This is a genomic window from Sinorhizobium fredii USDA 205 (genome assembly GCF_001461695.1).
Taxonomy (GTDB): Bacteria; Pseudomonadota; Alphaproteobacteria; order Rhizobiales; family Rhizobiaceae; genus Sinorhizobium; species Sinorhizobium fredii.
In genome coordinates, this window is the sequence record NZ_AUTC01000001.1 from 1 (window position 1) to 230,686 (window position 230,686).

The window sequence follows — 230,686 nt, forward strand, 5'->3', positions numbered from 1 at the left end:
GGGCGCACTCCACAGAATGCTTCAATTTAACCAGCAAAGGCTCTAGGGGCAGGCGAGATCGGCGACCACGGCGTCGAGGATCAGCATACCGGCCGGCGTACAGCGCAGCCGCGAGTTGCCGAGCCGTTCGATGAAGCCGTGCTCGATCAGGAACTGCTCGCGATCGGGATCGGGATCGCGGCCCGAGAGGCTCTGCCAGCGGGCGAGATCGACGCCTTCCCGGAGCCGCAAGCCCATCAGCAGCAATTCGTCGGCCTGGGCTTCGAGATCGAGCGGCTCCTGTTCGGTCATGCCGTCACCCCGCTCCTCGACGAGCCGTAGCCACGCTTCCGGGTTCCGCTCCGTTGCGGTCGCGATCTTGCCGGAACCGACCGTAAGCCGCCCGTGGGCGCCTGGGCCGATCCCCGCATAGTCGCCATAGCGCCAGTAGGTGAGGTTGTGCCGGCTTTCCGCCCCCGGCCGGGCGTGGTTGGAGACCTCGTAGGCCGGCATGCCGATCGCCGCGGTGATCTCCTGCGTCGCCTCGTAGAGCACGGCCGACTGCTCGCCATCCGGCACGACGAGCTTGCCCGCCTTGTGCAGCCCGAAGAAGGGGGTGCCTTCCTCGATCGTGAGCTGGTAGAGCGACAGATGGTCGACGGCATAGGAAACCGCTTCCTTCAACTCGCGCTCCCATTCCTCGACGGTCTGGTTCGGCCGCGCATAGATCAGGTCGAAGGACATGCGCGGAAAGATCTCGCGCGCCAGCCGCACCGCCTTCAAGGCATCCTCGACATTGTGCAGCCGGCCGAGGAATTTGAGGTCGCGGTCGTTGAGTGCCTGGACGCCGAGCGAGACGCGGTTGACGCCGGCCGACCGGTAGCCATGGAAGCGCGTCGCCTCGACGCTCGAAGGATTGGCCTCCATGGTGATCTCGATGCCATCAGGCACGTGCCAGTGCTTGGCGATGCCGTCGAGGATCGCCTCGACCGTCGCCGGCTCCATCAGCGATGGCGTGCCGCCGCCCATGAAGATGCTGGTCACGGTTCTCGGCCCTGAAAGCGCCTGCACGGACGCCATTTCCTCAAGGAAGGCGGCGACGAAGCGCGGCTGGTCCACCGGCTGGTGGCGGACATGGCTGTTGAAATCGCAATAGGGGCATTTGGCCGCGCAGAACGGCCAGTGCACATAGACCCCGAAGCCGGGGTCCATGTCGTCACCGATTGCCGATAGCGAGGCCGTCTGCATCATGTTTATTCTCAGGCGCCGAGGCAGGTCTCGGCAAACAGCTTGAAGGCACGGGCGCGATGCGAAAGCGCCTTAGCATCGCCCGGCTTCCAGCCGTGCTTCTCTTCCGCGCTCATCTCGCCGAATGTGGTGTCGTAGCCTCTGGGTTGGAAGACCGGATCGTAGCCGAAGCCGCTCGTTCCGCGCGGCGGCCAGACGACGTGGCCTTCGACCTCGCCGCGAAACAGCTCGACATGTCCGTCCGGCCAGGCAAGGCAGAGCACCGAGACGAAGCGCGCCGTCCGCTCTTCCGGCTTCGCTGCGCCTTTCTCGCTGAGCTCTTTTTCGACCTTTTCCATCGCCATGGAGAAGTCGCGGCTGCCATCGTCGCGCTCCGCCCAATTGGCCGTGTAGACGCCGGGGGCGCCGCCGAGCGCATCGATGGCAAGGCCGGAATCGTCCGAAAGCGCCGGCAGCCCGGAGGCCTTGGCCGAGGCCAGCGCCTTGATCGTCGCGTTTTCCTCGAAGGTCGTGCCGGTCTCCTCCGGCTCGACGAAATTGAGATCGGCCGCCGATTTTGCCTCGAAGCCGAGCGGTCCGATCAAATCGCGGATTTCGCGGATCTTGCCGGCATTGTGGCTCGCGACCACGAGCGTCTTGTCAACGAGTTTGCGCATCTGGTTCCGTTCCGTCCAAACTTTTAAAGCCGCATCAATCGATGGCCCAGAGGCCGGGTTCCGCGCATTCGAGACTATTCCCGGCCGGGTCGCGGAAGTAGAAGGAGCAGGCGCCGTTCGGCCAGCGGATATCCGCCTCGATCGCCACGCCAGCCGCTTCCAGCTTCGCCTTCCAGGCATCGAGCGCTTGTGCTGCGACACGGAAGCACATGTGTCCCTTGCCCGTCGTGCCATGCGGTGGCACCGGAAGAGCACCGGCCGGCGGCGGCTTTACCGTCTCCGCTGCGTTGAAGATCAGAAGCACGCCGTCGCCGCAGCGGAAGAACACATGTCGGTTGCCGGCCCGCGTGATCCGCTGCAGGCCGAGGACGCCCCCATAGAAAGCCTCGGCCCGATCAAGATCATCCGCGTAGAGCGCCGTCTCGAGAATGCCGTCGAGCGGCAAGTCCATCCGTTCCTCCCCGTCTACCGGTCGGCGCGGAATGCGGGCGAGAGCCGCCCCGCACGCGCTGTTAGCCGGCGATCGCCTGCTTCTGCAACCCGACGAGTTCGGCAATGCCGTCCTTGGCAAGTTGCATCAGGCTTGCGAACTCTTCTTCGCTGAAGGGCTTTCCTTCTGCCGTTCCCTGGATCTCGACCAGGCCGCCGCTGCCGGTCATGACGAAATTGGCATCGGTTTCGGCGGCCGAATCTTCGAGATAATCGAGGTCCACGACCGCCTGGTTGGCGAAGATGCCACAGGAAATGGCCGCGACGTGGTCCTTGAGCACCCTCTCGACCTTCACCATATTGCGCGCTTCCATCCATTTCAGACAGTCGTGCAGCGCGATCCAGGCGCCGGTGATCGAGGCGGTGCGGGTGCCGCCATCCGCCTGGATCACGTCGCAGTCGATCGAAATCTGACGTTCTCCCAGCGCCGGCAGGTCGACCACGGCTCGAAGCGAACGGCCGATCAGCCGCTGGATTTCCTGCGTGCGGCCGCTCTGCTTGCCGGCTGACGCCTCGCGCCTCATCCGCTCGCCGGTCGCCCGCGGCAGCATGCCGTATTCCGCCGTGATCCAGCCCTTGCCGCCGTTGCGCAGCCAGGCGGGAACCTTCTCCTCGAGGCTCGCCGTGCAGAGCACATGCGTATCGCCGAAGCGCACGAGGCAGGACCCCTCTGCATGCTTGGAGAAATTGCGCTCGAAGGAAACCTTGCGCATTTGGTCGATTTTTCTGCCGGATGGCCGCATAGTCAACTCCTGTCGTCTCTGCTGAGCCTTCTAGATCATGGCGCGGGTAAAGGGAACCAGTTGATATCGGGGGAGGGGAGTGATTTTTCCCTTTTGCCATTGCCCCGCCCGACCACTATATTCTGCAAGACACGAACGGTTGTTTGCATGGAGTGACATGGTACTGCGCAACCCTGAAAAGAAGGGGATCGCATCGGCGCTGGATGAGCGCTCCGGCGAGATCTTCCGCCGCATCGTGGAAACCTACCTGGAAAGCGGCGAGCCGCTCGGATCCCGCAATCTGTCGCGCCTCCTGCCAATGTCGCTGTCGCCCGCGTCGGTGCGAAACGTGATGAGCGACCTCGAGGATCTGGGGTTGATTTATTCGCCCCATGTCAGCGCAGGACGGTTGCCGACCCAGACGGGGCTGCGCTTTTTCGTCGATGCCTTCATGCAGGTCGGCAACCTTTCCGCCGAGGAACGCGCCTCGATCGAGCGTCAGGTGCGCCCGGGCAATCGCGATCAGTCGGTTGAGTCCCTGCTTACCGAAGCGAGCCAGATGCTATCCGGCATGTCCCGCGGCGCCGGGCTGGTCATCACGACGAAGAGCGATCCGGTGCTGAAGCATGTCGAATTCATCCGCCTGGCTCCGACCAAGGCGCTCGCCGTCCTCGTCGGCGACCACGATCAGGTGGAGAACCGTATCATCGAGCTGCCGGCGGGCGTCACCGGCGCGCAGCTCACCGAGGCGGCAAACTTTGTCAATGCTCATCTCGCGGGACAGACGATCGCCGAAACGCGTGGCCAATTGGAGAAGGTCAAGCAGACCGTGCGCGGCGAACTCGATGCCTTGTCGCAGGACCTGGTCGAGCGTGGCCTGGCGGTCTGGTCGGGCAGCGAGGGCGACGAAAAGCCGGCGCGCCTCATCGTGCGCGGCCGTGCCAACCTGCTCGAAGGCCTTGAAGGATCCGAAGACATCGATCGGCTGCGCATGCTGTTCGACGATCTCGAAAAGAAGGACAGCCTGATCGAGCTCCTCGATCTTGCCGAAAGCGGTCCGGGCGTACGTATCTTCATCGGCTCGGAAAACAAGCTGTTTTCGCTCTCCGGATCGTCGCTGATCGTCGCTCCCTATCGCGACAGCGACGACCGGATCGTCGGCGCCGTCGGGGTCATCGGCCCGACGCGGCTCAATTATTCGCGGATCGTTCCGATGGTGGACTACACCGCTCAACTGATGTCGCGACTGTCGCGCTAATGCATGTCGCCCAAAAGTGCGCAGCGGTTTTGGGCTGACGACATGCATACACTTTAATGCATGTCGCCCAAAAGTGCGCAGCGGTTTTGGGATGACGACATGCATTCGCCTTGAAGCATGTCACCCAAGAGTGCGCAGGCCTTGTGGGATGCGTTGCGACGCGCTTTGGCCAATCCTTTCGAACGAAGAACCGATTGGACCCTTGATTTTTCGGGCTCAAACCTCGATATCGGCTTCAAATCCAGGCAACAGTACGTTCAAGCAAAGCGACTTCCGCTGGTTTGATGATGCCGAACACGCCAAAGACAAGACATTCGGAGAACGTCATGACCGACGAAACGAACAAGAACGGACCTGAGGCCGCAGCGCCGGAAGAAACTGTAAAGGCGGCGGCGCCGGAAGCGGCGGAAAAACCGGAAGCGGATGCTTCCGCCGCTGCGCCGGATCCGCTGGAGCTCATCAAGGCGGAAAATCTGGAGCTGCGCGACAGATACCTTCGCCTCGCCGCCGAAATGGACAATCTGCGCCGCCGCACCGAGCGCGACGTGAAGGATGCCAAGTCCTATTCCGTCGCCGGTTTCGCGCGCGACATGCTGGCCGTTTCCGACAATCTGCGCCGCGCCCTGGAAGCCATTCCGGCCGAGGCTAGGGAATCCGGCGATGCCGGCCTCACCGCGCTGATCGAAGGCGTCGAAATGACCGAGCGCTCCATGCTGGCGGCGCTCGAGCGCCACGGCGTGAAGCAGCTGGACCCGACCGGCCAGAAGTTCGATCCGAACTTCCACCAGGCGATGTTCGAGGTTCCGAACCCCGAAGTTCCGAACAACACCGTCGTCCAGGTCGTCCAGGCTGGCTACACGATTGGCGAGCGCGTCCTGCGCCCGGCCATGGTCGGCGTCGCCAAGGGCGGCCCGAAGGTCGCCGCTGCCGAGAACGAGTCGCCGGCCGCCTGACGCGGACCCGTCAGCGTACTGGAAGTGTCGTGTATTCTCTGAAGTGCACGGCGTTTGCCTGTTTGGAGCTAAGGCGGAATCCGATCCGATGCTGCCGCTGAAAGTCGGAAAAGGGGTCAATACCCCCTCTGCCCTGCCGGGCATCTCCCCCACAAGGAGGGAGATTGGCCAGAAGCAAAGACCCGCCCGACAGGGAGTTTGCACCCGCCGAAACCGCTGAATTCAACGGCATGCTCGCAGCGAAATTGGTTGAGTGGGACATGGCCGCTATCGATCTCTCTCCTTGTGGGGGAGATGCCCGGCAGGGCAGAGGGGGGTGCCACCTGTGACAGCTGGGAGATGCACCTCCGGGCGCGACACGCGGTGGCCGCCGCATCGATCCAGGCAGATTGGGTATTCCCTAAGCGAAAAGCTGCCGGAGATGGTCGTTGAGGAAGCGGCCCTCCGGATCGACCTTTGCCCTCAGCGCCCGGAAGTCGCCGGAGCGCGGATAGAGCGCCGTCACATCCTCGGCCCCGAGGAAGTGCAGCTTGCCCCAGTGCGGCCGGGAGCCGTATTGGCGGAGAATCATGTCGACGTCCTTCAGGTATTCCCAGTAGTCGGTGCCGGGCTCGCCGGAAACGGAGAGGGTGATCGAGTCCTGTTCATAGAACGGGCTGATCCAGCCGGAATCGCCGGCGGTGAAGCGGTATTCGATCGGATAGATGCAGGTCGGGTGCTTTTCGAGCATCAGCTTGCGCACCGCGTTGACCGCCTCCTTGCCGTTGGCGACCGGCACGGCATATTCGAGTTCGTGGAAGTTGGGGACATATTCGATCGGGTAGATTTCCGAGGAATAGGCGATCCGTTCAAAGGCAGCCTTCATCGGCGGCCGGTCGGTGATGTCGATCACCTTCATTTCGCAGACGTCAGCCGTCTTCTCCGTCGTCGAGACGGAAGACGTATCCGGCAGGCAGTAGCAATGGCGGCTTTCCGGAACCGGGCACCAGAAGAAGCCGAAATGCCGGTGCTTGGCGGCGAGCTCGTCATGCTGCTCCATGCATTCGTCGAAGTCGCAGCGCCAGAGCTTTTCGTGAAGGTTGTAGCTGTCCATCACCTGCAGGGTGATTTCCGAGATGACGCCGAGCATTCCGACGGAGACGCGGGCCGCCTCCAGGAGATCCGGGGTCGTCTCGTCGACGACAAGGATCGAGCCGTCAGGCTGGACGAGGCGCATGCCGACGATCTGCGACGCCATGTTGCCGAGCGCCGCGCCGGTGCCATGCGTGCCGGTGGTCAGTGCGCCTGCCAGCGCCTGGCTGTCGATATCGCCCTGGTTGATCAGCGACAGGCCGTTCGATTTCAACGCCTTGCCGAGCTGATTGATGGTCGTTCCGGCGCTCACCGACACGCGTTTGCGCGCCTGATCGATATTGGCGACGCCCTGCATGCCGGAAAGCGTCAAATGCAGGCCGCTCGTCAGGGCGACCGGCGTGAAGGAATGGCCGGAGCCGGCGCAGCGCACATTGAGGCCGGCCGACGTCGCCTCGCGCACCATCTCGGCCAGGGCTGCTTCGCTCTCCGGCGCGCCCCGGTGACGGACGATGCAGGACTGGTTTCCGACCCAGTTGCGCCAATGACCACCCGCTTGCAGCATTCTCGCGTCTCCTCAGACAGCCGTGAAGCAGTTGTCGACGAACAGGTGCGTGCCGTTGACGAAGCTCGCCTCGTCGCTTGCCAGGAACAGGGCGGCGTTGGCGACCTCCATAGGATCGCACATCCGTCCCTGCTGGGCGGCGATCGCCGCTTCCGACGCGTCCACCCCGTATTTGGTCAGGCCGACAAGCTCGCGCTTGCCGTGATCGGTGGCGATGAAGCCCGGGCAGACGGCGTTGCAGCGAATGCCCCGGTCGCGAAACTCGACGGCGATCGCCCGGGCGAACATGTGGCAGGCGCCCTTGGTCGTATCGTAAAGCACTTCCATCGGCGTCGCCGCGACCGCCGAAATCGACGAGGTGCAGACGATGCTGCCGCCGCCTGCCTTGAGCATGCCGGGGAGAACCGCCTTGGTCACGAGGAACATGCTCTTCACGTTCACCGCCATCAGCCGGTCCCACTCGGCCTCCTCCGTTTCCAGGAAGGGGCCGACAGCGAGAATCCCCGCATGGTTGAAGAGGACGGTTATCGGACCGAAGGCATTCTCGACGGTACGGACGGCGGCGCTCACCTCGGCCGAGACAGAGACATCGGCGGCCGCAAATACGGCTTGCCCGCCCGCGGCGCGAACAGCAGCCGCAACCTCCTCGCCCTTGCTTTTCGGCAGGTCGACGATGCCGACCTTGGCGCCCTCGCGCGCGAAAAGCTCAGATGCCGCGAGCCCGCAGCCGCCGGCGCCGCCGCTGATCAGTGCGACCTTCCCCGAGAGCCTGCCCGTCATGATGTCCTCCTCCCCTGTCGCCGAACGAACGCTGTGGTGGATTATTGTTGAGGACGGGGAAGCTGTCGATAGCCCCTCGGGATAAGCGTCAGCAACCTTTCGGAGCTATGTCAGATGCAGCGTAACGTTTGAATTATTTGAATATTTCGGCTCGCGCAAAGCCCAACCCGGCCTGCCGTCGCTTTTCACGCGGCGTGCGAGGTCGTGTCCTCGTTGAGGAGCATATAGATAGCGCTGGCCGACTCGGTCGCCCGGATTCGCGTCACCATGTCGTGGTCGCGCAGCACCCGCGCAATGCGCGACAGCGCCTTCAGATGATCGGCTCCGGCGCCCTCCGGGGCGAGCAGAAGGAAAACGAGGTCCACCGGTTGGTCGTCGAGCGCCTCGAAGTCGACCGGCGTATCGAGCCGCGCGAAGATGCCGACAAGCGAAGTAAGATTGCCGAGCTTTCCGTGCGGGATGGCGATGCCATTGCCGACGCCGGTCGAACCGAGCCGTTCGCGCTGCAGGATGACGTCGAAAATCTCCCGTTCCGGCAGACCGGTGAGTTTTGCTGCTCTTGCCGCCAATTCCAGAAGGAGTTGTTTTTTCGAGTTGGCCCTCATGGCCGGGATGATCGCATTTTGATGCAGCAAGCCTGCCAATGCCATTCTTTTATCCTCGTTCGCCGGTTAGGGCCCGACAACTTGATCACAAATATGCCGCAATGGCTCTAACCATCTCTAGCCTGGCGGGTCCCATGCACAGGAAAATCGAGCTTTCCTGGCGGCCCACTGATCGGAGCGGCGGGGAAGGCCGACCGCGCCGGCATTCCCCAGTCCCACTCATCCTTTGATATTGGCGGCGTCGATCCAGCCAATATTTCCATCGTTGCGCCGATAGACGATGTTCAGATCGTCCTTGCCGGGGCTGCGGAACATCAGCACCGGTTCGTCGGTCATGTCGAGCGCCATCACGGCGTTGGCGACGGACATCGTCCTCAATTGTTTCGTGGTTTCGGCAACGATGGTCGGTGCATAATCATCGGGAACTTCCTCATCCTCGAAAGGCACCGAGTCCATTACCATGTAGGCCACCTCGGCGGCATTCTGACCGTTGCCGTTGTGATGGTCCTTGAGCTTGCGCTTGTAGCGCCGGAGCCGCTTCTCGATGCGGTCCGAGGCCGCGTCAAAGGCCGCCTGTGGCTCGTTCGCCTGACCATTCGCCTGCAAGACCACGCCCGTATCGAGATGAAGCTTGCAGTCGGCGCTGAAGCGCGAGCCGGACTTTTCCACAGTGACCTGGCTTGAATATCCTCCGTCGAAATATTTGGCTACGGCCTCACGGATCTGCTCGCCGATGCGCGAGCGAAACGATTCACCGATTTCCATATGTTTACCGGATACACGCACACTCATGGAGTTTCCTCTCTCGTTCGTGACTTGCGTATCCAGTCTATTCCAAGCGCTTCCGTCATCCAAGCGTTTCAGCAAGGGTTCGATCGGGTCGCTCGGAGCCGCCGAAGTGACGTGACGGCCTCGGCAATTCGCGGCGGCCTCATATCGCTTACGTCGCGGGGAGTCAATTGCGGCCGCGAAAAAACCGCAATCAGAAGCCGGCTGCCTTGGCAAGGGCGCGCTTCTCGCGACGCCGCTGGACCGAGGAGGGGATGTTCATCGCCTCGCGATACTTGGCGACGGTGCGCCGTGCGATGTCGACGCCGGCTTGCTTGAGGACATCGACGATATCGTCGTCGGATAGCACGGCATCGGCGCGTTCCTGGCTGATCATCGTGCGGATGCGGTGGCGAACGGATTCGGCCGAATGGGCATCTCCGTTCTCCGCCGAGCCGATCGAGACGGTGAAGAAATACTTCAGCTCGAAAAGGCCGCGCGGCGTCAGCATGTATTTGTTCGAGGTGACGCGGCTCACCGTCGATTCATGCATCTTGATGGCGTCGGCGACGATCCTGAGGTTCAGCGGGCGCAGGTGGGCGACGCCGTGCACCAGGAAGGCGTCCTGCTGCCGGACGATCTCGCTTGCGACCTTCAGGATCGTCCTGGCGCGCTGGTCGAGACTGCGCGTCAGCCAATTGGCGTTCTGCATGCATTCGCTGAGGAAGGCTTGCTCGGCGCTGTTCTTCTGGCTGTGGCGCGAAATCTCGGCAAAGTAGTCGTGATTGACGAGAACCCGTGGCAGTGCGTCGGGGTTGAGCTCGACCAGCCAGCCGCCATCCGGCGCCGAACGGACGACGACATCGGGAATGATCGCCTCGGTAACGCTGGTCTCGAAGCTTGTCCCCGGCTTCGGATCGAGCTTGCGGATTTCGGCGAGCATGTCGACGAGATCCTCCTCGTCGACCCCGCAGATCTTCTTGAGGCTCGCGAAGTCGCGGCGCGCCAGAAGTTCGAGATTGGCGACAAGTGCCTCCATGGCGGGATCGAGGCGATTGCGCAAGCGCAGCTGAATGGCGAGGCATTCGCTGAGCGTGCGGGCGAAGACGCCGGGCGGATCGAACTGCTGCAGCACGAGAAGGACGCGCGTCACATCTGCCGCGCTCGTTCCAAGCCTTGCCGCCGTTTCAGTGACCTCCGCATGCAGATAGCCCGCTTCGTCGAGCTGGTCGATGAGATGCTGGGCAATCAGCCGGTCGGCGGGGGCGGAAAACGCAAATGCGACCTGCTCGAGCAGCGTCTCGCGCAGGGTCTTCCGGCCGGCGACGAAATCGTCGAGATCATATCCCTCGCCGTCGTCGCTGCCGCCGGCGCCCGGCATCGATTTCCATTGGCCGAGCAGTTCCGGTGCATCGGCGCGCTGCGGAGCCGTGTCGTCCTGGAAGACGTTGGCGAAGTCGGCATCGAGTTCGGCACTGAGCCGTTCGCCGGGACTTGTTGTGGTGCTGTCGTAGAGATCGCCTTGGTCGGCCGGCTCTTCCCCGCCGCCCAGTTCGGCGGCCAGGCCCGTCTCCTCGCGCTCGGGCCGATCCGAACCGAAACCCGCCTCATCGGCAGATTGAAATTCAAGCAGCGGATTTTTCTCGACTTCCTGGGCAATGAACTGGCCGAGTTCGAGATGCGTCATCTGAAGCAGCTGGATCGACTGCATCAGTTGCGGCGTCATGACCAGCGACTGTGACTGTCGCAAATGAAGGCTGGCGGACAAAGCCATGCTGACGCGAAACTCCCGTCATATCTCCGGGCCTGTCTTGCGTGGACGGGACCAATTCTTAATTGGCCCAAAAATTGCTTATTACTGGGATTTGGTCAAGCGCCCGGACGTTGCGAGCCCGCCAATTCGCCTGCACGCATCGTTACAGGCTGAAATTGTCTCCCAGATAGAGCCGGCGCACATCCGGATTGGTGACGATGTCGTTGGCACGGCCATGGGTCAGCACTTCGCCGGCATGGATGATGTAGGCGCGGTCGATCAGCCCGAGCGTCTCGCGGACGTTGTGATCGGTGATCAGGACGCCGATGCCGCGCGAGGTCAGATGCCGCACCAGCGCCTGGATATCGGCGACCGAGATCGGATCGACGCCCGCAAAGGGTTCGTCGAGCAGCATGAAGGTCGGGTCGGTCGCCAGTGCACGGGCGATTTCAAGGCGACGGCGTTCGCCGCCGGACAGCGCGATGGCCGGCGATTTGCGCAGATGCGTGATCGAGAATTCGCCCAGCAGGTCGTTCAGCTTGCTCTCGCGCCGATCGACGTTCTTGTCGTGGATCTCGAGCACAGCGCGGATGTTTTCTTCGACGGTCAGCCCACGGAAGATCGAGGCTTCCTGCGGCAGGTACCCGACGCCGAGGCGCGCCCGGCGGTACATGGGCATGGAAGTCACGTCGTTGCCGTTGATCTCGATCGATCCCTCGTCGACCGGGACCAGCCCGGTGATCATGTAGAAGCAGGTCGTCTTGCCGGCGCCGTTCGGGCCGAGCAGGCCGACCGCCTCGCCGCGCCGCACGACCAGCGAGACGCCGTTGACGACGCGCCGCGAACGGTAGGATTTCGTAAGCCCCCGGGCGATCAGCGTGCCGTCATAGCGCGCCTTGTCGACCGTCCGCGCAGCAACTGCCGCCGACGGCTTCTTGACCCGTTTGCGTTTGGGAAGAAAGGGAATCTGCACGTCCGAATCTTGCATCAATTCTGCTTGCGGGACTGCGGATCGAGCTGAATCTGCACGCGACCTCCGCAGGCCTCGAGCTGGGCTTCGCCCGTATCCATTTGCACATTCAACTGGCAGCCGACGAAGACGTTCTTGCCCTCGGACAGAACGACCTTGTCGCCCTTGAGCACCAGGGTCTGGCGCGTCAGGTCGAAAGAGCCGGTGTCGGCGGTGGCCTGCTGCACGCCGGAATTCAGGAAGACCTGATTGCTGACCTCGATCCGGTCGATATCGGCATTGCCGCTGGTGACCGACGCGCCCTCGGTCGTCGCCTTGTAGAAGACGGTCATGCTGCCGGCCTGCAGCGTCGTCGTGCCCTGAACGACCTTCACATTGCCGGTGAAGATCGCTTTGCTTTCGGGGTCCTTGATCTCGAGCTTGTCGCTCTCGATCTGGATCGGCTTGTCATTGGAAAGCTGCAAGCCCTTCATGCGGCTGGATGTGGCCTGCGCGAAGGCGCCGGATGCAATCATCAAAGCGCCGATCCCGGCGGCAGCCAGGGTGGCGGATACCTTAAAAGAAACGGTAGAAGTGACCGACATGGGTGCACCAGGTCCTATTTGGCGTTCTTGCGGATGGCGCTGGGTTCGACATTGACCCGGACCATGCCTTCGAATGTTACAATACGTCCCTTATCTGTCATTCGCAGCGACTGCGCAATGATCGATCCGCCGTTCATGCTGATGGCAATCGGACGTTTCGTTTCCATCTCGCCGGCGTCGATATCCAGATAAGCCGACTGGAAATCGGCATTGACGCCATTATTCATCGAAATAGTGAACGGGGCGTTCATGTCGAGAGTATTTGCGCCGCGATCGTAAATGCCGCTTGTCGCGTCCACCGTAGCGATCAGCGTGTCGTTGACCGGCATCTCGGCATGGATCTTCTCCAGCGTGATGATGTCGGGATTGGCGATGTCCTGCAGTGCGCGCTGGGCCTTCATGGAATAGCTGATGTCCTGCCGGTTGCGGCCGGAAATCGCCGGGTTCTGCATGACGATCTTGCCGTTTTCGATCGTTGCGGTTTCGAGCTGCAGGTCCTCCGGCAGAAAGGCGCGGACGAAGGAAATTGCCGCGAAGACGAGGGCGATCACGCCGGCCGCGAACGGCAAGACGATCTTCAGGCGCTTCACCCGCGCGGAATGGCGCGCCGCCGATGCATAGGCATCCGCAGAGGTCGTGCCCGAATCGGCAAAGACTTCAGGAAAGCGCGCTTGGTTCAGCATCAAGGGCCCGTCGGTTTCGTTGGGTTCCTGCTATATATCCGCGGGATCCGCATTTACATACGATCGCGTAAGTCACGGCGAATATGGTTATTTTCTTGTCGTCCGGCAATGGAGCGGCAAAAACTTTGAAGGGACTGCGAAAAACGCGAGTTTTAGCTTTCCCCAGCCGCCAGCCGCGCCTATCTAGCCTGCCACCGCGGGCGCAGATAGCATGTTCCTGAGGAAACTGACAGGACCCGCGCCAAAATTTGGGAGATGCCCCATGGACGAACTCGCCATTGCCGATCGCCGCAGCCTGCGCAGGAAGCTGAGCTTCTGGCGCTGGACGGCCGCTGCCATTCTCGTCCTTGGCGGTTTCGCACTCATTGCCTTTTCCGGCTGGACCGAGGTCAGCGAACGGGCCCGCGAGCACGTTGCGCGCGTCACGGTGTCCGGCGTCATCCAGGACAATCGGGAACTGGTCGAGAGGCTGGAGAGGATTGCCGAGAGTAAGTCCGCCAAGGCGCTGATCGTGACGATATCGTCGCCGGGCGGCACCACCTATGGCGGCGAGGTGCTCTACAAGGCGATCCGCAAGGTCGCAGCCAAGAAGCCGGTCGTCGCCGATGTCCGGACGCTCGCGGCCTCGGCCGGCTACATGATCGCGCTCGCCGGCGATCGCATCGTCGCCGGCGAAACCTCCATCACCGGCTCGATCGGCGTCATCTTCCAGTATCCGCAGGTCAAGCAACTGATGGACAAGGTCGGCGTGTCGCTGGAGTCGATAAAGTCGCGGCCGCTGAAGGCCGAGCCCTCGCCGTTCCACCCGCCAAGCCCGGAGGCGAGGGCGATGATCCAGACGATGATCGACGACAGTTACAACTGGTTCGTCGATCTGGTGGCCGAGCGGCGCAAGCTGCCGCGGCCGGAGGCGCTGGCGCTGGCGGATGGCCGCATCTTCACCGGCCGCCAGGCCCTCCAGGGCAAACTCGTCGACACGATCGGCGGAGACGACGAGATCCGGGCTTTCCTCGCCGAGCGCAAGGTGTCGAAGGACCTGCCGGTGGTGGATTGGGAAGCGCCGGGCGGTTCCTTCCCCTTCGGGCTTTCGACGGTCGTCTCCAATTGGCTCAAGCTGTTGGGATATGATGCTTTTCCGGCCATGAACGGACTTGAAAAGGTCGGCGGCGACAAGTTGTTTCTTGACGGTCTTGTTTCGGTTTGGCAGGTTGATGCTCAATAATGAAGGCCGGATAAGTTGCCCTGAGGCGCGATGAGGCCCTCACCGTGTTCGGGACGTCCGGTGCGACCTTCCAAGCGTCACAAAGCAGACAGAAAAAGCAAAAAACCAAGGGGGCGAAAGTGATCAAGTCAGAACTGGTGCAGATTGTGGCCGCGCGCAATCCGCACCTCTATCACCGCGACGTCGAAAACATCGTCAATGCGGTCCTCGATGAGATCACTGATGCACTCGCAGCCGGGAACCGGGTCGAATTGCGCGGCTTCGGCGCCTTCTCGGTGAAGAACCGGCCGTCGCGCTCGGGCCGCAACCCGCGCACCGGCGATTCCGTCTTCGTCGAGGAGAAATGGGTGCCGTTCTTCAAGACCGGCAAGGAGCTGCGCGAGCGGCTCAATCCCGGCATGAACGACAAGGATGATGACTGAGCGAGAGGCGCATCGGCCAGGGCGGCCCGTTTCTCGCTAAGCGGCGAACGCCCCTCTCATTCCAATCTGCGCGCCGAGCCTGCCGAAGTGCAATCCGAGCCGGTGCCATAGCCGGAGCGGTGCATGTTCAAGAAAATCGTCAACATCGTCGTGCTCGTACCGCTGGGGGTGGTTCTCATCGCCTTGAGCGTCGCCAACCGCCAGACCGTGACGCTGGCGCTCAATCCCTTCGATACGGCCGACAGCGTGCTTTCGGTATCCGCGCCCTTTTTCCTCTTCCTGTTTCTCGCACTCGTTGTCGGCCTGGTCCTCGGAGCGGCCGTGGTCTGGCTCAGCCAGGGAAAACACCGTCGCCGCGCGCGCAGCGAGGCTCATGAGGCGCTGAAGTGGCATCGCGAGGCGGAAAAGCACCGCAGCGAGGCCGAAAGGCTGGCACAGACGAACCTGCCGGCGCCGCAGAACTGACGGACGCCGGCGCGCGGTGTTTCAGCTTGCCGCTTCGGCGGCGCCGCTGACTGCGAGGTTTAGATTGGCGAAGAACTGCTGCGCGAGCTTCTTGGCGGTCGAATCGATCAGCCGAGATCCAAGCTGAGCAAGCTTGCCGCCGACTTCGGCCTTGACATCGTAGCTGAGCAGCGTTTCGTCGCTATCTTCGGCAAGCGTGACATCCGCACCACCCTTGGCGAAGCCGGCGATGCCGCCCTTTCCCTCACCCGATATCGTATAGCTTTCGGGCGGGTTCAGGTTGGAGAGCGTGACCTTGCCGTTGAACGTCGCCGAAACCGGGCCGATCTTGACCTTGACGACGGCAGCGAGTTCCGTCGGCGAGACCGATTCGATCGCCTGGCAGCCGGGAATGCAGCGCTTCAGGATGTCGGGGTCGTTCAGGCATTGCCAAACCGCTTCGCGGCGTGCCGCGATCCGCTCTTCTCCGGTGATGTCCATAGAGCTTCCTCCCGTCTACTGCATGTCTCCTTAAATCCATCTCGATTTAAGGACAAAGACATGCGGCAATTTAAAAGTGCTACAGCGACCTTTGCGCGCCTGATAAGGCGCGCGGGCGTTGTGGTGACGCCGCCGATCTTCGCAGACCGGAAACGGCTTTGCCAAGAGCATCCACGGTGCTATTGCACGCACTGAGCATGTCGCGCGTCCATCCGGGGCGCGGGCAAGGCGCATTCCGTCTGATTGCCGGGCGAGGGCGGGAAGTGCCGGGGGTCGAGCGAAATCCAAGGATCAGCGTGTGAAGGAAAAAGATCGTCGATCGAAGAACGCCTCGGTCACGGCGGCGAAGGGACGGGGCGCGGAGGCGCGTGGCGGTCGTCACGAGCTAAGGCATCTATCGGCAAAGAGCGGCGCTCCCAAGGACAAGGCCGGCGGACTGGCGCCGCCCAAGACAGCGCCGCAGAAATCGGCGCGGCCCGCTGCACAGGAAAACACTCCGGTACGACCCGTTGAGCCGCGGAGCGGCGAGAAGCCGGCCGAGACGGTGCCGCTCATCCTCGAGACGATGCCGACCGCCGGCTACCACCTGATCGACAGCGGCGACGGCGAGAAGCTGGAACAGTACGGGCCCTATCGCATTGTCCGGCCCGAGGCTCAGGCGTTGTGGCCGAAAGCCTTGCCCGCTGCCGTCTGGGAAAAGGCCGATGCGATCTTCACCGGCGACACCGACGAGGACGGCATGGGGCGCTGGCGCTTCCCGCGCGAGGCGCTGGGAGAGACCTGGCCGATGCAGCTTCTCGATACGGATTTCCTTGGCCGCTTCACGTCCTTCCGCCATGTCGGCGTGTTCCCCGAACAGCTTGCCCACTGGTCCTGGATGAAGGATCAGGTAGGGTCGGCCGGCCGGCCGCTGAAGGTGCTCAACCTTTTCGGCTACACCGGCGTCGCCTCGCTGGTCGCCGCAAAGGCGGGCGCCGAGGTGACCCATGTCGATGCCTCGAAGAAGGCGATCGGCTGGGCACGCGAGAACCAGGCCATGGCGCGGGCCGAAAAACTGCCGATCCGCTGGATCTGCGACGACGCCATGAAGTTCATCCAGCGCGAGGAACGTCGCGGCAGCCGCTACGACATTATCCTGACCGACCCGCCCAAGTTCGGCCGGGGACCGAACGGCGAGGTCTGGCAGCTTTTCGATCATCTGGCGGCGATGCTCGACATTTGCCGCGAAATCCTGTCGCCAGAGGCCCGCGGCCTAGTGCTCACCGCCTATTCCATCCGCGCCAGCTTCTATTCGATCCACGAGCTCATGCGCGAGACGATGCGCGGGCGCGGCGGCCGGGTGGAATCGGGCGAACTCATCATCCGCGAGGGCGGTCTCGACGGCAAAACGCCGGGCCGGGCGCTGTCCACCTCCCTCTTCAGCCGCTGGGTACCCAAATGATTTCTGACAGAAGCGATCACGGCACGCCGCGCGTCGGCCAGGTGAAGGAGGTCACCAGCCTCACCAATCCGATCATCAAGGACATCCGCGCGCTCGCCCAGAAGAAGCATCGCGACGAGACGCGTTCCTTCATGGCCGAAGGGCTGAAGCTGGTGATCGACGCACTCGATCTCGGCTGGAAGATCAAGACGCTCGTCTATGCCAAGGCGGCCAAGGGCAAGCCGCAGGTCGAGCAGGTGGCGGCGAGGGCGGTCGCAAAGGGCGGGCTCGTCCTCGAAGTCAGCGAGAAGGTGATCTCGACGATCACCCGCCGCGACAACCCGCAGATGGTGGTCGGCATCTTTGAGCAGCGCTACCAGCCGCTGAAGGACATCCGCCCCAAGGACGGCGAGACCTATGTGGCGCTCGACCGGGTGCGCGACCCGGGCAATCTCGGCACGATCATCCGCACGGCCGACGCGGCCGGAGCCTCCGGCGTCATCCTGATCGGCGAGACCACCGATCCGTTCTCGCTCGAGACGGTGCGGGCGACGATGGGCTCCGTCTTCGCCATGCCGGTCGCGCGCGCCAGCGTCGAGGAGTTCATCCGCTGGCAGAAGTCGGTGGACGTGCAGGTCGTGGCGACGCACCTTTCGGGCTCCGTCGACTACCGCACCATCGACTACCGATCGAAGCCGGTCGTCCTGCTGATGGGCAACGAGCAGGCGGGCCTGCCGGTCGAACTAGCCCGCGAAGCGGGCGCGCTGGCGCGCATCCCCCAGTCGGGCCGCGCCGACTCGCTCAATTTGGCGATGGCGACCGGCATCATGCTGTTCGAAGCGCGCCGCCACCTTCTGTCGCTGGATGCCCGCTGATGAGCGAACGCAACACCCTGTTTTCCCGGCCGCTGCCGATCGCACTCTTCATTCTGGTCGCGCTCGTTGCCGACCAGGCCATCAAATATCTGGTGGAGGCTTTCCTGCCCTTCCAGGAGGCGGTGCCGGTCGTTCCGATGCTCGCCCTCTACCGCACCTATAACTACGGCGTCGCCTTCTCGATGCTGTCAGGCATGGAAGGCTGGTTCATCGTCGGCATGCGTCTGGCCGTCGTCGCCTTCGTTCTCTGGCTGTGGCGCCGCACCCCGAAGGATCGCTTCTTCGCCCATCTCGGCTATGCGATGATCATCGCCGGTGCGCTTGGCAATCTCGTCGACCGGCTGCTTTTCGGCTACGTCATCGACTACATCCTGTTCCACACCACGACCTGGTCCTTTGCCGTCTTCAACCTCGCCGACAGTTTCATCACCATTGGCGCCGGGGCGATCATTCTGGACGAGCTGCTGCAGACGAAAAGGACGCGGTCGCTAAAACTTTAAAGGTCCGTTGAAGCCATTCGGAAGGCTTGCCATGCCAGCTTGATGGCATGAGCGAGCCTTCATCAGCCAAGCAGCGCAAGCAAGCCGGCCCGGGCGCAATGCCCGCAGCCGTCGACGTCGTCCGATCGGCGGTGGTCGCGGCGACGACAGGTCGTCCTCTTCCGGCGGCGCCCCGGTCGGTGATCGACCGCGAAACGTCCGTTGGCCACATTCTCCTGGCTCTCGCCGGCCTGGCTGCCGCGATTCTTCTCCTCGTCGTTGGGGCGCGCGCCGGCCTTCATCTGCTGCCGGCCGTTGCTGCGGTCGGTGCCCTCGCCGGCGCTTTCCTGCTGCTCTCCCGCGAAGGCGCCATGTACCGGCAGGCATCGGAGCCGGGCGACGCAGCAGATCGAGCCGAGCGGCAATGTTCCGAGACGGCGAAGCTGCTTTCGACGATCCATGACGCGCTGGGCGACATCGCCCTCGTCCGCGGCATGGACGGCAGGATCGTCCAGGCGAATGCCGTGTTCAGCCGAGTTTGCGGCCGAGCCGAGGTGCGGGGGCTGACCTGCGCTTCGCTGGGCCTGAGCTTCGAACCGCGGCCGGATCCGGACCGTTTCATCGTCCGTTTCGCGACGCCGGCCGGCCTGCGCCTCTACGATTGGCACGATGTCGTCATCCGCGAGCCGGCAAGCGGCCGGCTGATGCGCCACAGCATCGCGCGAGACGTAACGGAAGAGGCGCAGGCGGCGCGCCGCGGGGAGGAGGCGCGATTGCGCGCCGAAGAGGCGAGCCAGGCGAAGTCGCGGCTGCTGGCGACCGTCACGCACGAAGTTCGCACGCCGCTTTCCGGCATTCTCGGGATGAGCCATCTGCTGGCCCAGACGCAATTGTCGGCCGAGCAGCGGAACTATCTTGCCGACATGCAGCAGTCCGGTCACGCCTTGGTTCAACTCGTCGAGGACCTGATCGATTTCTCCTCGCTCTCGGCCGGGCGGTTCCAGTTGCATCCGTCCGAGCAGGAACTGCGCCTCGTCATCGAGAATGTCGTGGAGATGCTTTCGCATCGCGCCCACGAGAAAGGCATCGAAATCGGCGCCGCGATCGATGTGAGCGTGCCGTCTCGCGTCGTGTTCGATGCGGCGCGTCTCAGGCAGGTGCTGTTCAACGTCATCGGCAATGCCGTGAAGTTCACCGAAGCCGGCGGCGTGCTCGTCACGGCCGATTGCGACGAAGGACATGTCCGTATCCGTGTTGAAGACAGCGGCCCTGGCATGTCCGCCGACGAACTGGCGCGCGTCTTCGAGGAGTTCGAGCAGGCTGGCGACGACGCCCAGCGCTCCAAGGGAACAGGCCTCGGGCTGGCGATTTCTCGCCGCATCATGGAGGCCTTCGGCGGCAGCCTGACCGCGTCGAGCGTCACGGGAGAGGGGAGCCGCTTCGAGATTCGCTTTCCGGTCGACGGGGTCGATTCAACCGCTCAGCCCCGCCGCGGCGTCCTCGCCGACACGCATGTCCTTCTGCTCGCCCCCGATGGCCCCGCTTCGACGGCGCTTGCTGCGACCATAAGGACGCTTGGTGGCCAATGCCATCGCGCACCAACCCTGTCGGCCGCGCGCGAGGTCATGGCCAAGCCGTTCGCCGGCGCCTTGCCGCTGACGGATATCATCGTCGATCACCGCCATGCCGCGCAGTTGCGCCAACTCCTGTTGCTGGAGCCGGGACTCGAACGTCAGCGATTGCGCAAGACCTGCTTGATCAGCCCCGAAGAGCGCAGCAGCCACCCGGTGAACCGGATGGGCGGCTACGAGGCCTGGCTGATCCGCCCCTTGCGGGAGAAATCCCTGGTGGAGGTGCTGCTCGGCCGCATGACCGGCATCGAAAAACGCGATGGGATCAACGACAACAGGCCTATCCTCAGGGCGGAGCCGCCGAAGGCCGCCGCGATCTCGCAGGACCGCCGCCGGGTGCTGCTCGCCGAGGACGATCCGGTGAATGCCTTGGTCCTGCGGAAGATGCTGGAGAGGGCCGGACATAGCGTCGACCATGTCGGCGACTTCGCGGCGCTCGAAGCCGTCTTGTGCGAGAAGGCTGCGCCGCGGCTCATCGTAACGGACTTCAATATGCCGGGCGGTGACGGGCTTGCCCTGCTTCGGCGCCTTCGCGGAGGCGAAGCGCCGGGAGCGGGGCGTCGCGTACCGGTCGTCGTTCTGACATCGGACACGCGAAGCGATCTGCATCGGCTGCTGCTTGCGGCCGGTGCGGACGCCGTCCTCACAAAGCCGGCCGAACCGGAGCAATTCCTCGGCGAAATCGCTCGGCTGCTCGAGGCCGGGCAAGCTTAATCTGTCCCCGGTCGGGGTTGCCTCGCGCCCTCGTGTCACTATGTTGTTGCAGAAACGTGGTTTAAGCCCGACGGACAATGACGATTCGGGATGACACGGCATGACGATCGACCTTCTGGATTCGACAAGCGTGGTTGACACTTCACAGGCTTGCGTCCGCAGGACGACTGCGGCACCGGCAACCGATGTTCTCGGCCGCATCGCCAATCTTGAAACGCGGCTTGCCCGTACTGCCGCGGAGATCGACGCGGCGCAGGCGGTGCGTTACCGGGTCTTCGTCGAGGAGATGAAGGCGCAGGTGACCCCCGAAGCCGAACGCCGCAAGCGCGATGTCGACGGCTGGGACGCGATTTGCGACCATCTGCTCGTCCTCGACACCTCCATCGAAGGCGATGCGGAGGAGCAGATCGTCGGCACCTATCGTCTGCTGCGCCAGGAGGTTGCCGCGCGAGCGGGCGGCTTCTATTCGGCTTCCGAGTTTGCCATTGACGATCTTCTCGCCCGTCATCCGGGCAAGCGCTTCATGGAACTCGGCCGCTCCTGCGTGCTGCCGGAATATAGAACCAAGCGCACGGTGGAACTGCTCTGGCAGGGCAATTGGGCCTATGCGCTGAAGCATGGCATCGATGCCATGTTCGGCTGCGGGTCCTTTTCCGGGGTTGTTCCCGAGGAGCACGCGCTGGCGCTTTCCTTCCTGCACCACAATATCCTCGCCCGCGACGAATGGGCGGTCGCCGCCCGGCCGGAACTCTACCGCACGATGGATCTGATGCCATCCGAAGCGATCAATCCGAAGAAGGCGCTCGCGGCGCTGCCTCCCCTCATCAAGGGCTATATGCGGCTCGGCGCCATGGTCGGAGAAGGTGCCGTGGTCGATCACGCTTTCCGGACCACTGACGTGCTGATCGTTCTTCCCATCAGCAATATATCCGGCCGTTATCTCAACTACTACGGCGCCGACGCGGGTCGTTTTTCTTCGTCTGTCTCCTGATCTCTCCACCAGTCGATCGTCGGAGCGGATCCGGCTCGGCAAAGCCATGCCATTTTTCAGCCGTGTAAGTATTAACCAATTATTAAGTATATGTTTGACTTCTAATTTGAAAAGGTGGAAGTCTATCCTCGTGGTTGGATCTGAATTTCATCACGAAGCAGTGTAGAAAACAAAAAGGATGGTCGTCGATGCGACTGGAGGGAGTCGCGGTCGCGGTAAATTCCTGATTTTTTTATGACGTAAGAAGTAGGTCGGCCGCATCGTATTGAGCCCACTTCCTTTCCCAAGAAGTGGGCTCTCGTTTTATTTGGAGACTTTGTATCGTTACCGTACAGATTCGCAAATGCGTTCTGTCGCGTCGGGGCGAGCTGTGCCGAAACGGCACGTCAGACGCTTCACGCCCCGGCGTTGTAGGCGGCGATTGCCGCCAGGTTGACGATGTCGGAGTCCTTGGCCGACATCGAGGCGATCTGCACCGACTTGTCGAAGCCGACGAGCAGCGGGCCGATGACCGTCGAGCCGCCCAGTTCCTGCAGCATCTTGGTGGAGATCGAGGCCGAGTGGAAGGCAGGCATCACCAGCACATTGGCGGTGCCGGAAAGCCGGCAGAACGGATATTGCTCGAGCACCCGATGATTGAGCGCGACGTCGGCGGCCATTTCGCCGTCATATTCGAAATCGACACGGCGGCGGTCGAGGATCTTCACCGCCTCGCGCACCCGCTCGGAGCGCTCGCCGGACGGATGGCCGAAGGTCGAGTAGGCAAGCATGGCGACGCGCGGCACGTAGCCGAGCCGCTTGGCGAGCCCGGCGGCTTCCTCGGCGATATCGGCCAGTTCCTCGGCCGACGGCATGTCGTGCACCGCGGTGTCGGCGACGAGCACGGTGCGGCCGCGGCAGAGCGCGATAGACACGCCGATCACCCGGTGGCCGGGCTTTGCGTCGATGCAACGGCGGACATCCTCGAGCGCCGTCGAATAATTGCGCGTCAGACCGGTGACCATGCCGTCGGCATCGCCGAGCGCGACCATTGAGGCGGCGAAGTGGTTGCGGTCGTTGTTGATCAGCCGCTGCACGTCGCGGAAGAGATAGCCCTTGCGCTGCAGCCGGGCATAGAGGAAGTCGGTATAGGCACTGACGCGTTTCGACAGACGCGCATTGACGATCTGGATGCCGGGCCGGTCGAGGTCGATGCCCTCCCGCTCGGCGGTTTCGCGCATCTGTTCCTCGCGCCCGAGCAGGATCGCCGTGCCGAGCTGCTGGTTCGCATAGGCAATCGCCGAGCGCATCATCTGCACTTCCTCGCCCTCGGCGAAGACGATGCGCTTCGGCTGGCGGCGGACGCGCTCGAAGATGCGCTGCAGCGTCGAGGCGATCGGATCGCGCCGCGCCGAAAGCTGCTGCCCATAGGCATTGAGATTGGCGATCGGCTTGCGCGCCACGCCGGTCTCCATAGCAGCTTTGGCGACGGCCATCGGGATCGCCGAGATCAGCCGCGGATCGAACGGCACCGGAATGATGTATTGCGGCCCGAAGCGCGGCCGGTTGCCCTGGTAGGCGGCGGCGACGTCATCCGGCACGTCTTCCTTGGCGAGGCTGGCCAGCGCTTCCGCCGCGGCGATCTTCATCGCGTCGTTGATCGTCGAGGCGCGCACGTCGAGCGCGCCGCGGAAGATGTAGGGGAAGCCGAGGACATTGTTGACCTGGTTCGGATAGTCGGAGCGGCCGGTCGCGACGATCGCATCGTCACGGATCTGGGCGACCTCTTCGGGGGTGATTTCCGGATCCGGGTTGGCCATGGCGAAGATGACCGGCCTTGCCGCCATCGAGCGCACCATTTCGGGCGAGAGCGCGCCCTTTGCCGAAAGGCCAAAGAACACGTCGGAACCTTCGACCGCCTCGGCCAGCGTCCGGCGGTCGGTCTTGACGGCATGCGCCGACTTCCACTGGTTCATGCCCTCGGTGCGGCCCTGGTAGATCACCCCCTTGGTGTCGCAGAGGATGATGTTCTCCGGGTTGAAACCCATCGCCTTGATGAGCTCGATGCAGGCGATGGCGGCAGCACCCGCGCCGTTGCACACGAGCTTCGTCGTCTTGAAGTCGCGGCCGGTCAGCGCCAGCGCATTGACGAGGCCAGCGGCGGCGATGATCGCGGTGCCGTGTTGGTCGTCATGGAACACCGGAATGTCCATGACCTCGCGCAGCCGCTGCTCGATGATGAAGCAGTCCGGGGCCTTGATGTCCTCGAGATTGATGCCGCCGAAGGAGGGGCCGAGGAAGCGCACACAGTTGATGAATTCGTCGACATTCTCGGTGTCGACTTCGAGATCGATCGAATCGACGTCGGCAAAGCGCTTGAAAAGCACGGCCTTGCCCTCCATCACCGGTTTCGAGGCAAGCGCCCCGAGATTGCCGAGGCCGAGGATCGCCGTTCCGTTCGAAATCACCGCCACCATGTTGCCGCGCGCCGTGTAGTCGTAGGCCGTCGCCGGATCCTCGGCGATCGCCTTGACCGGCACGGCGACGCCCGGCGAATAGGCGAGCGACAGGTCGCGCTGCGTCGCCATCGGCTTGGTCGGCGAGATCTCCAGCTTTCCGGGACGACCCTGGGAATGGAAGTCGAGTGCTTCCTGTTCAGTGACGCTCGTCCTTGTGCGGTCGGACTTGTCGGTAGCCGGCATGTTTCCTCAACCTCCTGTGGGCGACCCTTTCGATCAGCCTCTTTGTTGTTGTCGTCTATAAATGCTTGCGGATAGTGTGACATCTCTTTTTTTGGAACAATCATGAATTTCGTGTCTGACGCATCGAGCCGCACGGGCGATGTTCTTTCCGTGTCCGATCTGGCCAGCGAGGAGAGCCGCTCCACCGCCACGCCGATGATGGAGCAGTTCATCGAGATCAAGGCGAACAATCCGGATTCGCTCCTGTTCTACCGCATGGGCGATTTCTACGAGCTGTTCTTCCAGGATGCGGTGGAGGCCTCCCGCGCGCTCGGCATTACACTCACGAAACGCGGCCAGCATCTCGGCCAGGATATCCCGATGTGCGGGGTGCCGGTGCATGCCGCCGACGACTATCTGCAGAAGCTGATCGCGCTCGGCTTCCGGGTCGCGGTCTGCGAGCAGGTGGAGGATCCGGCCGAGGCCAGGAAGCGCGGCAGCAAATCCGTCGTGCGCCGCGACGTCGTGCGTCTGGTGACGCCGGGCACGATCACCGAGGACAAGCTGCTCTCACCCTCGGAAACCAACTATCTGATGGCGCTCGCCCGCATCCGGAGCGGCTCGGAGCCCGCCTATGCGCTCGCCTGGATCGATATTTCGACCGGCATCTTCCGCCTCGCAGAGACGGCCGAGAGCCGCCTGCTCGCCGACATCCTGCGCGTCGAGCCGCGCGAGCTGATCCTGCCGGACACCGTCTTTCACGATCCGGAGTTGCGCCCGGTCTTCGACGTGCTCGGCCGGGTGGCGGTGCCGCAGCCCGCGGTCCTGTTCGACAGCGCGACGGCCGAGGGGCGGATTGCCCGCTACTACGACGTCAAGACCCTCGACGGTTTCGGCACCTTCTCGCGCGCCGAGCTTGCCGCCGCTTCCGCGGCGATCTCCTATGTCGAGAAGACCCAGATCCAGGAGCGTCCGGCACTCGGTATCCCCGAGAGGGAGAGCGCCGCCTCGACCCTCTTCATCGACCCGGCAACCCGCGCCAATCTCGAACTCGTCAAGACGCTCTCCGGCGCCCGTGAAGGAACTCTGCTGAGGGCCCTCGACCGGACCGTCACCAGCGGCGGCGCGCGTCTGCTCGCCGAACGGCTGATGTCGCCGCTGACCGACCCGGATCGGATCAATCAACGGCTCGATTCGATCGAGGTGCTGCTCGACCAGCCAAGTTTCGCCATGGATGTCCGTGACACCTTGCGGCGCGCGCCGGACATGCCACGGGCGCTGTCCAGGCTCGCGCTCGGCCGCGGCGGGCCGCGCGACCTCGGCGCCATTCAGGCGGGGCTTCGGGCTGCGACCGTGACCGCGACGCTGCTTTCCGGTGCCCGGCTTTCGGAGGAGCTGACCGAGGCGCATGCCGCGATCGTCGCCCTGCCGGCATCCTTGCTGGCGCGTCTCGATTCGATGCTTGCCGAGGACCTGCCGCTTCTGAAGCGCGACGGCGGCTTCCTGCGCGAAGGGGCAAGCGGCGAGCTCGACGAGATGCGGGCGCTGCGCGACCAGTCGCGTCGCGTCATCGCCGGCTTGCAGCTCCAATATTGCGAAGAGACGGGCATCAAGTCGCTGAAGATCAAGCACAACAATGTGCTCGGCTACTTCATCGAGGTCACCGCCGGCAATGCCGGGGCGATGACCGACACGGACGCCGGGCGCGCCCGTTTCATCCATCGCCAGACCATGGCGAGCGCCATGCGCTTCACCACGACGGAACTTGCCGAGCTCGAAACGAAGATCGCCAATGCCGCCGACCGGGCGCTGGCGATCGAGCTCGAGGCCTTCGAGGCGATGGCGCGCGAGGTGGTCGCTGATGCCGAGGCGATCAAGGCGGCGGCGCTGGCGCTCGCAGCGCTCGACGTCTCGGCGGCGCTTGCCGTCCTCGCCGAGGAGCAGAACCATGCGCGGCCCGTCGTCGATCACTCGCGGATGTTCTTGATCGACGGTGGACGTCACCCGGTCGTCGAGCAGGCGTTGAGGCGCCAGGCGGCCAATCCATTCGTCGCCAATGGCTGCGACCTGTCCCCTTCCGACGGGCCGGAGGCCGGTGCCATCTGGCTGCTCACCGGTCCCAATATGGGCGGCAAGTCGACCTTCCTGCGCCAGAATGCGCTGATCGCCATCATGGCGCAGATGGGCTCCTTCGTGCCCGCCAATGCCGCCCATGTCGGCATCGTCGACCGGCTCTTCTCGCGTGTCGGCGCCTCGGACGATCTCGCCCGCGGCCGCTCGACCTTTATGGTCGAGATGGTCGAGACGGCGGCGATCCTCAATCAGGCGACCGACCGATCGCTCGTCATCCTCGACGAGATCGGCCGCGGCACGGCGACCTTCGACGGCCTGTCGATCGCTTGGGCGGCGGTCGAGCACCTGCACGAGGTCAATCGCTGCCGCGGTCTCTTCGCCACCCATTTCCACGAATTGACGGTGCTCTCCGAAAAGCTCGGGCGCCTGTCGAACGCCACCATGCGGGTCAAGGAGTGGGACGGCGACGTGATCTTCCTGCACGAGGTCGGCCCGGGTGCGGCCGACCGTTCCTATGGCATCCAGGTCGCCCGACTTGCGGGTCTCCCCGCCTCGGTCGTCGCCCGGGCGAGGGACGTCCTTGCCAAGCTCGAAGATGCCGACCGCAAGAACCCGGCAAGCCAGTTGATCGACGACCTGCCGCTTTTCCAGGTGGCCGTCCGGCGGGAGGAAGTGGCAAGGGCTTCCGGCCCCTCCAAGGTCGAAGAGGCGCTGAGGGCGATCAATCCTGACGACATGACGCCGCGCGAGGCGCTGGATGCGCTCTACACCTTGAAAAAGGACCTCGCCGGCCGCTGACTTCGGCGGCGCGCCGTCGTTTTGCAGCGCACCGATTTTTCCTGTCAATCGACCGGCAAAACGGCTATACAGCGCCGCGTGCCTTTTCATCAGGGCATGCGGTAGTGCTTGAAATGCTGCATGAATCCGGCCCTACAGCGCCGCCCGTCTACCAGACGCGCAACGGTCGCTGTAGCACATTGAATGCTGCATGTTTCATCCTTAAATCGGCTAGGATTTAAGGAAGCATGCAGTAGACAGAAGCCGATCCGAGTGACATGCAGGATCGCTTGCACTGGCAGCGAACCATACGATCAGTCGGACAGGACGCCTCCCGGCACTATATGGCCAGACACAAAACTTCCTTTCCCGAAATCCTCGACGTCGCCGCGCTTCGGGCGAAGTGCGGCTTCATCGCCTCGGCCCATGCCGAGCAGCGCGAACCGATGCGCCGCGCGCTTCTCGCCGGCTTCAAGGAGGCGAACAATGCCGGGCGCGCCAAGGCGCGCGAACTGCTTGCCGCCGACGGTGCCGGCATCAAATGTGCCGAGCGCATCTCCTGGCTGCAGGATCAACTCATCACGGTGCTGCATGATTTCGTGCTGAACGAGGTGTTCGACGCGGCCCATGCGCCGCCGGCAGCCCGGCTCGCCGTGACCGCAGTCGGCGGCTACGGCCGCGGCACGCTGGCGCCGGGCTCGGACATCGATCTGCTGTTCCTGCTGCCGCCCAAGAAGGCGGTCTGGTCGGAACCTGCCATCGAATTCATGCTCTATGTCCTGTGGGACCTCGGCTTCAAGGTCGGCCATGCGACCAGGACCATCGACGAGTGCATCCGGCTGTCGCGTGCCGACATGACGATCCGCACGGCTATCCTCGAATGCCGCTACATTTGCGGCTCCGAGGCGCTGGCCGGCGAACTGGAACAGCGTTTCGATCACGAGATCGTCCGCAACACCGGCCCCGAGTTCATCGCTGCGAAGCTTGCCGAACGCGACGGCCGCCACCGCAAGGCGGGCGACACCCGCTACCTCGTCGAGCCGAACGTCAAGGAAGGCAAGGGCGGCCTGCGCGATCTGCACACGCTGTTCTGGATCGCCAAGTATTTCTACCGGGTCAAGGATCCGGCCGACCTCGTCAAGCTCGCCGTGCTGTCGCGGCAGGAATACAAGCTGTTCGAGAAATCGGACGATTTCCTCTGGGCGGTGCGCTGCCACATGCATTTCCTGACCGGAAAGGCGGAGGAGCGGCTGTCCTTCGACATCCAGCGCGAGATTGCCGAAGCGCTCGGCTACCACGACCATCCGGGCCTCTCGGCGGTCGAACGCTTTATGAAGCATTACTTTCTCGTCGCGAAGGACGTCGGCGATCTCACCCGCATCTTCTGTGCGGCGCTCGAAGACCAGCAGGCGAAGGACACGCCGGGGATTTCGGGCGTCTTCAGCCGCTTCAGGCACCGCACGCGCAAGATCGCCGGCACTCTCGACTTCGTCGACGACGGCGGCCGCATCGCGCTCGCAAGCCCGGACGTCTTCAAGCGTGATCCGATCAACCTGCTGCGGCTGTTCCACATCGCCGATATCCACGGGCTGGAGTTTCATCCGAACGCGCTGAAGCAGGTGACGCGTTCGCTCGGCCTGATCACGCCGCATTTGCGTGAAAACGACGAGGCCAACCGGCTTTTCCTGTCGATCCTGACTTCGCGGCGCAATCCGGAACTGATCCTGAGACGGATGAACGAGTCGGGCGTGCTTGGCCGCTTCATTCCGGATTTCGGCAAGATCGTCTCGATGATGCAGTTCAACATGTATCACCACTACACCGTGGACGAGCATCTTCTGCGTACGGTCGACGTTCTGTCGCGGATTGATCGCGGCCTCGAGGAGGAGGCCCACCCGCTGACGGCGATGCTGATGCCCGGCATCGAGGACCGCTCGGCGCTCTATGTCGCGGTGCTGCTGCACGACATCGCCAAGGGTCGCCCCGAGGATCATTCGGTTGCCGGCGCCAAGGTGGCCCGCAAGCTCTGCCCGCGTCTCGGCCTGTCGCCCAAGCAGACGGAAACGGTGGTCTGGCTGGTCGAGGAGCATCTGACCATGTCGATGGTCGCGCAGACCCGCGACCTCAACGATCGCAAGACCATCCTCGATTTTGCCGAACGGGTGCAATCGCTCGATCGCCTGAAGATGCTGCTCATCCTGACCGTCTGCGACATCCGGGCCGTCGGGCCTGGCGTCTGGAACGGCTGGAAAGGCCAGTTGCTGCGCACGCTTTATTACGAGACGGAACTGCTTCTCTCCGGCGGCTTCTCGGAACTGTCGCGCAAGGAGCGGGCGAAGCACGCCGCCCTTATGCTGAGCGACGCGCTCAAGGACTGGCCGAAGAAGGAGCGGGACGCCTATGTCCGGCTGCACTACCAGCCCTATCTCCTCACCGTGGCGCTTGAGGACCAGGTGCGGCACGCCGAATTCATCCGCGACGCCGACCGCGCCGGCAAGACCCTGGCGACGATGGTGCGCACTCATCATTTCCACGCGATCACCGAAATCACCGTGCTTTCGCCGGACCATCCGCGCCTGCTGACGGTCATTGCCGGCGCCTGCGCAGCGGCGGGCGCCAACATCGTCGATGCGCAGATTCATACGACCTCGGACGGACGGGCGCTGGATACGATCCTCGTCAACCGCGAGTTCTCGGTCGACGAGGACGAGATGCGGCGGGCGGCGAGCATCGGCAAGCTGATCGAGGACGTGCTTTCCGGCCGCAAGCGCTTGCCGGAGGTGATCGCCAGCCGCACCCGGGCGAAGAAGCGCAGCAAGGCCTTCACCGTGACGCCGGAGGTGACGCTCAGCAACACGCTGTCGAACAAGTTCACGGTCATCGAGGTCGAAGGCCTCGACCGGACGGGCCTGCTTTCGGAGGTGACGGCCGTGCTTTCCGACCTGTCGCTCGACATCGCCTCGGCCCATATCACCACCTTCGGCGAGAAAGTGATCGACACCTTCTATGTCACCGATCTCGTCGGTGCGAAGATCACCAACGAAAACCGGCAGATCAACATTGCGGCGCGCCTGAAAGCGGTGTTGGCGGGCGAGGTCGATGAAGCGCGCGAGCGCATGCCCTCCGGCATCATCGCGCCGGCCCATCCGCCGCGGTCGTCACAATCATCCAAAACGACAAAAGTCGAAACATGAGCCTGGTCAAGAAATTTGCGACGGTCGGGGGCGCGACGCTCGGAAGCCGCGTCTTCGGCTTTGTGCGCGAGACCTTCATGGCGGCCGCACTCGGCACCGGACCCGTCGCCGACGCCTTCAACACGGCCTTTCGGCTGCCCAATACCTTCCGCCGGCTTTTCGCCGAGGGAGCGTTCAACGCCGCTTTCGTGCCGCTCTTTGCCAAGGAGATCGAGGCGCGTGGCATGGAGGGTGCCCGCCGCTTTTCCGAAGAAGTCTTCGGGGTGCTGTTCACCGTCCTTCTGTTCCTGACGATCGCCATGGAACTGGCGATGCCGTTCATCGTGCGCGAACTGATCGCCCCCGGTTTCGCCGACGATCCGGCGAAATTCGCCAGCACCGTCACCTTCGCAACGATCATGTTCCCCTATCTCGCCTGCATGTCGCTGGCGGCGATGATGGCGGGCATGCTCAATTCGCTGCATCGCTATTTCGCCGCGGCCATCGCGCCGGTGTTCCTGAACGTCATCCTGATCGGCGTGCTTGCCTATGCCTGGTATGACGGCCAGGACGCGGTAGCGGTCGGCTATGGTCTCTCCTGGGGCGTCATGGCGGCCGGCCTCGTGCAACTCGCCATCGTCTGGCTCGCCGTCCGCAACGCCGGGATCAAGATCGGTGTCCGCCGTCCGCGGTTGACTGCCAATGTCCGGCGCCTGCTCGTCCTGGCGCTGCCGGCGGCGATCACCGGCGGCATCACGCAGATCAACCTGTTGATCAACACCAACATCGCCTCGGCGCAGGAAGGGGCGGTCTCCTCGCTCGTCTATGCGGACCGCATCTACCAGCTTCCCCTCGGCGTCGTCGGCATCGCGGTTGCGACGGTGCTCTTGCCGGAACTGTCGCGCGCGCTTCGGGGAGGCAATCTCAACGAAGCCGCAAACCTGCAGAACCGTTCCGTCGAATTCACCCTGTTCCTGACCCTGCCGGCGGCGGCCGCGCTGCTCGTCATGTCGGAGCCGATCGTCCGGTTGCTCTTCGAGCGCGGCAAGTTCTCGCCCGAAGCGACCGTCGTCGTCGGGCATATCCTGGCGATCTACGGACTGGGCCTGCCGGCCTTCGTGCTGATCAAGGCCTTCATTCCGGGCTTCTTCGCGCGCGAGGATACCCGCACGCCGATGATCTTTGCCGCGATCTCCGTCGTGGTGAACGTGTCGCTGGCGTTGACGCTGTTTCCGTCGCTCGGGGCAAGCGGCATCGCCACCGCCGAGATCGTTGCGGGCTGGGTCAACACGCTGCTCCTTTTCGCGACCCTCCTCTGGCGCGGACATTGGGGCCGCGACATTCCGCTGCTGACCCGCATTCCCCGTCTCGTTATCGCCGCTGCGATCATGGCGGGTGCGCTCCATTACGCCATTCAGTGGCTGGCTTTCCCGCTTTCCTCGGCGGCGCCGCTCGCGCTCCGCGCCGCAACGGTCTGCGGCCTCGTGGCGGCCGCCATGGCGATCTATTTTGCCTTGGCATTCAGCCTCGGCGGCGCCAGCCTGGGGATGATCCGGCGCAGTTTGAAGCGCAAGTCCGCGCCGGCGACCGATCCGGCAGCGGGCGAGGGGCCGGATTTGCCGTGAAGCAGACGATCGCCCGGGTCGCCATTCTTGTGCCGGACTATGATGAGGGTCTTGCCTTCTATTGCGGCCGGTTGGGCTTCGAGCTGATCGAGAACACCGATCTCGGTGGTGGCAAGCGCTGGGTGCTGGTGCGGCCGAAGGGCGCGACCGAAACGGCGCTTCTGCTCGCCAAGGCTGAGGGCGAACGGCAGAACACGGCGATCGGCAACCAGGCCGGCGGACGCGTCGGCTTCTTTCTCTTCACGGACGATTTCGCGCGCGACCATGCGGCGATGCTTGCCACTGGCGTCGAATTTCTAGAGACGCCGCGCCATGAAGCCTATGGAACTGTAGCGGTCTTCACCGATCCGTTCGGCAATCGCTGGGACCTCCTGCAACCCGCCTACCGCTACTGCATGATTCCTTAAATCGGAATCGATTTAAGAAAGAGATCATGCAGCACTTCAAAATGCTACAGCGCCGCGCGTCTGATTAGACGCGCGGCGCTGTATGTGCCTCTTGATTGCATTTGGCCTGCCGTGCATAAGCGCGGCGGATAACAATTGGTGGGCCCTCCACAAGCCCGATGAGGACGACATGAACGAATTCAAGCCGCTCGTATTTTCCGGCGTTCAACCGACCGGCAATCTGCATCTCGGCAACTATCTCGGCGCGATCCGCAAGTTCGTGCCCTGCAGGAAAACAACGACTGCATCTACTGCGTCGTCGACCTCCACTCGATCACCGCGCAGCTCGTGCATGAGGACCTGCCCGGCCAGATCCGTTCGATCGCCGCGGCCTTCGTCGCCTCCGGCATCGACCCGGAGAAGCATATCGTCTTCAACCAGTCGGCGGTGCCGCAGCATGCGGAGCTGGCCTGGATCTTCAATTGCGTCGCCCGCATCGGCTGGATGAACCGGATGACGCAGTTCAAGGACAAGGCGGGCAAGGACCGCGAGAACGCCTCGCTCGGCCTGCTCGCCTATCCGAGCCTGATGGCAGCCGACATCCTCGTCTACCGCGCCACCCATGTTCCGGTCGGCGACGACCAGAAACAGCACCTCGAGCTCACCCGCGACATCGCCCAGAAGTTCAACATCGACTTCATGGAGCACATCCGGGCGCGCGGCTGTGGCGTCGACATCGTCGTCGGCGAAGAGCCGATCCATGCCTATTTTCCGCCGGTCGAACCGTTGATCGGCGGGCCGGCGCCGCGCGTCATGTCGCTGCGCGACGGCACCAAGAAGATGTCGAAATCCGATCCGTCCGACCTGTCGCGCATCAATCTGATGGACGACGCGGAGACGATCGCGAAGAAGATCCGCAAGGCGAAGACCGATCCCGATGCGCTGCCGAGCGAAGTCGAGGGGCTGAAGAGCCGTCCGGAGGCGGAAAATCTCGTCGGCATCTATGCCGCCCTTTCCGACCGGACCAAGGAAGAGGTGCTTGCCGAATTCGGCGGCCAGCAATTTTCGGTCTTCAAGCCCGCCCTCATCGATCTCGCCGTCGAGGTGCTGTCGCCGATCACCGGTGAAATGCGCCGCCTGATGGACGACACGGCGCATATCGACGCGATCCTCAGGAGCGGCGGAGAGCGGGCGCGGGCGCGGGCGGAAAGGACCATGCGCGAGGTTCGGGAGATCATCGGCTTTTTGCAGTAGTCCGCCGAAATGACATCTTGCGAGACGCGTGCGGCGATGTAATGTTCGCCGCATGGTTTCCACCCGACTCTCACGAATGGAAGGTCATCGCCGCAAGTTCATGGCGGTGATCGACGACACGCCCGAATGCGGCCGGGCCGTGCATTATGCAGGCATGCGCGCGAAGAACTCCAATGGCGGCCTCGTGCTTCTCTACGTGATCGCCGACGGCGACTTCCAGCAATGGCTGGGGGTGGAGGAGATCATGCGGGCGGAGGCGCGCGAAGAGGCCGAGGCGACGCTCGCCAAGGTCGCCCAGACGGTGCGCGAGCAGATCGGCATCGAACCTGAGATCGTCATTCGCGAAGGCATCGCCACGGATCAGATTTACGCACTGATCGAGGAGGACCGGGATATCGCCATCCTCGTGCTTGCCGCCGGATCGGCGAAAGAAGGCCCCGGCCCGCTGGTGTCTTCGATCGCGGGGAAGGCGGCGGCTTTTCCCATTCCCGTAACCGTCATTCCCGATCTTCTCACTGACGAGGAGATCGACGCGCTGAGCTGACGGTGCGGCAGAAAGCGCCCTTGCGGCGTCGAAGCGACGCCCTTATATATTTTTGAATTATTCTAAAGAGCCGGTTGAGAGGCGCTCCCGGCGCAACGGAGAGAATCATGTTCATCCAGACCGAAGCCACGCCGAATCCGGCCACTTTGAAGTTTCTGCCGGGCAAGGTGGTCATGGAGAACGGTACCGCCGAATTCCGAAGCGAAGAAGAGGCGCGCGCCGGTTCGCCGCTCGCGGCACGGCTCTTTTCGATTCCCGGCGTCACCGGCGTCTATTTCGGCTACGACTTCATCACGGTCAGCAAGGAAGGGCAGGAATGGCCGCACCTGAAGCCCGCCGTCCTTGGCTCGATCATGGAACATTTCATGTCCGGCCAGCCGATCATGTCGGGCGCTGGCCGAGCCGAAGAAACGGATCTGGAAGGCGAATTCTACGACGAGGGCGACGAGGCGATCGTCGCCACGATCAAGGAACTGCTCGAAACGCGGGTACGGCCGGCCGTCGCCCAGGATGGAGGTGACATCACCTTCCGGGGTTTCAAGGACGGCACCGTGTTCCTGAACATGAAGGGGGCTTGCGCCGGCTGCCCGTCGTCGACCGCGACGCTTCGGCACGGCGTGCAGAATCTGCTGCGCCATTTCGTGCCCGAGGTCGAGTCGGTCGAATCGGTCTGATTCGAGACGGCCGAGTAGGCATTGTGTGGAGCGGTCCCGCTTGCGGGCCGCTCTTCCTGCCTCGACAGGGATTACAGCGATTTCAGGCTGATCGCAGCCCCGCACGATTTCGGATGCCGATCGCAGGCGAAGCTGCCGGATTCCGAAAGTCGCGCCCGGCAGTGAGGAAGAAGCGTCTTCGCGGCGTGCCGCCGGCGAGGCAGCGCAGGGAGGTCATGGCGTCTCACAATGTTGGTTCTTGCCATCGATACATCGGGCAGCGGCTGTGCGGCCGCGGTCTATGACAGTGCGGCGGGCGAGGTGCTGGCGCACGCCGGCGCCGATATAGGTCGCGGTCATGCGGAGCGTCTGATGGATTTCGTCGATGAGGCGTTGCTCGCCTCCGACAGGCAGCTTGCGGACATCGACCGGATCGCCGTGACCATAGGGCCGGGGTCCTTCACCGGCATTCGTGTCGGCGTCGCGGCGGCGCGCGGCTTGGCGCTTGCCCTTGGCAAGCCGGCCCTCGGTATCACCACCCTTCAGGTCGTTGCCGAGAGCGCCAGGCAGAAGCAGCCGGGGCGGCCGGTGCTTGCGGCCATCGACGCGAAACGCGACGAGATCTATGTCCAGTCCTTTACCGCGCGCGGCGAGGCGGAAGGCGAACCCGAAATTCTGCCGGTTGCCGAGGCTCGCGACCGGTTTTCCGGCTTCGACGGCATCATCTGCGGCTCCGGCGCCCCTCTTGTCGCCGCGGCCGAGCCGGCCGGCAAGCCGGACGAGATCGACATCGCCGTCGTCGCTCGGCTGGGTGCTGCAGCCGATCCAGCCTCGGCCAAGCCGAAACCGCTTTATCTGCGAGGCCCCGACGCGAAGCCTCAATCCGGCTTTGCGGTGACGAGGGCAACAGCAGGATAGACCCGTGCAGTCAATCGAAACAGCGGGCCGGCACCCTGGAGAGGAGCGCGGCACTCGTCGAGCCGGATGCGTAGGACCGAAATGAGCTTCACCGACTATTTCACACGCCGCACTGAATTCGACATCTTCCCGCTGGAGGAGATTGACCTCCTCGCAGCGGCTGCTCTGCACAGCCAGCGTTTCGCGACGCCGTGGAGCGACGGCGAAATTCACGCGCTCCTGCTGCAGGAGGCGGTATTCGGCTTCGCCGCCCGCCAGACGAACGGCACGTTTCGCCCGGCATTCGGAGGCTTCGTGCTGTCGCGCGCCGCCGCGGGCGAGGCCGAGATCCTGACGATCGGCGTCGAATCGCGCTTTGCCCGCTCCGGGCTTGGCTGGCGGCTGATGCAGGCCGTGATGCGCGAGGCAATCGTCAAGGGCGCCGAGACGCTGTTCCTCGAAGTCGACGAGACGAACCTGGCGGCGATCGGTCTCTACGGCAAGCTTGGCTTCGCAAAGGTCGGCGAACGCAAGGCCTACTATCAGGGAACGACCGGCGCGCGCACCGCTGCGCTTGTCATGCGGCTCGATCTTCGCTAGTCCGATCCTACAGCGCCGCGCGCCTTATCAGGCGCGCAAAGGTCGCTGTAGCATTTTGAATTGCTGCATGTCTTTGTCGTTAAATCGAGGTCGATTTAACGACAAAGACATGCAGTAGTGGTCGGATCAGAAAGTCTTTCCGGATGATCAACTGGATACGGGTCGCGCTCTACGTCATCTTGCTCGCGATCGTCTCTCTGCTGTTGATGCCGGTCCAACTTGTTTGCCTGTGGCTGGATCTGAAGCCACGACGCCTGCTGCCGCGATTCTGGCATCGCATCGCCTGTCGCCTGCTCGGCCTTCGGGTGCGGGTCCATGGGCAATTGGATCGGCGGCGGCCGCTGCTCATCAGCGCCAATCACGTCTCCTGGAAGGACATTCTGGTCCTGTCGTCGGTTGCCGATGTCGTGTTCGTCGCCAAGTCGGAGGTCAAGGATTGGCCCGTCTTCGGTCTCCTTGCCCGGCTGCAGGCTTCCGTCTTCATCGAGCGCCAGGAGAAGCGCAAGACCGGAGACCAGGTGAGCGAGATCGGCCGGCGGCTCGCCGATAGCGAGGTCGTCGTCCTCTTTCCGGAGGGCACGACCTCGGATGGCAACCGCCTGCTCGAGGTCAAGACGTCGCTGTTCGGCGCAGCCGCCTCGGCGGTGCCGCAGTCGCCGACCGGCGTCGTGCATGTCCAGCCGGTGGCGATTTCCTATACGCGCATCCACGGCATGCCGATGGGCCGCTACTACCGGCCGATCGCTGCCTGGCCGGGCGACATTGGGCTGCTGCCGCATCTGGTGGGGGTTCTTCGCGAGGGCGCGCTCGATGTGGAGGTCGATTTCGGCGAGGCGGTGGATTACCACCACCGCTCCAACCGCAAGGAAGTCAGCCGCCTTGTCGAGCAGCGGATTCGCAGCATGTTGTCGGACCGGCTGAGAGGACGGGCTCCGATGCGTCAGAAGACCGCTGCCTGACCGTCGCAAGCCGGCCGCCGCCTTCGGTGCCGCCCGAAAATACTTCAACTTTGGGCCGCTTTGCACTAAAGAACCCGCATGACCCAGGAAACCGCTCTTCTGCCGAAATCGCCCGTGGCGGGCGACGAACACGTTCCGGCGCGCAAGGTCTTCGTCAAGACCTATGGCTGCCAGATGAATGTCTACGATTCCGATCGCATGTCCGACGCTCTGTCGCGGGACGGCTACGTTGCGACGGACGTGCTGGAAGATGCCGACTTCGTCCTGCTCAACACCTGTCATATCCGCGAGAAGGCCGCCGAAAAGGTCTATTCCGAACTCGGCCGCCTGCGTGAGCTGAAGAAGGCGAAGGCGAGCGAGGGTCGCGAAATGGTGATCGGCGTCGCCGGCTGCGTCGCCCAGGCCGAAGGCAACGAAATCCTCCGCCGCGCTCCGGCCGTTGATCTCGTCATCGGCCCGCAAACCTACCATCGGCTGCCCGAGGCGTTGAAGCGTGCAAGGAGCGGCGAACGCGTCGTCGAGACGGACTACGCCATCGAGGACAAGTTCGAGCATCTGCCGGCACCGGACAAGGCGAAGACCCGTTCGCGCGGGGTGACCGCCTTCCTCACCGTGCAGGAGGGATGCGATAAGTTCTGCACCTTCTGCGTGGTGCCCTACACCCGCGGCGCCGAGGTCTCGCGGCCAGTGGCGCAGATCGTCACCGAGGCGGAAAAGCTGGTCGAGGGCGGCGTGCGCGAAATCACGCTGCTCGGCCAGAACGTCAATGCCTGGCACGGAACGGGCCCGGACGGCCGCGACTGGGGCCTTGGAGATTTGTTGCGGCGTCTCGGCGAGATCGCTGGCCTGGCGCGCCTGCGCTACACCACCAGCCATCCGCGCGACATGGACGACAGCCTGATCGAGGCGCACCGATCGATGGCCAAGCTGATGCCCTATCTGCATCTGCCGGTCCAGTCCGGGTCCGATCGCATCCTGAAGGCGATGAACCGGCGCCATACGGCGGCCGAATATCTCGCCCTTGTCGCAAGGATCCGTGCCGTCCAACCCGATCTGGCGCTTTCCGGCGATTTCATCGTCGGCTTCCCCGGCGAGACGGAGAAGGATTTCGAGGAGACTATGCGTCTCGTCGAGGCGGTGGGTTATGCACAGGCATTCTCCTTCAAATATTCGACCCGTCCCGGCACGCCGGGCGCCGATCTAAAAGATCAGGTTCCCGAAGACGTGAAGGCCAAGCGACTGGAAAGATTGCAGAGTTTGCTCGTCAACCAGCAGCGTGACTTTGCCGCCGCCTGCGTCGGGCGGGAAATCGATCTGCTTCTGGAGAAGCCCGGCCGCATGCCCGGCCAGCTGGTCGGCCGCTCGCCCTGGCTGCAGCCCGTGAATGTTGATGCAAAACGATCGCAAATCGGTGACATTATCAAGGTACGAATCACCAAGGCCGGCTCGAACAGCCTGTTTGCCGAGATGATCGAATAAGGCGAAGGCACGAGACGCGTTCTCGGGAGCTTTTGCGCAGTTAAGATGTTAGAACGTTCCCTGCGCGTCATTTTACGCGCTGCGTTGTAGATCGAGAGCGAGGAGCCTGAACCGCTTGAACGGACACGAAATGATTTCATCCTCATCGCGCCATTCGAAGACGACCGCGACAGACGCCAATCACTTCGTGCTCACATTCGAGAACAACCGGTTCGCCAGCGAACTCTTCGGCCAGTTCGACCAGAATTTGAAATTGCTCGAGGAGCGGCTGCGCGTCGACGCCAGGCCGCGCGGCAATTCCGTGGCGATTTCCGGCGATGTCGTGGCGACCAACCAGGCACGGCGTGCGCTCGACTATCTCTATGGAAGGCTGCAAAGTGGGGCCTCGATCGATACCTCCGACGTCGAAGGGGCGATCCGCATGGCGGTCGCCGCCGACGACCAGCTGCAGTTGCCGACCATGGAGCGCAAAGCCAAGTTGACGATGGCGCAGATTTCGACGCGCAAGAAGACAATCGCTGCGCGCACGCCGATGCAGGATGCCTATATCCGTGCCATGGAGCGGGCCGAGCTGGTCTTCGGCGTCGGGCCGGCCGGCACCGGCAAGACCTACCTCGCCGTCGCCCACGCCGCTCAGCTTCTGGAACGCGGCGCGGTCGACCGGATCATCCTGTCGCGGCCGGCGGTCGAGGCAGGCGAGCGGCTCGGCTTCCTGCCCGGCGACATGAAGGAAAAGGTCGATCCCTATCTCAGGCCTCTCTACGATGCGCTCTACGACATGATGCCGGGCGACAAGGTGGAGCGGGCGATTTCGGCCGGTGTCATCGAGATCGCGCCGCTGGCCTTCATGCGCGGTCGCACCCTCGCCAATGCCGCCGTCATTCTCGACGAGGCGCAGAACACCACATCGATGCAGATGAAGATGTTCCTGACCCGCCTCGGCGAAAACGGCCGGATGATCGTCACCGGCGACCCGAGCCAGGTCGACCTGCCGCGCGGCGTGAAATCCGGCCTCGTCGAAGCGCTGCAAATCCTGAAGGGCGTGGAGGGCGTGTCGGTCATCCGCTTCAAGGATGTCGATGTGGTACGCCATCCCATGGTAGCGCGGATCGTCAGGGCCTATGAAAGCCATACGGCCGTCCACGATGAAAGCGAACAGAGCGATCGCTGAGGCGATCGCCAGCGGTCATGACGGCTTTGGACATTCAGATCAGCGTCGAGGAGGGGGACTGGCCGTCGGAGGACGAGCTGCGGGCCCTTTCCGCGCGTATTCTCGGCGCGGCTGCGGATTTTCTCGCCGCGGAGGAGAAGCAGCCGTTTCCGGATGAGCCGCCGGAACTGTCTCTGGTCTTTACCGACGATCAGTCGATGCGAGAGATCAATGCCGAATGGCGCAATCAGGACAAGCCGACCAATGTGCTGTCCTTTCCCGCCTTTCCGGTAACGCCCGGCAGGATGCCGGGGCCGATGCTCGGCGACATCATCGTCGCCTATGAGACGCTTAAGCGCGAAGCGGCTGAAATGGAGAAGCCTTTCGAGGAGCATCTGACGCATCTTCTCGTCCATGGATTCCTCCATCTTTTCGGCTATGATCATATCGAAGACGACGAAGCGGAAAGAATGGAGGGGTTGGAGACTCGCATTTTGGCGCGTCTTGGCCTATCTGATCCCTACGGGGACCAGCCCCGGATTGACAGTTTGGAACAATGAGCGACTTCAAGACACAGCCGGCAACGGTTGCCAGCGAGGAGGCCGATGCCTCCGGCGACGCCGACGCGGGCAGTAGTAGTACCGCCGCCCGACCTGAGGGCAACAAACCCATCTCATCCTTCTGGAGCCGTGCGGCCCGCCTGTGGCGCGGTGCGGGTGCGTCGAGCCTGCGCGAGGATCTCGCCGACGCGCTGATGACGGATGCCGACAGCAACACCGCCTTTTCGCCCGAGGAGCGGGCGATGCTCAACAACATCCTCCGCTTCCGAGAAATCCGCGTCGAGGATGTGATGGTGCCGCGTGCCGACATCGAGGCGGTGGATCAAAGCATCACGCTCGGAGAGCTCATGGTTCTCTTCGAGGAATCCGGACGCTCCCGCATGCCGGTCTACAATGAGGGCCTCGACGACCCGCGCGGCATGGTCCATATCCGCGACCTGCTTGCCTATGTGACCCGGCAGGCCCGCAACCGCCGCCGCAACGGCAAGGCGCCGCACGCCGTCGGCGCCGACAAGGCGGAGAGGTCACCGCGCCAGCCGAAGCCGGTCTTCGATCTGTCGCGCGTCGATTTGAACAAGACGGTCGAGGAGGCGGGTATCATTCGCCAGGTCCTCTTCGTTCCCCCTTCGATGCTGGCCTCCGATCTCATGCAGCGGATGCAGGCCGCCCGCATCCAGATGGCGCTGGTCATCGACGAGTATGGCGGCACGGACGGCCTTGTCTCGCTCGAGGACATTGTCGAGATGGTTGTCGGCGACATCGAGGACGAGCATGACGACGACGAGGTGATGTTCGCCCGCACGTCGGACGACGTATTCGTGGCGGACGCGCGCGTCGAGCTCGAGGAGATCGCCGAGGCGATCGGTCCGGATTTCGATGTGCGTGAACAGCTCGAGGATGTCGACACGCTCGGCGGCCTGGTCTTCGCGTCGCTCGGCCGCATTCCGGTTCGCGGCGAGGTGGTGCAGGCCATTCCCGGTTTCGAGTTCCAGATCCTCGACGCCGATCCGCGTCGCGTGAAGCGCGTCCGCATCATGCGCAAGCGGCCGCCGGCGCGCCGGCGGGTGGTCAAGCCCGAAAAGGAGACCTTGCCCGATGCGCTGCCGGCGAATGGTGGCGCTCAGGCGAACGTCCCGCCTCCGACCTCGGCAGAGTGATCGCGGCTTCGCCGCGCACATCCGCTCAGGGATTGACGCTTTCGTTGGTCGGCTTGACCGTCTGCGGCGCTCCCTGTGGATGACGGTCGATCTCGCTGCGCAGCGAGATGAGGTCGATGAAGTGGTCTGCCTGGCGGCGCAGCTCGTCGGCGATCATCGGTGGCTGGGTCGAAAGCGTCGACACGACGGTGACCTTCCGGCCGTTGCGCTGCAGCGCTGCCACGAGGGTGGTGAAATTGCCGTCGCCGGAGAAGAGGACGTAGTGGTCGACGACCTGGCGCTGCTCCAGCGCATCGATCGCCAATTCGACATCCATGCTGCCCTTGATCTTGCGCCGGCCCAAGGCGTCCGTGAACTCCTTGGCAGGTTTGGTCACCACCGTGTAGCCATTGTAGTCGAGCCAGTCGATCAGCGGCCGGATCGAGGAAAATTCCAGGTCTTCGATAAGCGCAGTGTAATAATAGGCTCGCACCAGATAGGCGCGTTTCTGGAATGCGTTCAACAGCTTCCGGTAATCGATGTCGAAGCCCAGGCTCTTCGATGTCGCGTAGAGATTGGCGCCGTCGATGAAAAGCGCGATCTTTTCGCGAGAATCGAACATGGTGACCCCTTTTTTTCCGAGATTCTGTTTTGGATCGCCTGCACTGAACGCGTCGCTTGGGTGTAGTGCCGCGTCCAAATTAGCGGCATCCTACCGGCAATGGAACAACCTGCAGTGGCCAATGCTGAGAATACGGCAACTGTGGTTAATCCACCTCGATCATATCTCAACCGCTCGGAGAGGTCATCCTGATCATTGCGCTCCCTTCATGTTGCCACGATCGAAGGGCAATCGATCCTGATATCGCGACAGGGCAAGCGACTGATTGCAGCTTGCCTCTTTTGAAAGAAGGGAGCAGCTGCGGCCAGGGGACAAGCAGGCGGTTTTTTGGAAAACTGCCGGCAATGATTCGATAAATCTTACGTGCCGGGCCACTATCCGGCCGGCGCGACTTGGAGGCTGCATGGAAAGACTGGCAGGCAAGATCATTTTGCTCTCTGGAGCGTCTCGCGCATTCGTCGGCTTCCTCGCCGGTCTTTTGGCGATGTTCGCCCAGCCGCCTTTCGGCATCTTCGCCGCGGCCTTCATCTCCTTCCCGATGCTCGTCTGGCTGATCGACGGGGTCGCGACCCATCCGGACGAGGGTGTCGCTCGGCGGCTCCTGCCGGCTGCCTCGATCGGCTGGAGTTTCGGCTTCGGTTATTTCCTCGGCGGCCTCTGGTGGCTCGGCAACGCCTTCCTGGTCGAAGCGGATCTCTTCGCCTGGGCCCTGCCGCTGGCCGTCGTTGGCCTTCCCGCCGTCCTCGCCTTGTTCTATGCCCTGGCAGTGCTCATTGCCCGCTGCCTCTGGTCCGACGGCGTCGGTCGCATCGCTGCTCTCGCCGTCGGCTTCGGTGTCGCCGAATGGCTGCGCAGCTTTCTCTTCACCGGCTTTCCCTGGAACGCGATCGGCTATGCGGCCATGCCGATGCCGCTGATGATGCAGTCGGCGAGCGTCTTGAATGTGGCGACGATCAACATGCTGGCGGTCTTCGTGTTCGCCGCTCCGGCCCTGATCGGCACGGGCAAGGGCGCCCGGGTCGGCCTTGCCGTCGCCGCCGCGCTCTTCGCCGCGCATATCGGCTACGGCTATTACCGCCTGTCCCTGCCGGCGCCGCAACCGTCGACGCCGGAGCGCACCGTTCGCCTCGTCCAGCCAGTGATCGACCAGGCGAAGAAGATGGATGATCGTGAGCGCGCCGTTATCTTCGAAGAGCATCTGGCCCTCACGGCCGCACCGCCGCCGGTGGGCGGCAAGCGACCGGACATCGTCGTCTGGCCGGAAACCTCGATCCCATTCATCCTGACGGACAATCCCGATGCTTTGACCCGGATCGCCGCCGTTCTGCAGCAAGGGCAGATCCTCGTTGCCGGCGCCGTGCGCGCCGAGGATGCGGGGGCGGGCCTGCCGCCGCGCTACTACAATTCGATTTACGTCATCGACGATCGCGGCCAGATCGTCGGCGCGGCGGACAAGGTCCATCTCGTTCCGTTCGGCGAGTATCTGCCCTTCGAGGACGTACTCAACTCGTGGGGGTTGGATTCGCTCGTCGTCGCGATGCCCGGCGGCTTTTCGGCGGCGTCGAACCGTTCGGTCCTGACCCTGCCCGGCGGCAGGACATTCTATCCGCTGATCTGTTACGAAGCGATTTTCGCCGACGAGATCGACGGCAATGCGCGCCTGTCCGACGCGCTTTTGAACGTCACCAATGACGCCTGGTTCGGCGACACGCCAGGGCCGCGCCAGCATTTTCATCAGGCACAACTGCGCACCATCGAAACCGGCATGCCGATGATTCGAGCCGCCAATACCGGTATATCAGCAATTGTTGATGCACGTGGCGTTTTAGTGGTAGGATTGGGATACAATTACAAGGGAGTGACGGACGCAATTCTGCCGGGCAAAATGCCCACCATGACCGACAGTATGCTGCGTGGCAGAATCTTCTGGTTCACGGCGGTTTTTCTATTGTTGGTTGCGGGAATCTCGCGCAAGGGTTTAAATTTTCGAACGAATTGACCTAAAACCCCTAAAATTGCATAGTGGTTCTTGTCATCAACCCATGCCTGCCACTGGAGCCCTGTTTTCGCTGGCAGGCTGTGCATCATTTGCCATGGCAATGACTGGTTGTGACTTGTCGAAACAGCGTGTTCAGGAACGCGACTATGGTTGAAAACAAGAAGAAGCCGAACCCGATCGACATTCATGTCGGTAGCAGGATTCGCCTTCGCCGGACGATGCTTGGCATGAGCCAGGAGAAGCTCGGCGAGAGTCTGGGGATCACATTCCAGCAGATCCAGAAATACGAAAAGGGGACGAACAGGGTTGGCGCGAGCCGGCTGCAGAACATTTCCTCCATCCTCAACGTCCCGGTCTCGTTCTTTTTCGAGGATGCTCCGGGCGACGGCGGCTCAGGCATGGCGGAATCACCGAGTTCCAACTATGTGGTGGACTTCCTGTCCTCTTCCGAAGGCCTGCAGCTCAATCGGGCATTCGTGAAGATTTCCGACCCGAAGGTCCGGCGCAAGCTGGTGGATCTTGTGAAGGCGCTGGCGGCGGAGGCCGAGAGCGAATAGCGGAAGTTTCCGACCCTTCGAAAAAGCGGCCCAGGGCCGCTTTTTTCGTTTGCAGCGGCCGCTCCCGAAACAGTTTTCGTTCGTTGGCGCGGGTTCGCGCAATGCCGTTCCATCGATCGCAGCGATACTGATATAAAGATATATTTATGTCCTTGTGCGCTTGTTTTTCGGTGGCAAAACCACTAACAGTGAACCCGCTTGTTTCATTGAGGGGACTTCCCGTATGCGCGCAAATTACCTGTTCACCAGCGAATCCGTTGCCGAAGGTCATCCGGACAAAGTGTGTGACCGCATTTCCGATGAGATCGTCGATCTGGTCTACCGCGAAGCGGCGAAATCCGGTGTCGACCCGTGGACCGTGCGCATTGCCTGTGAAACGCTGGCGACGACCAACCGCGTCGTCATCGCCGGTGAAGTCCGCCTGCCGCCGAGCCTCCTGAAGAAGGACAAGAACGGCAACGACGTCATCAACCCGGCTAAGTTCAAGGCCGCCGCCCGCAAGGCGATCCGCGACATCGGCTATGAGCAGGACGGCTTCCACTGGAAGACGGCGAAGATCGACGTGCTCCTGCACTTCCAGTCCGCGCATATCGCGCAGGGCGTCGACAATGCCGCCGACAAGCAGGGCGAGGAAGGGGCCGGCGACCAGGGCATCATGTTCGGCTATGCCTGCCGCGAGACCGCCGAACTCATGCCGGCGCCGATCTACTACTCGCACCGCATTCTCAATCTGCTCGCCGCGGCCCGTAAGAAGGGCGAGGGCGACGTCGCCAGGCTCGGCCCGGATGCCAAGAGCCAGGTGACCGTGCGCTATGTCGATGGCAAGCCGACCGAGGTCGTTTCCATCGTCCTTTCGACCCAGCACCTTGACGACAGCTGGGATTCCGCCAAGGTCCGCAAGGTCGTGGAGCCCTATATCCGCGAGGCATTGGATGACCTGAAGATCGCCGACGACTGCACCTGGTATATCAACCCGACCGGCAAGTTCGTCATCGGCGGACCGGACGGCGACGCCGGCCTCACCGGCCGCAAGATCATCGTCGACACTTATGGCGGTGCTGCACCGCATGGTGGCGGTGCCTTCTCCGGCAAGGACACGACCAAGGTCGATCGCTCGGCCGCCTATGCCGCCCGCTATCTCGCCAAGAACGTCGTTGCCGCCAACCTCGCCGAGCGCTGCACGATCCAGCTCTCCTACGCGATCGGCGTCGCCCAGCCGCTGTCGATCTATGTCGATCTGCACGGCACCGGCAAGGTTTCGGAAGACCAGGTCGAGAGGGCCATCCGCAAGACGATGGACCTTTCGCCGACTGGGATCCGCCGCCATCTCGACCTCAACCGGCCGATCTACGCGAAGACCTCCGCCTACGGCCACTTCGGCCGCAAGGCCGGCCGCGATGGTTCCTTCTCCTGGGAGAAGCTCGACCTCGTCAAGCCGCTGAAGGAAGCGATCTCGCTCGACGCCACGGCGATCAACAGCCGCGCCGCTTAAATCACTGACACGGGCGGCTGATAGCCTCCCGCGTCAAGGAACGCACGCCAATCAGATCGGGGGCGGATGCTCGGAAGGAGCCTCCGCCCCTCTGTTCGTGCGGGAATGTATGAAGGTTCCGGAGCCTGCGTCTGGACATGCTGAAGCCGATCGTGCTTGTGGTCTTCGATCGAATGTGACCGGAACCGCCCTGATCCGAGGAAGAACGATATGACCGAACCGCGCCGCGCCAGAGCAACGGAGGCTTTCTTCGGCCGCCGCAAGGGCAAGCCGTTGCGGGAACGCCAGGCCGCGCAACTCGAGAATTTGCTGCCAGTCCTGAGGCTCGATCTCAAGGAGCCGGCGCCGGCTGACCTGTCGGCGCTCTTTCCGACTGCGGTAAAACGGGTTCGCCTGGAAATCGGCTTCGGCGGCGGTGAGCATCTCATTCATCGGGCGGCGGAGGATCCATCGACCGGCTTCATCGGCGTGGAGCCCTTCGTCAATTCCATGGCCAAGCTGCTTGGGCAGATCGAAGCGAGAGAGATCGACAATGTCCGGCTCTACGATGACGATGCGACGCAGGTATTGGACTGGCTGCCGCCGGCCTCCGTCGACCAGGTCGATCTGCTCTATCCCGATCCCTGGCCGAAGCGGAAGCATTGGAAGCGGCGCTTCGTCTCGAAGGTCAATCTCGACCGGTTCGCGCGCGTCCTGAAGTCGGGCGGCGTCTTCTGCTTCGCCTCGGATATCGACAGCTATGTCAATTGGACGCTCATCCATTGCCGCGATCACGCGGCCTTCGAATGGACGGCGGAAAGCTCGGCCGATTGGCTGACCCCCTTCGCCGGCTGGCCAAGCACGCGCTACGAAGCCAAGGCGCGTCGGGAAGGGCGCAGTTCCGCCTATCTGACGTTCCGCCGCGCTTAAGGGTAAACTTTTGCCGCGAGTTCTCCCTCGCCCCGCTTGTGGGGAGAAGGAGGCCGGCAGGCGGATAAGGGGGAGACGCGGGTCTCTCCGCTTTCCGTTCAGGCGGCGAATTGAGGTGCGCTGTCAGTCGATCAGTGCAGGCTGACGGTGCGAAGGTCGTCCTCGGCGGCCTTGAAGAAGGTGCTCGAGCGGTTGTCGGTCAAAAGGATCGGCGTGCCATCCGCCGCAAACAACGCCCAGAGATCGATGCCCGGCCCCATCTCGGGCGCTTCCGGAAAGCAGCGGGAGACCTCCTCCGATCGCATCTTGCGGATATAGCCGACTTCGCCCGCGCCGAGATGCGCAAGGTCGTTCTTCGACAGCGATGAGGTGATGGTTTTCAGTCCCATGGTGATGCTCCGTGGTCGCCGGCGCGACAGGAAAATCCCGCCGGTTATCCTATTCTGGGACCGAAATGTTAATTTTCTTTACCATACGGACCGGCTCGGGGCGCACCAGATCGACCGAAAGCAGGCCGTTTCGAAGCTCGGCGCCGAGCACCCGCATGCCGTCGGCGAGCACGAAGGTCCGTTGGAATTGCCGGGCGGCGATGCCGCGATGCAGATAGTCCCTTTCGCCGGTCTCGACCTGACGGCCACGAATGACGAGCTGGTTCTCCTCCGTCGTCACCTCCAGATCCTCATCGGAAAACCCGGCGACGGCGAGCGTGATCCGCAACCGTTCCGGCGTGCCGGCGGCACTATCGCCGCGAATGCGCTCGATATTGTAGGGTGGGTATCCGTCGTTCGCCTTGGCGATCCGCTCGAGGGTCTTTTCCATGCTGTCGAAACCCACCAGGAGCGGGCTCGTAAAAGGCGTAATCCTGCTCATTCCCCAAGTCCTTGTCAGCTCAAGCGACCATCTTCTCGGACCTGCCAAGCAGCATCCTGGGACGCAATATGGTAGCTGTGCGCAACGAGTGCAAGCGGCTTGCCTCGGCTGCGCGCGCAAATCATAGTCCGGTGCAAAGGCTCGGAATCCCGGCGCGAATGAAGGCTGCTGCATGGTAGTCTCCCTTCGCCAGCTCGTCGGAACCCAGGTCATCGCCTGGCATCCGATACCATCCGGCTCGCAGGAGGAAGAAAGTGACAAACGCGAGAAAGATCATCATCGACACGGATCCTGGACAGGACGATGCCGCCGCGATCATGCTTGCCTTCGGCAGTCCGGAAGAGATCGACGTGCTCGGCATCACCGCGGTCGCCGGCAACGTGCCGCTCACGCTGACGACGCGCAATGCGCGGATCGTTTGCGAGCTCTGCAACAGAGCCGACATCAAGGTCTTCGCCGGCGCCGAACGTCCCGTCGCGCGCCCGCTGGTGACCGCCGAGCATGTGCACGGCAAGACCGGGCTCGACGGTCCTGAGCTCGGCGAACCGACGATGCAGCTTGAAGAGCAGCACGCCGTCGATTTCATTATCGAGACGCTGCTTGCCGAAGCGCCCGGTACCGTGACGCTCTGCACGCTGGGTCCGCTGACCAATATCGCCCTCGCGCTCACCAAGGCGCCGGAGATTGCGCCGCGGGTGCGGGAACTGGTGATGATGGGCGGCGGCTTCTTCGAAGGCGGCAACATCACGCCGGCCGCCGAATTCAACGTCTATGTCGATCCGGAAGCCGCCGAGATCGTCTTCCGCTCCGGCATCCCGATCGTCATGATGCCGCTCGACGTGACGCATCGCGTACTCACCCACAAGGTTCGCGTCCAGAAGATCCGCGCCATCGGCAGCCCGGCGGCGGTCGCACTCGCGGAAATGCTGGAATTCTTCGAACGCTTCGACATCGAGAAATACGGTACCGACGGCGGTCCACTGCACGACCCGACGGTGATCGCCTATCTGCTGCGACCGGAGCTTTTCACCGGCCGGGATTGCAATGTCGAGATCGAGACGACCTCGGCGCTGACGACCGGCATGACGGTGGTCGACTGGTGGCAGGTCACCGGCCGCGCGCACAATGCCAGGGTCATGCGCCACGTCGACGACGAGGGCTTCTTCGAGCTCCTCACCGACCGCCTGGCGCGTCTTTAGGTTCGCTTGTTGCAATACTCGAGAAGACCCCTCCCCAACCCCTCCCCACAAGGGGGAGGGACTTAACCCTGCCGCGCCCGCATTGCCTCTCCCTTGGCGTAGCGGTAGACCTCGAATCTGCAAAATGGCAGTTGGGCGCCGCGGGCGCCAAAGCCCCTCCCACCTGTGGGGAGGGGTTGGGGAGGGGTCCTTCTTCACCCCAGCGGGTGGCCTCAAAAGAAAACGGCGCCGCATGCGGAGCCGTTTTTTGTTCATATGGGAACGGATCAGAACTCTTCCCAGTTGCCCTGGGCGAGCGCGTTTGCGCCGGCCGTCTGGGAGAGGACGCGCTGCGTCGATGTCGAGTAGCCACGTGCCGCCGGCTGTTCCGCTGCCGGGAGGTGAGCATCCGCCGTTCGCATCTTCGAGGCGGCGCTGCGCAGCATGTCGGCAGAGGACTGCACCGGCTCCCGCTGGACGACGCGGAACCGCGCAACCAGCCCGCTCAGCGTGCGGGCCTCCTCGTTCAGCGTCATGCTGGCCGCCGTCGTCTCTTCGACCATCGCGGCATTCTGCTGCGTCACCTGATCCATCTGGTTGACGGCCGCGTTGATCTCCTTGAGGCCGACGGCCTGCTCCGAGGCGGAACTGGAGATCTGGCGGATGAGGCCGTTGATCTGCACCACCTGCTCGGCGATCTTCTTGAGCGCGCCGCCCGTCTTGCCGACGAGATCGACGCCCTCGCGCACCTGGCCTGCCGAGGTGTTGATCAAGGTCTTGATCTCCTTGGCGGCATTGGCCGAGCGTTGGGCAAGCTCGCGGACCTCCTGTGCGACGACCGCGAAGCCCTTGCCGGCCTCGCCGGCGCGGGCGGCTTCGACACCCGCATTGAGGGCGAGCAGATTGGTCTGGAAGGCGATCTCGTCGATGACCCCTATGATGCGGCTCACCTCGTTCGAGGACTGCTCGATGCCCTGCATCGCCGCAATCGCCTGCTGGACGACCTCACCGGACTGGGCGGCATCGCTGCTCGCCAGTTCAACCGACTTTGCCGCAACCTTGGCATTTTCGGCGCTGGCATCGACTTGCGACGTCAGCTCGTCAAGGGCGGCGGCGGTTTCCTCGAGGCTTGCGGCCTGCTGCTCGGTCCGGTGCGAGAGGTCGTTGGCGGCGCTTGAAATCTCGCCGGTGCCGCTGCCGATGTTGACGACCGAGTGGTTGACGGTGCGGATCGTCTCCTCGAGGCTCTCCATCGTCGCATTGAAGTCGCGCTTCAGCTGGGCGTATTCGCCCGGGAACTCGTCGGCGATCCGGTAGGCAAGATCGCCGGAAGCAAGATGCGAGAGACCCTTGCCGAGACGCGCGACGATGTCGCGCTGCAGCGCGCCGGTTTCAGCACGCTCGCTTTCCGAACGACTGCGTTCCAGTTCCGCCTGTTCACGTTCGTGACGGGCCTCGCCTTCGAGGCGCTTGGTGTCGGCGAGCTGGTGACGGAAGCCTTCGAGTGCCTTGGCGACCGAGCCGGTCTCGTCTGAGCGGTCCTGCCCGGAGATCGGCTTGGCATAGTCGCCATTGCTGAGCGTCTCGACGTCGTGGACGAGCCCGGCGAGCGGCTTCTGGACAAAGCGGCGGACGGCAAGATAGAGGCCGGCGAGCACGGCTGCGAGCACGACGATGCCGCCGATGATCATCATATAGGTCTGATCGTTGACCGGTGCATTGATGACGGTGCGCGGCACGTCGACGAGTATGACCCAGCTCGCGTTCACATTGGGCAATTTGAAGGGATAGACGACGCGGTCGAAGGGCGCGTTTCCGTCGTAGGTCAGGTTCTTGATCATGCCCGACGCATCGGATGACAGAGCCTTCTTGATGACGTCCGCACCCTCGCCTTCATAGTCCTTCATCAGCAGATCGGGGATCGGCGCGGCGAGCCACTTGCCACCCTGCGACAGAAGATAGACCCGACCCGAACCGAAGGGCTTCAGCGTCCCGAGCCGGTCGGCAAGCGAGGCGAGCGAGATGTCGACGCCCGAGACACCGACCATCCTGCCCTCGGACATCACCGGATAGGCGATCGACGTCATCGTCGTCGGAACGTCGGTGCCCTCGGCGAGATAAGGCTGGGTGAGGGCGCCCTTGCCGCTCTTGGCGGCAAGGCTGTACCACTCGGCCGCATAGTCCGCACGGAAGGTCGAGAGCTGCGCCTTGCCGTTGCGATCCTTCGACCAATAGGGCGTGAAGGCACCTTCGGCATTGCCGCCAAGGTCGGTGTTGTTGACGACGTCCTTACCGTCGAAGGCTTTCGGTTCTTCGGCGAACCAGCTGCCGAAGGCGAAGTCGTGCTGGTCGAGATTGGCCTTCAACAGGTTGATGGCGCCGGGACGGTCGGTCGACTTCCCGGCATGGCCGCGGCCGAGCACGCCCGACATGGTGCGGGCAGCGGCGGCCAGCTCTCCGACGCTGCCGGCGATATCGGCGGCAATTGCACGGGCCTCCGTCTTCGCGCCGTCGAAGACCAGCGTCTCGACACGGTCCTGGGTCTGCGAGATGAGAACGAAATTCGACGCGAGCAACACGAGAGCGATCGTGCCGCCCGTGACGGCGATCAGCTTGGTGGCCAGCGATTTGGCATGGAAGTTGAACATGAAATCCTCACGCACTGAGAGGTCCGCAGGTTTGTACCCGCGGCATGACATTCCAAAGTGGGGTGAATCTCCATCATGGAGCGCGTGATGCCGACCGGCATGCAGGAGCCGGCCCGATGCGACCGGGCTGCCTCGCAATCTGGATAGATCAACAAAGATTAAAATACGGCCAACAACCAAGCCAATTCCTGGCTGTCCAGAGTGGATTCGGCGCGGCAAGCATCGTTGCCGCGCCAAAACCTATCCGGATTGCGAAACCGGGCGAAATCGGTTGTCGCGGTCAGAGACGCGCGGCGACCTCGGAGGCGAGCGGAATGGACGGTTGCGCGCCCGGCTTCAGGCAGGCCAGCGACCCGGCGACCGCGGCGCGGCGCAGCGCATCGGGGAAGGCGAGGCCCGCGTCCAGGCTCGCAGCGAGATAACCACAAAAGGTGTCACCCGCCCCGACCGTATCGACCGGCTCGATGGTCAGCCCCCGGGCGCGATGGATTTCGCCCTGATGAGCGGCGGCGACCCCTTCGGCGCCGAGCGTGACGATCACCGTCTGCCCGGTTTCGTCGTGAAGGCTCTTCATCGCCGCCTCCCGTTCGGCGCCGGCGATGCCGCTCTTGCCGGCCAGGAGTTCGAATTCGGTCTCGTTGGCAATCACGATATCGGCCATGCGGCCGAGACGGGCAGCCTCGGGCGTCAGCGGTGCGATATTGATGACCGAGCGGATGCCGCGGCGCTTTGCCTCGACGAGTGCCTTTTCCACCGAGGCCGCAGGAATCTCGAGCTGCAGCATCAACGTGTCGCCGGCCGACATTTTCCCGACGGCAGTGCTGGCATCGCCCTCGCTCACCGTCGCATTGGCGCTCGCCACGACGACGATGACGTTCTCGCCATCGCCGCCGACGAGGATATGGGCGGTACCGGTCGGCTCGTTGACGGTCTTGGTGAGGCCGAGGTCGGTGCCGGCCTCCTTGAGCAAAGCGAGCGCACCTTCGGCGAAGCTGTCCGAGCCGACGGCGCCTGCCATCCGCACGGAAGCACCGGCGCGACGGGCCGCCAGGGCCTGGTTCGCGCCCTTGCCGCCGGCGGCGGTGGAAAAGCCGGTCCCGGCGACGGTCTCGCCGGGCTTCGGCAGGCGTGCGGTCGTGGCGATCAGGTCCATGTTGATGGACCCAAAAACAGTGATCATGTGGAGATGTCCCGTCGCGTTGCTGATTTCGCCGGAGAGTGCCCGAGGCGGTCAGTCCTCGTCAACCACCCTGAGCTTCAATTGCCCGACGCGGTTGTCGACCGTCCGGTCGCCCTTGTCGCCGATGGCCTTGTCCGCATGGCTGGCCGGCGCGATCGCTTGCAATTCGAGCGCCTCGATCTTGGCGCCGCGTCGCGTCAGCTTGTCCGAGGAGATCAAGATGTCCTCGACATCCTTCTGGGTCATCGCGAAGTGGCCCTGCAGCTTTCTGACGCGCTCGTCGAGGCGCGTCAGATCCTCCATCAGCCGCACCACCTCGCCCTGGATCAGATGCGCCTGCTCGCGCATCCGGGCGTCCTTCAGGATCGCCTGGATCACCTGGATGGAGAGGAGCAGCAGCGACGGCGAAACGATGACGACGCGTTGGCGGTGCGCCTTCTGCACGATCGCTTCGAAATGCTCGTGGATCTCGGCGAAGATCGATTCGGATGGAACGAAGAGGAAGGCCGTTTCCTGGGTCTCGCCGGCCAGCAGATATTTGCTAGCGATATCGCGGATATGCACTTCCATGTCGCGGCGGAAGGCCTGGGATGCCTGATGGCGCCGCTCGCCGCTCTCCGCATCGCGCATGGCGTTCCAGGCTTCAAGCGGGAACTTCGCGTCGATGACGAGCGGCGGCTGGCCGTTCGGCATGCGGATGATGCAGTCCGGCCGCGCGCCGTTCGAGAGCGTCGCCTGGAAGGTGAAGGCGCCGATCGGCAGGCCGTCGGCGACGATCGCCTCCATGCGCGACTGGCCGAAGGCGCCCCGCGTCTGCTTGTTTGAAAGAATGCTCTGCAGCCCGGCCATGTCCTTGGCGAGCGACTGGATGTTGTTCTGGGCGCTGTCGATCACCGCAAGCCGCTCCTGCAACCGCCTGAGGTTCTCATGCGTCGCCTTCGTCTGCTCGCTGATCGAGGCGCCGATCCGGTGCGTCATGCCGTCGATGCGCTGACTGAGCGACTGGTTGAGCTCCGCCTGCCGCGTGCCGAACACATCGGTCATCGCGGCGATGCGTCCCTGCATTTCGGTCTGCGCCGCCAAGAGCGCCGAGAGCTGCTGGTCCCGGTCGTCGGCACGAATCGAGCGGGCTCTGCGAGCCGCGGCAATCGCCAGCAGAACGGACAGGAAAGCGGCAACGGTGACCAGGTGGCCAGCGGTTACGGGGAAGGTGCCGATGAGGAACAGCGGCTGGTCGAAGGCAAAGGCATTGAGCTCCATGAGTGCAACCTAAACGGATTCGCGTCCGAAAACCAGATCAAAACAAGAACAAATACATCGGCGCCGGGAAGGCGACGAAGACGGGCGCTTTCGCCAGCATTTGCGGCGTGTCGCTTTTGCGGTTATGGCACCTTCGCCCGGACCAATTCCGGACCCTGGACAATGACTTCGTTCAAGGAGTTGCGCCGACCATGAAAGTCCTGGCTATATCCGGCAGCGCCCGAAGGAACTCCACCAACACGGCGATGCTTGAGGCGATCAGGCAGGTGGCAGCGCCGCGGTTTGACATACGCGTTTTCCACGGCATTGCTGAGCTGCCCGTGTTCTCCCCGGACCTCGAAGGGGAAGCCACCCCTCGCATCGTTCGCGATTTCATGGGGGCCATCGATGCGAGTGACGGGCTGATCGTCTCCAGCCCGGAGTATGTCAGGACAATTCCGGGCGGACTGAAGAATGCCATCGATTGGCTGGTATCCGCCGAGGTCATCGTCAACAAACCGGTCGTATTGGCACATGCATCACATCGAGGCGACGATATGCTCGCGACGCTTCGGATCGTCATGTCCACGGTCACGTCGAACTTCAACGGGGAGATTTTCCTGCGTTTTCCGCTGATGAAGGAAACACCGGAAGCCATCCGACAGATCGTCGGGAGGGCTGAGAATCGAAGCCGCGTCGACACCTTCCTCAAGGAATTTTCGGAGTTTTGCCAATCGGTTCGCGCTGACTCGCTGGGTCAAAGCTAGACGCGAAGGTTTTCGGTTGTCTCCGGTCGGCAAATTTGTTGCGCCCGGAGGAAAAGATCGGCTATGGGAGCAGCATGACGATCAAGCCGCTCATCATCCTTCCCGATCCCATCCTCCGCCAGGTTTCGACGCCCGTCGAGACCATCGACGCCGACATTCGTCGCCTTGCCGACGATATGCTCGAAACCATGTATGACGCCCCCGGCATCGGTCTGGCGGCAATCCAGATCGGCGTTTCGAAGCGCCTCCTCGTTCTCGACGTTTCGAAGGAGGGCGAAGAGAAGAAGCCGCTGGTCTTCATCAATCCGAAGATCGTCAAATCCACCGAGGAGCGCTCCGTTTACGAGGAAGGCTGCCTGTCGATCCCGGACTACTATGCCGAGGTCGAGCGGCCGGCGGGCATCACCGTCGAATATCGCGATCGCGACGGCAAGGAGCAATCGGTCGAGGCCGATGGCCTGCTCGCCACCTGCCTGCAACACGAGATCGATCATCTGAACGGCGTCCTGTTCATCGACTACATCTCCAAGCTCAAGCGCGACATGGTGATCCGCAAGTTCACTAAGGCAGCCAAGACGCGCGGTGCCAAGGCGATTTGATCGTCGCTACGCCTTGAGCGGCGCTTGAACCGGAGCCGCTGCCCTGTTTCGGGCAATTGAGAGAGACGGAGTTCACCGCCTTGCCGCTTCGCATCATCTTCATGGGCACACCGGAATTCTCCGTGCCGACGCTCTCCGCTCTCGTCGAGGCCGGCCATGAGATCGCTGCCGTCTACACGCAGCCGCCGCGCCCCGGCGGCAGGCGCGGCCTCGATCTCAAGAAGTCGCCGGTGCATCAGGCGGCTGAACTTCTCGGCGTTCCGGTGTTGACGCCCGTCAACTTCAAGAACGCCGTCGATCGGCAGGCCTTCCGCGATTTCGATGCCGATGTCGCGGTCGTCGTCGCCTATGGCCTGCTGTTGCCGGAGGAGATCCTCTCGGGCACCCGCTACGGCTGCTATAACGGCCATGCCTCGCTGCTGCCACGTTGGCGGGGTGCCGCGCCGATCCAGCGGGCGATCATGGCCGGCGATCGCGAGACCGGCATGATGGTGATGAAGATGGACAAGGGGCTCGACACCGGCCCCGTCGCCCTGACCAGGACCGTGCCGATCGGTGAGACGATGACGGCCGGCGAACTGCACGACAAGCTGATGCATGTCGGCGCGGCGCTGATGAGGGAAGCGATGGCGAAGCTCGAGGCGGACGACCTGACGCTGACGCCGCAGCCCGAAGACGGCGTCGTCTACGCCGCCAAGATCGCCAAGGACGAGACGCGCATCGATTTCGCGAAGCCGGCGGCCGAGGTGCATAACCATATCCGCGGTCTTTCGCCCTTTCCGGGTGCCTGGTTCGAACTCGAGATCGCCGGGCGGACGGAGCGGATCAAGGTGCTCGGCTCGGAGCCTGCCGCAGGGGCTGGTGCGCCCGGTAGGGTTCTGGATAATGGTTTGACGATCGCCTGTGGTGACGGCGCGGTTCGAGCGACGCGGTTGCAGCGGGCAGGCGGCAAGGCGCTCGCCAGGCTTGAGTTCCTGCGCGGCACACCGATTGCCGCGGGCACGAGGATTGCCTGATGCCGCGCTATCGCCTGACCGTCGAATATGACGGCTTCGACTATGTCGGCTGGCAGCGGCAGGAGAATGGCCCCTCCGTGCAGGGGGCGATCGAAAAAGCGGTCCTGTCCCTGACCGGCGAGACGGTGTCGATCCGCGGTGCGGGCCGTACCGATTCCGGCGTTCATGCGATGGGCCAGGTGGCGCATCTCGACCTGACGCGCCAATGGAAGACGCACACGCTGCGCAATGCGCTCAATGCCCACCTGGCCCTTGCCGCCGAGCGTGTGTCGATCCTCGATGCGGCGGAAGTGCCGCCGGAATTCGACGCGCGCTTCTCGGCCCTGCGCCGCCATTATCTCTACCGGATCATATGCCGCCGCTCGCCGCTGGCGCTCGAGGCCAGGCGTGCCTGGTGGGTGCCGAAGACGCTCGACCACGAGGCGATGCACGCCGCGGCGCAACATCTCGTCGGCCACCACGATTTCACGACGTTCCGCTCCGCCCATTGCCAGGCGAACAGCCCGCTGCGCACCATCGATCGGCTGGACGTGACCCGCAGCGGCGAACTCATCGAGATCCGGGCGACGGCGCAGAGCTTCCTGCACAACCAGATACGCTCCTTTGCCGGCTCCCTGAAGCTCGTTGGTGAGGGCAAGTGGAAACCCGACGACCTCAAGGCGGCGCTCGAGGCGCGCGACCGCAAGGCCTGCGGACCGGTCGCCCCGCCGGAAGGTCTCTACTTCATGCAGGTGGATTACTGACCGCTCGGCTGTCTCAGCCGGGGATCAAGCCGAAGAAGTACTGTAGATACTGTGCGAGCATCATCGACGGTAGCAGGTAAAGAGCCGTCAGCGCCGAGGCGAGCAGGTTCTGGTTGCCGGTTATCGTGCGCAGCAGCCGGAATAACAGGACGACGCCGGCAACAAGGACGATCAGCGACAAAAGAGCCGTAAGCTGATGGCCTCCACGGGCCAGCAGGAGGAGCGCGGCCGGAATTGCCATGGCATAGGAAAGAGGCACCGAGAGCCAGTTGGTGGTGACGATCACCGGCACGACCAGTGGGCCGAATCCGAGGGGGCGCGAAAGGGCGGCGACCAGCACGATCGGCAGCAGCCAGCTGACGAGGTCGACAATGAGCAGTTTGAGGAAAAAGCCGATGCCGACGGTCGTGCCACTCGGCATCGCCGAAAGATAATAGAGCCGCCAGGATGCCCAGGACACGGCCATGGCCGGCAGCGACCAGAGGATCGCCGTGAAGGAGCGCCACAGCCCGCCTTCGCTGATGTCCAGCCAGCTATAGCCTTCGCGGTTGCCCTGGATCAGCAGCCAGAGCCCCTTGATATAGGCGAGAACCTCGTCAAGCAGCGGCATGGCCGAACCAGCGGGCAACGAAGGTTTCGTAGATCTCGGTCAAGGTCTCGAGATCGGCGACGGCGACCCGTTCGTCGACCATGTGCATGGTCTGGCCGACAAGGCCGAACTCGACCACCGGGCAATAGTCCTTGATGAAGCGGGCGTCCGACGTGCCGCCCGTCGTCGAAAGCTTCGGCTGGCGCCCGGTCACCGCCTCGATCGCGCCGGAAAGCGAATCGATCAGCGCGTTGTTGCGCGTCAGGAAGACGTGGCTCGGCCTCTCGTTCCAGACGATATCGTATTTGACCGGCTGCCGGCCGGGCCGGAGCGTTTCGTCCTTCGCGGCGCGGTCGAGACGGGCGACGATCTCGGCCTTCAGGCTTTCGGCCGTCCAGCTATCGTTGAAGCGGATGTTGAAGGCGGCAGTCGCCTTCGCGGGAATGACGTTGACGGCGGGATTGCCGACGTCGATCGTCGTCACTTCCAGATTGGACGGCTGGAAATCCTCGGTGCCATTGTCGAAGGCTGGGTCCATCAGCGCTTGCGTGAGCTGCAGAATGCCGCGCACCGAATTGTCGGCAAGGTGCGGATAGGCGGCGTGGCCCTGGACGCCGTGCACGGTGATCCGGCCGGACAGTGAGCCGCGCCGGCCGATCTTGATCATGTCGCCGAGGCTCTCCGGATTGGTCGGCTCGCCGACGAGGCAGGCGTCCCAGCGTTCGCCTTTTTGGGCAGCCCATTCGAGAAGCTTCACCGTCCCGTTGATCGCCGGGCCTTCCTCGTCGCCGGTGATCAGGAAGGAGATCGAGCCTTTCGGGCGGCCATGCTTCTCGATGTGTCGGGCCACGGCTGCGACGAAGCAGGCAATGCCGCCCTTCATGTCGACGGCGCCACGCCCGTACATTTCGCCGCCGGCGATCGCGGCGGAGAACGGCGGATGGGACCAGGCGGTTTCGTCGCCGACCGGCACGACATCGGTGTGGCCGGCGAACATCAGATGCGGGCCTTCGGTGCCGAGCCGGGCATAGAGGTTCTCGATATCCGGCGTGCCTGCCTCCTTCGCCACGACCCGATCGACCGTGAAGCCGAGCGGCGCCAGCATCGTTTCCACAGCGGTGAGCGCCCCGCCTTCGGCCGGGGTGACCGATGGGCAACGGATGAGGGCGGCGAGATTGGAGATCGGATCGGTGGGGAACATCGAGCGGAATGCCTGCGGAGCCGGTGGGCCAAGGAACTGAGATTGCTGGTTTATCCGATCGGCCCCCGGCTGTCACGTCCGATGAGGAGTGACGTTGAAACGAGAGCGGGCTGGACGATGGTCCGGCCCGCTGGGATGTTGGCTTCGGCCAGCCCGCTATTCGCCGGGGGCGAGATGCGGTGCTTCGATCTGGCCGCCCGCGTGCTTCAGCGGCCGCTCGCCGGAGAGCTTGCGGATCAGCACGTAGAAGACCGGCGTCATGAAGATGCCGAAGGCGGTGACGCCGATCATCCCGGCAAACACCGCAATGCCCATGGCCGAGCGCATCTCCGCACCGGCGCCAGTGGAGGTGACGAGCGGCACGACGCCCATGATGAAGGCCATCGAGGTCATCAGGATCGGCCGGAGCCTGAGCCGGCTCGCCTCGATCGCGGCGCTGACGGCGCTCTTGCCGGAGAGTTCGAGCTCGCGGGCGAACTCGACGATCAGGATGGCGTTCTTCGCCGATAGCCCCACGAGCACGATCAGGCCGATCTGCGTGAAGACGTTGTTGTCACCGCCGGTCAGCCACACGCCGGTGAGCGCCGCCATGATGCCCATCGGCACGATCAGGATGATCGAGATCGGTAAGAGCAGGCTCTCATACTGGGCGGCAAGCACCAGATAGACGAGCAGCAGTGCCAGCGGGAAGATCAGGATGCCCGAATTGCCGGCAAGGATCTGCTGGTAGGTGAGGTCCGTCCATTCGTAGCTGATGCCGGGCGGCAGCGTCTCGGCGGCGATCCGCTCTATTGCCTCCTGCGCCTGGCCGGACGAGAAGCCCGGTGCCGGCCCACCATTGATGTCTGCGGCGAGGAAGCCGTTGTAGCGGATCGCCCGCTCGGCGCCGACCGTCTGCTCGACCTTCAAGAGCGCCGACAGCGGGATCATCTCGCCCGACTGCGAACGGACCTTCAGCTTGCCGATGTCGTCGGCATGGCTGCGATAGTTCGCGTCGGCCTGGATGCGCACGCTGTAGGTGCGGCCGAAGGCGTTGAAGTCGTTGACGTAGAGCGAGCCGAGATAGATCTGCAGCGTCTCGAACACGTCGGTGACGGCGACGCCGAGCTGACGCGCCTTGACGCGATCGAGATCCGCATAGAGCTGCGGCACGTTGATCTGGTAGCTCGAATAGAGCCCGGCCAGTTCCGGCGTCTGTGCAGCCTGCGCCAGGAAGGCCTTGGCCGCATCGTCGAGCGCCCGGTAGCCGAGGCCGTTCTTGTCTTCGATCTGCAGCTTGAAGCCGCCGGTCGTGCCGAGGCCCTGGACGGGCGGCGGCGGGAACATGGCGATGAACGCATCCTGGATGGCACCGAACTCCTGGTTCAGCTGCATGGCGATCGCGCCGCCGGAGAGTTCCGGCGTCGTGCGTTCCTCGAACGGCTTCAGCGACACGAAGACGATGCCCGAGTTCGAGGAGTTGGTGAAGCCGTTGATCGACAGGCCCGGGAAGGCGATGGCGTGCTCGACGCCCGGATGCTTCAGCGCGATGTCGCTCATCCGCCGGATGACGTCCTCCGAGCGGTCGAGCGTCGCCGCGTCCGGCAATTGCGCGAAACCGATCAGATACTGCTTGTCCTGGGCCGGCACGAAGCCGCCGGGAACAGCGCGGAACAGCGCGAAGGTGACGCCGAGGAGGATGACATAGAGGCCCATGATCAGCGACTTGCGCGTCAGGATGCCGCCGACGCCGCGGCCATAGGCTGCCGAACTTGCCCCGAAGAAGCGGTTGAAGCCGCGGAAGAACCAGCCGAACAGCGCGTCCATGATGCGCGTCAGACGATCCTTCGGCGCGTGGTGGTCCTTGAGGAGAAGGGCGGCCAGCGCCGGCGACAGCGTCAGCGAGTTGAGGGCGGAGATCACCGTGGAGATCGCGATGGTGAGCGCGAACTGGCGGTAGAACTGCCCGGTCAGCCCGGTGATGAAGGCAAGCGGCACGAAGACGGCGACCAGCACCAGCGCGATCGCGATGATCGGGCCGGAGACCTCCTGCATGGCGCGATAGGTCGCCTGTACCGGCGAGAGACCCTGCGCGATGTTGCGCTCGACGTTTTCCACGACGACGATCGCGTCGTCGACGACGATGCCGATCGCCAGCACCAGGCCGAAGAGGCTCAGCGCATTGATCGAGAAGCCGAAGACATACATCACCGCGAAGGTGCCGACGATCGAGACGGGAACCGCGACGAGCGGGATGATCGAGGCCCGCCAGGTCTGCAGGAAGACGATGACGACGAGGACGACCAGCGCGATCGCTTCGAGGAGCGTGTGAACCACCGACTCGATCGACGCCCTGACGAATTGCGTCGTGTCATAGACGATCTCGTAGTCGACTCCTTCCGGCATGGTCTGCTTCAGCTCGGCCATCGCCTTGTGGACGTTTTCGGAGATCTGGATGGCGTTTGAGCCGGGCGCCTGGAAGACGCCCATGCCGACGGCGGCCTTGTTGTCGAGCAGCGAGCGCAGCGAATAGTCCGCGGCGCCCATCTCGACACGCGCGACGTCGCCGAGGCGGGTGATCTCACCATTTTCGCCGGACTTGACGACGATCTCGGCAAAATCCTCCGGCGTCCTCAGCCGCCCTTGCGCATTGACGGAGAGCTGCAGGTCGAGGCCGGCCACGGAGGGCGACGCACCGATGACGCCGGCGGCGGCCTGGACGTTCTGTCCGCGGATCGCGTTGGCGATGTCGCTTGCGGCGAGACCCCGTTCGGCGGCCTTTTCCGGGTCGATCCAGACGCGCATCGAATAGTCGCCGCCGCCGAAGATCTGTACTTGGCCGACGCCCTCGACGCGGGCCAGCCGGTCCTTGACGTTCAAGACGCCGTAGTTGCGCAGATAGTTGATGTCATATTGGCCGTTCGGCGAGATCAGGTGCACGACGAGCGTCAGGTCCGGCGAACTCTTCACCGTGGTGACGCCGAGGCGGCGCACTTCTTCCGGCAGGCGCGGTTCTGCCTGTGCGACGCGGTTCTGCACCAGTTGCTGGGCCTGGTCCGGATCGGTGCCGAGCTCGAAGGTGACGGTCAGCGTCATCAAACCGTCGGCGGTCGCCTGGCTCTGCATGTAGAGCATGCCCTCGACGCCGTTGATCTGCTCCTCGAGCGGGGTGGCGACGGTTTCGGCGATGACGGACGGGTTGGCGCCCGGATATTGGGCGCGCACGACGATCTGCGGCGGCACGACCTCCGGGTACTCGGAGATCGGCAAGCCGGTCATGCCGATCAGGCCGGCGACGAAGATCAGCACGGAGAGAACGCCCGCGAAGACCGGGCGGTCGACGAAAAAGCGTGAGAAGTTCATAACGATCCCCCTTTGGGAACTTCGGGCAAACAAAGGGCGTCTGCGGCGGAAATGTCCGCCGCGAGCCGATTGATGCCGTTGGATGTCTTACCGCCGCTCCGCCTCTACGGGAGGCAGGGCGCGCCTTGTCTATGGTTTGGCGATCGAGGCAGTCGCCTGCTCGGCCGGCTGCGGAGCGACGACGACGCCGGGGCGCACCCGCTGCAATCCGTTCACGACGATGCTTTCGCCGGGCTTCAGGCCGCTTTCGACGATCCGCATCCCGTCTGACGTCGGCCCGAGCGTCACCTGCCGGTACTCGACCTTGTTGTCCGAACCGACGACCAGCACGAATTTTTTATCCTGATCGGAGCCGATGGCACGGTCGCTGATCACCAGCTTCTCTGCCGGCTCCGGATCGCCGATGCGGATCCGCACAAACTGGCCCGGGATTAGCCTGCCGTCGGGGTTTTCGAGCGCCGCCCGCAAACGAATGGTGCCGGTTGCCGCATCCACCTCGTTGTTGATCAGCTGGATATGGCCGCTGATCGGCGTGCCCTCGTCGGCGGCCGTGCCGATCTGCACGGGAATGCGCTCGATCGAATCGGTGCCGGCCGAAGCGGAGAGCTTGGCGAGCGCCGCTGCGACCACTTCCTCGTTGACGTTGAAGCTCGCATAGATCGGGTCGACCGAGACGAGCGTGGTCAGCACCGGCGAGGCCGTACCGGCGGAAACAAGGTTGCCGGCCGTCACCTCGAGCCTGCCGGCGCGTCCGGCGATCGGAGCGCGCACCTCGGTATATCCCAGGTCGAGGCGGGAGGAGCGCAGCGCCGCCTTGGCGGAACGGACATTCGCCTGCGCCTCGTCATAGGCGCTGAGCCGCTGGTCGACCCCGCTCTGCGGGATGGCGCTGGTACTGACCAGCTTGCGGGCGCGATCGAGCTCGGTCTTGGCGAGTGCCACCCGCGCCTCTGCCGCGGCGACCTCGGCTTCGGCCCGCTCGACTGCGGCCGCATAGGGCTCGGGGTCGATGGTCACCAGTAGGGCACCCTTCTCGACGAGGGAACCCTCGCGGAAATGGGCGCTGAGGATCGCGCCACCGACACGGGGGCGAACCTCGACCCGTTCGATCGCCTCCAGTCGGCCCGAGAAACTCTCCCAGGTGGTGATCCGGCGCGTCTCCGCCTTGGCGACGGAAACCGGAACGGCGGGCGGTGCGGCAGGTGACGCTTCGGTAGCCGCGTCCGCCTGCAGGTGAGCGGGGAGGCCGAGTAGGACGGCGCCTCCGCCGGCGACTGACAATAGAATGCTGAGGCCGGCGCCCCAAAGGGCGCGGCGAGTAACGCTCGACGTCATGGTCTCTCCTTGCCGGTCGGGAGCCGGCTCCTAATGTATGCTTACGTCTGTGTGGCCCTCGCTCCCGCCTTCTGGAAGAAGCGGGAGAAAATGCCGGATATGGTTTCTTCCGGCGCGTGCCAGCTTTCCTGAGCCGCGGCATTGGCCGGGATCCAGGCGGCGCGGCCGGGCAGGACGTGCATCTCCACCGGAACGCCGGCACCGCGCAGGCGCTCGGCATAGGCCTTGGCCTCGTCGCGCATCGGACATTCCTCGCTGGTGATCACCAGGGCCGGAACGAGGCCGCCGAGCCGGGTGCAATGGCCAGGCGCCGCGTAAGGGTGGGTCAGGCCGCGGCCTTCGCCGAGATATTGCTGCCAGCCGTCGGCGATCGACTGCACCGAGCCCTGCGGACAGAACTTGCGGAACGACGGCGTCGCCAGGCAGGGGTCGAGGAGCGGCGACAGCAGGATCTGGCCCTTGAGGTCGGTCAGAAACTGGTCCCGCGCCATCAGCGCCAGGCCGGCGGCGAGGTTGCCGCCCGCCTCTTCGCCGGCGACGAACAGCAGCGACTTCTTGTGCGCAAACTGCGGGCAGCGGCTGCGCATCGAAGCAAGCATTGCATAGGCGGCGTCGAGCGCCGCCGGAAACGGGTTCAGGCAGGCCGACGGATATTCCGGCGAGATGACGACCGCACCGGCAGCGGCAAGTGCATTGGCGACCTTCTCTCCGGCCGCAACCGAATCTCCCGTGAAGCTTCCACCGTGCAGATGCAAGACGACCGGCGGCGGTGCGAGCAGCGACGCACCCTTGTAGACGCGCGCGCGGCACGAGCCCTGGCCCGTCTGCATCGTCTCTTCGGTAAAATGCGTGCCCATCTCTTGCCTCGGCAATGGGTGAATCCCTAGATGAGGGACAACCCGCGATGTTCACAGCATATCATTGTCTTTCGTTTGGAATAGTCTGCCGGGTTTGATTACACTATTCGATATTTCGAACAATCGGCTATTGAAAATGGATCAGCTCACGGCCATGCGCGTGTTCCTCCGGGTGGTGGAAACCGGGAACTTCACCCGGGCCTCCGTCTCGCTCAACATGCCGAAGGCGACCGTCACCAATCTCATCCAGGGGCTGGAGGCGCATCTTCGCACCAAGCTGCTGAACCGCACGACGCGGCGGGTTCTGGTGACGCCGGACGGTGCGCTCTACTACGAACGCGCCGCGCGCCTGCTTTCCGATATCGACGAACTAGACGGCAGCCTCTCGAGCGCCCAGAGCCTGCCGAAGGGTCGGCTGCGCGTCGAGACGGCGAGCGCCTTCGCCAACCTGATCATCATTCCGGCATTGCCCGAATTTCAGGCGAAATACCCGGATATACAGATTGATCTCGGCGTATCGGATCGCACGATCGACTATCTTGCCGAGAACGTCGATTGCGCCATCCGTGGCGGTACCTTGACGGACCAGTCGCTGATTGCCCGGCGCATCACGGAGATGAAATTCATCACCTGTGCCTCGCGCGACTTCCTCGAGAGGCACCCTATCCGCAACATCCATCCGACCTTGAGAAGAATCGCCATGCCGTCGGCTACTTCCTGCCGAAGTCGGGTCAGCAGATGCGCTTCCAGTTCCGAAGGGGGAACGAGGAGATCGAGATCGATAGCCGCTATGCCGTGGCGGCAAACGAAGCGACGACCTATGTCGCGGCCGCGCGGGCGGGAATGGGCGTCATCCAGGCGCCGTTCTTCATGGTTCGCGACGACCTTCGCGCTGGCACCATGGTCCCAGTGCTGCCCGACTGGCAGGTCGATCCGATGCCGGTCTACCTGGTCTATCCGCCGAACCGGCATTTGAGCAGCCGGCTGCGCGTCTTTGCCGACTGGGTCGTGAAGGTGATCGCGCAGTCGCAGCTCGATGGCGCGTAGCTCGAGGGCTCACTCGCCTGGATGATGGGTTAAGCCTGCCGGTTCTTGGCGTTGTTGCGCTTGGCTTTCGGCTTGAAGTCGCCGTCTGTCTTCCGTGCGTCAGGCTTCCCCTTCTTCTGGCTCCAGGGCTTTTCCTCGCGCCTCTCCGGATGCGCGTCCTGGCTGACTGGAGGCTTCTTCTCGAACTTGCGTTTCGGCTGAAAATCTCTTTGGCCACGCTCCGGCGCAGTCTCTGCCGGCCGCGGCCGCTTTTTCGCGAATTCTTGCTTGTCGTCGCGCGGCTGCGAGCCGTCCGGGGTGCCTGGCAGCGTCTTGACGCGAATGCCCTTTTCCAGCGTCCGGTTCGGGCCGATCGCCGCGAGGAAGCGCTCGGCGCCGTCGGCCGTCAGTTCGACATAGGTTTCCTCCGGCTGCATGCGAATCGCGCCGATGTCGCGTTTGCTGAGCTTGCCATGGCGGCAGAGCATCGGGATCAGCCAGCGCGGCTCGGCATTCTGTTTGCGCCCGACGGAGAGCGAGAACCATTGGCCGTCGGTAAAGTCCGCGCGCGGCGCCGGGCCGCTGTCGCCGGTGAAAGCCGGGCCGTCGCGGCGGCCTTTCTTGCGGTCGTCGGAAAGGGGGACGTCGGAAAGCTCCTCGGGAGCGGAACGGCGCGACCGGAACTGCCGCACGAAGGCGGCGGCCAGTTTCTCGGCGCCATGGCGCTCGATCAGCGTCTGGACGATCGCCTGCTCGTCGTCGCGCAACGGCTCGTCGAAGGCCGCATCGGCGATGAGACGCTCGTCGTCGCGGCTTGTCACGTCCTCTGCCGACGGCGGCTTGGCCCAGGCAGCGGTGATGCGGGCGCCATCAAGCAGTCGCTCCGCTTTCCGCCGCTGATTGACCGGCACGATCAACGCGCTGACGCCCTTCTGGCCGGCGCGACCGGTGCGGCCGCTGCGATGCAGCAGCGTGTCCGGATTGGTCGGCGGGTCGGCATGGATGACGAGCTCGAGGCCCGGCAGGTCGATGCCGCGCGCCGCCACGTCGGTGGCAATGCAGACGCGAGCGCGGCCGTCGCGCATCGCCTGCAGCGCATGATTGCGTTCGTTCTGGCTGAGTTCGCCCGAGAGCGCTACGACCGAGAAGCCGCGGTTGTTGAAGCGGGCCGTCAGGTGGTTCACCGCGGCACGGGTCGAGCAGAAGACGATCGCATTGCGGGCGTCATAGTAGCGCAGCACGTTGATGATGGCGTTTTCCCGGTCGCTCGGCGCGACGAGAAGGGCCCGGTATTCGATGTCGCCGTGCTGCTTCTGTTCGGAGGCAAGCCCGATGCGGACGGCGTCGCGCTGGTAGTTCTTGGCGAGCGTCGCGATCGAGCGCGGCACGGTTGCCGAGAACATCAGCGTCCGGCGGTCGTCCGGCGACGCTTCGAGGATGAATTCCAGATCCTCGCGGAAGCCGAGATCGAGCATCTCGTCGGCCTCGTCGAGGACGATCGCGCGGAGCGCCGAGATGTCGAGCGAGTCGCGGCGGATATGGTCGCAGAGCCGGCCCGGCGTGCCGACGACGATATGGGCGCCGCGTTCCAGCGCGCGCCGCTCGCTGCGGATATCCATGCCGCCGACGCAGGACGCGATCGTTGCCCCGGTCATCTCGTAGAGCCATTCGAGCTCGCGCTTGACCTGCAGCGCCAGTTCGCGCGTCGGCGCGATGACGAGCGCCAGCGGCGCGCCCGGTGCATCGAATTGCCTTGCGGGGCCGAGCAATGTCGGCCCGAGCGCCAGGCCGAAGGCGACGGTCTTGCCGGAGCCGGTCTGCGCCGAAACCAGTGCGTCGGCGCCTTCAAGCGCCGGGTCGAGCATCGCCTGCTGAACCGGTGTCAGGGTGTTGTAACCGCGCTTCGCCAACGCCTCGGCGATCGAGGGCGCGATCCCTTCGAACTCTGTCATGTCCTGTCTTTCGGATTTCGGTCGTCGCACCGGCAGACGAGCGGATCATGGATCGGGTCGTCATCAGGCGTCGATAGCCGCGGCCAACGTCGCGGCCCTGTTCATTTTGGGCGCTACATACGCGCTAGCAGAGCGAATGTACAGGGGCGGGGCGGTCTCAGCGCCTGGGACCGTTGCGGCGCCCGCCGAACTCGTTGGCACCCGGCGCACCGGGCCACAGACAGAGCGCGATGAAGACGATGGGGCTCAGCACCGGGATGAAGAGGCAGAGCGCGAGAGGGCCGGGATAGCCGATATCATGCAGGCGCTTGATCGCCAGCATGGCGATGGAGACGGTCGAGGCGACGCCGGAGCCGATCATCGCCAGCGTCCAGAGCGCTAGCGCCGCGTCCTGATCCTCGTATTTCAGCATCTGCATCAGGATGATGCCGCCGAGGACAAGCCAGAGCAGCCAGGAGAGAAAGAAGGGCAGGCGACCGATCCGGCCGGAGGGGCTGAAGAACAGCCAGGTCATGCTCGGCTGCCGCCCCTCCTCGGCCATGATCAATCCCGGAGCAGTTCGTTGATGCCCGTCTTGGAACGCGTCTTCTCGTCGACCCGCTTGACGATGACGGCGCAATAGAGGTTCGGCGCCGGCTGGCCGTTGGCCATGGTTGAGCCGGACGGCATGGAGCCGGCGACGACGACGGAATAGGGCGGCACTTCGCCATAGGTCACTTCGCCGGTGGAGCGGTCGACGATCTTCGTCGACTTGCCGATGAAGACGCCCATGCCGAGGACCGAGCCCTCGCGGACGATGCAGCCCTCGACCACTTCGGAGCGGGCGCCGATGAAGCAATTGTCCTCGATGATGGTCGGGCCGGCCTGCATCGGCTCCAAGACGCCGCCGATGCCGACGCCGCCCGAAAGATGCACGTTCCTGCCGATCTGCGCGCAGGAACCGACGGTTGCCCAGGTGTCGACCATCGTTCCCTCGCCGACATAGGCGCCGAGATTGACGAAGGAAGGCATCAGGATGGCGTTGGGGGCGATATAGGCGGAACGGCGCACGACGCAGTTCGGCACGGCGCGGAAGCCGGCCTTCTCGAACTCGTTGACGCTCCAGCCGTCGAACTTGGAGGCGACCTTGTCCCACCAGACCGACTCGCCCGGACCGCCCTTGACGAGTTCCATCGGGTTCAGCCGGAAGGAGAGAAGCACGGCCTTCTTGAGCCACTGGTTGACGGTCCAGGTGCCGTCGGAACCGCGTTCGGCGACGCGCACCTTGCCGCTGTCGAGCAGGTTTAGCGCCGCCTCCACCGCATCGCGAATCGCGCCGCGTGTGCTGGTGCCGACGGCCTCGCGATCTTCGAAGGCGGTCTCGATCGTCTGCGACAGGGAGGCGAGGTCGTGGTTCGTCATCGGATTTCCTTAAGTTCGCGTTGTCCAGCAAGCTCTACTGCATAATTCCTCGAATCGGAACCGATTAAAGGACGGAATCGGCCGGCATTTCAGTGGGTCGCGGCGACCGCTTGCGACCGAAAGAGGCGTGTTGCCGCGGCGCCTGGCTCTGAAAGTTGAACGGCCTTTCGGCCCGCTCTCCAAACGGGGGACTTGGCAAGCCCTCCCGTTTCCGGCAGAGAGACGCACTTATGACTGACGAGCACAGGAATGGGCATGTCCGGACGAGATGCCGGCTGTCCGGAACGCGACGGGACGAAGGCATATGGGACGCATGAAGAAGCGCAGCTTGCGCGGCAAGGGCGGGGTCTGGGATCCGCTGGCAGACAGCGCGCAAAGCAGGCAGCGCGCCTCGACCGTTCCTGTGACGCCCCAATCGGCCTCTCCAACCTATCGGCTTGCCTATATCGACGACGATTTCCTCTGCCGCGAGGAACTGCGGCCGGTTCGCCTGCAGCTCGAACTCCTGAAGACGGAGATGATGCTCGAGGAGCGCGGCATCAACTCGACCGTCGTCATGTTCGGCGGCGCGCGCATTCCCGAACCGGGCGGCGACGCCTGGGCGGCGAAGAACGAGACGCAGCGCAAGAACCTGGAAGCCGCTTCGGTCTACTATGACGAAGCCCGCAAGTTCGCGCGGCTCTGTTCCGAGCAATCCGCCAAGCTCGGCCACAAGGAATATGTGATTGTCACCGGCGGCGGGCCGGGCGTCATGGAAGCGGGAAACCGCGGCGCCGCGGACGTCGGCGCGCCGTCGATCGGCCTCAACATCGTTCTGCCGCACGAGCAGGCGCCGAACAGCTACGTCACGCCCGAACTGTCGTTCAACTTCCACTATTTCGCGATCCGCAAGATGCATTTCCTGCTGCGCGCCAAGGCGGTGGCGGTCTTCCCGGGCGGCTTCGGGACGCTCGATGAGCTGTTCGAGACCATGACACTGATGCAGACCGGCCGCCTGGCGCTCGTGCCGCTGGTCCTCTTTGGCGAGAAGTTCTGGCGCTCGATCATCAATTTTGAGGCGCTGGCCGAATTCGGCACGATCGCGCCGAACGATATCGACCTCGTGCATTTCGTCGATACCGCCGAAGAGGCATGGGAGATCATCGCCCGCTTCTACGAAACGGTGGATCCGCGCGCCGTACCGATGGCCACGGGCAGGCGGTAGGCTTGTCGGGCGTGCCCGTTACACCCGGGCCACGACGCGGCGCAGGAAGCCGGCCAGATCCTCGGTGACGTAGTCGATCTGCTCATCCGCGTCGCTGGACGTCTCCCAGGCTTCCGCGAATTCATATTCGAGATTGCGCGGCACCAGGAGGATCGTCTTCATGCCGAGCGCCTTCGGCACCAGCAGGTTGCGCGGCAGGTCCTCGAACATCGCCGCATGCTGCGTGTCGACGCGGTGCAGGCTCATGAATTTGTCATAGGTGTCGCCGGCCGGCTTCGGCACATAGTCGGCCGCGACGATGTCGAAGATGTCGTCGAAATGGTCGAGAATGCCGAGCGCGCGCGCCGTCATCTCCGCATGGGCGACGCTGCCGTTGGTGAAAATGAACTTGCGGCCGGGCAGGGCCCTGATCGCATCGCCGAGATCGGGATTGGCCGGCACGACGCTGTAGTCGATCGCATGCGCCCTTTCGAGAAAATCGTTCGGGTCGATGCCGTGGTGGATCATCAGGCCCTGCAGGGTGGTACCGTGATCGCGGTAATATTCCTTCTGCAGCTTTTTCGCCTCCGCCGGCTCGAGCGACAGGAGTTCGGCCACATAGGCCGTCATGTTTTTGTCGATCTGCGCGAAGAGATTGACGTGATGCGGGTAAAGCGTGTTGTCGAGATCGAAGACCCAGTCGGTGACATGGGCAAATTCTTCGCGGGTCGGCAGGCGGTCGAGCTTTTTCATGGCCGCCTTATGACATGGCGCGCCGGCGAGGAAAACGGATTTATTTCACCGCTCATCCGCGTGCCGATGGATTGTCGCCCCGGCGCGTGCTAGCCGGCAAGGATGGAAACCTGGGTTCTCATCACCGTCGCGGCCGCCTTTCTGCAGAATATCCGCTCCTCCATGCAGAAGCACCTGAAGGGTGCCATGGGGACGACCGGCGCCACCTTCGTGCGCTTCGGCTTCGGACTGCCCTTCGCGCTCCTCTATCTCCTGCTGCTCTGGCGCGTGGCCGGTCATCCGCTGCCGGTGCCGAACGCGACCTTCTTCCTCTGGGCTGCCGTCGGCGGCATGGCGCAGATCGCCGCGACATTCCTGCTCGTGCACCTGTTCTCCTTCCGCAACTTCGCCGTCGGTACCGCCTATTCCCGCACCGAACCTGCCCAGGCGGCGCTCTTCGGGCTGATCTTCCTCGGTGAAAAAGCAAGCCAGGGGACGCTCGTGGCGATCGCCATCTCGGTCGTCGGGGTCATGCTGATTTCCGTTGCCCGCACGACGCTCAGCCCCCGCTCGCTGCTGACCTCGGTCTTCAGCCGGACGGCCGCGATCGGCCTGCTCTCCGGCACCTTCTTCGGGCTCTCCGCGGTTTCCTACCGTTCCGCCTCGCTGGCGCTGGCATCCAGCCTGCCGACGCCGGACTACATGATGCAGGCGAGCTTCACGCTCGGATTCGTCATCCTGCTCCAGACCGCAGTCATGCTCCTTTGGATCGTCGCACGCGAACCCGATGAGCTGAAGCGCATCGGTGCGGCCTGGAAGCCCGCTTTCATTGTCGGCTTCGTCGGTTCGTCCGCGTCCTTCGGCTGGTTCATGGCAATGACGCTGCAGCAGGCGGCGATCGTCAAGGTGGTGGCGCAGGTAGAGATGCTCTTCACCTTCGCCTCGTCCTTCTTCGTGTTCCGCGAATGGATCAATCGTCTGGAATTGTTCGGCTGCCTGCTGATCGTGCTCGGCGTCGTGATGCTGCTTGTCCTCTAGACGGCGGATTCCAAAAATAGGCGCCCGAATTTCGGCGGACGATTCAATCACCGGGTGCTACAAGTTGGCATGCTTTTCGATTTGCCGAACGACGAGATCCTTTACGATGCGCTTCTGGCCCGCAGTTCCGACTATGAGGGCCAGGCCTTCGTCTGCGTCAAGAGCACGGGCATCTTCTGCCGGCTCTCCTGTCCGGCGCGCAAGCCGAAACGGGAAAACACCCTGTTCTTCGACAGCATCGCAGCTTGCATCAATTCCGGCTTTAGGCCCTGCCAGCGATGCCGGCCGCTGGCCCAGGTTTCCGGCAAGGAGCCGCTTGTCGACCAACTGCTGAAGCTCCTCGATCGCGATCCGGATCGGCGCTGGACCGAAGACGACCTGGTGCGGCGCGGGCTCGATCCGTCGACCGTGCGCCGCGCCTTCAAGCGGAGCCTCGGCCTCACCTTTCTCGACCTGGCCCGGCAGCGGCGCATGGGAGAGGCGGCCCGGCAGCTTTCGGCCGGCGCGAGCGTCATCGCGGCGCAGGTCGACGCGGGCTACGAATCGCCAAGCGGCTTCCGCGCCGCTTTCGCGCGGCTGATCGGCGCGGCGCCGGTGAAGGCGCAAGGCCGAGAACTGCTCTTTGCCGACTGGATCGACACGCCGCTCGGGCCGATGGTCGCGGTTGCCGACCAGACGCATCTGCACTTGCTCGAGTTCCATGATCGCAAGGCGCTGCCGGCCGAATTGGAGAGGCTGAAACAAACGGCGCGATCGGCCGTCGTGCCGGGCAGGACCCCGCCGATCGAGCAGATCGACGCCGAACTCAAAGCCTATTTCGCCGGCCAGCCCGTTGAATTTCTGACGCCCCTTGCTCTCGATGGCAGCGCCTTCGAGCGGCAGGTATGGGCAAGGCTCATGCAAATACCGATCGGCGAGACGCGATCCTATAGCGACATCGCGCGAGAAGTCGCTACCATCGGCACGGTGCGTGCCGTTGCCAGGGCGAATGGCGCCAACCGCATTGCGATCGTCGTCCCGTGTCACCGCTGCATCGGGGCGGACGGATCGTTGACGGGGTATGGCGGCGGCCTGGAGCGAAAGCAATGGCTGCTTCGGCACGAGGGCAAGATGAGACCTGTCGGCCTGTTTACGGAGGAGATGCGATGAACCAGGAGGAAAGGGCGCGCGCCTTTGAGGCGCTGCACCGCAAGGGCGACCCGATCGTGCTTTACAATATCTGGGACGCCGGCAGCGCTCGCTGCGTGGCCGAGGCCGGCGCCAAGGCGCTCGCCACCGGAAGCTGGTCGGTGGCGGCCGCGCACGGCTTTGGCGATGGGCAGAAGATCCCGCTGCAAGTGCTGGTCGAGGTCGCCCGCGAGATCGCCGCGTCGACCGACCTGCCGCTATCGGTCGATTTCGAGGGCGCCTATTCGGAGGACCCGGCCCAGGGAGCGGCCAATGTGGCGCAGCTGATCGATGCCGGCGCGATCGGCATCAACTTCGAGGATCAGGTCGTCGGCAAGGGCGGCGTCCACCCGGTCGGCAAGCAGGCGGCCCGCATCCGGGCGATCCGCGAGATGGCGGAACGCCAGAACGTGCCGCTCTTCATCAATGCCCGTACCGACCTGTTCCTGCAGGAAAGCGACGCGGCACGCCATCAGGGTCTGCTGCACGATGCGCTCGCCCGCGCCAAGGCCTATGCGGGAGCCGGGGCAAGCGGTTTCTTCGCGCCGGGGCTCGCCGATGCCGAACTGATCGGCAAGCTCTGTGCCGCATCGCCTTTGCCGGTGAACGTGATGATGAAGCCGGGTGCGCCGGATCTGGCTACGCTTGCCGCCGCCGGCGTCGGCCGCGTCAGCTACGGCCCGTTCCCCTATCGGGCAATGACCGCGTGGCTCAAGGGCGAGGCGGAGAAGGTTTACGGGAAGTAACTGGCGGGAGAGTTTGCTCATCCCGCTGCCGCGACCTTCTCCCCGCAGGCGGGGAGAAGGCGTATGCCGCGCCGCCTCACCCTAACCCTCTCCCCGCGCGCGGGGAGAGGGTTAGGGTGAGGGGCAACTTGAGCAGGAGAGCGACGTGGGGCCGTTCCGTTAAGGCACGATCAGCGTACCGGCGCCGCGTTCGGTGAAGATCTCGAGCAGTACCGAATGGGCGGTCTTGCCGTTGAGGATGACCACGCCCTGCACGCCCGCCTTGATCGCCTCCATGCAGGTCTCGACCTTCGGGATCATGCCGCCGGAAATCGTGCCGTCGGCGATCAGCGCGCGTGCCTGCGCGACCGAAAGCTCCTTGATGAGATTGCCCTCTTTGTCGAGAACGCCCGGAACGTCGGTCAGGAACAGGAGGCGCGTCGCATTGAGCGCGCCGGCAATGGCGCCTGCGAAGGTATCGGCGTTGATGTTGTAGGTATGACCGTCGCGGCCGGGAGCGACAGGGGCGATCACCGGGATCATCTCCGAGCGCGCCAACAGGTCGAGAAGCGTACGGTCTACCTCGACCACCTCGCCGACGAAGCCGAGATCGAGGATGCGCTCGATATTGGAATCCGGGTCCTTGATGGTCTTGCGCGCCTTTTCCGCGAAGACCATGTTGCCATCCTTGCCGCAAAGGCCGATCGCCCATTCGCCGGTCTGGTTGATCAGAGCGACGATCTCCTTGTTGATCGAACCGGCAAGGACCATCTCGACGATCTCGACGGTCTTCTCGTCGGTGACGCGCAGCCCGCCTTCGAACTTTGATTCGATGCCCATCTTGTTGAGCATGGCGCCGATCTGCGGGCCTCCGCCATGCACGACGATCGGATTGACGCCGGACTGCTTCAGGAGCGCGATATCGCTGGCGAAGGCGCGCCCGAGTTCGGGATTGCCCATCGCGTGGCCGCCATATTTGACGACGATCGTCTTGTTCTCGTAGCGCTGCATGTAGGGTAGCGCCTGGGCGAGCAGGCGTGCCTGGATTTCACTCTCTGATGCGGACATAGCGGACCCTCGAAAAATACCGGCTGCTGTTTAGCGCATGTTTCCGCCGGATGGAATGATCCGAGCGCAACATTGCCCGCAATGACGGCGACAGCGACCTTTGCGCGTCTGGAGAGACGGGTGCTGCCGCAGGGTGGTTGCGCGGAGTTTTCTGGCCTAAGGTGTCCGGGATGAAGCCGAGGGGCATATGGCATGGCCGACAAGGAGATTTCCGCGCTGCTGGGGCGCGTGGCTCTGGCAGACCGCGACGCATTCGCCTCACTCTATCGCCAGACAAGCCCGAAACTCTTCGGCATCTGCGTGCGTATCCTCAAGGATCGCGGTGAAGCCGAAGAGGCGCTGCAGGAAGTCTACGTCAAGATCTGGTACCGCGCCGACCGCTTTCTGGCCGGCGAAGCTGCTCCGATGTCATGGCTCGCCGCAATAGCCCGCAATCAGGCGATCGATCGCCTACGGGCGCGCAAACCCGTCGCCAATGCGATTGACGAGGCCTATGATTTGGCTGATCCTGCACTGGATCCGGAGAGATCAGCGATGATCCGGTCGGAGGGGAGGCGCATCGAGGCCTGTCTCGAAGAGCTTGAGGCGGACCGTGCCGAGGCGGTTCGTCGGGCCTATGTCGAGGGATTGAGCTACCAGGAACTGGCCGAGATATTCGCGGTACCGCTCAACACGATGCGGACCTGGTTGAGGCGAAGCCTCCTGAAGTTGAGAGAGTGCATGGAACGATGACGACCCAGAAGCCCGAGAGCGGGGATTCTCGCAGCGACGAAGTGATCGCGGGGGAATACGTGCTGGGTGTTCTGTCTGCCGAGGACCGCCGCCAGGTCGAGGCGCGTATGGCAACCGATCGCAACTTCGCCGCCATGGTCGTTCGCTGGCAAAGCAACCTCGCCTCCATCGACCTGGCCTATGAACCGGTCGCGCCGCCGCCGCATGTCTTCGCTGCGATCGAGAGCAGAGTCTTCGAGAGCCCGGCAAGTACCGGCAGGTCCGCCAGCCTGTGGAACTCGCTGTCGTTCTGGCGCAGTCTGGCCTTTGCCTCGCTTGCCGCCGTCGCCGTCCTCGGGATCTCCATGCTGGAGCTCTTCAGCGCCGGCCAGGGCGGCAAGCCGCTTGTCGCAGAACTCCAGGGGCAAGGCAATGGCCTCGGCCTCGCCCTCGTTGCACAGTTCGACACCGGATCCGGGCGGCTGAGGGTGACGCCGGTCGCTGCCCGGCAGACGGAGGAGAAATCCCTGGAACTCTGGCTGATCAAGGGCAGCGACCCCGCCATCTCGCTCGGCGTGCTGCCGCAGTCCGGCGAGGGCGAGATCCTCGTTCGGCCTGCTGTCCGCTCGAAGATCACCGAAGGCTCGACGCTCGCCGTCAGCCTCGAACCGCTTGGCGGCTCGCCGACCGGCTCGGCCACCGGGCCTGTCATCGCACTCGGCACCACACGCCGGTGAAGCTCCACCGGCCTGAAATGGCGGGGCCAGTTCGTCTTGTTTGTCAACCGGATAGAGAGATCAGGCGCGTGGCTTGAAACTCTTTTTCCACGCCTTCCGTTGCTCGCCATGTTCCCAAAGAGGGAACGGACGACTTGGGCGGGGTGCCTCCGAAGCGCCCCGGTAACAAACGCAACAGGAAGGAAAGAGAAGATGTTCAGGTCCGTGCTCCATTCGACGGCTGTCGCCTCCATTCTCGCCGCCGGCGCAACCTTCGCTCATGCGGAAAACCCGATGGTCGGCGGCGCGCCGATGTATGCCGAGAAGAATATCGTCGAGAATGCCGTCAACTCGAAGGACCACACCACGTTGGTCGCGGCTGTGAAAGCGGCCGGCCTTGTCGAGACGTTGCAGGGCAAGGGGCCGTTCACCGTCTTCGCGCCCACCAACGATGCATTCGGTGCGTTGCCGACCGGGACGGTCGACATGCTCTTGAAGCCCGAGAACAAGGACAAACTCGCCAAGGTCCTGACCTGTCATGTCGTGGCGGCCGATGCGATGTCGTCGACGATCGCCAAGATGATCGCCGATGATGGCGGCGCACACGACGTCAAGACGGTCGGAGGGTGCATCCTGAAGGCCAGGGCCGACGGCGGCAAGATCGGCCTGACCGATGAGACCGGCAGCACCGCCTGGGTTACCATTGCCGACGTGAAGCAGTCGAACGGCGTGATCCACGTGATCAACAAGGTGCTGCTGCCGAAGGGTTGAGCGCCCCGTCACCGGTTCGTGCGGCCTTGCACGGGCCGGTGGCATTCCATCGGGCCAGCGGTTCACGGCGGTTTGATTCGCATTGCTTTGCCGCTTCGGGCGCGGGCCCTCTATACTTCAAGCGGATCGGCTGCGACGCCGCCGACGGGAGGTTCCGATGACGAGTCGACGCAATTTCCTCACATTGGGCGTGGCACTCGCCGCCTGGGTCGCCTCAGGCAAGTTCGCCCCGCCTGCGCAAGCTTCCGAGAGCGGCGAGACCTTCGAAATCACCAGAACGGATGAAGAGTGGCGAACGGCCCTCGGCGAGGCACAGTACCGCATCCTCAGGCAGGAGGACACCGAACGGCCCTTCAGCAGCGCGCTCAACGACGAGAAGCGCAAGGGCATCTTTCATTGCGCCGGATGCGACCTGCCGGTCTATTCCTCCGAGGCGAAATACGACAGCGGCACGGGTTGGCCGAGCTTCTGGCAGTCGCTCCCGGGCGCTATCGGCATGCGTGACGACAATTCGCTGTTCATGACCAGGACCGAATGCCATTGCCGGCGTTGCGGCGGCCATTTCGGCCATATCTTCGACGACGGACCGCCGCCGACCGGAAAGCGGCACTGCATCAACGGGCTCGCGCTGACCTTTGCGCCGGCGGACGTGTGAGGAAAAAGCCCTCAGCGTGACCCCCTCCCTGTTCTGACGGGGAGAGGGGGCAAATGCGGCGCGGGCGAATTCTCGGCCCGCCTGCGGGAAGAAGGTGGCCGGCAGGCCGCATGAGGGGCTATCGCTGAAACTCGGCGATCAGAACGTCCCGGCCTGCGGTGACGGCGTCTGCGCATCGGAGAGGGCGGCCTGCAGTTTCTGCTCCTGCTCCGGTGAGAGCGAGGTCTTGAGCACGCGGCCGCGAAGCCCCGAAAGTTCGGCCAGAACCTTTTCCGGCTGCACCTTGCGCACCAGGATGAAAAGGGCGGAGGAGTTGTTCGGGATCGTACTACCGAGCGACTTGATGAAATCGTCGTCGATACCGTAGTCGGCAAGCGAACCGGAAAGCGCCCCGGCACCTGCGCCGATCGCACCGCCGATCGCGAAGCCGGCGAGCGGGTTCAGGAAAAGCAAGCCGACCAGTCCGCCCCAGAGCGAGCCTGACAGCAGGCCCGAGGCTGCCCCGACCGTGGGGAGATTGATACTCTGTTTCAGATGCACCTTGCCTTCGGCGTCGCGCACCACGACGACCGCGTCTTCCAGATCGATCAGATATTCCTTCTTCAGGCTGTGGAGCTTCAGGAGGACCCGGTCGGCTTCCTCCGGCGCGTCGAAACCGATGACAATCAAGTCGGACATCTCTCTCTCCTCTGACCTTGAGGCGACGAAAACCTGTCGTCGCCAGCCAGGAGATAGTGCGGCGGGCGCGTCCGGGTAGTGACGGGTTCAAAGAGTTGCGACAGACTCTTTTCGAGGAGCCGCCGGGCTGCTCACGCCGCCTTCAGCGCACGACGGCGTGTTCGATCGCAGCGCGCAGGTCTTCGATCCCATCGCCCTTTTCCGATGACGTCGATAGGATCTCCGGATAGGCGGCCGGCCGCTTCTTGATCTTGTCGAGCGTTTCGGCGATCAGCCGCGGCACGCCGGCCGCCTTGATCTTGTCGGTCTTCGTCAGCACGATCTGATAGGAGACCGCCGCCTTGTCGAGGAGCGACAGCACCTCCTCGTCGTTCTTCTTGATGCCGTGGCGAGCGTCGATCAGCACATAGACGCGCTTCAGCGTCGAGCGGCCGCGCAGATAATCGAAGACGAGCTTCGTCCAGGCATCCACCTGTTCCTTCGGCGCCTGGGCATAGCCATAGCCGGGCATGTCGACGAGCGCCATCGGCGGCAGGTCATCGGCCTCGCCGGAATAACCGTCCGGCACGAAATAGTTGAGTTCCTGGGTGCGCCCGGGCGTGTTTGAGGTGCGGGCGAGGCCCTTGTGGCCGACGAGCGCATTGATCAGCGAGGACTTGCCGACATTGGAGCGTCCGGCAAAGGCGATCTCCGTCGGCCCCTCGGGCGGCAGGAACTTCATCGCCGGGACGCCGCGGATGAAGATCCACGGGCGACCGAAAACACTGGAGGCGTTCTGATTGTTCTGACCGGACATGTCCTGCGATCCTCTTAGCCGGGCCGGCATCAGGCTTTTGGCGTCGCTTGTCAAGCGCAGCTTTGGCTGCCCACAGGTGCCGATTCCCGCTGCATGAAAGAGAAAGCCCCGGATTACTCTTGATCCGGGGCCCAATGGCGCTGCAGGAGCGAAGGCGGTGCCGGCTATTCCGCCGGCTTCGGTCTCTTCGTGAACAGTCCCTTCAGATTGTCGAAGAGCTCGATCTTCACGCCCTGGCGCTTCATGATGATCGACTGCTGGGCGATCGACAGGGTGTTGTTCCAGGCCCAGTAGATCACCAGACCCGCCGGGAAGGACGCCAGCATGAAGGTGAAGACCAGCGGCATCCAGGTGAACAGCATAGCCTGGGTCGGATCCGGCGGCGTCGGGTTCATGCGCATCTGCAGGAACATGGTGACGCCCATGATGATCGGCCAGACACCGAGATGCAGGAAGGCCGGTCCGTCGAAGGGCAGCAGGCCGAAGAGGTTGACGATCGTCGTCGGATCGGGAGCGGAGAGATCCCTGATCCAGCCGAAGAACGGCGCGTGGCGCATCTCGATGGTGATGTAGATCACCTTGTAGAGCGCGAAGAACACCGGAATCTGGATGACAATCGGCCAGCAGCCTGCAAGCGGATTGATCTTCTCGTCCTTGTAGAGCTGCATCATTGCCTGCTGCAGCCCCATGCGGTCGTCGCCGAACTTCTTCTTCAGCTCCTCCATCTTCGGCTGGACCTTCTTCATGTTCGCCATCGAGGCATACTGCTTGTTGGCGAGCGGGAAGAAGATCAGCTTGACGACGATCGTGGTGATCAGGATCGCGATGCCGAAATTGCCGAACAGACGGAAGAAGAAATCCATCATTTTGAACATCGGCTTGGTGATGAAGTAGAACCAGCCCCAGTCGATCAGCTTGTCGAAGTTGGGGATCGAGTAGGCCACTTCATAATTGTCGACGACCGGGACTTCCTTGGCGCCCGCGAAGACGAGGTTCTTGACCTCGGCGGATTGGCCGGGAGCGACCGTGATCGCGTCACTCTTGTAGTCGCTCTGGTAACGCGGACGGCCGTCGGCGAAGTGGGAGAAGCGGATGTCGAAGGGCGTTTCCTGCGGCGGCACGATCGTCGCGGCCCAATATTTGTCGGTGATGCCCAGCCAGCCGCCCGTCGATTTGCCCGGTTCGACCGGCGGGCTGTCTTCGACCTTCGAATAGCCGACCTCCTGCAGGCCGTTGTCGCCGGCAACGCCGATGAAGCCCTCGTGCAGGACGTAGATGCTCGGCGTCGTCGGCTTGTTGAAGCGCGTGACGCGGCCATAGGAGGAAAGCGAGACCGGCGCGGCGCTGTCGTTCTTGATGCTGTCGACGACCTGGAACATGTAGTTCTCGTCGACCGAGATCGTCCGGGCGAAGGTGACGCCCTTGTCGTTCGTGTAGGTGAGGGTAACAGGCGTCGCCGGCGTCAGCTTGTCGCCGCCGGAAAGTGTCCAGACAGTCTGTGGACCAGGTACGGAGCCGGTCGCGTCGCTGCCGATATAGCCGATCTCGGTGAAATAGCCATCCGCGGTTTCTGCCGGGCTGAAGAGGGTGATGACCGGGCTCTTCGGGTCGACCGTCTCGTGGTAGCCCTTGAGCTTCAGGTCGTCGAAACGTGCGCCGGTCAGGTTGATGGAGCCGGACAGCGCCGGCGTGTCGATCGCGACGCGTGCAGACTTGGCGACGGCCTGGTCGCGGCTTTCGCCGGGAACGGCGCCACCGGGAAGTGCCTGGCCGGGTGCGGCCTGCTGGCCGCCCTGTTGCGGCTGCACCTGCTGTGTCTGCTGGGCCTTTTCCGCAGCGATCCGGTCCTTTTCCATCCTTGGATTGACATAGAAGTACTGCCAAGCGACGAGGATCAGCACCGAGAGCGCTATCGCCACGAAATAATTGCGATTGTTTTCCATCATGGTTTCCTGGAACCGGCCGGCGGCCGCTTCGGTTTCGGCTTGTTTTCGATGCGATCCTGCAGGCCCCGGGTCAATGCGTCAAAAGGCGCGTTCAGGAGATCGCGTCGGGCGACAATCACATAGTCGTGTCCGGGTTTCATTGCAAACCCGGCGGAAAGCCGCACGGCTTCTTTGAGGCGTCGGCGCATCCGGTTTCGCTCGACGGCATTGCCGTGTTTCTTGGTAACAGTGAAGCCGACGCGGGCTTCGCTTTCCGGATCGTTCCGGTCAAGCACTTCAAGGAGAAAGTGCGGCCCTTTTCGGGCTTCTCCCGCCCTGACCGCCAAAAACTGCGGACGGCTTTTCAGCCGTCCGACAGTGGTCTTGTCTTTTTCTGACGTCATGTGCCCAAACAATGCTTTCGGGCAGCTTCGGCTCAAGCCGAGAGACGCTTGCGGCCACGAGCCCGACGGGCTGCGAGGACCTTCTGGCCACCCTTGGTGGACATGCGTGCACGGAAGCCGTGACGGCGCTTGCGAACAAGCTTGGACGGTTGGTAGGTACGCTTCATTTTTTTAAATACCGCGGTGTGCGGCCCTTCTTGGGTTTGCAAATTGCAAGAGCGTTTACGTTACCGGGCACAGCTTCGCCTTCGGGCGACTTGACCGGACGTGCGCGGCTTATAAGGACAAATGCCCGAGAAAGTCAATTCCCGTCGAACGGCATCCCGCCTCTCCCCCCCGATCGGGTGCCCCACCTCCCGGACGTCTCTATCAAATCTGATGCGGCCCATGAGCGGTTTCTTAACCACATGTACTTTAGCATTTAATAATACGTGTAGGCCATGCGCTTCTGCCCGCTAAGGGCGAGTGGCCCAGGGGGGAGCAGGAAATGAGAATTCGCGGAAAGATCTACCTGATCGTTGGCATCATGAGCCTGCTGGCGGTCGCCATCACCGGCATGTCGCTGCTGATCGTATCCGAGTACAACGACGAGCTCGGCCAATTCCAGAACGCCTCCGAACGAAGCTTCAAGGGCGAGCGCCTCAATCGTCTGGTCACGGCCGTCGTGATGGAATCGCGCGGGGTCTACGCCGCGCCGACGATCGAAAAGGCGACCCCCTTCGCCGAGGGCATCATCAAGAACCTCGGCAAGATCGACGCGCTGTTGGAGGAGTGGCGTCCACTGGTACCGGCCGACAGGCTGCCGGCCTTCGACGCGGTGGCCGAACGCGCCGAGGAATTCAAGGCGTTCCGCACGGAAACCGCCCGGCTCGGCCGCGAGGTCTCGCCGCAGGCCGCCAACGAGCAGGGCAACAATGAGGCCAATCGCGCCAACCGAAAGGCCTTCCAGGCGGAGATCGACGTGGTCGTCGATGCCGACCGCGAGTCCCTCCAGGCCATCACGGATGGCATCGCCGCTTTCGAAGGCGCGGTCGTCCTCGTCGTCCTCGGCATTGCCGGCCTCGGCATGGCTGCCGGTATCGGCGCGGCCTTCTATATCGGCACCAACCATCTCAGCCGGCCGATCGTCGATCTGACTGGCAGGATGAAGCTGCTGGCCGGCGGCGAACTCTCCGTCGACGTGCCCTTTGCCGGACGCAAGGACGAGATCGGCGACATGGCGGCGGCGGTCGAAATCTTCAAGCAGAACGGGCTTGCGGTGCGCGAGCTCAATGCCCAGGAAGCGGCACTGCGCGAAAAGAGCGCCGACCTGCAGTCGAGCATCGGCATCGTCGTCGCGGCCGCCGCCGCCGGCGACTTCGCCCAACGTATCGGCAAGGACTACGACAACGACGATCTGAACCGCTTCGCGGCGAGCGTCAACGAGCTCGTCGGCAGCGTCGACAGCGGCATCGCCGAAACACGGCGGGTGATCGCGAGCCTGGCAGCAGGCGACCTGACGGAGAGCATGGAAGGCCGCTTCCAGGGCGCCTTCGCCGAACTGCAGAAGAATGTCAACGAGACGTTCTCGACCCTGCAGAAGACCATGCGCGAGGTGCGCTCGGCGACGGATTCGATCAACGGCAATGCATCGGAATTGCGTTCGGCCGCCGACGACCTGTCGAAGCGTACCGAGCAGCAGGCCGCCGCGCTCGAGGAAACCTCCGCCGCCCTCGACGAGATCACCGCGGCGGTGCGCAGCTCGACCGAGCGGGCCCACGAGGCGACTATCATGGTGACGGAAGCGAAGGAAAACGCCGCCGAATCCGCCTCCGTCGTCCGCAACGCGATCGACGCCATGGGGCGCATCGAGCAGGCCTCGAGCGAAATCGGCCAGATCACCAACGTCATCGACGAGATAGCCTTCCAGACCAACCTGCTGGCGCTGAACGCGGGCGTCGAGGCGGCACGGGCCGGCGACGCGGGCAAGGGTTTTGCGGTCGTCGCGCAGGAGGTCCGCGAACTCGCCCAACGCGCCGCCAGCGCCGCCAAGGACATCAAGGCGCTGATCTCGAAATCCGGCGGCGAGGTGGCGACCGGCGTCAAGCTGGTGCAGGCGACGGGCGCCGCGCTCGGCGAGATCGAGACGCGGGTGCTGAAGATCAACGACCACATCCATTCGATCGCCACCGCGGCGCGCGAGCAGTCGACGGGGCTCGGCGAGGTGAGCACCGCCATCAACCAGATGGATCAGGTGACGCAGCGCAACGCCGCCATGGTCGAGGAAGCGAATGCGGCTACGCACAAGCTCTCCGCCGAAGCCAATGGGCTCGCCACCCTCATCACCTATTTCAAGGTCGATCGCGAGCCGGCCCGGGCGATCACGCCCGCCAGGGAGACGAGCCGCCCGGTCACATCGCCCGCCCGCCGCATGATGGGAACGGTCGCCCGCGCCTTCGGGGGCGGTTCGGCAGCCACAGCCGCCGCCCGCAGCGAATGGGAAGAGTTCTGAGACGCCAGCTTGGCAAGAGCCAGGCGCCGTTAAGGAGCCCGCCGGCCGCCGCCGGCGGGCTTTCCTGTCTCACGGCAACGTGAGTTGCCATTGCCGTCCGTTCACGCTGTCGTTTAAGGGCGCGACCATTCTTTACTGGTCGGCGGTCAGGAGTCCTTCTAAATCAAGGAGTAAGTCACGCCGAAAGCAAAGTTCATGAGCCATGGTGCCAGCAACAGGGCGGAAGAAAAAACGGCCCTGCGCGCCCGCCTGGGCCGGGACGAGCGCGTATCCGGAGGTGGCCGGTCGCTCTGGCGGGCCGTGCCGCTTGCGCTGCTCATCGCAGGCGGAATAGCCTTCTACGCCCTCGGGCTGCAGGACCATGTTTCGCTGTCGGCGCTCGTCCGCCATCAGGAAGCGCTGAGCCTCCATGTCGATGCCCATCCCGTCCGCTCCGGCCTGGCTTTCTTCTTTTTCTATGTCGCGGCGGTGGTCTTTTCGATCCCCGCGGCATCGGTGCTGACGATTTCCGCCGGATTTCTATTCGGTCCTTTCCTCGGCGGCACGATCACGGTGCTTGCCGCTACCTTGGGGTCGAGCCTCCTGTTTCTCGCGGCACGCGGCGTGCTCGGCGATCTCCTGCGACGGCGTGCCGGACGCTTCGTGGAGCGTCTCGCGGAAGGGTTTCGGCGCAATGCGTTCCTTTATCTGCTGGTCCTACGATTGGCGCCGATCTTTCCGTTCTTCATCGTCAATATCGCGCCCGCTTTCTTCGACGTGAAGCTGCGCACCTTCGTCACTGCCACTCTTATCGGCATCGTTCCGGCAACCTTTGCCTATGCGTGGCTGGGCTGCGGCCTCGATGACGTGATCGCGCACGCAGGTCAGAGCGGCCACGCGCTGTCGCCTTCGGATTTTGCCACCAAGGAAATTTCGCTCGCCCTTCTCGCGCTGGCGCTGTTTGCGGCATTGCCTCTGGCCTACAGGCTAATAAAGTCACGTCGACAAGGCTGACGCGAAAGGGCGCGCCGCGTGGGGAAGATACTCAATCCGGATATTTGCGTGATCGGCGGCGGGGCGGCCGGCCTGTCGATCGCCGCCGGTGCGGCCGCCTTCGGTGTTCCCGTCGTCCTCGTCGAACAGGGCAGGATGGGCGGCGATTGCCTGAACTACGGCTGCGTGCCGTCGAAGGCGCTGATCGCGGCGGCAAGGCAGGCGCAGGCGATGCGCCAGGCCGGCGCGTTCGGCCTGGTGGCGGCGGAGCCGTTCATCGATGGCGAAAGGCTGCAGTCTCGCATCCGCTCGGTGATCGAGGGCATCGCGCCGCATGATTCCGTCGAGCGCTTCTCGAGCCTCGGCGTCGAGGTGATCCAGGAAACGGCCCGCTTCCTTGATGACCGGACGGTTGCCGCCGGCGATCATCTCATTCGCGCCCGGCGTTTCGTCATCGCCACGGGCTCCTCGCCGGCCATTCCGCCGATCGCGGGATTGGCGGAGGTGCCGTATCTGACCAACGAATCGCTGTTCGAGTTCACGCCCCTGCCGCGCCATCTCGTCGTCGTCGGCGCCGGGCCGTTCGGTCTCGAGATGGCGCAGGCCCATTGCCGGCTGGGAGCCCGGGTGACTGTCGTCGAAAGGGCCGATGCGCTTTCCAACGAGGACCGGGAACTGAAGGCGATCGTGCTCGATGCCGTCCGAACCGAAGGCACGGCTCTCCACGAACGGACCACCATTCGCTCGATCGAGCGCGATGGCGACGGGGTCCGTCTGCACTGCGAGGGTAAGAACGGAGGATTCGATATCGAAGGCAGCGACCTGTTGCTCGCCACGGGCCGTACCGCGAATCATGCAGCGCTGGACCTTGGCGCCGCGGGCATTCGTCACGACGCGGAGCGGATTCACGTCGGCGCCGACCTGCGTACGAGCAACCGCCGCGTCTATGCGATCGGCGACGCGGCGGGCGGTCTGCAGTTCACGCATGCGGCGAACTATCACGCGCGGCTCGTCCTGCAGCAGATTCTCTTCCGTCTGCCGGGCCACGAAACCCGGAGGATCGTCCCCCGCGTCATCTTTACGGACCCGGAGATTGCCCAGGTCGGGGCAACGGAGGAAGAAGCGCGCGCAAGCTTCGGCACGGTCGAAGTGGTTCGCTCGGATCTGTCGGGAAGCGATCGGGCTCGAACGGATGGGCTGGACCGGGGAATGGTCAAGATCGTGGTCGGCCGCGGTGGGCGCATTCTGGGCGCCGGTATCGCCGGTGCCGCGGCGGGCGAGATGATCAATCTCTGGGCCTTTGCCATTGCCAACCGGCTGACGCTCAAGAATTTTCGCGATTACGTCGCGCCCTATCCCACCCTTTCCGAGATTGGAAAACAGGCGGCGATCTCCTATTATTCACCAATGGCGCGAAATCGCTACGTTCGCGCTGCGATCCGCATCCTACGGCGTTTCGGCTGAGGGCAGGGAATATCACAGGTTATGGTAGAAGACGCACGTCCGGCCAATGAGAGTGCGCCGCCGCGAGCGGCCGTCGGATTTCTGCGCGGGCTCTCCGGCAAGCTCCTGGTGCTGACGATCGCCTTCGTCATGCTGGCGGAGGTGCTGATCTTCGTGCCCTCCGTCGCCAACATGCGGATCCGCTGGCTCGAGGACCGGCTGAACACCGTGGCCGCCGCCGCCGTCGTCGTCGACGGGCTGCAGAATATCGAGCTGCCGCGCGCCGTGCAGCGCGAGACGCTGATGGCGACCGGCACCAAGGCGATCGTCATCCGCCGCAAGGATGCGTCGCGGATGATCGCGACCGTCGACATGCCGCCGGCGATCGACGGCGAATACGACATCGCCAATTTCACCGCCCTCAGCGCGATCCGCGACGCCTTCGATACGCTGCTGTTCGGCGGCAACCGCGTCATGCGCGTCTATGGGCCGCTCGGCGAGAGCGAAGCGACGATCGAACTGGTGATGAAGGATGCCAGCCTGCGCAAGGCCATGCTCGTCTATTCGCGCAATGTCTTCCTGCTGTCGATCGTCATTTCGCTGATCACGGCGGCGCTGATCTTCCTCGCCATCAACCGCATGCTGATCGTGCCGATCAAGCGCCTGACGGCGAGCATGCAGGAATTTTCCGACGAGCCGTCCAGTCCGGAACGGGTCCTCGTGCCGCCAGATGGCGGGGACGAGCTGGCGGTCGCCGGCCAGCACCTCGCCAGCATGCAGCGCGAGTTGCAGAAGACCTTGAAGCAGCAGAAGAGCCTCGCCGAACTCGGCCTTGCCGTTTCGAAGATCAACCACGACATGCGCAACATCCTGTCCTCGGCGCAGCTTATCTCGGACCGGCTGGCCGATGTCGACGATCCGGTGGTCAAGCGCTTCGCGCCGACGCTGCTCAGGACCATCGACCGCGCCGTCGGCTATACGCAGGAGGTCCTCTCCTATGGGCGCACCGCCGAGGCCGAACCGCACCGCCGCTTCGTGGCGCTTCGCCCGCTTGTCCAGGACGTCGGCGAGCTCCTGGCGGTCGATCGCCAGAGCGGCATAGAATTCGACGTCCAGGTCCGCGACGACATCATGGTCGATGCGGACAGCGAGCAGCTTTTCCGCGTCGTGCACAATATCTGCCGCAATGCCGTCCAGGCACTGACGAACCACCAGCCCGACGACGGCCGCCCGGCGATGATTTCCGTAGCGGCCGTCCGGACGGGCAGCGTCGTGACGATTTCGATCGAGGATACCGGCCCGGGCATGCCGGCCAAGGCACGCGAAAACCTCTTCGCCGCTTTCCGCGGCTCGGCGCGCTCCGGCGGCACCGGGCTTGGCCTCGCGATCGCTCGCGAACTGGTGCTCGCCCATGGTGGCACGATCGCGCTCGTCGAAAAGCCGACGCCCGGCACGCTGTTTCGCATCGAGCTTCCTGACCGCCCGGTGCGGCTCGACGCCTTCCGCGCCAAGGGCCGCTCGTGAATCCTCGCTACAGCGCCGCGCGCCCTATCAGGCGCGCAAAGGTCGCTGTAGCACTTTGAATTGCTGCATGTCTTTGTCCTTAGATCGAGGTCGATGTAAAGAGACATGCAGTAGCAGCGGCGCCGTGCCGGGACGCGCGTTTCGGCTCGCCTCCGTCGTCGCAAAAATGAAGTTTTTTGCCGAAAGGCGCTTGCAATCGCCGAAAGGACCCTTTAGAGGATCGCCACGCAAGCGGTGGTCACCGCTTCAGGCACGCACCCGTAGCTCAGCTGGATAGAGCACCAGACTACGAATCTGGGGGTCAGGAGTTCGAATCTCTTCGGGTGCGCCACTTCTTTCCAATTAAAGCCGCGCACCTACAACACCGGCATGCCGGTCAAGCGCCCTGCGCGTCCTCAGCCGGGATGGCTGAAGCGGGCCACTTTCGCATCCCTCGTCAGGTTGCGGAAGCTGGTTCCGCTCATATGCACCAGCGTTCGGTGGTCGCCGCCCTCGAAGTAGACGTCGTTGGCCTTGTCGAGGCTCTCGTCGAGGATGACCGGCACACCATAGGCCGATCCGATAGGCGGCACCGCGCCGATCTCGCAATCGGAAAAGAGCGTGCTGACCTCTTCCTCGGAGGCAAGGCCCAGACGCCTGTTCATGACATCCTGCAGCGTCGAGAGCTCGACCCGGTGTGTGGCCGGCACGACGGCAAGCACGTAGCCCATCTCGTGGTGCACGACCACGGATTTGGCCAGCCTGTTGCCCGGAACGTGGGCGGCCTCTGCGGTCTGGCTGGTCGTTGCGGTACGGTGGTGAGGGACGGTATCGTAGTCGATCCCCTCGGTCTCGATATAGTGCTGGAGTTTCCTTGCGATCGTCATCGTAGGCGTCCCTTCTGTTAAGCGGTGACGCGGAAAAAGATCATTCTGCTCTGATCGTCTGCGGAGTCAACGATGAAGGCACGGCCTGCGGGAAGCCACTTGCCGGACGGAACGCGCCCAACTGCGATCACCACACGAACGGAACGAGCCGATAGGGCACCCGTTCCGCATAGGCGTCGTATCCGGCGAGGCCGGCGCGAAGAGCCTTTTCTTCAATGCCGATGCGGATGGCGAGCAGGGCTGCGAGCCCCAATGCGGCCAGCAGCCCCCACCAGGAGCCGAGCAGCAGCGAGGTGCCGGCGACGAAAAGCAGGCTGCCGCTGTAGAGCGGGTGGCGGACATAGCGATAGGGGCCTGTCGTGACCACCCTTTGTCCCCGCTCGCTCTGCACCTTCACGACGGGTGCGGCGAAGCTGTTTTCCCGCATCACACGGTAGCTGAAGACGATGGAGAGAACGAGCAGCAGCGCACCCGCCGCCTGTACCCATGGCGGCACTGTCGACCATCTGAAACGTGCGGCATCGAGCGCCATGAAGGCGAAGGCGCCGAACAGGAACGGGAGAAGCACGGAAAGGAGCACCTTGTCGGCCTTCGGCTGGTCTTTCTGGATGGGTGCGGCCAATCGCTCCCTGAGCAGCGCCGGATCGTGCCAGGCGAGCAGCAGGCCGGTGGTGAGCGAAAGCGCCAGCATAATGGCGAGGTAAATCCACGCGGCCAGCCAGGCGAAGGTTCCGGCTGAAGCGAAGAGAACAGCTCCCATGATGCCGAACCAGACGACGGTCTGGACGATCAGTCTGACGACCATCGGTGAGCTCCTTGCAGTAGTACTATGCTGCCCCGGCGCTCCCGAAGCTAGCGGCGCAGTGGGGCACGTTTGCGGCAGGTTGGCCTCCTTTTTTCGGCGCGTTCACGATGTTGTGCCTCGGCGCGCCTCAAAACCGCTGCGGCGGATTCCTACATGACTTCCGTTGGCATGCCATCCAGGACAAGGAGGGCGTTAATGTATCGTTACATGATGAAAGAGTTGATGCTGATCATTGCCGGCCTGATGATCTGCGCCCTTCTGATCCTGCTCGTCACCCAGATGCCAGTCGCATCGCTCTGAGGTTGGCCGCCATTCAGACCCTGCCCAGACTTTCCATCGTTCGGGGATCCCTGACGCCATTGTAGTAGTGGTCGAGCGCTTTTGCGAATGCGTCGACGGTCGGGTCGGCGGCCTCGAAGAGCGTCATCGACGAGCGGAACTTCAGATCGTCCGGCCGTCCGAAGATGGCCAGAGTGCTGCGTCCGGCTACCGCATTCACGGCTTCCGTACATTCGACAAGGCGCCGGCCGAGCAGCGGGTGTCCGAGATAGGCCCGCGCCTCGTCGAGATCCGCCAGCGCATAATATTGCGCCATCGAGGAGTGGCCGAGGCCCCGGATCTGCGGGAAGATGAACCACATCCAGTGGGTCCGCTTGGCGCCGGCGCGAAGCTCCGCCAATGCGGTTTCATAGACGCCTTGCTGGGCCTCGACGAAGCGCTCGAGACTGAAGGCTTCGCTCATCTTTGTTTGCCTTGGCTGAATACCGGGAGGAGGTCCGTGCCCGCCCTTACCATCGCTGATGAACATGAACCTTGATCAGCCGCTCGTAAAGTGCGGCGATCGCCTCCATCGTCGCTCCGTCGATCGAGGCAAGAGCGCTCGCCGCCGCGTTCGATTGCGCCTGTTCGGCATTTCGGGCGCCGGGAATGACGACGGAAACTGCCTCCTGCGCGAGGATCCAGCGGAGCGCGAATTGCGCCATCGGCACATTGGCCGGCACCAGCCTGCGCAACTCATCCACGGCTTCCAGCGCAACCTCGAACGGCACGCCGGCGAAGGTCTCGCCGACGTCGAAGGCTTCGCCGTGGCGGTTGAAGTTGCGGTGGTCATCGGCGGCGAAGACCGTGTCCCTGCCGATCTTGCCGGAAAGCAGGCCGGAGGCGAGCGGCACGCGCACGATGATGCCGACATTCTTTTTCCTTGCCTCGGCAAAGAAGAGGTCATGCGGCCGCTGGCGGAAGATATTGTAGATGATCTGCACCGTGGCGACGCCGGGATATTCGATCGCCTTCAGGGCCTCCTCGACCCTTTCGACCGAGACGCCGTAGTGGCGGATCTTGCCCTTGGTCACAAGCTGGTCGAGCGCGCCGAAGAGCTCCGGGTGGTAGTAGACGTCCGTCGGCGGGCAATGGAGCTGGACGAGATCGAGTGTCTCTACGCCGAGATTCTTAAGGCTCCGGTCGATGAAGGCTTCGATATTGGCGCCGGTATAGGCCTCGGCAACATGCGGATTGAGCCGTCGCCCGGCCTTGGTCGCGACAAAGGGCTTCTCACCTCCGCGCTCCTTCAGCACCGCTGCGATGATCTTTTCCGAGCGCCCGTCGCCATAGACGTCGGCGGTGTCGATGAAGGTGACGCCATTGTCGAGCGCGGCGTGAAGGGCGCGCTTGCCGTCTGCCTCGCTGACATCGCCCCAGGAGCCGCCGATCTGCCAGGCGCCGAAGCCGATCTCCGAAATCGTTGCGCTCGTCCGTCCCAAAGTCCTCGTCTTCATCTGAATGTCTCCTCGCTTTACCCATCTCGCAGCGGCGCCACGCATGTTTATCGGTCATTTGTATGATGATTGTGAGACCGAGGAAAAAGGGCGTCAATTCTCGAGCGATACGATCGCCTTGCCGCGGCTGAGGTCACTGACGAGGTCGCGTGTCGCTTCCGCCGTGTCCTTCCGCAGTTCAATCACCAACACTGCACCTGTGTCGGTGAAGCTTTCGCCGGCGATCGCAACGCCGCGGGCGGTGAGCCGCGCCTTGATCAGGGCGAGATCGACAAAGTCGCAGGCGACCGTGGCACGGAGCGTCTCGATCCGTTCGACCTTTTCCGCAGCCCTCAGGCAGAGTGCGGCGGTGCCGCCATAGGCGCGGATCAGCCCGCCGCTGCCGAGCAGGACACCGCCGAACCAGCGCGTCACGACGACCGCGACCCGGTCGAGCGACTGGCCGTCGATCGCCGACAGGATCGGCTTGCCCGCCGTGCCGCTCGGCTCGCCGTCATCGTTGAAGCGATAGGTCTGGCCGATCCGCCAGGCCCAGCAATTGTGGTTGGCGGCCGGCTCGGAATGGGCGGCGAGAAAGGCCTTGGCCGACGCCTCGTCGTCGATCGGGCCGGCGATCGCCAGAAAGCGGCTCTTCTTGATTTCCTGTGTCGAGGTCTCGATGCGCTGGAGCGTGAACATCCGCTGTTTCCGTTTGGGAGCGCTCATAGCGGAATGTTGGCGTTGCGTCATCCTCGATGGACTGCCTGCGCAGCATTACCCCTCCCCAACCCCTTCCCACAGGTGGGAGGGGCTCTGGCGCCCGCTGCGGCCGAGCGCCGTGCCTGAAGATTTCGGCCTCGTTGCAACGGTCAAAAAAGGCGTGGAAGTGTGCGGCATCTCAAGCCCCTCGCCCTTGTGGGGAGGGGTTGGGGAGGGGAAGTTTTGGTCGCTCAGCCGATCGCCATCAGGCTGGCATTGCCGCCGGCGGCAGCCGTGTTGATCGAGGCGGAAACCTCCTCGACCAGCCAGTTCAGGCAATAGGCATCCGGATTGCGGGCGATCTCCTCGCCCGAGGCGGCCTGGACCAGCACGAGCGGACCCGGCAGGCCGGCGATCACCTTGATGACCTGGCGGATACGTTCGGCGTCGCCTTCGACCAGCGCGCCGGCAAACGGACCGTCGGCGGACCAGTCCTTCGACCAGGAAACGCGCAGCGCGACGCTGTGCGGCAGGGACTTGAGCGAGGCCTGCAGGCCGGATGCGGCGTCGACGACGACGCTGTTTCCGGTCGCTAGCGCCGCGGCGAGCTGGTGGTAGAGCCCGCCCTCGGTGGCCGGCACAAGCAGAACGCGGCCGCGCGGATGCAGTGCATAGAGATTGCGTTCGCCGACCGGGCCGGGGAGTTCCAGATCCAGGCCGAGCGCCGAGGTGCTGCCGGCATTGCGGGCCGCCTCGGCCTCCGCCGTTGCACCCTTGCTGTCGAGCCACTTGGCGAAATCGAGCAGCGTCGGGTCAATATGCACGGAGCTGTGCTGCGGCGGCACCGGAGCCGGCGTCACCAGCCGGCCGAGATAGAGCGGCCCGCCGGCCTTCGGCCCGGTGCCGGAAAGGCCGCGACCGCCGAAGGGCTGCACGCCGACGACTGCGCCGATGATGTTGCGGTTGACATAGAGATTGCCGGCCTTGATGCGGCTCGTCACATGGGCGATCGTCTCGTCGAGGCGCGTGTGCAGGCCGAAGGTCAGCCCATAGCCGGTGGCGTTGATATCGTCGATCAGCCGGTCGAGATTGTCGCGGCGGTAGCGGATGACGTGCAGCACCGGCCCGAAGACCTCGCGCTTCAAATCGGAAAGCTTCTCCAGCTCGATGATCGTCGGCGGCACGAAGGTGCCCTTTTCCGTCGCGGCGGCCAGCCCGATCTGCTCCACCTTGCGGCCGAGCCCGCGCATCCGCTCGATGTGCGTCTCGATGATGTCCTTGGCCTCGGCGGAGATCACCGGGCCGACATCCACGGAAAGACGGTCGGTGCGGCCGATGTTCAATTCGTGAAGCGCGCCTTTCAGCATGGTCAGCGTGCGATCGGCGACGTCCTCCTGCAGGCAGAGCACGCGCAGCGCCGAGCAGCGCTGGCCGGCACTGTCGAAGGCCGAGGCGATGACATCGCCGACGACCTGTTCGGCAAGCGCCGAGGAATCGACGATCATCGCGTTCTGGCCGCCGGTTTCGGCAATGAGCGGGATCGGCCGGCCGGCCGCCGAGAGCCGATCGGCGAGCTGCGCCTGGATGAGCCGCGCCACCTCCGTCGAGCCGGTGAACATCACGCCGGCGGTCTCGGGTGCGGCAACCAGGGCGGCGCCGACGCGGCCGTCGCCCGGCAGGAGCTGCAGCGCGCTGGCCGGCACGCCGGCCTCATGCAGGATGCGCACCCCTTCGGCGGCGATCAGCGGCGTTTCTTCCGCCGGCTTGGCCAGCACCGGGTTGCCGGCGACGAGAGCGGCGGCGATCTGCCCGGTGAAGATTGCCAGCGGAAAGTTCCACGGGCTGATGCAGACGACCGCACCGAGCGGCCGGTGGGCCTGGCCAAGGGTCCGGCGCGTCTGTTCGGCGTAATAGCGCAGGAAATCGATCGCCTCGCGCACCTCGGCAATCGCATTCAGCAACGACTTGCCTGCCTCGCGCACGATCAGCCCGAGGAGCGTCGGCATGCGTGCCTGCATCAAATCGGCGGCGCGGTCGAGGCAGGCCGCCCGTTCGGCCGGGGAAACCGCAGCCCAACTCGGGGCCGCGTCGGCGGCAAGGCGCACGGCCCGCTTCGCGTCTTCCTCGGAAGTCTCCGTGACCGAGCCGACGCGGTCACGGTGGTCGCCGGGATTGACAACAGGGCGCGTCTCGCCCGAAGCCGCGCCGCTTGCAAGTTGCGGTGCCGCGGTCCAACCGATCGCGGCGCTTGCCTTGAGCGTCTCGGTCAAGGCGGCAAGGGTCGCTTCATTGGATATGTCGAGGCCGGCGGAATTCGGCCGCGTTGCAAACAGCTCGGCCGGCAGCGCTATCTTCTCGTGCTTCGCACCGACGAGCGGCATGGCGCGGACGATTTCTACCGGATCGGCGATCAACTCGTCGATCGAAACGCCCGGATCGGCGATGCGATGCACGAAGGAGGAGTTGGCGCCGTTCTCGAGCAGGCGGCGGACGAGATAGGCAAGCAGTGTTTCGTGCGTGCCGACCGGCGCATAGATGCGGCAGGGCCGGCCGAGATTCTCCCGTCCGACCACCTCTTCATAGAGCGGCTCGCCCATGCCGTGCAGGCACTGGAACTCGTACTTGCCGACGTGAAAGTCCTTGCCGGCCATGTGGTGGATGGTGGCGAGCGTCTGGGCGTTGTGCGTGGCGAATTGCGGGAAAACCGCATCCGTCGCCGAAAGCAGCTTGCGGGCGCAGGCGATGTAGGAAACGTCTGTATGGATCTTGCGGGTGAAGACCGGGAAATCCTCGAGCCCGTCGAGTTGCGCCCGCTTGATTTCGGCGTCCCAATAGGCGCCCTTGACGAGCCTGACCATGATGCGCCGGCCGGCGCGCCGGGCCAGATCGATGAGGAAATCGAGCACGAAGGGGCAGCGCTTGCCATAGGCCTGCACGACGAAGCCCATGCCGTTCCAGTCGGCAAGATCGGCATCGAGGCAAAGCTCTTCCAGAAGGTCGAGCGACAGTTCCAGCCGGTCGGCCTCTTCGGCGTCGATGTTGAAGCCGATATCGTATTTCTTGGCAAGGAGGGCGAGCGACTTCACCTTCGGCAGCAATTCGTCCATCACCCGCGAGGCCTGCGCCCGCGTATAGCGCGGATGCAGCGCGGAGAGCTTGATCGAGATGCCGGGGCCTTCGTAAATGCCGCGTCCGGCAGAGGCCTTGCCGATCGCGTGGATGGCCGCCTCATAGTCCTTGTAGTAGCGCTCCGCGTCGGCGGCGGTCGTCGCCGCTTCGCCGAGCATGTCGTAGGAATAGCGAAACCCCTTCTGCTCGAGCGCGCGGGAGCGGCGCAGCGCCTCGTCGATCGTCTCGCCGGTCACGAATTGCTCGCCCATCATCCGCATGGCCATGTCGACGCCGCGGCGGATCACCGGCTCGCCGCAGCGCGAGATCAGCCGCGTCAGCGCCGCGGCGAGGCTGCGGTCGTTGACCGTCGAGGTCAGCTTGCCCGTGACGACCAGACCCCAGGTGGCGGCGTTGACGAACAGCGACCGGCCGCCGCCGAGATGGGACTTCCAGTTGCCTTCGGAGATCTTGTCGCGGATCAGCGCGTCGCGGGTTGCCGTGTCGGGAATGCGCAGCAGCGCCTCCGCAAGGCACATGAGTGCCACGCCCTCCTGGCTCGAAAGCGAGTATTCCTGCACCAGCCCCTCGACGCCCGAACCCTTGTGCTTGGCGCGCAGCGCCGCGACCAGCTTGCGGGCGGTCCCGGCGGCGGCGTCCCGCGTTCCCCGCGGCAGTGTCGCGGCTTCGACGAGCGGCGGCAGGCATTCCGTCTCGGGCCGGCGATAGGCGGCGGTGATCGCCTGGCGCAGCGTGCTCTGCGTCCGGATCGGCGGCGCAAAGTCGGCAAAGGGCGCGGGTGCGGCGTCGGTGGTGATGGTTGGTTTTTGAAGCTGGGTCTGGCTCATCGAACGCGGTCCTCCACGCGGGGTAGCGGGGCGCCCTGGCGCCCTTCAATTCGGGGCCGAAAATACGCTTCTTGCCGCCGAACATCCATCCGGCAATTTTGCTCAGGCTCAGGATGTTTCTCTAAGCGGGTTGACTATTTTGGAGAAACATGCGGATCTGGCAGGACTGATCCGAATGTTTCCATGTTCAGGCGGCGGCGCCGAAAAGGCGTTGGCGGGCCATCAGGCATTCGTCGTCACCGGGCATGCACGTCCGGCAGACAATGGGTCTTACGGCGTAGACCTTGCAGGCGACAAACTTGCCGAGCGCGCCTTCGAGCGCCGTGCAGCGGTCGTTTTCGCAGCGCATGCCGCCAAGGTCGGCTGCGACATGGTCCGCCGGTATTTGTTCCAGCTCCTCTTCCGTCTCCAGCGAAAAGCGCGGCCATTCGGCCGAATAGGCGCAACAGGCGCCACAGCTCTGGCAATCGAAATCGTAATGGGGGGAAAGGGCAGAGGTCATGGCGCCAGCCTAGCACGAAGCCGGAAGTGTCGAAATGGCCTACAGCGTTGTGCGTCTTTGCAGACGCAGCACTTTGATTTGCCGCATGCTTCACGCCACTGCGGCATCGCGCTTGGCGATCTCGTAGTCTTCCGTGTGGACGAGCACCCCGTCGCGCGTGACGAGCGCAATACCGTAGGCCGCCGGCTCGTCCACCGACAGCGAGGCGTCCGGAATGTCGAAGGGCATAGGCTGCTGATGCACCGTACTCTTGAAGACGGAGAAGGGGATGCCGCGGCTGGAGCCGCTTATGGTGCGGTGCACATGGCCGGCGAAGATGTGGCGGACATTGCCGTGCCGCCGAACCAGTCCATAGAAATCCTCCTCGTTGATGAGGCGGAACATATCGATGCCGACAAAGCCGGTGACGTGCGGCGGGTGATGCATGAAGATCAGCACCGGCCGGTCGCCGGCGCTTGCGAGTTGCCGGTCGAGCCAGCCGAGGCGCCTGTCGCAAAGATAGCCGGCATGGCTGACTGGATAGTCGTAGGGCGGCGCAAACAGCGTGTCGAGGAGAATGGCGCGGCAGTCGGCAAAATCGATCACCTGCTGGACGAAGCCGTTGTCATCCGTTGGCGCCTCGTCGAAGACGTCCAGAAACGCCTCGCGGCGGTCGTGATTGCCTATCATGACCGCCGCCGGCGGATTGAGTTCGCCGAGAAGGGCTTTCAGCCGCTCGTAGGAGGCGCGGTCCGCTCCATGCGCCAGATCACCCGCGAAGATCACGCGATCCGCGTCGGCATGGTAGCGATTGACATGCGCGATGCCGGCGGCCAGCCGCCGATAGGGATCGATCCCTATGATCGACATGCCCTCGGGAACCATGTGCAAATCGGTGAAGATGATGAACTTCGTCATGGATCGGCCCGGCGCGATGCGTTTTCTTTTCACGCTCCCGCGCCTGTGTCTGGGCGTCAAGCGGCAACTTTGGGTGCGTGGGGGAGGCAACGCGCCTTGGCACGCGGCGCACTTGCGGCTGGACCATGAAAGCGGTATGCCTGATATATCAGATGACACTGACGCTGTTCCGGAGACACGGCCATGAGATGGAAACGCACGATTCAGTTGCTGGACGTTCATTGCGAGGGCGAGATCGGCAAGGTGGCGATCGGTGGCGTGCCGAAGATCCCGGGCAACTCGATCGCCGAGCAGCTGAACCACATCAACACGGTGGATGACGGCCTGCGCCGTTTCCTCTGCCTCGAGCCGCGCGCCGCCTCGATAGGCTCCGTCAACCTGCTGCTTCCCCCAAAGCGGCCGGAGGCGGACGCCGGCTTCATCATCCTGCAGGCCGACCAGGCCCATGCCATGTCCGGTTCCAATTCGATCTGCGTCACGACGGCGCTGCTCGAATCCGGCATGATCGAGATGAAGGAGCCGGAAACCGTGGTGATGCTCGACACGGCGGCGGGCCTGGTGAAGGCGAGGCCACCTGCCGGGACGGCCGCTGCGAGCGGGTGAAGCTCACCATGGTGCCGTCCTTCGTCCAGGAACTGGATGTCGAGGTGGATACGCCCGAATGGGGCCGCATCAAGCTCGATCTCTGCTTCGGCGGCGTCTTCTATGCGCTGGTCGACGTCAACCAGATCGGCACGACGATCGACAAGGCGAATGCGCGCCGGATCGTCGAGGCCGGCATGGCCCTGAAGGACCTCGTCAACCGCACGCTGCCGGTCGTGCATCCGGAAATCCCGGAAATCAAGGGCGTCGCCTATGTGATGTTCCGCGACACCGAGGCGGACGGAGCGGTCAGGACCTGCACCACCATGTGGCCGGGCCGCGTCGACCGCTCGCCCTGCGGCACGGGCAGCTCGGCCAATCTCGCCACGCTCCATGCGCGCGGCAAGGTCAAGCCGGGCGACGTCTTGAAATCCCGCTCGATCATCGGCTCGGAATTCGAAGTCGGCCTCGAAGCCGTGACGACGGTGGCCGGGCGAGAGGCGATCATTCCGACCATTTCAGGCCGGGGCTGGACCTTCGGTCTGCATCAGGTGGCGCTCGACCCGTTCGATCCGCTCGCCGATGGATTCGCGCTGACCGATACCTGGGGGCCGCAGGCGGGCGAGATCCGCTAGAGCCCGGGCTGCTCGGGCCTAAAGCGCGTTGCAACGTATTCACGCGGCCCGCTTTAGCTTCTTGTTTTTATGCATGTCGTTACCCCAAAACCGCTGCGCACTTTTGGGCGACATGCATTAGGTGCGTGACGCACAGACACAATCCTCACTGGAGCTTGCTCGTCTTCGCACGCTCGGACCATTGTGCCGCGAGGGCGCCATCTGCCCGAGTGCCGACGCCGTCCCGGTAGGCGACGGCGAGATTGCGGGCTGCGACGACATTGCCCGCGGCCGCAGCGCGTTGGTAGAGGTCGAAAGCCGCTTCGGCCTCACCACGTTCCACGAGCCGGGTGCCGTACATCGCCATCGCCAGAGCGTGGCCGTTTTGCGCCGCTTCGCCGAGGATCTGAAGCGATTTCAATTTCTCGCCGGCCCGGTCGAGGACGCGGGCAAGCTGGAACTGCGTCCGCGCATCGCCATTCTGGTTATAGGCCTCGCGGCAGGCCGATAGCGCGACGCCGATGCGGATATCCTCGGTGGCGACGGCCGGAAACGCCCTGTTGCGCTCGAGATCGAGTTCGCTGCCGGCTTCCCGGTCGCACTGTTCGGCGGCGGTGAGATCGCCGGCATGCGCCGAAGGCGCCGCAATCGCCGCGAATGACAGAAGCATCGCAGTTGCAAGCAGAACGGCATTTGCACTGCGGATGGTCGGGTTGATCCGGGTATCCATGACACTCTCCCTTGTCCGGCCGCTATCCTAGAACTGGCGTGAGGCGGCGCCTGTTCCGAGCGAAACAGCCAGGAGCCGGAGGGCCGTTGAACTGGGCAGGGCGCAAGCGGCGCCTTGCATCCTCGATGCGTCGGTCTATCCTCGAACCAGGGCTTGAACAGGGAGCGCTGCAATCGCAGCGGGGAGCGGCCGATGCCGCAGCTAAATATCAACAGAAGAATGCTGCTTGGCAGCCTGATCTTGGCGGCGGTCGGCTGCCGGGCGGCGACGGCCGCGACCGGAGCAGTCGTCGGCAAGGCGCAGACGATCCGCGGCAATGTCCGCCGCCGGCAGGGAGATGCGGAGGAGCGGCTTGCCGCTGGCGGCGCGGTACTCGACCGGGACTACGTCACGACGAGCACCAACAGCTTTGCCGATCTCGCCCTCAGCGAAACACGCATTCTTCTCGGACCCCAGACGGAGCTGTTGATCGACAGCTTCATCGCCGGCGAGGGGGGCACGCTCGAGCTCGGCGTCGGACGAATGGTTTTTGACCGGCCGCAGGGACTGCCGAAGGTGGACGTGGCGATCCGCACGGCCTTCGGAATGATCGGCGTTCGCGGCACGAAGTTTTTCTGCGGACCCAGCCGGGCGGCAGCCTTCGCCGTCTTCGTCGAGCACGGTGCCGTCAGCGTCGAAGGCGGCGGCATCGCGCGGAGGCTGACTGCCGGCGAGGGAGTGGACTTCGACCGGCCCGGCGCAGCTCCAGGTGAGGTGACGCGATGGGGGCAGGCGCGCATCCGCGAGGCCTATGCGAGCGTCGGTCTACGTTGAAGTCCGAAGTCCGCCAGCATTGGCGACGGTGAAGAGCTCCATCGATCCGAAGCTGCGGATGTCATGCTGGCCGAGCGCGCGAAGCCCGATCGTGCACTCAGCGGCGGCTGCCGGGCCGATGCAGATTGCCGTCCCGAGGAACTTGTTCGCCTCCTGGAGGCGCGCGGCGAGGCTCACCGCGTCGCCGTGGGCGGTGTAGTCGAGCTTGCCGCCGGCACCGACCTCCCCCAGGACCGCCGGTCCGGTCTCGATGCCGATCCGCGTCCTGCCGAAATCATGCTTGGCAAATTGCGGTCGCTGCCGCATTTCTTCGGTCAAGGCGTGGATCGACATGGCGCATTGGATGGCCTTGTCGACATGGTCGGCGAGATCCTCCGGCGCGTTGAAAAGCGAATGGACCGCATCGCCGACCACCTTATCGACCATGCCGCCATGGCGAGCGACGAGCGCGTTCACCTCCGCGAAATAAATGTCGAGCAGGGCCACGAGGTCGCGGGGTCCGAGTTGCTGGGAAAGCTTTGAGAAGCCTTCGATATCGGTGAACAGCGCGGTTACCGGCCGCTCTTCGCCCGTCGTATCGCCGCGGTCAGGATCGTCTATGTAGCGTGCCACTACCGACTGCGGCAGATATTGCGAGAATTTCTGCCGGGCGGTCGCTTCGGCGCGGCGCGCCCGGGCCAATTGCAGCGCGCTCGTCACGATGAGGATCGCCACCAGTGCGACCGAGATGCCAATGGCGTCGAAGAGCCAGCCGGTCGTGGCATAGATCGCGCCTGCGAAAGCACTGACGGCAAGCACCGCCGCCGCGCCGAGTGTCAGTGACATCATGGGCCGCAGTTTGGTCGCGCCATAGGCGGCGGCGACGCCCACGGCGAGACTGAATATTGCCTCGATCAGGGGCAGATCGCCGTCGCGATAGGGCACGAACCCGGTGACAACCGCATTGGCTATGTCGGCATGGATCTGCACCGAGGGCTCGAGCGGCATGGAGGCGGTCGGTCTCAGGCCGCCGAGGCTCGGCATGCTGCTGCCGAGGAAGACCAGCTTGCCGGCGATCCTGGCCCTGTCGATCCTGCCCGCCAGGACGTCGGCCGCCGAAACCGTCCGGGCGGCGAGCGCCGCTGGCGAACTCGCCACGAAACGAAGATTGCCATCCGCATCGAGCGGGATGATCGCATGGTCGAGTCTCAACCAGGCAGGCGCTCCGCCAAGCACCGGCGTGCTGCTTGCCGCGCCCAGCCGGCCCGCTTCGATGCCGAGCGCCGGAAAGGCGTCGTTACCGACGATGGCGAAAGCCTGCGCGCGCCGGACGCGTGCATCCTTGTCTCCGACAAGAATCGCCGCCGTCGCCGCCTTCGACCGGTCCATGAACATCGGGCAGGCGGTTTCCGCGCCTTGGATGAACCATTGTTCGGGGACGGCAAGCTGACGTCGCAACGCCAGTGGCGGAACGGGACGCGGACGTTCGGGGGAGCGCTCGGCAGCCAGAAATCCCAGGACAACCGGCGCTTCGCCGATCGCTGAAGCAAGCGCCGAATTTGCCGGCGAGGCCGGATCGCAGTCGGAACTGAAGACGAAGTCGACGGCGATCGCCTTCGGTCGGGCGGCTGCAAGCCGCGCGATCAGCTCAGCCGTCGCACCCCGATCCCAGTTTTCGGACCTTGCCTCGTAGGCCACCCGATCGATGTCGACCACGACGATATCCGCCGAGCGCGGGGAGGAGACCCATTGGGTAAGATTGTCGAAGAAGAGTTCGCGCGGCGTCCGGAAGACCGTCTCGGCATAAAGGTAGAGAACGAGCGCCGTGGCCAGGCTCGCGATGATCCCGCCGGCAAGCGGGCTGATGCGGCGATGCGGCCATGGCGTCAGGCTCAATCGGCCTAGTCCTCCGGTGGATCGGCTATCATCAACAGTCGTCCCACATTACACGAGACGATGCCGTCCGTCCGCTTGAGAGCGCCATGTTCCTCGAGCCAGAGTATGGCGCGGTTCACCTTCGGTCGGCTGGCACCGAGAATCGCGGCGATATCGGTCTGGCTCAGCGTCAGGCGAAGATTGGCGCTTGCCGGCAGCTCGTTGCCGTGGATCTGCCGGAGCGTCGCCAGGAAGAAGCGTGCGACGCGGGCGTTGAGGTCGTAGAGCGCGATCGTCTCCAGCCGGTCGGTCGTGTCGCGCAGCTGCGCGCAGAGGAAGCGGATGACCGCCTCGGCAATGCTCGGCTTCTGGGTGATGAGATCGAGAAAGGCCTTCTTGCCGATCACATAGCCCTCCGCGGCGGTGACCGCAGTCGCGTCGGCCGAGCGCGGCTGATCGTCGAGCAGCGCCATTTCGCCGAACAGCGCCCCGGCCTCGTGCTGACGCAGCATCAGCTCGCGGCCCTGCGGCGTGAACAGCGACAGCTTGATGCGCCCGGAAACCACGACAATCATGTAGTTGCCTTCGTCGCCGCGCTGGAAGATGACCGTGCCTGCCGGCCACCTGCGGTAGCTGGCGATGTCGGCGAGTTCGCAAAGCGTTTCCTTGTCGAACTCTTCGAAAATCGGAAAGGACCGCCAAAAGGCGGGACTCCGGTTGATGTCGGTCATAAGATTTCCCCGCGTGCCCTTGCGCGTGCGAATTCTTTACGCAGATGCGGCCTCTTGCAACAGAAAAGCGCTTGGCCGATCGGAGCTTTGCGGCGTCGTGGCCAATGCATTGACGATATCACGCAGTCGTCTCGAAATTGTGAACGATCCGTTTCCTTCAGGACGGCTAGTCGATCCAGAAAATGCTGATATTCCTGTTGGCAAATCAGTTTCCAACAGGAGCCTCGCGCATGCCTCAGAATGTCATCGTCCTCGTCGGGCGTGTTCTTCTCTCAATCATTTTCATCGTCTCCGGCTTCGGCAAGCTCAGCGATCCGGCGGGCACGGCCGGCATGATCACCAATGCCGGCTGGCCGGCGGCAACCGCGCTTGCTTATCTCGCCGGTCTTTTCGAACTCGTAGCGGGCCTCGCCGTCCTCGTCGGCTTCCAGACGCGCATTGCGTCGTACCTGCTGGCGGCCTTCTGCCTTGTCACCGCTTTCGTCTTCCATAGCGGCCCGATCAACATTCCCGACTTCCCGGAAGCGGCAAACGGTCTTCTGTCCGTGTTCAACCAGATCATGATGATGAAGAACATCACCATTGCCGGCGCCTTCCTGGTGCTTGGCTCCTTCGGCCCGGGTGCGCTCTCGCTTGACGCCCGCCTCGGCAGGCCCGTCGCCGCCTGAGGCGCAAGTCGTCATTTGGATGAAAGCAAGGACCCGCCGGCATGACCGGCGGGTCCTTTGCATCGTGGTGCAGTCTCAGGGGTAGATCACGCCCTTGCGCAGGATGACATTGCCGTAGAGGCGCGGCTCGCTGGTCTGAACGACCGTATGGGCGGCTTTGACGCGCGGATAGAACTCCGCGCCGAGAAGCGGAACGACCGGCTGCCCCGGCTCGCGCTTGCGGCAGCATTCGATGATCTCCCGGTGCACCGGATCCAGCGCGTCCTTGTCCTGTTTGACCGTGGCGCGGAAGATCGCCTCCGGTACGAAATCGTCGATCGGCAGCACGCTGAGGATAGCGTCGAGCACGGGGATCAAGTGGTGGCCGTCGAGGCGCACCAGCCGGCGCGCATGCTCCTGGCCCGGATAGTTCCCGTCGACGAGGGCGATCTCGTCGCCATGCCCCATCGCCCTGAGCGCGGCAAGCAATTCCGGGCTCAGGATGGGATCTATTCCTTTCAGCATTCTCAAAGCTCCTTGAAGAGGACATTGGTGTCCAGCAGATAGCGGGAAAAGAGCGGCAGGCTCGCACCGCCGATCGCCCGGGCGTGGCTGCCCACTGCGCCTTCGACGAGGTCCGGGAGCGTGACGCCCTGGAGGTCGAGTTCCTGAAGCGCCTTGCGGGTTGCGGCGAGGAGGCGGGCCCGTACCCAGGGCGGGAAGCCGCCGTCGATGACCGCGGCGGAAAAGTCGACGATGGAGACGGCCGAGACGATGGCCTGGGCGAGTGCTGCCGCCGAATCCTGGATCCAGACTTCGAGGGGTTCGCCGAAATCGATCCAGTCGTCGGCCGAATACCAGAGCGGCCTCGGATCCATGCCGCGTTCGCGCAGCAGCTTCTCGAGGACGAAGACCGAGGCGATCTTCAGCAACTGCGTCGTCTTGCCGTCCCTGCCCGACACCGGCAGCGGACCGACGGCGCCGGCAGTGCCGGTGCGGCCCGAGAACAGCGCGGAGTTGATGACGACGCCGCCGCCGATGAACGAGCCGATGTAGAAATAGACGAAATCAGGATAGTTGGCGCCGACGCCGAAGGCGAGCTCTGCCCCGCAGGCACTGGTGCCGTCGTTCTGCAGGAAAACGGGGTGCGGCGTCCGCGCCGCGACCGCCGCTTGCAGGTCGAAATTGCGCCATCTGTCCATTTCCTCGCGCGGCGCGCCGACTTCTTCGGCCCAGTTCCACAGTTCGAAAGGCGTCGCGATGCCCACGCCGGCGATGTGCTTGCGATCTTCGGGACTGAGCTGCCGCTCGAGCTTTTCGATGCCCTCGACGATGAAGGTGACGAGGTCGTCGGGCAGCGGGTAGGTATGGATCTGGTGGAGATGCAGGCGGATGTTGCCGAGGAAATCCATCAGCACCAGGTCGGCGCTGCGACGGCCGATCTTGACCCCGAAGGAATAGACCGCATCCGGGTTGAGCCGCATCGGGATCGAGGGTTGACCGACGCGGCCGCGCACCGGGTCACCGCGGACGAGCAGCCCGTCGGCCTCGAGCGCGCGCATGATGACCGAGACGGTCTGTGCGGAAAGTCCGGAGCGGCGGGCGATCTCCGCCTTGGACAGGCTGCCGTGGCGACGCACCAGAGACATGACCAGCCGCTCGTTATAGGCGCGCACGCGCGTCTGGTTCGCCCCACCGCTCGGGTCGATCACATCCGGTTGCGCCTCTCCCCGGTGGGGGTTCCCTATCAGTGACATGCCACCGTCTCCTCCCGTTGGCATCCCTTCATGCGAGATCTGCCGATTCCTTCTCGCCGCTTACGTCGATTCGGCAGCGGTGGCTCGCGCCGGACCTGCTGCACGCAGAATGCCATATCCAGATAATAATTCAATTTGATTTATTTATTGACACCTCGGAATTTTGGTGTTTGATTGACGCTCGGAAGCGCCGCCCGCAGGAGGAGAATGCTGCGGGGGTGAAGCCTGAAGGCCGGTTCCGGCACTGTTTAAACCTTGGGAGGGTTTGATGAAGAAAACTGTTCTTTCCACCGCATTCGGCGCGCTCGCTCTCGGCGTTGCCTTCGCGTCGCCGTCGCAGGCGGCCGATGTCTCTGCCTGCCTCATCACCAAGACCGACACCAACCCTTTCTTCGTGAAGATGAAGGAAGGCGCGAGCGCCAAGGCCCAGGAACTCGGCGTCACGCTGAAAGCCTATGCCGGCAAGGTCGACGGTGATCACGACAGCCAGGTTGCCGCCGTCGAGTCCTGCATTGCCGATGGGGCGAAGGGCATTCTCATCGCTGCGTCCGACACCAAGGCGATCGTCGATCAGGTCAAGAAGGCGCAGGCCGCGGGCATTCTCGTGATCGCCCTCGATACGCCTCTCGATCCGGCGACGGCTGCCGACGCGACATTCGCGACCGACAACCTGCTGGCAGGCAAGCTCATCGGCCAGTGGGCCGCCGCGACGATGGGCGAAAACGCCAAGACCGCAAAAATCGGCTTCCTCGACCTTATCCCGTCGCAGCCGACCGTCGACGTGCTGCGCGACCAGGGCTTCATGATCGGCTTCGGTATCGATCCCAAGGATCCGAACAAGATCGGCGACGAGGACGATCCGCGCATCGTCGGCCATGACGTGACGAACGGCAATGAGGAAGGTGGCCGCACGGCGATGGAAAACCTTCTGCAGAAGGATCCGGACATCAACGTCATTCATACGATCAACGAGCCGGCCGCGGTCGGCGCCTACCAGGCGCTGAAAGCCGTCGGCAAGGAGAACGACGTGCTGATCGTGTCGGTCGACGGTGGTTGCCCCGGCGTCAAGTCCGTTACCGAAGGCGTCATCGGGGCCACGTCGCAGCAATATCCGCTGATGATGGCCGCACTCGGCATCGAGGCGATCAAGAAATTCGCCGACACCGGCGAGAAGCCGAAGCCGACCGAAGGCAAGGACTTCTTCGATACAGGCGTTGCGCTCGTCACCGACAAGCCGGCCGCCGGCGTCGAGTCGATCGACACCAAGGTCGGCACGGAGAAGTGCTGGGGCTGATTGCCCGCCTGTCCGAATCGAACCGACAAGGCAAGGGCGGCCCCGGCCGCCCTTCGCGTAAGCGCGCCGGGGTCTTTGACAAGGCGCGAAACCTGCGCAACCTTTAGAGCGGGATAAACAAAAGTTGTGATGCGCTTCCGCGCGCGTCCCGCTCTGGCTTCTCGGAACCGATCACGGTTGCGATCTGGATAAGGATAGTCCGGACTTGCCGCGATCGAGAAAAGTTCCGGAACCCGCTCGACGATCGGCGGGCCGCGCATCTGGCAGCAATGCAATCCCTTGAGTGGGGTTTACGGGAGGAGTCTCCATGGGCGAGCCAAATACAGCCGCACAACCATCCCAGGAGTTCGAAAAGGTCCTGGTCAACAGTTCGACGGATGTGGCGTCCTTCGACACGCATGACAAGACGCCGCTTCAGAAAATCCAGCATTTCCTGCATTCGACGCCGGCCGCCGTGCCGTTCGTCGTGCTCATTGCGTCGATCCTTGTCTTCGGGCTGGCGATCGGCGGCAGGTTCTTCTCGTCCTACACGCTGACGCTGATCCTGCAGCAGATCGCGGTCGTCGGCATGCTCGGCGCGGCGCAGACGCTGGTGATCCTGACGGCCGGCATCGATCTCTCGATCGGCGTCATCATGGTCATCTCGGCGGTCGTCATGGGCAATTGCGCGGTGAGCTACGGCCTGCCGGCGCCGATTGCAGTGGCGGCCGGCTTCCTGGTCGGCGGCGCCTGCGGGCTTTTGAACGGTCTTTTGGTGTCGCGCCTCAAGTTGCCGCCCTTCATCGTCACGCTCGGCACCTGGTACGTGGTCATGTCGACGAACTTCATCTACTCGGAGAACGCGACCATCCGCGAGGCGGACGTGACCGCGGTGACCCAGTGGTTGCATGTCTTCGGCGTGACCTTCAAGGTCGGCACTGCGGTGTTGACTCTCGGCGTCGTCGCCATGGTCGCGCTGGTCTTCGGCCTCTGGTACGCGCTGAACCACACCGCCTGGGGGCGCCATCTCTATGCGGTCGGCGACGATCCGGAAGCCGCCAAGCTCTCCGGTATCCGCGTCGGCAAGGTGTTGTTGAGCGCCTACACACTCGCCGGCTTGATCGCCGCATTGGCCGCCTGGGTCTCGATCGGCCGAAACGGCTCGATCTCTCCGTCGGCGGCCGTCACAGACTACAACCTGCAGGCCATTACCGCGGCCGTGATCGGCGGCATCTCGCTCTTTGGCGGCCGTGGCTCGATCCTCGGGACGCTGATCGGCGCGATGATCGTCGGCGTGGTGTCTATGGGCCTCAACATGCTCGGCGCCGACCCGCAATGGAAGGTCTTCCTGACCGGCGTGCTCATCATTTCCGCCGTCGCAATCGACCAGTGGATCAGAAAGGTAGCAGCGTAATGGCACAGGAACCCATTCTCACCGCCCGCGGTCTCGTCAAGCGCTATGGCCGCGTCACTGCCCTCGATCATGCCGATTTCGACCTCTACCCGGGTGAAATCCTCGCGGTGATCGGCGACAACGGCGCCGGAAAGTCCTCGATGATCAAGGCGATCTCCGGTGCCGTCACCCCGGACGAAGGCGAGATCCGCCTCGAAGGCCAGCCGATACACTTCCGCTCGCCGATGGAGGCGCGCGCCGCCGGCATCGAGACCGTCTATCAGAACCTCGCTCTGTCGCCGGCCCTTTCGATCGCCGACAACATGTTCCTCGGCCGCGAAATCCGCAAGCCGGGCATCATGGGCAAGCTGTTCCGTACGCTCGATCGTTCCGCCATGGAAAAGAGGGCGCGGGAGAAGCTTTCCGAGCTCGGCCTGATGACGATCCAGAACATCAACCAGGCGGTGGAAACGCTCTCCGGCGGCCAGCGCCAGGGCGTGGCGGTTGCGCGTGCCGCCGCCTTCGGGTCCAAGGTCGTCATCATGGACGAGCCGACCGCAGCGCTCGGCGTCAAGGAAAGCCGGCGCGTCCTGGAACTGATCCTCGACGTGCGTCGTCGCGGCCTACCGATCGTGCTGATCTCGCACAACATGCCGCATGTCTTCGAGGTGGCCGACCGGATCCACATCCACCGCCTCGGCCGTCGGCTCTGCGTCATCAATCCGAAGGAATACACCATGTCGGACGCGGTCGCCTTCATGACCGGTGCCAAGGCGCCGCCCGGCGAGGCAATCGCCGCATGAATGTGCGGTCCTTGAGGGACGAAATCCTGAAACGGGCGGCGGGAGCCGGCCGTTTCATCGTCGCCATTGCCGGCCCGCCCGGCGCCGGTAAGTCGACGCTTTCCGAATCTCTTGCCGAGGCGATTGCCGAGGCGGGGGAAAACGTGGCGGTGCTGCCGATGGACGGCTTCCACATGGATAACGCCGTCCTCGTCGACAAGGGCCTGCTGCCGCGCAAGGGGGCGCCCGAGACTTTCGACGTGCGGGCCTTCCTGTCGACGCTCGACGCGGTGCGCGCCAATGACGGCGAAGTGCTCGTTCCGGTGTTCGACCGGACCCGCGAACTGGCGATCGCCTCGGCACGGGCCATCGCGCCGGTAACGCGCATCGTGTTGGTCGAGGGCAATTACCTGCTTCTCGACGAGCTGCCGTGGAGCAGGCTCGATGGGGCATTCGACTATTCGATCTTCATCGATCCGGGGATCGACGTGCTCGAACAGCGATTGCTGCAGCGCTGGCACGATCACGGCTATGATGGGGAGACCGCTCGGAAGAAGGCCTTCGACAACGACATCCCGAACGCCCGCCGCGTCGTCGGCAGCCGCCGCGCCAGCGATCTGGTGATCCGGGATTTCTGAGATTTGGCTGCGTGCGCCATTGTCTTCGGCGGCGCAATGATGGTATCGAGGCGCGGTTTCACCACATGAGTTACCGCCCTTTCAAGCGCTTCGGCCGGCTTCGACGCCGCCCGCGCGGATCGGGCGCGCGAGCATCGGGAGAAAGCTGACATGCAAGAGCTCGTTATCCGTCGCCCGGACGACTGGCATCTCCACCTACGCGACGGCGGCATGCTGCGCGGCGTCATCGGCGACACGAGTCGCCATTTCGCTCGCGCCATTATCATGCCCAATCTGGTCCCGCCGGTGGTAACCTCCGCGGATGCGGCCGCCTACCGCGAACGCATCCTCGCCGCCATTCCGGCCGGCGACCGGTTCGAACCGTTGATGACGCTCTACCTCACCGAAGGAACGGATCCGGACGATGTCGAGGCCGGTTACAGGAGCGGCCTCGTCAAGGCGGTGAAGCTCTATCCGGCCGGCGCGACCACCAATTCGCACAGCGGCGTGCGCGATATCGCCAAGGCGATGCCGGTTCTCGATCGCATGGCCGAGATCGGAATGCCGCTCTGCGTCCACGGCGAAGTGACGACGCCGGAGGTCGATATCTTCGACCGCGAGGCGGTGTTCATCGAAACGGTCCTCGATCCGCTGCGCCGGCGGTTGCCGGATCTCAGGATCACCATGGAACATGTGACGACGAAGGACGGCGTCGATTACATCAAGGAGCATGCGGCCAATCTGGCGGGCTCCATCACCACCCATCACCTGATCATCAATCGCAACGCCATCCTCGTCGGCGGCATCAAGCCGCATTACTACTGCCTGCCGGTCGCCAAGCGCGAGACGCACCGTCTGGCCTTGCGCGCTGCTGCGGTCTCAGGGGACGTGCGGTTCTTTCTCGGCACCGACTCCGCCCCGCATGTCGATCCGCTCAAGGAATGCGCCTGCGGCTGCGCCGGCATCTACACCTCCATCAACACGATGAGCTGCCTTGCCCATGTGTTCGAGGAGGAGGGCGCGCTCGACCGGCTCGAGGCCTTCACCTCGCTGAACGGCCCGGCCTGGTACGGCCTTCCGGCGAACGAGGAAACGATCACGCTGCGCAAGGCCAACGAGCCGGTCCGCCATCCCGCCAAGATCGAGACCGAAGCCGGTCTGATCACGGTTTTCGACCCGCTGTTCCCGCTCTACTGGGCCGTCGTCTAGTCGTTTGATTTTGAAGGAGAGGTCATGTTTTCGAATGCATTCACCGACAAGACGGTGATGGCCGAGCTGGTCGCGAAGATGCTCTGGGAGATCAAGGCGGTGCACTTTCGCGCCGACCAGCCCTACAAGCTCTCCTCCGGCATGGCGAGCCCGGTCTATATCGACTGCCGCAAGCTGATCTCCTATCCGCGCATCCGCTCGGCGGTGATGGACTTCGCCGCCGCGACCATCCTCAGCGACGCCGGCTTCGAGCAATTCGACGTTGTCGCCGGCGGCGAGACGGCCGGCATTCCCTTTGCGGCCATGCTTGCCGAACGGCTCGGCCTGCCGATGATCTATGTGCGCAAGGCGCCGAAGGGACATGGCCGCAATGCCCAGATCGAAGGACATATGCCGGAGGGCGCGCGTGTGCTGGTGATCGAGGACCTGACGACCGCCGGCGGCTCGATGTTCAAGTTCATCGATGCTATCCGCGCCGCCGGCGGTGTTGTCGAGCACGGCATAGCGCTCTTCTACTACGACATTTTCCCGGAAGCGCGGGGCAACATGAAATCCAAGGGCGTCGACCTGCATTACATCGCCACCTGGCGCAATGTACTGGCGGTGGCCCGCGAGCAGGCGCTGTTCGACGAAAAGACGCTGAACGAGGTGGAAGCCTTCCTCAATGCGCCGCTCGCCTGGTCGGCCCGCAACGGCGGCGTCGGCACGCTCGCCGCCCAGTGAGCCCGGCGACGCCGGGACGCTGATTTTCTGGTCGGTAGTTTCTATGGGAGAACATTCATGATCGTTTGCTGCGGAGAGGCCCTGATCGACATGCTGCCGCGCGAGACCGCGGCCGGGGAAAGCGCCTTTGCGCCCTATGCCGGGGGGGCCATCTTCAACACGGCGATCGCGCTTGGAAGGCTCGGCATTCCGACCGGCTTTTTCACCGGTCTGTCCGACGACATGTTCGGCGACATCCTGCGGGAGACGCTGAAGGCGGCGAATGTCGATTTCGGGCCTTGCGCCACGCTGCCGCTGCACACGACGCTGGCCTTCGTGAAACTCGTCAACGGACATGCGAGCTACGCCTTCTTCGACGAGAATACCGCCGGGCGGATGATCACCACGGACCATCTGCCGGCCTTCGGCGATTTCTGCGAGGCGCTGCATTTCGGTGCGATCAGCCTGATCCCCGAGCCCTGCGGCTCGACCTACGAAGCGCTGATGACGCGGGAGCATGAAAAGCGGGTGATCTCCTTCGACCCGAATATCCGGCCCGGTTTCATCAAGGACCGCGACGCCCATCTCGCCCGCATGAACCGCATGGCGGCGATGTCGGATATCATCAAGTTCTCCGACGAGGATCTCGCCTGGTTCGGCATGAAGGGGAGCCATGACACGCTCGCGGCCGAATGGCTGAAGCGTGGTCCCAAGCTGGTGGTGATCACCAGGGGCGCCGACGGCGCCGTCGGCTATACGAGGAACCACAAGGTCGAAGTCGCAAGCGAGCGGGTGACGGTCGTCGACACGGTCGGCGCCGGCGACACATTCGATGCCGGCGTGCTGGCCTCGCTGAAGCTCGACAATCTCCTGACCAAGGAACAGGTGGCCGACTTGAGCGACGAAGCGGTCCGCCAGGCGCTGGCGCTCGGTGCGAAGGCAGCGGCCGTCACCGTGTCGCGGGCGGGCGCCAATCCGCCGTGGAAATACGAGATCGGGCTCTGATTCCGGATGAACCCCTTTTTGCGAAGCGAAGGGTTCTCAACAAGAGCGGAGGAACGACGCGTGGTTTTCCGCGCGCTCGTTGGCAAGGGGTGAGATCCGATTGATTGGATCGCAACAGGTATCGCGGCGGGCGCTCTGCGAGCGGCAAGCCGATGCACCCCCCTCTGCCCTGCCGGTCATCTCCCCCACAAGGAGGGAGATTCGCGAGAGGCGCCGCCTTCTACCAAGGCCAGCTCCCTGGGTAGATTGGCATTGTTTCTCGAAGAGTGAACGAGGAGCCCACGTCTGGCCGATCTCCCCCCTTGTGGGGGAGATGCCCGGCAGGGCAGAGGGGGGTATCGACACTCGCTACCCCGCCCGCCCTGCCGCTGCAATCTGATCGCTTTCGGCTTTAACGTGCCGCCTTCAGAAGCGCGGCAACGAGGCCGGCGGTCGAGGAATCGTGACCCTCGGCGCTCTCCTTGCCTTCGACGACAGGCAGCAGACCGGTCGCCAGTTCCTTGCCGAGCTCGACGCCCCACTGGTCGAAGGAGTTGATGTTGAAGAGAGCGCCTTCGACGAAGACGCGGTGCTCGTAGAGCGCGATCAGGCGGCCGAGCGCGAAGGGGTCGAGCTGGTCGTAGACGAAGGTCAGCGACGGCCGGTTGCCGGTGAAGACGCGGTGCGGCGCTATTCTGTCCGCCTTCGCCTCGTCCATGCCCTTCGAGGTGAGCTGTGCCTTGGCTTCGGCCAGCGTGCGGCCCTTCGTCAGCGCTTCCGACTGCGCCAGGCAGTTGGCGATCAGCAGCTGGTGCTGGTGGCGCAAGTCCTTCTCGTGGCCGTTCGCGGCGATCATGAATTCGGCCGGAATGATGTCGGTGCCCTGGTGGATGAGCTGGTAGAAGGCGTGCTGGCCATTGGTGCCGGGCTCGCCCCAGACGACCGGACCCGTCGCGAATTCCACCGGCTTGCTGTCGAGCGTGACCGCCTTGCCATTCGATTCCATGTCGAGCTGCTGCAGATAGGCGGGGAAGCGCGACAGGCGCTGGTCGTAGGGCAGGATCGCCCGCGACGGATAGCCGAGCACGTTGCGATGGTAGAAGCCGATGAGCCCAAGCAGCATCGGAATGTTCTCGCGTATGGGAGCGGAGCGGAAATGTTCGTCGATCGCGTGTCCGCCGTCGAGGAAGCGACCGAAATTCTCCTTGCCGACGGCGATCATCAGCGGCAGGCCGATCGCCGACCAGATCGAATAGCGTCCGCCGACCCAGTCCCAGAAGCCGAAGACGCGGGCAGCGTCGATGCCGAAGGCGGCGACCTTGTCGAGGGCGGTGGAGACCGCCGCGAAGTGATTGCCGACCGCCGCCTCGCCAAGCTTGCCGGCGATGAAGGCACGCGCCGTCGCCGCGTTGGTCATCGTCTCGATCGTCGTGAAGGTTTTCGACGCGACGATGAACAGCGAGGTTTCCGGGTCGAGGAGCTTCAGCGTATCGGCGATATGGGCGCCGTCGACATTGGAAACGAAATGCAGCCGCGGACCGTCGTGGAAGGGGGCGAGGGCCAGCGTCGCCATCACCGGGCCAAGATCGGAGCCGCCGATGCCGATATTGACCACATCGGTGATCTTCTTGCCGGTGGCACCCCGCAAGGCGCCGGAACGGACGTCGTCGGCAAAGGCGCCCATCGCCGCCAAGACGGCGTTGACATCAGGCATGACGTCCTTGCCGCCGACGAGGATCGGCCGGTTCGACCGGTTCCGGAGCGCGGTATGCAGGACGGCGCGTCCCTCGGTGATGTTGATGATGTCGCCACGGAACATCGCGTCGCGCTTCTCCTCGACCTTGGCGGCTTTCGCCAGCGCCTCGAGGCCGTCGAGAATCTTGCCGTTCACGGCGCATTTCGAATAGTCGAGGAGGAGATCGCTGAGCCTCGTGCTGAAGCGCGAAAAGCGGTTCGGATCGGCCGCGAAGGCGGCACGGATATCGGTTGCATTGGTCTCGCGTGCAGTGGCTTTGAGGTTTTCGACAAGCGCTTTCATCGCAGGGCTCCTTGCATCGGAAATCGGCTGCGATAGCTAGTCGGTTTAGACGGGGCAAATCAAGGGCAGGTGTGCACTGCAGCGAAAAAAGGAGGCCGCTGCGCGCTGCCTTCGCATCTAATGTCGCCCAAATGTGAGGGGACCTGGGAGTGGTCTGCCCCTCACCCTAACCCTCTCCCCGCCTGCGGGGAGAGGGGACTTTGGAGTGAGGCGCTGCGACGAGTCCCCTTCGCCCCGCCTGCGGGAGAAGGTGGCGGCAGCCGGATGAGGGGCCTTCCCTTGGCTAACCTCGCAGGTCCTTGCGCAAGATCTTGCCGACATTCGACTTCGGCAGTTCGTCGCGGAACTCGACGTGTCTCGGCCGCTTGTAGTTCGTGAGGTTTTCGGCGCAGTGGCGCTTGACATCCTCTTCGGTCAGGTTCGGATCCTTGCGCACCACGAAGAGCTTCACCGCCTCGCCGGAATGCGGATCGGCAATGCCGATCGCCGCGCATTCGAGGATGCCGGGGTGGGTTGCGACAACCTCTTCGATTTCGTTCGGGAAGACGTTGAAGCCGGAAACGAGGATCATGTCCTTCTTGCGGTCGACGATCTTCGTCAGTCCGGCGGCGTTCATGAAGCCGATGTCGCCGGTGCGGAAGAAGCCGTCCGGCGAAATCGCCTTGGCCGTCTCGTCCGGGCGTTGCCAGTAGCCGGCCATGACCTGCGGGCCCCGGATGCAGATCTCGCCGATTTCGCCGGTCGGCAGCGCATTGCCGTTTTCGTCGCGGATTTCGACTTCGGTCGAGGGGAGCGGCATGCCGATCGTGCCGGTGAACTCGTCCGTGTCGAGCCGGTTGGCGGTGGCGACCGGAGAGGTTTCCGAGAGCCCGTAGCCCTCATGGATGGGGCAGTGCGTCATGGCGAGCCAGCGCTCCGCCACCGGTCGCTGCACCGCCATGCCGCCGCCGAATGTCAGGATCAGCGAGGAGAAGTCGAGCTTCTGAAACTCCGGGTTGTTCATCAGCGCGTTGAACAGCGTGTTGAGCCCGGGGAAGATGTTGGTCTTGTACTTGCCCAACTCCTGGACGAAGGCGGGAATATCGCGCGGATTGGGGATCAGGATGTTGTTGCCGCCGGTCGCGAGCCCCATCAGCGAGTTCACGGTCAGTGCGAAGATGTGGTAGAGCGGCAAGGCGCACATGAAAGTGAGGTTTTCCGGGCGCGGCTTGCGCAGGAAGGCTGTATTCAGCCAGATCTCCATCTGCGCCATGTTGGACAGCAGATTGGCATGGGTGAGGGTGGCGCCCTTGGAAACGCCGGTCGTGCCGCCGGTATATTGCAGGAAGGCGACGTCGCTAAGCCCGACATTCGGCTTCGCAAGCGCAAGCTTCTCGCCCTTGGAAAGAACCGTTCGGAAGGAGAGGTGGCCCGGCAGCGACCAGGCGGGGACGAGCTTCTTGACGCGGCGCACGACGAGATTGACGACGAGCCCTTTCACCCCGAGCATGTCGCCCATCGTCGCGACCACAACGTGCTTGACCTTGGTCCGGGCGACGACCTGCTCGACCGTATGGGCGAAATTTTCCAGGACGAAGATCGCCTTGGCGCCGGCATCGACCAGCTGGTGTTCGAGCTCGCGCGGCGTGTAGAGCGGATTGACGTTGACGACCGTGTAGCCGGCCCTGAGGATGCCGTAGACGATCACCGGGTTCTGCAGGATGTTCGGCATCATCACGGCGACGCGATCGCCCTTCGCCAGACCGAGCGACTGCAGCCAGGCGCCGATTCGGCCCGAATAGACGTTGAGATCGGCAAACGTCAGCGCCTTGCCCATGCAGGTGAAGGCGGGGCGCCAGGAATGCTGCGCGACCGCATGGTCGAAGAACTCGCCGAGCGATCGGTAGGGGAGCGGTCCGATTTCGGCGGGCACGCCCGGCGGATAGGACTTGACCCAGTTCTTCCCCGCGCCGGACCCCGCCTGCTGCATGCTTGCTTCCGCCATGATCTCTCTCCCTCTGGTGGCAACGAACGGCCTTGCTCACGGCGAAGAAAAATCCCTCCCGATCTTCCCTCGCGGTCTTCCCTCCTGCTCGAAGATGCTGCTTTTCCAGCGTCTCTTCAAGCACTAATCGGAATTATATAACTTTGACGTAAACGTCAATAACGCCGACGCAGATGCAGGGGCCGATTTTGCCGGGCAGGGAGGCACAAGCGCATCGAAATCTCCCTGTCATGTCGGTTCGCTAGACCCGTGGAAAACGATCACGGCAATTGTGAATTGATCCCGAACCAGCGCAATGATTTGGAGGCGCGGCCCTCTTTATGCCGAAAGCGCGCATCGAGGCGGGAGACGGGCTGGCAAGGCTGCGGGATTGTTGTAAGGTTCTTGAAAGACGGAGGACTACAGGTGCAATTGGGCAATCGTGAGCGAGAAAATCCCCCGGTGGAGCCGCGGCTCTTCGGGCAGCCTGCCCATTCGCGCTCGGCCCTCGTCCTGCCGATCTCGGCGGCCCGCTGGATGCTCGTCCTCATCCTGCTGGCTGGCGTCTATTTCTTCCATGGCTTCGTCGTGCCGGTGCTTGCCGCCGTCGTCATCGGCTTTGCGAGCTGGCCCATCTACCGTCGGCTGCTTCAGGCCCTGAACGGCAATCGCACCTTGGCGGCGACCATTGCCATCGTTTCCGTTATCGCCTTTATCGTCGTGCCCATCTCGATCGCCGCGGCCTATGCGGTGGACGAGGTGCGCGACTGGCTCGTCTGGGCGGTGGAAACCAACGTTAACGGGGCGCCGGTCCCGGCCTGGCTGACGACCATCCCGGTGGCGGGTGCCTGGCTTGGTCAGCAATGGGTGAAATATGTCGGGCATCCGGGCGCGCTTGGCGAACTGGTCCAGCTTGTCAGCGGCTCCAATATCGGCAACATCTACCGCGGTGTCCTGGTGATCGGCGCCTCTGCCTTCCAGTCCTTCCTGACACTGCTCTTCATGCTGATCACGCTGTTCTTCGTCTATCGTGACGGCCATTCCTTCTCGAAGCAGCTCGATCGGCTCGGCGAGCAGATTTTCCCGATGCGCTGGGAACGCCTGTCGCGTGTCGTGCCGCTCACCATCAGCTCGACCGTGACCGGCATGGGCATCATCGCGATCGGCGAAGGCATCGTTCTCGGCGTCGCCTACTGGCTGGCCGGCGTGCCTTCCCCCGTGACGCTCGGCATCATCACCGGCCTGATGGCGCTCATTCCGGGCGGCGCACCGCTCTGCTTCACTCTCGTGTCGATCTATCTGGTAGCAAGCGGCTCGCCCTTCCAAGGCGTGGCGCTCTTCATCTGGGGTACGACGGAGCTCTTCATCGTCGACAAGACGCTGCGTCCGAGGCTCGTCGGCGGCCCGATCAAGCTGCCCTTCCTGCCGACCTTTTTCGGCCTTGTCGGCGGCGTCAAGACGATGGGTTTTCTTGGTCTTTTCGTCGGTCCGGTGCTGATGGCGCTGCTCGTCGCGATCTGGCGGGAGTGGATGCACGAGGTAACGAACCAGCCGGAGCCGACGGCAAAGCCGATCTCCAGGGTCGACATCGCCGCAAAATAGGATCGCCAGCCTGCGGGCCGATCCTGCCTCTTCGGAGGCACCGTCGGGCCGCATGCCAGCGTCGTAGGAGTGAAACTTCTCTAAGGACCGAGTTCGAGAGATTGCATGCCCGAGATTGATCGTGACCCGGCAAGCCGCCCCGATCCCGATGCCCTGCTTGCGCTGGCCGAAAAGGGCGGGCGAGGGAAGCTGACGGTATTCCTCGGCGCCGCCCCCGGCGTCGGCAAGACTTACGCCATGCTGATGCGGGCGCAGCGTCTCAAGGCACAGGGCACCGACATCGTCATCGGACTTGTCGAGACCCACGGACGGAGCGAAACCGCGGTTCTGCTCGAAGGGCTCGAGGTCTTGCCGCGCCGCGAAGTCGCTCATGGCGGCCGTACCCTCCACGAATTCGATCTCGATGCCGCATTGGCGCGCCATCCGCGGATCATTGTCGTCGATGAACTCGCCCACACGAATTTCGGCGAGAGCCGTCATCCCAAGCGCTACCAGGATATCGAGGAACTGGTGGATGCCGGCATCGATGTCTGGACGGCGCTCAATATTCAGCACCTCGAAAGCCTGTCGGACATCGTCGTCCAGATTGCCGGCGTGCCCGTGCGCGAGCGCATACCGGACACGGTTCTGAACCGTGCCGACGAGGTGCTGCTGGTGGACCTGCCGCCGGCCGAACTGATCGACCGGCTGAAGGAAGGCAAGGTCTACCTGCCCGACAATGCCAAGCGGGCCGTGGACAATTTCTTCCGGCTCGGCAATCTGACGGCGCTGCGCGAGTTGGCGCTGAGGCGCACCGCCGACCGGGTCGACGACCAGATGGTCGACTACCTCAAGCAGAACGCCATAGAGGGTCCCTGGCCGGCCAGCGAAAGGCTCCTCGTTTGCATCGGCCCGGACCCGCTGTCGGAAAAGGTGGTGAGGACGGCAAGCCGGCTAGCCTCGGGCCTCAATGCCGATTGGATCGTCGTTTCCATCGAGCGTGCGGATCGCGAGGCGGCCGACGGCGAGGCGATGCGGCACCTCGACGAGACCTTCCGCCTTGCCGAGCAACTGGGGGCCGAAACGCGTCGGGTCGTCGGCAGCGATTTCGTCGAAGAAATCCTGAAGCTTGCACGGCGCGAGAATGCGACGCAAATCGTCATCGGCGCGCGGCGCCACCGGTTCCCGCTGAGCCTGTTCCGCGCTTCCTTGCCCGATGCGCTGGCCAAGCGCGTGGCGGGGATCGGTATTCATCTCGTTACCGGCAAGATCGAGCCGGCCGCCAAGCCAAGGTGGAGAGGCAAGCGGCGGCTGCCGGAACGGTTGGGTCGAGCGCTTGGCATAGCCGGCGGCACCGTCGGGCTGGCGACGGTGCTCGGCGTGCTGATCGAGCACTTCATCATCCTGCAGAATATCTCGCTTCTCTACCTTCTCGCAGTGCTCGCCTCGGCAGTCTATGCCGGTTACTTCGCGGCTCTGGCGGCCGCGCTGCTTTCCGTTGTCGCCTATAACTTCTTTTTCATCGAGCCGGTCGGCACATTCACGGTGGCCGAGCCGCACGAGGTCTTCGCGCTTCTTGTCTTCCTGGCTGCCGCGGCGCTCGCCGGCGGCCTTGCCTCGCGCATTCGCGAGCAGGCGAAAACTGCCAGAGGCCGGGCGACGGCAACCCAGGCACTCTACGACTTCTCCCGCAAGCTTTCCGGCACCGCCAACGCCGAAGACGTGCTGTGGGCGGCCGTCACCCACATGCAATCGACGCTGAGGCGCAACGCCGTCATGTTGCTGCCGGAGGACGGGGATCTCGTCTTGAGCGTGGCCTGGCCGCCGGACACCGAACTCAGCGTCAGCGACATGATGGCGGCGCGCTGGGCTTTCGAGAAGAAGGAGGCGGCCGGCAACGACACCGGCACGCTGCCGAACATCCCCTTTCAGTTCAGGCCGCTCACGAGCCCGCATGGCGTCGTTGGCGTTTGTGGCTTCCTGCAGGAGGACAGCCCCCTCGACATCAACGAGGAACGGGCCCTTGCGGCGATCCTCGACCAGACCGCCATCGCCGTCGATCGCGCGCGGCTGTCGCGTGAAAGCCTCGATCAGGCCGCCCAGCTCGAAGGCGAAAAGTTCCGTGCCGCCCTGCTTTCGTCGCTCTCCCACGACCTCACGACGCCCTTGGCGACGATCAGCGGCGCGGTGACGAACCTCCGCCAGCTTGGCGACGGTATGCCATGTGAAGACCGGGAGGACCTTCTGAACTCGATCGAGGAGGAAAGCGGCAGGCTGACGCACTTCGTCGCCAATCTGCTCGACATGACCCGGCTCGAGGCGGGGACGATCAATGCCAGGCGCGATTGGGTCGATGTGGCGGAAGTGGTGCATGACGCCGTGGAACGGGCGCGGAAATATTTTCCCGGCCGCGTTTTCGAGACCAGCATCGCCGCGGGCCTGCCATCGATGCGCGGTGACAGCGTCTTGCTCGGGCAGGTCCTCTTCAATCTGCTCGACAATGCCGACCGGTTCGGCGGCGACGAACCCGTCAGCATCTATGCCCGGCGGCAGGGCGACGAGGTCGTGCTGTCGGTGACCGATCTCGGCAAGGGCATCGCGCCCGCCGATCTCGAGCACGTCTTCGACAAGTTCTTCCGCAAGGGCAAGCCGGACAGCCGCTCGCTCGGCACGGGCCTCGGCCTTTCGATCAGCAAGGGCTTCGTCGAGGCGATGGGCGGGCACATCAAAGCGGAGAGCCCGGCGCTGCGCCGCCGCGGCACGCGGATTTCCATGCGCTTCCCGGCTGCCGAAGCGGAGCCCTCGAACTGAGGCGAGGCCGCCATATAGCCATTGCCGTGAAGTTGTTTTATGACGGACTGCAATCATAGATTTGTATGGGCCGGATTCAACGAACATGAGTGTCCCTTCGGACGGCGGAGAGGCTGACAGACCGGGCGCGGACCGGCGCCCCATTGCGGCGCGCGACAGCGGCTTCGCACGCCGCTTGACGGGGCTGCTCCTCAAGACGTCGATCACGCCGAACGAGATTTCGCTGCTGAGCATCGGCTTCGCCGCGATCGGCGCCGCTGCTCTCGTCTTCGCGACGCGATGGCCGCTCCTTTATCTTGTCGCCGTCGCCGGTATCCAGGTGCGGCTGCTCTGCAATCTCCTTGACGGCATGGTGGCGGTCGAGGGCGGCCGCGGCTCGCCGGTCGGCGCGCTCTACAACGAGTTTCCTGATCGCATTGCCGACACGCTGCTGATCGTCGCGCTCGGCTACGCCGCCGGCGTCGGCTGGCTCGGCTGGGCGGGTGCCCTTGCCGCGGCGCTGACGGCCTATGTGCGGGTCTTCGGCGGATCGCTCGGCCAGGCCCAAGACTTTCGCGGTCCCATGGCCAAGCAGCACCGCATGGCACTGATGAGCCTTGCCTGCGTTCTGGCGCTCGGTGAGGCACTGCTGACGACGGAGCGCTTCGTGCTTTATTCCACCGGGTGGATCATCCTGGCCGGGGCGCTCTTTACCTGCTGGACCCGCACCCGGGCGATCGTCTCGCGCATCCCGGGAGCCGCAAAACCGTGATCGATCTGGTGTTGATTGGCCTCACGCGGTTCATCGTCGGCGGGCAGGCGCAATGGATCGGTGCCTCGCCGGAGACGCGCCAGCGCATCTATTTCGCCAATCACGCCAGCCATCTCGACACGCTGCTGATCTGGTCGGCCCTGCCACGACCGTTGCGCGGCACAACCCATCCGATCGCCGCCGCGGATTATTGGGGCAGGGGCAAGGTCCGGCGCCACATTGCGCTCAAGGTGTTGAATGCCGTGCTTGTCGATCGTGCCACGCAGGGTCCGCCCGGCGCGGCGCTCGCCCCCTTGCGCGGCGTGCTCGCCGAGGGCGAGTCGCTCGTTCTCTTTCCCGAGGGCACGCGCGGCACCGAGCGTCTGCCGGGGCCGTTCAAGAGCGGTCTCTACTGGCTGTCGCAGGAATTCCCGGAGGTCGAACTGATCCCGACCTATCTGGACAATCCCTCGCGCGCCTTCCCCAAGGGAACCTTCCTGCCGGTTCCGATCAGTTGCACGGTTCGCTTCGGCGCACCGCTCCTCAGACGTCCCGGGGAAGAGAAGGAGGCGTTCCTCGAACGCGCCCGCGCCGCCGTCGGTGCGTTGGCTTCGGATCCGGTTCTATGAGGCTGCCATGTCGTTGACCGACAAGCTGTTCATTCTCTTCGGCGGAATTTGCGCGCTGCTCGGCATCGCCTCGGCGATCGGCTTCGCATTGTCACGCAAGGTGACCTCCGAGAACGGCCGGGCGACGGTCGACAATCTCAACGCCCGCATCAAGGCCTGGTGGGTGATGGTGGCGATCTTCGCGTTGAGCTTCGGCCTCGGCCGGGGCGTCACCGTGGTGCTTTTCGCGCTCACCTCCTTCTATACGCTGCGCGAATTCATTTCGCTGACGCCGACGCGCGGTGCGGATCACCTGCCGCTGGTCGCCGCCTTCTACGTGCTGCTACCGCTTCAGTACTGGCTGATCTGGACCGACTGGTACGCGCTCTTCACGATCCTGATACCCGTCTATGGTTTCCTTCTCCTTCCGAGCCTTGCGGCGCTGAAGGGCGACGCCGAGCAGTTCCTGCTCCGGGTGTCGCGCATCCAATGGGGCCTGATGCTGACGGTCTACTGCATCAGCCACGCGCCGGCCCTGTTGACGCTCGACATCCCCGGCCGTCCGCGCGAGGGTTTTCTGCTGCTGTTCTTCCTGATCACCGTCGCGCAGTTCAGCGACGTGATGCAATACGTCTTCGGCAAGCTGTTTGGCCGGACGAAGGTGGCGCCCGTCGTCAGCCCCTCGAAAACCGTCGAAGGCCTGGTCGGCGGCGGCCTCACCGCCGTCGCCGCCGGGGCCGGCCTCTGGTGGATAACACCGTTCACGCCGCTTGGGGCCGCGGCCATGGCGCTCGCCATCGTCGCCATGGGCTTTCTCGGCGGCCTGTCGCTGTCGGCCGTCAAGCGCTCGATGGGGGTCAAGGACTGGGGCACGACGATATCCGGCCATGGCGGCGTGCTCGATCGCATGGATTCGCTGAGCTTCGCGGCGCCGGTGTTCTTTCATCTGACGCGGTATTTTTATACGTGAAGCTCCTAGCAAGCTTGAGGCGCTTCAGAAGTTCCGCGAGTCACAAGCCCTTGCATCCCGTTTATGCGAGTTCGTCCACCGTGATACCGAGAGCGGCCGCTATCTTCTTCATCGTCTCAAAGGTGCCGTCGCGGCTGCCGCCCTCGATTTGAGAAAGGTACGCCGGGCTGATATCGACCTTGGCCGCGAGTTCTCGGAGGGTTAGTTTCCTGTACTCGCGCCAGACCTTCACCTTGCTTTCGCCATCAAGGATGCGGTTGACGATATCGGCGGGGATCAACTCTTCTTCGCCGCGAGCTAGGCGCTCATTGATCCGCTTTACGTCCGCGACGTCTTCGGCGTCCTCGGCAGCCTCTGCGGCATGCAAAAGCATCTTGTATTCGTCCTCGGCCATGACGACCATTCGGTCGCCGGCCGGGGTAGTGATGAACTGTAGTACCATGGGGTAGGCCCTCCTAGTCGTATGCGCCGCCGCGCGGGGCGATCTTCTTGATGGCGATGATTTCGCCGTCTTCCGTAAAGATAACGCGCCAGTCTCCGACCCGAAGCCGATGTGTACCTTGCAACCCTTTCAGTGCCTTGATGTTGTTAGCGAGACTTGCCGGGTCCGATGCATATTGCTCGATTTTCGAGCGGATCCGCTTGGCAACGTTCGCGGGAATTTGTGTCAAGGTTTTCAGCGCTTCACGGGTGTACCGGATCGTTTTCATGTTTACATGTTAGCTAAATGCAAACATTTGCGCAATCAAATGTTTGCATTTAGCTAACATGGGTCAGACGATTTCGCCGAGAACCACTGATTGCCTTGGCGTCATGACCCGGGATTGCGGCGCAAATGCCTTGGTGCTCCATTGGTTCCAATGTGGTTCCACGATGAGCGGTGGTCCGAAAGCCTCGACAGGCATTGCGCACAACGTCTTGAAATTAAATAGGAAAATGGTGCCGCTTACGTGACTCGAACACGTGACCCCATCATTACGAATGATGTGCTCTACCGACTGAGCTAAAGCGGCATAAAGACATTCCGCGGTGGCCGCGGAACGAATGTGAGGCGCTGATAAACGCAAAGCGCCGAGATTTCAAGCCATCAGTTTCGAGAACTTGAAAATTCCTTCGGCGCGTCGAGGGCGGGCGGGAAAGCGAGCCCGAGGCGGGCGCGGGCGGCGTCGTATTCGCGCTCCAGCCGGTCGACCAGTTGCGCGACCGTGCTGATCTCGCGGATGGCGCCGATACCCTGGCCGCAGCCCCAGATGTCCTTCCAGGCCTTGGCCCCGTCGACGGCGTTGCCGAAATCCATCTTTGACGGGTCGGCTTCCGGCAGGCCGTCCGGATCCATGCCGGCGGCGCGGATCGAGGCCTTCAGGTAGTTGCCGTGAATGCCGGTGAAATAGTTGGAATAGACGATGTCGGCGGCGTTGCTGTCGACGATCATCTGCTTGTAGGCATCGCTGGCGCGGGCCTCTTCGGTGGCGATGAAGGGGGAGCCGATATAGGCCATGTCGGCGCCCATCGCTTGCGCCCCGAGGATCGCGTCGCCGGTGGCGATCGCGCCGGAGAGCAGCAGCGGCCCATCGAACCAGGCGCGGATTTCCTGGATGAGCGCGAAGGGCGACAGCGTCCCGGCATGGCCGCCGGCACCCGCGGCAACCGCAATCAGCCCGTCGGCTCCCTTGCGGATCGCGGAGTTCGCATGGCGGTTGTTGATGACGTCATGCAGCACGATGCCGCCATAGGAGTGGATCGCGGCGTTGACCTCCGGGACGGCGCCAAGCGAGGAGATGACGATCGGCACCTTGTATTTGACGCAGAGCATCAGGTCCTGCTCGAGCCGGGTGTTCGACTTGTGGACGATCTGGTTGACGGCAAAGGGTGCCGCCGGCCGGTCGGGGTGCTTGATGGTGTGGTCGGCGAGCGTTTCGGTGATCTCGGCGAGCCATTCGTCGAGTTGCGCCTGCGGGCGGGCGTTCAAGGCCGGAAATGCGCCGATGATGCCTGCCTTGCATTGTGCAATCGTCAGCCGGGGATGCGAGACGATGAAAAGCGGTGCGCCGACGACCGGCAGTCTCGTCGTTCCGGACAGAATGGGCGGCAACGGCATCGGGTCTCTCTCCATCCCAGTTTTTTTGACGTTTGCGTAAACGTCAATGTAGATAGCAGCAATGGCCGCGCTTGCAAAGAGCGGTCTTTCGCCGCGGAATTTGACGGGTCGAGCGCCTTTTCCCCGGGGCAAGACCGGCCGGCAGCGCCGGCGGACTTGCAGATTCCGCAAGCAGCGGTTACCCAATCGTTAATAAAACCAATGGCGTGCCGCGGGAAGAGGCGTGGCCCGCCAAGCGTCTGCCCTTTGGCGGCGTAAGGCTTCGGTGTGCAGAAGGATTGGATGTGAGCGGACTCGAGACGGCGATCAGGAATGCACTGGAACGCTCGGAGCGGAGCAATGCGGAAGTCCGCGCGCGGATCTATCAGTCGGCCCGCCAGGCGTTGGAAAATGGCCTGAAGAAGCAGGAAATCGAGGACCCGGAAATCATCGCCAAGCAGCGCCACCGGTTGGAGGCGGTCATTCACGCGATCGAGACGGAGGAGCGTGCGGCCTTGAAGGCGCGGGTCGCCTCCCCGGTCGTCAGCCTCGCAGACGTGAAAGCCAAGGGCGATGTCGCGGGCTCGGCGCCTGCCGGCGCGGCCGCCGCGGCGCGGCAGGAGCCGGGCTTCCAGGCGGAGGCGCGGCCGGCGTCGACCGCGGACGGCGGTCTCGGCGCGCTTGGCGCCCTGCGCCCGGAGCGCGACGGCCCGACGCCTGCCGCACAGCCCGTGACCGATGGCGAAAAAACCGCCGACGTGGCAAGGTCCGGCTCGATCGCGCCGGATCTGGGTGTTGCCGACAAGCGTCCCCGCAAGCGCCGGCGCGGCCGGTTTCTCTCCTTCCTCATGGTCGTCGCCACGCTTGCCGCGGCGGTCGGGGCGGGTGTCTGGTGGGTAGAGACCAACGACCTCTTGAAATCGCCCGCCGAGCGCGACACCAACGTCGCCAATCCGCCGGCCGTCGTGGAGAGCGAGGACTTTCCCGGCGCGGCCGGGTTGCCGACCCTCGGCGCGCAAGAAGGTTTCTCAGGCGAGTGGATCGAGATCTTCGCGCCGACGGATGCGGCGGCTGTCACACCGGCCGCCCGCGCCAAGGCCGAGCCCTTCGACGACGACGGTGGCGAACGGATCCGGTTGACGTCGGCGGCTGCGTCGAAGGACGGCGAGGTGGCGATCGACATTCCCGCCGATGTGCTTGCCAAGCTCTCGGGCAAGTCGTCGACGCTGGCGCTGAGCGTCCAGGCGCTTCCGGGCAACACGACGGAGTTCTCCGTCGAGTGTGATTTCGCGGCGCTTGGCGCCTGCGGTCGTCATCGCTTCACCGCGCATGACGAGCGCGTCGACATGCTGTTCAAGATCGGCTTCGAGGATGGTCTTGCGCCGGGCAGTTCCGGGAAATTGCTGATCAACAGCGACGTCAGCGGCGCCGGCAACAGTCTGGACCTCTTCGCCATCCGCGTGCTGCCGGGACAATGAGCCGGCGTCGCGCGATCACCTGAGGAAGCCGGGTCCGGAGCCGATGATCTTGTCGTCCACCTTGCCGATCGCCGTCTTGTCCTTGCCGTCGTAATCGAGCTTTACGAGCATGTGACGGATCAGGTTGATCCGGGCGCGGCGCTTGTCGTTGCCGCGGATGACGGTCCAGGGTGCATGGTCCGTATGCGTTGCCTTCAGCATCCGGTCGCGCTTGTCGGTGTAGTCGTCCCATTTCGTCAGCGCCGCTATGTCCATCGGCGACAGTTTCCAGATCTTCAGCGGATCGTGCCGGCGGTCGTGAAACCGCTTCAATTGCATCTCCCGGCCGATATTGAGCCAGAACTTGAAGAGCTGGATGCCCTCGTTGACGACCATTTTCTCGAAACGCGGCGTCTCCTTCAGGAAATGTTCGTATTGATCCGGCGTGCAGAAGCCCATCACCGGCTCCACGCCGGCGCGGTTGTACCAGGAACGGTCGAAGAGAACGAATTCGCCGGCCGTAGGAAAGGTCGAGACATAGCGCTGGAAATACCATTGTCCACGTTCGGTCTCGGTGGGTTTGGTGAGTGCCACGACGCGCGCGGAACGGGGGTTCATATAGGCGGTCGTCGCATGGATCGCGCCGCCCTTGCCGGCTGCATCGCGCCCCTCGAAGACGGCCATGACGCGCTTGCCGGTTTCCTGCATCCAGAACTGGACCTTGACGAGCTCGATCTGCAGTTTCGTCAGCGTTTCCTCGTATTCCTCCTCGCTGAGCTTCTTGTCGTAAGGGTAGTCGTCGGAGGAAAAGGCATCGTCGTCGATCCATTTCGGCAGGTCCGGATTGTCGATGTCGAACTCCCGCGCCTTGCCGCCGATCGCAAGCTCGACCGCCCGGCTTCCCGGCGCGCCCGCAGCTGGTGCCTGTTCGAGGGCCATGTGCCTTCCTCCCGTTGACGTCGATTTCGCTACAGCGCCGTGCGGCGTTTCAGGGCCGCAAAGGTCGCTGGCATTTTGGATGCAGTGGAGGAGGCCATAATTACATTGCAGATTCAAGCATGTCGTGAAAATCATGTCATGAAGCGCCGCTATCTCTGCCCTCGTGGCCGGAGTGGTTGGCCGGAATGCTTGAGGCGATTTCCGGCCGGGACCTCTCCACCTTCGCGGGTACCGCCACGCTTGTATCAAGTGGCGCGACGTTCCCCATGGTTCAGGAGGCGGCAAATTGGAGAGCGAGGGTATCGTCTTGGATGGCGCGAAGGTGTTCTGGCAGGGCCTCAAGCCGAAACTGAAGGCAGAGCGCGGGATTCTCGGCCTCTCCATCGTGCTTGCCGTCCTCGCCGCCCTCGCCGGTATCCATATCCTGGCGGTGCTTCCCTTCTGGATCGTCCTCGTGGCAGCCCTTCTCAAACGAAGTATCCCATCGGCAGAGCCGATGCCGGAGGCGGCGCCGAGGGTAACGGAGACGCGAACCGACTCGTTGATCCCCGTGCTGAATGCGCTCGATATGCCGGTGCTCGTCATCGCCGCGGACGAGACCGTGCTTTTCCAGAACACCGCCGCTGAGAAGGTCTTCGGCACAATCCCCCCGGAAAGCTATCTTTCAGCGCGCGTCCGCTCTCCCGGAATACTCGACATGGTGCGTGAGACCATCGCGACGGGCAAGGTCAATCAGATCGAGCATTCTGAACGCCTGCCTTCGGATGCGGTCTATGTCGTGCGCGTCGCCCCGGCGGATATCGGCGGCGATGTTCAAAGCGGACGGGTCTTCCTGCTGACCTATCGCGACATCTCGCAGACCCGCCGCATCGACCGGATGCGATCTGACTTCGTCGCCAATGCCAGCCACGAGCTGCGCACCCCGCTCGCTTCGCTGCGCGGCTTCATCGAGACGCTGGAAGGGCCGGCGAAGAACGACACGAAGGCGCAGCAGAAATTCTTCGGCATCATGCACGAACAGGTCACCCGCATGAGCCGCCTCGTCGACGATCTCCTGTCTTTGTCGCGGCTGGAACTGAAGTCGCACATTGCCCCGGAAGACTCGGTCGACCTGGTGCCGCTGCTCGGGCACGTGCGCGACAGCCTTCAGCCGCTGGCCAGCGATCTCGACGTGACAATCTCCCTCGACGTGCCCGAGGAGCCGGTCTTCGTCCAGGGCGACCGCGACGAACTGATCGAGGTCTTCGAAAATCTCATCGAGAACGCCTGCAAATATGGCCAGGAAGGCAAGAAGGTCGACGTGCGGCTGACCGGCAAAGGCGGGCAAGCGGAGGCCACGGTCAGCGACTACGGTCCGGGCATCCCGGCCGAGCATGTGCCGCGAATTACCGAGCGTTTTTACCGGGTCAATGTGGAGGCGAGTCGCTCGAAAAAGGGGACCGGACTTGGGCTTGCCATCGTCAAGCACATCCTGACACGCCACCGCGCCCGCCTGCTCATTCATTCCGAGGTCGGCAAAGGCACGGTCTTTACGGTCCGCTTCTGACACAAAAGCGATCCGACGGCTGAGATTATCAGAAATATCACAATATATTCAACGGCATAGACTGTCATAAATGTTTCATCGAACTGACATAAAACCTGTAGCCATCGGCGGCTAACTAGGGCAGCCGATCAGACGGCGATGAGAGCGCTGGATCCTTAGCGCACCAACACGAGCCCACTCCGGGAGAACATCTATGAAAGTCCTTAAGCTTACTGTAGCGGCGCTGGTTGCATCCGCCGCTTTCGCCGGTGCCGCAGCGGCTCGCGACCAGATCCAGGTCGCTGGCTCCTCGACCGTTCTTCCCTATGCAAAGATCGTCGCCGAAACCTTTGGCGAGACGTTCCCGGACTTCAAGACCCCGGTCGTCGAGTCTGGCGGCTCTTCCGCCGGCCTAAAGGAATTCTGCAAGGGCGTCGGCGAAGACACCATCGACATCGCCAACTCCTCGCGCAAGATCAAGGACAGCGAAGTCGAAGCCTGCAAGGCCGCCGGCGTAACCGAAATCCAGGAAGTCAAGATCGGTTATGACGGCATCGTCTTCGCGACGGACGCCGGCAATGCCGACCTCGCCCTCAAGCCGGAACACCTCTACAAGGCGCTCGCCGCTGAAGTCGTCGTCGACGGCAAGCTCGCCGCCAACCCCTACAAGAAGTGGTCGGAAGTCGACGCTTCGCTGCCGGACGCCGAAATCGCCGCCTACATCCCGGGTCAAAAGCACGGCACGCGTGAAGTCTTCGAAGAGAAGATTCTCGCTGCAGGCTGCAAGGCCTCCGGCGCTCAGGACGTCATCAAGGCTGCCGTCAGCGATGAAAAGCAGCAGCACAGCAAGTGCGTTGCCGTGCGCAAGGACGGCCTCGCCGTCGACATCGATGGCGACTACACCGAAACGCTGGCCCGCATCGCCTCCAACAAGAGCGGCATCGGCGTCTTCGGTCTTTCGTTCTATGAAAACAACGCCGACAAGCTGAAGGTAGCGACCGTCAACGGCATCGTGCCCTCGACCGAGACGATCGCTTCCGGCGAATATCCGGTTTCCCGCCCGCTGTTCTTCTACGTCAAGAAGGCGCATATGGGCGTTGTTCCGGGCCTCAAGGAATATGTCGAATTCTTCATCGACGACCAGATGATCGGCCCTGACAGCCCGCTCGCCGAATACGGCCTAGTTGCTGCTCCGGACGCCGAGCGCGAAGAAATCCGCAAGGCTTTCGAAGCCGGCAACATGCTTTAATCAAAGACACGCCCCGGCGCGACCTTGCGTTGCGCCGGGGCCTGCATTCATCCGATTTGCCGGTGGCCATGGCGGTCTTTGCCGGGGAGACGTGCCGATGAGTACTTCGCTCCTTCTTTTGATCATAGCTTTGATTGGTTTCTTTGCTTATTTTGCCGGCCGTGCGCGCTCGCTCGCGCAGTCCGCCGGTAGATTCGCGGACCTGCACTCCTTGCCCGGCTACCATGGCAGCTATGTCGCCATATGGGCGATGTTGCCGGCGGCCCTTGTGCTTGGCGCATGGCTGGTCGCATCGCCGCTTTACATCGATTCCAGTGTCCGTTCGTCTCTTCCCGAGACGGTAAAGAGCCAGGGCGCGGCAACGGTTCAACTCGCGCTCGGTCAGGTGAAGTCAGTTGCCGGCGGTCTCCTTCGCCTGGACGCCTCCGAACTCGCTTCGCTTGAAAATGGTTCGGCCAACCTGCGCGAAACGCTTGCCGCCAAGGGTGTAGCGCTGGCAGGTGAAGGCGAACCGTACATGATCGCGGCTGCCCAGCAGTTCAACGCCATGCGGACCTATAGTCGCTGGCTGATGAGCGCCGCCGTGCTGCTCGTTGCCGTTGCTGGCGGCCTGTACGCCATCCGCAACATCACCACCCGGTTCCGCGCCCGCAATCAGGTGGAACGCGTGATGCTCGCTTCGCTGATTGTTCCTCGTCGATCGCCATTCTCACCACCATCGGTATCGTCGCTTCGATGTTGTCGGAGGCGGGCCGCTTCTTCAGCATGGTGTCGCCGGTCGAGTTCTTCTTCGGTACGGTATGGGACCCGCGTTTCGCGGCAGCCGGCAGCGGCGACGCTTCGGGCCAGTTCGGTCTCCTGCCGCTGCTCGGCGGTACACTTTACATCGCCTTCGTCGCCATGCTGTTTGCCGTGCCCATTGGTCTTTTCGCGGCGATCTACATGGCTGAATACGCAAGCCCGCGGCTGCGTTCGACGGCGAAGCCGCTCCTCGAGGTGCTCGCCGGCATCCCGACGATCGTCTATGGCTTCTTTGCGCTCGTCACGGTCGGACCGTTCCTGCGCGATATCTCGACGCAACTGAACGGCCTCCTCACCGGCAACTACCAGAACTTTATCCAGGCGCAGAGCGTCCTGACGGCTGGTATCGTCATGGGCATCATGCTGATCCCTTTCGTATCGTCGCTCTCGGATGATATCATCACGCAGGTCCCCCGCGCGTTGCGTGACGGCTCGCTCGGTCTCGGCGCGACGCGCTCGGAGACGGTGAAGAAGGTCATCCTGCCCGCAGCCCTGCCTGGCATTGTCGGTGCGCTGCTCCTGACGGCATCCCGCGCGGTTGGCGAGACGATGATCGTCGTGCTTGCAGCGGGCGTGGCGGCGCGCATGCAACTGACGCCTTTCGAGCCGATGACGACGGTAACGGTGAAGATCGTTCACCAACTGACGGGTGACCTGGAGTTCACCTCGCCCCAGACGTTGGTCGCCTTCGCGCTCGGCATCACGCTCTTCGTCATCACGCTCTGCCTCAACATCTACGCGCTCTATATCGTGCGCAAATATCGGGAACAGTACGAATGACCGACCTTGCTTCCCCGACGGTAAGGGTCTCCACCCGTCCTGCCGAAACCCGCCGCGACATCGGTATCAAGCGCCGCTATGCTGCGGAGCGCCGTTTCCGGGTCTATGGCATCAGCGCCATCACCCTCGGTCTGCTCTTCCTCGCGCTCCTGCTCTCGACGGTCGTCTCGAATGGCTACACGGCCTTCCTGCAGACGACGATCACACTGCCGATCGAGTTTTCCGAGAAGGTCATCGATCCTAAAAACGAGCGCTCGACCGACGCCAAGCAGCTGATGACCGCCAACTATCCGTTGCTCGTCCGCGATGCGCTCGTTAAGCAACTCGGGCTCGATGCGACGAAGCGGCCTCAGGTCAAGCAGGCGACCGACATGGTCTCCGCCAGCGCGCGCACCCAGCTGCGCGACATGGTCGTCGCCGATCCGTCGATCATCGGCAAGACGGTGCCGGTGACGCTGCTTGCCGAGGCGAACATCGATTCCGCCTTCAAGGGACAGATCGACCTGTCGGTCGCTGAGACCAACCGCAAGGTCAAGGACCAGCAGGTTGCCTGGATGAACCAGCTCGCTGATGCGGGCGTACTCAAGAAGAGCTTCAACACCGGCATCTTCAGCTTCGGCGCATCGAGTCGTCCGGAAGCTGCCGGCGTTGGCGTCGCCCTGATCGGCTCTCTCTACATGATGCTGATCGTTCTGGTTCTGTCGCTGCCGATCGGCGTGGCCGCCTCGATCTATCTCGAGGAGTTCGCACCGAAGAACCGGCTCACCGACCTGATCGAAGTCAACATCAACAATCTCGCCGCCGTGCCCTCGATCGTCTACGGCCTTCTCGGACTCGCCGTCTTTATAAACTTTGCCGGCATGCCGCGTTCGGCCGCGCTGGTCGGCGGTTTCGTGCTGACGCTGATGACGTTGCCGACGATCATCATCGCCACGCGGGCGGCACTGAAGGCCGTGCCGCCGTCAATCCGTTCCGCTGCGCTCGGTCTCGGCGCATCGAAGATGCAGACGATTTTCCACCACGTGCTGCCGCTTGCCATGCCCGGCATCCTGACCGGAACGATCATCGGCCTTGCGCACGCCCTCGGCGAAACCGCGCCCCTGCTCTTGATCGGCATGGTCGCCTTCGTCGTCGATTTTCCGGGATCGCCGCTGGAGCCGTCCACGGCGCTGCCGGTGCAAATCTACATGTGGGCGAACGAGGCGGAGCGCGCCTTTGTCGAGCGCACATCCGGGGCGATCATCATTCTCCTGATCTTCCTCGTCTTCATGAACCTGGGCGCAATTCTCTTGCGGCGCCGCTTTGAGCGTCGCTGGTAGTGGGGTAAGGACTATGAACATCATGTCGGAAGCTGCAGTCGAGAAAGCTCTGGATCAGAAAATGAACACAGTGCCCTTAAAGATGATCGGCAAGGATGTGTCGGTTTATTACGGCGAGAAGCGCGCGCTCTTCGACGTCAACCTGAATATCCGCGAGAATACCGTGACGGCGCTCATCGGTCCGTCGGGCTGCGGCAAGTCGACCTTCCTGCGCACGCTGAACCGCATGAACGACACGATCGAGAATTGCCGCGTCACCGGTCGGATCACCCTCGACGAGGACGACATCTACGATCCGTCTATCGACGTGGTGGAACTGCGCGCTCGCGTCGGCATGGTCTTTCAGAAGCCCAATCCGTTCCCGAAGTCGATCTATGAGAACGTTTCCTACGGCCCGCGCATCCACGGTCTCGCCCGCTCGAAGGCCGATTTCGACGAGGTCGTCGAAACCAGCCTGCAGAAGGCGGGTCTGTGGAACGAGGTGAAGGACCGCCTGCAGGAGCCGGGAACCGGTCTTTCCGGCGGCCAGCAGCAGCGCCTTTGCATCGCCCGTGCCGTCGCCGTCAGCCCGGAAGTGATCCTCATGGACGAGCCCTGTTCGGCGCTCGATCCGATCGCCACGGCCAAGGTCGAAGAGCTCATTCACGAGCTGCGCGCCAATTTCACCATCGTCATCGTGACCCATTCGATGCAGCAGGCGGCCCGCGTTTCCCAGCGCACCGCCATGTTCCACCTCGGCAATCTTGTCGAGGAGAACGATACCGACAAGATGTTCACCAATCCGGATGACCAGCGCACCCAGGACTACATCATGGGCCGCTTCGGCTGATGCCGGAAGCCGTGTCCCAACGCCAACCCTGAACGCGCCTGCAAGGATCGACGATCATGTCCACCCATATCACCTCCATCTATGATGAAGAGCTGAAATATCTCACCCGCCGGATTTCCGAGATGGGAGGGCTCGCCGAACAGATGGTGGCGGACTCCGTCCGGGCTCTCGTGAACTCCGACCTGGCGCTCGCCCAGAAGGTCATTTCGGATGACACGATCCTTGACGACGCCGAGCGCCAGATCGGCGAAAAGGCGATCGTCACCATCGCCAAGCGTCAGCCCATGGCCGCGGATCTCCGCGAGATCATGGGATCGATCCGGATCGCGGCCGATCTGGAGCGCGTCGGCGATCTGGGCAAGAACACCGCCAAACGCGTCATTGCGGTTGCCGGCTCCGGCATCCCACGCAAGCTGGCGCGCGGCCTCGAGCATCTTGCCGAACTCGCCCTGGTGCAGCTCAAGGAAGTCCTCGACGTCTACGCCTCGCGCTCGCCGGAAAAGGCCAACAGCATCCGCGAGCGCGACGAAGAGATCGATGCGATCTACACGTCGCTGTTCCGTGAACTCTTGACCTACATGATGGAAGATCCGCGCAACATCACGCCCTGCACGCATCTTCTCTTCTGCGCCAAGAACATCGAGCGGATCGGCGACCACGCGACCAACATCGCCGAGACGATCTACTACATGGCGACGGGCGCCCAGCCGCAGGGCGAACGGCCGAAAGACGACATGACGTCGACGCTGGGTTCCGTCACCGACTGAGGCTCGGGTGCCCTCCAATCCATGAATCTAGGCAAGGAGTCGTAACTGCATGTTGCCGAAGATAGCAGTTGTCGAGGACGAGGAGGCGCTCAGCGTATTGCTGCGCTACAATCTCGAGGCCGAGGGCTTCGAGGTCGATACGATCCTTCGCGGCGACGAGGCGGAGATCCGCCTGCAGGAACGCCTGCCCGACCTTCTGATCCTCGACTGGATGCTGCCCGGCGTCTCCGGCATCGAGCTTTGCCGCAGGCTGCGCCAGCGGCCGGAGACCGAGCGGCTGCCGATCATCATGCTGACGGCGCGCGGCGAGGAAAGCGAACGGGTGCGCGGGCTCGCGACCGGTGCCGACGACTATGTCGTCAAGCCGTTCTCGACGCCGGAACTGATGGCGCGGGTGAAGGCGATGCTCAGGCGCGCCAAGCCGGAGGTGCTGTCGACGGTGCTTCGCTGCGGCGACATCGAGCTCGACCGCGAGACGCATCGCGTGCATCGCCGCAGCCGCGAAGTGCGGCTCGGTCCGACGGAGTTCCGGCTCCTCGAGTTCCTGATGTCCTCGCCGGGCCGTGTGTTCTCGCGTTCGCAACTGCTCGACGGCGTCTGGGGACACGACATCTATGTCGATGAGCGTACGGTCGACGTCCATGTCGGCCGGCTGCGCAAGGCCCTGAACTTCTCCAATATGCCCGACGTGATCCGGACTGTGCGCGGCGCCGGCTATTCGCTGGAGAGCTGAGGCTTACGCTGTCGTCCGGCTGGCTACGGTCGGATGTCCAAAGAGAGAAGGGGCCTATTCGGCCCCTTCGTGGTTTCTTCAACTCTGATCCAGCCGTCAGCGCATCCGCCGCCGCTCGGCCGAGGGCTGGTAGGCGAGCCGCGCGTGGTAGCTGCAATAGGGCGAGGATTCCGGCGAGTCGTTGCCGCAGAAGTGGAATTCTTCCTTGAGCGGGTCGCCGATCGGCCATTTGCAGGTCCGCTCGGTGAGCTGGGTGAGCTCCAGCCGGCGCGACATCGGCACGATGATGTTCGTGTCGACGGAGAGCTCCCGCTCAGCCACCAGGTCGACGGCGACCTCTTCCTTGAGCACGGTCGCGCCGGCAGTGCGGGTGACGGTCCGGGTGACGGCGCGCGTAGCGTAATTCGGGGCACGCGGCGCCGAAGTCGCCCGCTTGGGACGAGCCGCTGCGGTCGTTCCGCCCGCCTTGGCGCGGCCGGGCAGGCTCAAGCGATGAACCTTGCCGATGACTGCGTTACGACTGACGCCTCCCAGCTGCGCCGCGATTTGACTCGCGCTCAGGCCTTCCGACCAAAGCTTCTTCAGCTTTTCAACCCGCTCGTCAGTCCAGTTCATCTCTGCACTCCCCGTTCTCGGCGTTGGGATGGCAGAATCCATCACCGTTCTCCGGAAAAGCCCCGGAGTTGCAACGCGATAACTATTTTGGTGACTAGGTCCGCCGCATGCGTCTAGTAATTGAATATTAACCTACCGGCAGGGTGACTCCGTGGCAAGAGTCGCCGGAATCGCGCCGAATCGATTTCGCAGTTTTCCCCAACTTGCTGTCGGATAGTTGCATTTTTGCAAGCCCCGCCGGGCGATTTTTTCGCATTGCGGAATCTGTCTCGCGGAACCCCTCGCAAGCCTTGGTTTTGTTGACATGGCGCCGCGAAATGGGAATAGTGCCTGCGCCGCCGAAAGGCGGCATTTTTGATTTTTATCGGGCTGATAGTCCGGTAGCGATGCCGACGACGAAGGAGACGCTGACCATGGCCGCGACAACGCCGCTCTACGACACCTATCTGCGTGCGCCGTTGCGTTTCGAGCGAGGCGAGGGCGTCTGGCTGATCGCCGAAGACGGCACGCGCTATCTCGATTTCGCAGCCGGCGTTGCAGTCAATTCGCTCGGCCATGCCCATCCCCATCTCGTCGAGGCTTTGAAGGGGCAGGCCGAGAAGCTCTGGCACGTCTCCAATCTCTACGACGTTCCCGGCCAGGAGAGCCTGGCGCGGCGGCTGACGGCCGTGACCTTCGCCGACCGGGTGTTCTTCACCAACTCCGGTGCCGAAGCGCTCGAATGCGCGATCAAGACGGCACGCCGCTATCATTTTGCCAAGGGGCACCCGGAGCGGTTCCACGTCATCACCTTCGAAGGTGCCTTCCACGGCCGTACTATCGCGACGATCGCCGCCGGTGGCCAGCAGAAGTATATCGAGGGATTCGGGCCGAAGGCTCCGGGCTTCTATCAGGTGCCGTTCGGCGACATCGCCGCCGTCAAGAACGCTATCAACGACGAGACCGCCGCGATCCTGATCGAGCCGATCCAGGGGGAAGGCGGCATTCGCCTGGCCACGAAAGAGTTCATGCAGGAACTGCGCTCGCTTTGCGACGAGTACGGCCTGCTGCTGATCCTCGACGAGGTCCAGTGCGGCGTCGGCCGCACGGGCAAGCTCTTCGCCCATGAATGGTCCGGCATCAGGCCGGATATCATGGCTGTTGCCAAGGGCATTGGCGGCGGCTTCCCGCTCGGCGCCTGCCTGGCGACGGAGGCGGCGGCCGCCGGGATGGTGGCCGGCACCCATGGCTCGACCTATGGCGGCAACCCGCTGGCGATGGCGGTCGGCAATGCCGTGCTCGACGTCGTCCTCGCGGAAGGCTTCTTGGAGAATGTCCGCGACGTGGCGCTCGTCTTCCGGCAGGGGCTCGCCTCGCTCAAGGACCGCTTCCCGGATGTGATCGAGGAGATCCGCGGCGACGGGCTGATGCTCGGTATCAAGGCCAAGGTGCCGTGCGCCGACGTGCTCAAGGCGATCCGGGCCGAGAAGCTGCTTGCCGTGCCGGCCGGCGAAAACGTGTTGCGGCTGTTGCCCCCGTTGATCACCACTGCCGGTGAGGCACGAGAGGGGCTGGCACGACTTGAGCGCGCCGCCGAAGCGGTCCGGGCCGCCAGCGGCACGGCCGCGGCTTGAGATCGCGACGGGTTGCACGCGGCCCGAAAGCATGGTCGATTACCGGTTTACGACAGGAAATACAGCACGATGACCGCCACCAGACATTTTCTCGATCTTTCGGCGATGACGGGCGCCGACCTGCGCACGATCATTGACGACGCGCGACTGCGCAAGACGGCGACCAAGGTCGGAACGGCAGAGAAGCCGCTTGCCGGCAAGATGCTGGCGATGATCTTCGAGAAGCCGTCCACCCGCACCCGTGTCTCCTTCGATGTCGGAATGCGGCAGCTTGGCGGCGAGACGCTGTTCCTGTCCGGGACCGAAATGCAGCTCGGCCGCGCCGAGACGATCGGCGACACGGCCAAGGTTCTCTCGCGCTACGTCGATGCGATCATGATCCGCACGACCGATCATCGCCGCCTGCTGGAATTGGCCGAGCGCGCCACCGTTCCGGTTATCAACGGCCTGACCGACGACACGCATCCCTGCCAGATCATGGCCGATATCATGACCTTCGAGGAGCATCGCGGGCCGGTCAAAGGCAAGACGATCGCCTGGACAGGCGACGGCAACAACGTGCTCCATTCCTTGATCGAAGGATCGGCGCGCTTCGGCTATCGGATGAACATGGCGGTGCCGCTCGGCTCCGAGCCGCAGGACAAGTTCCTGAACTGGGCGCGAAACAATGGCGGTGAAATCCTGCTGTGCCATGAGGCGGAGCAGGCGGTTGCCGGTGCTCACTGCGTCGTCACCGACACCTGGGTGTCGATGAACCAGGAGCATCGCGCTCGCGGACACAATGTCTTCCAGCCTTATCAGGTCAACGAGGCGCTGATGAAGCATGCGTCGCCGGAAGCCTTGTTCATGCATTGCCTGCCGGCGCATCGCGGCGAGGAAGTCACCGACGAGGTCATCGATGGGCCGCAGTCCGTCGTTTTCGACGCGGCCGAGAACCGGTTGCATGCGCAGAAATCGATCCTCGCCTGGTGCCTGGGCGTCGTCTGAGGTGCCGCTGAATTGGTCGGGGCGCCAGCCACCGCAGGAGCGAGACCATTGAAACCGGCGAGGTTCGACACAATCTAGGCTGCATACGGGGCGGCTCCGGTACGGTGTGCCGGCCATCGCCGCTCGTGGAGCCACCAGCCGAAGTACGCTGGAAAAGCGTGCCGGCAAAAGCACGTGACTTCTGGACAAATCCGTTCACGGCGGGATCAAGTAGGACAACGGGCAGGTTGCGCGGGGGTAGACAACGCCCTCACTGCGGCCATTGTTCGCGAGAAAGGAGCAAACGATGACAGAGACAGCACCGGGACTTGGCGAGTTCGATTTTGCCGGTGACGATCACGTCGTTCCCTTTCAGGTCGAAGGTCTCGACGTGCGCGGGCGAGCCGTGCAGCTCGGCCCGATGCTCGACGCGATCCTCGAGCGGCACAGTTATCCGCTGCCGGTGGCACGGCTCGTCGCCGAGACGGTCGTTCTCACCGTCCTGCTCGGAACCTCGCTCAAGTTCGAGGGCAAGCTGATCGTCCAGACCCAGGGCGATGGGCCGGTCGACCTCGTCGTTGCCGATTTCTCCACCCCGGACCGGGTTCGCGCCTATGCGCGCTACGACGAAGAGGCGCTTGCAGCCGCCGAGAAGGGCGGGCGCACGCAGCCGCACGAACTGCTCGGCAACGGCATCCTTGCCTTCACGATCGACCAGGGCGCCTACACGCAGCGCTACCAGGGCATCGTTGCACTCGACGGCGCGACGCTGGAGGAGATCGCAGCGGTCTATTTTCGCCAGTCGGAACAGATACCGACCAAGGTCCGTCTCGCCGTCGCCGAACTGCTCGACCGCGACGAAAACGGCAAGCCGCGGCATCGCTGGCGCGCCGGCGGCATGGTGGCGCAGTTCCTGCCCGAGGCTCCCGAGCGCATGCGCCAGCCGGATCTGCCGGGCGGCGATGGCGATGACGGCGACGCCGGCCTGCTCTTCGACGAGGACGATCTCTGGGCCGAAGCCAAGGTGATGGTCGAGACCATCGATATCGACGAGCTGACCGACCCGACGGTCGGCACGGAGCGGCTGCTGTATCGGCTGTTCCACGAACGGGGCGTGCGGGTCTACCAGCCCCAGGCGGTCTATGATCGCTGCAGCTGCTCGCGCGACAAGATACGCGAGGTTCTGGAGGGATTGAGCGACGAGGACATCGAGCACAGCATCGAGGACGGCCAGATCAAGGTGACTTGCGAGTTCTGCTCCACGAACTATCGCTTCGAGGCGAGCGAAGTGCGCTCGCAATAGGAGGCAGACGCGCTAGTTCAGCGTCCGCACCAATCCGGGAGAATCGAGCGAGAAGGCGGGGATGGCCACATTGAAGGTCTGCCCGTCTTCGGCCTCCATGCTGTAGTGGCCGAACATCACGCCGGATGGCGTGTCGAGCGGGCAGCCGGAGGAATATTCGTAGGTGTCGCCGGGGTTGAGCAGCGGCTGCTCGCCGATGACGCCTGGACCGCTCACCTCGTCCACCTGGCCGTTCTCGTCGGTGATGTGCCAATAGCGGGTCATCAGCCGAACCGCGATCTCGGAATGGTTCGATATGACGATGCGGTAGCCCCAGACATAGCGGCTATCGTCCGGATCCGACTGCTCTTCGAGAAAGTACGGCTCCACCGTGACTTCTATGTCGCGAGTCAGCGCACGGTACATGTTCGACATCCTGTTTCAAATTTGCTCGAGTATCATACAGCGATAAGGTTTCGTGAAGAATAACGGCAAGATTATACGAGTCGTTTCGAATTTCACGCAAGGCGGGTGAACATGCTCGACGGCGCGGTGCGCAGGCAGCTCGATCCTATCCTGAACCGGCTTGGCGTGGCGCTCGCCGAGCGGGGCTTGAGCGCCGATGCGATCACGGTCTGCGGCCTTTGTCTGGGGCTCGCCGCGGCCGTCCTCATCGCCCTGCACTCCTATCCCGCGGGTGCGGTTCTCATCCTGTTGAGCCGGCTCTGCGACGGCCTCGACGGGGCGGTGGCGCGCGCCAGCCGCAAGACCGATTTCGGCGGTTTTCTCGACATCGTCCTCGACTTCGCCTTCTATGGCGCGATCCCGCTCGCCTTCATCATCGCAGATCCGGCGATGAACGGCCTTGCCGGCGGGCTCTTGCTCTTTGCCTTCTATGTCAACGGCTCGAGCTTCCTCGCCTTCGCCGTGATCGCCGAGAAGCGGGCGCTGTCGACCGAAATCCGCGGTGCAAAGTCGATCTATTTCACGACCGGACTTGCAGAGGCGACCGAGACGATCGCCTTCTTTCTGGCCTGCTGCCTGTTTCCGGGCTGGTTCCCCGTGCTGGCGGTGATCTTCGCCGTCATCTGCCTCTACACCGCCCTGTCGCGGATCGTTCTGGCGCGCCTCACCTTTCGCGACGGGCAATGAAAAACCGCCCGTGGGACCCGGGCGGTTAGAAAATCACCGAAGCGGCGACGTGATCAGGCCCGGATCGACTTCAGCGCCTTCGCGAAATCCTCGACTAGGTCGTCGCTGTCCTCGATGCCGGCCGAGAAGCGCACCGTGCCGGCCGAGATACCGAGTTCGGTACGGGCCTCGTCGGAGAGGTTCTTGTGAGTCGTCGTCGCCGGATGCGTGATGAGGCTCTTGGAATCGCCGAGATTGTTGGAAATCCTGACGATGTCGAGCGCGTTCTGCAGCGCGAAGGCCGCTTCCTTGCCGCCCTTCAGTTCGAAGGCGACCAGCGTCGAGCCGCCGCTCATCTGCTTGGCGATGACGTCGGCCTGCGGATGGTCCTTGCGACCCGGATAAATCACGCGCGCCACCTGTGGCTGCTCGGCGAGGAAGTCGGCAATGCGGCGGGCATTTTCCGTCTGCTGCTTGACGCGCAGCGGCAGCGTTTCGATGCCCTTCAGCAGCGTCCAGGCGTTGAACGGCGACATGGCCGGGCCGGTGTGGCGGAAATAGTCGTGTAGGTTCTCGTCGATCCACGCCTTGTCGGCCAGCACGACGCCGCCAAGGCAGCGGCCCTGGCCGTCGATATGCTTGGTGGCGGAGTAGACGACGATATGGGCGCCGAGGTCCAGCGGCTTCTGGAAGAGCGGTGTCGCGAAGACATTGTCGACGACGACCTTGGCGCCGACCTGGTTGGCGAGCTTGGCGACGCCGGCGATGTCGATCACTTCGAGCGTAGGGTTGGTCGGGCTCTCGAGGAAGAAGACCTTGGTGTTCGGGCGCACCGCCTTTTCCCAGTTGGCAAGGTCGCGGCCGTCGACCAGCGTACATTCGACGCCGTATTTCGGCGCGAGCGTTTCCACGACCCAGCGGCAGGAGCCGAACAGGGCGCGTGCCGCGACAATGTGGTCGCCTGCCTTCACCTGGCAAAGGATCGCCGCCGAGACGGCTGCCATGCCCGACGCCGTGGCGCGCGCGTCTTCGGCGCCTTCGAGCATGCACATGCGCTTCTCGAACATGTCGTTGGTCGGGCTGCCGTAGCGGGCATAGATGAAGCCGTCGGTCTCGCCCTTGAAGCGGGCCTCCGCGGCTTCCGAGCTGTCATAGACGAAGCCCTGTGTCAGGAAGATCGCTTCGGAGGTCTCACCGTGCTGCGAGCGGGTGGTTCCGCCGTGGACGAGTTGGGTTGCCGGGCGCCAAGTCTTGCTCATGCGACGATCACCTTCAAAAACAAAAAAACCGGCCGCGAAACGACCGGTTTGACACCCGGCCTTTTTAGCTACTTGTTTAACGTGGCTGCAAGCCGACCGGCCAAATCACCACGGGATAAAGCTCCAATACTGCCTGGGCGCGCTTGCGTCAATTCCCGGAGTTTGGTTTTGTCTGGCAACTGAGAATGAGGATCGGAATGGGCCGCGAAACAGGGATTTTGGCCGACCGCGCGATTGCCGCGCTGTACGCCTCCGGACGTCTGAAGAGCGAGAAGGCGCTGGATGATGATCAGATTCAGCCGGCCAGCCTCGATCTTCGCCTCGGATCCAAGGCGTTTCGCGTCCGGGCGAGCTTCATGCCGGGACCGGCCCATCTCGTTGCCGACAAGCTCGACCGCCTGAAGCTGCATGTCATCGATCTCAGCGCAGGCGCGGTGCTGGAGACCGGCTGCGTCTACATCGTGCCGCTGATGGAGAGCCTTTCACTGCCGGAGGGCATGTCCGCCTCCGCCAATCCGAAGAGCTCGACCGGCCGCCTCGATATCTTCACGCGCGTCATCACCGATCGGGCACAGGAGTTCGACAAGATCCCGGCCGGCTATAGCGGGCCGCTTTACCTCGAGATCAGCCCGAGAACTTTCCCGATCGTCGTCCGCCGCGGCTCGCGGCTGTCGCAGATCCGTTTTCGCGTCGGGCACTCGGTTCTCTCCGAACAGGAACTGCTCGGCCTGCACGAAAGCGACGTGCTCGTCGCCAGCGAGCGGCCCAACATCAGCGGCGGCGGCATCGCACTGTCGATCGACCTCAAGGGCACCGGCCCAGACGGCCTGATCGGCTATCGCGGCAAGCACCACACCTCGGTGGTCGACGTCGACAAGAAGGCGGAGCACGCCGTCTTCGATTTCTGGGAGCCGCTCTATAGCCGCGGGCGCGACGACCTGATCCTCGATCCGGACGAGTTCTATATCCTCGTCTCGCGCGAAGCGGTGCATGTGCCGCCGCTCTACGCCGCCGAGATGACGCCCTTCGATCCGCTGGTCGGCGAGTTCCGCGTCCACTATGCCGGCTTCTTCGATCCCGGCTTCGGCCACGCCTCGGCCGGCGGCAGCGGCAGCCGCGCCGTCCTCGAAGTTCGCAGCCACGAGGTGCCCTTCATCCTGGAGCACGGGCAGATCGTCGGCCGGCTGATCTACGAGCACATGCTGGAGCGCCCGGAAGGGCTCTACGGCATCGATCTCGGCTCGAACTATCAGGCGCAGGGCCTCAAGCTCTCCAAGCATTTTCGCGCCGAGTGAGCATGAGCGCTTGACAGATCGCGGCGGTTGGGGAAATTTCCGCTTCTGACGCGGGTGTAGTTCAGTGGTAGAACGCCAGCTTCCCAAGCTTGATGTCGTCGGTTCGATCCCGATCACCCGCTCCATTTTTCCTCCCGTCCGCCAGCCGCTTGGGGGCCGCCGCTTCTACGCGGGTCCTGCCTATGGTCAGCCCTGCAACGCCCCGCTAAGGTCCGGTCACTGTTCGGGAATCGGATCACAATGACGCGCGCCTTCTTTCAGAAAACTATCGGACTGTTCGCCGTCGCGGCCCTGCTCGTCGCCTCCGGGGCGAGCGCTGCGCCGAACGACCTGCCGTTGCTGTTCGATGCACGCGAGCGCATCGCCAAGCCCGATCTGACCGCCCTGGCGCGGCTGCGTTTCCTCACCACGGTCGATTTTCCGCCCTACAATTTCATCGATCAGTCGGGCAAGCTTTCGGGCTTCCATGTCGACCTCGCCCGCGAAATCTGCCGCGAGCTGGAGATCGAGGCGAAATGCCAGATCCAGGCGGTGACCTATCCCGAACTGATGCCGGCCCTTGAACAGGGCCAGGGCGAAGCAATCGTCGCCGGCATCGCCGTGACGCCGGAACTGCGGCGACGTTTCGCCTTCTCCAGGGCCTTCATGCAAATGCCGGCACGCTTCGCCCTCAACAGGAAGGCGGCCGACGGCGTCAAGAGCCCCGCCGATCTCGTCGGCAAGCCCATCGGGGCCGTCGCCGGGACGACGCACGAGGCGATGCTGAAAGCCTTCTTTCCGAAGCTCGAAGCCAAGGCCTATCCCGACCGCGCTGCCTTGCTGAACGCCTTGCGGGAGGGCGCCGTGACGGCCGCCTTCTCCGATGCCATGCAGCTCTCCTTCTGGGTCTCCGGCAGCGTCGCCGCGGGATGCTGCACTTTGATGGACGGCGCCTATTTCTCTGAGCGCTTCCTGGGCGAGGGGCTGACGATCATGAACCGCACGACCGAACCGGCTTTGACCCAGGCGATCGACCATGCGCTGCTGGCGCTGTCGCGCAGCGGCAGGCTCGAGGAGATCTACCTGCGCTATTTTCCGAACGGCATTTATTGACCGGAGGGATGCCGTCGCCGCTACAGCGCCGTGCGTCTTTTTCAGACGCACAAAGGTCGCTGTAGCACTTTGAATTGCTGCATGTTTTTGTCCTTAAATCGAAAACGATTTAAGGAAACATGCAGTAGCGGCTACTTGCGAAAGCGGGCGAGGGCGCCCCGTTCGATCGCCGCGCAGGTGAGCTTGTCGAGGGCGAGGCGGTCGCGCAACAGCTGCAGCAGCCGGATTTCCTCGGTGCGGATGCGCTGGTCGGCGGCGGCGATCTCGACGGCAAGCGCATAGGCGGTTTCGTAGTGCCGCTGCGGCAGCGATTCGCGAACCATTTCGAGCGTGACGTCGAGCCCCTCGGGAGCGGCAAGCTGGGCCGCGCACTCGCGGCCGATATGGATCAGCCGATCCTCGTCGAAACCGTCGAAGGCCGGCAGGAAACGCACCAGCCCGCCGATCCGCGCGAATTCGTCATCGCTCATGCTCCTGTCCACGGCCGACATCATGACCATGACATAGACAAGGGCTTCGTGCTGGCTGAGGCTTGCGGACATCGGTTCTCCCGGGACTGGTGGCGCTGAGTTAGGGATTTGCGGCCGGGCTTACAAGTCCGGCGCGGGCTCGCCGAAGTCCATGCCGCCTGCGGGCTCCTCGATCACCGGAGGCCTGCGGCGCAAGTCACGCGGGTCATCGCCGTAGAAACCGCGCCTGGCGTTTCGTGCGTCTTCGGCTTTCGCTTCGAGCGGGGTGCCGGGCAGGGGCGTGGCCCAGCCGTTCGTGACCAACCATTCGGCCACATTCATGTTGCCGACCGTGCAGCTTGCGGCGGGCGAGCCTTCGGTCTTCTCGTCGATCTGATCGCAGACGAGAGCCCGCCCCCTCAGGAAATTGCGGAAGGCCGTGCGCGCGACCATGCCGCAGGGCCAGCTCTTGCCGGCCCCCTCGCAGACCCTATCCGCCTTCTCCGGCTTGATGTCCTTGATCTGCAGCGTCGTGTCGCCGTTCTGGACGACGCCGGCGGCAAGTGCGACGGCTCGGTTCAACACGAGGGGCGTCGCCTTCTTCTCGGACGGCGCGGAGAGAGGCGGCCGCGGCGCAATCCGTTCAAGCGGTTTGGCAACACCTTCTTCCGGGATAGCGAAAAGGTTGGGGTCGACCGGCCGCACCGGCGTCCTGGAGGTCTTGGCGGCAGCCTCCGCTTCGGCGGGCGGCGGCGCCGGCTCGGCTGGAGGCTCCTCCGCCGGAACGGGCTCCTCGGCCGGTTCTTCGATCGCGGCGGCGTCCGGCGTCTCGAGCACGAAATCGGGCGTGGCGGCGCTCTCGCGGCCGCGGATGGAAGCGGCCCCGCCGAGCAGGATGGCGGCGTAAAGGACGAGGGCGGCGAGCCCGCCAGCGATGGAGATGAACTGCGGCCGCATCTTGACGCTATCCTATTGGCTGGCCCAGACGATCCGGGCAATCCATTCGACGTCTTTCATCTCGAAACTGCGGTTCGGGTGGTCGGGATTGAGCGACAGAAGCTCGACGCCGCGCGACGTCTGCCGTGCCAGGATCTTCGCCATCACCTCGCCCTCGCGGCTCTTGAGCACAACGCGGTCGCCGCGGCGCACCTGCGCTCCCGGATCGACGATCAGCACGTCCCCGTCGCGGTAAAGCGGCAGCATGCTGTCGCCCTGGACCTCCAAGGCATAGACGCTGGACTTGCTCTGCGGCGCGACCGGAAATTCGACCTCGTCCCAACCCTGGCCGACGGGAAACCCGCCATCGTCGAAAAAGCCGCCCGCGCCGGCCTGCGCGAAGCCGATGAGCGGAATACCGGCAGCCGGCGGGCCGGCGCGCGACGATGTTCCGCCTCCGGATTGCAGGAGCGCCATGAACTGGTCGATCGTCGCGCCGGTCGCCTCGAGGATCTTCGAAATCGATTCCGTCGACGGCCAGCGGTCGCGACCGTCAGGCGACTGGCGCTTCGACTTGTTGAAGGAGGTCGGATCGAGGCCGGCGCGGCGTGCAAGGCCGGACGGCGAGAGCTGATGGCGCTCCGCCAGCGCGTCGATCGCCCGCCAGATGCTGTTATGTGAAAGCATGTCGTTCGACCCTGCCACAGTGCGGCGCCGCGGACCAACTGCAGGCGACGTCGCACCCGCTTCCGCCTCATCGTACCTTAACGAGGCGGGGAACCGCCGTAAAGAACAGGCAGGAAAATAGTCCTGTGTTTGCGATAAGTGACGCCCACGACGGGCTCATGAACCGGCGTTGGCGGGTTCCCGTTCCTTGGCCTTGCGGGTCATGACCTCTTCATAGGCCGCCTGCAGCGTCTGGCGCACGGATGGACCGTCCGATGCACGGGACACGCCGAGATGTTCGGCCCTGAGCTCGTCCATGAAGCGTTCCCAAAGAACCGGGCCGCCCTCCTCCATGAGCTGGGCGCGGATGCTCAATTCCTCGCTGACCGGCAGATAACGTCGGCCCCAGGCGCCAAGATGCGCCATGATCGGCACCAGCGCGATCGCCATCTCGGTCAGGCTGTAGATCGCCTTCTGCTTGTGGCTCGGATCGTCGCGCTTCGTCAGCATGCCGATTTCGAGGAGCGTCTTCAGACGGTCGGCGAGGATGTTGGAGGAAATGCCTTCCTGTGATCGCAAGAGCTCGCGGAAGTGGCGTTTGCCGCCGAAGATCATGTCGCGAATGATCAGGAGGCTCCATTTGTCGCCGAAGACTTCGAGCGAGAGATTGATGGGGCAGGCGGAGCGGTGATCGTCAATCATTCTGGTCTCTGTATCGGGAGCCGGATGCGGACAGGCAATTTCCTCATCCTTCAAAACTGCTTGCATTATTGCAGCAGTAACATTACAGTGCAACTGCTTTCAAAATGATATCAGTAATTGCGGCGCGGCGCAGTCATCGGCCGCCCATCAACGGGGAATGTCAAGGAGGACCACGCCATGACCACGACTTCCGTCGAGCATGCAAGTTTTACGATCGAGCGCCGCTTCAAGGCGTCCCCGGAACGGGTGTTCGGCGCCTTTGCCGACCCCGGCGCGCATGACCGCTGGTTCGTCAAGGCCGACAATTGGCCGGTGGCGGAATACAGCCACGACTTCCGCGTCGGCGGCCGGGAAGCCGGACGCTTCAGCCAAGACGGCAAGACCTTCTATTTCAACGAGACCGTCTATCTCGACATCGTCGAGAACCGCCGTGTCATCTCGGCCTATACGATGGCCAAGGATGACCGGCCGATTTCCGCTTCGATCGCCACCGTCGAGCTGGTGCCGGAAGGCAGCGGCACACGCGTCGTCTTTACGGAGCAGGCCGCCTTTCTCGATGGGCTCGACCAGGTCGAATATCGCCGCAGCGGCTGGGAGCAACTGATCGGGGCCCTCGCGGCCGAGCTTGGCGAGAAGGCCGACGCCGCCTGAGCGGGCAAAGGCCTCGCTTCAGATCATCGACGCAAGCGCGCTGCCGGCGATGCCGAAGGAGAAGGCGACAAGGCAGGCGGCGGCGATGCGCCGCGGCAGGCGTGGGCCGACCGGCCGCCTCGGCAGTAGCGCCAGAAGGGTGCCGGTGGCAATCCACAGCGAGCCGGCACCAAGCGTCAGCGCCGCAAAGCCGAGAAGCCAGGGCAGCATAGCTTGAAGCCCGACCTGGGGCATGATGACGAGCGCAATGATCAGCGCCTTCGGGTTGAGGAGAGTGGTGACGAAGATCTGGCCGGGGGCGATCGGCCGCTCGCTTGCGCCATGCGCCTTCATCGTCCAGAGCGCATGCGCCATGAAGAGGATCCAGCCGGCAGCGGCGAGCTTCAGCACGAGGCCAATCGAGGGATGCGCGGAAAGCAGCGGCGCCGCCAGAACTGCCACCGGAACGATCACCGTCAGATAGCCGGCGAGTTCGCCGAGAAGCAGAGGCAAGGAGCGGCGCATGCCGACCGCCGCGCCGGAAAGCCACAACAGCGTGTTGGTCGGGCCGGGGGTTGCGAGCAGAAGCAGGATGGCAAGGGCGAAGGTGAGCGGCTGCATGATTGGTGCTGTCGTTGCTGTCTCTTCTCATCCTCTTAGCTCACCGGTTAGCGCGCGGACTTGATCTTGGTCAACCACTCTCGCCCGGGAGGGACGAAAGGCGACGTCAGCCCCTGTGCAGCCGGATCGGCCGTGTCTTCTCCCGCACGATCTCTCCCTTTGCCTCGAGGTCGAGCTGCACGGTTTTCGACCACCAGGAGACGCCCTTGCCGCCCGGAAATCGCTGTTCCGGCAGATGAGCGAAGATCCGCTCGCGAATATCGGCCAGCGTCAGCCCGGGCGCTTGCGAGGGAATCACCGCGAGCAGGGCGATTTTCATCGCCGCATACATATCGGCGTCGACCGAAGTGGTCTTGCCGGGTCGGATGACGTTTTCGACAACAATCCTGTTGGGCTTCGACATGGTTGCTCCTCCAGTTCGCGTCCCAAGGACGATCGAGCGAGGCGGCTGCCGACGCGGGGCCATTTCCAATCGTACACCCCAACGAAAAAAGGCCGCACCCCTCGGTGCCAGCCCCTAACCGAAATGTGGAATCCAAGTAGATACTGGTGCCGAATCCCCTTGTGGCATGGGTGTTTGGGGCGGTTTATCTTGCTGGAAATATCTTCGTGAAGCATTCTGCGCACTCGCCTGTCGCAAAACCGTCGCTTTAATTGGGATTTTTTTGCGACAAGAAGGGAACCGCATATGGAATCGATTATTGAGATTGGGACTATAAAAGATGTTGAGTCATGGGCGCAGCTTCGCGTTGCGCTATGGCCGCATCACTCGCTTGAAGATCATCGAGCTGAGTTGGGCCGGGCGTTTCTTTCAGAAAGTGGAGAAGCCGTCGCGTTCATCGCTCGAAATGCTGCGAATGAAGCTGTCGGGTTTGCTGAGGCCACTTTGCGACATGATTATGTGAATGGATGCAGCAGCTCGCCCGTTCTATTCCTCGAAGGGATTTATGTCCGGCCCGTTGACAGGCGAAAGGGTATCGCACGATTGCTTTGCAATACCGTTGCCGATTGGGGGAAGTCGCTTGGGTGTGTTGAGTTTGGCTCTGACGCGCTGCTTGAGAATTCAGCCAGCCATGCGCTCCATACCGCTTTAGGATTTGAGGAGACACAGCGCGTCGTGTTCTTCCGAAAGCCACTGTAGGCCGGTGTTGCCTTCCACGAGGATGGTTTGCCGCGAAACTCACTCGCAAAAGTTGGAGTTTCGCGACAGATACTTGCTACAGAAAGTATTCCACATTTCAGTTAGGGGCTGGCCCCTCGGTGCGGCCCTCGCATATTTCGTCGGCTACTGCATGTCTCCTTAAATCGACCTCGACTTAAGGACAAAGACATGCAGCAAATCAAAGTGCTACAGCGACCTTTGCGCGTCTGATAAGACGCGCGGCGCTGTAGGGCAGGCGGCTAAGCCGCCTTCGGCGCCTCCCCGTAGGGGTCGAACCGACCGTAGAAGGTCTCGCCCTTCTCTGCCATCTCCTTCAGAAGCGGCGTCGGCTTGAAGTGGTCGCCATAAGCCTTGGCTAGCTTGTTGCACATCGCGACGAAAGCCTTGGTGCCCATGCCGTCGATATAGGAGAGCGTGCCGCCGGTGTAGGGAGCGAAGCCGAAGCCGAGGATCGAGCCGACATCCGCCTCGCGCGGGTCGGTGACGATGCCTTCCTCGATAGTGCGGGCCGCTTCGAGCGCGATCGTCGCGAGGAAGCGCTGCTTCACCACCTCGACGTCGATCTTGTCGGCCGCCTTCTGCGGATAGAGCGTCTTCAGCTCCGGCCACAGATACTTCTTCGCCGGTTTCGCCGGGTATTCGTAGAAGCCCTTGCCGTTCTTGCGGCCGCGCCGGTCGAGTTCGTCGACCATCTTGTTGACCAGTGCCATGTGGCGCGGATCGACGGCCTTTTCGCCGAGATCGGCTACCGTCGCCTTGAGGATCTTCTGGCTGAGGTCGATCGCCACCTCGTCGTTGAGCGACAACGGACCGACCGGCATGCCGGCCATCTTGGCGGCATTCTCGATCATCGCCGGCGGCACGCCCTCGATCAGCATGTCATAGGCTTCGTGGATATAGCGGAAGACACAGCGGTTGACGTAGAAGCCGCGGGTGTCGTTGACGACGATCGGCGTCTTCTTGATCGCCGCGACATAGTCGAGCGCCGTGGCGAGCGCCTTGTCGCCGGTCTCCTTGCCGACGATCACTTCCGTCAGCATCATCTTCTCGACCGGCGAGAAGAAATGGACGCCGATGAACTGCTCCGGCCGTTTCGAATTCTTGGCAAGGCCGGTGATCGGCAGCGTCGAGGTGTTGGAGGCGAAGATGGCGTCCGGGGCGATGACCGCCTCGACCTTCTCGATCACGTCCTTCTTGACCTGCCGGTCCTCGAACACCGCCTCGACGACGAGGCCGGCGTCCTTGAGATCGCCATAGTCGGCCGACGGCGTGATGCGGGAAAGCAGCGCCTCGCCCTCTTCCTTGGTCAGCCGTCCCTTGCCGACCGAATCCTTGACCAGCCCTTCCGAATGCGCCTTGCCCTTTTCGGCCGCTTCCATGTCGCGGTCGATGAGGGTGACCGGGATGCCGGCGGCGGCCGTCACATAGGCAATCGAGGCGCCCATGAAGCCGGCGCCGATGACGCCGACCGTCTTAAACTCCGTCTTCGGTACGCCGGCCGGACGGCGTGCGCCTTTGCCGAGCTCCTGCATCGAGACGAAGAGCGAGCGGATCATCGAGAAGGCTTCGGTGGTCTGCAGAATCTCGGTGAAATAGCGTTGCTCGATCTTCAAGCCGGTGTCGAACGGCACCTGCAGGCCCTCATAGACGCATTTCAGGATGGCGATGGCGCCCGGATAGTTGCCGTAGGTTTCGCGGCGCAGAATGCCGGACGCTGCCGGCCAGAGCTGCGCGGAGGCAGGCGTCCAGACGCCGCCGCCCGGAAGCTTGAAGCCCTTCTCGTCCCAGGGCTGCACGGGCTTCAGCCCGTTCTTGATCATCGCCTTGGCGGCTTCGACCAGCTTCTCCGGTTCGACCACCTCATGCACGAGGCCCATCGCCTTGGCTCGCGCCGCGGTCAGCGACGAGCCGGTGGTCATCATCTGCAGGGCGTCCTGCGTGTTGGTGAGCCGCGGCACGCGCTGCGTGCCGCCGGCGCCCGGGAAGATGCCGACCTTGACCTCGGGGAGGGCGATCTTCACCGCTTTCGAATTGGAAGCGACGCGGCCGTGGCAGGCGAGCGACAATTCGAAGGCGCCGCCCATGCAGGTGCCGTTGATTGCCGAGACCCAGGGCTTGCCGCAGGTTTCGAGCTTGCGGAACAGCCCGGTCATGCGACCGACGAGGTTGAAGAGCTTCTGCGCGGCGTTGGCCGGATCCTTCTTCCTCTCCTCGGCCTGCAGCGTGAACATCGACTTGATCATCGACAGGTCGGCGCCGCCGGAGAAGGACGACTTGCCGGAGGTGAAGACGACGCCCTTGACGTTGGCATCGGCGGTCGTCTGATCGACGATCGCATCGAGTTCGTCCATCACTTCCTGCGTGAAGACGTTCATCGACTTGTCGGGCATGTCCCAGGTGACGAGTGCGATGCCGTCGGCGTCGGTTTCGATCTTGAAGTTCGTGTAAGACATATTCTCTCTCCCGGGATCGGATCAGACGCGTTCGATGATCGTGGCGGTGCCCATGCCGGCGCCGATGCAAAGCGTCACCAGCGCCGTGTTGAGGTCGCGTCGTTCGAGCTCGTCGAGGACGGTTCCGAGGATCATCGCGCCGGTCGCACCGAGCGGATGGCCCATGGCGATCGCGCCGCCATTGACGTTGATCTGGTCGTGCGGAATGTCGAAGGCCTGCATGTAGCGCAGCACCACGGCGGCGAAGGCCTCGTTGAGCTCGAAGAGATCGATGTCCGAAAGCTTCATGTCGGCGCGCTTCAGCAGCTTCTCGGTGACGTCGACCGGGCCGGTCAGCATCAGCGCCGGATCGGAACCGATATTGGCGAAAGCCCGGATGCGGGCACGCGGCTTCAGCCCCATGGCTTCGCCGCCGGCCTTCGAGCCGAGCAGCACCGCCGCGGCGCCATCAACGATGCCGGACGAATTGCCGGCGTGGTGGACATAGTTGATCCGCTCGATTTCCGGATGCGCCTGGATGGCGACGGCCTCGAAGCCGCCCATCTCGCCCGGCATCTGGAAGGAGGGGTTGAGCGAGGCGAGCGCCTGCATGTCGGTGCCGGGGCGCATATGCTCGTCGCGGTCGAGGATCGTCAGGCCGTTCTGGTCCTTGACCGGCACGACCGAATTCGCGAAATAGCCCTTTTCCCAGGCATGGGCGGCGCGTTTCTGGCTCTCCACCGCATAGGCATCGACGTCGTCACGCGAGAAGCCGTATTTGGTGGCGATCAGATCGGCCGAGACGCCCTGCGGCATGAAATAGGCCGGGAGGCTGACGGAGGGATCCATGAACCAGGAGCCGCCCGACATGCCGAGGCCGACGCGCGACATCGACTCGACGCCGCCGGCAATGACGATGTCGTCCGCCCCTTGGGCGATCTTGGCAGCGCCGAAATTGACGGCGTCGAGGCCGGAGGCGCAGAAGCGGGAGATCTGCATGCCCGGCGCCCGTGTCGAGTAGCCCGCTTCGAAGGCCGCCGCCTTCGGGATCACCGAGCCGGCATCCATGACCGGATCGACGCAGCCCATGACGATGTCGTCGACGCTCGAGGTGTCGAGCCCATTGCGGTCGCGGACCGCCTCGAGCACCTTGGCGGCGAGCCGGACGGACGGCACTTCATGCAGCGAGCCGTCCTTCTTGCCACGGCCGCGCGGCGTGCGCACGTGGTCGTAAACGAAGACTTTCGTCATGTCTCATCTCCCTTTCGTCGGCACCTTGTCGGGCCGCGCATCATTGGTTAGATCGGCACGCGGGCGGAAAACCGCCTCGCGGACCGTTCCTCATCCAGTTCCACTCTGAAATCAGAACGCGGCGGCGTCCAGCGCCATCAGCGTGTCGGCGCCGGTTTCAATGCGTGCCTTGCGCAGCGCCGTCTCCGGCAGAATGCGCTCCATGAAGAACTTGGCGGTAACCAGCTTGTTCTTCAGATAGTCCGCCTGCGCGGTTTCCCCCGCGGCAAGCTTCTCCTGCGCCGTCTTGGCGATCCTCGCCCACATGTAGCCGAGTACGACGAGACCGAAGAGATGCATGTAGTCGGTCGAGCCTGCGCCGGCATTGTCGGGCTTGGCCATGGCGTTCTGCATGAACCACATGGTTGCCGCCTGCAGGTCGTTGAGGCCCTTCTTCAGCGCCTTGGTGTAGCCGGAAAGACTTTCGTCGCCGCGGTTCTCCTCGCAGAAATCGCCGATTTCCTTGAACAGCGCCATGACGGCGCGGCCGCCATTCATCGCCAGCTTGCGGCCGACGAGGTCGAGCGCCTGGATGCCGTTCGCGCCTTCGTAGATCATCGCAATGCGGGCGTCGCGCACATACTGGCTCATGCCGTGCTCTTCGATATAGCCATGGCCACCGAACAGTTGCTGCGCCACGACCGCATGATCGAAGCCCTTGTCGGTCAGCACGCCTTTCAGGATCGGCGTCATCAGGCCGAGGATGTCGTCAGCGGCCTGGCGCTCGGCTTCGTTGTCGGAACGGTGGGCGATGTCCGACTTCAGCGCCGTCCAGAGGGTGAAGGCGCGGCCGGCTTCGTTGAAGGCCTTGATCGTCATCAGCGAGCGGCGCACGTCCGGATGAACGATGATCGGGTCCGCCTTCTGGTCGGGCGCCTTGGTACCGGAAAGCGAGCGGCCCTGGAGGCGTTCGCGGGCGTAATTGGCGGCATTCTGATAGGCGATCTCGGCGATCGCCAGCCCCTGCATGCCGACGGCAAGGCGGGCCTCGTTCATCATCACGAACATGGCGTTGAGGCCCTTGTTCTCCGTGCCGATTAGATAACCGGTCGCCTCGTCATAGTTCATGACGCAGGTGGAGTTGCCGTGAATGCCCATCTTGTGTTCGATCGCGCCGCAGGAAACGCCGTTGCGCTCACCCGGTTGGCCATCGTCGTTCAGCTTGAACTTCGGCACGATGAAGAGCGAGATACCCTTGACGCCTTCCGGCGCGCCCTCGATACGGGCAAGCACCAGATGGATGATGTTCTCCGCCATGTCGTGCTCACCGGCGGAGATGAAGATCTTCTGGCCGGAGATCCTGTAAGATCCGTCCCCGTTCGGTACGGCCTTGGTGCGAAGCAGGCCGAGATCGGTACCGCAATGCGGTTCCGTCAGGTTCATCGTGCCGGTCCAGGTGCCGTCGACCATCTTCGGCAGGTAGGCGCGCTTCTGCTCCTCGGAGCCGTGCACGAGGATGGCGGCGATGGCGCCCTGCGTCAGGCCGGGATACATCATCAGCGACATGTTCGCGGCGGACAGGAATTCGCCGACAGCGGTATGAAGCGCGTAGGGCAGACCCTGCCCCCCGAACTCCTCCGGCGCGGCGAGGCCCAGCCAGCCACCCTCGCGATAGAGATCGAAGGCCTGCTTGAAGCCGGACGGCGTGGTGACCGAGCCGTCGTCGTGGCGCTCGCAGCCTTCCTGATCGCCGGAAAGATTGATCGGGAAGAGTTCTTCCTCCGCAAGTCTGGCAGCCTCGCCGAGGATCGCCGCCACCGTGTCCGGTGTCGCATCCGCAAAGCCCGGCAGGTTGTGGTAGCGCTCGAGGCCGAGCACGTCGTTGAGGATGAACAGGGTGTCGTCGACCGGAGCCTTGTAGATGGGCATTTCTTCCTCGCCTTGATGTCCCCTCGGGCCGCGCGACGGCTTACCCGACTTGATCTGTCTTGAGCGCGCGCCGATGTGGTCGGTGTCGCACCGTTGGCAGGATGCTACAAAACTTTGACGTTTGCGTAAACGTCAAAAAATGCCGCATTGCAAAAATTTGGCGGAAGGTTACTGCCGGACCCGCAAGGACCTTTGAATGAAGATTAGGACCTGCGCAGATGGATAAATCGTTAAAAAACCGCGCCGATTAACGGGTTGTTTACCACGTTTAATGAATTGTGGGCTGTGAGATGGGCAAAGCTGCAACCGGAAAGCTCGCGTTGTTGTGGCTTTGCCCGCATCGGCTGGGCTGCTGAAGAGGAACGGACCTTAACGCCCTTCCGCGGCTTCCACGATAGTCGACGACAGGGGCGAAGAGACAATGAACGGATCGCGATCCAATCCTCAGCGCACAGCCAACCCGTCCTATGGCGACAGGCCGTCGCTTGATGCCCTGAACCGGACAATCGAAGGCCTCGAGGCACGCATCGAGGGCCTGATGAGCAGCGTCGGCCGCGAGCAACGCCAACCGGACCGCCCGGCAGCACCGGCGAACCACGCCGTTTCCGAAATACTCGAACGCCAGCGCGCCCTGAGCGCGGCACGGGAACAACTGCCGTTGCGCGAGCGCATTGTGGCGCGTCAATCCGATCGCCCCGCTCCCGCTCCCGCGCGTCTTGCGGAAGCGCCGCGATACCAGCCCACCCAGCCGGTGCCGGCTCAGCCGCCGCGTCCCTCCGCGGCAGCCGATATCGCAGAGGCTCTCGTCGGCCTGAGACAGGATCTGAAGCGCGATATCAGCGACGGGTTTGCCCGCGAAATGCATGCCCTTCGTTCGGAAATCCGCGGCATCAAGGCCGAGGCTTCCGAAGACCGCGGCTACGCCGCCGATATCAGGGCCGACCTGCAGCGGCTCGCCGACAACATCAACCAGCTCGGCCGGCAGGCGCCGTCCGCGCAGGCCGACGCGCTTCGCGTCGAATTCGACGACCTCCGGACGATGATCGACGGCCTGGCGCGCGAAGACAGCATGCGCCGCATGGAAAGCCGCTGGAGCGGCGTCGAGGATCGGCTGAACGCCTTCGACCAGAACCGCGATGACGAGCTCGTGGCGCTTGCCTACCGTCTTGACGAAATCAAGTCGCAGATCGGCACGCTGAACCAGGCCTCGCCGGTCGACATGCTGGAGGACAAGCTCGTCGCCGTGGCGCGGGCGATCGAGACGCTCGGGCGCCAAATGGAGCCGGACGACAGGCGCCTCGTCTCGCAGTTCGCCGAACTCGATCAGCGGCTCGACGAAATCAGCCGGGCGGTCGCCGTCGGCCGCAATGCCGCCAGCCTCGACAGCGCCTTCGTCAACCGGCTGGAAAACCGCCTGGGCGATCTCTCGCACCAGATCGACAATCTTGCCCGCCCGGCGGACGCTGGCCTGGGCGCACGGATCGAGGCCCTGGCCGCGCGCGTCGAAGACCTTGCCGGCGAGAGGGCGGCGGCCCGCCTCGAGGAGCGGCTCGATCAGCTTTCCGCGCTGCTAGAGCGCAGCCAGCGCACTGTGGCGCCGGAACTGGCGGACTATCTCGCCGATATTTCGCGCAAGATCGAGGCACTCGACCAGGGCAGCGTCAACGATGCCCTGGCAGAACGGCTCGATTATCTCGCCCGCCGAATCGACGAACTGGACGGCCATGGCGAATCGCCGGCGCCGGACATGCGCTTCGATCGGCTCGAAGACCGGCTAGCCGATATCGCGCAGCGCCTGGAGGAAACACAAGCCGCGCCCTTCGACGATCGCGAGGCGCTGCGCAATCTCGAAGCGCAGATCGGCAATCTTTCGGCGCTGGTGAGCCAGTCGCATCAGCAGCCGCCCGGCAGCGCGCCGGTCGAGTTCGAAAGCCGCATGACAGCGCTCGAAGACTATCTGGCGACCAGCGACGAATACATCATCGAAGCCGCCCGACAGGCCGCTGAAGCGGTCATGGAATCCTATGCCCGGAACGGAATGCCGCAGACCGCGTCTGGTGCCGACATGGCGGCGATCTCGGCACTTGCCGACGACCTTAGGGCGCTCGAAGACCTTAGCCGTTCGAGCGAAGATCGCACGGCGCGCACCTTCGAGGCTCTGCACGACACGCTCGTCCACATCGCCGAGAAATTGGAACGGCTCGAAGAGCGGGAGCCGGGAGCCGGAGTCGCCTCGCGCAACGCGCCGGCAATGCCGAAAGCGGTAGAGCCTGAATTTGCAGGTGCTTTCAACGAAGCCTATCCCGAGCGGCAAGGAGAGATTCAGCGGATTGGATCGGCAGTCGATGCCGACGCCGAAGTCACGGTCGCGAGCCCGGTCGCCGCCGACCTGTCTCCCTCAGTCGCTGCTTCGACGGTCGAGCTGGAAGAACCGCAGGTCGAGGTCCCGTCAGCAAAAGCGGGCCTGCTTGCCGGCCTGACAAGGCGCTTCTCCGCCAAGCGCAACGAGATGGCGCCCGCGCAGGCGCGCCAGATGGTCGAGCCCACCCCCTCGATCGACCCGTCCGAAATGCTCGCCCCGGAGGACGCCAACCAGTTGCTCGAGCCGGGCTCCGGCGTACCGGACGTCAAGAAGATTCTCGAGCGTGTGCGGGCCGGGCAAATGGCCCGCGGCAGCCAGCCGGCGGACGGCGGCGAAAAGGCGGACTTCATCGCTGCGGCGCGCCGTGCGGCGCAAATGGCCGTAGAGGAAGCCGATTCGCTGAAGAGCGCCAAAGACAAGGGACCGTCCGTCGCAGGTGGTGCCTTCGCCCGCCATCGCCGCCCGATCCTGATGGCGGTCGGCGCCGTGCTGCTGGCGATCATGTCCTATCCGCTGGTCAGCACGATGCTGAAGGGCAGGGACGCAGAGAGCGTCCGGCCCGCCGCGGCGATCGAACGCAAGGCAGAAGCCGACATTGCACCGAAGGCCGTCGGCGAGGAAGCGGCGAAGCCGGCTTCCGCCGCGGTCGCGGCAAAGCCCGCCGAGCCGCCGAAGGCTGAGGCTCCGGTCGTGATGACCGGCACGCCACCCATCGCGACAAAGACAGCCGCGACGGGCGTCGACAAGCCTGCCGCAGTCGTTTCGGCCGCCGAGGCTGGCCAGGCGCCCCTGTTGCAGCCAGTGGCCGAGCCGGCAAAGTCGGGCCCAGTCTCGACATTCCAGCCGACGATCCCAGGCGTACCCACGGCCGCGAATTTTGCGCCGGTCAAGGCGAGCGAAATCGTCCTGCCCGAAGGCTTTGGTCCGCCGGCGCTGTTGACGGCGGCGAAGGGCGGCGATCCGCTCGCCTATTACGAGATCGGCACCCGCTTCACCGAGGGACGCGGCGTCAAGGAAGATCTTGTCGAAGCTGCAAAATGGTATCAACGCGCCGCCAATGCCGGCGTCGTGCCGGCCGCCTACCGGCTCGCCAATCTCTACGAGAAGGGGGCGGGTGTCACCCGGGACGCGGCCAAGGCCAAGGCTCTCTACCAGAAGGCCGCCGAGGCGGGTAACGCCAGTGCGGCCCACAATCTCGCCGTCATGCTTGCCAGCGGCCGCGACGGTGCGCCCGATCTGGCCGCAGCCGTGAAATGGTTCGAAAAGGCCGCCAATCTCGGCGTTCGCGACAGCCAGTTCAATCTTGCCGTGCTCTATGCCCGCGGCAACGGCGTCGCTCAGAGTCTCGAGGATTCCTACAAGTGGTTCGCCATCGCTGCGCGCGAAGGCGACAAGGACGCCGGCGAAAAGCGCGACGAGATCGCCAAGGCGCTGAAGCCCGAGGAATTTGCGAGCGCCAAGGCGAAAGTCGAGGCCTGGAAAGTCCAGCCGGTCGACGCCGGCGCAAATACGGTGGATGTCCCGGACGCCTGGGTCGGTCCCTCGACGAAGACGGCTTCGGTCGACATGACGAAGGCCGTGCGCAACATCCAGGCTATTCTCAACAACAATGGCTTCGATGCCGGTGCGCCCGACGGGCAGATGGGCAAGAAGACGATCGCCGCGATCAAGGCGTTCCAGAAGTCGATCGGCCACGAGCCGACCGGTGAAGTCACCGACGGATTGGTGAAGGAACTTTTGAAGCGCAATTCATGAGGGCGGGGCGACCGTTCCCTCAAACGCCTGTGGGTTCGTCACCGCGCTTCCGGCGCTCCCCCGGCGCGGCAGAAAGCCGCATACCGCGGATGACCGGGCGGCGGCGCCGAAACTGCGGCTCCATGTCCCTGAAAAGGTTGACAGCTCCCGCCTGAGGGCGCATGAGCGGAGGCGCCGTCGGGCGTCCGGTTGGACGCAGGCGGTCGGTCGAAATGCCCCTGCTCGTGGTGAATTTCCGCCACTTCGAAGCATCCCGCCACGCCTCGCCCCGAAGCGGGGTGCGAATAATTCAAAGCATTGCACGATTCCTAAATCGTTTCCGGTTAGGAGTTGTGCAGGTGCAATTTTCACCCGCATCGCGGGTTCGTTGTTACATCGAGGTTTGGCCGTGACGGTCTATCTGCCTATTGCAGAATTGTCGGTGAACATATTCATCATTCTCGGCATGGGCGCGGCCGTCGGTTTTCTGTCGGGCATGTTCGGCGTGGGCGGCGGCTTCCTGATCACGCCACTGCTGATCTTCTATAACATCCCGCCGGTGGTGGCGGTGGCGACCGGGGCGAACCAGGTGGTCGCCTCGTCGATCTCAGGCGCCATCACCCATTTCCGGCGCGGCACGATCGACATCAAGCTCGGAACGGTGTTGCTCTGCGGCGGCCTCGTCGGCGCGACCTTGGGCGTCTGGCTGTTTTCGCTGCTGCGCAGCATCGGCCAGCTCGACCTCGTCATTTCGCTGCTTTACGTCGTCTTGCTCGGTTCGGTCGGCGGCCTGATGCTCTGGGAGAGCATCGGCGCGATGCGCAAGGCGGCCAGGAACCAGCCGACGCAGTTGCGCCGGCCCGGCCAGCACAACTGGATCCACGGCCTGCCGCTGAAGATGCGCTTCAAGAAGTCGAAGATCTATCTGAGCGTCATCCCGGTCGCCACGCTCGGCTTCTCAATCGGCATCCTGACGTCGATCATGGGTGTCGGCGGCGGCTTCATCATGGTGCCGGCGATGATCTATCTCCTGCGCATCCCGACCAGCGTCGTCGTCGGAACCTCGCTGTTTCAGATCGTCTTCGTCTCGGCCTATACGGTGATCGTCCAGGCCTCGACCAACTATACGGTCGACATCGTGCTGGCCTTCGTCCTGATGATCGCCGGCGTCATCGGTGCGCAATATGGCGTGCGCGTCGGCCAGCGGCTGCGCGGCGAGCAGTTGCGGGCCCTTCTGGCGTTGCTCGTGCTTGCGGTCGGCATCCGGCTGTCGATCGAGCTCATCATTCCGCCGAAGGACATCTATTCGGTGGTTTCAGCGGGGTTCGGCTTCTGATGCGCGCGCTCGCCCGCCTCGTCCTGTTTGCTGTCGCCTTGACGGTCTGCGGGCCGGTGGCGGCGCAGTCGCTCGAGCGGGAAGTCGGCGACTTCACCGAAAAGCTCGAGATCGGCATCTCGACGGACGAGATTTCCATCACCTCCGACTTCCGCGGCGCCGACCTGACGATCTTCGGCGCCATCGACGGCTTCGACGCCGACCTTCTCGCCCAGGGCAAGTACAACATCATCGTCGTGCTCGAAGGGCCGAAGGACAACGCGACGGTGCGCAAGAAGCAGCGTGTCTTCGGGATCTGGGTCAACACCCAGTCGATGACCTTCGAGCTGGTGCCGGAAGCCTATTCGCTGTCGAGCACGCGTGACATCGCGACGATCGCTCCGCCGCGCGACATCGCCAATATGGGCATTGGCGTCGATCACATGCGGCTGGTGCCGCTCGGCTTCATCGGCGACGGCAGCAGCCTCGGCGAGTTCCGCAACGCGTTTCGCCGCATCCGCGAGGAAAGCGGCGTCTACCAGCGCGATCCGGGCGGCGTGCAGTTCATCAGTTCGAGCCTGTTCAAGGCATCGGTCCGCCTGCCGGCCAATGTCCCGAACGGCATTCATGTGGTGCGCGCCTATCTGTTCCGCGACGGCCTCTTCGTCGCCGCCAAGGCCCTGCCGCTCAGGGTGGTGAAAACCGGCCTCGAACAGGCGATCACCCGCGCCGCACACGAGCAGCCGCTCATCTACGGCTTTCTTGCCGTGACACTGGCGGTGATCACCGGCTGGGGCGCCAGCCTGCTTTTCCGCAAGGAGTGAGGGCGGAACTGAGTTGCGCCTGTAACCGGTCTTCGTCGGTGTTGGCGCGTTCCCTTTTGTGCCGTTGGGGTTTAAGAGAGGCTGAAGATCAGCAATGCCCCTTCTGTCCTGCGCTGAAAGGGCGACGACAACTTCGGGAGGCCGCCTCCCGGAAGCAGAGGAAAGCCCATGAAACCGATTTTCGTGCAATTGCAATGCGCTCCCGGCCGGACCTACGAGGTTGCCGACGAGATCTACCGCAAGGAAATCGTCTCGGAGATGTATTCGACGAGCGGTGACTACGACCTGCTTCTGAAGATCTATGTCGAGGAAGGCCAGGACATCGGCAAGTTCATCAACGACAATATCGCCAGCGTGCCGGGCATTTCCCGTTCGCTGACGACGCTCACCTTCAACGCGTTCTAACCCAACAGGTTGGCGAAGCGCACCGAATAGATGCGGTCGCGGCCGAGCATATGGGCGACGAGCCGCTCGCGCTCGAAAAGGCCGCTCATGGCGCGGTGCCGGAGATCGAGCCCGCCGGTGGTGACGCCGAAGGCCGGCATCAGCAGCCGTTTGCCGTCCGTTGCGAAACAGGCGCGCCGGATGGACCTTTCCCGGCGCCGGACCGTTGCCGACGGATGCAGATGGCCGGCGATTTCGCCGAGGCCGTCCGCCATGGACGGCTCATGGCGAAAGACCAGCCCCGCATGTCGGAGTTCGTCCATCGATGCGCCGGGCAGACTCGGGGCGCCATCCGGGTCATGGTTGCCGTTGATCCAGATCCAGTCGCGGCCGCGGGCCATCAAGGCGATCATCTGGCGGAAGGTCTCAGGCATCGCCGCTGAGCCGCGCCGGTCATGAAAATTGTCGCCAAGGCTGATCACCGTTGCGGGATCGTGCCGCGCGACGATCGCCTCGAGGATGCGCAAGGTCGCCAGCGTGTCATAGGGCGGCAGCATCATGCCGCGCCGGGCGAAGGCGGAGCCTTTTTCGAGGTGGAGGTCGGACACCACCAGCGTCCGGGTCTCGGGCAGAAAGAGACCGCCGAGCGCATCACAGATGGCGGCCACACCGTTGACCGTCGTGTGCGCCTGGAAGAAGGCGCTTGTCGCGGTAGCCGATGTCGCGTGAATGAGCCGGTGCATGGTCACACGGATATTCTCAGGGGCGACGCGCCCAGCCCTGCACCCCCCTCTGGCCTGCCCCCCACAAGGGGGGAGATCGGCCCGCGGCGAGCCCAACGCTCCAATAGAAATCGTCGCATACTCTGGACACGTTCCGAGGAGTGCGTCGCGCGTGCCGCATGTGTTCTCCCCCCTTGTGGGGGAGATGGCCGGTAGGCCAGAGGGGGGTAGAGCGGCGGCATCCCGCCCGGAACGTCCACAATCTCTCTCACACCGCTCTCCTATTCACCCGCAGTATGCCCGATCCCCATCGCCTCAATGATCAGTTCATCGGCGGCTTCTGTCAGCAGGAAGTCGTGGGCCTCTCCATGAACCGATTCCCGGCCGATCTCCAGCATGACCGGAACGGCGAGCGGCGAGATACGATCGAGCCGGCGATGGGTGATGTGTCCCTTGATTCGCTTGAGCATAGAACCGAGGCGGCCAATGTCCAAAAGTCCTGTCGCCGCGTCGTGGCGCGTTGCTTCCAGGAGGATGTGGTCGGGCTCGTGCATCCGCAATACGTCGTAAATGAGGTCGGCGGAAACCGTGACCTGTCGACCGGTTTTTTCCTTGCCCGGGTGGCGCTGGTCAATCAATCCGGCAATCACTGCGCAGGTCCGAAAGGTCCGCTTCAGCAGGAAGGATTCGTTCAGCCAGGCCTCCAGGTCATCGCCGAGCATGTCCTCGTCGAAAAGCTGCGCAAGCGATGGGGTCCGCGCCCGGAATGCTGCGCCCATGTCGTCGAGCGCCCAGATGCCGAGCGAATAGTCGGTCGCGACGAAGCCGAGCGGCTTCAGGCCGGCCCGGTCGAGGCGGCGGGTGAGCAGCTGCCGAGCGTCTGGTGGGCGAGCCGCCCCTCGAAGGCATAGGTGACCATGTAGTGGCGGCTGCCGCGCGGGAAGGTCTCGATCAGCAGCTCGTCCTCGCGCGGCAGCATCGAGACGTCGCCCTGCAGCGCCAGCCAGTCGCGCACCTGGTCCGGCAGCGAGGCACGGCGCGCCGGGTCGGCTAGCATCTTTCTGACCTGCGCGGCCAGATAGGTGGAGAGCGGAAACTTGCCGCCGGCATAGCTCGGCACCTTGGGGTCGAAGGAAAAGGCCTGCGAAACGAGACACTCGCTTTCGCGGATGCCCTCGAAGCGCAGCACCTTGCCGGAAAAAAGAAACGTGTCGCCCGGCGACAGCATTTCGAGGAAGTACTCCTCCACCTTGCCGAGCGACATGCCGCCGCGGCCGAGCGAGCCACGTGCGTTCCGCTTCACCATGCGCACGTTCAGCATCGGCGATTCGACGATCGTGCCGACATTCAGCCGGTATTGCTGCGCGACCATCGGATTCGAAACCCGCCACAGCCCTTCCTTGGTCTTGCGGATGCGGGCGTAGCGCTCATAGGTGCGAAGCGCGTAGCCGCCGGTCGCGACGAGGTCGATGACCCGCTCGAACGTCTCCCAGGTGAGATCGGCATAGGGAGCCGCGCTGGTGATCTCGTCATAAAGCTGCAGCGCGTCGAAGGGCTTCGCGCAGGCCATGCCGAGCACGTGCTGCGCCAGTACGTCGAGCGCACCCTTGCCGACCGGCGGCGTATCCTGCGCGCCGACATAATTGGCGTCGAGCGCCGCCTGGCATTCCATCACCTCAAAACGGTTGGCCGGAACGAGGATCGCCCGGCTCGGCTCGTCCATGCGGTGGTTGGCGCGGCCGATGCGCTGCGCGAGCCGGCTTGCCCCTTTCGGGGCGCCGACATGGACGACCAGGTCGACGTCGCCCCAGTCGATACCGAGATCGAGCGTCGAGGTGGCGACGACGGCGCGCAGCCGGTTGTCGGCCATCGCGGCCTCGACCTTGCGGCGCTGGGCGACGTCGAGCGAGCCATGGTGCAGCGCGATCGGCAAGTTGTCGTCATTGATCGTCCAGAGCGCCTGGAAGAGCATCTCCGCCTGGCTGCGCGTGTTGACGAAGAGCAGCGTCGTGCCGTGCGCCTTGATTGCCGCATAGATATCCGGGATCGCATAACGGGCCGAGTGCCCGGCCCAGGGCACGTGGCTCTCGGCGCGCAGAATGGAGATTTCGGGTTTTGCCCCGCCGGATACGGTGATCAATCCGGCATGGCTCTCCTCGTCCGGGGGCTGGCCAACCAGCCAGCGCTGCAGCTCCATCGGCTCGGATACCGTCGCCGAAAGGCCGATCGTCTGCAGGCCCGGCGCCAGGCGGCGCAGCCGCGCCAACCCGAGGGCGAGCAGATGGCCGCGCTTCGAGGTGACGAGCGAATGCAGCTCGTCGAGCACGACATAGCGCAGATCCTTGAAGAAGCGCTCCGTCTCGCCATCGGCGACGAGCAGCGCAAGCTGCTCAGGCGTGGTCAGCAGCAGGTCGGGCGGGCTTAGCTTCTGGCGTTGCCTCTTGCCCTGCGGCGTGTCGCCGGTGCGGTTTTCGATCCGCACCGGCAGGCCCATTTCATTGACCGGTTTCGTCAGGTTGCGCTCGATATCGACGGCGAGCGCCTTGAGCGGCGAAATATAGAGCGTGTGAATGCCGACGAAGGCGGAGCCGGGCGGGATCCTGCCGCGCCGGGTGACATCGACCAGCGACGGCAGGAAGCCGGCAAGCGTCTTGCCCGCCCCCGTCGGCGCGATCAGCAAGGTGCTTTGCCCGGCTTCGGCCCGTGACAGGAGTTCCAGCTGGTGGGCGCGCGGCCGCCAGCCCTTTTCGGCGAACCATCGCAGAAAGGGCGCCGGCAACGTCAGGGCGTCGCTTTCCGGCAATGGGGAATCGATCCTGTCCACGGGGAACAAAGGTAGATCAAACGTTGCAAAAGAGAAGCCCGCAGGTCTCATGCTCGCAATTGCCCTCACGCTGGGCCTGTCGAAGCAAGCGGGGAGAGGGACAGGGCGGCGCGGCACACCCCTTCGCCCCGCTTGCGGGGAGAAGGTCGCGGCAGCGGGATGAGCGGGGGGTCGCTTTCGTACTGTGCCGCTCCCCGGCGAAACGTTAGAATGCAATGTAACGGTCGGCGCGGTGGTTGATTGCCACGAAGAGGTTGAGGACGAGCGCGCCGAGCACCGACCAGAGAACGACCCGGGGCGTCGTGACCGCAAACGCAACGGCAAGGACCACCATGTCGATCGCGAGCTGCACGAGGCCGGCACGGATGCCGAAGCGCTCCTGCAGATAGACGCCCAGAATGCCGACGCCGCCGAGGCTGGCGCGGTGGCGGTAGAGCGCCAGAACGCCGTATCCCAGCAACAATCCGCCGAGAAGGGCAGCCCAGCCGGGATGAATCTGTTCGATCTCGAACAGTCGCGACTGCACGTCGGTCAGGAACGAGGTGAGGCCGATGGCAATGAAGGTCTTGATGGTGAAGGCGCGACCCAGCCGCTTCAGCGACAGGTAGAAGAACGGCAGGTTCAGCAGGAAGAAGGCGAGGCCGAAATTCACACCGGTCGCATAGTGCAGCAGGAAGGCGACGCCGGCGGTGCTTCCGGTCAGCAGTCCGGCGCTGGCGAGGAAGTAGAGCCCGAGGGCTGCGACGAGGCTGCCGGAAAAGACGCCCTGCACATCCTCGATCGGCGTATGCCGATTGGGGCTGGTATTCCAGAGACCGAAAACGCTGCTCGTCTGTGCCATGGCGAACTCCCGTGAAGAGCTCCACCATTTGCTGCGGCGCACAAACAGAATCAAGGAAAATATGTAAGCAATACTGACCTATTTTCGCATGTCAGAATTGCGTTTCACGCAGGCTTGCGGGCGAGAAACAGGATGCCCGCAATCGGCATCCCGGCATCCATGCGAATGATGGTCCGTTCGATGGCGATCGCCGACAGCCCGAACTCAGCACAGAGCGACGCGACATAGGATTCCGAATGCGCGTAGCGCAGCGACGGACGGAGTACGAAACCGTCCGTATCCGCCGCGTCCTCGACGGAGAAGGCGAACAGCCCGCCCGGCGCCAGAAGCCGGTCTGCGATGACGAAGGCGCTTTCGAGACCGCCGAGATACATCAGCACGTCCGCAGCGCTGACGAGATCGGCGCGTCGCTCCGCGAGTTCGCCGAAGATGCCGCAATCGTCCGGCGACAACGACAGGTCCGCCTGGCCCAGCCTATCGTAGAGCGCTTTGCCTTCCGCCTTGGCCAGCATGTTGGCCGAGAGATCGAAGCCCTCGAGGAAATCCGCCCTGTGGCGAATGCGCTCGCCGAAGAGCCCGGTGCCGCAGCCGAGATCGGTGACATGGCGAAAATCTTGACCACCGGTCGCCCGGTCGATCAGCGCCGCCAGCTTTTCCGGGACGCTGTAGTCGAGCTTCTCGACGAGGGCCTGATCGAAGCGCTCGGCATAGTCGTCGAAGAGCCGCGCCACATAGGTGCTCGGCGGCTGCTCCGGCATGGCGCTGGCGCCGAGCAGCGCCAGTTTCAGGCTGGCCCCGAAAATATCCTCGGGGTTGAGGCGAAGCGTGTTGCGCAAGGCCGCGACGGCCGCCTCTTTTCGGCCTGATTTCTCCTCATAGTCCGCCAGCCGGAACCAGCCGGCTGCCCAGTTCGGCACGAGCTCCAGCGCCTGGGCCATGAGTTCGGCGGCGCCCTGGTGGTCGCCGCTTTCGGCGAGCATCTTGGCGTAATCGGCGCGGCGATCGGCGATCAGATCGCCGGAGGAGAGCTGGTGAGTGGTCATAGGGGCGGCAGGTTGGGTTGCGACGGACGCTTCTGGCGCCGGACGCGGCAAAACACAAGCGGAATCTGAAAGACTGCATTTCGCGCGGCTTGCGGCCCCTGGCGGAGCGGCTTATGTGATGGGAAACAGGAGAATTATTCGCTGATGTCGGACGGCGTAAACAAATTTCTCGGCGATTCACCGCTGCGCGTGCTCGTCAAGCTCGTTGTCGTGTCGATCCTCGTCGGCTTCGTCATGACCGTCTTCGACTGGCGTCCCTTGGACCTTCTCGACGGTATCCGCGACTTTGTCGTCGACCTCTGGCGCACCGGCTTTGCGGCGCTTGGGCGCGTCGGCGATTACCTGCTGCTCGGCGCTGCCGTGGTCATTCCTGCCTTCATCATCCTACGTCTCCTCAGCTATCGACGGTAAGCATGCAGGACCAGTTCTTTCTTCCCCGCAGACGGCTTGTTCTGTCCGCCGGTGCCGTGATTTCCCTCGGGCTTATCGCCGGCTGCTCGACGTCCGGCCTCCTTTCTCCCGACGACGGCACGGGGAGCGACCAGACCGAGGCGACGCTCGGCTATGTCAACACGCTGCGCAAGGGCAAGGGGCTTGCGACCCTCGAGCGCGACCCCGCCGCGTCGGTTGCCGCGATGCATCAGGCCGCCCGCATGGCGCGCGTCGGCAAGATGAAGCACAACATCGGCTGGCGCGACGATTTCGCCGATCGGATGAAGGGCGACGGCGTTACCCTTCCGGCTGCCGAGAACATCGCCATGGGCCAGGATAACGCCGAGCGGGCCTATGAAGCCTGGTTCAATTCGCCGAAGCACCTCGAAAACATGCTCGGCCGCTATCGCGGCCTTGGCGTGGCGGTGGCGCAAAATACCGCTTCCGGAAATCGGCCGTTTTGGGCCATGGTGCTCTCCGGCTGAGTTGATTCCCAAGATGGCCTTGCGGAAACGGCCGCAGGGCACTGAAGATGACTGCCATGGAAGGCCTTGAGCGCGAAAGGCTTGCCCGCGAAGCGGGTCCTTTTGACGTCACCAACCGGCTGATCCTCTCGATCGCCCTGCCGATGACGCTCGGGTTTTTGACGACGCCGCTGCTCGGCCTCGTCGACACCGGCGTCGTCGGCAGGCTCGGCCGGGCCGAGATGCTGGCCGGCCTCGCCATCGGCGCCGTCCTGTTCGATCTGATCTTCACCACCTTCAATTTCCTGCGCGCTTCGACCACCGGCCTCGTCGCACAGGCCTATGGCCGCGGCGACCGGCGCGAGCAGCAGGCGGTGTTCTGGCGCTCGCTCGTGATCGCGCTCTTCTGCGGGGTCGCCATCGTCCTCCTGTCGCCGCTTCTGCTGGCACTCGGCCTGTGGCTGATGGCGCCGGAGGCGGAAGTCGCCACAGTGACGCGCACCTATTTCCTTTACCGCATGCTCTCCGGCCCGGCGGCGCTCGCCAACTATGCGATCCTCGGCTTTGTTCTCGGCCGTGGCGAAGGCACGCTCGGGCTGCTGCTGCAAACGCTCATCAACGGCATCAACATCGTGCTTGCCATCCTCTTCGGCCTTGTCCTCGGATGGGGCGTTGCCGGTGTCGCGATCGCTACGGTGACGGGGGAGGTGGCCGGCGCCGTGGCAGGCTTCGCCATCGTCTACGGACGTTTCGACAAGCGGGACGCGCCGGGCTGGGCAACGATCTTCGCCGGCGACCGGCTCAAGGCGCTGTTCGGGCTCAACCGCGACATCATGATCCGTTCCTTCGTGCTGCTCGCCGCCTTCACGCTGATGACCCGTATCGGCTCGTCCCTGGGGCCGGTGACGCTCGCGGCCAATGCCGTGCTGATGACCATTTTCCTTGTCGCCGGCTATTATCTCGATGGCCTTGCCAATGCGGCCGAGCAACTGACCGGACGCTCGATCGGCGCTGCCTATCGCCCCGCCTTCGATCGTGCCCTGCGCATGACGGCTCTCTGGGCTCTGGGCCTCGCCCTGCTGACGACGATCGCTTTCCTCGCCTTCGGCAATGCGCTCGTCGATCTGCTGACCACGGCGCCGGAGGTGCGGGCGCTCGCCTATGAATATATGCCCTGGGCGGCGGTGACGGCGCTCACCGGCGCGATGGCCTTCCTGATGGACGGCGTCTTCATCGGCGCCACCTGGTCGCGCGACATGCGCAACATGATGCTCGCCGCCTTCGTCGTTTACGGCGCGGCACTCGCATTTCTCGTGCCCACCTTCGGCAATCACGGCCTATGGGCGGGGCTCAACCTGTTCCTGCTGCTGCGCGGCCTGTTCCTGGTACTGCTGCTGCCGCGGCGCGCCGCTCAGACGTTCCGCCCGGCCCAGTAGTCGAGACGGCTGTCGCGGATTTCGCGGATGGTGGTCAGCTTGTCGCGATCGCAAAGCCCAGAGAGGCCCCGGACGATCCGGCCGGGCAGCCCCGGCCCCTCGTAGACCATGCAGGAATAAAGCTGGACGAGGTCGGCGCCGGCGCGGATCTTTTCCGCCGCGGTCTCCGCCGAACTGACCCCGCCGACACCGATGATCGGCACGTTTGGCCCAAGTCGTTTGCGCATCCGGGCGAGCACCGCCGTCGATTTCTCGAAGAGCGGCTTGCCGGAAAGCCCGCCAGCCTCCTTGGCCTGTCGCTGATCCCTGAGGCCTTCGCGCGCGAGCGTCGTGTTGGAGACGATCAGGCCGTCGAGATTATGGGCCAACACTTCCGCCGCGATGTCGTCCATGCCTGCTTCGGTGAGATCCGGGGCGATCTTCAGGAACACCGGAACCCGCCTGCCGCCTTTCCCCACTTCCTCGTCGCGAGCGGCGAGGACGGCCGAAAGCAGCGCCGCCAGGCTCTCGCGGGCCTGCAGGTCGCGCAGGCCCGGCGTGTTGGGCGAGGAGATATTGGCGGTGAAGTAGCGAGCCACCGCATAGAAGGTGCGGATTCCCGCAACATAGTCGGCAATCCGGTCGGCGCTGTCCTTGTTGGCGCCGATATTGACGCCGATCAGCGCCTGGCGCGCGCAGGCCTGAAGGCGCGCCAGCGCCGCCCCGTGTCCATCATTGTTGAAGCCGAGCCGGTTGATCACCGCCTCGTCCTCGACCAGCCGGAAAATCCGGGGCTTGTCATTGCCCTGCTGCGGTCGCGGCGTCACCGTGCCGATCTCGGTGAAGCCGAAGCCGAGCCGCAACAGAGCCTCCGGCACTTCGGCATTCTTGTCGTAGCCGGCGGCCATGCCGACCGGATTCGGAAAGACAAGGCCTGCAATGGTCTGCTCGAGCCTGGTATCGGCCGGAGCGGCACAGCTCGGCGCGAGGCCGCTCTTCAGCGCCTTGATCGAAATCCCATGGGCGGTTTCCGGGTCCAGAAGGAACAGGCCGCGGCGGGCGAGGCGTTCGAGAGGTCCGGTCATGGTGCTAGCTCGGGGAAGATATGCTTGCCGTCGGAACCGAGCGGCAGGGGCTTTTCCCACAGCACCGCGTCGAGCGTCAGCGGTCCATAGAGATGCGGAAACAGCGCTCCGCCGCGCGAGGGCTCGTAGACGAGCTTGTCGCCGAGCGCGCCTGCGTCGACGGCGACGAGCAGCAGATCCGTCTGGCCCTCGAAATGTCGCGCTGCGGTCTCGCCGACCTGATCGCCCGTCGAGAAATGAATGAAGCCGTCGGCGAGGTCGACGGGCGCGCCGGCGAATTGTCCGGCACGCCGGGCTTCCTGCCATAGAAGCGCCGGAACGATCTTGTATATGGTAGCGTTCATCTTTGTCCGCTCGTCCGTCATGAATCCGAGCCATGGCCTTGCCGCAAATATCGGCGCATGTCCACCGCGGTGCACCTGATTGAACGCGGATTTCCGCCAGTCTCCAAGGGAGAGGATGTCATGAGGAAGTCAACTGCAGCGCTCGCCTTCGGCCTGGGACTCGGATTGGCCCTCCCGGCCGGGGCCCAGCAGCCGGCGCCGGGCCGCTTCAGCATGCAGAAGTCGGAGACAGGGTTCGCGCGGCTCGACACGGAGACCGGCGAGGTTACCCTCTGCCGGGAGAAGAACGGCGAACTCATCTGCCGGATGGCCGCTGACGAGCGCGCCGCCTTCGAGCGGGAGCTCGACCTGCTCACCAAACGGGTCGAAGCCCTGGAAAAGGCTGTGCAGGGCGGGGCGACCGCCGTGAAACCGGATCTCCCGACCGACGAAGAGATTGACCGGACCATGAGCATCATGGAAAGAATGATGCGCAAGTTCATGGATATCGTGAAGGATCTCGAAGGCCGCGATACCACCGAGCAAGGTGGACCGGTGCCTGACAAGACCTGATCGTCCTGAGCGGACACCGAGCGGCGCGTGGAGGACGAAGCCGATCGGTGAGGACCATGCGGCATTCTGAATGCTGCATCCGAGGCTCTTGGGAGGGAGCGTCATCATGCCCGACATGACCATCATCATTGCTGACGACCATCCGCTGTTCCGCGGTGCGATGCGCCAGGCGCTGAGCGGCATGGACGGCGCGCCCGCCATTGTCGAGGCCGGCGATTTCGCAGCCGCTCGCAAGGCCGCGGCGGACAATCCGGATGCCGATCTGATGCTTCTCGATCTCACCATGCCGGGGGTCAGCGGTCTCTCCGGCCTTATCGCGCTGCGCGCCGAATTCCCCAGCCTGCCGGTGATGATCGTCTCGGCCCATGACGATCCGGCGACCATTCACCGCGCCATCGATCTCGGCGCGGCGGGCTTCCTGTCGAAATCGGCCGGCATCGAGGAAATCCGCGACGGCATCGAGAAGGTCATGGCGGGTGAAATCTTCGTCCCGGCCGGCTACGACCAGAACCAGGAATACGAGCCGGAAGTGGCCGACCTCCTGCATCGCCTGCAGACCCTGACGCCGCAGCAGTCGCGCGTCCTGTCGATGCTCGCCGAGGGCCTGCTGAACAAGCAGATCGCCTACGAGCTCGGCGTCTCCGAGGCGACCATCAAGGCGCACGTCTCGGCGATCCTCCTGAAGCTCAATGTCGACAGCCGCACTCAGGCGGTCATCCAGCTTTCGAAGCTCGGAAGCGTGGCAGCGGCCTAGGCGGCAGCAATGGCGGATGGCTTGCCCCTTTCGCCGACCGATATTGAGGGGACTGGGAGCTTGCCGCGTGTCCCTTCGCCCCGCTTGCGGGGAGAAGGTGCCGGCAGGCGGATGAGGGGCAAATCCACCGGATGAAACTGCCTCTACTCCGCAGCCGCGCGTCCCGCTGCGGCGAGCTGGGTCAGCCAGGCGCGCAAGGCGCCCGGGCGGACCGGCTTGTGCTGCAGTGAAACTCCATCACGCTCCGCTGCGCCGCGGACCTCCGGCGTGCGGTCAGCGGTTACCATCAGGGCTGGAATGCCTTCCTTCCAGAGCGCGCGGATCGAGGCGATCGCCTCGATGCCGGTGCCGTCGTCGAGGTGATAGTCGGCGACGATCGCGTCGGGCCGCGTCGGCAGGTTTTCCGGGCCTATCTGAGCGCAGGCGGCCACCGATTCCACCGTTGTGACGGCGCAGCCCCAGCCGCCCAAGAGCAGCGCCATGCCCTCGAGGATCTTCGGCTCGTTATCGACGCAGACGATATTGAGCCCGGTCAGCGCGTCGCTCGTCTTCGTCGCGGCGACCGGCTGCGGCCTTTCCGGCGCGGCGGCGCTTGTATCGAGCGGTACGCTAACCTTGAAACCGGTGCCCTTTCCCGGCTTCGACCGCAGGCCGACCGGATGGCTGAGCACACGCGAGATGCGGTCGACGATCGAGAGGCCGAGGCCGAGCCCGGAGGCCGTACGCGCCCCTTCGTCGAGGCGTGCGAATTCCTTGAACACGGTCCGGAACTTCGACGCCGGAATGCCGATGCCGGAGTCGAGCACCTCGATCGTCGCCGCCTGCCCGTGCCGCCGGACGCCGACCAGCACCTTGCCCTGGAGCGTGTATTTGATCGCATTCGAGACGAGATTCTGGACGACGCGTCGTAGGAGGTTCGGATCGCTGCGCACCACGATCGAGGTCGGCATGACCGTGAACTCGATTTCCTTCGCCCGCGCCATCGGGGCGAAGTCCGTCTCGATGCGCCTCAACAGATCATCAAGCGGCACCGCCTGCAGCCGCGGTTTCATCGCGCCGGTGTCGAGCCGCGAGATGTCCAGCACTGCTCCGAGAATGGCCTCCACCGATTCCAGCGAGGAGTCGATGTTCTGGACCAGCGCCTTGTTGTCGGAATCGCCGAGCCGCTCGACGAGCGACGAGGAATAGAGCCGCGCCGCATTCAACGGCTGCAGGATGTCGTGTCCGGCGGCGGCGAAGAAGCGGGTCTTGCCGATATTGGCGTCTTCGGCGGCGGCGCGCGCCTCGCCGAGTTCCCGGTTGACCCGCGTCAATTCGCTCGTCCGCTCGGCGACGCGCAGTTCCAGCGTCTCGTTCGCCTGCTTGAGTGCCATGTCGGCCGCAACGCGCGGGGTGATGTCGGTATAGGTGGTGACGATGCCCTTGTCGGGCATGGCGTTGGTCCGGACCTCGACGATCCGGGCGCCGTTGCCGAGCTCCAGCAGGAAAGGCTTGTCGAGCGCCAGGAAGTTGGCGACCAGCGCCTTTTCCTCGTCCTTACGGATGTCGCCGCGGCGCGCGAGGACCGCCACGATATCCGTGAGTGGGAAGCCGACCTGGCCGGCGGCCTCAGGCAGATCGAGCAGTTCCCGGAAACGGCGGTTCCAGATGATCAGATTGCTGGCATTGTCGAAGACCGCGATGCCTTGGTCCATCTGTGAGAGCGCCGTCTGCAGCATGTCCTGGTTATGTTGCAAGGCCTCGCTCGCCTGGTCGAGCAGCCAGGCCGTATCCGACGAGGTGTCGTCCATGCGCTGCAGCGCCAGCGAAAACACCAGCCGGGCCGAAGAGGAGCCGATGGCGCTACCGAGCAATTGTTCGGAAAAATGAACGAGGGCCATGTCGGCGGAAGCATTCTCGTCGAGCCAGCGCCCCGACTGCTGCTCGTAGGTGTGGAAGGAGCGCTGCATGCGCTCCTCGCCCATATAGCGGGCGATCGTCGTCTTGAGGTCGCGCACCGTGACCTTCGTCTTGCGTCCGCGGAAGGCCCGATCCGTGCGCGAGCGGCGCGTGATGAAAACACCGGCCTGGAAGCGTTCGAGCGGCTTCGGCGTGCGGGTCAGTGAGCCGAGCACATAGGCGGACACGTTGACGAGCAAGCTGAGGGCCGATGCGTTGACGAGCGGGTCGGACTGCGGCCCCGAGAAGAGATCGGTAAACGGCAGGAGAAAGCTCAGGATCGTCGAGGCGACGTGGGAATTGTCGGGGCCGCCGAGGCTCGGCAGGAACAGGATATAGGCCCAGACGAGAAAGCCGCTGACCATGCCCGCAATCGCGCCCCGGGCGTTCGCCTGCCTCCAGACGAGACCTCCGAGCAGCGCCGGCGCCATCTGCGAGATGGCGACGAAAGAGAGCAGTCCGAGTGAGGCGAGGCCGGCGCTTATGTCGGCCGAGCGATAGTAGCTGTAGCCGAGCAGCAGGACGACGAAGATCGCCGTGCGGCGAATGTTGAGCAGCGTGCCGGCCACGCTCTCCTGCAGAGTGCCGCGCGTGCCGAGCCGCTGGCGCAGGAAGACCGGCATCACGATGTCGTTGGAGATCATGATCGACAGCGCCACCGAGGCGACGATGACCATGGCCGTGGCGGCGGAAAATCCGCCGATGAAGGTGAGGAGCGTGATGAGCGGCACATCGCCGGCAAGCGGCAGGGCCAGGAGATAGAGGTCGGCGTCGCCGGAGCCGGAGAAGGTCAGGATACCGGCAATGGCGATCGGCAGGACGAAGAGGTTGATGGCGATCAGGTAGAGAGGAAACAATACCCCGGCGGTGCGCAGCTCGTTCTCGGTGCGATTCTCGACGACGGTGACGTGGAACTGCCGCGGCAGCATGATGATCCCGAAGGCGGAGAGCACGATCAGCAGGATCCACCGCGCGGTCGGCGTCTGATACTCGAGGGTGGAAAGGACCGCGGAGCTCTGTTGGGCTGCTTCCAACAGATTTGCCGGCCCGTCGAACAGCACGAAGACGATGTAGATGCCCGCCGTCAGCATCGCGACAAGCTTGACGACCGATTCCATCGCAATCGCCAGAATCAGCCCGTCCTGGTGCTCGGTCGCATCCGTGTGGCGCGTGCCGAAGACGATCGCGAAGCAGGCGAGAAAGAGCGTGACGAGCAGCGGCAGGTCGATGAAGTTTTCGCCCGCGCCGATGCCGTAGTCGCTGGTGTCGATCATCGCGGCGACCGAACTCGAAACCGCCTTGAGCTGAAGGGCGATGTAGGGAATGGCCCCGACCAGCGAGATCAGCGCGACGATCGCCGCCACCGCCGGGTTCTTGCCGTAGCGCGCCGCTACGAAATCGGCGACCGAGGTCAGCTTCTCGGTCTTGGCGAGCCGCACGATCCTGCGGATCAGCGGCATGCCGAGCGTGAACATCAGGATCGGCCCGATATAGATGCCGGTGAACTCGAGCCCATGCTCGGCGGCGAGCCCGACGCCGCCGAAATAGGTCCAGGAGGTGCAGTAGATCGCCAGGCTCAGCGCATAGACCAGCGGCCTGCCCTTGCTGGCAATCTTGCTTTTGCTGGCGCGGCGGTCGCCGTAGCTTGCGACTGCGAAGAGCAGCAGCAGATAGGCGAAGGCCGAGGCAAAAATGACCGAACCCGAAAGCATGCCTCACTCCTCGACGGGCAGCATAGGGCAAGTCCATCCCATTGAGAATTGGTTGCTTTATGCGTCTTAAGTCCAAGACGGGGCCGAGCTTGAGCCTTGCTGCACTTGCGCGAGCCGTCCCGCCGCGCCTAGATCGCGAAGGGCGGTTCCCTCACACCCGCCTTTGGTCTAGATTCCTACCAGCGGTTGCCGCGCGGGACAGGCGCGGGCGATCGTTCCAGGACGGGGATCTTACGGAGAGACGCATGCTGAACGAATTCAAAGAGTTTATCGCCCGTGGCAATGTGATGGACCTGGCGGTCGGCGTGATCATCGGCGCCGCCTTCACCAAGATCGTCACTTCGGTCGTCGACGACCTGGTGATGCCGGTCGTCGGCGCGATTACCGGTGGCGGCTTCGATTTCTCCAATTATTTCCTGCCGCTCTCAGCCAACGTCAACGCCCCGACGCTGGCCGCCGCCCGCCAGCAGGGCGCCGTCCTTGCCTATGGCAACTTCATCACGGTGCTGATCAACTTCCTGATCCTCGCCTGGATCATCTTCCTGTTGATCAAGATCGTAAATCGCCTGCGGAGGTCGATCGAACGGGAGAAGCCACCGGCACCGGACGCGCCGCCCCCGCAGGACATCCTTCTGTTGGCGGAAATCCGTGATCTCTTGAAGCAGCGCGCCTGACTGGTGCGCTCTGTTCATCGCGGGCCACGCTTCTGCGGCCGCCAAAACATCACAGAAATCGATAAACCCGTCAGAGAAAATCGCGTGATCGTCGATGTCAAAGCGTCTAGAAGCGGCGAGCAATCAGGAGCTCGCCGCCGATGACGATCATGACCAGCCTTAGCCCCCGCGCACTTTCGGCGCCCGAAAGCGGCATCGTCGAAGTGGTGAACTATGCGCGCGGTCGCGATGGCCTCATTCCGCTCTGGGTGGGCGAGGGCGATCTTCCGACGCCGGATTTCATCACTCGGGCCGCGGCGGAAGCACTGGTGGCAGGCGAGACTTTCTACACCTGGCAGCGCGGCATCCCGCCGCTGCGCGAAGCCTTGGCGCGCTACTACCAGCGCCGCTTCCAGAAGACGCTCGCGCCCGAGAATTTCTACGTCACCGGATCGGGAATGCAGGCGATCAAGCTTGCGATCGAGGCGATCGCCTCGCCCGGCGACGAGATGGTGCTCTTGACCCCGGCCTGGCCGAATTTCGCGGCCGCCGCGGACCTCTCCGGCGTCCGGCCGGTCTCGGTGCCGCTGCGTTTCGAGAACGGTAAATGGCAGCTCGATCTTGACCGGCTCGAGTCGGCAATCGGCGAGAGGACTCGAGCGCTCTTCATCAACACGCCGTCCAATCCGACCGGGTGGACGGCGACGCAGGACGATCTCAGGGCGATCCTGTCGCTGGCGCGCAAGCGCGGCCTCTGGATCATCGCCGACGAGATCTACGCACTCTACTATTACCTCGGCGGCCGGGCGCCGTCGTTCCTCGACATCATGGAGGAGGACGACCGCATCCTCTTCGTCAATTCCTTCTCCAAGAACTGGTCGATGACCGGCTGGCGTGTCGGCTGGATCGTGGCGCCGCCGGCAATCGGACAGGTGCTCGAGAACCTGATCCAGTATTCGACGTCCGGGGTCGCGCAATTCATGCAGCGCGGCGCCGTCGTTGCCCTGGACGAAGGGGACCGTTTCGTCGACGACAACGTCGCCAAGGCCAGGCGCAATCGTGATATGCTCTGCGATGCGCTGATTGCCACTAATCGCGTCGAGACGCTGAAGCCGGACGGGGCGCTCTACGCCTTCCTGAAGATCGATGGCGTGACGGACGCACGCCGGGCGGCGATCGACATCGTCGACAAGACCGGCGTCGGGTTGGCGCCCGGAACGGCTTTCGGCGAAGGCGGATCGCTCTTCATGCGGGCCTGCTTCCTGCGCGATCCCGCCCAGATCGCCGAAGCGGCGGATCGGCTGCGCACCTACATCCTCGGCCGCTGATCCGGGGATTTCGTCCATTCCTGGCCGATCGATAAAATCCGAATGATTGCCGTGGCGGCCACTTAACCACACGGTTGAGAATAGTCGGAGAAGAGCGGCGTCGGCGGCCCGATTTACCAATTCCGTAAGCATCGCCCGTCTTTCCTGTTCCCGGGTTCTATCGGGGGTGAAAGCAGCCATGGCCATATTGGTGACAGGCGGTGCGGGCTATATCGGCAGCCATATGGTTTGGTCATTGCTCGACGCGGGAGAGACCGTCGTCGTGCTTGACAGCCTGACAACCGGCTTCCGCTGGGCGGTGGCGCCGGAAGCGCGTTTCTATTTCGGCGATGTCAGCGACCGGGCGGTGCTGGCGCGGATCTTCGCCGAAAATGCGATCGACGCGGTCGTCCATTTCGCCGGATCGGCCGTCGTGCCGGAATCGGTTGCCAAACCGCTCGCCTACTACGAGAACAATACGGCGAAGACGCGCGCGCTCATCGCCGCCACGATTGAGGCCGGCGTGCGCCGCTTCGTCTTCTCCTCGACGGCCGCCGTCTATGGCACCCAGGACACGCCCGATCCGATCAAGGAAACGGCGGCCCTGCGTCCGGAAAGCCCCTATGGCCGTTCCAAGCTGATGTCGGAAATCATGCTTGAGGACGCGGCGGCAGCGCATGATTTCAGCTACGTGGCGCTTCGTTATTTCAATGTGGCCGGGGCCGATCCACTCGGTCGTGCGGGGCAATCGACCTTCGGCGCCACGCATCTCATCAAGGTCGCCTGCGAAGCGGCGCTCGGCAAGCGCCGCAAGGTCGATGTTTTCGGCACCGACTATCCGACGGCGGATGGCACCGGCATTCGCGACTACATCCATGTCACCGACCTGGTTGCCGCCCATTGCAATGCGCTTGACTATCTGCGGCGCGGCGGTGAGCCGCTCGTCACCAATTGCGGCTATGGCGAAGGCTTTTCCGTACTGCAGGTCCTCGACACGGTGCGGCAGGTTTCCGGCTGCGATTTCCGCGTCGATTATGCGCCGCGCCGCCCGGGCGATGCGGCCCAGGTCGTCGCCGATCCGGCCGTCGCTCGGTTGAAGCTCGACTGGGTGCCGACCCATGCGAGCCTCGAACATATCGTCCAGAGCGCCTTCGATTGGGAGGGGTATCTGAGCCGCAAGAACAGTTTCGACGATGGTCGCGGCGACGACGGACGCCTTGTCGCCAACGGCTGACGCTGAAAGCGGGCTTATTCCTTGTCTTCGCCGAGGAGTTTGCGCTCATGCTCGATCGCATGCTCGATCAGTTGCGTCCACAGGCCTTCATAGAAGTCCGGCTCGAGCCCGAATGCGATCGCATGCCTGCGGGCATTCTCGCGGACCTCGGCGACGCGCGCCGGAATATCGGCCTTCAGCTTCAGCGGGCGCTTGATCTCGGCCGCGCGGTCGATATAGCCCCAGCGCTCGGCAAAGAGCGCCATCAGGGCGCGGTCGAGCCGATCGATCTCGGTGCGCACATCCGCCATCGTCGTGCATTCTGCGGGGGTGTTCGGCATATCCGGCTCCTGCCGGGGCGGTTCGCGCCCCGTTTCATCGCGCCGAACTGCTAGCAAAGCGAATGCCGACTGAGAAGGGGAAAAACCGCCGCAGCGGGTGGTAGACTGCCCACCCCAAGCCCCAGCTGGTCACCTCGGCAGGCGATCGCTGGGGGAGTAGGGTGCGGTCCTGTCTCCGTCCGACGATTGCCTGCCGATGTGTAGGAAGACGGTATTGCCGCAAGCTTGAGCGGGGCTTTCTCTCCTGTTCATGGCCCTAACTGCCGAGCACAAGCTTGATTGCGAGGCCGACCACACTTACGGCCGCGACGCCGGCGAGCCAGAGACCGACGAACCAGAGAAGCCTGCGGCCGAGCCTGTGTGCGCCCATCAATGATAGCCCTCTTCCGGATCGACCTTGCCGCGGAAGACCCAGTAGGCATAGGCGGTATAGCCAAGGATGATCGGCACCAGCACGAGCGCGCCGACAAGCAGGAAAGCGAGGCTCTCGTTCGGCGCTGCCGCGTCCCAGATCGTGAGCGATGGCGGCACCATGTAGGGATAGAAACTGATGCCGATGCCGATGTAACCGAGCACGAAGAGACCGAGGGCGGCGATGAAGGGCTGCGCATCGCGACGCTCCTGGATGCCCTTGAGCAGAAGGTACAGGCAGCCGAGCACGAGCAGCGGCACGATGACGCTGAAGATTGCCGTTGGCCAGCCGAACCAGCGCTGAAGGTAGACCGGCTCGAGAAACGGCGTCCAGAGACTGACGATGCCCATCGCCGCGATGGTGCCGAAAGCGCATTTGAGGGCGATCGAGCGGGCGCGCTCGGCGAGATCGCCACGCGTCTTCATAATCAGCCAGGTTGCGCCGAGCAGGGCATAGCCGACGACGATCGCCAGGCCGGTGACGATGGAAAAGGGCGTCAGCCAGTCCCACCAGCCGCCGGCATAGGCCCGGTCTTCAATCGGGATTCCCTGGACGAGCGCGCCGAGCGCCAGCCCCTGGGCGAAGGCTGCGAGCGTCGATCCTCCGGCAAAGGCCCAGTTCCACAGGTATTCGGCGCGTTTCGTTCGCCAGCGGTATTCGAACGCGACGCCCCGGAAGATCAGGCCGATCAGCATGGCGATGATCGGCGCATAGAGGGCCGGCATGATTGTCGCATAGGCGAGCGGGAAGACGGCCATCAGACCGCCGCCGCCAAGCACCAGCCAGGTCTCGTTGCCGTCCCAGACCGGCGCCACGGAGTTCATCATCACGTCGCGATCATGTTTTTCGGGGAAAAGCGGGAAGAGGATGCCGACGCCGAGGTCGAAGCCGTCAAGGACGACATAGGCCAGAACGGCGAACGCAATGATGGCCGCCCAGATCAACGGGAGATCAAAGTCCATGATGCGCTCCATGAGATTTGGGGCTTGCCGGGCCAGGCGCGACACCGGCCGTGCGGATCGGCCCCTCGTCCAGTTCCGGCATCGTATCGCGCGGCAGGCGGGCCATGAGCCGCAGGATGTAGAAGGTGCCGGCGCCGAAGACGAGGAAGTAGACGACGATGAAAGCGACGAGTGAAGCGGCGACGGCCGGAGCCTCGATCGGCGCAATCGAGTTGGTCGTCAGCAGATGGCCGTAGACCGTGTACGGCTGGCGGCCGACCTCCGTGGTTATCCATCCCGCGAGAACGGCGACGAAGCCGGCAGGACCCATCAGCACGGCGGCGCGGTGCAGCCAGATGTCGCTGTCGAGCGTGCCACGGTATCGACACCAGAGCGACCATAGCCCGATGCCGAGCATGGCCAAGCCCATGCCGACCATCACGCGGAACGACCAGAAGACCACGGCGACCGGCGGATGCAATTCGTCGGGGATCGTATCCAATCCGGCGAGCGGCGCATCGAGATCGTGTTTCAGGATGAGGCTCCCGAGTTTCGGCACCTCGATCGCGTAGTCGATGCGCTTCTCGGCCGAATTCGGAATGCCGAAGAGCACCAGCGGGGCACCGTCGGGATGGCTGTGATAGTGACCCTCCATCGCCATCACCTTGGCCGGCTGGTGTTCGAGCGTGTTGAGCCCGTGCTGGTCGCCGGCCAAGATCTGGATCGGGGCGACGATCGCCGCCATCCACATTGCCATCGAGAACATGGTGCGGGCACGCCGCGGCGCCGTGTTGCGCAGGAGATGCCAGGCGCCGCAGGCCCCGACGACAAACGCCGTCGTCAGATAGGCGGCAAGCACCATATGAACCAGCCGATACGGGAACGACGGATTGAAGATGATCGCCCACCAATCGACCGGAATGAATTGGCCGGCTTCGTTCACGGCAAAGCCCGCCGGGGTCTGCATCCAGGAGTTCGCGGACAAGATCCAGGTGGCCGAGATCAGCGTGCCGATGGCGACCATGACGGTTGCCAGAAAATGCAGCCTCGGACCGACACGGTTCAGACCGAAGAGCATGATGCCGAGGAAGCCCGCCTCGAGGAAGAAAGCCGTCAGCACCTCATAGCCCATCAGTGGTCCGATGATCGGGCCGGCCTTGTCGGAGAACACGCTCCAATTGGTGCCGAACTGATAGGACATGACGATGCCGGACACGACCCCCATGCCGAACGCGACGGCAAAGATCGTCTTCCAGAAGTTGAAAAGTTCCAGATAGACCTCGTCCTTCTTCCACAGCCAGAGGGCTTCGAGGACGGTGAGGTAGCTGGCAAGCCCGATGGAGAAGGCCGGAAAGATGATGTGGAACGAGACGGTAAAGGCAAACTGTATGCGGGCAAGCATGGTTGCGTCGAAGGATTCAAACAAGGCGTGATCCTCTCAGCCGGAGCCGTCGGGGCGGAGCAAAGGAGCCCTTGCATCCCGCCCGATAATCTATTGCGCTGGTCGAGCGTTGTCGGCCCAACCTCATCGTGTGATTGAATTTGAGGCAGAATTGCCAAAGGTCAATGACGGGCCGATCGCCACGTTGTCACACTGCGGCAATGTTTCGCCTGCGGCGTTTGGACTGACTGGTCGGCTACTGCCGCGCCAGATAGGCCTCCGCGAGTTCCGTCCAGAAAGCGGCGCCGATCGGCAGAAGATCGTCGTTGAAGTTGTAGCCGGGATGGTGGAGCGGCTTTTCCTCGCCGGTTACCCGCGACCCCAGGAAGAAATAGGTGCCGGGCCTCTCCTTGAGCATATAAGCGAAATCCTCGCTGCCCATGTATGGCCGGGCAAGATCGACGACCTTGCCAACGCCGGCAAAGCGGATGGCGAGATCGCGCACGAAATCCGTCTCCGCCTTGTGGTTGATCGTCGCATCGTAGCTTCGCTGGTAGTTGACGGTGGCTCGCATGCCGAAGCTCGCCGCTTGCGCCTCGGCGATCATCCGGATGCGACGCTCGAGCTCGTCGCGGACGGCCGGATCGAAGGAGCGGATGCCGACGACGATCTCCGCCCGCTCCGGAATGATGTTGCTCGCCGAGCCGGCATGAAAGGCGCCGACGGTGACGACCGTCGGGTCCATCGGATGGATGTTGCGCGACACGATCGTCTGCAGCGCCATGACGATGCTGGCGCCGCAGACGATCGGGTCGGCCGTCTCCTGCGGCTCGGCGCCGTGGCCGCCGCGGCCGTGCACTGTGATCCGCGCCTCGTCGACGGCGGCCCCGATCGGGCCCTCGCGCAGCGCGAACTGGCCGAAGGGCAGGTTCGGCTCGTTGTGGAGCGCGAAGACGGCGTCGCAGGGGAATTGGTCGAACAGGCCTTCGTCGATCATGATCTTCGCGCCCCCGAAATTCTCCTCGGCGGGCTGGAAGATGAGGTGGACGGTGCCGTTGAAATTCCGCCGCTCGGCAAGCGCGCGGGCGGCGCCGAGCAGCATTGCCGTGTGGCCATCGTGCCCGCAGGCATGCATCAGTCCCGGCGTTCTGCTGGCATAGTCGAGACCGGTTTCCTCGTGGATCGGCAAGGCGTCGATGTCGGCACGGATGCCGATCGAACGGGGGCCGGTGCCGTTCCGGAGCGTGCCGACGACGCCGGTCTTCGCCAGACCCGTCGTCACCGTGTAGCCGAGCGCTTCGAGATGGCCTGCGATGTAGGCGGAGGTGCGCCGTTCTTCCAACCCCAATTCCGGATGGGCGTGCAGATCGCGGCGAATGGCGACGAGCTCGGGCAAGGCGTTGCCGATGGTGGCGGAAAGTTTCATGTCAGGCACCACGGGTGGGAATGCGGTTTTCGAAATAGCGGAAGGCGACGACCAGAATGCCGGTCAGGCACATATAGATAAGCGCCAGCAAGAGCAGTGGCTCGTAGGTGAGATAGGTTTCCTGACGCACCTTGGAGATCACCGCATAGACGTCGACCACGGTGATAGTCGCAACGAGTGGCGTCGATTTGAGTTGCAGCACAGTCTCGCCGTTGAGCGTCGGCAGCGCCCGGTGGACGGCGCGGGGCAGCCAGATGCGCCGGAACGTCGTCCAGCGTCCCATGCCGTAGGCTCGAGCAGCCTCCAGCTCGCCCTGCGGCACGCCCGCAAAGGCGCCGCGCATCACTTCCCCCTCATAGGCCGCGAAGGAGAGCGTCAGCGCCGCCACCCCATAGGGCCATGCTTCGCGCAGATAGGGCCAGAGGAAGGAATGGCGGATCCAGGGGAATTGCGGAAAGAGCGAGCCGAGCCCGTAATAGAGCAGCCAGAGCTGCAACAGCAGCGGCGTTCCACGGATGACAGTGCAGAACAGGCGGGCCGGGACCCTGAGGAACCAGGGACCGGTGACCTGCACGAGCCCAAGCGGAACGGCCAGCAGAAAGCCAAGGATGGCGGTGCTGAACAGCATTGCCAGGCTGACGAGGATTCCGGAGCCGAGCCTTGGCAGGTAGCGCGGCAGCCAGTCCCATCGCATGAAGACGGCGACTGCGACGACGAGGCCCGCGAAGAGCAGCATCAGAACGATGCGATGCGGCTTGAGAAAGTTTTCCGGCTTGGGAAGATCTTCGGGGACGAGCGCGAGCGCGTGGGTCGTTTCGTCGGTCATCGCTGCTCCGCGAAGCCGCGCCGGGCGTGCCGTTCGATGATACCGATGAACAGGTTGGAGACGAGAGTCAGGACGAGATAAAGTGCGCCGGCCGCGCAGAAGAACAGGAAATACGCCTTGGTGGTGCCGGCCGCCTGGCGCGTGACGAGCGTCAATTCGCTGAAGCCGACGACGGCAAGCAGCGCCGTGTCCTTCGTGGCGATCAGCCAGAGATTGGCAAGGCCCGGGATAGCATAGGGCAGCATGGCGGGCAGGGTGATGCGCCTGAGAACCTTGGTCGGCGACATCCCATAGGCCCGCGCCGCCTCGATCTGCCCGGCAGGCACCGCCTTGATCGCGCCGCGCAGCACCTCGGTCGAATAGGCGCCCTGCACGACTCCAATGACGAAGATGCCCGCCGTCAGGCCGCTGATATCGACGGCCCCGATTCCCATGGCGCCGAGAACCTGATTCAGGAGATCGGTGCCGGCATAGTAGAGAAGCAGGATGAGGACGAGCTCGGGCACGGCCCGGACGATGGTCGTGTAGCACTCGAGCAGGTCGCGCAGCACCGGCCCGCCATAGAGCTTGCCGAAGGCGCCGCCGATTCCGAGCAGCAATCCGAGCGCATAGCCGCCGATGGCGATCTCCACCGAATGCAGGAAGCCCTGCAACAGCACGCCGCCCCAGCCGGGCGCCGCGAGCGCGAGTAGGCTCCAGTTGATGAGGGAATCCGCAGCCATGACCACCCCGCTCTTCGGAAATCAAAGGCCGGCAATCATCAGACCGCCGGCCTTCCGCGGTCAGCCGCCGTAGATGTCGAAGTCGAAGTACTTCTTCGAGAAGGTGTCGTAGGTGCCGTTGGCGCGGATCGCCTTGATCGCCGCGTTGATCTTGTCCTTGAGTTCCGTCTCGCCCTTGCGTAGCCCGACGCCGACGCCCGGTCCGAGAACGTCGATGTCCTGGGCGACTTCGCCCTTGTAGTCGCAGCATTCCTTGCCCTGGTCGCTCTTCAGGAAGGCGTCGAGGGCGATCGCATCGGCCTGCACGGCGTCGAGACGTCCGGCAGCGAGATCCTGGTTCGCCTCGTCCTGCGTCTGGTATTCCTTGATCTCAACGCCGGCCGGGGCGAAGTGCTTGGTCGCATAGGCCTGGTGCACGGTCGACACCTGCACGCCGAGCGCTTTTCCGGCGAGCCCTTCCGGCGTCGGCTTGATGTCCTCGCCCTTGGTGCCGATGATGCCGGTCGGCGTGTTGTAGTACTTGTCGGAGAAGTCGATGGTCTTCAGGCGTTCCGCGGTGATCGACATGGAGCCGACGATCATGTCGATCTTCTTGGCGGTCAGCGCCGGGATGATGCCGTCCCAGGCGACGGGGGTGATGACGCAGTCAAGCTTCGCCTCGGCGCACATCGCCTTCATGAACTCGACCTCCCAGCCTTCCCAGTTGCCGTTCGCGTCCGGCGAGGTGAAGGGCGGATAGGGTTCGGCGGCAATGCCGACCTTGACCTGTTCGGCCGAGGCGGCGACGGCGCCGGTAAGCGACAGGGCGGCGGCGAGCGCCACGAGCTTCAATGCCTTCTTCATGCTGTTCCCTTTTTTGGTTGTTGAGCACTGCGGAATTCAATGAATCGAACTGATGAACTTCTTCAGCCTTTCGGATTTTGGTGCGCCGAAGATCGCCTCGGGCGGCCCCTGTTCCTCGATGAGGCCGTTGTGCAGGAAGACGATGTGGTTGGCGACGCTACGGGCGAACTTCATCTCGTGGGTGACGAGGATCATCGTCCGTTTCTCGCGCGCAAGGTCGCCGATCACCGAGAGAACTTCGCCGACGAGCTCCGGATCGAGCGCCGAGGTGGGCTCATCGAAGAGCATGACAAGCGGCTGGATTGCCAGAGCCCGTGCGATCGCGGCGCGTTGCTGCTGGCCGCCGGAGAGGAAGGCCGGATAGGCGTCGCGCTTCTCAAAGAGTCCGACGCGGCGCAGCAGCTTTTCCGCCGTTTCCACCGCCTCGGCTTTGGATTTTCCAAGCACGTGGACCGGAGCCTCGATCACGTTTTCGAGGATGGTCATGTGCTGCCAGAGATTGAAGCTCTGGAAGACCATGCCGAGCTGGGTGCGGATGCGCTGGACCTGCTTGCGATCGGCAGGCATCAGCCCGCCCTTGCCGTCCGGCTTCATGCGGATCTCTTCGCCGTGGACGGAAACCCGCCCGGCCGAGGGTAATTCCAGCATGTTGATACAGCGAAGAAAGGTGGATTTCCCCGAGCCGCTGCCGCCGATGATGGCGATGACGTCGCCCTGCCGGGCGTTCAGCGAGACGCCCTTCAGCACTTCCAATGGCCCGAAACGCTTGTGGAGGTCAGTGACCGCAATTGCCTGGGCCGCGTCCGTCATCGACACGCGGCTCCCTTGGCGCGCAGAGCTTTTGCAGGCATGAAAACAGTTCCCCTGGTCGTTCTTTCGTGCAGCATCTTCGGCTTGTCACGCTGTTTCACGGAGGTATCGTTGCACTTGTGTCGCTATTATTCAAGTGTATAATAATTCTGCCGCTGATTTTTTGCGGACCTCGCCCAAACGCCGTCCCTACAGTGGAGCACGTCATGAGCCCGACCGGTTCACAGACAATCACGATCTACCGGAGTGGCTCTTCTTTCGGATGGCGGCCATGAACCGCCGCAGCTTTCACCGTGCTCCGGAAGGCGAGCGCCGCCAGGAACTGATCGAGGCGACGCTTGATTGCATATCGGAATTCGGCCTGAAGGGCGCCACGGTCCGGCAGATCGCCGTTCGCGCCGGCGTCACCGCCGGGCTCGTGCGCCACTATTTCGATTCGAAGGACCAGATGGTTGCGGAAGCCTATCGCGCCGTCATCGCTTCGCTCACCGAAAAGGCGAAGAACGTCGAAGGCGATCCGACGACGCGCCTCAAGGATTTCATCGCCATCAACCTGACCGAACCGGTGGCCGACAGCCGCAGCGTCTCGCTCTGGGCCGCCTTCATCAGCCAGGTGCGCGTCGATCCGGTGCTCGCCGAAATCCACCGAGAAGGTTATCTCGCCTTTCGCAACGCCCTGCAGGACCTGCTGAGCGATTTCCTGGCGGCGAAGGGCAGGCCCGCCGGTCCGGAGGAATGCCGTCGCTATGCGATTGCGATCAACGGCCTTGTCGACGGCTTGTGGGTGGAAGGCTGCCTTGCCGGCGATCTTTTCCGCGACGGCGAGCTCGTCAGCATTGCCATGGCGTCCGTCGAGGCGCTGCTCGGCCTGCCGATAGAACAATAAGAGACGGGAGAAAACACCATGCGTTATGCGTCGATCACCTCGCGCCTGGCGGATCTTGGTTCCGGCAAATGGTCGTTGCACATTCGGGCGCGGCAGTTGAAGGCAAGCGGCGCGGATCTCATCGAACTCACCATCGGCGAGCCTGACTTGCCACCCGACCGCGCGCTTCTCGACGAGTGCCAGCGCGCCATGTATGCCGGGCGCTATCGCTATTCGAACGGCCGCGGCGAGCCGGCCCTTGTCGCCGCGCTTGCGGAAAAATACCGCCGCCGCCGCGCCGATGTGTCAGCGGAAAACGTTCTCTGTTTCCCCGGCACCCAGACGGCACTTTTCGCCGTCATGCTGGGGCTGGCGGAGACCGGCGACGCCGTGCTCGTCGGCGATCCGCTCTATGCCACCTACGAGGGCGTCATCCGTTCGACCGGCGCCCATCCCGTGCTCGTGCCGCTGAAGCCGGAACACGGCTTTCACATGCAAGCGGAAGACCTGGAGCGGGCGATCACGCCCGACTGTCGCGTCCTTCTCTTGAACACGCCGCACAATCCGACCGGTGCCGTGCTGACGGTGGCGGAGATCGCTGCAATCGGCGACGTTGCGCGCCGCCACGACCTCTGGATCGTCTGCGACGAGGTCTATGAGGAGCTGGTCTTCGACGCGGTCTTTGCGTCGCCCTTCGACAATCCGGATCTCGCCGAGCGCACCGTGGTCGTCTCGTCCATTTCGAAGTCGCATGCCGCCCCCGGCTTTCGCAGCGGATGGGCCGTCGGTCCGGCGGAGTTCAAGGAGCGTCTCCTGCCGGTTTCGGAAACGATGCTCTTCGGCCAGCAGCCATTCATAGCCGACATGACCGCCTACGCTCTGACGCATGACATCGATACCGCAAGGCAGATGCGCGAGGCTTACAAGCGACGCGCCGGCCTGATAGCCGTCGCTCTGGCCCGGGCGCCGGGCGTCTCGGTTCTGCCGCCGGAGGCCGGCATGTTCGCCTTGATCGACGTTTCCGGAACGGGTCTCTCGGGCGAAGCCTTTGCCTGGGCGCTGCTCGAAGAGGAAAGCGTGGCGGTGATGCCGGGTTCGTCCTTCGGTGAACAGGCCAAGGACTTCCTCCGGGTGAGCCTCACCGTACCGGATCAGGATATAGACGAGGCATGCCGCCGGATAGCCGCTCTGGCGGGACGCTGCACTACAGCGCCGCGCGCCAATTCAGGCGCGCAAAGGTCGCTGTAGCACTTTTAATCGCTGCATGATTTTGTCCTTAAATCGGCTGCGATTTAAGGAATCATGCAGAGCCCGAAAGGAACGCCGCGCATGAGCGCCGAAATGAAGACCGTCGGCGAAGCTCTCGTCGATCTGCTCGAAGCCAATGGCGTCGAAGTCGTGTTCGGCATTCCCGGCGTGCACACGGTCGAGCTCTACCGGGGGCTCTCGGCGTCGAAGATCCGCCACGTCACGCCACGCCACGAGCAGGGTGCTGGATTCATGGCCGACGGATATGCACGCGTCAGCGGCAAGCCGGGCGTGGCCTTGGTCATCACCGGGCCGGGACTTACCAATACGATCACGGCAATGGCGCAGGCGCGGCAGGATTCGATCCCGATGCTGGTCATATCCGGCGTCAACCGCCGCGACTCGTTGGGGCATGGCCGCGGCCTGCTGCACGAATTGCCGGACCAGCAGGGGATGATGAAGACCCTGGCCCTCTATTCGCACACGCTGATCAATCCGGCCGACCTGCCGCTGGTCGTCGACCGTGCCTTCGCGGTGCTGCTTTCCGGCCGACCCGGGCCTGTGCATATCGAGATTCCGACCGATGTGATGGCCGAGCGGATCGAAAGCCGACAGACAAAGCCGGCGGCGGCGACCCGGCCGCGTTCAGACAGCGAAACCTTGCAGAGAGCGGCGATCCTCTGCGCCGAAGCCTCGCGCCCCGTCATTCTCTGCGGCGGCGGCGCGCTGACCGCCGAGGCCGAGGTACTCGGGCTTGCCGAGCAGATCGGCGCGCCGGTGGTCACGACCGTCAATGCCCGCGGCATGCTGGCCGGACATCCCCTGCGCGTGCCGGCGAGCCCAAGCCTCAAGGTGGTCCGCGCCTTGCTACGCGATGCCGATCTCGTGCTGGCGCTCGGCACAGAGATGGGCCAGACCGACTACGACCTTTATGCCGATGGCGGCTTTCCCATGCTCCGCAACCTGATCCGCACCGATATCGATGCCGCCCAATTGGCGCGCGGGCCGCAGGCGGCGCTGTCGGTTCTTTCGGGGGCAAGGGCCGCGACGGCGGGCATTCTGGGCTTCCTGCCCGGCCATACGGCGGCCAGGGACGGCGCATCGCGGGCGGATGCGACGCGAAAGGCGGCACTGAAGGAATTGACGCCGAAGATGCGCGCCGAAGTCGGTATCATCGACCTGATCTACAAGGCGCTACCGGACTGCACGATCGTCGGCGATTCGACCCAGGCCATCTATGCCGGCAACCTTTATTGCGATGCGCCGCGGCAGCGCGCCTGGTTCAACTCCGCCACCGGCTACGGGTCGCTCGGCTATGCCCCTCCGGCGGCAGTGGGCGCGGCGGTTGCCGACCGGGCGAGGCCGGTCGTCTGCCTTGTCGGCGACGGCGGCTTCCAGTTTTCGCTGGCCGAGATCGGCTCCGCGGTCGACGCCGGAGCGAGGGTGATCTTCCTTGTCTGGAACAATGACGGCTATCAGGAGATCGAATCCCACATGGTCGATGCAGGGGTAACGCCGGAAGGCGTGAAGCCTTCGGCGCCGGATTTCCTGATGACCGCCGGGGCCTATGGCGTCCCGGCCGAGCGGCTGGCGAAGATCCAGGACCTGCCGCGCGCGCTGGCGGATGCCGCTTCGCGGTCGGGTCCGTCGCTGGTCGAGATCCATCAGGAGAAAACCGCCGGCGTTCGCGGCTGATGATCGTCGGACCGGCGCGCATTTGACTTTTGCGGTCCGGAATGGTGTTAAGGGCGCCTGCTCGAATCCCGCCATGTTCTTTTATTAGGTTATGGGATCGGGCTGAATCTTACGTCTTGCGGGTGCCAAGGCGCCGAGAGAAAGGGACCGCGTCCTCAATGGACCTTCTGGGTGGTGGCAGCAGAAACATGCAGGCCGGCCGGCTCCTTGCCGTGCTGTGGCTGTTTTGCGCTTCCTTCGCCATGCAGGTCATCACGGTTGGGCAGTGCGTTTCGAGCCGTGTGGGTGGACAGGGAGGCAATGTCTCCGCACCCGACGGCGGATCACCCGAGCGTCCCACCGCCCGCCAGGTCTCCCGCGCCGTCGCCTTGCCCGAATTGCGCATCGTCGGCGAGCGGCCCGACGGAAAGCCGGCGCTCGGCGGCGATCCGGCCGCGGTCCTCGCAGCCGAAGCGGCGACCTTGCCGATTTATGAGGACATTCGCCCCCTCATTTTCCCACGTGCAGAAGCCGCAATCGGCTCCCGTCACGAAAGTGAGCGTATCCGCGGACCGCCCGCGGTCTAGAGTTGCGGTTGAGAATTCAGCGGAGCGTCCATCTCCGGCCTCGATGAAACCTAGCCAGAGCAGTGCCAGAACGGCGCGTTCAGGCGTTTTTGGAATTTCCACATGCGTACATCCAGATGGGCGGTTCTCGCCTATGTCGCGATCATTATCTTCGGATGCCTCGCGGCGGTGCCGAGCGTCCTGACGCCGGCCATGCGGGAGCAATTCGCTTCCGTCCTTCCTTTCAAGCCGGTCACCCTCGGCCTCGACCTTCGCGGCGGTTCGCACCTCGTGCTCGAGGTCGACGGGGCGGGGCTGCAGAAGGCTCGCCTCAACTCGCTTCTCGACGACACGCGGCGCGTCCTGCGCGGCGAGCGCGTCTCCGCCTCTTCGGCGCGCATCAGCGGCAACAGCGTGACGGTGAGCGTCACGGACGCTGCCGACCGTGAAAAGGTGCTGCCGAAGCTGCAGGAACTCGCGGCACCCGTCGGTACGGTCGGGTTCGGCGGCTCCGCTGCTGAGCTCGAGGTGGCGACGAACGGCGACGTTATCGCGCTCGCCATGACGGAGGCAGGCCTTTCGGATCGCATGACCAAGGCGGTCGAGCAGAGCCTTGAAATCATCCGCAACCGCGTCGACCAGGTCGGTGTCGCCGAGCCGCTGATCCAGCGCATCGGCTCGGACCGCATTCTCGTGCAGCTGCCGGGCCTCCAGGATCCGACGCGCCTTCGCGAGCTGCTCGGCTCGACGGCGCAGATGAGCTTCCACATGCTCGACCAGACCGTCGACATCACGCAGCCTGCCCCGCGCGGCGTCGATATCCTGCCGGGCGCCGATGACGGCAACAAATATCCGGTCGAAAGCCGCATCGCTATTTCCGGCGAACGGCTCGAAGACGCGAAAGTCGGCTTCGACCAGCGCACGAACCAGCCGGTGGTGGATTTCGCCTTCGACTCGCTCGGTGCCCGCCAGTTCGCCGACATCACCCGCGAAAACGTCGGCCGTCCCTTTGCCATCGTCCTCGACGGCAAGGTCCTGACGGCTCCGGTCATCAACGAACCGATTCTCGGCGGACGCGGTCAGATCAGCGGCAACTTCACCGTCGAGGAGGCAACGGTTCTCTCGGCGCTGCTGCGCTCCGGCGCCCTGCCGGCGCCGCTTACCATCATCGAAGAGCGCTCGGTCGGACCGAACCTCGGCAGCGACTCGATCCGCATGGGTCTCTACACGGGTCTTGCCGGTTTCGGTCTCGTGGTGACGCTGATGGTCGTCCTTTACGGTGCCTGGGGCATGATCGCCAATGTCGGCCTGGTGCTCCACACCATCATGACGATAGGCGTTCTCGGCCTGATCGGGTCGACGCTGACCCTGCCCGGCATCGCCGGTATCATTCTCGGCATCGGTATGGCGGTCGATGCCAATATCCTGATCAACGCGCGTATCCGCGAAGAAACGGAAGCGGGCGCCGGTGCGATGAAGGCGCTCGATGTGGGCTTCAACAAAGCCTATGCGACCATCCTCGATTCCAACGTCACGACGCTTGCCGGCACGGTGCTCTTGTTCTGGCTCGGCAGCGGCCCGGTCCGCGGTTTCGCGGTCACAATGATGCTCGGCATCATCATCTCGATGTTCACTTCGGTAACCGTCGTGCGCCTGCTGATGCGCGAGGTCGTCGTGCGCCGCAAGATGAAGAAGTTGGAGATCCCGTCGCTCTTCGGGCGCGTCCCGCATCTGCCGACCTTCTCCTTCATGAAGCGGCGCTTCCAGGCGATCGGCTTTTCGGCGTTCCTGTCGATCAGCTCGGTCATCCTGTTCTTCACGCCGGGCCTCAACTACGGCATCGACTTCATCGGCGGTATCCAGGTCGAGGCGGTATCGAAGGACAAGATCGACCTGCCGACGCTGCGACACAGCCTCGAAGAGCTCAATCTCGGCGAGGTCGCGCTGCAGGACTTCGGCGGCGGCCAGTCGGTGCTGGTTCGCGTCCAGCGTCAGCCGGGCGGCGAGCAGGAGCAGACGGCGGCGCTGAGCCGCATCAAGGATGCCGTGACGACCGCCATCCCCGGCGCCAGCATGGAGCGGACCGAGGTTGTCGGTCCGACGGTCAGCGGCGAGCTTGCGCGATCGGGCTTCCTCGCCGTCGGCCTCGCCATGGTGGCGATCCTGCTCTACATCTGGTTCCGCTTCGAATGGCACTTCGCTGTCGGCGCGATCGCGGTGCTTTTGCTCGACATCACCAAGACCGTTGGCTTCTTCGCGCTGACGGGCATCGACTTCAACCTGACGGCGATCGCCGCATTGCTGACGATGATCGGCTACTCGGTGAACGACAAGGTGGTGGTCTACGACCGCATGCGCGAGAACCTGCGCAAGTACAAGTCGATGCCGTTCTCCGATCTCATCGACATGAGCATCAACCAGGTGATCGCGCGATGCATCTTCACCTCGATGGCGACGGCGCTTTCGCTGGTGCCGATGGCCATTTGGGGCGGTGAGGCGGTGCGCAGCTTCGCCTGGCCGATGATCTTCGGCGTCATCGTCGCGACGACCTCGTCGATCTATATCGGCGGCCCGATCCTCCTGTTCCTCAGCCGTTGGTGGAAGGATCGCGAGGCCGGCCGTTCCGCCGCTCAGCAGCCCGGCACGCCGGCAGTCTAAGCGTCACGGAACTGCAAGCCGGACCTAACCAAGGGGCAGCCTCGCAAGGCTGCCCCTTTTTCGTCTGAAAGTGCTGCCTTTATGCGAATCGTCGCTTGCAGGTCGATTCGGCGTTACCTAGATAGGGAGTGCCCTGCAGGGGAAGAACGGAGTTGTCTACGCGGTAAGGTGACAAGGCGAGGAGAATTATTTTTCGTATTCTCGTTTTTGTAATTGACTAAATTGGTAGATTATTCTAGTTTGCAAATCGTGACGCGGAACGACTCCGCTTCGCATTGTTCATGAACCGCCGCGGCGCTATGTGCCGCGCTCAGCCGAAGGAGAGTGACATGTCCCGTATCGTCTCGACCGCCGCTTTCTGCGGCTCTCGTTCCCTTTGTCGTGCAACGGTGAAAGGTCGCATTCGCAAACTTTGCCGAATGTGACCGTCTGAACTTACCGAATTTACCTTTTGCCGAGAATTGAAGGATCCGCGCCTCAGGCGTGGAGGAGCGTTATTCGCATGAGCAAGCAAGTTATCGAATATGGCGGAGAAGCCGTCGGCGTCGTCGTCCCGGATCAGGACCGGTTGAAGTTTCTGGCCGTCAAGTATCATGTCTGGGATCTCGACGCGCAGCGTTTCGGCTCCGCCGATGAAGCCCGCGCGGCCATACGGCACCTGCTTGCCGACCGGGGCGCGCCCAGGCACGAGGTTGGCGCGGCGGCGTGATTTTCTGCACCGTCCGCGGCCGCCAGGATCCCGATAGCGAAAATAAGCCACTGCTTGCGTGCAGTGCGCGGTGCGGCCCGGCACGTTTCTTGGCTTGATGACGCCTGCTGACCGAAGCATTCTGCCGCAGGCACTTCTGTGGAAAATCGAATCCGCTGAGGTGAACGCTGCGAAAATTGGCTGGTTTGGCCGAAACGCGGCTTGGAAGGCTTGGTTTGCGGGAAAAAAGGGCCTATCTGGCTTCTATGTTTCTGCGCGCAGCGGCTGGATATGGCGGCTGGCGGTGACCTTCGAACCCGGGATTGATGATGGGCTTGCGACATGTGAAGGGTGAGGGGCATTCCCCCAGCGCCATTCTGGACTCAATCGGCCGGACGCTGGCGACGGCGACCAACGGCATCAAGGCACTGGCCGAGCACTTGGCGACGGACGAAAGTTTTGCGCGGAGCCTCGTCGAGGCCGTCGAACTGGTCGGCGACGGGCATGGCCGCGTCGTCGTTTCCGGCGTCGGCAAGAGCGGGCATATCGGTCGGAAGATCGCCGCGACCTTGGCCTCCACCGGCACCTCCGCCTATTTCGTCCATCCGACCGAGGCGAGCCACGGCGACCTCGGCATGGTCACCTCCGACGACGTGCTCATCCTGTTGTCCTGGTCGGGGGAGACGGCGGAGCTCGCCAACATGCTCACCTATGCCAAGCGTTTCAAGGTGCCGATCGTATCGATCTCGTCGAACCGCGACAGCATCCTGGCCCGCAATTCCGAGATCGCCCTCGTGCTTCCAAAGGTGCCGGAGGCCTGTCCGCATGGGTTGGCCCCGACGACCTCGGCCATGCTGCAGCTCGCCGTCGGCGATGCGCTGGCCATCGCGCTTCTCGAACGGCGCGGTTTTTCCGCCGAGGATTTCAAGACTTTCCACCCGGGCGGCAAGCTCGGCGCGCAGTTACGACTGGTACACGAACTGGCGCATGTGGCGGAACAGATGCCGCTGCTCGCCGTCGGCCGGCCGATGAGCGAAGCTGTCATCGAGATGTCGTCAAAGGGTTTCGGCGTCGTCGGCATCGTCGACGGGAGCGGTGTGCTCGTCGGCGTCATCACCGATGGCGACTTGCGCCGGCACATGGCCGGCGATCTGCTTGGCCAGCCGGTCGAAGAGGTCATGTCGTGTCACCCGAAGGTGATCCACGCAGACGTGCTGGCGAGCGCCGCCATGGAGTTCATGCAGGAGCACAAGGTCACCGTGCTGTTCCTCGTCGACGAGGCGGGGATGCCGGAAGGCATCCTGCATATTCACGACTTGTTGCGCGCCGGCGTTGCCTGAGCGGAGAAGATCGTCCTCTTCTCCGGTTTCCGCCGCGGCGGCGGGTCGATGAAGGCACCAGGTTCGTTGACCGTATTGCGATGCAGCCGCTCGGCGATAGCCCCGGCTCCGGCATCGGTCCCGGCGACGGAATAGAAGTTGCCGCGAACCTGGATCGAGGCCGCCATCAGCCGGAACATCGCCGTGCTCAGCTCCGCATCCGGTAACTGCGGCGCGGCCCAGAACGCATCGAGCGGCTGCCGGTCCGTCAGCCCCGCGATGTCGAAAACGGCCCTGCCGAGAACTTTCACGGGCTTGCCTTGCTTCAAGGCTGCAGACCGGCGGTCGAATTGACCGTCACCATGCCGGCGCTCTTCTGCGTCAGCAGATCGAGATTTCCGCCGTCGAGATAGATGACCCGCTCGCCGATCCCGAGCGCCGCCGATTGCTGGGCAATGATCCTGCGCCAGGCGATCAGGCCGTTGTCGAGCGGGTGCACCTTGATGGCAAGCTTGCTGGTGGCCGGTGCATGGCGTGCGAAGGAGGCGAGGATATCCGCAATCGCCTCTTTCTGGCTGTTGAAGGGAGAATGCGCCCGCAATTGGAAGTCGGTCTCGAGCTGCAGCGGGTAGACGAAGTAGGGCTCGCTTGCCGACGTGAGCGAGCCGATCAGCCTGTCTGCCGCTCTTCGCTGGCGCTTGGCTGCAGCCAGGCGCCTTACCCAGCCGGCATATTCCGCCAGCGGATGGAAGATCGCGTGGCGGCGATAACCGGGGAAAAGAAACCAGAGGAAGACATTCGGCAGATTGTAGAGGAGGTCATAGGCCGCTTCGGCAAGGAAGGTCTGCGTGTGCCGCCGCCGCCAGTCCGGTTCGGGAAGCCCCGCCGCCGCTCGCAGGATCTGCTGCGATTCGGCAGGAAAATGCGAGTTGGACGACATGCCGCCGCGCTCGAGCGTCAGCCAGTCGGGCCTCAGGTAGCCCATCTCGACGACGAAGACCTTGGCCCCGACCCGGCGCGCGGCAGCGACAGCCGCCCGATGGTAGGGGCGTTCCTCGCCGAGAAGGACGAGGTCGCTGACGGAATGGCGGCGGAGGAATGCCTCCACATAAGCCGCCCAATTGTCGATCGTGCCGCGATAGTTGTGCGCACCGCCACGCCGCCAGAAGATCTGGTCACCGACGTTGAGATTGATCCGCAGGCACCTATGGCCGAATGCCTCGAGCCGCGTGGCGATCTTGGCGAAGATCGGTGAGGAGGGGCCTTGCAGGAACAGGAAAGTCCGCCGTGGCCGCTGCTGGTTCGTCGTGCCTGCCATCATCGCTGCAAGTTTCCCCACCCGCTGCCGCTATTGCAGCGCGTCCTCGTGCAGATTGGCGTGCTTGAGCAGGGCGCGCAGAAGGTTCCACGGGTCCTCGTCCTGCGAAGGTCTGGGACGGTGATTTGCCTGGCGCGCCTTGGCAAGCGGGACGATGAAATAGTCCGTGCGCGGGTCGGGAAAAGGGTCGGCGAAGGATTTGAGGAGGGGCGCATGATCACCGTAGAAGACGAGCCATACAGGGCGATCCAGTTTGTTCAGTCCGTCGACCAGCTTCCTCAGTGCGGCATCCGATTGCTGAAGGATCGCCAGGTAGATCTCGACCGGATTGGTGAGGGCGTCAACGCGACCGGGCTCCCAAGGGCCGTGATTGGCCATCGAGGCCACGAAGAAGAGCCCGCTTTCGTCGTCGGGAAGCTTCTGCGTCTCTTCCAGAACTCTGGCGGTCAACACGGCGTCGGAGACGTAGAGACCGTCTTGGGACGGATCATGGTCGAAGGCGTCGAGCATCGTCAGCGTGTCGAAGCCCAATACCGGCATCGCCTTGTGGCGCAGGAAGAAGGTCCGGTCATAGGGATGAATGAAATGTGTGCGCCAGCCGGCGCGCTTCAACTTTCCCGGCCAGACGACATCGGCATAGTGGGAAGCGCGAAGATAGGGATAGCTCGCATCGACATGGATATCGTCCGGCACCAGACCGCTCAAGACAGCGAATTCGGTGCGCAGCGTGTAGCCGCCTTCGAAGACATTGCTTAGCCGGCCCCACTGCGCCGCCTGCTGGCGCAGCCTGTCGATCGCCGGCAGCTTGATCGTATCCACGCCGAAATGGCGCATGTCGATGAAGGATTCCGATTGCCACACGACGATCAGCGGCGCCTCTTCGTGGCCGATCAGATCATGGACGGCGGCGCGCAGGCGTACCGAGAGTTCGGCGACGATCTTCTCGCGCTTGACCCCCAGCCAGACGATGAAGTGGAAGACCACCGAGCCGAAGGTGCCGAAGCGCACCGTACTCATCTTGACGTTGACCTTCTTCCCCATCAGCCGCTGCACGAGGGCGGCGGTGGGGCGGTTGACCGGACCGTAGAACAGCGAGAGCCAGGGCCCTGCCGCGATCCCGATCATCACCAGAATCCAAAACATCTGGTCGCGTGCCGGGAGCACCGTGGGCTCGAAATACATGTAGAGGCCCGAGACCCCGAAGACGTAGAGGACGGCGACGATCCAGAACACGATGTTCAGCGACGTCGCGTAGAAGATCGACTTGTATTTGAACACATCGGTGACGAGGGCGATATCCGAGAAGACCAGTGGCTCGCGGATGAACTTGAACTTCGCACGGGAAATGCCCGTGAAGATGATGAAGAAGCTCATAACCCCGGCAGCCGCGTAGAGCGGTCGCCAGGAGATCGCGAAGAAGCCGGCGAAGACGAGCGCTATCACCGGCAGCCTGGCAAGGATATCGATGATGTCCTGATTGCGGCCATAGGGAGACGCGTTCCTTCTGCGCTCGCGGGCCGGCAAGGCGAAGCGATCGGTGAAGAAGATCACACCGCAGGACAGCAGATAACAGCCGAGCGTCAAAGGTGCTGGATAGTCGTGCAACTGGAAGGGAGGAAGCGCCAAGCCGATACCTTTAAGCAATTTCACCGCCGACACCGCCTCGGCAGCAGGCCGTCATCCACTTAGAGGCTAACGTCCACCGGCACAAGGCGCGCGACGGGGACCTCCACGGTTACCGTCCCCGGCTGCGCGCGATCGCCCGGTCGAACCACCAGTTGATGAGCGGCCGAACCGCGGGGCCGAAGCGGCCGAGCAGAAAAAGCGTGAGGCCGAAATAGACCTCGAACCGTTTCCGATCGATGCCGTCGACGATTTTCCGGGCAACGGCCTCGGCGCTCCAGGGGCGGACGACGCCCATCACCACGCTTGCCTCGCGCGGACGCTCTGCGATTTCCCGCTCGAACTGCGGCGTTTCCGTATCTGGCGGAAAGCCGATCGATACGCCGACACCGTGGCAGCGCGCTTCGCTGCGCAGCGCCTCGGCAAAGCCGCGCAGGGCGAATTTCGACGCGCAATAGGCCGTGTAGCCATATATGCCGATAAGTCCGGAACCCGAAGAAATCATCACGATATGTCCGCTGCGCCGCTGCACCATGTCCGGGTAGACGGCACGCACCGCATGCACGGTGCCGGAAAAGTTCGTTTCCATCTGGCGGCGGAAGGCGGCGCTCGACGCATCGAGGAACGGCGCCGGTTCGACGATGCCTGCGGAGGTCACGAGGATATCGCAGGGGCCAAGCGCCTCGATGCAGCGGCCAATCGCCGAGCCGATTTCTGCCTCGTTCGCGACGTCGGCGGCTTCGATATGGATATCGCTTTCCCGCGCACCGTATTTGGAGGCAAGCGTCTGCGCTGCCAGTTCCAGGAGATCGCGCGAGCGCGCAATCAGCGACAGCCGCGCGCCGCGGCCCGCATAGAGGGATGCGAGTGCCAGGCCGATGCCGCTCGAGCCGCCGGTGATGATCACATGGGTCATGCAGTAACCTGCTTGCCGCCGCGGGCACGACGCAGCCACGATGTCTAAAGCGCGTCGCATTCAATGTATTCACGCGGCGCGCTTTAGGTTCTTGTTTTTATGCATGTCGCCCAAAACCGCTGCGCACTTTTGGGCGACATGCATTAGCGTGCCGAGAGCGTCTTCAGCATTTGGTCGATATCGACGCCGCCGAGGCCGAAATTCCGTTCGACGAGATCCTTCAGGCGCTCGGCCGTCAGCGTCACGGTACGGCGGATCTGTTCCTCCGTATGCTCGCTGGTGATGAAGAAGCGCAGCCGCGCCATGCCCTCCGGAACGGCGGGATGGATGATCGGCAGCACATTGATGCCGGCGGCGAGCAGGTCGTTCGACAGCTGTACGGCTCTGAGCGAATCGCCGACGATCACCGGCACGACCGAGTAACCGCCGCTCAAGCCGGTGTCGAGACCGGCCTCCTTGGCGAGCTTCAGGAACAGGGTGCCATTGCGTCTCAGCGCTGCGGTGCGCTCCGGCTCCCGTTCGAGAACGTCAAGGCTCGCAACTGCGGATGCGCCGAGAACCGGCGCGAGGCCGACGCTGTAGACGAAGCCGCCGGCCGACGCCTTGAGCACGGCCGCAAGTGCCTCGCTGCCGGCGATATAACCGCCGCAGCTCGAGGTGGTTTTCGACAGGGTCCCCATCCAGATGTCGACCTCGTGAGGATCGACGCCGAAATGCTCGGCAAGGCCCTTGCCCCGCCGGCCCAACACGCCCAGCGAATGGGCCTCGTCCACCATCAGCCAGAAGCCGAACTCCGCCTTGAGCTTCAGGAGCGCCGGCAGGTTGGCGACATCGCCGTCCATCGAATAGATGCCTTCGACGATCACCATGATATTGCGATAGTCGCCGGAAACGGTGCGCAGCACATGTTCGAGGTCGGCCGCATCGTTGTGCTTGAAGAGGCGGCGCGCGGCGCCCGAAAGCTTGATGCCGGCAAGGGCGCTGTTGTGGATGAATTCGTCATGGATGACGAGATCCTGCGGCCCCAACAGGCAGCCTATGGCCGCGACATTGGTGAGGTAGCCGCTGACGAAACAGACGGCCGCGTCGACGCCGTAGAAGCGGGCGATCCGCTCCTCGAGCTCGACGTGAACCGGTCTTTCGCCCGCCACGAGCCTGCTTGCCGAGGCGGAAATTCCGAAGGTTTCGATCGTCTCGCGCGCCCTGTCGAGCACGTGGGCGTGTCGGTTCAGCCCGAGATAGTCATAGGATGCGAAGTTGATGAGTTTGCGGCCGTCGATCATCGTCGTCGCGCCGGCGGCCGTCTGATGCGCCCGATAGAACGGATTGGCGATGCCGAGCTGCTCGCTGGCGAACTTCTGCGCCTGCACCTGCTTGTATTCCGGCAGATCCTCGAAGCGCGCCTGGTGGCGGCGCGGCGCAGGCGGCAAGTCCCGTTCCGAGCGCGCCATACGGTTGCGCTCGGAGGATTGATGCGTGTTCCTCATCCTGTCCAGCAGGTTCTCCCTGAGGCTGCTGTTCATCTTGGAGAAGGTCTGGCCGTTTCCGTCCTTGCTCATTGGCTCAGTGCTTTTTCCTTGGCTGCTCCGACATGGCGTTGCGTCAGTTCGGTGACGAGCTTGTCGTCGCCGGCTTCGCCATCGTCGCTCTGATCGCGCTTGCTGACCTTTTCATAAAGCTTGCGCGCGACGTCGCCAACGGTCGTGTTGTCAGCGACGCCGCTGAGCGGCATGTCGAACCCGGTATTCTGCTGGAAGCTGATGCCGAGTTCCACCGCCATCAGGCTGTCGAGACCGATTTCCTTCAGGATTTTGCTGCGCGTCACCGTATCCTTGGCCACCCGAAGAATGGCGGCGATCTCGCCCGCGACGAGGTCGAACAGGATATCCTCCGCCTCCTGCGGCGACTTGCCCTCGATCATCGCCACGAGGTCCATCTTGGTGCCCTCGGTGCCGGAGGCGTGCTGGTCGGCACTGCGCAGGATGACCTCGAAGAGGGCATTTCTGGCAACCGGCAGGTTGCGCGCCGCACCCCAGTCGATTTCGGAGATCATGACGACGGCCGCGTCGACGCCGCCCGGATCGGCGGCGATATGGCTCTCCACCATGTCGAGCGCCACATGGGCCTTGAGCGCCGTCTTGCCGATGCGCTTTGCGAGCAGGTCGTTCACGTCGGCGTTCTGCGTCAGATAACCTGCATCGGCGATGGCGCCGAAACCGACGGCCAGCCCTGCCAGCCCCGCCGCGCGACGGGCGCGGGCGAGGCCCTCGAGATAACCGTTGGCGGCCACATAGTTTGCCTGGCCCGGATTGCCGACGAGCGTCGTTGCCGAGGAGAACAGGATGAAGTTGTCGAGCGCGTCCTGGCGCGTCAGGCGGTCGAGGATCGCTGCGCCCTTCGCTTTGACGTCGATGACCGGTCTGTTGCGCTCGTGCGTCAGGTTGCTGATCAGCGCATCGTCGAGCACCATCGCCGCGTGCACGATCGAGCGCAGCGGCGCTTGCGCCCGCAGGCTAGCGAGAAGCGCTTCCACCGCAGCGGCATCGGTGACATCGCAGGCGTGGAGCGACGCCGCCACGCCGGCCTTCTTCCAGCGGTCGACCATCGCGCTGGTTGCGGCATCCGGCTGGCCGCGGCGTGAACAGAGCGCGATGTTGCGCGCCCCTTTCTCGACGAGCCAGTTCGCCGCGACAAGGCCGAAGCCGCCGATACCGCCGACAACGAGATGCATGCCATCCGGATCGACCTTCATGCCCCGGCGCGGCTTCGCGGCAATCTCGTGCTGGCCGGCGACCGGCGGGAGCACGACGATCTTGCCGATATGGCCGGCATTCTGCATCAGCCGGAACGCATTCCCGATTTCGTCGAAATCGAAGGCGCGGTAGGGAAGCGGCGTCAGCCTGCCCTGGTCGAAGAGTTCGCCGATCTCCATGAAGATCCGCTTGGTCAGCTCCGGCTGATTGACGAGGAGCTGGTCCGCGTCGATGCCGAAATAGCTGACGTTGCGGCGGAACGGCCTGAGGCCGATCTTGCTGTCGGCGTAATAGTCGCGCTTGCCGAGTTCCAGGAACCGCCCGAACGGTTTGACGAGCGCGAGGCTCTGCTCCATCGCTTCGGCGAACAGCGAGTTGAGAACGAGGTCCACCCCTTCGCCGCCGGTGACGGCACGAACGTCGTTGACGAAGCCGAGCGACCGGGAATCGAAGACGTGATCGGCGCCGAGCATCGTCAGGAAACGCCGTTTTTCGCGGGTTCCGGCCGTCGCGATGACCTTGGCACCCTTCAGTTTGGCAACCTGGAGTGCGGCGAGGCCGACGCCGCCGGCGGCGCCGTGGATGAGGATCGTCTCGCCCGACCGGATACGTCCGAGCTCGACCATCGCATAATAGGCGGTGAGGAACGCCACCGGCAGGGTGGCGGCCGCCACCGGGCTGATTGTCTGCGGCAGCTTGGCGACGCCCGCCCGGGAGACGACCGCATGCGTCGAGAAGGCGGCGGACGCGATTGCCATCACCGCGTCGCCGACGGCGAGATCGTCAACCCCTTCGCCGACTTCGACCACATGGCCGGAAAGCTCCATGCCGATCGTCGCGCCGGCGAAGCCGTCTTCGAGCGCCTCTTCCGGCAGCAGGCCCATCGCCCACATGACGTCGCGGAAGTTGAGCCCGGTGGCGGCGACGGAGACGACGATCTCCCCGGGTCCCGCCCGTGGCACATCGGTTTCTTCCCAGGTGATGCTGCTGACCTGTGAACTGACGCGCTGGCGAATTGTAGCCGCCGAGAAAGCGCTGATCTTGCCTTCGCTCTTGGCGGCGGGGCCAGATACGGCGCGGATTTCCGAGACCAGGCCGGTCGCCCGATCAAGCAGCCATTCACGGTTGGAACCCTCGATGGCGAGCAGCGGCAATGCCGAGGCGAGCATCTCCTCATAGCTCGCGGTTCGATCGGCGAGATCGAGCGAATGAACGTCGAGGAATTCGTACTCGTTTTGCAACACGCGGACGAATGTCCACAATCCGGAATTCACGCCCGAGCTCGCCGATTCCGAGACGGGACCGCCGCCCGGCGCCACCAGCACCAGACGGGGACGCGCCTCTCCGACGAGTTCGGCGTTCCCGGCGCGCTGCTTCAGCGCTTCGGCAAAGGCGCTGAGCGCCAGCACCTGGGTTTGCAGCAAGGCGGAATCGTCGTCGCCGATGTGGTCTGCCGTCGCAGAGACGAAAACCGCGCGGACCGGCTTTTCGCCGAGCCCGTCGATCGCTGTCCCGAGCACGGCGATATCGGCAGCCAGGTCGCCCGAGGCGGCAACCGGGATGGCGCCAGCGGGAGCCGAACTGCGCCGGACGTCCGTTTCGATCAGCAGATAGGGGATTCCGCCAGCGTGGCTTGCCGGCGGCCGTGCCGCGCCGGCCGTGCCGCGCGCCTCGATCAGGATCGCATTGCCGTGCGGGCACTCGCAATCGCTGACGCTGACGTCGCTAAGCTCGAGATCGGCCAGACACTTCTGCCAGTGCGAAACCGCGGCGCGCTTGCCGATCGGGAACTCCGCCGTCTGGCTGCGTTCGAACCAGCCTTCGGAGAGGCCCAAGGCGAAGTCACTGAAGATCGACGGCGCACTGACGGCAGCGACCAGGGCGCCGTTTTCCCGCAATGTCGACCGCAGCGCGGTGCGGATGCCGGCTTCCTCTTCGACCAGTTGGTACAGGTTGTCCGAGGCGCTGACGGCGAGGTCGAAGGGCCCGATCGCGGCGAATTCGCTCTTCTTCAGAATGCGCACATGCGCTTCTTCTTCGAAGGCGATCTCGAGATTGCGCTGGGCGTTGTCGCGCGGCTCGACGACGGAAAGGGTCGTCCCATGCCGGGCCGCCAGATCGGCCAGACGCCGCGTGAAGCCCGCCGAGACACTGCCCAACTCGACGATGCGCAGGCGAGCGCCACGAACCTGTGCGGCCAAGGCGCGTTCGACCATGCCGAGGACCTGATCCATGCGCGAACGGCTCGACACCGAATGGACGGCCTGGTGATCGAGCGTCGCCTCGCTGATGAAGCCGGCGTTGAAGGCCGCGGCCTCCCCGTCGGCTGTTCCGGCCAACAGCGTGGCGAGACGGCTCAGTGCTTCCGCATGGGCGTTGTTGATCAACACCGCTTCCACGGCGCGATCGGGACGCTCGCCGTAGAGCTCGCCAAGGATCTCTGCGACGGTCGGAAGCGTGAACTCCGGCGCGACTTTCCAATTGCCGTTCTGGTGTTCGCAGAGCCCGGCATCCTCGAGCGCATAGAGGCAGTTCGTCAGGAAGCATTGAAACGCGAAATCGCCCGGCAAGCCATTGCCCTGGATCGTGCTCTTCCCGTGCGCCAGCTTGAGCGCGATCTCATGACAGGCGCGATAGATGGCCGCATTGAAGAGCAGCGTCGCATTGTCGACGCCGGTGCCGGCGTCGGCCGGTTCCGACAGCTTCGCCGGGACAGTCCCGGCAAGCTTCGCGCCGGGCAGGATCACGTCGGACAGAACGGTCTCATAGTGGAAGGACAGCCCGTCGAGCGTCTTGTGCTTGCGCAGATAGGTCCGGCGGAAACGGCAATCGTCGAAATGCGCGATCGGCTCGCCGGCCGCATCGTAGAAATGGAACCTTGCCTTGATCGAATTGGCGCTGACGCGCTCGATCTCGATCGTCGCACGGGCAATCGGCCTTCCTGCGTTGACGACACGCACCGAACCGAAGCGGACCGGAATATAGGGCGCGCCGCCCTTTTCGCCGGTGAAGCGGTCGAAGAGCGCCACCAGCCCGTGGAAGGTCGCGTCGACAGAGATCGGATGGAGTGCATAGGTGACGAGCGGATGCCCTGATCCGGTGGGGGCCTTCAGCTCGACCTCGATCAGCCGGTCCCCGTATGCGACCGCCTTGGCCAGCAACTGGAAATGCGGGCCGTAGTCGAGCCCGAATTGCTTGGCCGTGTCATAGGCCTTTGCCGGCGTGACGATGCCTGTTTTGGCAAGGCCGCTGATCGATGGGTGTCTTGCGTTTGCGCCGGCTATCGGCTTGCGGCTTCTCGCCACCGCATGGACCGTCCAGTCGTCCTCCGACAGGCGCTCGCGCGAACGGATCTCGATGTCCCCCGTCTCCGGCGACAGGATGGTCGAGAGTTCCATGATCCGGCTGTCGCTGAGTTCGAGCGGCCGGACGATCTCGAGATTGGTGATCTCGACCTCGTCGCTGCCGTAATATTGTTGCGCCGCGGAGACGGCGATCTCGATGAAACCGCTGCCCGGCAGGATCGCCTTGCCGTCGACGACGTGTTCGGCGAGATCCGGGAAAAGATGCGCGTCGACATGGTTTTTCCAACTGCCGCTGTTGGGGTCGCCGCGCCAGCCCGTAAGGCGGTAAGGCTTGCTGGAGCGACCGAAGAGATCGGTCGCGTCCGTGGTGGCCTGCGGGCGCAGCTCGACCGGCTCGAACGGCAGGCTCGGCAGCTCGATGAAGGCGTCGCGCTTGCCGTAGACGCGCGGCCGGTCGACCGCTGCACCGTGTGCGACAGCCCGCGCCATCGATGCCGAGATCGGGTCCTGCCCCTTCTCCGCGGCATCGCGAAGCAAGGTCGCAACCACCGTTGCCGGAGCCGCCGCCTGCTTGATCGTCTCCTTGACGTAAGAAGCGAGGATCGGTCGCGGAGAGATTTCGATGAACAACCGGCAGCCGAGCGCGAGCGCCGCGTCGGTGGCCGCCTGGAAGCGCACCGGCTCGCGGACGTTCTTCCACCAATAGTCCGGATCGAGCTCCGTGCCGTCGAGAGCGCTGCCGGTGACCGTCGAGAGATAGGTCAGTTCCGTCCGGCGCGGGGCGATATCGGGAATATCGGCAAGGAACGCCTCTTTCGCCTGATCGATGATCGGATGGTGGAACGGGTAGTTGATGTCGAGGATCTGGACCGGGATCTTCGCCTTGCGGGCGGCGTCGCGGAAGGCGGTGACCTCGTGCGCCGGCCCGGAAATCGTCACCGAATTATGCGCATTCACGGCTGCGACGCAGACTTCGTCGAGGCCGCGCGCCTCAGCGAAGGCGGCCGCCGCCTCCTCGCCGAGCATCACGGCTGCCATCGTACCCTGGCCCGCCAGCAGGTCCTGGTGCAGCGAGCGCTTTGCGACGATCGACACGGCATCGACCAGCGTCAGGGCGCCGGCCGCGTAGGCTGCGGCGATCTCGCCGACCGAATGGCCGAACACGGCGGCCGGCTTGACGCCCATCGCCACGAGCGAGTCGGAAAGTGCAGCCTGGATCGCGAACAGCAGCGGCTGGGCGATCTTGGTGTCGGCGAGCTTCTTGTCCAGTTCCGGATCGGTCAGCAGATCCTTGAGATCGATATCGGAGTGGAACTTGAAGAGTGCGCTGACGGAGGTGAAGGACTGCCGGAAGTGCAGGTTTTCGCGGAAGGCATCGGCGCCCATGCCGGCCCATTGCGAGCCGTTGCCGGAGAAGACGAACGCGACCTGCGCATTCTTGACCGGCGCTTCGCCGACTTCGCCGATATCCGAACCCGGATTGTCGAGGTGGCTGGCGATCGCACGGACGATGTCTTCGGGATGATCGCTGCGCGCTGCAAAGCGGTGGCGCATGTGGGTGCGGTTCGCGCCCGAGGCGGCGATGATGGCGCGCGTCTCTTCCTTCGAAGCGTTCGCGAAGGACCCTTTGTAGTCCTTGAGCAGGTTTTCGAGGCTCGACTGCGTATGGGCGCTTGCGAGAAACACGTGTCCGGACGATGCGGCCGAGGCCTTTTCCTGCTGGACCGGATCGGGATCGCTGATGACGACATGCGCGTTGGCGCCGCCGAAGCCGAAGGAATTGATGCCGGCGAGCCGCGCGCGCTTGCCCTTCAGGAGTTCGATCGGATTGGCGGTGACGCGGACATTGAGGCCCTCGAAGTCGATGTGCTCGTTCGGCGTGTCGAAGTGCAGCGAGGCCGGAAGATAGTTGTGCTCGAGCGCCAGCACGGCCTTCATCATGCCGAACAGGCCCGAGGCCGGCTCGGTATGGCCAATATTCGACTTGATGGAGCCGATCGGCACCGGGGCCCGGCGCCTGGCGCCGATGACCGTGCCGATGGACCACACTTCCGCCGGGTCGCCGACCTTGGTGCCCGTGCCGTGGCCCTCGACGAAGGCCACCTGATTGGCGTCGATGCCGTTGCCCTCGTAGATTGCCTTGAGCAGATTGGCCTGTGCCTCGCGCGAAGGCAGCGAGATGCCGTTGGTACGACCGGCCGAGTTGGTGCCGGAAGCGACGATCCTGGCGTAGCTCCGGTCCCTTTCCCGACGCGCCCGGTCCGAGCGCCGCAGGACGAAGACGACGCCGCCCTCGGCCCGGACATAGCCGGCGCCGTCATTGTCATAGGCGCGGCAGAGCCCCTCCGGCGACAGCATGCGTGCCTGGGCGAAGCCGACGAAGGGAAGCGGATGGGCGAGAATGTTGACGCCGCCGACGATCGCCGTATCGATCTCGCCGGCATTGAGTGCCCGCATAGCCTGGTCGAGCGCGACCAGCGAGGAAGAACAGGCGGTATCGACGGTCATGCTCGGGCCGCTCAGCCCGAAGACGTGCGAAATGCGGTTGGAGACGATCGAGAGCGTGTTGCCCGTCATGAAATAGGGGCCGGCGGCTGCCGGGTCTTCGACCGTCAGGTTGGCGTGATCGAGGCTCGACGCGCCGATATAGACGCCGACATTCTCGCCGTGCAGCGATGCGACCGAGATATTTGCGTCCTCGAGGGCGCGCCAGGCAAGCTGCAGCAGCACCCGCTGCTGCGGGTCCATATACATGGCCTCGCGCTGCGACATGCCGAACACGGCCGGGTCGAAATCGTAGATCGTGTCGAGAACGCCGGCGGCGAACGAATAGGTCTTGCCCGGCGTTCCCATCACCGGGTGCCAGAAGCGCGCCAAGTCCCAACGATCGCCCGGCACGCTGGAGACGGTGCACATGCCTTGACGAAGGATTTTGAAGAGCGCCTGCGGCGATTGCGCTCCAGGTGCCAGGCATGCACGCCCTATGATTTCAACAGTCATGTATGATCGAACGCTCTAGAACTGCCGTTAAAATTGTCCCAGCCAATTGCAACGTCAAACGAAAATTGCAACCGGCGATACGTTTGCTGAGTGGTTTTCCCCGTTTTTTGTCCCCCTGCTTGCATTAGGGAGCTTTTAACTCATAGGGCCTAGCTTTCAACCCCAAAGGACTAGATAAACGGCCTGCAATCCCCGTCCAACACAATTACGGCGACAGCACGTAACCGATTTCGACGGCAGTATGGCCGGAAAGGCGCAGTTCCGAATATTTTGGCTCGCTTAACGGCGGGTGGCTTGTTGTGGGACGGCGATTGTGCTTTTCAGTGACCGGCGGATTCCTGCCGGGAAGGATGCGGCGCAGATGTTTGAATGGAATCATCGCTGTGCCGAATACGGAGTGAAGTAGTGAAACGAGTGACTGCCCTTCTGCTTTGTACCGCGCTAGCGGGGTGTCAGGCTGTACCGGGCGAGGGGCCCCTGACAAGCGATATCGTCGCAGAGGCCGGCCAATCGGGATCGCAAATCGGCAGGAAGAACGCCACCGTTTTCGACATCATCGATATCGACGGCCAGTCCGCACGGCTCGTTTCCGAGTATGTGGCGACGACGCTGAGCCGCCGCTTCGGCATTGGCGGCGGGGTCGGTCAGGTGGTGATCGGCGTCGGCGACCAGCTGAAGGTCACCATTTTCGAGGCCGGCAGTGACGGCCTGTTTTCCACAACGGAATCGAAGCAGACGAGCATCGACCTCGTTGTCCAGCCGGACGGCAAGGCGGCGATCCCTTATGTCGGCTCCGTCCGCTTCGCCGGCTTGACGCTGGAACAGGCACGCCAGGCGATCCTCGACGCGCTGAAGCAGAAGGCCGTCGAGCCGGACGTCATCGTCACCAGCACGTCGACCGCTTCGCGCATCGTCACCGTGTCCGGTGCCGTCGGCCGCCCGTCGGTCGTGCCGCTCAATCTCGTCAGCGAAACGATCAACGAGGTCATCGCCAAGGCCGGCGGTCCCTCGGCGCAGCCGTACGAGACCTATGTCACGTTGGTGCGCGGCAAGAAGACCGGCACGGTTCTGCTGAAGTCGATCATCGAGAGCCCGTCGGAAAACATCCATGTCAAGCAGGGCGACCAGATCTTCGTCACCCGCGATCCGCGCACCTTCACGATCCTCGGCCAGGTGCGCGCCAATCAGCGCGTCGAGTTCGGCGCCAACGACCTGAACCTGCTCGAAGCCGTGGCGCTCGCCGGCGGCGGAGCGGATCGGACCATCGATGCGAAGGGCTACTTCGTCTTCCGCTACGAGGAGCCGGACATCGTCATGAGCCTGCTCGGCCGGGAGCGTTTCAACACCATGCTGAGCAAGGGCATGCAGCCCGACAGGGTCGGCCGCTACCCGATCGTCTACCGCTTCAACATGACGAACCCGGACAGCCTGATCGTCGGACAGACCTTCCCGATCAAGAATCGCGACGTGATCTACGCCTCGCGCCACCCCTCGGTCGACATCACGAAGTTCATGGATTTCATCGCTCGGCCGATCGGCATTGCGAACTCCGGCGTCAACATCGCCGACAATCTCGACGATCTCAACAACTGACGGTCGTGTGGGGCACGTCCCCCACAGGCCAGGCCCCTCCGAACGAAGCCGCGCTTGGCCGCTCCGCCGCTAACATCCTAGAATCGATCGCCTTTATGGGCTTGCGTTCATTTCCGCCGGAATGCGAGCAGCCGGCGAACATGCTTGCCGCCTCGCGCGTTCTGTGATTGATCTTGCGGTTAAATCGATTTGCCGGTCGCCAATGTTGGTCGGTGATCGCGAGGAGTGGCCATGGCTGAAGATGCCCTGATCGTCATCGACATGCAGAACGACTTCTGCCCGGGCGGCGCGCTTGCGGTGGCGGGCGGCGATGAAATCGTGCCGATCGTCAACCGCCTGATCGAAGGGGCCCGGCACGTCATCCTGACGCAGGACTGGCACCCGGCCGGGCATTCGAGCTTTGCGTCGAGCCACCCCGGCAAGGCGCCCTTCCAGACGGTAACGATGCCCTATGGCGAGCAGACGCTGTGGCTCGATCACTGCGTCCAGGGAAGTCCGGGCGCCGATTTTCATCCTGCTCTGCGATGGACGACTGCGGAACTGGTCATCCGCAAGGGGTTCCGCACCGGGATCGACAGCTATTCCGCCTTCTTCGAGAACGATCACCGGACCCCGACCGGCCTCGCCGGCTACCTGCGCGAACGCGGAATATCCAAAGTGTCGCTCTGCGGCCTGGCGACCGATTTCTGCGTCGCCTTCTCGGCGCTCGATGCGGTCGCTGAGGGTTTTTCGACTTCCGTCGTGCTTGGCGCCTGTCGCGGCATCGATCTGAACGGATCGCTTGCCGCGATGACCCGGCGCATGCGTGATGCGGGCGTTGAACTGATCTAGCCGCGCCGGAGCAGGATCAATCGATCGCCACGGCCCGGTGGCGATCCAGAAGGAGCGTAGTCCGAGATGCCAAAGACCGATATCGCGCGGCGGGTCTATAACCATACCTGGAAGCTGGATCCGATCATCCGCAGCCTGTTGGATACGGATTTCTACAAGCTGCTGATGCTGCAGATGATCTGGCAGCTCTATCCGGACGTCGATGCGACCTTCTCGCTGATTAACCGCACCAAGACCGTGCGCCTTGCCGAGGAGATCGACGAACAGGAACTGCGCGACCAGCTCGATCATGCGCGCACCCTGCGTTTCACCAAGAAGGAGATGATCTGGCTCGCCGGTAACACGTTCTACGGCCGCAAGCAGATCTTCTCGCCGGAATTCCTTTCCTGGCTTGCCAGGTTCCGCCTGCCCGAATACGAGCTGTCGCGCCGCGACGGCCAGTTCGAGCTGACCTTCCGCGGTCGCTGGGTCGAGACGACCATGTGGGAGATCCCGGCGCTGGCGATCATCAACGAGCTGCGCTCGCGCACCGCGATGAAGGGCCTCGGCCCCTTCACGCTCGACGTGCTCTATGCGCGCGCCAAGGCGAAGATGTGGTCGAAGGTCGAGCAACTGCGGCAATATCCGAACCTGCGCATTTCCGACTTCGGCACGCGCCGCCGGCACAGCTTCCTGTGGCAGCGCTGGTGCGTCGAGGCGCTGAAGGAAGGCATCGGCGCCTCCTTCTCGGGTTCGAGCAACGTGCTCCTCGCCATGGACAACGATCTGGAGGCGCTCGGCACCAATGCCCACGAACTGCCGATGGTGGCGGCCGCCCTTGCCCGCAATGACAAGGAACTTGCCGCCGCCCCCTACAAGGTCCTGCAGGACTGGAACCAGCTCTATGGCGGCAATCTGCTGATCGTCCTGCCGGATTCCTTCGGCACCGCCGCCTTCCTGCGCAATGCCCCCGACTGGGTGGCGGACTGGACCGGCTTCCGGCCGGACAGTGCCCCGCCGATTGAGGGCGGCGAGAAGATCATCGCCTGGTGGACGAAGATGGGCCGGGACCCGCGCGACAAGCTGTTGATCTTCTCCGACGGGCTCGACGTCGACACGATCATCAAGGCCTATCGCCATTTCGAAGGGCGCGTGCGCATGAGCTTCGGCTGGGGCACCAACCTGACCAATGATTTTGCCGGCTGCGCGCCGACCGAGATCGGCGGCCTCAACCCGATTTCGATCGTCTGCAAGGTCAGCGAAGCCAATGGCCGCCCGGCCGTCAAGCTGTCGGACAATCCGCGCAAGGCGACCGGCGATCCCGCCGAAGTCGAGCGTTATTTGAAGTTCTTCGGATCGGAGGATTTCGTCGAGCAGAACGTCCGGGTATGAGGGCTCTTCCGCTGCGTGGTCCCCATAAAAAAGAAACCGGCTGAGCCGGTTTCAAAGAAAGGGGAATTGCGAGTGTCCACCATCGCACCATCAAACTAACGGTTGAATCTTAAGCTTCCGTTAGCACCAGACGCGTCGCCGAAGGATCTGGCTTCGGCGATCAGAAAACAGCTCCGAATGGCGCAATTATATGACTTATTGGGGTCCCTCACTATTTTCTTGAAATTCCCCGGAAATGCCCCATGATGCCCCCAATTGAGGTACACCTTGGGAGGGGTTCGTGCGTCAAGCCTATTCACCCGATGATGTCGATGTCATGCGCGGAGCACTGGATGTCTGGTGCGCCCTGCACAATGTCGGCAAGGATGGAGCAGAGGCCGATAGAGCCGCTCGGCGCATCCTCGACCTGATGGACAGAAGGAAGTGCTCCGCCGACGAGCTTCTCGCTCAACTCGGAGACTTCAGACCGGAACCGCGTCAGCGGGCTTTCTGAATCAAGCGACAACATCGTTTGACGTCCGAGCGGCGGGTCCGTATCAACGGGCTCCCGCGTGGACGGAGACGGGCGCCTGCCTCGACGGTCAACCGGCCGGCAAGCGGCGCGCCGGGTCGACGCATGCTGTCGGCGCTCGACGGTTACCGCGGTATCGACGAGGTGATCTCGCCGGAGACGGCGGCGTTCGCCTGCGTCCTATGCTGGGACAGGGCGACGTGGAGGATCCCGGATACCGCGATCGACACGACGAGAACGGCGATCGTGGCGCCGAGACCCGATTTGATCATCCCATGTCCTCCAAGAAAGCCTGATTTGCCGCTCCGCTGAAAAAAGCGTGAGATGGAGTTATTCCTGTGGCGGCGATCGGGCTGTTCCCCGAGTAACGTCGGATATGGTTAACAATATCTTCGTGGGTTCCGCAGCCGGCCCGTAGACAATGATGCGGCGCCACCATGTTTTGGACATGTTTCTGGCAACCACTCGCCGGCCGATGCGTTCTGTGCGAACGTATGAGTAATATTCTGATCGAGAGCACGGATGGCGCAAAGCGATGCCGCGTCGAAGATTGGCCCGGAGAGCCAGGGGCCAGAAGAAGCCGAGCCGAGCCGCGATCACCCGGGCCGTTCGGACGGCGCCGCATTTGTAAAAACCCGAAAAGCACTTGCCGGACTGGGCCGTGCGCTGACGAGACTTGGCCGGGCGCTGCGCGCGGAAGTGCCCGTTGCAGCGCGTCGGGCCGGTGAGAGATCGGCCGCGGCGGCGCGTGGCGCCATCGAGCGGCTGCGGCGGACCTCGAACGGCAAGGCCGGATCCGCCGCCTTGGCAGGGCGCGCGGCAAGCCGGTGGTTGAAGGCGCGCCGAGGCGCGGCAAGCGAAGAACAGCAAGCCATACCGAAGCGCCCGGCCGGCAGGCGCGCAATCCTGCTGCGCAGCGCAGCGGCGGCGGCCCTGGCGTCGTTCGTCCTGCTCGCCGTCGTCTTCGCCTGGGCGCTCCGCGATGTCCCCTGGAACGAAATCGCCAAAGGGTCGCTGAAGCCGGTCGTCGTGCTGGAAACCGCCGACGGCAAGCCTCTGGTGAGCCAGGGGCCGTTTCAGGGATCCTATGCGGCACGCAAGGATTTTCCGCCACATCTCATCGAGGCGGTGCTCGCCAGGGAGGACCGGCGCTTCTATGAGCATTCCGGCATTGACCTCAGGGGCATCGCCCGTGCGGTCTACACCAATCTCGGCGCGGGCGAGGTGGTGCAGGGCGGCAGCACCATCACCCAGCAGTTGATCAAGATCCTCTATCTCGAGCGCGACCGCACCTGGAAGCGGAAGATCCAGGAGGCGGTGATCGCCTTCTGGCTGGAGCGCAAGCTCGGCAAGGACGAGATACTCACCCGCTATCTGAACAACATCTATCTCGGCGCCGGCGCCACCGGCGTGCCGGCGGCGGCGCGGATCTATTTCGACAAGGAGGTGCAGGAGCTCAATATCGGCGAGTCGGCGATGCTCGCGGCGATCATCCGCGCCCCCTCGCAGCTCAATCCGCTCACCAATCCGGAGGGCGCCCGCCAGCAGGCGGAACTGGTCCTCGATGCCATGGTGAAGGGCGACAGGATCACCCCGGAAGAGGCCAAGGTCGCCCGCGCTGATGTCGGCAAGCTCCAGCCGACCAGCCCGGCGATCCGCTCGGGAAGCTGGTTCGCCGACTGGATCACGCAGGATGCCCGCGAACTCGCCGGTCCCTATCGCGGCACGATCAAGGTGAGGACGACCATGGCACCGCGGCTGCAGGCGATCGCCGAAAAGGTGGTCGCCGACGCGCTTCGCCGCGAAGGCAGCAAGGCCGGCGCCTCGCAGGCCGCTTTGGTGGCGATGACGCCGGAGGGCGCCGTCGTCGCCATGGTCGGCGGCCGCGACTATACGAAGAGCACCTTCAACCGCGCCGTCTCGGCGATGCGCCAGCCCGGCTCGGCGTTCAAGCTCTTCGTCTATTATGCCGCCCTGAAAAGGGGCCTGACGCCGTTCGACCCGGTCGAGGATGCGCCGATCGAGATCAACGGCTGGCGCCCGGAGAATTTCGGCGGCGGCTATAGCGGCATGGTCAGCATCGCCGAGGCCTTCGCGCGGTCGCTGAACGCCGCGACGGTGGCGCTGGCGATGGAGGTCGGGATCGGTGAGGTGATCGCCGCGGCCCGGGAACTCGGCATCGACGCCAAGCTCACCGATACGCCGAGCCTCGCGCTCGGCTCCTCGGAGGTGAACCTGCTTGATCTCACCGGCGCCTACGCCTCGGTCCGGGCCGGCCGGGCGCCGATCGAGCCCTGGGGAATCGAATCCCTCCATGCCGAAGGCCAGCCGCAAGCCTTCCGGGTCGGCCCTTCCAGGGAGGCGGTGACCGATATCAGCCAGTATCGGCCGGATCTCGTTGCGCTGCTACGGCTGGTCGTCCAGCGCGGCACCGGCCGCGAAGCCGATCTCGGCACGCTCGCCGCCGGCAAGACCGGCACCAGCCAGAACCACCGCGACGCCTGGTTCGTCGGCTTCACCGAACCGCTGATCGTCGGCGTCTGGGTCGGCAACGACGACGAGAAACCGATGAAGGACGTCACCGGCGGCAAGCTGCCGGCACGGATCTGGAAGAACTTCATGACCGCGGCGCTGGCCGCCGGCACGCCGGAAGAGAGCGGCGCGCAAGCGGCGGGCTCCGCTCCCGCCTGCAACTTCAGGGCTTGCGCACGGGCCTATCGGTCGTTCCGGCCGGATGATTGCACATTCCAGCCGTACTACGGGGGGCGGAGGTTGTGCGAGAAGTAGAGATTCAAGGGCGTGCGACGTCCCGCGCCTGAAGGTTCTTCGTTGATGCCGCTAAAGGCAGCCCCTCATGCGCTACCCTCTGTGTCGCTTGCCTCGTCCAATTCCTGGACTGGCAGAAAGCCGTATTCCTCCAGCCACTCGCGAATGATGAGGCGGATTATCGCTTCTCGCGTCATCTCAAGCAATTCGCAGGCGAGGGCGAGCGCCAACTCGACGTCATCGTCATTGGGTATTCGTCTACCCACGTTCTCGGTGTGAACTATTGTCGCCATGCCGGCCCCCTTTCACTACAACCTCACAGACTAAAGGGTCTCACAGCACACGTTACAGTCAAGGATTACAGCCCCCTTCAAAGGGGTAAAATATGCCGCTAAATCATTGGAAAAATTGGGCTAAGACCTTTGTCGCGGTCTCGTAAGACTAACGTCCTAAAGTCCCGTGCGCGCTAGCAAAACTGGACAGTGCCCGCAGAGGAGGAGCGGACACTGCTAGCGAACCGTCAGAAGGAAGAACCGCGACTTTTGAGGGGTCGAAGACGCCGCTCCACCGTGTCGCCGAGGCCATAGGCGACGTATCCAACGCGGTCGTCTGGATTGGCTTCCTAAAAGCCAACAAAATAGGCCGGCGGACAAAGCGCCGCTCAAACGGGGTCGGGCCCAGATGGGCGGAAGTAACCCGAGTCCCAGAGCTGCCGGAGGGGATACGGCGATGCTCTGGGCCCCCGTGGCCCGCACCGGAGGGGGATTATTCTCCGGCGTGGTAACTGCGCATTTTGCTCCTCCGAATCCCTTGAGAAAATCTCCCAAATCGGCGGCGGAAGGTACATCTGGCGGGGTGCTCAATGTGCCTCTTGGCACATGCGAATTACTGAAGAACTTGGCGGGAACCTTTTGGGCGCCAATGAGTTAACTGGAATCGCTGCGCTCATCCAGTGCCTCAACCAGCAGCGAGGAGTCTGGAGAGGACTCGGCGCCCCGCCTAAACCCCGGGCGCATTTGATCCCCAAAGCCTTCGCAATGGCAGCTAGTGCCGGCCGGACCTCGTCGCCCTGTTGCGGCTGGTCGTCGAGCGCAGCACCGGCGCGGCGCTCGAAAGGGTACTGCCGCTGCGCGGAGACGTGCAGATGAGATAGGAGGACAATTTCGACATTGCTATTTCAACCTAGGGAATTCTGCCGGGCCGCCGTGCTCTAGAGCGTCAAGCTACAGTTGTGTGACCGCTTCGGGCCTATTGTGTGTGAAAAAGCCCGGCTTGAAAGAAATGCACAACGCCTCCGATGCGGACGAAGCCGCCTTCAAGGAGAGGATGATATCTACCCATCTCTTTGTTCAGGGTTGCTTTCTCTGAGGCGGATCACGGTGCCTCGTCCACTGGTTGGCGAAACTCTGATCTTCGATTTTCGCAACCGAGAGAGGCGTAGTGCTCTCCAGTTTGGTGCGAAATGGGGAGGTGACCAAATGACCATCCCCATCAGAATGCCGCAAAAAAACACGAACTTTGCAATGAGCGCCAACGCCGTGCCGAAAAGTCCGACCCAAAACATAGCTCGTTGAGGTCCCCAACGCCCCTCGATCACGCTGGACAACAATCGTCCGGATAATGTTGATCCAACCCAGCCAATTCAAAGCTCGAAACAACGGAGGATCGGCCATTGGCGGCGGTGTGATCCAAGACCGTTCCACTGAGGGCTGGAAGGGGCTTGATGCGTCAGGAAGAAAGAGCGCGTAGGAGGCGAGGCAAGCTCCTCCGAGGATGAGGTTTACAAATGGCCCCGCTATTGTAATCAGCCGATCTTGTGTTCGCGTCCAACTCTCGCCTTCCCAAATGGCTTCGCCACCACCCGAATGAAGCTTGATCAGCACTGGTTTCAGTCCGAGGCGCCGTGCCATCAAGGCATGGCCTAACTCATGGGCGAATATCGATGCGATGACTCCTACGACGATTATGGCGGCGGCTATAAGCTTTTGAGGATGAAAGCCGTGCCACAACGGGAGCGTGATCATGATCGCGACAACAGGCAGGCTGACATGCACCCAAACTCGAGGTAGACTGGCAACGCTGATTTCCAGTCCCTCATCGCGCGACGTAATCTTCATGTTCCCTTTTTGGCCCTTGCTTGTCTTGACGATGCCTAGTGCATTAGCACAACTCTGAAGAAGGCAGTGCGCCGCCAACAAAACGCTGCGCCATTGCGACCTTGCGACAGATCGACCGAAGCTGACGCCTGTACCATCCTCACCGCCTGGGACGAGCTTTGATACTGCCGAAGTCTCTGAGACGGTGACCGACCCGCTAGCCTGCTTCTCCACCCGACGGATTCGCTCTGTGCGATCCTGGGTCCATCGAATCAACGACCACGAAGGATGGACAATGGAGTCTCTGCTGCCGAAACTACGAGCCGGCAACACCGTCCGATATGTGTCGCCCGCAACCACGCCGGATAGGGAACGTGTGTTCCAAGCGACTGAAGTGCGTGAAAGCTGGGGGTTCAAGGTCGAATTAGCGAGAACGCTTTTCGAGAGTACGCCTAACGAAAAACTGGTGCTGCTAGAGAGATTTGAACTCGGCGAGATCGGTTAAAAACTCCCGCATTTGTGGGGTTTTTAGGTCGTCATGTCAAGCCTGTGTGTACCACCCTTGTGACCCTCATTTGGTACGGTCCTTTTAGTCGTCTACTGGCGTTGTTTAGTCGTTCAGGATGATCTCAGCTTTCTCATCCAGAGACCGCTTAACCGCTTCCCATTGAGGCATCGCATGGCTGAGTAGGCGGAAGAACTCCGGGCTGTGGTTATGTTCACGCAGATGGCAGAGTTCATGGGTGATGACATAATCGATGCACTCGCGGTTCGCGCGGACGAGGAACGGGTTCAGAGTAACCGTGCCCCCAGCTGCGCAACTGCCCCAGCGCGTCCTCATTTCCTTCAGCTGGAATTTTGGTATCTCTTGAGGCCAAGGCAAGCTCTTAGAGATAACGCCGAGCCGGTAGGCGAAATAATCCCGTGCCTTCACCTTATACCAAGCCCGGACCCTCGCCCTGACCGCTTCGGTTGACACGTAATCGTGCGCGACCTCCAACAGTCCGCCCTTCAATTTCACCGATCGTTTGTCGCGCGGTACATGGCGAACTTTCAGGCTGTATCGTCGCCCGAGATAGAGGACCTGCTCGCCGCTGACATACTCGCGCGGGAGGACGTGCTCGAAACGGCGCTTCGCATCATGTACATGGTCATGCACCCATCGGGCTCGCTTTTGAACAGCCTTCCCAATATCTTCTGCGGTCGCCTCTTCCGGAGCTTCGACCTCCACCGTGCCGTCGTGATGCACATGAATGCGCACCCGCTCATGGCGGCCGGTGGCGACCCTCACGGTATACTGAATGACTTCGCCACCATAGTGGAGCAATCGTTCAAAGTGTCCCACGGCTCACCCCTAAACGCACGATCTCTACGACTCGATCGATGAGGGCGGTTGTTCGGTCGAGCCCTCCCAGTTCCTTGAAGTAGCGGGGCAGGAGTTCGCGGCGAATTTCCGCCTCCACATTCGCGGGATTGATCGAATGTTTGGCAACGGCACCGATGACGACGCTGTCGATATGCATCGCTTCCGATACCAGCCAATCCTCGCCACGTTCCTGTGCCACGGGTTCGCCGAGAACAACGGGAAAGAGCCCATAGTAAGCCTTTGCGTGGCGATTATCGCCGAAGCGTTCCGGCACGTTCGGGTTCGCTCGGGCTTTGGCCTTTTGCTCAAGGTCCTTGAAGAGCAGGAACTGTTTGTGCGGATGGTCGAACAAGGCTTCTGCCTCGCGGATCGCATTGCGCAACAGTTCAGAGAAGACTGCTTGGGCGTAAGGATCGTCTGCAAGGTCCTGCTCGATGGTCTTCGTTAGGCGCGTCTTGATAACATCGGTTTCCGCTCGGGTCTTCTCGTCTCCCCATGTTTGCGGATCATCGAGCGAATATGCTGCCTGATCGCGTTCGGCCATGCCGGTAATATCGATGACGCCTTCCGAAGGCTTGATGTCTACGCCGACGACCTGCCGATCGACGAGGTTCTTGATCTGCTTTTCGTAAGCCGAGAAATCGACCGTCTCCTGCGCGTCCAACTTTGCTTGAATGCGCAATTCGGTGAAGAACTTCAGATCCCTTTTGTAGGTCGCGATGGTTGCTTCATCGAAAGCCGTGTCCTCGAAGAAGGCGCGTGACGACAGGGCGAGCTTCATGCAGATGCCAAATTCCGTCAGTGCGGCGTAGAAGTCCTCGCGAACCTTTTGGTTCCGGTCGTAGCCGATGCCGGTTTCTCCGAGAACGGTGTCGGGCACTAGAACGCGTCTGAACTGCTCCCGGTCGCCCTTGTTCTTCACGTCGGCAAAGATAGCCCAAACTTCATCATGAAGGGCCGGAAGCCTTTTGTACTCGGTTGAGACATTCGCATAGATGCCGGTGATGTCGTCAATGTCGAAGCCGCCCTGTGTGCGTTCGGCAAGGTCCCGATAGGCGGTAAGGGACGTATCGAGTTCTTTCAGGATGCCCCGATAGTCGATGAGAAGCCCATAAGGCTTCTGTTCGTGCAAACGGTTTACCCGTGCAATTGCCTGTAGCAAGTTATGTTCGCGAAGGTACTTGTCGATGTAGAGCACCGTGTTGCGTGGCTCATCGAAGCCGGTCAGCAGTTTGTCGACCACGATGAGAATATCGGGCGGACCTTCCGTGCCGAAATCCTCAATGACCCGGCGCTCATAGGCTTCTGCATCTGCGCCGACATTCGCCGCCCACCACTTTTGCACCTCGGGCGTTTTTGCCTCGTTGGTGTCTTCGTGGCCCTCGCGAGTGTCCGGGGTGGAAATTATCACGGCGCTGGTCACTAGACCGGTGGCGTCGAGAGCTTCCTTGTACCGGATAGCTGACAGTTTGCTGTCGGTGGCCAACTGGGCCTTGAGCCCAAGCCCTTTCCAGTTACGCGAGAAGTCCTCCGCAATGTCCATCGCAATGAGTTCAACGCGATTGTTCGCACGGTATATGCTGCCGCGTGTTGCGAACTTCTTTTTTAGGTCGGCTTTCTGCTCGTCGGAAAGGCTCGCTGTGATCTTCTCGAACCATTTGTCGATGGCCTGTTCGTTGATATCAACTAGCGGCCTCCGCTCTTCGTAGAGCAGTGGCGTCACGGTACCGTCTTCCACGGCGCGTCGCATTGTATAGGCGTGAAGGATCGGGCCGAACTTGTTCTGCGTTTTGTCGTCCTTCAATAGTGGCGTTCCGGTGAAGGCGATAAAGGCCGCATTTGGCAGCGCCTTGCGCATTCGCTCGTGGTTCTCGCCGCCTTGGCTGCGATGCCCTTCATCGACCAGAACGATCAAGTCGGACGAGGCATTGTGGCATTCGGCATGGCGGGTGGCGCTATTGAACTTTTGCAGCAGCGTGAAGGTGATACGCTCTGTGCCGCTCCCAATGCGGCGGGCTAGATCGCGTCCGCTCTGTGCCTGGGCGTCATCCCCTTCCTTTTTTGTCGCCAAGGGAGACCCGAAGGCTCCGCCCGAAACGAAAGTCCCGGCAAGCTGGCGCTCAAGGTCGAGCCTGTCAGTGACAACGATGACGCGGCAACGCGAAAGCTCGTCGTCAATGAGCAGCGCCTTTAGCAGGAACACCATAGTGTAGGACTTGCCCGAGCCCGTGGTATGCCAGATGACGCCGCCTTCGCGCCCACCGTCACGGCCCCGTTCGGAGACCCGCGCCAGCATCGACTTAACGCCAGAAATCTGCTGGTAGCGAGCCACGATCTTGCCGACCTTACGGTCAAATAGGGTGAAATACCGGATGAACTCCAAAAGCCGGGAGGGGGAAAGCAAGCCGATGATTGCGGTGTCCTGCCCCGTGGCTAGTACAGGCGAGGACCATAGTGCCTCGAAATGGCCGTACATGAACGGTGGACGCTCGGCAAATAAAGCCTCGCGCTGCTCAGTTGTCAGTGGTGTGTTGACGAGAGCCGTTAGCGCATCGACCGATATTTCTTCCTCGCGCCATGCGGCATAGAACTTCATCGGGGTTTCGGTCGTGCCGTAGCGGGCATCGATGCCGGAGATGGAAAGCAGAAGCTGCGCATAGGCATAGAGCGGGCGTATGCCGTCTGGTTTCTGGTTGCGCAGATGCTGGGAAATGCCCTCTTTCAGCATATCCTTGTCGGGGTTCGAACCGACTGGGCGTTTGGCCTCGATCACGGCCAGCGGAATGCCGTTAACGTAAAGCAAGATGTCGGGGCGGAAGTGCCCATGCGCTCCCTCACGTTCCACCGATAGTTCCTCGGTTACGTGCAGCAGGTTACGCTTGGGGTGGGTGAAATCGATCAGTGGCACGGTGACGGAGTGCTTGTGTCCGTCCGGCATGAACTCGCTGACCGTCACGCCAAGCGTCAGGTGCTTGGTCGCACGTTCGTTTGCCGCCGTCAGTCCTTCGGCAAGCCCCGTGTCGGTGATCGCCTTGACGACTTGTGCGATGCCACCGGACGAAAGCGGATGCTCGTTGCCGCGATAGGTGAAGCGATAGGCGGAAAGCCAGCCCCTAAGGGCGTCCTGCATGAGCACCGCTCGTTCGCTGCCACGGGCGCTGAGACACGCACTCGGCGTGAGGTAGGACCAGCCCAGCTTCATCAGCAGCGCGAGCGCCGGAACCTTTGCCTGGCTTTCCTCGTCGGTTCTCGGGCGCTGCGGAGCGCTCATATTACCACCCGTCTCTTGCCGCTGAGAAGCTGCTGCATGAGGGCAGACTTTTCTAGCCTGAGAAGTTCTAGATCCGATTTGAGTTTCACTTCGAGTGCGGTCGCCTCTTCTAAGACGGCCCCTATTGCCTCTTGTTCGGCATATGCAGGTACTGGAACCTGCGTGGTCAGAAACTGAGAAGGGCTAATATTAAGTAGGCCATTGTTCCGCACGCCCGTATTCACCAGTCGACCAAGTTGCGGTCGCAGGTAATCAGCGGCAAATAGGGCCTTGAAAAACCGGCGGCTTAACCCTTCTCTTAGCCGAAAGCAAACATAAACATGTGGAACGAGACCGGTCGGGAACTCATTCAGATCAAAAACGCATCCAAATTCGAACGTCTTCGAATTGCCCTTGTTGTAGGCGAATTCACCCTGCCGCAGCAGGATGTAGTTCTCAACGCTCTTGCCCGCCATATATCGGCGGTACTTCTGGTCCTGTCTGACAAAGCCGATGGTGGAGGAGATCGTAAGAATTGGATGATCCCCTCCGTCAGTTTTGCGCTGAATGCGAGTAGAGATTTCAGCCAGAGGTTTGTGCAGCCACGGGCCGGAAAACCCCTTCAGCCGCCGCTTGCCGGTGAGTAATTGCTGCATGAGCGACTGTTTCTGCGCCTCGGCATTGGCCAGCCGTTTTTCGGTCGTTTCGATAGCTTTGTCCCATGTGGACAAGATTTCCGCGATCTTCTTTTGTTCGGGAAGAGGAGGAAAGACGCATTTCTGCCGATGGACATTGTTCCGGTTCAGGGTGGGAACCGAGGATGCTTCACCAAGCCTTGAAAGGTCCATCCATTGGAGAAAATACCACACAAACTTGGGGTTGCTTTTCTTGAAGTCAGTTACCCAAAGCGTGGTGTCATGGGGCCAGAACGGTGTTTCCACGAAATACACGGGGCCAACCGCACCCTTTCGCCCAGTGACTATTCCCGGAGGCGCAACTCTCATTGTATCGTGAAAGTAGCTTATGCCGGACGAAGAATAGACGGGTATTGGCCCGTCGCGAGCCTCGGCCTTCGTCAAATCGAAGCCACGCTGCAACTTGAAGAAATCGAGTACCACTCCAACCTGCCACCCCTCAGGAACCATAGCCGAGCTCCTTCAGGTATCCCGCCATCTTCGCTTCAAGTCCGCCCATTTCGACCTTCAGCGCGTCGCGTTCAGCCAGCACGGCCATGAGGTCGATTTCCGCCTCTTCCTCAGATGTATCGACATAGCGCGGAATGTTGAGATTGAAGTCGTTTGCGGCAATTTCCTCTTGGCGAGCAAGGTAGGCATATTTCTCGATGCTTGTGCGATCGTCATAGGCGGCGAAGATGCGGTCGATCTGATCATCGCCCAGGCGGTTCTGGTTGGGGCCTTCGATATAACCGCCGCTGGCATCGATGAAGAGGACGTTGGTGTCGGCTTTCTTCTTGCGGAAGACGAGGATCGCTGCCGGTATGCTAGTGCCGAAGAACAGCTTTTCCGGTAGCCCGATGACGGCATCGAGCAGGTTCTCCTCGATCAGCTTCTGACGGATAACCCCCTCGCTGGAACCACGGAACAGGACGCCATGCGGAACGACGACAGCCATCCGACCTGTCTTCGGCTTGAGCGTCTCAATCATGTGCAAGACGAAAGCGTAGTCGCCCTTCGTCTTAGGTGGCATCCCTCGCCGGAAACGACCAAAGCGGTCCTTCAAGGCTTTCTCCGCACCCCATTTGTCGAGACTGAAGGGCGGGTTGGCGACGACCACATCGAAGTGCCGCAGCATGTCGTCGCCTGTACGAAGCTTCGGGTTGCCGATGGTGTCGCCCCATTCGATCTGGTGGTTAGCCTCGCCATGCAGGAACATGTTCATCTTCGCGAGCGCCCATGTAGAGCCAATGGCCTCCTGACCGAACAGCGCATAGTGAGCCTTGCCGTTCGCCTTCTTCCGTACCTCACGGGCGCATTTCAGCAACAGGGAGCCTGACCCGCATGTCGGATCGCAGATTTCGTCACCCTCCTGCGGTTCTACCAGCCGTGCCATAAGCGCTGAGACTTCGGCTGGCGTGTAGAACTCGCCCGCCTTCTTGCCCGCCGAGGCAGCAAACTTGGAGATCAGGAATTCGTAAGCGCCGCCGATGATGTCGAGGTTGCCGACGCGGCTGGGACGCATGTCCAGTTCAGGCTTGGCGAAATCCTCCAGCAGCAGTCGCAGGATGTCGTTCTTCTGCTCTTCGTCGCCCAAACGGTTCGCGTTGAAGGAGATGTCCTGAAAGACGTCTCGCAGCTTGTCGCCATTCGCCTCTTCGATAGCATGGAGCGCCTTGTCGATCCGCTCGCCGTTGCCGGGCTTATGCCGGTCGCGATAGAGGGCGTCGAAGTCCTTGCCACGCGGCAGCACGAACTGTTCCTGCGCCATCACCGCTTCGATTAGTTCGGGATGATCGCCGTGCTTTTCCTTGTAGGCGGCATAATGGTCCTTCCACACATCGGAGATGTATTTCAGGAACAGCATGGTGAGCACGTAGTCCTTGTAGATCGAGGCATCGACGGTACCCCGGAACGTGTCACAGGCAGCCCAAGCCGCCTTGTTAATGGTATCCTGTGTGATGCGCTCCAGCATCGTGCCCCCTCTGTCAGTGCTTCAGTTGGCCAATAACAGGTCAATCCCGAGGCACGAATCATCGTCTGAATGCTGTTCCAGACTTTTCTGTTATCTCAGCTTGTTTTCAACCCTACAGGGCGAAGGCGACCGATCCAAAAGTCGGATTAGAAAGTAGGTGTAGCAATCTGATCATGTAAGTCTCTGGCCGCCCCGCGCCATGAGAGTCGAGGCCACACTTACCTGTCCGAGAGTTGGGCGCCCAAGTTGCCCATGAAGAAAACTTCAACGCGAGGTGTAGTCAATCCAAATGAGGGCCGCCCCAAAATGTTTGGCGAAAATTTCTGAGACGCCCATCGGATTGAATGAACGCGCAGAGACCCCCGTGCCCCCCGTGCCGCCATCGTTCGCGGTCCGCTCTGCCTTGTGCCTCTTTCCTGTGGAGATTTCGGTCCAGAAGGGCTATCTGCGTCAGATCGTAATTGGCTGGTAACGTGCCGAAGACAATATGCGCGGGGCGCCACGCATCGGCTGAACAATTGGGAGATGATATGGGCTTGCTCGAAGACTATCTGGCATCTGAATACCTCACGTATCGTCAGGACATGACCGCGCTCGCACGGTCGATCTCCGACTCGATGGAGATGTTCCTTCGCACGAGCACGTCAAAGGGTTGGCCATACGTATGCAAGAGCTCAGGAGATAGCGGTGAGCCCGAGGCCATCTCCCATGGGACCATGGCGATGGTGCTAACGGCTATTGGAAGAGCAACCGGTTTTTGTTCCACCACTTCAGGCGCCTTTAGCCGGTTCGTAGAGAACCCAAAATTTAACAGTCTGGTCCTGAGTAGCTTAAAGGCGCTCGCTGACGACATGGTTGCCCATGGTTCATCCGGGAAGACTGATCTACTGCCCCTATCTGCCTCTTTCGGCCACGGAAACCCACTCACAGTGAGCCATATTGTTGATTTGCTTGTGTCGTTAGATGCCCAGCGAGCGGTTGCAGAAATTGACGCCACGAAGCGCAAACAGGTGGAGCTGCAAAGTAAAACCATCTCCTCGTCCATTGAAGCCGCAGGTTTAAGTCTAGAGAAAATTGTCAGCGGATCATTTGATTCTCAGGATTTATTGGTAACCGCCTCTCCGAGTGAAAAGTATTATCGAAACGCATTTATTCCCTTGCGCGCGGTTAGAGCTGCTAGAGATCTTGTGAAGATAGGCAGTGGTCCAGACCTGTATGCAAGGTTAATTACTCACAGGCCCTTCTTTGAGGCGACGCTGCATGAACAATTATCTTTCAGCGCGATTCCAGACAGTCGCTTCGACGCGGCCGAACTAGTGTTCAGCCTCGAAGGGCTCGTGCTATGCGCCAAGGAGGCGGTTGATTCCACTCTCTTCTGTCGAGTTTTGGAAGTTCTCGAAGAAAAGCAGAACACGAGTGCCCACTGGCGGCCGAGCAAACCGTTTCTTGCTGCATCAACCGGGGCAATCTTTTTGCCCCTAAGCGTGGAAGTGGCGAATTCTCTGATGCGCTCTATAGCCATCATGGATCAGGGGCGGACGCACGATACGTACACATCAAAGAGTATCCCGCTGTTAAAGCGCTTCTGGAGTTGGCTGCAAGCAAGGGCTGTCCGCTTGTTGCTTGATGGCGTTAATTGCTTGGGCTGGCATTCGGAGCACATCAACGCTCCTGACCTCGTTCACCCTTGGGACACCAGCTTGGTTGTCGAGTTTATGATCGGTTACCACGAGCTGCTGGAACGCGAGATTCAGACAAGCACACTTCAGCTGTCAGGTCTCCAGTGGGCTCGGTCCGGACGCATCGATCCTGGCACCATAGAAAAGCGGTGGGCTGAAGTTGTCGCGAAAATGGAGCCATCTCTTGGCCGCGCACAAGAGGAGCAAGTTTATTGGCGCATCGGCGAGGATTTTGTTAAAGGCTGGGCCTCAGGAAAGCCCGGAAACTACTCCATGCTCTTGTACGGCCCGCCCGGTACAGGAAAGACGAGCGTCGCTGATAATTTATCAGAACAGCTTGGAATGCCCCTGATCACTGTAACGGTCAGTGACTTTCTTGGGAGAGGCGGGGCCAATGTCGAGAACCGCGCGAAAGCAATTTTCCAAACGCTAGAGCACCAGCGCGACGTTATAATCTTGTTCGATGAGATCGACAGTTTCTTGCTAGATCGCGACAGTAAATTCTATCGAGATCAAGATAGCCTTTTCCAATTCCTTACGCCAGGGATGCTAACAAAGTTCAATAATCTCAGGAAGGCGAAGAGGTGTATCTTTATTATTGCGACGAACTATGAAAATCGAATTGATCCCGCGATTAAGCGAACCGGGCGCATTGATCAAAGCTACCTGTTACCATTACCAGACTCTGCACGGCGGAAGAAAATACTTGAGAGCGCGGGCTTGCCGGACGGGCAATACACTCACGAATTGCGGAGAGCGTCCGTATTGTTTGGATTCGGCGATCTAGTCAAGGCCGCCAAGGCTGCCAAAGGTGATCCCGCCGCGATCATCGAGGCCCTGAAGAGGGCCCCACGCGCAACCAGTTTCGATGCATATTTAAGGCGTCATGGGGCAGAGCCGGCAGATCTACCGATCGCAGAGCTCAACGACCTAATCCGTCTTTCAGGAGATGCTGGCGGCTGTGATGAACTCGATAAACTGAAGGAAGACGAACGTTGGAAGAAGGTTCAGGAAAGGCTAAGCCACTAAGGACCCCAGAGGATCTGGGTAACGTTTCCGCTGCGGAACTGCAAGCGAGTAAGCTGACCTCGATCCATGCAGCAATTCTTCAAGCTTGGGAATGCGCTTTTGGCGAAAAAAAGATTATTTACTTGAGTGGACCCATCACAACGGGTCGTCGCATGGTTGATAACATCCGAATCGGCGAAGTATCCGGTGACGATGCTATTATAGCCGAGAATACCGCTTACTTAGTCGGAGTTGCCAATCGACTGCGGAATAAGCGCGGCGACGTAGTGGTAGAGCCCGCAAGCCTGAAAATAGCTGGATGGACCCAGCATGATTACTTGGTGCTCTGGGAGGCGCTTATTGCCCGCCACGCACGCCTCGTCGTCTTTGTGCCAGACTGGGAGTATAGCATTGGATGCGTGACAGAGTACGCGATGGCGAAGGCACGAGGTGTACCAACCGAGACGTACGATGGGATCCCCCTTCATACGGACGACGCGGTCAAAATTCTGAGCATCGCAAGCAAGAATATATATCCAGACAGACATCATCCTCGATTGAGGCGGCTTTATGAAGCCATCGAGTCCACTATCGAGACAATCAAGGCGATTGGAACTACCTAAGGTAGCTGCGACGAGGGTGATTTGAAGGGGCTCGACCGATCCCTTGATCGTAGGGATAATGCGACGGCTACGCGACGAGGGTGTTATGGGATTTTACAAGGATGAGTCGCTCAACGAGTTGGCGGGTGACAGGAATGTTGCTCAGTTCGTCAGCTTTGAGCCAAAAGCTGGTGGAGGGCTCACGCAGCGCTTTTGCCGCATAGCTGGTTATCCATCCAATCACCAATTTGCAGCGCCAGAGGAAGCTGTAAGCGCACTCCTTAAAGAAAGCGCTGCCCTCTCCGTAAACATTCGCAGCTTCCTCCCGAACGATCCTCGAAGCAAAGAGTTTCTTTACGGCCTAACGCAACTGAATGACATCATTGGTAATCTCCGGAGATTGGCGAAGTCTGGTCTTTTTCTCATTGTGAACGAGACGATCGACGTTATGGACGGGGCGTTTCTGGGGTTGTTCAGGGCGGCGTCATCGAGTTCGCTCCGGACGACACTCCCCGCTGCGTGGAGAAGCCAGGCACTGCTTCTCTCCCGTTTGCATTGGGAATGCGCCTTTTGGAAACAGTCTACGGCTTCCGGCCCGATCTGCATCCTGCCAAAGAGGAGCGTATTGAGTTCAGTATCCATCCCCGTGCTCAGGGGTGGATGAGGACGCATACTCTGGTGTGGGAGCGCGAGCGGGGCGCGATGGGAACAGCTTCAGCCAAAAACTCATGGCCGAACCGGTTCAGTAAACACATCGGTGATAAAGCGTTCGGCCTATTGATGGCGGACGACCTAGGACTTCCTGTTCCGCGCACGGTTGTTATCGGTCGTCGGGTCGCACCTTTCAGTTTCGGACGGGAAACTGGCAGTACCGAAGTATGGGTTAGAACTGCCCCCTCGGTGCCTCAACCGGGTCGTTTCAGTACTGTTAAAGGCTGGGTTGACCCGTTCGCGTTGTTAACTAGGGAGGATCCTAACGGCGAATTCATCTCATCGGTGCTCTGCCAAGCAGCCATACCCGCCGAGTTTTCCGGCGCGGCAATAAGGGGCGGTAACGGAAGTTTCATTATTGAGGGCACGAAGGGAGAGGGTGACCGGTTCATGCTCGGGCTGGATTTGCCTCAGGAACTTCCGGGCGACGTTATCGAGAAAGTTGAATCTACGTTCAACGAACTGACCTCAGCATTTGGCCCCGTGCGTTTCGAGTGGGTGTACGACGGCTCGCGCGTTTGGGTGGTGCAGTTGCACAGGGGCGCCACCGAAACAATAACTGGTGTTTTGGTACCGGGAGACGCCGAGAGGTGGCAGCGAATTGAGGCGGCACTACCGCTTGAAGAAATACGGAGCGCAGTAGAGCAACTTGAAGATGGATCCGGATTGATCATCGTCGGGGACATCGGGCTGACCAGCCATATCGCGGATGTCGTCCGAAAGGCAGGGCGTCCCGCACGCTTGGAAAGAGCTGTTGCTGCGTAATATACGATATCCTTATAATCGAGCCGAGTTTTCAGAAGAGGGAAGCGAATAAAGGCGCCCTCTTCTGACCTAATGGGGTAAGCGCTGGCTCGGCAATGATCTTACTTCTAATGTCAAAAGGGGCGCTCACTGTGGACCGCCCATCTTCAGAATTTTTCCAGATCCCGATCGTGTCATTGAACCCTGCCTATGTGACATCGTCAAAGAGTGCCACAGCAACTCATCGAACGATGCAACTCGCAGTCACGGCGAGGTGGCCTCATTGGGGTGTGACTTTGGATAACCGGCTTGCACTAGTTCGACAATGGATGATCGACAACGCAAATAGACCGATGACTGCCGGACCTTGTT

At 63.4% G+C, this 230,686-nt stretch carries 193 protein-coding genes, 3 tRNA genes, 6 pseudogenes and 1 riboswitch; of the genes and pseudogenes, 107 read left to right on the forward strand and 95 right to left on the reverse strand.

All coding sequences use genetic code 11. From position 1 onward, the window contains the following. Nucleotides 1-42 precede the first annotated feature (42 nt). The 4 genes from hemW to rph form a co-directional block, all read right to left on the reverse strand. Nucleotides 43-1,227 carry a radical SAM family heme chaperone HemW gene (gene hemW / locus N181_RS00005; RefSeq protein WP_037399647.1) on the reverse strand — a complete coding sequence of 395 codons (1,185 nt, stop codon included), beginning with the start codon at nt 1,225-1,227 and terminating at the stop codon, nt 43-45. A gap of 11 nt (nt 1,228-1,238) precedes the next feature. Then, the gene (rdgB, locus tag N181_RS00010) at nt 1,239-1,883 is read right to left on the reverse strand and encodes an RdgB/HAM1 family non-canonical purine NTP pyrophosphatase (RefSeq protein WP_037399607.1); all 645 of its coding nucleotides are present in this window, start codon (nt 1,881-1,883) and stop codon (nt 1,239-1,241) included. Nucleotides 1,884-1,917: 34 nt separating this feature from the next. Continuing rightward, complete coding sequence (locus N181_RS00015; protein WP_037399609.1) at nt 1,918-2,334, reverse strand: glyoxalase/bleomycin resistance/extradiol dioxygenase family protein; 417 nt, start codon at nt 2,332-2,334, stop codon at nt 1,918-1,920. 61 nt (nt 2,335-2,395) lie between these two features. Further along, entirely contained in the window at nt 2,396-3,115 is a 720-nt protein-coding gene (rph, locus tag N181_RS00020) for a ribonuclease PH (protein WP_014327040.1), read from the reverse strand. A gap of 157 nt (nt 3,116-3,272) precedes the next feature. Between rph and hrcA the strand changes: the two genes are divergently transcribed. Further along, nucleotides 3,273-4,352 (forward strand): heat-inducible transcriptional repressor HrcA, encoded by a 1,080-nt coding sequence (gene hrcA, locus N181_RS00025; protein WP_014327041.1) that lies wholly within the window; start codon nt 3,273-3,275, stop codon nt 4,350-4,352. A gap of 326 nt (nt 4,353-4,678) precedes the next feature. Further along, nucleotides 4,679-5,305 (forward strand): nucleotide exchange factor GrpE, encoded by a 627-nt coding sequence (grpE, locus tag N181_RS00030; protein ID WP_014327042.1) that lies wholly within the window; start codon nt 4,679-4,681, stop codon nt 5,303-5,305. Between the two features lie 400 nt (nt 5,306-5,705). Here grpE and N181_RS00035 read toward each other — a convergent pair whose 3' ends face one another. From N181_RS00035 to lptC, 8 genes are all read right to left on the reverse strand, one after another. Beyond that, nucleotides 5,706-6,941: a D-arabinono-1,4-lactone oxidase gene (locus N181_RS00035; RefSeq protein ID WP_037399610.1), complete on the reverse strand. Its 1,236-nt coding sequence runs from the start codon at nt 6,939-6,941 to the stop codon at nt 5,706-5,708. A gap of 12 nt (nt 6,942-6,953) precedes the next feature. Further along, nucleotides 6,954-7,721, reverse strand: a complete 768-nt coding sequence (locus N181_RS00040; protein ID WP_037399611.1) for an SDR family NAD(P)-dependent oxidoreductase — start codon at nt 7,719-7,721, stop codon at nt 6,954-6,956. A gap of 185 nt (nt 7,722-7,906) precedes the next feature. Next, nucleotides 7,907-8,371: a PTS IIA-like nitrogen regulatory protein PtsN gene (gene ptsN / locus N181_RS00045; RefSeq protein ID WP_014327045.1), complete on the reverse strand. Its 465-nt coding sequence runs from the start codon at nt 8,369-8,371 to the stop codon at nt 7,907-7,909. Between the two features lie 174 nt (nt 8,372-8,545). After that, a complete protein-coding gene (gene hpf, locus N181_RS00050) occupies nt 8,546-9,118 on the reverse strand; it encodes a ribosome hibernation-promoting factor, HPF/YfiA family (RefSeq protein WP_014327046.1) in 573 nt (190 codons plus the stop codon). A 190-nt stretch (nt 9,119-9,308) separates the two neighbouring features. Beyond that, a complete protein-coding gene (gene rpoN / locus N181_RS00055; RefSeq protein ID WP_037399612.1) occupies nt 9,309-10,868 on the reverse strand; it encodes an RNA polymerase factor sigma-54 in 1,560 nt (519 codons plus the stop codon). A gap of 142 nt (nt 10,869-11,010) precedes the next feature. Further along, a complete protein-coding gene (lptB, locus tag N181_RS00060; RefSeq protein ID WP_050984128.1) occupies nt 11,011-11,835 on the reverse strand; it encodes an LPS export ABC transporter ATP-binding protein in 825 nt (274 codons plus the stop codon). Further along, complete coding sequence (locus tag N181_RS00065; RefSeq protein ID WP_014327049.1) at nt 11,835-12,401, reverse strand: LptA/OstA family protein; 567 nt, start codon at nt 12,399-12,401, stop codon at nt 11,835-11,837. The genes lptB and N181_RS00065 overlap by 1 nt, the downstream gene beginning before the upstream one ends. Before the next feature lie 14 nt (nt 12,402-12,415). Then, complete coding sequence (gene lptC / locus N181_RS00070; RefSeq protein WP_014327050.1) at nt 12,416-13,084, reverse strand: LPS export ABC transporter periplasmic protein LptC; 669 nt, start codon at nt 13,082-13,084, stop codon at nt 12,416-12,418. A gap of 262 nt (nt 13,085-13,346) precedes the next feature. Between lptC and sppA the strand changes: the two genes are divergently transcribed. The 3 genes from sppA to N181_RS00085 all read left to right on the forward strand — a co-directional run bounded on the left by sppA (nt 13,347) and on the right by N181_RS00085 (nt 15,193). Continuing rightward, nucleotides 13,347-14,306, forward strand: a complete 960-nt coding sequence (sppA, locus tag N181_RS00075) for a signal peptide peptidase SppA (RefSeq protein ID WP_014327051.1) — start codon at nt 13,347-13,349, stop codon at nt 14,304-14,306. 119 nt (nt 14,307-14,425) lie between these two features. Then, nucleotides 14,426-14,728, forward strand: a complete 303-nt coding sequence (locus N181_RS00080) for an integration host factor subunit beta (RefSeq protein WP_014327052.1) — start codon at nt 14,426-14,428, stop codon at nt 14,726-14,728. Between the two features lie 123 nt (nt 14,729-14,851). Next, the gene (locus tag N181_RS00085) at nt 14,852-15,193 is read left to right on the forward strand and encodes a lipopolysaccharide assembly protein LapA domain-containing protein (RefSeq protein WP_014327053.1); all 342 of its coding nucleotides are present in this window, start codon (nt 14,852-14,854) and stop codon (nt 15,191-15,193) included. Nucleotides 15,194-15,214: 21 nt separating this feature from the next. On the opposite strand, the gene N181_RS00090 is transcribed toward N181_RS00085, so the two are convergent. Beyond that, nucleotides 15,215-15,673, reverse strand: coding sequence for an SRPBCC family protein (locus N181_RS00090; protein ID WP_014327054.1), 459 nt, complete (start codon nt 15,671-15,673; stop codon nt 15,215-15,217). Between the two features lie 298 nt (nt 15,674-15,971). Here N181_RS00090 and N181_RS00095 point away from each other — a divergent pair, with 298 nt between their 5' ends. The 5 genes from N181_RS00095 (at nt 15,972) to olsB (ending at nt 21,783) form a co-directional block, all read left to right on the forward strand. Further along, nucleotides 15,972-17,114: an RsmD family RNA methyltransferase gene (locus N181_RS00095; protein ID WP_037399615.1), complete on the forward strand. Its 1,143-nt coding sequence runs from the start codon at nt 15,972-15,974 to the stop codon at nt 17,112-17,114. Beyond that, the gene (locus N181_RS00100; RefSeq protein ID WP_037399618.1) at nt 17,111-17,968 is read left to right on the forward strand and encodes a TrmH family RNA methyltransferase; all 858 of its coding nucleotides are present in this window, start codon (nt 17,111-17,113) and stop codon (nt 17,966-17,968) included. Before N181_RS00095 ends, N181_RS00100 begins: the two co-directional genes overlap by 4 nt. Further along, nucleotides 17,968-18,468 carry a signal peptidase II gene (gene lspA, locus N181_RS00105; protein ID WP_037399621.1) on the forward strand — a complete coding sequence of 167 codons (501 nt, stop codon included), beginning with the start codon at nt 17,968-17,970 and terminating at the stop codon, nt 18,466-18,468. Before N181_RS00100 ends, lspA begins: the two co-directional genes overlap by 1 nt. A 47-nt stretch (nt 18,469-18,515) precedes the next feature. Continuing rightward, the gene (locus tag N181_RS00110; RefSeq protein ID WP_037399624.1) at nt 18,516-20,792 is read left to right on the forward strand and encodes a hybrid sensor histidine kinase/response regulator; all 2,277 of its coding nucleotides are present in this window, start codon (nt 18,516-18,518) and stop codon (nt 20,790-20,792) included. Nucleotides 20,793-20,892: 100 nt separating this feature from the next. Further along, nucleotides 20,893-21,783 (forward strand): l-ornithine N(alpha)-acyltransferase, encoded by an 891-nt coding sequence (gene olsB, locus N181_RS00115; RefSeq protein ID WP_014327059.1) that lies wholly within the window; start codon nt 20,893-20,895, stop codon nt 21,781-21,783. Between the two features lie 395 nt (nt 21,784-22,178). Here olsB and N181_RS00120 read toward each other — a convergent pair whose 3' ends face one another. Then, nucleotides 22,179-24,464, reverse strand: coding sequence for an NADP-dependent malic enzyme (locus tag N181_RS00120; RefSeq protein WP_060563185.1), 2,286 nt, complete (start codon nt 24,462-24,464; stop codon nt 22,179-22,181). Nucleotides 24,465-24,566: 102 nt separating this feature from the next. On the opposite strand from N181_RS00120, the gene mutS reads away from it, so the two are divergent. The 14 genes and pseudogenes from mutS to N181_RS00190 all read left to right on the forward strand — a co-directional run bounded on the left by mutS (nt 24,567) and on the right by N181_RS00190 (nt 41,730). After that, a complete protein-coding gene (gene mutS / locus N181_RS00125) occupies nt 24,567-27,314 on the forward strand; it encodes a DNA mismatch repair protein MutS (protein ID WP_037431434.1) in 2,748 nt (915 codons plus the stop codon). Between the two features lie 323 nt (nt 27,315-27,637). Next, the gene (locus N181_RS00130; RefSeq protein WP_037399630.1) at nt 27,638-30,487 is read left to right on the forward strand and encodes a [protein-PII] uridylyltransferase; all 2,850 of its coding nucleotides are present in this window, start codon (nt 27,638-27,640) and stop codon (nt 30,485-30,487) included. Further along, nucleotides 30,484-32,091: a murein biosynthesis integral membrane protein MurJ gene (murJ, locus tag N181_RS00135; RefSeq protein ID WP_014327063.1), complete on the forward strand. Its 1,608-nt coding sequence runs from the start codon at nt 30,484-30,486 to the stop codon at nt 32,089-32,091. The genes N181_RS00130 and murJ overlap by 4 nt, the downstream gene beginning before the upstream one ends. Further along, entirely contained in the window at nt 32,088-32,498 is a 411-nt protein-coding gene (locus tag N181_RS00140; RefSeq protein WP_014327064.1) for a VOC family protein, read from the forward strand. Before murJ ends, N181_RS00140 begins: the two co-directional genes overlap by 4 nt. 169 nt (nt 32,499-32,667) lie before the next feature. Further along, nucleotides 32,668-33,731 (forward strand): annotated as a pseudogene (gene trpS, locus N181_RS00145) (tryptophan--tRNA ligase). A gap of 52 nt (nt 33,732-33,783) precedes the next feature. After that, nucleotides 33,784-34,275: a universal stress protein gene (locus N181_RS00150; protein ID WP_014327066.1), complete on the forward strand. Its 492-nt coding sequence runs from the start codon at nt 33,784-33,786 to the stop codon at nt 34,273-34,275. 107 nt (nt 34,276-34,382) lie between these two features. After that, on the forward strand, nt 34,383-34,949 hold the full coding sequence (locus tag N181_RS00155) for a NifU family protein (protein ID WP_014327067.1): 567 nt from the start codon (nt 34,383-34,385) through the stop codon (nt 34,947-34,949). Between the two features lie 228 nt (nt 34,950-35,177). Then, nucleotides 35,178-35,846, forward strand: a complete 669-nt coding sequence (gene tsaB, locus N181_RS00160) for a tRNA (adenosine(37)-N6)-threonylcarbamoyltransferase complex dimerization subunit type 1 TsaB (RefSeq protein WP_037399637.1) — start codon at nt 35,178-35,180, stop codon at nt 35,844-35,846. Nucleotides 35,847-35,927: 81 nt separating this feature from the next. Further along, nucleotides 35,928-36,425, forward strand: coding sequence for a GNAT family N-acetyltransferase (locus tag N181_RS00165; protein WP_014327070.1), 498 nt, complete (start codon nt 35,928-35,930; stop codon nt 36,423-36,425). Between the two features lie 143 nt (nt 36,426-36,568). Then, complete coding sequence (olsA, locus tag N181_RS00170; RefSeq protein WP_037399640.1) at nt 36,569-37,384, forward strand: lyso-ornithine lipid O-acyltransferase; 816 nt, start codon at nt 36,569-36,571, stop codon at nt 37,382-37,384. Between the two features lie 78 nt (nt 37,385-37,462). After that, nucleotides 37,463-38,863 (forward strand): tRNA (N6-isopentenyl adenosine(37)-C2)-methylthiotransferase MiaB, encoded by a 1,401-nt coding sequence (gene miaB / locus N181_RS00175; protein WP_014327072.1) that lies wholly within the window; start codon nt 37,463-37,465, stop codon nt 38,861-38,863. 115 nt (nt 38,864-38,978) lie between these two features. Continuing rightward, nucleotides 38,979-40,034 carry a PhoH family protein gene (locus tag N181_RS00180; protein ID WP_014327073.1) on the forward strand — a complete coding sequence of 352 codons (1,056 nt, stop codon included), beginning with the start codon at nt 38,979-38,981 and terminating at the stop codon, nt 40,032-40,034. Nucleotides 40,035-40,051: 17 nt separating this feature from the next. Next, nucleotides 40,052-40,573, forward strand: coding sequence for an rRNA maturation RNase YbeY (ybeY, locus tag N181_RS00185; RefSeq protein WP_014327074.1), 522 nt, complete (start codon nt 40,052-40,054; stop codon nt 40,571-40,573). Continuing rightward, entirely contained in the window at nt 40,570-41,730 is a 1,161-nt protein-coding gene (locus tag N181_RS00190) for a hemolysin family protein (RefSeq protein ID WP_037399659.1), read from the forward strand. The genes ybeY and N181_RS00190 overlap by 4 nt, the downstream gene beginning before the upstream one ends. Before the next feature lie 25 nt (nt 41,731-41,755). On the opposite strand, the gene N181_RS00195 is transcribed toward N181_RS00190, so the two are convergent. Then, entirely contained in the window at nt 41,756-42,331 is a 576-nt protein-coding gene (locus N181_RS00195; protein ID WP_037399661.1) for a LabA-like NYN domain-containing protein, read from the reverse strand. Between the two features lie 403 nt (nt 42,332-42,734). Here N181_RS00195 and lnt point away from each other — a divergent pair, with 403 nt between their 5' ends. The 4 genes from lnt (at nt 42,735) to trmB (ending at nt 47,288) form a co-directional block, all read left to right on the forward strand. Continuing rightward, nucleotides 42,735-44,330, forward strand: coding sequence for an apolipoprotein N-acyltransferase (gene lnt / locus N181_RS00200; protein ID WP_060563186.1), 1,596 nt, complete (start codon nt 42,735-42,737; stop codon nt 44,328-44,330). 146 nt (nt 44,331-44,476) lie between these two features. Continuing rightward, on the forward strand, nt 44,477-44,887 hold the full coding sequence (locus N181_RS00205) for a helix-turn-helix domain-containing protein (protein ID WP_014327078.1): 411 nt from the start codon (nt 44,477-44,479) through the stop codon (nt 44,885-44,887). 223 nt (nt 44,888-45,110) lie between these two features. Beyond that, nucleotides 45,111-46,379: a methionine adenosyltransferase gene (metK, locus tag N181_RS00210; RefSeq protein ID WP_014327079.1), complete on the forward strand. Its 1,269-nt coding sequence runs from the start codon at nt 45,111-45,113 to the stop codon at nt 46,377-46,379. A 210-nt stretch (nt 46,380-46,589) separates the two neighbouring features. Further along, nucleotides 46,590-47,288: a tRNA (guanine(46)-N(7))-methyltransferase TrmB gene (trmB, locus tag N181_RS00215; RefSeq protein ID WP_037399664.1), complete on the forward strand. Its 699-nt coding sequence runs from the start codon at nt 46,590-46,592 to the stop codon at nt 47,286-47,288. A 131-nt stretch (nt 47,289-47,419) separates the two neighbouring features. Here the strand turns inward: trmB and N181_RS00220 are convergent, their stop codons facing one another. Further along, on the reverse strand, nt 47,420-47,677 hold the full coding sequence (locus N181_RS00220; RefSeq protein WP_012706639.1) for a BQ00720 family protein: 258 nt from the start codon (nt 47,675-47,677) through the stop codon (nt 47,420-47,422). Nucleotides 47,678-47,726: 49 nt separating this feature from the next. Then, nucleotides 47,727-48,158 carry an Hsp20 family protein gene (locus N181_RS00225; RefSeq protein ID WP_012706640.1) on the reverse strand — a complete coding sequence of 144 codons (432 nt, stop codon included), beginning with the start codon at nt 48,156-48,158 and terminating at the stop codon, nt 47,727-47,729. Nucleotides 48,159-48,412: 254 nt separating this feature from the next. Between N181_RS00225 and N181_RS00230 the strand changes: the two genes are divergently transcribed. Next, a complete protein-coding gene (locus N181_RS00230) occupies nt 48,413-49,357 on the forward strand; it encodes a nucleoside hydrolase (RefSeq protein WP_014327082.1) in 945 nt (314 codons plus the stop codon). Nucleotides 49,358-49,623: 266 nt separating this feature from the next. On the opposite strand, the gene N181_RS00235 is transcribed toward N181_RS00230, so the two are convergent. From N181_RS00235 to N181_RS00245, 3 genes are all read right to left on the reverse strand, one after another. Next, nucleotides 49,624-51,984, reverse strand: a complete 2,361-nt coding sequence (locus N181_RS00235; protein WP_037435389.1) for a methyl-accepting chemotaxis protein — start codon at nt 51,982-51,984, stop codon at nt 49,624-49,626. A gap of 280 nt (nt 51,985-52,264) precedes the next feature. Next, the gene (locus N181_RS00240) at nt 52,265-53,164 is read right to left on the reverse strand and encodes a ribokinase (RefSeq protein ID WP_014327085.1); all 900 of its coding nucleotides are present in this window, start codon (nt 53,162-53,164) and stop codon (nt 52,265-52,267) included. Nucleotides 53,165-53,215: 51 nt separating this feature from the next. Next, on the reverse strand, nt 53,216-54,424 hold the full coding sequence (locus tag N181_RS00245) for a DNA recombination protein RmuC (protein ID WP_037435388.1): 1,209 nt from the start codon (nt 54,422-54,424) through the stop codon (nt 53,216-53,218). 191 nt (nt 54,425-54,615) lie between these two features. Here N181_RS00245 and N181_RS00250 point away from each other — a divergent pair, with 191 nt between their 5' ends. From N181_RS00250 to truA, 4 genes are all read left to right on the forward strand, one after another. After that, on the forward strand, nt 54,616-55,170 hold the full coding sequence (locus N181_RS00250; protein WP_014327087.1) for an NADPH-dependent FMN reductase: 555 nt from the start codon (nt 54,616-54,618) through the stop codon (nt 55,168-55,170). Nucleotides 55,171-55,244: 74 nt separating this feature from the next. Continuing rightward, nucleotides 55,245-55,769: a peptide deformylase gene (def, locus tag N181_RS00255; RefSeq protein ID WP_014327088.1), complete on the forward strand. Its 525-nt coding sequence runs from the start codon at nt 55,245-55,247 to the stop codon at nt 55,767-55,769. 80 nt (nt 55,770-55,849) lie between these two features. Next, nucleotides 55,850-56,785 carry a methionyl-tRNA formyltransferase gene (fmt, locus tag N181_RS00260; RefSeq protein ID WP_037435386.1) on the forward strand — a complete coding sequence of 312 codons (936 nt, stop codon included), beginning with the start codon at nt 55,850-55,852 and terminating at the stop codon, nt 56,783-56,785. Next, entirely contained in the window at nt 56,785-57,528 is a 744-nt protein-coding gene (gene truA / locus N181_RS00265) for a tRNA pseudouridine(38-40) synthase TruA (RefSeq protein ID WP_037391799.1), read from the forward strand. Before fmt ends, truA begins: the two co-directional genes overlap by 1 nt. Nucleotides 57,529-57,541: 13 nt before the next feature. On the opposite strand, the gene N181_RS00270 is transcribed toward truA, so the two are convergent. The 5 genes from N181_RS00270 to N181_RS00290 form a co-directional block, all read right to left on the reverse strand. Further along, nucleotides 57,542-58,138, reverse strand: coding sequence for a hypothetical protein (locus N181_RS00270; RefSeq protein ID WP_037391800.1), 597 nt, complete (start codon nt 58,136-58,138; stop codon nt 57,542-57,544). Further along, nucleotides 58,125-59,318, reverse strand: a complete 1,194-nt coding sequence (gene dapE, locus N181_RS00275) for a succinyl-diaminopimelate desuccinylase (protein WP_037391801.1) — start codon at nt 59,316-59,318, stop codon at nt 58,125-58,127. The genes N181_RS00270 and dapE overlap by 14 nt, the downstream gene beginning before the upstream one ends. 156 nt (nt 59,319-59,474) lie before the next feature. Further along, complete coding sequence (locus N181_RS00280; RefSeq protein WP_037391803.1) at nt 59,475-62,660, reverse strand: efflux RND transporter permease subunit; 3,186 nt, start codon at nt 62,658-62,660, stop codon at nt 59,475-59,477. A 129-nt stretch (nt 62,661-62,789) separates the two neighbouring features. Further along, nucleotides 62,790-63,995, reverse strand: a complete 1,206-nt coding sequence (locus N181_RS00285) for an efflux RND transporter periplasmic adaptor subunit (RefSeq protein ID WP_014327094.1) — start codon at nt 63,993-63,995, stop codon at nt 62,790-62,792. Between the two features lie 41 nt (nt 63,996-64,036). Then, nucleotides 64,037-64,852 (reverse strand): alpha/beta hydrolase, encoded by an 816-nt coding sequence (locus N181_RS00290; protein WP_037391805.1) that lies wholly within the window; start codon nt 64,850-64,852, stop codon nt 64,037-64,039. A 136-nt stretch (nt 64,853-64,988) separates the two neighbouring features. Between N181_RS00290 and N181_RS00295 the strand changes: the two are divergent. After that, a pseudogene (locus tag N181_RS00295) lies at nt 64,989-65,899 on the forward strand (LysR family transcriptional regulator). A 29-nt stretch (nt 65,900-65,928) separates the two neighbouring features. Here N181_RS00295 and N181_RS00300 read toward each other — a convergent pair. The 3 genes from N181_RS00300 to dapD all read right to left on the reverse strand — a co-directional run bounded on the left by N181_RS00300 (nt 65,929) and on the right by dapD (nt 69,231). After that, nucleotides 65,929-67,830 carry a DEAD/DEAH box helicase gene (locus N181_RS00300; RefSeq protein WP_037391806.1) on the reverse strand — a complete coding sequence of 634 codons (1,902 nt, stop codon included), beginning with the start codon at nt 67,828-67,830 and terminating at the stop codon, nt 65,929-65,931. A gap of 157 nt (nt 67,831-67,987) precedes the next feature. Continuing rightward, complete coding sequence (locus N181_RS00305; RefSeq protein WP_037391807.1) at nt 67,988-68,371, reverse strand: DUF805 domain-containing protein; 384 nt, start codon at nt 68,369-68,371, stop codon at nt 67,988-67,990. Between the two features lie 2 nt (nt 68,372-68,373). Further along, nucleotides 68,374-69,231, reverse strand: coding sequence for a 2,3,4,5-tetrahydropyridine-2,6-dicarboxylate N-succinyltransferase (gene dapD / locus N181_RS00310; protein ID WP_037391809.1), 858 nt, complete (start codon nt 69,229-69,231; stop codon nt 68,374-68,376). A 304-nt stretch (nt 69,232-69,535) separates the two neighbouring features. Between dapD and N181_RS00315 the strand changes: the two genes are divergently transcribed. Then, nucleotides 69,536-70,435 carry an LOG family protein gene (locus N181_RS00315; protein WP_014327100.1) on the forward strand — a complete coding sequence of 300 codons (900 nt, stop codon included), beginning with the start codon at nt 69,536-69,538 and terminating at the stop codon, nt 70,433-70,435. Between the two features lie 18 nt (nt 70,436-70,453). Here the strand turns inward: N181_RS00315 and N181_RS00320 are convergent, their stop codons facing one another. Beyond that, on the reverse strand, nt 70,454-71,167 hold the full coding sequence (locus N181_RS00320; RefSeq protein ID WP_014327101.1) for a pyrimidine 5'-nucleotidase: 714 nt from the start codon (nt 71,165-71,167) through the stop codon (nt 70,454-70,456). A 102-nt stretch (nt 71,168-71,269) separates the two neighbouring features. Here N181_RS00320 and N181_RS00325 point away from each other — a divergent pair, with 102 nt between their 5' ends. The 3 genes from N181_RS00325 (at nt 71,270) to N181_RS00335 (ending at nt 74,097) form a co-directional block, all read left to right on the forward strand. Next, nucleotides 71,270-72,184, forward strand: a complete 915-nt coding sequence (locus N181_RS00325) for an EamA family transporter (RefSeq protein ID WP_014327102.1) — start codon at nt 71,270-71,272, stop codon at nt 72,182-72,184. 69 nt (nt 72,185-72,253) lie between these two features. Beyond that, entirely contained in the window at nt 72,254-73,333 is a 1,080-nt protein-coding gene (locus N181_RS00330; RefSeq protein WP_014327103.1) for a bifunctional transcriptional activator/DNA repair enzyme AdaA, read from the forward strand. Next, on the forward strand, nt 73,330-74,097 hold the full coding sequence (locus tag N181_RS00335; RefSeq protein WP_037391810.1) for an isocitrate lyase/PEP mutase family protein: 768 nt from the start codon (nt 73,330-73,332) through the stop codon (nt 74,095-74,097). Before N181_RS00330 ends, N181_RS00335 begins: the two co-directional genes overlap by 4 nt. Before the next feature lie 159 nt (nt 74,098-74,256). Here the strand turns inward: N181_RS00335 and argB are convergent, their stop codons facing one another. After that, nucleotides 74,257-75,144, reverse strand: coding sequence for an acetylglutamate kinase (gene argB / locus N181_RS00340; RefSeq protein WP_014327106.1), 888 nt, complete (start codon nt 75,142-75,144; stop codon nt 74,257-74,259). A gap of 192 nt (nt 75,145-75,336) precedes the next feature. On the opposite strand from argB, the gene N181_RS00345 reads away from it, so the two are divergent. From N181_RS00345 to msrB, 4 genes are all read left to right on the forward strand, one after another. Then, on the forward strand, nt 75,337-75,876 hold the full coding sequence (locus N181_RS00345; RefSeq protein ID WP_014327107.1) for a sigma-70 family RNA polymerase sigma factor: 540 nt from the start codon (nt 75,337-75,339) through the stop codon (nt 75,874-75,876). Next, nucleotides 75,873-76,592 carry an anti-sigma factor gene (locus N181_RS00350; RefSeq protein WP_014327108.1) on the forward strand — a complete coding sequence of 240 codons (720 nt, stop codon included), beginning with the start codon at nt 75,873-75,875 and terminating at the stop codon, nt 76,590-76,592. Before N181_RS00345 ends, N181_RS00350 begins: the two co-directional genes overlap by 4 nt. Nucleotides 76,593-76,784: 192 nt before the next feature. After that, a complete protein-coding gene (locus tag N181_RS00355; RefSeq protein WP_037391811.1) occupies nt 76,785-77,342 on the forward strand; it encodes a fasciclin domain-containing protein in 558 nt (185 codons plus the stop codon). A gap of 157 nt (nt 77,343-77,499) precedes the next feature. Continuing rightward, nucleotides 77,500-77,997, forward strand: a complete 498-nt coding sequence (gene msrB, locus N181_RS00360) for a peptide-methionine (R)-S-oxide reductase MsrB (RefSeq protein WP_014327110.1) — start codon at nt 77,500-77,502, stop codon at nt 77,995-77,997. A gap of 138 nt (nt 77,998-78,135) precedes the next feature. On the opposite strand, the gene N181_RS00365 is transcribed toward msrB, so the two are convergent. From N181_RS00365 to rpmH, 5 genes are all read right to left on the reverse strand, one after another. Continuing rightward, nucleotides 78,136-78,675: a DUF1269 domain-containing protein gene (locus tag N181_RS00365; RefSeq protein WP_014327111.1), complete on the reverse strand. Its 540-nt coding sequence runs from the start codon at nt 78,673-78,675 to the stop codon at nt 78,136-78,138. Nucleotides 78,676-78,817: 142 nt separating this feature from the next. After that, the gene (gene yihA, locus N181_RS00370) at nt 78,818-79,471 is read right to left on the reverse strand and encodes a ribosome biogenesis GTP-binding protein YihA/YsxC (protein WP_014327112.1); all 654 of its coding nucleotides are present in this window, start codon (nt 79,469-79,471) and stop codon (nt 78,818-78,820) included. A gap of 164 nt (nt 79,472-79,635) precedes the next feature. Further along, nucleotides 79,636-81,414: a membrane protein insertase YidC gene (yidC, locus tag N181_RS00375; RefSeq protein ID WP_174839374.1), complete on the reverse strand. Its 1,779-nt coding sequence runs from the start codon at nt 81,412-81,414 to the stop codon at nt 79,636-79,638. Then, nucleotides 81,414-81,812 carry a ribonuclease P protein component gene (gene rnpA, locus N181_RS00380; protein WP_037391814.1) on the reverse strand — a complete coding sequence of 133 codons (399 nt, stop codon included), beginning with the start codon at nt 81,810-81,812 and terminating at the stop codon, nt 81,414-81,416. The genes yidC and rnpA overlap by 1 nt, the downstream gene beginning before the upstream one ends. A 20-nt stretch (nt 81,813-81,832) precedes the next feature. Next, nucleotides 81,833-81,967 carry a 50S ribosomal protein L34 gene (gene rpmH, locus N181_RS30630; protein ID WP_012706673.1) on the reverse strand — a complete coding sequence of 45 codons (135 nt, stop codon included), beginning with the start codon at nt 81,965-81,967 and terminating at the stop codon, nt 81,833-81,835. Between the two features lie 320 nt (nt 81,968-82,287). Between rpmH and N181_RS00385 the strand changes: the two genes are divergently transcribed. From N181_RS00385 to N181_RS00405, 5 genes are all read left to right on the forward strand, one after another. Further along, nucleotides 82,288-84,291, forward strand: a complete 2,004-nt coding sequence (locus tag N181_RS00385; RefSeq protein ID WP_037435375.1) for a methyl-accepting chemotaxis protein — start codon at nt 82,288-82,290, stop codon at nt 84,289-84,291. 195 nt (nt 84,292-84,486) lie between these two features. Beyond that, entirely contained in the window at nt 84,487-85,284 is a 798-nt protein-coding gene (locus N181_RS00390; protein WP_014327116.1) for a TVP38/TMEM64 family protein, read from the forward strand. A gap of 18 nt (nt 85,285-85,302) precedes the next feature. Next, nucleotides 85,303-86,727 carry a dihydrolipoyl dehydrogenase family protein gene (locus N181_RS00395; protein ID WP_014327117.1) on the forward strand — a complete coding sequence of 475 codons (1,425 nt, stop codon included), beginning with the start codon at nt 85,303-85,305 and terminating at the stop codon, nt 86,725-86,727. Between the two features lie 21 nt (nt 86,728-86,748). Continuing rightward, nucleotides 86,749-88,230, forward strand: coding sequence for a sensor histidine kinase (locus N181_RS00400; RefSeq protein WP_014327118.1), 1,482 nt, complete (start codon nt 86,749-86,751; stop codon nt 88,228-88,230). A gap of 254 nt (nt 88,231-88,484) precedes the next feature. Beyond that, nucleotides 88,485-88,561: transfer RNA gene (locus tag N181_RS00405), tRNA-Arg, on the forward strand. 64 nt (nt 88,562-88,625) lie between these two features. Here the strand turns inward: N181_RS00405 and N181_RS00410 are convergent. From N181_RS00410 to spdA, 8 genes are all read right to left on the reverse strand, one after another. Further along, nucleotides 88,626-89,096, reverse strand: a complete 471-nt coding sequence (locus tag N181_RS00410; protein ID WP_014327119.1) for an aminoacyl-tRNA deacylase — start codon at nt 89,094-89,096, stop codon at nt 88,626-88,628. A 127-nt stretch (nt 89,097-89,223) separates the two neighbouring features. Next, nucleotides 89,224-89,901, reverse strand: a complete 678-nt coding sequence (locus tag N181_RS00415; RefSeq protein ID WP_037391819.1) for a methyltransferase family protein — start codon at nt 89,899-89,901, stop codon at nt 89,224-89,226. Nucleotides 89,902-90,214: 313 nt separating this feature from the next. Continuing rightward, nucleotides 90,215-90,643, reverse strand: a complete 429-nt coding sequence (locus N181_RS00420; protein WP_037391820.1) for a DUF1810 domain-containing protein — start codon at nt 90,641-90,643, stop codon at nt 90,215-90,217. Between the two features lie 46 nt (nt 90,644-90,689). After that, nucleotides 90,690-91,676, reverse strand: a complete 987-nt coding sequence (locus N181_RS00425; protein WP_014327123.1) for an aldo/keto reductase — start codon at nt 91,674-91,676, stop codon at nt 90,690-90,692. A 93-nt stretch (nt 91,677-91,769) separates the two neighbouring features. Next, complete coding sequence (locus N181_RS00430; RefSeq protein WP_037391821.1) at nt 91,770-92,354, reverse strand: IMPACT family protein; 585 nt, start codon at nt 92,352-92,354, stop codon at nt 91,770-91,772. Nucleotides 92,355-92,605: 251 nt separating this feature from the next. Continuing rightward, nucleotides 92,606-96,310 (reverse strand): trifunctional transcriptional regulator/proline dehydrogenase/L-glutamate gamma-semialdehyde dehydrogenase, encoded by a 3,705-nt coding sequence (putA, locus tag N181_RS00435; protein WP_050983981.1) that lies wholly within the window; start codon nt 96,308-96,310, stop codon nt 92,606-92,608. A gap of 187 nt (nt 96,311-96,497) precedes the next feature. Next, entirely contained in the window at nt 96,498-96,812 is a 315-nt protein-coding gene (locus tag N181_RS00440) for a YkgJ family cysteine cluster protein (protein ID WP_014327126.1), read from the reverse strand. Nucleotides 96,813-96,902: 90 nt separating this feature from the next. Beyond that, on the reverse strand, nt 96,903-97,709 hold the full coding sequence (gene spdA, locus N181_RS00445) for a 2', 3'cyclic nucleotide phosphodiesterase SpdA (protein WP_037391823.1): 807 nt from the start codon (nt 97,707-97,709) through the stop codon (nt 96,903-96,905). 183 nt (nt 97,710-97,892) lie between these two features. Between spdA and N181_RS00450 the strand changes: the two are divergent. Further along, nucleotides 97,893-98,926: pseudogene (locus N181_RS00450) on the forward strand (proline racemase family protein). A 145-nt stretch (nt 98,927-99,071) separates the two neighbouring features. On the opposite strand, the gene N181_RS00455 reads toward N181_RS00450, so the two are convergent. Beyond that, the gene (locus N181_RS00455) at nt 99,072-99,635 is read right to left on the reverse strand and encodes an SEL1-like repeat protein (protein ID WP_014327129.1); all 564 of its coding nucleotides are present in this window, start codon (nt 99,633-99,635) and stop codon (nt 99,072-99,074) included. Nucleotides 99,636-99,827: 192 nt separating this feature from the next. Between N181_RS00455 and N181_RS00460 the strand changes: the two genes are divergently transcribed. After that, nucleotides 99,828-100,448: a FecR domain-containing protein gene (locus tag N181_RS00460; protein ID WP_014327130.1), complete on the forward strand. Its 621-nt coding sequence runs from the start codon at nt 99,828-99,830 to the stop codon at nt 100,446-100,448. Here the strand turns inward: N181_RS00460 and N181_RS00465 are convergent. Together N181_RS00465 and N181_RS00470 are read right to left on the reverse strand one after the other, a co-directional pair. Continuing rightward, nucleotides 100,440-102,323, reverse strand: a complete 1,884-nt coding sequence (locus N181_RS00465) for a CHASE2 domain-containing protein (RefSeq protein WP_014327131.1) — start codon at nt 102,321-102,323, stop codon at nt 100,440-100,442. The genes N181_RS00460 and N181_RS00465 overlap by 9 nt on opposite strands. A gap of 5 nt (nt 102,324-102,328) precedes the next feature. Continuing rightward, nucleotides 102,329-103,033, reverse strand: a complete 705-nt coding sequence (locus N181_RS00470; protein WP_014327132.1) for a Crp/Fnr family transcriptional regulator — start codon at nt 103,031-103,033, stop codon at nt 102,329-102,331. Nucleotides 103,034-103,263: 230 nt separating this feature from the next. On the opposite strand from N181_RS00470, the gene N181_RS00475 reads away from it, so the two are divergent. After that, nucleotides 103,264-103,701, forward strand: a complete 438-nt coding sequence (locus tag N181_RS00475) for a DoxX family protein (protein WP_014327133.1) — start codon at nt 103,264-103,266, stop codon at nt 103,699-103,701. 75 nt (nt 103,702-103,776) lie between these two features. Here the strand turns inward: N181_RS00475 and N181_RS00480 are convergent, their stop codons facing one another. Both N181_RS00480 and N181_RS00485 read right to left on the reverse strand, forming a co-directional pair. Continuing rightward, entirely contained in the window at nt 103,777-104,205 is a 429-nt protein-coding gene (locus tag N181_RS00480) for an RbsD/FucU family protein (protein ID WP_014327134.1), read from the reverse strand. Between the two features lie 2 nt (nt 104,206-104,207). Further along, nucleotides 104,208-105,437: an ROK family transcriptional regulator gene (locus N181_RS00485; protein WP_014327135.1), complete on the reverse strand. Its 1,230-nt coding sequence runs from the start codon at nt 105,435-105,437 to the stop codon at nt 104,208-104,210. 268 nt (nt 105,438-105,705) lie between these two features. Here N181_RS00485 and N181_RS00490 point away from each other — a divergent pair, with 268 nt between their 5' ends. From N181_RS00490 to N181_RS00520, 7 genes are all read left to right on the forward strand, one after another. Next, entirely contained in the window at nt 105,706-106,731 is a 1,026-nt protein-coding gene (locus N181_RS00490) for a sugar ABC transporter substrate-binding protein (RefSeq protein WP_014327136.1), read from the forward strand. A 307-nt stretch (nt 106,732-107,038) separates the two neighbouring features. Then, entirely contained in the window at nt 107,039-108,124 is a 1,086-nt protein-coding gene (locus N181_RS00495; protein WP_014327137.1) for an ABC transporter permease, read from the forward strand. Next, nucleotides 108,124-108,906: an ATP-binding cassette domain-containing protein gene (locus N181_RS00500; protein WP_037391834.1), complete on the forward strand. Its 783-nt coding sequence runs from the start codon at nt 108,124-108,126 to the stop codon at nt 108,904-108,906. Before N181_RS00495 ends, N181_RS00500 begins: the two co-directional genes overlap by 1 nt. After that, a complete protein-coding gene (locus tag N181_RS00505; RefSeq protein WP_014327138.1) occupies nt 108,903-109,523 on the forward strand; it encodes a nucleoside triphosphate hydrolase in 621 nt (206 codons plus the stop codon). Before N181_RS00500 ends, N181_RS00505 begins: the two co-directional genes overlap by 4 nt. A 150-nt stretch (nt 109,524-109,673) precedes the next feature. Beyond that, on the forward strand, nt 109,674-110,711 hold the full coding sequence (gene pyrC / locus N181_RS00510; RefSeq protein WP_037391836.1) for a dihydroorotase: 1,038 nt from the start codon (nt 109,674-109,676) through the stop codon (nt 110,709-110,711). Nucleotides 110,712-110,735: 24 nt separating this feature from the next. Further along, on the forward strand, nt 110,736-111,434 hold the full coding sequence (locus N181_RS00515; protein ID WP_037391838.1) for an orotate phosphoribosyltransferase: 699 nt from the start codon (nt 110,736-110,738) through the stop codon (nt 111,432-111,434). Nucleotides 111,435-111,491: 57 nt separating this feature from the next. Beyond that, on the forward strand, nt 111,492-112,418 hold the full coding sequence (locus tag N181_RS00520) for a carbohydrate kinase family protein (RefSeq protein ID WP_014327141.1): 927 nt from the start codon (nt 111,492-111,494) through the stop codon (nt 112,416-112,418). Between the two features lie 391 nt (nt 112,419-112,809). Here the strand turns inward: N181_RS00520 and pgi are convergent, their stop codons facing one another. Continuing rightward, entirely contained in the window at nt 112,810-114,435 is a 1,626-nt protein-coding gene (gene pgi, locus N181_RS00525) for a glucose-6-phosphate isomerase (RefSeq protein WP_014327142.1), read from the reverse strand. Nucleotides 114,436-114,718: 283 nt separating this feature from the next. Further along, nucleotides 114,719-116,419, reverse strand: a complete 1,701-nt coding sequence (locus N181_RS00530; protein ID WP_050999872.1) for a long-chain fatty acid--CoA ligase — start codon at nt 116,417-116,419, stop codon at nt 114,719-114,721. A gap of 405 nt (nt 116,420-116,824) precedes the next feature. Between N181_RS00530 and N181_RS00535 the strand changes: the two genes are divergently transcribed. The 5 genes from N181_RS00535 (at nt 116,825) to N181_RS00555 (ending at nt 123,098) form a co-directional block, all read left to right on the forward strand. Beyond that, on the forward strand, nt 116,825-118,000 hold the full coding sequence (locus tag N181_RS00535) for an AI-2E family transporter (protein ID WP_037391839.1): 1,176 nt from the start codon (nt 116,825-116,827) through the stop codon (nt 117,998-118,000). Nucleotides 118,001-118,105: 105 nt separating this feature from the next. Then, complete coding sequence (locus N181_RS00540) at nt 118,106-120,790, forward strand: sensor histidine kinase (protein WP_014327145.1); 2,685 nt, start codon at nt 118,106-118,108, stop codon at nt 120,788-120,790. Between the two features lie 85 nt (nt 120,791-120,875). Then, nucleotides 120,876-121,541: a CDP-alcohol phosphatidyltransferase family protein gene (locus tag N181_RS00545; protein ID WP_014327146.1), complete on the forward strand. Its 666-nt coding sequence runs from the start codon at nt 120,876-120,878 to the stop codon at nt 121,539-121,541. After that, entirely contained in the window at nt 121,538-122,149 is a 612-nt protein-coding gene (locus tag N181_RS00550) for a lysophospholipid acyltransferase family protein (RefSeq protein WP_014327147.1), read from the forward strand. The genes N181_RS00545 and N181_RS00550 overlap by 4 nt, the downstream gene beginning before the upstream one ends. A gap of 7 nt (nt 122,150-122,156) precedes the next feature. Next, nucleotides 122,157-123,098, forward strand: a complete 942-nt coding sequence (locus N181_RS00555) for a phosphatidate cytidylyltransferase (RefSeq protein ID WP_037391841.1) — start codon at nt 122,157-122,159, stop codon at nt 123,096-123,098. 61 nt (nt 123,099-123,159) lie between these two features. Here N181_RS00555 and N181_RS00560 read toward each other — a convergent pair whose 3' ends face one another. The 4 genes from N181_RS00560 to N181_RS00575 all read right to left on the reverse strand — a co-directional run bounded on the left by N181_RS00560 (nt 123,160) and on the right by N181_RS00575 (nt 125,196). Beyond that, nucleotides 123,160-123,492 (reverse strand): helix-turn-helix domain-containing protein, encoded by a 333-nt coding sequence (locus N181_RS00560; RefSeq protein WP_307726166.1) that lies wholly within the window; start codon nt 123,490-123,492, stop codon nt 123,160-123,162. A 61-nt stretch (nt 123,493-123,553) separates the two neighbouring features. Then, nucleotides 123,554-123,808 carry a type II toxin-antitoxin system RelE family toxin gene (locus tag N181_RS00565; RefSeq protein ID WP_014327150.1) on the reverse strand — a complete coding sequence of 85 codons (255 nt, stop codon included), beginning with the start codon at nt 123,806-123,808 and terminating at the stop codon, nt 123,554-123,556. Nucleotides 123,809-124,035: 227 nt separating this feature from the next. Next, nucleotides 124,036-124,111: transfer RNA gene (locus N181_RS00570), tRNA-Thr, on the reverse strand. A 74-nt stretch (nt 124,112-124,185) separates the two neighbouring features. After that, nucleotides 124,186-125,196, reverse strand: a complete 1,011-nt coding sequence (locus tag N181_RS00575) for an NAD(P)H-dependent flavin oxidoreductase (protein WP_014327192.1) — start codon at nt 125,194-125,196, stop codon at nt 124,186-124,188. A gap of 284 nt (nt 125,197-125,480) precedes the next feature. Between N181_RS00575 and N181_RS00580 the strand changes: the two genes are divergently transcribed. Next, complete coding sequence (locus N181_RS00580; RefSeq protein ID WP_037391917.1) at nt 125,481-126,653, forward strand: hypothetical protein; 1,173 nt, start codon at nt 125,481-125,483, stop codon at nt 126,651-126,653. A 15-nt stretch (nt 126,654-126,668) separates the two neighbouring features. Here the strand turns inward: N181_RS00580 and ppk2 are convergent, their stop codons facing one another. Continuing rightward, nucleotides 126,669-127,571, reverse strand: coding sequence for a polyphosphate kinase 2 (gene ppk2, locus N181_RS00585; protein ID WP_037391890.1), 903 nt, complete (start codon nt 127,569-127,571; stop codon nt 126,669-126,671). Between the two features lie 286 nt (nt 127,572-127,857). Between ppk2 and phoR the strand changes: the two genes are divergently transcribed. The 7 genes and pseudogenes from phoR (at nt 127,858) to phoB (ending at nt 135,574) form a co-directional block, all read left to right on the forward strand. Further along, nucleotides 127,858-129,117, forward strand: a complete 1,260-nt coding sequence (gene phoR, locus N181_RS00590) for a phosphate regulon sensor histidine kinase PhoR (protein ID WP_037391892.1) — start codon at nt 127,858-127,860, stop codon at nt 129,115-129,117. A 193-nt stretch (nt 129,118-129,310) separates the two neighbouring features. Further along, a complete protein-coding gene (locus N181_RS00595; RefSeq protein WP_037391893.1) occupies nt 129,311-130,345 on the forward strand; it encodes a substrate-binding domain-containing protein in 1,035 nt (344 codons plus the stop codon). Nucleotides 130,346-130,442: 97 nt separating this feature from the next. Beyond that, nucleotides 130,443-131,926 (forward strand): annotated as a pseudogene (pstC, locus tag N181_RS00600) (phosphate ABC transporter permease subunit PstC). Beyond that, nucleotides 131,923-133,245, forward strand: a complete 1,323-nt coding sequence (pstA, locus tag N181_RS00605; protein ID WP_037391897.1) for a phosphate ABC transporter permease PstA — start codon at nt 131,923-131,925, stop codon at nt 133,243-133,245. The pseudogene pstC and the gene pstA overlap by 4 nt, the downstream one beginning before the upstream one ends. 13 nt (nt 133,246-133,258) lie before the next feature. Next, entirely contained in the window at nt 133,259-134,074 is an 816-nt protein-coding gene (pstB, locus tag N181_RS00610; RefSeq protein WP_014327198.1) for a phosphate ABC transporter ATP-binding protein PstB, read from the forward strand. A gap of 56 nt (nt 134,075-134,130) precedes the next feature. Beyond that, a complete protein-coding gene (gene phoU / locus N181_RS00615; protein ID WP_014327199.1) occupies nt 134,131-134,841 on the forward strand; it encodes a phosphate signaling complex protein PhoU in 711 nt (236 codons plus the stop codon). Between the two features lie 49 nt (nt 134,842-134,890). After that, nucleotides 134,891-135,574 (forward strand): phosphate regulon transcriptional regulator PhoB, encoded by a 684-nt coding sequence (phoB, locus tag N181_RS00620; RefSeq protein ID WP_012706736.1) that lies wholly within the window; start codon nt 134,891-134,893, stop codon nt 135,572-135,574. 96 nt (nt 135,575-135,670) lie between these two features. On the opposite strand, the gene N181_RS00625 is transcribed toward phoB, so the two are convergent. Continuing rightward, on the reverse strand, nt 135,671-136,189 hold the full coding sequence (locus N181_RS00625) for a GcrA family cell cycle regulator (protein ID WP_037391900.1): 519 nt from the start codon (nt 136,187-136,189) through the stop codon (nt 135,671-135,673). Between the two features lie 413 nt (nt 136,190-136,602). On the opposite strand from N181_RS00625, the gene N181_RS00630 reads away from it, so the two are divergent. The 3 genes from N181_RS00630 (at nt 136,603) to N181_RS00640 (ending at nt 140,071) form a co-directional block, all read left to right on the forward strand. Continuing rightward, nucleotides 136,603-137,802 (forward strand): aspartate aminotransferase family protein, encoded by a 1,200-nt coding sequence (locus N181_RS00630; RefSeq protein WP_014327201.1) that lies wholly within the window; start codon nt 136,603-136,605, stop codon nt 137,800-137,802. A gap of 69 nt (nt 137,803-137,871) precedes the next feature. After that, a complete protein-coding gene (argF, locus tag N181_RS00635) occupies nt 137,872-138,789 on the forward strand; it encodes an ornithine carbamoyltransferase (protein WP_060563187.1) in 918 nt (305 codons plus the stop codon). A 286-nt stretch (nt 138,790-139,075) separates the two neighbouring features. After that, on the forward strand, nt 139,076-140,071 hold the full coding sequence (locus tag N181_RS00640; protein WP_014327203.1) for an Hsp33 family molecular chaperone: 996 nt from the start codon (nt 139,076-139,078) through the stop codon (nt 140,069-140,071). Between the two features lie 12 nt (nt 140,072-140,083). Here the strand turns inward: N181_RS00640 and apaG are convergent, their stop codons facing one another. Next, nucleotides 140,084-140,476, reverse strand: coding sequence for a Co2+/Mg2+ efflux protein ApaG (gene apaG, locus N181_RS00645; protein ID WP_014327204.1), 393 nt, complete (start codon nt 140,474-140,476; stop codon nt 140,084-140,086). Between the two features lie 111 nt (nt 140,477-140,587). Here apaG and N181_RS00650 point away from each other — a divergent pair, with 111 nt between their 5' ends. After that, a complete protein-coding gene (locus N181_RS00650; RefSeq protein WP_037391904.1) occupies nt 140,588-141,202 on the forward strand; it encodes a CDP-alcohol phosphatidyltransferase family protein in 615 nt (204 codons plus the stop codon). 53 nt (nt 141,203-141,255) lie between these two features. On the opposite strand, the gene N181_RS00655 is transcribed toward N181_RS00650, so the two are convergent. Next, entirely contained in the window at nt 141,256-142,440 is a 1,185-nt protein-coding gene (locus tag N181_RS00655; RefSeq protein ID WP_014327206.1) for an O-succinylhomoserine sulfhydrylase, read from the reverse strand. Between the two features lie 43 nt (nt 142,441-142,483). Beyond that, a riboswitch (SAM riboswitch) is annotated at nt 142,484-142,562 on the reverse strand. 75 nt (nt 142,563-142,637) lie between these two features. Here N181_RS00655 and N181_RS00660 point away from each other — a divergent pair. The 3 genes from N181_RS00660 (at nt 142,638) to N181_RS00670 (ending at nt 144,827) form a co-directional block, all read left to right on the forward strand. Continuing rightward, nucleotides 142,638-143,735 carry a 2'-deoxycytidine 5'-triphosphate deaminase gene (locus N181_RS00660; protein WP_014327207.1) on the forward strand — a complete coding sequence of 366 codons (1,098 nt, stop codon included), beginning with the start codon at nt 142,638-142,640 and terminating at the stop codon, nt 143,733-143,735. A gap of 50 nt (nt 143,736-143,785) precedes the next feature. Then, nucleotides 143,786-143,860: transfer RNA gene (locus tag N181_RS00665), tRNA-Gly, on the forward strand. 115 nt (nt 143,861-143,975) lie between these two features. Next, nucleotides 143,976-144,827, forward strand: coding sequence for a transporter substrate-binding domain-containing protein (locus tag N181_RS00670; RefSeq protein WP_014327208.1), 852 nt, complete (start codon nt 143,976-143,978; stop codon nt 144,825-144,827). Between the two features lie 131 nt (nt 144,828-144,958). On the opposite strand, the gene N181_RS00675 is transcribed toward N181_RS00670, so the two are convergent. The 4 genes from N181_RS00675 to N181_RS00690 all read right to left on the reverse strand — a co-directional run bounded on the left by N181_RS00675 (nt 144,959) and on the right by N181_RS00690 (nt 147,580). After that, entirely contained in the window at nt 144,959-145,369 is a 411-nt protein-coding gene (locus N181_RS00675) for a tellurite resistance TerB family protein (RefSeq protein ID WP_014327209.1), read from the reverse strand. Nucleotides 145,370-145,417: 48 nt separating this feature from the next. After that, nucleotides 145,418-146,233, reverse strand: coding sequence for a thermonuclease family protein (locus N181_RS00680; RefSeq protein ID WP_037391923.1), 816 nt, complete (start codon nt 146,231-146,233; stop codon nt 145,418-145,420). Between the two features lie 12 nt (nt 146,234-146,245). Then, nucleotides 146,246-146,899, reverse strand: a complete 654-nt coding sequence (locus tag N181_RS00685) for a S24 family peptidase (RefSeq protein ID WP_014327211.1) — start codon at nt 146,897-146,899, stop codon at nt 146,246-146,248. 156 nt (nt 146,900-147,055) lie between these two features. Continuing rightward, on the reverse strand, nt 147,056-147,580 hold the full coding sequence (locus tag N181_RS00690; RefSeq protein WP_037391960.1) for a winged helix-turn-helix transcriptional regulator: 525 nt from the start codon (nt 147,578-147,580) through the stop codon (nt 147,056-147,058). A gap of 177 nt (nt 147,581-147,757) precedes the next feature. On the opposite strand from N181_RS00690, the gene N181_RS00695 reads away from it, so the two are divergent. Then, nucleotides 147,758-148,231, forward strand: coding sequence for an SRPBCC family protein (locus tag N181_RS00695; protein WP_037391925.1), 474 nt, complete (start codon nt 147,758-147,760; stop codon nt 148,229-148,231). A gap of 18 nt (nt 148,232-148,249) precedes the next feature. On the opposite strand, the gene N181_RS00700 is transcribed toward N181_RS00695, so the two are convergent. Together N181_RS00700 and N181_RS00705 are read right to left on the reverse strand one after the other, a co-directional pair. Then, complete coding sequence (locus N181_RS00700; protein WP_014327214.1) at nt 148,250-148,831, reverse strand: LysE family translocator; 582 nt, start codon at nt 148,829-148,831, stop codon at nt 148,250-148,252. A gap of 106 nt (nt 148,832-148,937) precedes the next feature. Next, nucleotides 148,938-149,234, reverse strand: coding sequence for a DUF6958 family protein (locus N181_RS00705; RefSeq protein WP_014327215.1), 297 nt, complete (start codon nt 149,232-149,234; stop codon nt 148,938-148,940). A 285-nt stretch (nt 149,235-149,519) separates the two neighbouring features. On the opposite strand from N181_RS00705, the gene aac(6') reads away from it, so the two are divergent. Then, nucleotides 149,520-149,972: an aminoglycoside 6'-N-acetyltransferase gene (aac(6'), locus tag N181_RS30640; protein WP_014327216.1), complete on the forward strand. Its 453-nt coding sequence runs from the start codon at nt 149,520-149,522 to the stop codon at nt 149,970-149,972. Nucleotides 149,973-150,232: 260 nt separating this feature from the next. Here aac(6') and N181_RS00715 read toward each other — a convergent pair whose 3' ends face one another. The 3 genes from N181_RS00715 to N181_RS00725 form a co-directional block, all read right to left on the reverse strand. Then, nucleotides 150,233-152,446: an FAD-dependent oxidoreductase gene (locus N181_RS00715; protein ID WP_037391930.1), complete on the reverse strand. Its 2,214-nt coding sequence runs from the start codon at nt 152,444-152,446 to the stop codon at nt 150,233-150,235. Between the two features lie 21 nt (nt 152,447-152,467). Next, on the reverse strand, nt 152,468-153,676 hold the full coding sequence (locus tag N181_RS00720; RefSeq protein ID WP_037391931.1) for an acetyl-CoA C-acetyltransferase: 1,209 nt from the start codon (nt 153,674-153,676) through the stop codon (nt 152,468-152,470). 111 nt (nt 153,677-153,787) lie between these two features. Further along, nucleotides 153,788-155,584, reverse strand: coding sequence for an acyl-CoA dehydrogenase C-terminal domain-containing protein (locus N181_RS00725; protein WP_037391933.1), 1,797 nt, complete (start codon nt 155,582-155,584; stop codon nt 153,788-153,790). A gap of 421 nt (nt 155,585-156,005) precedes the next feature. On the opposite strand from N181_RS00725, the gene N181_RS00730 reads away from it, so the two are divergent. The 4 genes from N181_RS00730 to N181_RS00745 all read left to right on the forward strand — a co-directional run bounded on the left by N181_RS00730 (nt 156,006) and on the right by N181_RS00745 (nt 162,224). After that, nucleotides 156,006-159,701, forward strand: a complete 3,696-nt coding sequence (locus N181_RS00730) for a peptidoglycan-binding protein (protein WP_037391934.1) — start codon at nt 156,006-156,008, stop codon at nt 159,699-159,701. A 388-nt stretch (nt 159,702-160,089) separates the two neighbouring features. Then, entirely contained in the window at nt 160,090-161,016 is a 927-nt protein-coding gene (locus tag N181_RS00735) for a sulfite exporter TauE/SafE family protein (protein ID WP_014327221.1), read from the forward strand. Then, nucleotides 161,016-161,819 carry a TIGR02186 family protein gene (locus tag N181_RS00740; protein WP_014327222.1) on the forward strand — a complete coding sequence of 268 codons (804 nt, stop codon included), beginning with the start codon at nt 161,016-161,018 and terminating at the stop codon, nt 161,817-161,819. Before N181_RS00735 ends, N181_RS00740 begins: the two co-directional genes overlap by 1 nt. 168 nt (nt 161,820-161,987) lie before the next feature. Further along, complete coding sequence (locus N181_RS00745; RefSeq protein ID WP_014327223.1) at nt 161,988-162,224, forward strand: Lrp/AsnC ligand binding domain-containing protein; 237 nt, start codon at nt 161,988-161,990, stop codon at nt 162,222-162,224. Here N181_RS00745 and pdeM read toward each other — a convergent pair. The 4 genes and pseudogenes from pdeM to N181_RS00765 all read right to left on the reverse strand — a co-directional run bounded on the left by pdeM (nt 162,221) and on the right by N181_RS00765 (nt 167,633). Further along, the gene (pdeM, locus tag N181_RS00750; RefSeq protein WP_037391935.1) at nt 162,221-162,946 is read right to left on the reverse strand and encodes a ligase-associated DNA damage response endonuclease PdeM; all 726 of its coding nucleotides are present in this window, start codon (nt 162,944-162,946) and stop codon (nt 162,221-162,223) included. The two genes, N181_RS00745 and pdeM, sit on opposite strands and share 4 nt — an antisense overlap. 260 nt (nt 162,947-163,206) lie before the next feature. Further along, nucleotides 163,207-165,758, reverse strand: a pseudogene (locus N181_RS00755) (ligase-associated DNA damage response DEXH box helicase). Between the two features lie 196 nt (nt 165,759-165,954). Next, nucleotides 165,955-166,590, reverse strand: coding sequence for a DUF6198 family protein (locus N181_RS00760; RefSeq protein ID WP_014327226.1), 636 nt, complete (start codon nt 166,588-166,590; stop codon nt 165,955-165,957). Nucleotides 166,591-166,694: 104 nt separating this feature from the next. Further along, nucleotides 166,695-167,633, reverse strand: a complete 939-nt coding sequence (locus N181_RS00765) for a class I SAM-dependent methyltransferase (protein WP_014327227.1) — start codon at nt 167,631-167,633, stop codon at nt 166,695-166,697. A 144-nt stretch (nt 167,634-167,777) separates the two neighbouring features. Here N181_RS00765 and N181_RS00770 point away from each other — a divergent pair, with 144 nt between their 5' ends. From N181_RS00770 to N181_RS00780, 3 genes are read left to right on the forward strand one after another with little or no spacing between them, the layout of a single operon-like run. After that, nucleotides 167,778-168,044, forward strand: coding sequence for a DUF6460 domain-containing protein (locus tag N181_RS00770; RefSeq protein ID WP_014327228.1), 267 nt, complete (start codon nt 167,778-167,780; stop codon nt 168,042-168,044). A 2-nt stretch (nt 168,045-168,046) separates the two neighbouring features. Next, nucleotides 168,047-168,550 (forward strand): CAP domain-containing protein, encoded by a 504-nt coding sequence (locus N181_RS00775; RefSeq protein WP_014327229.1) that lies wholly within the window; start codon nt 168,047-168,049, stop codon nt 168,548-168,550. A 47-nt stretch (nt 168,551-168,597) separates the two neighbouring features. Further along, nucleotides 168,598-169,965: an MATE family efflux transporter gene (locus N181_RS00780; RefSeq protein ID WP_014327230.1), complete on the forward strand. Its 1,368-nt coding sequence runs from the start codon at nt 168,598-168,600 to the stop codon at nt 169,963-169,965. On the opposite strand, the gene N181_RS00785 is transcribed toward N181_RS00780, so the two are convergent. Both N181_RS00785 and N181_RS00790 read right to left on the reverse strand, forming a co-directional pair. Further along, nucleotides 169,941-171,029 (reverse strand): quinone-dependent dihydroorotate dehydrogenase, encoded by a 1,089-nt coding sequence (locus N181_RS00785; RefSeq protein ID WP_037391939.1) that lies wholly within the window; start codon nt 171,027-171,029, stop codon nt 169,941-169,943. The two genes, N181_RS00780 and N181_RS00785, sit on opposite strands and share 25 nt — an antisense overlap. After that, the gene (locus tag N181_RS00790; protein WP_037391961.1) at nt 171,026-171,373 is read right to left on the reverse strand and encodes a DUF952 domain-containing protein; all 348 of its coding nucleotides are present in this window, start codon (nt 171,371-171,373) and stop codon (nt 171,026-171,028) included. The genes N181_RS00785 and N181_RS00790 overlap by 4 nt, the downstream gene beginning before the upstream one ends. Before the next feature lie 120 nt (nt 171,374-171,493). On the opposite strand from N181_RS00790, the gene N181_RS00795 reads away from it, so the two are divergent. Together N181_RS00795 and N181_RS00800 are read left to right on the forward strand one after the other, a co-directional pair. Further along, complete coding sequence (locus N181_RS00795) at nt 171,494-171,925, forward strand: hypothetical protein (protein WP_014327232.1); 432 nt, start codon at nt 171,494-171,496, stop codon at nt 171,923-171,925. Between the two features lie 106 nt (nt 171,926-172,031). After that, entirely contained in the window at nt 172,032-172,679 is a 648-nt protein-coding gene (locus N181_RS00800) for a response regulator (RefSeq protein WP_014327233.1), read from the forward strand. Between the two features lie 143 nt (nt 172,680-172,822). On the opposite strand, the gene N181_RS00805 is transcribed toward N181_RS00800, so the two are convergent. Next, complete coding sequence (locus N181_RS00805; protein ID WP_037391940.1) at nt 172,823-176,329, reverse strand: hybrid sensor histidine kinase/response regulator; 3,507 nt, start codon at nt 176,327-176,329, stop codon at nt 172,823-172,825. A 245-nt stretch (nt 176,330-176,574) separates the two neighbouring features. Here N181_RS00805 and mscL point away from each other — a divergent pair, with 245 nt between their 5' ends. The 3 genes from mscL (at nt 176,575) to galE (ending at nt 179,523) form a co-directional block, all read left to right on the forward strand. Next, the gene (gene mscL, locus N181_RS00810) at nt 176,575-177,003 is read left to right on the forward strand and encodes a large conductance mechanosensitive channel protein MscL (protein WP_014327235.1); all 429 of its coding nucleotides are present in this window, start codon (nt 176,575-176,577) and stop codon (nt 177,001-177,003) included. Between the two features lie 140 nt (nt 177,004-177,143). Next, the gene (locus N181_RS00815; RefSeq protein ID WP_037391942.1) at nt 177,144-178,310 is read left to right on the forward strand and encodes a pyridoxal phosphate-dependent aminotransferase; all 1,167 of its coding nucleotides are present in this window, start codon (nt 177,144-177,146) and stop codon (nt 178,308-178,310) included. 178 nt (nt 178,311-178,488) lie between these two features. Further along, nucleotides 178,489-179,523, forward strand: coding sequence for a UDP-glucose 4-epimerase GalE (gene galE, locus N181_RS00820; RefSeq protein ID WP_037391945.1), 1,035 nt, complete (start codon nt 178,489-178,491; stop codon nt 179,521-179,523). A 14-nt stretch (nt 179,524-179,537) separates the two neighbouring features. Here the strand turns inward: galE and N181_RS00825 are convergent, their stop codons facing one another. From N181_RS00825 to N181_RS00860, 8 genes are all read right to left on the reverse strand, one after another. Further along, nucleotides 179,538-179,843, reverse strand: coding sequence for a chorismate mutase family protein (locus tag N181_RS00825; protein WP_037391947.1), 306 nt, complete (start codon nt 179,841-179,843; stop codon nt 179,538-179,540). A gap of 369 nt (nt 179,844-180,212) precedes the next feature. Then, a complete protein-coding gene (gene cydB, locus N181_RS00830) occupies nt 180,213-181,217 on the reverse strand; it encodes a cytochrome d ubiquinol oxidase subunit II (RefSeq protein ID WP_037391964.1) in 1,005 nt (334 codons plus the stop codon). Next, entirely contained in the window at nt 181,207-182,622 is a 1,416-nt protein-coding gene (locus tag N181_RS00835) for a cytochrome ubiquinol oxidase subunit I (protein ID WP_014327240.1), read from the reverse strand. Before N181_RS00835 ends, cydB begins: the two co-directional genes overlap by 11 nt. Before the next feature lie 211 nt (nt 182,623-182,833). Continuing rightward, nucleotides 182,834-184,003 carry a M20 aminoacylase family protein gene (locus N181_RS00840; protein ID WP_014327241.1) on the reverse strand — a complete coding sequence of 390 codons (1,170 nt, stop codon included), beginning with the start codon at nt 184,001-184,003 and terminating at the stop codon, nt 182,834-182,836. Nucleotide 184,004: 1 nt separating this feature from the next. After that, nucleotides 184,005-184,829, reverse strand: a complete 825-nt coding sequence (locus N181_RS00845; protein ID WP_037391951.1) for an ABC transporter permease — start codon at nt 184,827-184,829, stop codon at nt 184,005-184,007. Continuing rightward, nucleotides 184,826-185,551: an ABC transporter permease gene (locus N181_RS00850; protein ID WP_037391953.1), complete on the reverse strand. Its 726-nt coding sequence runs from the start codon at nt 185,549-185,551 to the stop codon at nt 184,826-184,828. Before N181_RS00850 ends, N181_RS00845 begins: the two co-directional genes overlap by 4 nt. A 60-nt stretch (nt 185,552-185,611) precedes the next feature. After that, nucleotides 185,612-186,394, reverse strand: coding sequence for a transporter substrate-binding domain-containing protein (locus N181_RS00855; RefSeq protein ID WP_037391955.1), 783 nt, complete (start codon nt 186,392-186,394; stop codon nt 185,612-185,614). Nucleotides 186,395-186,430: 36 nt separating this feature from the next. Further along, nucleotides 186,431-187,204, reverse strand: coding sequence for an ABC transporter ATP-binding protein (locus N181_RS00860; RefSeq protein WP_014327243.1), 774 nt, complete (start codon nt 187,202-187,204; stop codon nt 186,431-186,433). A 271-nt stretch (nt 187,205-187,475) separates the two neighbouring features. Here N181_RS00860 and N181_RS00865 point away from each other — a divergent pair, with 271 nt between their 5' ends. From N181_RS00865 to N181_RS00895, 7 genes are all read left to right on the forward strand, one after another. Then, complete coding sequence (locus tag N181_RS00865; protein WP_037391957.1) at nt 187,476-188,090, forward strand: TetR family transcriptional regulator C-terminal domain-containing protein; 615 nt, start codon at nt 187,476-187,478, stop codon at nt 188,088-188,090. An 18-nt stretch (nt 188,091-188,108) separates the two neighbouring features. Then, complete coding sequence (locus N181_RS00870) at nt 188,109-189,317, forward strand: pyridoxal phosphate-dependent aminotransferase (protein WP_037391958.1); 1,209 nt, start codon at nt 188,109-188,111, stop codon at nt 189,315-189,317. Nucleotides 189,318-189,398: 81 nt separating this feature from the next. Then, the gene (locus N181_RS00875; RefSeq protein WP_014327246.1) at nt 189,399-191,012 is read left to right on the forward strand and encodes a 5-guanidino-2-oxopentanoate decarboxylase; all 1,614 of its coding nucleotides are present in this window, start codon (nt 189,399-189,401) and stop codon (nt 191,010-191,012) included. Nucleotides 191,013-191,170: 158 nt separating this feature from the next. Then, a complete protein-coding gene (locus N181_RS00880) occupies nt 191,171-191,578 on the forward strand; it encodes a hypothetical protein (protein ID WP_037391970.1) in 408 nt (135 codons plus the stop codon). A gap of 102 nt (nt 191,579-191,680) precedes the next feature. Then, a complete protein-coding gene (gene secD / locus N181_RS00885) occupies nt 191,681-194,215 on the forward strand; it encodes a protein translocase subunit SecD (RefSeq protein ID WP_014327248.1) in 2,535 nt (844 codons plus the stop codon). A 502-nt stretch (nt 194,216-194,717) separates the two neighbouring features. Continuing rightward, nucleotides 194,718-194,924 carry a hypothetical protein gene (locus N181_RS00890; RefSeq protein ID WP_014327249.1) on the forward strand — a complete coding sequence of 69 codons (207 nt, stop codon included), beginning with the start codon at nt 194,718-194,720 and terminating at the stop codon, nt 194,922-194,924. A gap of 305 nt (nt 194,925-195,229) precedes the next feature. After that, nucleotides 195,230-196,243 (forward strand): KpsF/GutQ family sugar-phosphate isomerase, encoded by a 1,014-nt coding sequence (locus N181_RS00895; RefSeq protein WP_369986361.1) that lies wholly within the window; start codon nt 195,230-195,232, stop codon nt 196,241-196,243. Here the strand turns inward: N181_RS00895 and N181_RS00900 are convergent. From N181_RS00900 to N181_RS00920, 5 genes and pseudogenes are all read right to left on the reverse strand, one after another. Then, nucleotides 196,213-197,543: pseudogene (locus tag N181_RS00900) on the reverse strand (capsule biosynthesis protein). The gene N181_RS00895 and the pseudogene N181_RS00900 overlap by 31 nt on opposite strands. Before the next feature lie 27 nt (nt 197,544-197,570). Beyond that, on the reverse strand, nt 197,571-199,190 hold the full coding sequence (locus N181_RS00905) for an LTA synthase family protein (RefSeq protein WP_037391975.1): 1,620 nt from the start codon (nt 199,188-199,190) through the stop codon (nt 197,571-197,573). An 85-nt stretch (nt 199,191-199,275) separates the two neighbouring features. Further along, a complete protein-coding gene (locus tag N181_RS00910; RefSeq protein WP_014327253.1) occupies nt 199,276-200,079 on the reverse strand; it encodes an SDR family oxidoreductase in 804 nt (267 codons plus the stop codon). Between the two features lie 143 nt (nt 200,080-200,222). Next, nucleotides 200,223-201,638, reverse strand: coding sequence for an aminotransferase class I/II-fold pyridoxal phosphate-dependent enzyme (locus tag N181_RS00915; protein ID WP_037391972.1), 1,416 nt, complete (start codon nt 201,636-201,638; stop codon nt 200,223-200,225). Beyond that, the gene (locus N181_RS00920; protein ID WP_060563188.1) at nt 201,635-209,137 is read right to left on the reverse strand and encodes a type I polyketide synthase; all 7,503 of its coding nucleotides are present in this window, start codon (nt 209,135-209,137) and stop codon (nt 201,635-201,637) included. The genes N181_RS00915 and N181_RS00920 overlap by 4 nt, the downstream gene beginning before the upstream one ends. 405 nt (nt 209,138-209,542) lie before the next feature. Between N181_RS00920 and N181_RS00925 the strand changes: the two genes are divergently transcribed. From N181_RS00925 to N181_RS34355, 4 genes are all read left to right on the forward strand, one after another. After that, entirely contained in the window at nt 209,543-210,730 is a 1,188-nt protein-coding gene (locus N181_RS00925; protein WP_037391981.1) for a polysaccharide biosynthesis/export family protein, read from the forward strand. Between the two features lie 231 nt (nt 210,731-210,961). After that, the gene (pncA, locus tag N181_RS00930; RefSeq protein ID WP_014327256.1) at nt 210,962-211,561 is read left to right on the forward strand and encodes a bifunctional nicotinamidase/pyrazinamidase; all 600 of its coding nucleotides are present in this window, start codon (nt 210,962-210,964) and stop codon (nt 211,559-211,561) included. 66 nt (nt 211,562-211,627) lie between these two features. Beyond that, nucleotides 211,628-212,932, forward strand: a complete 1,305-nt coding sequence (gene pncB / locus N181_RS00935; RefSeq protein ID WP_014327257.1) for a nicotinate phosphoribosyltransferase — start codon at nt 211,628-211,630, stop codon at nt 212,930-212,932. Between the two features lie 280 nt (nt 212,933-213,212). Then, the gene (locus N181_RS34355) at nt 213,213-213,425 is read left to right on the forward strand and encodes a hypothetical protein (protein WP_014327258.1); all 213 of its coding nucleotides are present in this window, start codon (nt 213,213-213,215) and stop codon (nt 213,423-213,425) included. A gap of 143 nt (nt 213,426-213,568) precedes the next feature. On the opposite strand, the gene N181_RS33885 is transcribed toward N181_RS34355, so the two are convergent. Continuing rightward, entirely contained in the window at nt 213,569-213,715 is a 147-nt protein-coding gene (locus tag N181_RS33885; protein WP_012706799.1) for a hypothetical protein, read from the reverse strand. 250 nt (nt 213,716-213,965) lie between these two features. On the opposite strand from N181_RS33885, the gene N181_RS00945 reads away from it, so the two are divergent. Next, entirely contained in the window at nt 213,966-216,230 is a 2,265-nt protein-coding gene (locus N181_RS00945; RefSeq protein WP_014327260.1) for a PBP1A family penicillin-binding protein, read from the forward strand. 65 nt (nt 216,231-216,295) lie between these two features. On the opposite strand, the gene N181_RS00950 is transcribed toward N181_RS00945, so the two are convergent. The 3 genes from N181_RS00950 to N181_RS32745 all read right to left on the reverse strand — a co-directional run bounded on the left by N181_RS00950 (nt 216,296) and on the right by N181_RS32745 (nt 218,326). Continuing rightward, nucleotides 216,296-216,502 (reverse strand): hypothetical protein, encoded by a 207-nt coding sequence (locus N181_RS00950; RefSeq protein WP_014327261.1) that lies wholly within the window; start codon nt 216,500-216,502, stop codon nt 216,296-216,298. A gap of 751 nt (nt 216,503-217,253) precedes the next feature. After that, entirely contained in the window at nt 217,254-217,379 is a 126-nt protein-coding gene (locus N181_RS34360; protein ID WP_234885874.1) for a Stf0 sulfotransferase family protein, read from the reverse strand. A gap of 179 nt (nt 217,380-217,558) precedes the next feature. After that, a complete protein-coding gene (locus N181_RS32745) occupies nt 217,559-218,326 on the reverse strand; it encodes a M50 family metallopeptidase (RefSeq protein ID WP_109982122.1) in 768 nt (255 codons plus the stop codon). Between the two features lie 274 nt (nt 218,327-218,600). On the opposite strand from N181_RS32745, the gene N181_RS00955 reads away from it, so the two are divergent. After that, nucleotides 218,601-218,810, forward strand: a complete 210-nt coding sequence (locus N181_RS00955) for a hypothetical protein (RefSeq protein WP_060563189.1) — start codon at nt 218,601-218,603, stop codon at nt 218,808-218,810. Nucleotides 218,811-218,915: 105 nt separating this feature from the next. Here N181_RS00955 and N181_RS00960 read toward each other — a convergent pair whose 3' ends face one another. The 4 genes from N181_RS00960 to N181_RS00975 are packed head-to-tail and all read right to left on the reverse strand — an operon-like array spanning nt 218,916 to nt 225,570. Continuing rightward, nucleotides 218,916-219,650 (reverse strand): M48 family metallopeptidase, encoded by a 735-nt coding sequence (locus N181_RS00960; RefSeq protein WP_060563190.1) that lies wholly within the window; start codon nt 219,648-219,650, stop codon nt 218,916-218,918. Continuing rightward, entirely contained in the window at nt 219,637-222,942 is a 3,306-nt protein-coding gene (locus N181_RS00965) for a type I restriction endonuclease subunit R (protein WP_060563191.1), read from the reverse strand. Before N181_RS00965 ends, N181_RS00960 begins: the two co-directional genes overlap by 14 nt. Then, the gene (locus N181_RS00970; RefSeq protein WP_081318969.1) at nt 222,939-224,066 is read right to left on the reverse strand and encodes a restriction endonuclease subunit S; all 1,128 of its coding nucleotides are present in this window, start codon (nt 224,064-224,066) and stop codon (nt 222,939-222,941) included. Before N181_RS00970 ends, N181_RS00965 begins: the two co-directional genes overlap by 4 nt. Beyond that, nucleotides 224,056-225,570 carry a type I restriction-modification system subunit M gene (locus N181_RS00975; protein ID WP_060563192.1) on the reverse strand — a complete coding sequence of 505 codons (1,515 nt, stop codon included), beginning with the start codon at nt 225,568-225,570 and terminating at the stop codon, nt 224,056-224,058. Before N181_RS00975 ends, N181_RS00970 begins: the two co-directional genes overlap by 11 nt. A 530-nt stretch (nt 225,571-226,100) precedes the next feature. On the opposite strand from N181_RS00975, the gene N181_RS00980 reads away from it, so the two are divergent. The 3 genes from N181_RS00980 (at nt 226,101) to N181_RS00990 (ending at nt 230,335) form a co-directional block, all read left to right on the forward strand. Then, nucleotides 226,101-228,278, forward strand: coding sequence for an ATP-binding protein (locus N181_RS00980; protein ID WP_060563193.1), 2,178 nt, complete (start codon nt 226,101-226,103; stop codon nt 228,276-228,278). Continuing rightward, entirely contained in the window at nt 228,245-228,880 is a 636-nt protein-coding gene (locus tag N181_RS00985; RefSeq protein WP_141322088.1) for a DUF4406 domain-containing protein, read from the forward strand. The genes N181_RS00980 and N181_RS00985 overlap by 34 nt, the downstream gene beginning before the upstream one ends. Before the next feature lie 549 nt (nt 228,881-229,429). Continuing rightward, complete coding sequence (locus tag N181_RS00990; RefSeq protein ID WP_245290971.1) at nt 229,430-230,335, forward strand: hypothetical protein; 906 nt, start codon at nt 229,430-229,432, stop codon at nt 230,333-230,335. Nucleotides 230,336-230,686: the final 351 nt, after the last annotated feature.

What these genes read in the sequence shown, in the direction of transcription:
- hemW (WP_037399647.1), bottom strand. Translation starts at nt 1,227, where the DNA reads ATGCAGACGGCCTCGCTATCGGCAATCGGTGACGACATGGACCCCGGC.
- rdgB (WP_037399607.1), bottom strand. Translation starts at nt 1,883, where the DNA reads ATGCGCAAACTCGTTGACAAGACGCTCGTGGTCGCGAGCCACAATGCC.
- N181_RS00015 (WP_037399609.1), bottom strand. Translation starts at nt 2,334, where the DNA reads ATGGACTTGCCGCTCGACGGCATTCTCGAGACGGCGCTCTACGCGGAT.
- rph (WP_014327040.1), bottom strand. Translation starts at nt 3,115, where the DNA reads ATGCGGCCATCCGGCAGAAAAATCGACCAAATGCGCAAGGTTTCCTTC.
- hrcA (WP_014327041.1), top strand. Translation starts at nt 3,273, where the DNA reads ATGGTACTGCGCAACCCTGAAAAGAAGGGGATCGCATCGGCGCTGGAT.
- grpE (WP_014327042.1), top strand. Translation starts at nt 4,679, where the DNA reads ATGACCGACGAAACGAACAAGAACGGACCTGAGGCCGCAGCGCCGGAA.
- N181_RS00035 (WP_037399610.1), bottom strand. Translation starts at nt 6,941, where the DNA reads ATGCTGCAAGCGGGTGGTCATTGGCGCAACTGGGTCGGAAACCAGTCC.
- N181_RS00040 (WP_037399611.1), bottom strand. Translation starts at nt 7,721, where the DNA reads ATGACGGGCAGGCTCTCGGGGAAGGTCGCACTGATCAGCGGCGGCGCC.
- ptsN (WP_014327045.1), bottom strand. Translation starts at nt 8,371, where the DNA reads ATGGCATTGGCAGGCTTGCTGCATCAAAATGCGATCATCCCGGCCATG.
- hpf (WP_014327046.1), bottom strand. Translation starts at nt 9,118, where the DNA reads ATGAGTGTGCGTGTATCCGGTAAACATATGGAAATCGGTGAATCGTTT.
- rpoN (WP_037399612.1), bottom strand. Translation starts at nt 10,868, where the DNA reads ATGGCTTTGTCCGCCAGCCTTCATTTGCGACAGTCACAGTCGCTGGTC.
- lptB (WP_050984128.1), bottom strand. Translation starts at nt 11,835, where the DNA reads ATGCAAGATTCGGACGTGCAGATTCCCTTTCTTCCCAAACGCAAACGG.
- N181_RS00065 (WP_014327049.1), bottom strand. Translation starts at nt 12,401, where the DNA reads ATGTCGGTCACTTCTACCGTTTCTTTTAAGGTATCCGCCACCCTGGCT.
- lptC (WP_014327050.1), bottom strand. Translation starts at nt 13,084, where the DNA reads ATGCTGAACCAAGCGCGCTTTCCTGAAGTCTTTGCCGATTCGGGCACG.
- sppA (WP_014327051.1), top strand. Translation starts at nt 13,347, where the DNA reads ATGGACGAACTCGCCATTGCCGATCGCCGCAGCCTGCGCAGGAAGCTG.
- N181_RS00085 (WP_014327053.1), top strand. Translation starts at nt 14,852, where the DNA reads ATGTTCAAGAAAATCGTCAACATCGTCGTGCTCGTACCGCTGGGGGTG.
- N181_RS00090 (WP_014327054.1), bottom strand. Translation starts at nt 15,673, where the DNA reads ATGGACATCACCGGAGAAGAGCGGATCGCGGCACGCCGCGAAGCGGTT.
- N181_RS00100 (WP_037399618.1), top strand. Translation starts at nt 17,111, where the DNA reads ATGATTTCTGACAGAAGCGATCACGGCACGCCGCGCGTCGGCCAGGTG.
- lspA (WP_037399621.1), top strand. Translation starts at nt 17,968, where the DNA reads ATGAGCGAACGCAACACCCTGTTTTCCCGGCCGCTGCCGATCGCACTC.
- N181_RS00110 (WP_037399624.1), top strand. Translation starts at nt 18,516, where the DNA reads ATGAGCGAGCCTTCATCAGCCAAGCAGCGCAAGCAAGCCGGCCCGGGC.
- olsB (WP_014327059.1), top strand. Translation starts at nt 20,893, where the DNA reads ATGACGATCGACCTTCTGGATTCGACAAGCGTGGTTGACACTTCACAG.
- N181_RS00120 (WP_060563185.1), bottom strand. Translation starts at nt 24,464, where the DNA reads ATGCCGGCTACCGACAAGTCCGACCGCACAAGGACGAGCGTCACTGAA.
- mutS (WP_037431434.1), top strand. Translation starts at nt 24,567, where the DNA reads ATGAATTTCGTGTCTGACGCATCGAGCCGCACGGGCGATGTTCTTTCC.
- N181_RS00130 (WP_037399630.1), top strand. Translation starts at nt 27,638, where the DNA reads ATGGCCAGACACAAAACTTCCTTTCCCGAAATCCTCGACGTCGCCGCG.
- murJ (WP_014327063.1), top strand. Translation starts at nt 30,484, where the DNA reads ATGAGCCTGGTCAAGAAATTTGCGACGGTCGGGGGCGCGACGCTCGGA.
- N181_RS00150 (WP_014327066.1), top strand. Translation starts at nt 33,784, where the DNA reads ATGGTTTCCACCCGACTCTCACGAATGGAAGGTCATCGCCGCAAGTTC.
- N181_RS00155 (WP_014327067.1), top strand. Translation starts at nt 34,383, where the DNA reads ATGTTCATCCAGACCGAAGCCACGCCGAATCCGGCCACTTTGAAGTTT.
- tsaB (WP_037399637.1), top strand. Translation starts at nt 35,178, where the DNA reads ATGTTGGTTCTTGCCATCGATACATCGGGCAGCGGCTGTGCGGCCGCG.
- N181_RS00165 (WP_014327070.1), top strand. Translation starts at nt 35,928, where the DNA reads ATGAGCTTCACCGACTATTTCACACGCCGCACTGAATTCGACATCTTC.
- olsA (WP_037399640.1), top strand. Translation starts at nt 36,569, where the DNA reads ATGATCAACTGGATACGGGTCGCGCTCTACGTCATCTTGCTCGCGATC.
- miaB (WP_014327072.1), top strand. Translation starts at nt 37,463, where the DNA reads ATGACCCAGGAAACCGCTCTTCTGCCGAAATCGCCCGTGGCGGGCGAC.
- ybeY (WP_014327074.1), top strand. Translation starts at nt 40,052, where the DNA reads ATGACGGCTTTGGACATTCAGATCAGCGTCGAGGAGGGGGACTGGCCG.
- N181_RS00190 (WP_037399659.1), top strand. Translation starts at nt 40,570, where the DNA reads ATGAGCGACTTCAAGACACAGCCGGCAACGGTTGCCAGCGAGGAGGCC.
- N181_RS00195 (WP_037399661.1), bottom strand. Translation starts at nt 42,331, where the DNA reads ATGTTCGATTCTCGCGAAAAGATCGCGCTTTTCATCGACGGCGCCAAT.
- lnt (WP_060563186.1), top strand. Translation starts at nt 42,735, where the DNA reads ATGGAAAGACTGGCAGGCAAGATCATTTTGCTCTCTGGAGCGTCTCGC.
- N181_RS00205 (WP_014327078.1), top strand. Translation starts at nt 44,477, where the DNA reads ATGGTTGAAAACAAGAAGAAGCCGAACCCGATCGACATTCATGTCGGT.
- metK (WP_014327079.1), top strand. Translation starts at nt 45,111, where the DNA reads ATGCGCGCAAATTACCTGTTCACCAGCGAATCCGTTGCCGAAGGTCAT.
- trmB (WP_037399664.1), top strand. Translation starts at nt 46,590, where the DNA reads ATGACCGAACCGCGCCGCGCCAGAGCAACGGAGGCTTTCTTCGGCCGC.
- N181_RS00220 (WP_012706639.1), bottom strand. Translation starts at nt 47,677, where the DNA reads ATGGGACTGAAAACCATCACCTCATCGCTGTCGAAGAACGACCTTGCG.
- N181_RS00225 (WP_012706640.1), bottom strand. Translation starts at nt 48,158, where the DNA reads ATGAGCAGGATTACGCCTTTTACGAGCCCGCTCCTGGTGGGTTTCGAC.
- N181_RS00235 (WP_037435389.1), bottom strand. Translation starts at nt 51,984, where the DNA reads ATGTTCAACTTCCATGCCAAATCGCTGGCCACCAAGCTGATCGCCGTC.
- N181_RS00240 (WP_014327085.1), bottom strand. Translation starts at nt 53,164, where the DNA reads ATGATCACTGTTTTTGGGTCCATCAACATGGACCTGATCGCCACGACC.
- N181_RS00245 (WP_037435388.1), bottom strand. Translation starts at nt 54,424, where the DNA reads ATGGAGCTCAATGCCTTTGCCTTCGACCAGCCGCTGTTCCTCATCGGC.
- N181_RS00250 (WP_014327087.1), top strand. Translation starts at nt 54,616, where the DNA reads ATGAAAGTCCTGGCTATATCCGGCAGCGCCCGAAGGAACTCCACCAAC.
- def (WP_014327088.1), top strand. Translation starts at nt 55,245, where the DNA reads ATGACGATCAAGCCGCTCATCATCCTTCCCGATCCCATCCTCCGCCAG.
- truA (WP_037391799.1), top strand. Translation starts at nt 56,785, where the DNA reads ATGCCGCGCTATCGCCTGACCGTCGAATATGACGGCTTCGACTATGTC.
- N181_RS00270 (WP_037391800.1), bottom strand. Translation starts at nt 58,138, where the DNA reads ATGCCGCTGCTTGACGAGGTTCTCGCCTATATCAAGGGGCTCTGGCTG.
- dapE (WP_037391801.1), bottom strand. Translation starts at nt 59,318, where the DNA reads ATGTTCCCCACCGATCCGATCTCCAATCTCGCCGCCCTCATCCGTTGC.
- N181_RS00280 (WP_037391803.1), bottom strand. Translation starts at nt 62,660, where the DNA reads ATGAACTTCTCACGCTTTTTCGTCGACCGCCCGGTCTTCGCGGGCGTT.
- N181_RS00285 (WP_014327094.1), bottom strand. Translation starts at nt 63,995, where the DNA reads ATGACGTCGAGCGTTACTCGCCGCGCCCTTTGGGGCGCCGGCCTCAGC.
- N181_RS00290 (WP_037391805.1), bottom strand. Translation starts at nt 64,852, where the DNA reads ATGGGCACGCATTTTACCGAAGAGACGATGCAGACGGGCCAGGGCTCG.
- N181_RS00300 (WP_037391806.1), bottom strand. Translation starts at nt 67,830, where the DNA reads ATGACAGAGTTCGAAGGGATCGCGCCCTCGATCGCCGAGGCGTTGGCG.
- N181_RS00305 (WP_037391807.1), bottom strand. Translation starts at nt 68,371, where the DNA reads ATGGCCGAGGAGGGGCGGCAGCCGAGCATGACCTGGCTGTTCTTCAGC.
- dapD (WP_037391809.1), bottom strand. Translation starts at nt 69,231, where the DNA reads ATGACGAACCACGACCTCGCCTCCCTGTCGCAGACGATCGAGACCGCC.
- N181_RS00315 (WP_014327100.1), top strand. Translation starts at nt 69,536, where the DNA reads ATGGGACGCATGAAGAAGCGCAGCTTGCGCGGCAAGGGCGGGGTCTGG.
- N181_RS00320 (WP_014327101.1), bottom strand. Translation starts at nt 71,167, where the DNA reads ATGAAAAAGCTCGACCGCCTGCCGACCCGCGAAGAATTTGCCCATGTC.
- N181_RS00325 (WP_014327102.1), top strand. Translation starts at nt 71,270, where the DNA reads ATGGAAACCTGGGTTCTCATCACCGTCGCGGCCGCCTTTCTGCAGAAT.
- N181_RS00330 (WP_014327103.1), top strand. Translation starts at nt 72,254, where the DNA reads ATGCTTTTCGATTTGCCGAACGACGAGATCCTTTACGATGCGCTTCTG.
- N181_RS00335 (WP_037391810.1), top strand. Translation starts at nt 73,330, where the DNA reads ATGAACCAGGAGGAAAGGGCGCGCGCCTTTGAGGCGCTGCACCGCAAG.
- argB (WP_014327106.1), bottom strand. Translation starts at nt 75,144, where the DNA reads ATGTCCGCATCAGAGAGTGAAATCCAGGCACGCCTGCTCGCCCAGGCG.
- N181_RS00345 (WP_014327107.1), top strand. Translation starts at nt 75,337, where the DNA reads ATGGCCGACAAGGAGATTTCCGCGCTGCTGGGGCGCGTGGCTCTGGCA.
- N181_RS00350 (WP_014327108.1), top strand. Translation starts at nt 75,873, where the DNA reads ATGACGACCCAGAAGCCCGAGAGCGGGGATTCTCGCAGCGACGAAGTG.
- N181_RS00355 (WP_037391811.1), top strand. Translation starts at nt 76,785, where the DNA reads ATGTTCAGGTCCGTGCTCCATTCGACGGCTGTCGCCTCCATTCTCGCC.
- msrB (WP_014327110.1), top strand. Translation starts at nt 77,500, where the DNA reads ATGACGAGTCGACGCAATTTCCTCACATTGGGCGTGGCACTCGCCGCC.
- N181_RS00365 (WP_014327111.1), bottom strand. Translation starts at nt 78,675, where the DNA reads ATGTCCGACTTGATTGTCATCGGTTTCGACGCGCCGGAGGAAGCCGAC.
- yihA (WP_014327112.1), bottom strand. Translation starts at nt 79,471, where the DNA reads ATGTCCGGTCAGAACAATCAGAACGCCTCCAGTGTTTTCGGTCGCCCG.
- yidC (WP_174839374.1), bottom strand. Translation starts at nt 81,414, where the DNA reads ATGGAAAACAATCGCAATTATTTCGTGGCGATAGCGCTCTCGGTGCTG.
- rpmH (WP_012706673.1), bottom strand. Translation starts at nt 81,967, where the DNA reads ATGAAGCGTACCTACCAACCGTCCAAGCTTGTTCGCAAGCGCCGTCAC.
- N181_RS00385 (WP_037435375.1), top strand. Translation starts at nt 82,288, where the DNA reads ATGAGAATTCGCGGAAAGATCTACCTGATCGTTGGCATCATGAGCCTG.
- N181_RS00390 (WP_014327116.1), top strand. Translation starts at nt 84,487, where the DNA reads ATGAGCCATGGTGCCAGCAACAGGGCGGAAGAAAAAACGGCCCTGCGC.
- N181_RS00400 (WP_014327118.1), top strand. Translation starts at nt 86,749, where the DNA reads ATGGTAGAAGACGCACGTCCGGCCAATGAGAGTGCGCCGCCGCGAGCG.
- N181_RS00410 (WP_014327119.1), bottom strand. Translation starts at nt 89,096, where the DNA reads ATGACGATCGCAAGGAAACTCCAGCACTATATCGAGACCGAGGGGATC.
- N181_RS00415 (WP_037391819.1), bottom strand. Translation starts at nt 89,901, where the DNA reads ATGGTCGTCAGACTGATCGTCCAGACCGTCGTCTGGTTCGGCATCATG.
- N181_RS00420 (WP_037391820.1), bottom strand. Translation starts at nt 90,643, where the DNA reads ATGAGCGAAGCCTTCAGTCTCGAGCGCTTCGTCGAGGCCCAGCAAGGC.
- N181_RS00425 (WP_014327123.1), bottom strand. Translation starts at nt 91,676, where the DNA reads ATGAAGACGAGGACTTTGGGACGGACGAGCGCAACGATTTCGGAGATC.
- N181_RS00430 (WP_037391821.1), bottom strand. Translation starts at nt 92,354, where the DNA reads ATGTTCACGCTCCAGCGCATCGAGACCTCGACACAGGAAATCAAGAAG.
- putA (WP_050983981.1), bottom strand. Translation starts at nt 96,310, where the DNA reads ATGAGCCAGACCCAGCTTCAAAAACCAACCATCACCACCGACGCCGCA.
- N181_RS00440 (WP_014327126.1), bottom strand. Translation starts at nt 96,812, where the DNA reads ATGACCTCTGCCCTTTCCCCCCATTACGATTTCGATTGCCAGAGCTGT.
- spdA (WP_037391823.1), bottom strand. Translation starts at nt 97,709, where the DNA reads ATGACGAAGTTCATCATCTTCACCGATTTGCACATGGTTCCCGAGGGC.
- N181_RS00455 (WP_014327129.1), bottom strand. Translation starts at nt 99,635, where the DNA reads ATGGATACCCGGATCAACCCGACCATCCGCAGTGCAAATGCCGTTCTG.
- N181_RS00460 (WP_014327130.1), top strand. Translation starts at nt 99,828, where the DNA reads ATGCCGCAGCTAAATATCAACAGAAGAATGCTGCTTGGCAGCCTGATC.
- N181_RS00470 (WP_014327132.1), bottom strand. Translation starts at nt 103,033, where the DNA reads ATGACCGACATCAACCGGAGTCCCGCCTTTTGGCGGTCCTTTCCGATT.
- N181_RS00475 (WP_014327133.1), top strand. Translation starts at nt 103,264, where the DNA reads ATGCCTCAGAATGTCATCGTCCTCGTCGGGCGTGTTCTTCTCTCAATC.
- N181_RS00480 (WP_014327134.1), bottom strand. Translation starts at nt 104,205, where the DNA reads ATGCTGAAAGGAATAGATCCCATCCTGAGCCCGGAATTGCTTGCCGCG.
- N181_RS00485 (WP_014327135.1), bottom strand. Translation starts at nt 105,437, where the DNA reads ATGTCACTGATAGGGAACCCCCACCGGGGAGAGGCGCAACCGGATGTG.
- N181_RS00490 (WP_014327136.1), top strand. Translation starts at nt 105,706, where the DNA reads ATGAAGAAAACTGTTCTTTCCACCGCATTCGGCGCGCTCGCTCTCGGC.
- N181_RS00495 (WP_014327137.1), top strand. Translation starts at nt 107,039, where the DNA reads ATGGGCGAGCCAAATACAGCCGCACAACCATCCCAGGAGTTCGAAAAG.
- N181_RS00500 (WP_037391834.1), top strand. Translation starts at nt 108,124, where the DNA reads ATGGCACAGGAACCCATTCTCACCGCCCGCGGTCTCGTCAAGCGCTAT.
- N181_RS00505 (WP_014327138.1), top strand. Translation starts at nt 108,903, where the DNA reads ATGAATGTGCGGTCCTTGAGGGACGAAATCCTGAAACGGGCGGCGGGA.
- pyrC (WP_037391836.1), top strand. Translation starts at nt 109,674, where the DNA reads ATGCAAGAGCTCGTTATCCGTCGCCCGGACGACTGGCATCTCCACCTA.
- N181_RS00515 (WP_037391838.1), top strand. Translation starts at nt 110,736, where the DNA reads ATGTTTTCGAATGCATTCACCGACAAGACGGTGATGGCCGAGCTGGTC.
- N181_RS00520 (WP_014327141.1), top strand. Translation starts at nt 111,492, where the DNA reads ATGATCGTTTGCTGCGGAGAGGCCCTGATCGACATGCTGCCGCGCGAG.
- pgi (WP_014327142.1), bottom strand. Translation starts at nt 114,435, where the DNA reads ATGAAAGCGCTTGTCGAAAACCTCAAAGCCACTGCACGCGAGACCAAT.
- N181_RS00530 (WP_050999872.1), bottom strand. Translation starts at nt 116,419, where the DNA reads ATGGCGGAAGCAAGCATGCAGCAGGCGGGGTCCGGCGCGGGGAAGAAC.
- N181_RS00540 (WP_014327145.1), top strand. Translation starts at nt 118,106, where the DNA reads ATGCCCGAGATTGATCGTGACCCGGCAAGCCGCCCCGATCCCGATGCC.
- N181_RS00545 (WP_014327146.1), top strand. Translation starts at nt 120,876, where the DNA reads ATGAGTGTCCCTTCGGACGGCGGAGAGGCTGACAGACCGGGCGCGGAC.
- N181_RS00555 (WP_037391841.1), top strand. Translation starts at nt 122,157, where the DNA reads ATGTCGTTGACCGACAAGCTGTTCATTCTCTTCGGCGGAATTTGCGCG.
- N181_RS00560 (WP_307726166.1), bottom strand. Translation starts at nt 123,492, where the DNA reads ATGGCCGAGGACGAATACAAGATGCTTTTGCATGCCGCAGAGGCTGCC.
- N181_RS00565 (WP_014327150.1), bottom strand. Translation starts at nt 123,808, where the DNA reads ATGAAAACGATCCGGTACACCCGTGAAGCGCTGAAAACCTTGACACAA.
- N181_RS00575 (WP_014327192.1), bottom strand. Translation starts at nt 125,196, where the DNA reads ATGCCGTTGCCGCCCATTCTGTCCGGAACGACGAGACTGCCGGTCGTC.
- ppk2 (WP_037391890.1), bottom strand. Translation starts at nt 127,571, where the DNA reads ATGGCCCTCGAACAGGCACCAGCTGCGGGCGCGCCGGGAAGCCGGGCG.
- N181_RS00595 (WP_037391893.1), top strand. Translation starts at nt 129,311, where the DNA reads ATGAAAGTCCTTAAGCTTACTGTAGCGGCGCTGGTTGCATCCGCCGCT.
- pstA (WP_037391897.1), top strand. Translation starts at nt 131,923, where the DNA reads ATGACCGACCTTGCTTCCCCGACGGTAAGGGTCTCCACCCGTCCTGCC.
- pstB (WP_014327198.1), top strand. Translation starts at nt 133,259, where the DNA reads ATGAACATCATGTCGGAAGCTGCAGTCGAGAAAGCTCTGGATCAGAAA.
- phoU (WP_014327199.1), top strand. Translation starts at nt 134,131, where the DNA reads ATGTCCACCCATATCACCTCCATCTATGATGAAGAGCTGAAATATCTC.
- phoB (WP_012706736.1), top strand. Translation starts at nt 134,891, where the DNA reads ATGTTGCCGAAGATAGCAGTTGTCGAGGACGAGGAGGCGCTCAGCGTA.
- N181_RS00625 (WP_037391900.1), bottom strand. Translation starts at nt 136,189, where the DNA reads ATGAACTGGACTGACGAGCGGGTTGAAAAGCTGAAGAAGCTTTGGTCG.
- N181_RS00630 (WP_014327201.1), top strand. Translation starts at nt 136,603, where the DNA reads ATGGCCGCGACAACGCCGCTCTACGACACCTATCTGCGTGCGCCGTTG.
- argF (WP_060563187.1), top strand. Translation starts at nt 137,872, where the DNA reads ATGACCGCCACCAGACATTTTCTCGATCTTTCGGCGATGACGGGCGCC.
- N181_RS00640 (WP_014327203.1), top strand. Translation starts at nt 139,076, where the DNA reads ATGACAGAGACAGCACCGGGACTTGGCGAGTTCGATTTTGCCGGTGAC.
- apaG (WP_014327204.1), bottom strand. Translation starts at nt 140,476, where the DNA reads ATGTACCGTGCGCTGACTCGCGACATAGAAGTCACGGTGGAGCCGTAC.
- N181_RS00650 (WP_037391904.1), top strand. Translation starts at nt 140,588, where the DNA reads ATGCTCGACGGCGCGGTGCGCAGGCAGCTCGATCCTATCCTGAACCGG.
- N181_RS00655 (WP_014327206.1), bottom strand. Translation starts at nt 142,440, where the DNA reads ATGAGCAAGACTTGGCGCCCGGCAACCCAACTCGTCCACGGCGGAACC.
- N181_RS00660 (WP_014327207.1), top strand. Translation starts at nt 142,638, where the DNA reads ATGGGCCGCGAAACAGGGATTTTGGCCGACCGCGCGATTGCCGCGCTG.
- N181_RS00670 (WP_014327208.1), top strand. Translation starts at nt 143,976, where the DNA reads ATGACGCGCGCCTTCTTTCAGAAAACTATCGGACTGTTCGCCGTCGCG.
- N181_RS00675 (WP_014327209.1), bottom strand. Translation starts at nt 145,369, where the DNA reads ATGTCCGCAAGCCTCAGCCAGCACGAAGCCCTTGTCTATGTCATGGTC.
- N181_RS00680 (WP_037391923.1), bottom strand. Translation starts at nt 146,233, where the DNA reads ATGCGGCCGCAGTTCATCTCCATCGCTGGCGGGCTCGCCGCCCTCGTC.
- N181_RS00685 (WP_014327211.1), bottom strand. Translation starts at nt 146,899, where the DNA reads ATGCTTTCACATAACAGCATCTGGCGGGCGATCGACGCGCTGGCGGAG.
- N181_RS00690 (WP_037391960.1), bottom strand. Translation starts at nt 147,580, where the DNA reads ATGATTGACGATCACCGCTCCGCCTGCCCCATCAATCTCTCGCTCGAA.
- N181_RS00695 (WP_037391925.1), top strand. Translation starts at nt 147,758, where the DNA reads ATGACCACGACTTCCGTCGAGCATGCAAGTTTTACGATCGAGCGCCGC.
- N181_RS00700 (WP_014327214.1), bottom strand. Translation starts at nt 148,831, where the DNA reads ATGCAGCCGCTCACCTTCGCCCTTGCCATCCTGCTTCTGCTCGCAACC.
- N181_RS00705 (WP_014327215.1), bottom strand. Translation starts at nt 149,234, where the DNA reads ATGTCGAAGCCCAACAGGATTGTTGTCGAAAACGTCATCCGACCCGGC.
- N181_RS00715 (WP_037391930.1), bottom strand. Translation starts at nt 152,446, where the DNA reads ATGTCTTACACGAACTTCAAGATCGAAACCGACGCCGACGGCATCGCA.
- N181_RS00720 (WP_037391931.1), bottom strand. Translation starts at nt 153,676, where the DNA reads ATGACGAAAGTCTTCGTTTACGACCACGTGCGCACGCCGCGCGGCCGT.
- N181_RS00725 (WP_037391933.1), bottom strand. Translation starts at nt 155,584, where the DNA reads ATGCCCATCTACAAGGCTCCGGTCGACGACACCCTGTTCATCCTCAAC.
- N181_RS00730 (WP_037391934.1), top strand. Translation starts at nt 156,006, where the DNA reads ATGAACGGATCGCGATCCAATCCTCAGCGCACAGCCAACCCGTCCTAT.
- N181_RS00740 (WP_014327222.1), top strand. Translation starts at nt 161,016, where the DNA reads ATGCGCGCGCTCGCCCGCCTCGTCCTGTTTGCTGTCGCCTTGACGGTC.
- N181_RS00745 (WP_014327223.1), top strand. Translation starts at nt 161,988, where the DNA reads ATGAAACCGATTTTCGTGCAATTGCAATGCGCTCCCGGCCGGACCTAC.
- pdeM (WP_037391935.1), bottom strand. Translation starts at nt 162,946, where the DNA reads ATGCACCGGCTCATTCACGCGACATCGGCTACCGCGACAAGCGCCTTC.
- N181_RS00760 (WP_014327226.1), bottom strand. Translation starts at nt 166,590, where the DNA reads ATGGCACAGACGAGCAGCGTTTTCGGTCTCTGGAATACCAGCCCCAAT.
- N181_RS00765 (WP_014327227.1), bottom strand. Translation starts at nt 167,633, where the DNA reads ATGACCACTCACCAGCTCTCCTCCGGCGATCTGATCGCCGATCGCCGC.
- N181_RS00770 (WP_014327228.1), top strand. Translation starts at nt 167,778, where the DNA reads ATGTCGGACGGCGTAAACAAATTTCTCGGCGATTCACCGCTGCGCGTG.
- N181_RS00775 (WP_014327229.1), top strand. Translation starts at nt 168,047, where the DNA reads ATGCAGGACCAGTTCTTTCTTCCCCGCAGACGGCTTGTTCTGTCCGCC.
- N181_RS00780 (WP_014327230.1), top strand. Translation starts at nt 168,598, where the DNA reads ATGACTGCCATGGAAGGCCTTGAGCGCGAAAGGCTTGCCCGCGAAGCG.
- N181_RS00785 (WP_037391939.1), bottom strand. Translation starts at nt 171,029, where the DNA reads ATGACCGGACCTCTCGAACGCCTCGCCCGCCGCGGCCTGTTCCTTCTG.
- N181_RS00790 (WP_037391961.1), bottom strand. Translation starts at nt 171,373, where the DNA reads ATGAACGCTACCATATACAAGATCGTTCCGGCGCTTCTATGGCAGGAA.
- N181_RS00795 (WP_014327232.1), top strand. Translation starts at nt 171,494, where the DNA reads ATGAGGAAGTCAACTGCAGCGCTCGCCTTCGGCCTGGGACTCGGATTG.
- N181_RS00800 (WP_014327233.1), top strand. Translation starts at nt 172,032, where the DNA reads ATGCCCGACATGACCATCATCATTGCTGACGACCATCCGCTGTTCCGC.
- N181_RS00805 (WP_037391940.1), bottom strand. Translation starts at nt 176,329, where the DNA reads ATGCTTTCGGGTTCGGTCATTTTTGCCTCGGCCTTCGCCTATCTGCTG.
- mscL (WP_014327235.1), top strand. Translation starts at nt 176,575, where the DNA reads ATGCTGAACGAATTCAAAGAGTTTATCGCCCGTGGCAATGTGATGGAC.
- N181_RS00815 (WP_037391942.1), top strand. Translation starts at nt 177,144, where the DNA reads ATGACGATCATGACCAGCCTTAGCCCCCGCGCACTTTCGGCGCCCGAA.
- galE (WP_037391945.1), top strand. Translation starts at nt 178,489, where the DNA reads ATGGCCATATTGGTGACAGGCGGTGCGGGCTATATCGGCAGCCATATG.
- N181_RS00825 (WP_037391947.1), bottom strand. Translation starts at nt 179,843, where the DNA reads ATGCCGAACACCCCCGCAGAATGCACGACGATGGCGGATGTGCGCACC.
- cydB (WP_037391964.1), bottom strand. Translation starts at nt 181,217, where the DNA reads ATGGACTTTGATCTCCCGTTGATCTGGGCGGCCATCATTGCGTTCGCC.
- N181_RS00840 (WP_014327241.1), bottom strand. Translation starts at nt 184,003, where the DNA reads ATGAAACTTTCCGCCACCATCGGCAACGCCTTGCCCGAGCTCGTCGCC.
- N181_RS00845 (WP_037391951.1), bottom strand. Translation starts at nt 184,829, where the DNA reads ATGACCGACGAAACGACCCACGCGCTCGCGCTCGTCCCCGAAGATCTT.
- N181_RS00850 (WP_037391953.1), bottom strand. Translation starts at nt 185,551, where the DNA reads ATGGCTGCGGATTCCCTCATCAACTGGAGCCTACTCGCGCTCGCGGCG.
- N181_RS00855 (WP_037391955.1), bottom strand. Translation starts at nt 186,394, where the DNA reads ATGAAGAAGGCATTGAAGCTCGTGGCGCTCGCCGCCGCCCTGTCGCTT.
- N181_RS00860 (WP_014327243.1), bottom strand. Translation starts at nt 187,204, where the DNA reads ATGACGGACGCGGCCCAGGCAATTGCGGTCACTGACCTCCACAAGCGT.
- N181_RS00865 (WP_037391957.1), top strand. Translation starts at nt 187,476, where the DNA reads ATGAACCGCCGCAGCTTTCACCGTGCTCCGGAAGGCGAGCGCCGCCAG.
- N181_RS00870 (WP_037391958.1), top strand. Translation starts at nt 188,109, where the DNA reads ATGCGTTATGCGTCGATCACCTCGCGCCTGGCGGATCTTGGTTCCGGC.
- N181_RS00875 (WP_014327246.1), top strand. Translation starts at nt 189,399, where the DNA reads ATGAGCGCCGAAATGAAGACCGTCGGCGAAGCTCTCGTCGATCTGCTC.
- N181_RS00880 (WP_037391970.1), top strand. Translation starts at nt 191,171, where the DNA reads ATGGACCTTCTGGGTGGTGGCAGCAGAAACATGCAGGCCGGCCGGCTC.
- secD (WP_014327248.1), top strand. Translation starts at nt 191,681, where the DNA reads ATGCGTACATCCAGATGGGCGGTTCTCGCCTATGTCGCGATCATTATC.
- N181_RS00890 (WP_014327249.1), top strand. Translation starts at nt 194,718, where the DNA reads ATGAGCAAGCAAGTTATCGAATATGGCGGAGAAGCCGTCGGCGTCGTC.
- N181_RS00895 (WP_369986361.1), top strand. Translation starts at nt 195,230, where the DNA reads ATGATGGGCTTGCGACATGTGAAGGGTGAGGGGCATTCCCCCAGCGCC.
- N181_RS00910 (WP_014327253.1), bottom strand. Translation starts at nt 200,079, where the DNA reads ATGACCCATGTGATCATCACCGGCGGCTCGAGCGGCATCGGCCTGGCA.
- N181_RS00915 (WP_037391972.1), bottom strand. Translation starts at nt 201,638, where the DNA reads ATGAGCAAGGACGGAAACGGCCAGACCTTCTCCAAGATGAACAGCAGC.
- N181_RS00920 (WP_060563188.1), bottom strand. Translation starts at nt 209,137, where the DNA reads ATGACTGTTGAAATCATAGGGCGTGCATGCCTGGCACCTGGAGCGCAA.
- pncA (WP_014327256.1), top strand. Translation starts at nt 210,962, where the DNA reads ATGGCTGAAGATGCCCTGATCGTCATCGACATGCAGAACGACTTCTGC.
- pncB (WP_014327257.1), top strand. Translation starts at nt 211,628, where the DNA reads ATGCCAAAGACCGATATCGCGCGGCGGGTCTATAACCATACCTGGAAG.
- N181_RS33885 (WP_012706799.1), bottom strand. Translation starts at nt 213,715, where the DNA reads ATGATCAAATCGGGTCTCGGCGCCACGATCGCCGTTCTCGTCGTGTCG.
- N181_RS00945 (WP_014327260.1), top strand. Translation starts at nt 213,966, where the DNA reads ATGGCGCAAAGCGATGCCGCGTCGAAGATTGGCCCGGAGAGCCAGGGG.
- N181_RS00950 (WP_014327261.1), bottom strand. Translation starts at nt 216,502, where the DNA reads ATGGCGACAATAGTTCACACCGAGAACGTGGGTAGACGAATACCCAAT.
- N181_RS34360 (WP_234885874.1), bottom strand. Translation starts at nt 217,379, where the DNA reads ATGTCGAAATTGTCCTCCTATCTCATCTGCACGTCTCCGCGCAGCGGC.
- N181_RS32745 (WP_109982122.1), bottom strand. Translation starts at nt 218,326, where the DNA reads ATGAAGATTACGTCGCGCGATGAGGGACTGGAAATCAGCGTTGCCAGT.
- N181_RS00955 (WP_060563189.1), top strand. Translation starts at nt 218,601, where the DNA reads ATGGAGTCTCTGCTGCCGAAACTACGAGCCGGCAACACCGTCCGATAT.
- N181_RS00965 (WP_060563191.1), bottom strand. Translation starts at nt 222,942, where the DNA reads ATGAGCGCTCCGCAGCGCCCGAGAACCGACGAGGAAAGCCAGGCAAAG.
- N181_RS00970 (WP_081318969.1), bottom strand. Translation starts at nt 224,066, where the DNA reads ATGGTTCCTGAGGGGTGGCAGGTTGGAGTGGTACTCGATTTCTTCAAG.
- N181_RS00975 (WP_060563192.1), bottom strand. Translation starts at nt 225,570, where the DNA reads ATGCTGGAGCGCATCACACAGGATACCATTAACAAGGCGGCTTGGGCT.
- N181_RS00980 (WP_060563193.1), top strand. Translation starts at nt 226,101, where the DNA reads ATGGGCTTGCTCGAAGACTATCTGGCATCTGAATACCTCACGTATCGT.